Raw genomic sequence first — 184,325 nt, forward strand, 5'->3', positions numbered from 1 at the left:
GTCACCTGACAGGCGACGTACTGCTGCAACTGCGGGGAATACACGCTGTAGATATCGCCGACCTTTGCTTGCACTCTCACTCCTCTCAGTCAAAAATTTTACAGTCAGAAAATCTGATGCGGCGCGCATCCTGCTCAGGGGTGCGCTTTGCCACGGATCTTAGATCCATCCAGCACACTAGCCTGGCATAACGTTTTAACGAAATGCTGGCGCGTGAACATTTTTATTTTTTTTCGCGGCAGGTGACAGCGTCAGTCGGGTTGCACGCAGCAGCCCGACTGACGAAGCCTGCCCGGAGGCATGCGGGGCAGGTATTCAGCTTACAGGCGGTTACCGGCCTCAACCAGTTCGTTATAGGATTTTAAAACACGCATCGGTGAACCCGATACCATCCAGCCTGAATTGCCGCTTCCTTTCAGCAGACTCTGCTCACCCGTGCTGTAAGGTGTTTTATCGCGAATCCGACGCATGCGATCCTTGCAGTCTTTCAGGAAGGTTCCGGCATTATCCTGGAAGATGGACCAGGTTAATGGCTTGCCCGCTTCGCTGGCCGTTGCCTTTTCTGCCTCACTCAGCAGCGTACTGTAAGCATCAATCGCTTTTGTCATCTCTGTCACGTCGGGAGCGGAAGAGGTAAACAGGGTCGCCAGCGGTTTGGCCTGTGTGACTAATGCCAGGCGGTAGTAGCGACTATGACGGCCCTCAGACTTTTCAATCTCAACGAGTTGCGCAGCAACGACCTCATTGTTCTCTTTTTCAACTTCGGCACCGAACTGGTCGCTGGATTTCATAAAGCTGTTAAACGCCTTCATGAGTGGCGGATGCATTTGTTTGGCTTTCGCGAAGCCATCATCCTTGTAATCTTCCTGACTGTAGTAAAGATGAGCCTGCGAAACCAGCGGCTGCAATGTCGTTAAATCCGCCAGATACTATGTTGCTGCAGCATCCAGCGCCGGTAACGTCGGTTTAGCCTTTGATGCCTGATTGATGGCTTTAGTGCAGCTCTCCAGTTCATAAGGCGTGACCTCGCCCAGTACGTTGACGCTGCGCTCTTTGCCGGTTGGCCCCTTTTCAGCATTCGCCATCCAGCTCACATAGCGCAGGGCACTATCGCGAACCGATCCATCCGTAGTGTTAAAGCAACCCACATAGGCGTTTAATTTTGTGGTGAGTTGCGCAGCGCTATCCTCCGCAACAGCCTGGGATTGACTCTGAGGGGCGGGTTTTGCATCCGCTTTGTCACTGTTGTCACATGCTGCCAGCGGCAGCACAAGGGCAGTCACCAGCATCCCGGGTATCATGGCCCTGCTTGCTCTTTTAAACACAATCGTTCCTTTATTTATGTGGTCAGAAGTAGAGATTGAAAATAAATGTTCGCATTGGCTCCCTTTTCAGCTGCGAGGAGGGAGCCGATGACAAACGGGTTATGCGCTTTGCGTCGCTGCCGCCGTTTCTTCTTTCAGCAACGCCCTGACTGTCTGATGACGATGCCAGTAATAGCCGAGGGTGTTTTTAAAGGCTTCAATCTCCTTTTTCAGGCCCGGCAGAGGGATCTCACTGCGTTTTTTTCCCTGCGAGTTTGGCTGCACATGTTGCACGTAGAGCTTATCCCGGCCGAAGCTACGAATAACGTTGATGTTTTTAACGTTATCCCACTCCAGCACTTCGCCGGTTTTCGGCGACACGATGCCCTGCCAGGTGATGACGATCTGCGAGCCATCTTTCAGGGTATAAGGAACATTGGGGAAATGCTTCAGCACCAGCGCGGTTTCCATTTCACCGTCAGGCTGATAGCGCCAGGCCAGGCTCTCTTCATGCACAGAAGAGAAGTCGCGCTCATATTTCTGCCATAACTGCTGTTCAATCTCGTTGGCAACCGGCATCAGATCGACCCAGCTCTGGGCCGGGAAATCGGCGGCGATCGCTGCATAGTCAGCTTCGTTAATCTCATACCCTACGTTACGCATCCTTTCCGCCAGAGGCGGGTGTGAATCAAACGGGTGCGGCACATTCTGCTCACGGATGACGCTGATAAAGTCCGGAGAGGCGACATGTTCTGGCAGACCGGCAGCAATAGCTTTACTGATCCCCAGTTCATTTTCGTGCAGCGTCTGATTATTAAAGAAGTTTCGTTCAACTTCATTCCGGTAGCTGGCATACGCAGATACTTTGATCAGTGATTCGATAATCGCGGCAGGGGAGACCAGCGTTGATGCATTGCGATCCGCGACAAACTCACGTTCACGGCTGTTACGCTGCCACGCCAGTTCAAACAGCATGCGATAAAGATAGAGCGGATAGAAGACGATCAGCGTGGCCACATTCTGACCCATCAGCTGCATATAGAGATCAAACCGATGCAGTTTCGGTCCCAGTAATGCGCCGGAGGCGGTGTCGCCTTCATGCAGGTGGGTCAGTTCATGGACCATCACGCCATCAGCCTGCGCAACGGTGAGCTGACGCAGGAGCGGAATACTGACATAGAGCTTACGGCCGGTGAGCGGATTCCCATTCACGTTCAGCGGAGCTTCGGTCACGTAGAAGTTGGTGTCGATACCCGCAACAATATGATCGGGTGGCGTGGTGCCCACTCTGGCGGCGAGCATATCAATCTGTGACCAGAGTGCCGGTGCCGCTTCGCGGGTCACGACTTCGCCTTCAATACTCTCTTCCGGTGGGAGTTTTTTGAAGATGCCTTTAATCATGTAATACATACCGGCCAGCACCAGCAGTCCTACTGCCATCACCAGTTTGGGATAGTAGGTCTGCGTGAAGAAGGCGGTGCCCCAGAATGAGAGCCATACCAGCATGCCGCCCTGTACCATGACTTCCAGCGAACAGGCCAGCATCAGGAACTTGCGGGCCAGCGCCAGGCTGATAACCTGTCCCTGGCGGCTTTTAAAGGCCAGCGCACTGAACAACAGCACCATCAGCAGGACAGCGCCGCTGCCGATCAGTGTCCAGAATGCCACTTTATCCATCATGTAGAACTGCCACAGTTCGGATTGCGGTTCGCAGACGGCGTTTTTGTAATCCTGCAGATTTTCATCTACCGGGCCGCAGACACTGGAAGGCGGGTTCTGCTGCAGAAACGCCTGTAGTTTGTCCGTATCCTGATGTTGTTCCCGCGCATCGTCCATGAAGAACTGCGTGTATTGCTGATCAAGTTGTTTGTTGCCATATTCAGCAAAAAACAGGGTAATAACAGGGACGAGAAACAGTGTGAACAGCAGCCAGAAAAATACCTTTAGATAACCCTTTTTCAATTCCGTTAATGTATTCAAAATAATAACATCCTGCATGTCTATGAAAGGGAAAAGCTGCTGCTATCAGGAAATTCCGAAAAGAATATCCTGGCCCCGGTTAAACGGTGCGGAAACATTTATGCGAGCTTCACGATATTATAATTATTGCAGAGCGATTATAAGCCAGTCTGAACCCGTTTTGAAAAGGTATAGCCGGATATTTTCGGCGATTTTTTCCTTTTCCGTCAGGTTATTTTTCTAGCGGCTTCCGGTGGTTCTGCCACGACAGCACTAATTTGAGTTAGTGCTCATCACTTATTCTGTCCGATCTCCTGACCGAGGGCTAATCCCCGCCATCTGTCTGCATCCGATACACCATAATCCTATATTTTACCATCAGAGCGGTGCGAAAAAATCACCAGCGCATACCTTTGAAGGGATTCCAGCCGTTATCGCCTTTTTTCTCTTTCAGGTAATAACTGTAATTGGTGCTCATGCCGTACAGGGCATTAAAACCATAGCCCAGGCCAACCTGAAGATACCGTGGAAATTCCATGCCCGCTATCGCTAAGGCGATGATCAGAATAGTATAAACAACTACCATAATTAAAATCAGCATGATGTTCTTCTTCCACAGGCCGAGTACGAACAGATAAATCGGGCCGAAAAGGAAGGCAATTAAATTCATGTTCACTTTTAATTTTTGCCTGAAAGGCAGTTGTTTCAATGCCTGTCTGAAGCCTGGTGTACTGGGAGCACCATGAAGGTCGAAAAAATCAAATCGGGTCTGCCATTTCGCACTGTACTCTTTAGTTGCGTTTACTTTATTATGATTTTCAATAGGTTGATTCATGGTTGCCTCAATATCCTGCGCAGAAAACTACAGAGACCGACACTGTTTCAGACGGATGACAGCCGCATGAATGGTGCTTATTGACCGCCAGAACAGCGCATACGAATTTTAAAAACAGGAAAGCCGTGTTAATTTGCACCAAAATAATATCGGTACGGTACAAATAGCCATGCTGCACCCTGGGTGCGCTATTAGCTGCACGGGTGCCGAATTCAGGTTAAACAACAATATTTGAAAATAAATCCATCAGAATCAGTAATGTGAAAATTGCACAGGCCGGACATCTCCTGTGCTGGATGTAATTGATATTAGCACCAAAGAAAATATCGCCACAATGATAAAAATATGTTAATTTTCAAAAAAAATATTCCTCGTTCCTCACACCTTAGAAGGATATAAAGATGATCGCATGGAGCGGAGTGGGTTTTTTCGTCGCAGTATTAATTTCTGCCGCCTACCTCCTGTGTAAATGGCTGTTAGATATTTATTACTACGACGGTTTCTTTGTCTCCCATCTATGGGCGACAGGGGCTACGCTGATCGTTTCTGCCCTTTTTTGTGCGGCCTTTGTCTGGGTTCTTCGGCAGGAAAAATGGCTGGACTCCCTTGCACAAGCAACGAAAAGCCAGCCAATGATGGCCCCCGAAAAAACCCACAACTTCTTTTTTATTCCCGTTCTCTACTGGCCGATTATTCTGTTTCTGCTCGGCTCAGGGATCTGTATTTACGACCTGACCCGATAACACTTCACATCACTGATACAGGCCATACTGATGCTGTATCAGCGAAATGGAAATATCATCAATACGAAGGAGTTCATGGTGAAATTAAGAAAATCATTAAACATTATGGGTGCGATCTGCCTGGCAACTGCCATCGGGGCTACTTCTCTGATGGCATCAGCCGCTGAGACAGCACCAGCTGCAAACACGCAGACTCAGACGATCTCTTTGCTGGATGGCAAACAGACGTTCAAACTGCAGGGCTATGAAAAGCAGCCTGTGCCGGGCGGCGGACCAGGCACCATGTATGTGAACAAGCAGGAAAAACGCGTATTGATCATTGGCGAAGAAGAGATCCCATTGATTGCGCGCGGTGGCAGTGACGCTGATTTTCTTGAAGGCGGGAAGTCTATCAAAGACAAGCAGAAGCAGGCTTCACCTTCTTATACGGTGATCAGTGAGAAAACTGAAAATACCAACGGTTTGCCGGTCTATCATATTGAAGCCACCGACAAAATGGGTGGTAACGATGTACAACAGGCGACGCTGCTGGCGGTCGCCAACAAGAAATTCACCGTTATTCAGGTGATTTCAAACCACAAAGACAAGGCTGGCCACCTGAAAGCAGTAAACAATATCCTCGGTAAGTAAGGTCTCAGTCGCTAAGCCCGGTTAGCTGATCGACCCGGATAAGGGGTTGCTGGTGGGGTTCATGAGTTACTCAGAACACACCTGCAATGCCTTGTCTGAACAATGCTCAGGCTGACGCGTCTGCGCGTCATCACGGCTTGCCCGCAAACCCCTTTCCTGACCTCTTTCTTCAGGCGTTATGCCAGGCCTGAAAACAGAAAAGGCCGTCTCCGGCCTCTCGTTAACTTTATGCAAACATCTACTTCAGGCTGCGCGAACCTGCGGCATCGCTATATCCGCGCTGATACGAGCACCTTCAGCATCAAACACCATGCAGTGGTGCGGATGGAAGGTGGGGCGCAGCGTCTGATAAGGACGGAAATGCACATCGCCGGGCAGCAGCATCTTGAAGCCGTCGTGGCCGTGGCTCTGACCAAACAGATAGGTATTGTTGCCGAGTCGCTCAACCACTTCGCAGTGGAAATTGATGTTCAGTGGTGCATCGCCGTTGATCTGCAACTGTTCCGGCCGGATACCCAGCGTGATCTCATCGCCTGGTTGCAACTGGCGGATGGGCGAGGGGAGCTGCAGCCGATGCTCGCCGTCATTGATCAGGGCGACCAGGCCAGCAGGGCCACACTGCTCCACGCGTGCAGGCAGGAAGTTCATCTTAGGTGAGCCGATAAAACCGGCGACAAAGCGGTTAATCGGGTTGTAATAGAGCGCCATCGGTGAACCCACCTGTTCAACCTTGCCGTAGTTCATGACCACAATTTTATCGGCCAGCGTCATTGCTTCCGTCTGATCGTGCGTCACATAGACCATAGTGGTTTTTAGCTCCTGGTGCAGCTTCGCGATGTGCAGCCGCATATCGACACGCAGTTCCGCATCCAGGTTCGATAAGGGCTCATCAAACATAAACACCCGGGGATTTCGCACGATTGCGCGACCAATGGCGACACGCTGACGCTGACCGCCGGAAAGCTGCTTTGGTTTACGATCCAGCAGATGCGCAAGCTGTAGCGTCTTCGCCACCATCTCTACCTGATGCTGAATCTGCGCTTTCGGCAGGCCGTTCACCTTCAGGCCGTAACCGATATTTTCCGCCACCGTCATATGCGGGTAAAGCGCATAAGACTGAAACACCATTGCCACTCCGCGGTGCGAGGGTGCGACATCATTCATGACCTCATCACCAATCAAAATCTCACCGTCACTGATCTCTTCCAGCCCGGCGATCAGCCGCAGCAGTGTGGATTTACCGCAGCCTGACGGACCGACGAAGACCGCAAACTCACCGGCCTCAATATCAAGCGCGATATTTTTCAGCGTTTCTGTTTTACCAAAGCGTTTGGTGACGTTTCTCAATCTGATGCTGGACATGCTGATCCTCATGGCAAGGGATTTGGCGGCTGAAATGTATGACGTATAACAGTTTGTCTTTTTACACGTCAGCCCTGATGGTGCCTGCGCTGACTATATCGCTCCGCCAGAGTGCGCCCTACCGCTGATTTTGATTTCTGTAATAGCGATCACACATTGATGCGAACGGGCTGGAGCGCGGTACGCATTCCGCGTAGCTTATGGCTCAAATGCGATACGTTATCCACACTTCATATGCTCAATAATTCCTTGTTCAGCATGTGCCTGAAAAAAGAACATCAGCAAATGACAGCTTAAAATGTCATACCTTCACACGAGGCCAGTAATGAAAATCAAAATCAGCGTTACGCTACTTCTTTCCGCATTGGTGCTTAATCAATCCGCCTGGGCCGCTCAGCAACTTACCGTCTGGGAAGACATTAAAAAATCAGACGGCATCAAAACGGCGATCGCCGATTTTCAGAAACAGTTCGGCGTTGAAGTGAAAGTTCAGGAGATGCCGTTTGCACAGCAGATTGAGAAGCTGCGTCTTGATGGCCCGGCGGGTATTGGCCCGGATGTCCTGGTGATCCCTAATGATCAGCTCGGCAGCGCGGTCGTACAGGGATTACTGGCACCGCTAAAAATTGATGCGGCAGAGCAGAGCGCTTACACCCCCTCAGCAATGGCGGCTTTCACACAGAACAGTGTGGTCTACGGCGTACCCAAAGCGGTGGAAACGCTGGTGCTGATTTACAACAAAGATCTGCTGCCGTCGCCACTGAAAACGCTGGAGGAATACCGTGCCTTCTCCCAGAAGCAGCGTGAGGCGAAGCAGTATGGCCTGCTCGCTAAGTTTGACCAGATTTATTACAGCTGGGGTGTGATGGCTCCGATGGGCTCTTACATCTTTGGCAAAGACGCCAAAGGCGCCATTAACACTCAGGATATCGGTCTGAACACCCCAGGCAGCGTGGAAGCGGTGACTTATCTCAAGCGCTTCTTCAGTGAAGGATTGTTGCCAGGCGGCATCATGGGCGACAACGGCCTCAACGCCATCGACTCGCTGTTTACCGAGAAGAAAGCGGCGGCGGTGATCAATGGGCCGTGGGCATTCCAGCCCTATCAGGCTGCCGGAATCAACTATGGCGTGGCACCGCTGCCGCTGCTGCCTAATGGCAAGCCGATGAGCTCCTTCCTGGGCGTAAAAGGCTATGTGGTCTCTACCTGGAGTAAAGATCAGGCGCTGGCGCAGAAGTTCCTCACCTTCATCAACCAGCCGCAGTACGTGAAAGAGCGTTATCAGAAAACCCAGGAGATCCCACCGGTCACCGCGCTGATGAACGATCCGATTATCAAAGATGATGAGAAGGCCAACGCGGTCGCGGTGCAGGCGGCGCGTGCGTCAGCGATGCCAGGCGTGCCGGAAATGCAGGAAGTATGGGGGCCAGCTAATGCTGCCCTTGAGTTGAGTGTATCCGGCAAGCAGGAGCCAAAAGCGGCACTGGATAATGCAGTGAAGCAGATCACCATGCAGATTGAAGCGATGCAGGCCAGCAACCAGTAATGCAGGTTCACGGGATAACCGTACAGGATAAGGATCAGGGTGTGGCTATATCTTCCGATGAAAATCTGGTGACGGCTAAGCGTCCGCGTCGTCATGCGACCACCGGTGCTGTGTTGGCACTGCTGCCTGGCTTCGGCCAGTTTTACCACCGCCAGTGGGCTAAAGGGCTCTGTTTTCTGATTTTGCTCAGCAGTTTTACCGGCGTGTTCCACGATTTTCTGCGTGAGGGATTCTGGGGGCTCTATACGCTGGGCGAATCGGTGCCGCGTGATAACTCCATTTTTCTGCTGGCAGAGGGCATTATCAGCGTACTGATTGCCGCCTTCGGCGTGGCGGTCTGGGGAGTGTCAATGCGCGACGCCTGGGTCAATGGCGTCAGGCGCGACAAGGGTCAGCAGCTGAACAGCGTGCGCCAGCAGTATCAGTTACTGCTGCGCGATGGCTTCCCCTATCTGATGATTTCGCCAGGCTTTATTCTGCTGGTGTTTGTAGTGGTGTTTCCGATTCTGTTCGGTTTCGCCATCGCCTTCACCAACTACAACCTCTATCACACGCCACCGGCGAAGCTGGTGGACTGGGTGGGGTTCAAAAACTTCATCAACATTTTTACCCTGTCGATCTGGCGCTCCACCTTCTTTGACGTGCTGCAATGGACGGTGGTCTGGACACTGCTCGCTACCACGCTGCAGTGCACCGTGGGCGTCATGCTGGCGATTCTGGTCAATCAGAAGGACCTGCGCTTCAAGCCGCTGATCCGCACCATCTTTATCCTGCCGTGGGCGGTGCCGGGCTTCGTCACCATTCTGGTCTTCGCCGGAATGTTCAACGACAGCTTTGGGGTGATCAACAACGCTATTCTCGACTTCTTTGGCATTGCACCCAAAGCGTGGATGACCGATCCGTTCTGGACCAAAACCGCGCTGATTATGATGCAGACCTGGCTCGGTTTCCCGTTTGTGTTTGCGATGACTACCGGCGTCCTGCAGGCGATCCCTGACGATCTCTATGAGGCGGCGATCATGGACGGTGCCAGCGCCTGGACGCGGCTGAAAACCATCACGCTGCCGCTGGTGCTCTACGCCATTGCGCCGATCATCATCACGCAATACACCTTCAACTTTAATAATTTCAACATCATCTATCTGTTTAACAACGGCGGTCCGGCTGTGGCGGGGTCGAATGCCGGAGGAACCGATATCCTGGTGTCGTGGATCTACAAGCTCACCATGTCGTCGTCGCAATATGCTATCGCCGCCACTATCACCATTTTGCTGTCGATTTTCGTGGTAGGTCTGGCGCTGTGGCAGTTCCGCGCGACCCGGTCGTTTAAACAAGATGAGATGGCGTAAGGAAGCAGTTATGGCGAAGTCCGGCAGTATTAAACGCGAAAGGTGGATACGCCTGTCGCTGACCTGGCTGGTGGTGCTGGCCGTCTCGGCCATCATTATCTATCCGCTGGTCTGGACAGTAGGAGCATCACTGAATGCAGGTAACAGCCTGCTCAGCAGTTCGATCATTCCGGAGAATGCGTCGCTGCAGCACTACCGCGACCTGTTCAATGGCACGGTGCCTTACCTGACGTGGTACTGGAATTCGATGAAAATCAGTTTCCTGACCATGGTGCTGACGTTGATCAGCGTCAGCTGTACCGCCTACGCTTTTTCCCGTTTTCGGTTCAAGGGGCGGCAGAACGGACTAATGCTGTTTCTGTTGTTACAGATGATCCCGCAGTTTTCGGCGCTGATCGCGATTTTCGTGCTGTCGCAGCTGCTGGGGTTGATCAACAGCCATCTGGCGCTGGTGCTGATCTACGTTGGCGGGATGATCCCGATGAACACCTGGCTGATGAAGGGTTATCTCGACTCGATTCCCAAAGATCTGGATGAGTCAGCGCGCATGGACGGTGCGGGCAACTTCCGCATCTTTGTTGAGATCATTATGCCGCTGTCGAAGCCGATCCTGGCGGTAGTGGCGTTGTTCTCCTTCACCGGCCCGCTGGGTGATTTCATCCTCTCCAGCACCATTCTGCGAACGCCAGAGCAGTTCACGCTGCCGATTGGCCTCTATAACCTGGTGTCGCAAAAAATGGGCGCCAGTTACACCACCTATGCCGCCGGTGCCGTGCTGATCGCCGTGCCGGTGGCGGTGTTCTATCTGGCCCTGCAGAAATACTTCGTTTCTGGCCTGGCCTCAGGCAGTACTAAAGGATAAATCATGACGCCAAAAACATTGATTTTCGCCCTGGCGCTGGCCTGGGCGACACCCCTGCTCGCCGCCGATCAGCCTGTCATTGGCTCTGCCGGGCCGTGGCCAGCCGATTTTATCAAAGGTGCGGATATCTCATCGCTGGCTGAACTGGAGAAGCAGGGTGCGAAATTCTACAACGCAGATAACCAGCAGCAGGATGCCATCGCCATCCTGAAAGCCAGCGGCATCAACACCATCCGGCTGCGGCTGTGGGTGGATCCCCGCGACGGCAGCGGTCAGACCTACGGTGGTGGCGGCAACGATCTGACGACCACGCTGGCGCTGGCGAAGCGCGTAAAAGCGGCGGGCCTGAAGCTACTGCTGGATATTCATTACAGCGATTTCTGGACAGATCCAGGCAAGCAGTTCAAGCCCAAAGCCTGGCAGTCGCTGCCTTTTCCGCAGCTGGAAACCCAGGTTCATGACTACACCCGTGACACCATCGCTCGTTTCAAAGCGGACGGTGTGATGCCGGATATCGTGCAGATTGGCAATGAACTTAACGGTGGCATGCTCTGGCCGGAAGGCAAAAGCTGGGGCCAGAACGGCGGTGAGTTTGATCGGCTGGCCGGTCTGCTGAAAGCCGGGATCAGCGGGGTGCGTGAGAATCTCAGCGACCCGCATCAGGTGAAGATCATGCTGCACCTGGCTGAGGGCACAAAGAACGACATGTTCCGCTGGTGGTTCGACGAGATCGTTAAGCGTGATGTGCCATTCGATGTGATTGGCCTGTCGATGTACACCTACTGGAACGGCCCCATCAGCGCCCTGAAAGCCAACATGGATGATATCTCCCGGCGCTATGACAAAGACGTGATGGTGGTGGAAGCAGCCTACGGCTACACGCTGGAAAACTGCGATAGCGCGGAGAACAGTTTCCAGGCCAAAGAGGAGCAGGCGGGCGGCTATCCCGGCAGTGTAGCGGGCCAGGCGGCTTATCTGCATGACCTGATTAAAGCGGTGCTGGCGGTGCCGGACCATCGCGGCAAGGGTGTCGTCTACTGGGAACCGGCGTGGATCCCTGCGCCCGGCAATACCTGGGCGACGCCCGCTGGCATGAAATATATCCACGACGAATGGAAACAGGGTAACGCCCGCGAAAACCAGGCGCTGTTTGACTGTCACGGCAAGGCGCTGCCTTCGCTGCAGGTTTTTCATTAACCATTAGCGCAAATGCTGATGTCTACCCCTGAGGAACAGGTATGAATAAATTTCCCCCGCTCAGCGCCCGGGTTAACCGGCTGCTGCATGGTGCTGACTACAATCCCGAACAGTGGGCGCACCAGCCGGGCATTATTGATGACGACGTCATGATGATGAAGCAGGCGAACTGTAACGTTATGTCGGTGGGTATTTTCAGCTGGGCGAAGCTGGAGCCGGAAGAGGGGCGCTATGAATTTGGCTGGCTGGATGAGGTGATTGATACGCTCTGGCTGCAGGGGATTTCTGTGTTTCTTGCTACACCAAGCGGGGCCAGGCCAGCCTGGATGTCGCAGGCGTATCCGGAGGTGCTGCGTGTGGGGCGCGATCGCGTGCCGGCTCTGCATGGTGGTCGTCATAACCACTGCATGACCTCGCCGGTGTATCGCCAGAAAGTGCAGGCGATGAACAGCCGGCTGGCGGCGCGTTATGCGCATCATCCGGCGGTGCTCGGCTGGCATATTTCCAATGAGTATGGCGGAGAATGTCATTGTGATCGCTGTCAGCAGGCGTTTCGCAGCTGGTTGCAGCGCCGATATGAGACGCTGGAGAACCTGAATCTCGCCTGGTGGAGTGATTTCTGGAGTCATACCTACAGCGACTGGTCACAGATTGTGTCGCCAGCGCCACAGGGTGAGATGTCGATTCACGGTCTGAATCTGGACTGGCGGCGGTTTATGACCGATCAGGTTACTGACTTCTGTCGTGGGGAGATTAAACCGCTGAAGCAGGCCAATCCCGATCTGCCTGCGACCACCAATTTTATGGAATATTTCTACGACTACGATTACTGGAAGCTGGCACCGGTGCTCGATTTTATCTCCTGGGATAGCTACCCGATGTGGCATAACGAGAAGGATGAGACCACGCTCGCCTGTTATACCGCGATGTACCACGATTTGATGCGCACTCTGAAGCAGGGCAAGCCTTTCGTGTTGATGGAGTCGACGCCGAGCGCCACCAACTGGCAGCCGACCAGCAAGCTGAAGAAGCCTGGGATGCATATTCTGTCGTCACTGCAGGCGGTGGCCCATGGTGCGGACGCGGTGCAATATTTTCAGTGGCGCAAGAGCCGGGGTTCGGTCGAGAAGTTTCATGGCGCAGTAGTCGATCATGTGGGTCATCTTGATACGCGCACCGGTCGTGAAGTGAGTGAGCTGGGCCGGATGCTGGCCGCGATGACGCCGGTGATGGGCAGCCGGGTTGAGGCGCGGGTGGCGATTATTTTCGACTGGGAGAGTCGCTGGGCGATGGATAATGCGCAGGGGCCGCGCAATCTCGGCCTGCATTATGAGCGCACAGTGAACGAGCACTACCGTGCTTTCTGGGAGCAGGGCGTGGCGGTGGATGTGATTAACGGCGACTGCGATCTCAGTGGTTACGATCTGGTGATTGCGCCGATGCTGTATATGGTGCGGGATGGTTTTGCGGCGCGGATGGAGCAGCATCTTGAGCGGGGCGGGCATTTCGTTGCCAGCTACTGGAGCGGCATCGTGAATGAGAGCGATCTGTGTTATCCCGGTGGCTTCCCGGGGCCGTTGCGGCCGTTGCTCGGCATCTGGTCAGAAGAGATCGATAGTCTGACTGATGAGGAGTTCAATGGCGTACGCGGGGTGCGCGGCAATGAGCTGGGTCTGAGCGGGCCTTATCAGGCGCGAGAGCTTTGCGAGCATATTCATCTGGAAGGGGCAACGGCGCTGGCCAGCTATGAGAGCGATTTTTATGCCGGTACCCCGGCGGTGACGGTGAATCGCGTGGGTCAGGGCAAAGCCTGGTATATCGCATCGCGTAATGATCTGTCTTTCCAGCGGGATTTTTATGGTGCGTTGATTAAGCAGCTGGCGTTGCCACGCGCTCTGGCGATTGATCTGCCACCGGGTGTGGTCGTTCAGCGGCGCACTGATGGCGAACAGGCGTTTCTTTTTGTGCAGAATTTTACCGGTCAGGTGCAGCAGCTGTCGTTGCCTGCTGGGCTCAGCGATTTGATCGATGGCTCGGTTGTGGGGGAATCGCTGGTGCTGGCGCCGTGGGGATGTCGCGTTCTGAGTGTGCCGCTAACTGAAGGTGCAAGCCTTTGACGTTAGTTTAATGCCGTTTGCTGGCAGGTTTAGCATCGGCTCAGGGGGCCAGTACCTTCCGCAAAGACGCAAAAGATGGCATCCCTGCCAGCTCAACACGGGCAATTACGCACCTCATCCCTGAGGTGCGCCCGTTCCCGGGCCAACGCGTTGCGTTGTTCAAAAACGCTCCCGGCGTTTTTGTCCCTGGCCCGTGATGCTTTGCTACAGGTACTGGCCCCCATCGCTTTGCGCATGGGAGTTGTCTGTTGGAAGTTTTGGACCGGCTTTAATTGCGGACTTTGTGGCGGAGGAATAGGGTTTGAGGGCAGGAAGAGTGTATTTTCTGTGAGTGCCCTGAAGCCATTCCCCCTCGTTTTCGTTTATCAGTCGTGAGTGGCGGGCAGCAGCCCGCCTTTTTATTATCTGGAGGAGAACAACATGGTGAGTCTGAAATCGTTTAAGCAATATTTCAGTCGGCAGCCGCTGACGGCGGAAGAGGTTGAGATTGACAGTGCGCTGCTGGAGCGTCTTGTAGAGTGCTTTGGCGGGCGTGAAAATATTCAGCAGGTGGACGCCTGTTTAACCCGGCTGCGGGTGAAAGTGACATCGCTGAGGGCGGTTGATACGGCAGGATTACAGAAGGCGGGGGCGATTGGCGTGGTGATTCTGGGGCAGGAGGTTCATGCCATCTTTGGTACGCAATCCGACCAGCTGCGTCAGTTGCTGGAAGCCCGATTCTTTAAGCCGCTTCAGCCGGAGTAAAAAAAATGGATAACCGTCGCCGGTTATCCAAATAAGCCCCTGCATAAGAGCTTAACAATGATCACAATGAGGAGACTGCTTGGTTACCACCAGGCTTCGACCTGTACGCCGAAGTTCCAGGTGTTGTTACTGGTGTTGTCCTGGAAACTGTGTCCGTCTTCTGAGTCATTCAGGTAAGAGGCAAACAGACGCAGTTCCGGGCGTGACATAAATTCGGGACCGGCTGCGAGACCCAGCGCCAGCGTATATTTCTGACCCGCCTGTTTATAGTCACTGCCCACTTTGTTCTCATCTTTCTGCCAGAAACTACCCACTTCGCCGATCCCGCGGACATACTGCGTGAACTGATACTGACCACGACCCACCAGCGACAGCAGGGTGCTTTTGCTGGTCTGCGCGGTGACGTCATCCGCTGAACCCCAGGTAAAGACCTGATTCAGGGAGAACTTGTCGGTGATCGGCAGCAGGCCGGTATTGATTACGCGGTAGCCGGTGGCATCGCGGGTATCGTTCCACATGTCATACCAGCCACCGCCCTGTGAAATCATGTTTTGTGCCAGGCCTTTATTGGCGTACTGGAACACCAGTTTCTGATAGCCGCCCCACATATCCTGACTGATTTCACTGGTGAGCATAACGCCGTTTTCCGCATCATACAGGCCACCATACTCTTCCTGCTTTTTAGTGGTGTTCGGCATGGCGTAATCAATACCAAACTCGGTCCAGGCACCGCTCCACGGTTTCCAGCCAGCATACCGAAGATCCAGGTAGTTAATGTTGACGTCGTTATCGCCATCGACCCGGTAATCGACGTCATTAGCATCGCCACGGATCCAGGCAAAGGAGATCGCGCCCGGGCCCAGAGTGTAATTTTCGATACCCGCACCGGAGCCGGAGATATTCCAGTATTTGGTATCAATGATGTGCAAATCGTGACGCTGGTAGTAACGTTTACCGCCCCAGATCACCGCATTCTTGTCACCCGGCACCAGCCCTTTGATCTGCAGATTAAGCTGACGCAAACCAAACTGCGCATCGTCACCGAAGGTGGTTTCGTTATCGTTAGAACCGTCGGAGAACATGCTGACCATGGTGTCGACGTAAAAACTGACGTCATCCTTTTTGTAGACTTCGCTGCCCAGCTCAACCTCGCCGTAGGTGTCGGCTTCATTGCCGAGACGGCCAATCTTGTTCTTTTGATACTCTTCAATACCGCCATCCTGCGATACGCCAACGCCACCACGCAGATAGCCATGGAAATCAATGTTGTCGATAGCAGCATAGAGCGTCGGGGAGGTCAGGGCCGCAGCAAGCGCCACAGCAGCAGTACGTAACTTTGTTTCCATGTTATCCTCAATTTTATTTGTAATACGTTCACATGACAGCGGCAGTTAACGCTTTTTGTCAGATGGGTGACAAACAAAATCGCGATAATGTGTGATGCACTGCAAATAAAGTGGCGGTATTTGTAACGATTAGTGAATCAGATCACCAAACCTCGTGATGTGAAGGTATGACTTTTACTTTTTATTTGCGCAATGTGACTGCGGTAACCTGGCTTATTCGGCTGCTGTGATACCATTCCGCCATCGGTAATCAGGGATGCGAATTATGAAATCAAAAAATGCCACCTTAGAGGATGTCGCCCGCCATGCTGGCGTCTCTTATCAGACGGTTTCGCGGGTTTTGAATAAGTCGGCAAACGTCTCAGAATCAACGCGGCGCAAGGTGGAGAACTCTATTGAAACCCTGCGCTACGTGCCAAACAGACTGGCGCAACAGCTGGTGGGTAAGCAGAGCACAACGCTGGGTCTGGTGACCACATCGCTGGCGTTGCATGCTCCTTCGCAGGTGGCCGCTGCGGTTAAACGATATGCCAATGCCGCTGACTATCAGGTGCTGATCGCCATGATTGATGAGAACGTCAATCAAAGTCTGCAGAATTGTATCAATGAGCTGAAGTCGCAGCGCGTGGATAAGGTGATTATCAACGTCCCGCTGGAGAGCAGTGATGCGGAGCGGATCGTGCAGGAGAACGACGATATCCTGTGTCTGTTTCTTGATGTTGATCCGTACAGCGCGGTGTTTAACGTTTCGTTTAACCCGGCTGACGGTACCCGTGCCAGTGTCAAATATCTCTACGAGCAGGGGCATCGGGAATTTGCTCTGCTGGCCGGGCCAGAGGAGTCCGTTTCTGCCAATCTGCGGTTAAAGAGCTGGCTGGATACGCTGGAGAGCTATCGTCTGAAGCCGGTCAGCGTCAGCCACGGTAACTGGGATGCGCAAAGTGGTTACAACGGCGTGCTGCAACTGCTGCGTGAAGCGCCGGAGTTCAGCGCGCTGCTGGTGGGAAATGATCAGATGGCACTGGGAGTGCTGAGCGCGCTGCATCAGCGCGGTGTAGCGGTGCCGGGGCAGATTTCGGTGATTGGCTACGATGACACCTATGAAAGTGCCTTCTTCCATCCGGCGCTGACCACGGTGTCGCTCGATCTTGATTTACAGGGCAAAGAGGCCGTTGCGCGTCTGTTGTTAGCCAGTGAGCAGGATGAGCAGCGTTCCTCTTCTATCCTTCCGGCAAAACTGGTGGTACGCAGCTCGACGGGTATCGCCGGTCAGCAGCAGCGTGATCTGAAGCAGATTGCTGAGCAGCTGCGGCTGCTCGCCAGTCGCCTTGAGTAGCAGAACACCGCAAGCAGATAAAAAAAGCATAAGAACGCGCCGCTGCTATGCTCAGATCAGGATAACGATTCTGCACGTCGGAAAAATTATCCGATCACTAAATCGGTCAGTGAACGGGCATTCTGCTTCGCGGTAATGCAGCCGACACGTTCAGCCCGGTTTCTCTACTCTCAGGGAGTGACATTATGCTGTGGCTTGAACAGGGGCTTTACCTCAGGATTGAAGAGTTAGCGCATGGCCCCAGGCCACTGCCGCTTTCCAGCGGTTTTACCCCGCAGACGGCTTATCGCGCGCTGGGCTGTTTTAACCCCTCTGAAACATCAGATGCTTACTACATTCTTTCAAATGACCGCGATGAAATATGGTTCATCTGTAACCGTCATCTGAGAACCGTTTTCCTTGATGCCAGCAACACGGCGTTTCGGGTGAAAATGCAGGAGCCAGCAGAGAGTCTGCCGGTACTCGCTGCTGCACCCGATGGTCAAATCGTCTCATTTGAGCGCTCTGTCTGATGTAGCCTGTTACGCATCAGATAATAAAAAAGCCGCCATCGCTGGCGGCCCTGATTACGTTTAAGTCGATGCGTTATCTGTACATTTGCCAGTAACGTTTTTTAACTCGCCGTGGCGGTCTTCATTGCCGGACGCTGTGGCAGCATCACCAGAAGAGCGATGATGATTAGCGCCAGCGTCAGTGAGGCACCGTAGCGGCTTAGCGCGAGTCCGCCTGAGGCAAGGGGTTTGTCCAGAAAGTCGCCGACCACGGCACCCAGTGGTCGGGTCAGGATAAAGGCCGCCCAGAAGAGCCCCGTACGCGAAAGTGATGTAAAGCGACTGGCCGCCCAGATGATTGCCAGCGCGCCAACAAACAGCAGGATCCCGCCATCGTAGCCCAGCCCTTCAGTGTCTGCCGTCCAGTCACCTAAGGCCGTGCCCAGGGTTTGTGAAAACATAATAGTGACCCAGTAAAAACTCTCTGTGACGCCGTTGCTCACAGAACTGACCGCAACCGTACCGCAGGTGATTTTCCACAGGAAAAGCGAGAGGATAAGCAGGGTGCTCAGCAGCACGGTGCCACCTAAATACCCTATGCCCAGTGAGCGATCGGCAAAATCTGCCATCGTCGTGCCAACGGTGGTTGTGGCCACCACGGTGAACCAGTAAATCCATTTGTTGAAACTGTGGCGATTTATCTGCACCACCACCGCGACCAGAAAGATGATGGCGAAAATCAATGTCCCGGTCAGGTAACCGAGATTCATCGACATGGTCACCGCATCGCCGCCGGTTTCACCCAGGGTAGTCGCAGCGATTTTGGTTAACCAGAAAGCCGCGGTAACGGCCGGAACTTTACTGAGAGCGTGAGAAGCTGTGTTGTTATTTTGCATAGGGTGATACTCCGGAACAGCCCAACATGGGCTAATACAGAGACGATGTTATAAGATTAATCTTAAGAAAAGGTTAAGCTAAAGAAAACTATGACAGGATTTTTGATCACAGTTTGTCAATCACTAAACCGGCATTTACCCTATGATTTAATGTAATATTTGCTCTGTCGGAGTGCAGTGTTTGGGCTGTTTTCCCTGTTAACCTATAAGAATTAATTCTGAGTTACTCTGTTTTCTTCTTAATTTTCAGGCGATGCAAAGAGTGATAGCCCGGCGGCTTAATCAGGCGAAAATTGAAGGAAAGTAGCATCAGGGCGTGCGAGCCATGCCGGGGCAGTATTGCCCTGATAATCAGCATCAGGGCAGGGTGGATGGCGTGGCAACCCCGACGCTGTTATCCGGATATCACCAGTTTTGTCTGGTGGGAGAAACGATCAGGTCGTTGACGGTAACGTTCTGCGGCTGATTAAGTGCATACACCACCGCATTAGCCACATCCTGTGGGCTGATGGCTAATTTATTGAGTTCCTGAGCCACTTTACGGCCCTGAGGATCGCCGACTTTATCGGCCCAGCCGGTATTGATTACGCCAGGGCTGATGGTATTGACGCGTATCCCGTTATTAACCCCTAAGTCTTTGCGCATCGATTCTGTCATGGCATGGACGAAGAATTTTGTTGCACTGTAAACCCCTGCACCCGCATCCACCTGATGACCTGCAACCGATGCCATATTCAGGATCTGTCCCTCATTTTTCTTCAGCATAACGGGTAACACAGAGGCAATGGCGTTCAGATAGCCTTTGATATTGACGTCGACCATTTTGTTCCACTCTTCCCATGCAACGTCACTCCAGCTTGAGAAAAGCATCAGGCCCGCATTGTTAATCAGTATGTCTATGGAGCCGAAGGTGTCACTGGCGAACTTCACCAGCGCCTGGGTTTCTTCCAGACGCGTAACATCGGTTACCAGGCCGACAGCGCGTCCCCCTTCAGCTTCAATCTGACGTACCAGCGTATCGAGGCCATCCTGGTCCAGTGCTGCCGCCACAATATTCACGCCATGACGCGCAAGTTCCCGCGCGGTAGCCGCACCAATCCCGGAGGATGCACCCGTAATAATGGCTGTTTTCTGTTGCAGGTAATTCATTTTTAATTCTCCTTCTGGTGAAAGGGGCGGGTAGTCACCCGCCATAAACCGTTATCAGCAGCTGGCTTCCGGCCAGTCGGTATAACCCTCTGCACCACCGCCGTAATAGGCTTCTTTCGGCGCGATGGTCAGCGCGGCACCGTAACGCAGACGCTTAACCAGATCCGGGTTGGAGATGAACAGGCGTCCAAAGGCAACCGCATCAATAATTCCGGCGTTGCGGCGGCTGATGGCCATCTCAAGGTCATAGTTGTTATTGCCAATAAACGGACCGTTGAACTGGGCGCTCAGCGCGTCCATGTCCACATAGGCAGGCACATCACGAGAGGTGGCCGTCGCGCCTTCAACGAAGTGCAGATAAGCCAGGTTGAACCGGTTAAGTTGCTGAATGAGGTAGCCGTACATCGCCATAACATTGCTGTCTGGCGGGGTGTTACCGGCATCAGGCGTGACCGGAGAGAGGCGGATACCGACTTTGTCATTGCCCCAGATGTTGATGATGGCTTCTGTCACTTCCAGCGTCAGGCGGGCGCGGTTTTCAATAGAGCCACCGTAGGCGTCAGTACGGTGATTGGTGGAATCACGCAGGAACTGATCGAGCAGGTAGCTGTTGGCAGAGTGGACCTCAACGCCGTCGAAACCGGCACGCAGGGCATTTTCAGCTGCACGTTTGTATTGCTCAATGATGCCGGGGATTTCTTCTGTTTCCAGCGCACGTGGCGTCGATACCGGCACAAAGCCGTTTACGGTATAAGTCTGTCCTTCAGCTTTAATGGCAGATGGCGCAACCGGACGCTGGCCGTCAGGCTGCAGTTCCACGCTTGAAAAACGGCCCACGTGCCATAACTGGCAGACGATTTTGCCGCCTTTGGCGTGGACTGCCCCGGTGACCTTTTTCCAACCAGCCACCTGCTCTTCGCTCCATATCCCCGGCGTAGCGGCATAGCCGCGTCCCTGCGGAGAGATGTTGGTGGCTTCAGAAATAATCAGGCCAGCCCCGGCACGCTGTGCATAGTAGGTAGCATGGAGTTCATCAGGCACACCCTCTTCACCGTAACGGCTACGCGTGACCGGTGCCATGACAATGCGGTTTGACAGCTGAAGGCTGCCCATCGAAACAGGTGAAAATAAATCGGTACGGGTACTGTTGTCAGTCATATAAACCTCTTAATAGTTGACCGGTCGTCTAGTAATTGGATAAAAAAAACCGGCTACCCGAGTAGCCGTGTTGTTGCGTTCATTGCCTGACTGAACGCTTTGTCAGGATCGTGGATTTTCGCCATCAGGGAAGCCCCCAGCCAGAGCTGATAGAGTTCTTCTGCCAGTTCAGTGGCATCCGTTACGGCGGGCAGGGAGCCATCTTCCTGACCGAGCCGGAGACAGGCAGCAATTTTGAGCACAATTTCATGGGTGCCCGTGGCCAGCACATGCCGCATGTTCTCATACTGGTCGCAGACTTCCGCCCCCAGCTTGACCACGAGACATTTACTTTCAGGCAGGTCTGCGCCCTGGGTCGTTTTCCAGAAGGTAAAATAGCGCAGCAGTCGCTCTCTCGCCGTTCCTGTTCCGCCTAGCTGATGCTCTACTTCCAGCAAATAGTGGCTGAAGTAGTGCTCCAGCAGCGCCTCTGCAAACGCTTCCTTCGACGGAAAGTAGTAATAAAACGAGCCTTTTGGGATATCCGCCGCTTTTACAATCTCGGAAATCCCGACGGCGCTGTAGCCCTTATGAGTAATGATCGCCCTGGCCACATCAATGATGTGCTGCCGCATATCTGTCACGTTTCTTTTCATAATGTGCACACTCTAGTGAAAAACTGACCGGTCGTCTAGTGACTTTTAACCTTTTTCATGCTTTCAGTTTCTGATTGTGAGCGGGTGAAGCAGTCGGGTGGCGTGCTGCCCGATCAATTTCAGGCTCTGAAGCGTCGCACCGTCTTTCGCCTCTATCGACATGCCTTCCAGCAGCGTATTCAGAACGGTAGCCAGCGCGACGGTGTTGGTATCTGCGGGCAGTTGCTTCTCCTGAACCGCTCTGACCAGCCTTTTTTCAAACAGATCTTTTCCTTCCTGCCTGAGAACGCTAACCGCCCTGACAACATCCGTCGATTCTGCTGAAACATTGATGGCTGCCAGCACCACCATGCAGCCGCAGGGCGCTGAAGGGGAGAGCAGAATATCGGCTGCTTCGCTAAAGAAACCGTCAATCGCTTCACCAATATCCTGCGTCTCCTCAAGCCGCAGCCAGGTCGCTTTCCAGTACTTTGTTTCGTAGTAGTTCACGGCCTCCAGAAAAAGTTTTGCCTTGTTGCCAAAGGCGGAATAGAGGCTGGGTGGGTTGATTTCCATGGCGGCGCAAAGTTCGGCAACCGATGCCGGCTCAAAACCTTTGCGCCAGAAAAGATCCAGCGCCTTCAGCAACGCTTTATCACGGTCAAAGCTTCGTGGCCGGCCTTTCGGCTTTTCAGTGGCAGCAGGCTGGTCAGGTATTTTCATAGACGGCCTCAATCATTCTCTTGACATATTACATAGTGATCACTATACAATAATAACATTGCATAGTGCTCACTACAGAATTAAATCGACACAGTGGCTCGCCTTTTATCCCGCCTGCGCTCCCCCGGCAGGCTGCTGTCGCACTGAGTCGGTACATGTCTGTGTCAGAAAATATCACCCAAAAGCGGGGTGTCTGAAGGGATACCTTATTAATCAGAACGGAGAGAAAACAGATGAATAACACGACCTATGTACAGGACTATAACGCCATCGTGGCAGTGCTCAATCAGTATAACGAGGGAGGAAAGCAGGCGAAAAGTGAGCTCATGAAGCCCGCTTTCAGCGACAGGGCGACCATTTTTGGTCTCGACAGTGACGGCAACCTCAGCGGCGGTCCAATTCAGGGATTGTTTGACACCATCGACACCGCATTCCGTCCTTCACCCGAAGCAAAAGCGGCTATCGTGCGCGTAGATATTGTTGGGTCTGCCGCCAGTGCCCGCATCGACACTGACGACATTTCTGGTTTCCGTTTCACTGATTTTTTTAACCTGCTGAAAGTGAACGATCGCTGGACCGTGGTCAGCAAGATCTATCACACACATACGGCAGACTGATCCAGGTCTGGTCAGCTGACCGTTGCAGCCTGCGTTTGCTGCGGGCTGCAAAAAAGTATTGAGACGAATAAAACAGTAAAGTGATTTTACGCCTGATTATCCGGTTGCTATTAATCAACATAATCATACCCCAGCGCTTTTGGCAGAGGTGGCATCATTAAAGATTCTGGCCCGATCGGCCGATAAACACTGGCTCATACTTCTGACACTGAATCCCGGGTTCGCTCATTTTTGTGCGGGCAGGGCGGCACCTCAGCAGCTGCAGACGGACAAGCGCAGCGTCAGCCGCCGTCAATGGCGGGTATTCTCGCAATGGTGAACCTGTCTCCGGATCCTCCTTCAGCTACAGGCGGACATTAACGGTTATAATCAGGTCTGTAGCGACGAGTATTGAGCCTGTTTAATATCGTCAGCTACGTCGGAGTCGGCCGCCATGAACACAATGATCAAACCCTCTTTTACCGCTGTCTGGTCTACAGACGCCCAGGGTATCTGCGTCGCCAGTCAGGAAAGCCCTGCTGGTCTGATGCCTGAACTGAAGGGTGTGACGCTGAGTTCATGGCTGAGACTGGCACAGGCCGACGACGATGCAAAGATCGCGCTGCAACTTACCGCCGCGCTTGATTTCCTGACGCCTTTTCATATTGAAGTGCCGATCAACTGTCTGGATGGCAAGACGCGTCGGGTTATTGTATCTGGCCTGCCGGATCGCCAGCCTGGCACGTCCCGTCTGCAGTATAAAGGCTTCATTCTTGATGTGACCGGACAGCGTAAAGCGCTGGAAGATGCGCTACGCACGGCGGCAGAATATCGTCTGTTAATTGAAAACAGCACCGATCTGATTGCCCATTGCGACGCGGATGGCCGGTACGTTTCAATCTCGCCCTCTTATAGCGAAATGATTGGCTGGACAGCCGAAGAAGTTGTCGGTCAGCTGGTGGTGGATTTCCTGCATCCCGATGACCGCGGCCCCGCTTCTGAAGCACTCGCCTGCATCTTTAACGGAGGAGTACTGCCGGACGTCGTTGAGGTGCGCAAGCTGCATCGTGACGGCCACTACATCATTCTGGGCACCAAAGCCTGTGGCGTCATCAATCCCTCTACCGGCAAAAATATCGGTGCAGTTCTGGTGTCGCGCGACATTACGCGAGACAAAGAGAGGATGCGCAATCTGGAGAAGCTGGCAACGCTGGATACGCTGACCGGGCTGCATAATCGTACCTGGATCAACGACCAGGTCGGGCGCATGCTGGCGAAGGTGGATGATGAGGCCTACACGACGGTGATGTTTATCGATCTTAATGGCTTTAAGGCGGTGAACGATTTGATGGGCCACGCGACAGGGGATGCCTTGCTGCAGCAGGTCAGTGAACGGTTGCAACGCTGTATGCGTCCGGGCGACTCACTGGCGCGACTGGGCGGAGATGAATTTGTTGTGGCGGCAAAGTGCAGAAATCGCGATACAGCCGCTGCCATTGCCCTGCGTATTATTGAAAGTCTGCACGCGCCATTCGCCATTGATAATATGGATGTGCGCATTGGCGCGGCTATCGGTATCAGCCTTGCCCGCTTTGGGACGGCATCGGCCAAAATATTATTCGAAAACGCGGATAAAGCGATGTACCAGGCCAAAGCCCGACGTGATGGGTCGTATCAGTTTTTTGAGTCAGAAGAGCCTTAGTCGATGCATATGATTGCTGGTATGACCTTCCGGATTTGAAGGTAATAGATCTTACGTTTAACGCTTTGCCGCCTGTTCCCGCAAGGATACATTTCCTGAACGCCTGATTAACCCGCCTTATATTCTGAAACCGCGTGCCACGGCAGAAAGATTTTCTGTTTCAGGCACAAAAAGAAGTCTGTTGCTGATGACCAGCATCTATGTGCGAGACAGGCTACTGAATTCCCTCAAACGTCTGTGATGGACTGGCCTGAGTGACTTCGCGGAACTCCGCTTAAGGCAATTCATTGCCTCAGTTTATTATTTCTGTTGGTTTTTCACTTTCTGGAGACCAGTAACCCCCACTGCCATGATAGGTTTCAGCTCCCAGCACGAACGAGGTTCCGCAATGATTACATGCAAAATGGTAATCAACGATATCGCCCCAAATCATCTGTTCAGCACATTCAGAAAAGGTGTACTGATTCCAGTTATTGATGGTTGAAACTTCGGAAATGATCTCTTCTTTAACTGCGTTATGTGCAATACGTATTGCCAGGCTCAACTGACGAGGTTCCCGTATAACGTATTTAACACATAGATCCTGACAGAACTCACAACTCACTCTGTAAAACCTCCCTTTTATGTGAATGTTCAGGTGTAGAGCTATCGCAGGACACTGTTTTGCACTTGATATCCCACCTGAAGGGACAGTCGCTTTCACTTCATAAAGTTTAAATGTGTTCTTTAGTACTCATTGTATTCATTGTGAGGCAGAACGCCGGTCAATGATTTCTTTCACGTAATGCTCTATAACAATGTGATGTTCATGGCTTATCTGAGAAATGAATGTTTGCAGGAAATCGGGTGTGGAGTGAAGGGTGTTCGTGACCAGTTTATCGAAGTCTTTCTGGGTAAAGCGGTTATAGCCTTTTAGCGTCGAACGCTGGAGCAAGGTATGCGCAGTAATTTCGAGCACGGCACGTCTGTAATCATCGGAAAGCAGAATATCCAGATCGTGCCGGCTGATCTCAAAGGCAAATTCATAGCTGATAAAACCAGAATCGACAGGCAATGAGTAGGTCAGTTTACCTTCCTCCTGTGTCACATGAGGTTCGTATCCGTCACCCATGAGGCGAACTGATTGCATATTAATCTCCTGATCTTTCAGACCTGAGTTGTTACTTCAACAGTCTAAACCACCGATATCGATATTATTCCGCTTCTGACGACGAGCGCAAATACTCACAATATCAGATCGTTCGATAGCGGAAGTTCCCGGTTGTTCACCTGTTCACTAACGGCAAAACTGACAAAGTGGTATGCCTGTTACGGAGAGTCATGTCAACCGTGAGCAGTGAGCTAAAGTTTTCCAGGTGACTTTATGAGCCGGTCGCCTCTCCCCGCTATTTTCGAGACAAAAAATAGCAGAGAGGAAGTCGTCGCTTACACGTTCTGGAAAAAAGCATCAGGCGATGCTTCTGAAAGGTCTTTAGCGCCCAGCCCATACCTCCTGTTTTCTTGTCTGCCACGGATAGGTGCTTTTAAGCTGATCCGCCAGTGCCAGCAATAAATTCTCCTGATTAAATCCTGCACAGAACTGCATGCCAATCGGCAGATTATGGGAAGAAAGGAAGCCCAGAGAAACAGACATCGCGGGGGTTACGCACACGTTCGCCAGCGCAGTAAACGGTGACTGATTGAAAACGTGATGTTAGCGCATCGACTGGCTGCTTTGAGCGAAAAGCGGACATTGGCCATGTGCTAAAGAAGAAAATTGCGTGGTGTTAATTCCAGAATGGAACGAAATGCAGCGGTAAATGCAGCCGGACATGAGAAGCCCAGTTGGTAGGAGACCTGCTTAATTGAGATGCCATTGGCGAGGAGATCTAATGACGCACAAATTCTTGCTCTTTGCTTCCAGGTTCTGAAGCTGAAGCCCGTATCCTTAATAAACATTCGCGAGAAGGTGCGTTCAGACATATTGGCAATATGGGCCAGATCGCTTAGAGACGCTTCCCAGCGGTGACTGACCAGTAACTCTTTGGTTGCCCTGTTTAAGCGCTCATCATGCGGCATAGGTAGCTCCGCGGTCAAAGGCTTTGCCTCACTGAGAATTTCTAAAATTAACAGCGCCATTTTACGCTGGCTCGGTCCAGTGTAGTCGGCATTGAAAAGCCCGGCTATCAGCTCTTTCACCAGTGCGGTGGCTGTAATCACATGCACCTGGCGACTCTTCGTAAAATTCAGGCATTCTTCGATAAGACTGCTACTGAAATAAATAGCCCTTAAGTCGGTGTGGGATAGCAGGTTGTAGCTGTGAATCTGCAGAGGCGGTAGCCACAATGCCCGCTGAGGGGGTATCACCCAACGATTGCCCTCTGTTTCAACCAACATAACGCCCCTGGTAGCAAATAACAGCTGTCCTTCAATATGATGATGAGGAGGATCGGTCTCTCCGCGTTGATAGCTGATGGCGGTGCAAGACCATCCCGTCGCTTCATCATGTCTTGGCGCTTTATCTATGCTACCTGGCATTTCAAATTTAGTTCCTGCAGTTATCTTAGTTGGACTCACCCGATTCATAACATCCCGGCAGGGTGAAACTTGAAAAATTAAGGTTAACATAAGCATTACAGGAGCATCTTTAAATGCACGTTCATTTCATCATCCATGAAAGTTTTGAGGCTCCCGGCGCTTATGAGTCCTGGGCCATAGGCAAAGGTAATCACGTCACCTATTCACGAGTTTATGAAGGTGAGGCTCTACCGTCCAGCGTGGATGACATCGATTTTTTGATTGTTATGGGCGGTCCACAGGACCCGGCAACCACCCCTGAAGAGTGCCCGCATTTTGATGCAAAGGCTGAGCAGGCGGTCATCGCATCCGCTGTGCGCGCAGGTAAAGCCGTTATTGGCATCTGCCTGGGTTCCCAGCTCATTGGTGAGGCGCTCGGTGCTTCTTTTGCACACAGCCCGGAAAAAGAGATCGGCAAGTTTCCTGTCTCTCTGACGCAGGCAGGGCAACAGCATGAGCTGTTTTCACATTTCGGACACACGCTTGAGGTCGGTCACTGGCATAACGATATGCCTGGGCTGACGCCTGATGCCACGGTCATCGCCCACAGTGAAGGGTGCCCGCGTCAGATCGTCGCCTACAGCGATCTGGTGTTCGGTTTCCAGTGCCACATGGAGCTGACACCGGAAGTAGTCGAACTGCTTATTGCGCACTCCGAAAAGGATATGAGCCGGGGAGCTGAATACCGCTTTGTCCATACGCCTGCACAACTGCGTGCACATGATTACCGGGAGATGAACCAGGCTCTGTTCACATTCCTGGACAAACTGGCCGGGCGTTACAACCAGAGCCATCAATGATCGTCTTTTGCGCAGATTATCCTGCTCAAAAGAGGCAATTCTGAAACTAACAGTGCAGGTAACACTATGACTGAATCGCCAGCCGCCCTTCTGACGATAGCCGGCGCTATCCTGGTAGGCGCCATGAGTCCCGGATCAAGCTTCATCATGATAGTACGTACTGCCGTCGTCTCATCTCGCCTCAGTGCGCTCTCCGCCGCCGCAGGCATGGGCGTGGGATGCATGATTTTCTCAGTTATTGCGCTGGCCGGGCTGCACTCTCTGCTGGAGCTGGTTCCCTGGCTGTATGCCGTGCTTAAAACCGCCGGTGGGGTTTACCTTCTCTGGCTTGGCTGTGGCATGCTTTTCAGAACGGGCGACAGCCTGGATCTGAGCCTGGGAGGCGAAAACGCACACCGTCCGGGCCGCGCGTTTATTACCGGTATGGCGACTCAGCTCAGTAATCCGAATACAGCAATTGTATTTGGCAGTATTTTTGCTGCGCTGCTCAGTCAGCATATCTCGCCCTATCTTTATCTTTTGTTGCCCGGTATGGCGTTCTTCATTGATGCAGCCTGGTATGGCCTGGTGGCATGGCTGTTATCGGCTGAAAAGCCACGTCTCACCTATATGAAATACAAATCCCGGCTGGATAAAGCGAGTGGGCTGGTGATGGGGTATCTGGGGATCCGGCTCCTTCTGAGATGATCTCTGTCAGTGTTGACCTCTCCCTCTGTTCTTAAGTTAACTGTGAGCAAAATTACTTTGAAAGCCCTTTTACGCAATGTCAGTTTTATCGCTGGTTTCATGCTGGCATGTTACCTCCCCGCTGCCGTTGCTGCTGGCACGGTGGCGTGTTCATCTTCACAAAAACTGTCTGAATGCATTAAACAGGTCGCCGGTGGCGGCACGGTACTGCTCGGTAAAGGTACCTGGTTTCAGGCCAGCAGCCTGTTGCTGAGCAGCAATGTGGCACTTCAAGGCACGGGGCCGGGTACGGTTATCACCTGGAGTCCTGCGGTGAGGAGCACCATTAATGCGCCGCTGCTCTATACCACTGCCGCCAGCCACGTCACGATAAAGGATGTGAAACTGGTCGGCACTATTGACCAACGGGCTGACAGTCAGGATCTGAGGAATAATCAGATTGGTCTCTTTTTTAACTGCAGCGGAGACCCGACCGCCGATGAAAAAACCGGCTGTAATGATATTACTCTTCAGAACGTTGAGGTGGAGAACAGCAGCGATGGGATCCATATCAAAGGCGCCAGTCATGTCATGGCGACGGATCTGAAGTTGCATAACAATGGCAACACTGACAAGGACTATTTTCACAACATCTACCTTCGCCGCGTCGCAGATGTTCGTCTAATCCAGACCGGAAAAAACAGCGGAGGTTATTATGCCAGCCCACGCGGGCACGGCATTCGGGGTTCGCACCTGATCAACGTTTATATGAGCGATCTGGAGGTGCATGACAATGCCGATTACGGTATCCATATGGATACCGTCTTTAATGTCAGACTGCATAACATGCACGTTTATCACAATTGCCTCAGCGGTAAGCCTGCCTGCCAGCAGATACAATGCTTTGGCCCTCAGTGTGATGTTCATCTCAATGCGCCGGCTGAACCAGCGTCCATAATCTCCCAATAATTTTTGTCCGCTTTTGGCACAAAGCGAGCATTGATGGCAGTAGGAAGTATGAGAGTGCCATTGTCATACTGGACACAATCATAATTCTGTCCTGACTATGCAGATTGAAATCACTGGAAGAATCATGAATATCCAACTCACAAGCGTCACCCCGGACAGCCCTGGATTTACTGAGTTAAGATCGCAGAGCATGGCTGAAGGGTTTAACATGTTACGCCGACTGGAAGACAACTGGCTTAGCGGACATAACCGCTTTGACAGACCCGGAGAAAAACTAATTGGGGCTTCTGTAGATGGATTAATCATTGGCGTGTGTGGACTCAACATCGACCCGTTTACACTAAAAACTGGCATCGGACGTCTGCGACATCTCTATGTAGACTCAGGATGGAGAAAAAGGCAGGTTGGCAGCGCTCTGCTCAGTGAGACACTTAAGAATTCTGGCCACTGGTTTGATTTTATCAACACAAACGCTCCTCCATCGGCATTCACATTCTATGAACGAGCTGGCTTTGTTGCTTTGACTGGCATAGAAAAAGTCACGCACCATCTCTGTCTCAGAGACCCAGTGCGTTGATATAGTCACGTCCTGGATAGGCCGCATATTCTGTCCAGTGAACCGCTTTTCAGGAACGCCTGCCGGGATACAGCACTGACATAACCAAACCACTTTCAGGCAAATCAGAGCAATTACAGGTAAATCCGCGCCGCTCTGGACACACTGCGTTTCTGACCAGGCATGCAGAACGGCGGCTTAAACTTCTTCAGGAAATCAAAGGAACTGACTGGCAGCTTTGAGCGAAGAGCGGACATCAGGTTAGCCGGTATTATGGGTGCCGCCTGTAATTTTCCCGGACATACGTCTGTAGTTTTTAATGGTCGCACTGGAAAGGCTTGCTGCCGTATCTACGATGACAAAGCTGAAAGTGTTTTCAGTTATCAGGGGACTAAGATCTGTACAGGCAATAAGAAGAGCCTCCACATTAAGATTTGCCACTACAGACATTAAATTCATCCACTCTGCCTGTACACCGGAGTCATGAAAACCTTTCGTTTTAATCCGTCCAATTAGCGATGTGGTCATCTCACGAAGCAGAGGTGGATCAATAATCTCTTTGCCAGAAGCTTCTATCCGCGCCTGATAAAAACCCGCTTCCAGTGTAGGTTCCGTAGCCAGTACAGCAATCCTGGTTGCCTCTGCAGGCAGTGACTCAAGTGCAATGTCTGCGATATGCAGAAGTGGGATACCGGAGCTCACCGCCTTCATTTCGGCAAAGTAGCAGTGCGCAAGATTACAGGGAACAGCTATCAGACTCACTTTGGCCCTGACGAGTTCGGTAATACCCTGCTGCAGGGTTGCGATCATCGCATTATCATCAACTTTCTTGCCAGGCCAGAAAGGTGTCGGCAACGAGATAATATGCATTTTAGGAAAATCCATATCATATTTCGCTCCGTACCCGATGTGACACTCTGTCACCAGCATATCAACGAAGGGGGCTGTGGAGCGGGGTCCCATTCCTGCAAGCACACCTATAGAAACAGTCATTGTCAGTGCCTCCTTTTAAGATCTTCTTTCCGCTTAACAAATTATAGCTAAGTTGCCTGCAAAATTACTGACGAACGGAATGAACATGCGGGAGGTCACTCAGAAAGGTGCAGGTGAACTGCCGCAATTGATCAACATATCATGATGCGGAGAGAGCAGGCTTCAGGCACAAAGCGGACCTACGCTCCGGAAGGTCCGCTATGAGCGAGGAGCAGACGTTTCACTTATGGCAACTGAATGTTCTAATACGTTAAACATAACTTCACTGTTGCGGATCATTGCTCATAAGCTTATAAAATCAGAAACCTATATGGAAATGAAGGCACTATGAATATTTCAATCAGAAAGTTACTGCCGCTAGAATGGGATCATGCTTACAGTCTGATTTCACAGCTACGGAACATTTCCAAAGAAAAATTTATCGAAAGCGTCAGAATTCAGACGTTGAACGGTTATGAACTTGTTGGCGCATTTGGCAATGAAAAAATGCTTGGCTTGATGGGTTTCCGTCCCGTTCATACTCTGGCCAGAGGATCACATCTCCATATTGATGATTTGATCGTAGATGAGGCTTTAAGAAGCACAGGGATAGGGAAAAAATTGCTGGATTTTGCCACCACTGAATCAGAAAGCAGGGATATGAACTTCGTGTTCCTTGATGCCCGACAGCAGGCGATACCGTTTTATGAACGGAATGGCTTTGTGGCTCACACATCACCTTCAATGAAAAAGCCTCTCCGATAAAACCAGATAGCCTGTTCATAGGTGGGGGTGCGGACATTATAACTTTGCATCTACACCCTTTAGCAACATAAAAACATGAAGTTAAGGAAGTTTTTTGCACATAAAAACACTCAACGGATCTGTTGCATAAGGTGGGAATGAATTGCATATCTCATAACCGCATCTACGATAAAGTGCTATAGCCGCTTGCTGGTGAATCCCTGTTTCAAGCTGCAATAGGCTCAAATTCTTTTCTGAAGCAATCGTCTCGATTGCGCTGACTATCTGTTCTCCGAGCTTCCTACGCCGATATTCCGGTCGAATATAAACCCGCTTAATCTCAGCTGAGCCATTTTCATGAAATAGCAAAGCACCACAACCTGCAGGTAAGCCACCTTCATCACGTACGATAATGCACCGGAGCTGCTCATCAGTAACTGTTGAAAGATCCAGGCAGTGATTACTTTCTGCAGGATATAGTGCGTTCTGAAAGGCATCGAGTTCGCTTACCAGCCACAGTAGGTCAGAATCACTTTTATCTACTTCTGAAATGCTGAACATTCGCTATCCTGGATTCAGTTTTAACTACTGAATCTAACATAATGTTCCATGTATGACGGCCTTCAGTATTTTACATAGGAGTGCATGTGAAACATCCGCCTCTGGCACAAAGCGGACTGACGGCAGCCCAGGGTCCGCTATGAGCGAGAAGCATAAGTCGCTGCTGCGTGAGCCGGAATAGAGCTTTGGTGGTGCGGCGGGCGAGAAGAACAGTCCGCATTCCAAAAGCTTTCTCGATGGCGTCAAAAAGTTCTTCGACGATTTGACTCGCTAAGCGGAAACGCTGCGGTAAACATAAAAAGCTCCTGCTGTGCAGGGGCTTTTTTTATTGCTGTACTATTCAGCAAAACGTATCCGTTAGGCGTACTTAAAAATCTTTCTCAAGTTTCCGCTTTCGTTGTCGATAACCTGATTGCTGGCTGAGTGATGATTTCACTCAGCATTTTTTTTCATTTCAGGCGATAAGGATATTTATGAACAAGCTTTGTGTTGCGGCGTTGTTGGCTCTGAGTTTAACCGGCTGTGCGCAGCAGACTTTCGTAATGAAACAGAATCAAGTTGGCGCGGCGACGAAAACCACCAGCCAGCCGTTCTTTGTTTCAGGTATCGGTCAGCGTAAGAGCATTGATGCGGCGCAGGTGTGCGGCGGCCAGGAAAAAGTTAACCGGGTTGAAGTGCAGCAGACGTTTGTTAATGGCTTACTGAGCGTGGTGACATTTGGTATCTACACGCCACGTGAAGCGCGCGTTTATTGCGCCATCTGATAATGCCTCAGGCCGGTTCGCCGGCCTAATCCTGCGCCTGTTATTAAATCGCATTAGTATATTGTAACTATTAAATTCTGCTCTCGCACCGCTGCGCGGCTCGCCTGCTGACGACGATATCCGAAACGAGTTCAGGCAACGTCGTCCAGCCTGGTAAAAGCAGTGGTAAACTGTTGATGCGTGTCAGGCCGCTTTGAGCGAGTAACGGACATTGCTAAAAGCGTTTTGTAAGAATTGACAGGGAGCAGGTAAGTCGCCTTCATCACTTATACGCATAAAAAGATCAAGCCTAAGGCATGCATCTGCGCGGGCATCCAGATGCGGTTTTCTCACCTCCTCCAGCTAACTCCTCCACACGCCGACTTCAATAATGACGTCGCGTAGCCCCGCACCGGTTAAATCTGACGATAGAGAAAGTAATGTTTTCACTGATGATTTGTCCTAAAATCATGATCATTGAGTAAAAACGATGGCTGCAATCAGACTCATAGCATCATAAGCCGTGAAACAGTCAATCTGCATTTCAATTATTTCTACAAAATGAGGTCAAATTGAGGCCTTTAAGACAAGCTGCTACGGAGTGACTGGCATGAGTGAGTTAGTGACAATGGCTTTGAGGGTCCCACCTGATGACGAATAAACAGGGTGTTTTGATTGTTAACCTTGGAACACCAAAAGAACCAACGCCTGTTGCGGTAAAGAAATTTTTATCTAAATTTCTGCATGACTACAGAGTGGTCGACTTACCAAGAATCATTTGGTGCCCCATTTTACATGGCGTGATTATCCCATTACGTGCAAGGCGAGTGGCGAAATTATACTCTTCGATTTGGATGGAGGAAGGCTCCCCTCTCATGGTTTACAGCGTCAGGCAAGCCCGTGCGCTTGAAGAAGTGACAGGTATGCCCGTCGAGCTGGGGATGAGTTATGGCGAGCCCAGTATAGGTAGTGCAATTGACAGGCTACTGGAAAAAGGCGTCGATAAAATTATCGTCATTCCTTTGTATCCCCAGTTTTCATCTTCGACCGTTTCTTCTGTTTGGGATAGCGTGAGCCGTCACCTGCAGATAATGAAGAACCGGTATACACCCTCCATAAATTTCATCAATGACTATGCCGATCACCCTGCCTACATTGAAGCGTTAAGAGCATCCGTTCAGGCATCTTTCGAAGCTAACGGCGTTCCAGATGCATTGTTAATTTCATATCATGGTATACCGGTAAGGTTTGTCAAAGAAGGGGACCGATACCAGGAAAGATGTGAGTTAACGACAAAATTACTCATTGAAGCAATCAATATGCCGTCACTGAAAATATTGATGACGTTCCAGTCAAGATTCGGCAGAGAGCCATGGTTAACGCCTTTTACTGATGAGACAATTAAAAATCTACCGAATGAAGGAATAAAAAGCCTGCAGGTAATCAGCCCGGGGTTTGCATCAGACTGTTTAGAAACGCTTGAGGAGCTTGATGAGCAGAACAGGGAGATTTTTATGCATGCGGGTGGTACATCGTTTACTTACATACCGGCGCTTAATGATAAACCGATTCATATCGAGATGCTGCGACAACTTGTGAACCTTAATCGTTTTCAGGGATGATTTTCACACTCTTGTGAGCGGATGTTGCAGGTGTCAACATTCATAGTGAAACCAGGCGTGGGCCCTCCCGGACATGTATGTGATACGTGCCGGGGCGGCGTTATAGGGGCCGCCTGGAAAACCAGCCACTCCAGCTGCAAGCAACTGCCTTGTACGTGGGTATGAGTCGGAGATTATTCGTGGACAAGTCAGCTATGAGCGAGGAGCGGACGTTTAGTATTTACGGGTACGCCTGCGCTGGCGCACCCGGTTACACTCAGGGCTTCCAGCGGCGCAGAGAGGTATGGTCTTCATACGGCAGCTTTGAAGGTAAAGAAATTAGTTCAATGACGCTACCCCACGGCGTGCGGCCGTAACAGAAAAAGTTATTCTCTCCCACCTCAGTTGGAAACATCAGGGGCTGAGGAGAAGTAAACATTTTCCCGCCAGCCTGCTCGAACAGGCTGATAGCCTCGCTGATGTCATCAACGTAAACAGCAAAATGCTGCAGGCCATAATCGCTGGGTCGCACGGGCTGACTTTGCTCTGGCCCCTTCATTTCAAAAAGTTCCAGTCCCGGGCCGTGCTTCAGCTTCATCATTCTGACCGTGGTAATTTTCGTTCCCGGGAACAGGTTCAGAATATTTTCCGTTTCTTCGCCTTTTACGTCGTCGTCTGAAGGCGAGACGGAGTCATAAATAACTTCTGCACCAAAGGCGTCAGAAAAGAAGCGGGTAGCCTCATCAATATCAGAAACGGTAATGCCGACGTGGTCCATACCGCGAATAACGTTGGTAGACATAGTTTTCTCTCTGTGGTTGTTCAGATGTGAGTAATGTTATTAATCAGCCCTGGCGGGCCGCCATTGTCGCGAGCGCACTAAGCTGAGCCGAAATATGGTCACGGGTGTCCGCATCCGTTATGCGGCCGGATTTCGGATCAAGCCGGGATGAGGCCTGTCCAATCATGACCTCTGGCTTGTTAAGCACTCTGCCGTCAAGAAAGACCAGAATCTGACGCAGGTGATACTGCGCCCTTGCACCACCTATGGCACCGGGTGACGCAGTGATTATGGCGACGGGCTTACCGGCGACAGGGGTATCCGGAAGACGTGAAAGCCAGTCCAGCGCATTTTTCAGGGCACCCGGCACAGAATAGTTATATTCAGGTGTGACAATGATCAGGCCGTCTGCTGCCGCTATCGCTTGTCCCATTTCAACAACCGATTCAGGAAACCCCTGAGCCTGCAGGTCAGCGTCGTAATGCGGTATTTCCCCGACAGAGCTGAGCGCGCTGACATCCACGCCTGCCGGCGCCAGCAGGCTAAGATTGCGGGCTACGACGGCGTTAAAAGAATCCGTACGAAGACTGCCCAGCAGTGAGACAAATTTCAAAGGTCTTGTCTGTGACATGACTGCTCCCCGTGTTTTTAATATGGATACGCCGACAGATGCCGGCACTTTGTTTTCGAACTGACTTAAGCCTGGTATAGAATTACACATCGATAAACACGCTATGAGTCGCCAGAGAGTCAACTTTATGTCTACCGGGTTTACAGCCGAATCCTTGCGAGGAATCACGACTTTTGTCACAACGGCCAGGTCCAGCAGCTTTACTGAAGCTGCGGAGCAATTGGGCATTACAAAATCTGCCGTCGGAAAAAGCGTGGCGCGGCTTGAGGAGAGGCTGGGAACGCGTCTGTTTCACCGCTCAACCCGTAAGCTAAGCCTGACCAGTGACGGAGAGGCCTATCTCACCAGTTGCCTCTCTGCGCTGGAAATTCTGGACTCGGCTGAAAATACGCTCAGCCGGCGGCAGGACAATCCTGCCGGAACGGTGCGTATAGACATGCCAGCATCATTCGGACGCAATCTGATGATGCCGGTGCTGCTAGAAGTGATGAATATTTATCCAGCCCTGCGTCTGGTGTTGACCTTTAACGATCGTCTGATTGATCCGGTTGAGGAGGGCGTTGACCTGGTACTGCGCCTGGGCGAACTGCAGAGTACCGATGAGCTGATTGCGCGTCGTCTGAGCCGGCAGCGCCTCATGCTCTGCGCATCTCCCGCTTATGTTGAGCGGCATGGTCAGCCTTTTGATGTCGATGCGCTAAAAAAACACTGCTGCATTATGGGGTACCGGCGGGGGGCGCCGCTTGCCTGGCGACTGCGACCAGCCGGGGAGCGGGAAATAAAGTTTATCTCGGCCTCGGCACACCAGATAAGCGACGGAGACGCCATGCTTCAGGCCTGCCTGGCAGGAGCAGGTATTGCCCAGTTTCCTGAATCGATGGTGAACAGCCATATTGATGAGGGCAGGCTTGTTGCTGTTATGCCCGATCATATGCCCGTACCCGTCGGGCTGAACGTTGTCTGGCCCCGGACAAGGCATCTGATCCCCAAGGTCAGGCTTATTGTCGATGAACTGCTGAGTAAGGCCGAAAAAGGATACTTTGGCACGCTTAGGTAGAATTTTTGTCACCACTCAGGCGATTTCAGGGCTGTTTATCAACTCTAAGCAAGCTTATATCCTGTCTGTCCTGCTGCCATCACCGTGTCATGTGCCGGTTTTTTAAACGAAAGCCGGCACGTGTTATGCGCAGCTCAGACAAAAAAATAGGTTAACTGACAGGATATTTGTTATGCCACTTGCTCTCTGGGCGCTGGCGATTGGTGCATTCGGTATCGGTACGACTGAATTCATCATTGCCGGCCTGCTTCCCGTTATTGCCGCTGATTTCAACGTTACTATTCCCGTGGCCGGAAATCTGGCAACGGCTTATGCGCTGGGTGTTTTTGTCGGCGCGCCGGCCCTGATTATTCTGGGCTCAAAAGTGCCCCGAAAAGCCATGCTGGTTTTCCTGATGCTGCTGTTTGTGGCGGGTAACCTCGTTACGGCCTTTGCGCCCACGCTGGGCATTGCCATTCTGGGCAGGATCATCACGTCTCTGACTCACGGCGCCTTCTTTGGTATTGGTTCGATCATTGCTGCCGATATGGTTGCGCCGTCTAAGCGGGTAAGGGCGATTGCATTCATGTTCATGGGACTGACCGTAGCAAATCTTATTGGTGTTCCCGTCGGTACCTGGATCGGGCAGCATCTTTCCTGGCGGGATGCTTTTATGGTTATTGCCGCAATTGGAGTTGTTACGGTTATCAGCGTCGGTATGCTTATCCCGCATCAGCCCCGTCCGGAGAACCATAATTTCGCACACGAGTTTAATGCCTTCCGCAACGTCAATGTTCTGCTGGCGATGGGCATAACGGTCTTTGGGCCGGGTGCATTTTTTACCTCCATTACCTATATCGCACCCATGATGATCGAGCTGGCCGGATACAGCGAAAGCAGCCTGGCATGGCTGATGCTGCTGTTCGGTCTGGGGCTATTTGTCGGTAATCAACTGGGCGGCAGATATGCCGATCGCGCGCTGATGCCGATGCTTTACGTCACCCTGGCCGCTCAGGCCGTAGTCCTGCTGGTATTTAACTTTACTGCCCACAGCCAGGTCATGTCAGCGGTCTGTATTTTTCTGATGGCTGCGTTTGGATTTGCGACCGTGTCCCCCATCCAGAAACTGGTGATGGACAAAGCGCGGGCGGCAGGGGCTCCGACGCTGGCTGCAGCCGTTAACATAGGCCTCTTCAATCTCGGTAATGCCCTGGGTGCATGGCTGGGAGGGGCAGTTATAGCGGCCGGCTTTGGTCTTCAGTCGCCTGACTGGGCAGGCGCGATACTCTCGGTTATAGCGCTGATACTGGCAGTTATATCCGGACTGACTGACAAAACCGGGCATAGCGCTGCTATGCGTTCTGCTTCTCACAGTGAGTAACGTCCGCTTCTGGCACAGAGCGGGCATCTGGCAGTCTTCGCGTAGAGACTCGATACTGAGGACGTCTGGGAGGTAATGAAAAATTCAATAGCTGAATGCGCGCCGCACTTTACCAGACAGCAGGAAAAAGAGATGCGGGCGCTTATCCGGAGTACGCCCGCACTGTTCGCACGGCAGCTTGAGATATTTGAAAGTCTGGTTTCTGAGGCCACGGACTTTTATGTACTGCATCTTGCTGAAACACTGAGCAGGAACAACGTAATTGCTGCGATTCGATCCTGTTTTGCCTGTCTTCAGGCTGTCCAGGGGGAAGAGCACTGAAATAGCTTCAGGGAAAGCTTTTATCACCCTGATGGCGTACTCCTGACCATGTCCCGATAACCAGATGAATCAGGAACAGAGTCAGAAAAAATGAGCCACTGAAGCCCGATTCTATCGACATGACGTAACGCATCTGTTGGTGAGTTACGCCATGCCTGTAACCCATGTAAAACTATGCTTTCCTCTTACTCTCGTGCTTTGCCAGTTGCCGGCTAAACTCGTCAGCTGACCAGCCTTGTTGTAACGCTTCAAGCAACAGATGCTGTTGCGTTTTGGGCACCAGACCACCCAGCGGAGGATCGGTATCAAGATTAGTCGGGAAGGAGTAGCCTTCGCCGCTCGCCGCCACAACGGCCTGTCGCTGCTCATCGCTTAATGGCTTACTCAGCAGAGTAGAATAGATTGCCTCCATCACCTTGACATGATTCACTTTTTCCATGGTTTTGCCAAAGGCGGATGAGACCTGTAGCAAATTAGCAGTGCGTACATGGTCCTGCGTAACGTTATTTCCCGCGGCATGGAACAGCGCCGGATTGAAAAATAATCCGTCGCCTTTTTTCAGTGGTAACTGAATGGCATGCTGCTGGAAAAATTCAATAAAACGCGAATCGCGCCAGGCCAGATAGCCCTCTGCATATTGTTGCGACCAGGGTAACAGCTGGGTCGGCCCTGATTCTATCGGCATATCGCTGTGCGCGACCGCACCCTGAAGCGTCAGGTATTGCGACAGAATATGCAGCGGCAGCGGGAAGCGGGCGACGACATCATTAAGCTGAAAGCCAAGGTGGTAATCCCGATGCGGCTGTTGCGCTTTGCCGCCGGGACGAACCTGATTTACCTGCGCCGTAATTTCATAGCCGGGGCCAACCCAGGCTTCGCAAATTAGCGCCAGCAAAGGGTTGCTGTAGTATGCAACGAAGACATCGGCATCACGCTCCGCTACTTTTTGCAGCGCATTCCAGATACGCCCATTACTTCCGGCTTTGGCAAAGTGGTCGCCACCACCGCCGTTTTCCGCTTCGCTGGCGAGAATATCCTCAAACACCTTATTGCTGCTGTCTATAGCGGAAACGTCGCTGTATAAGCCCTGAACCACGAACACTCCTGGTCCGCCAGACAATGCGTGATGCAGTTCACCCAGCAGGGACTGACGATCGGTTTTGGCTGCTGCCATCAGATCGTCATGATGATAGATAAGCACATTTTTATCGACGGAATGCACCAATGGGAAATCGTCTTTGCGCAGCGTCTGCGAGCAAAGCGTAGCAAACTTATCGAGAGAAATATGACTGTCATTTATATAGATGCTGTTCATGTTTTTACCTCAAAGAGTCAGAGCATGTGATGGCTGAAAACCACCGTTGTCACCGCAACCAACCACACTTTGATCAAAATCGATCACCGCGCCTGTCATCATTCCCGACTCCCCGGAAAGGAGAAACGCTACGGCCCGTGCGACTTCAGTTGACTTCAGCAGACGGCCAAAAGGTTGCGCCTGCTCAGCTTTGGTCAGCCAGTTTTCTTCAGCATTATGATAGTGCCGCTGGATGTCGTGCTCATGAGGCGTGTCCATCCAGCCAATGTTCAGACCGTTCACCCTGATACGATTGCGCATGGCGCTGAAAGCCACGTTTTTAGTGAGCGTAACCAGTGCGCCTTTCGATGCGGCGTATGCGGTCAGGAAGCTCTGACCGCCATGGGAGGTCATGGTAATGATATTGACAATGCTGCCTTCAACGCCTTTGGCAATCATCATCTTGATTGCCGCCTGCATCAGAAAGAAAGGGGCACGGATGTTGACCGCCATAATGGCGTCAAATAGTTCCGGGGAAGTGTCGAGGATAGTGCCTCGGTCGGACATGCCTGCACAGTTCACCAGTCCATGCAGGGTGCCAAACGCCGATTCTGCTACCTCCACCACTTTCATGCAGGCTTCTGGCGAGCTGATATCCGCTTCAACAAATATCACCTCGCACCCGGGGTGGCTGAGGGTTTCCGCCTGTTCACGTCCGGCTATCGCATTACGTCCGCAAATCACGATGCCCCGCGCCCCACGCTCTGACAGCAGACGGGCAACGGCTGCGCCCAGCCCCTGGGTTCCGCCGGTAACGACGAACACTTTATGGTTAAAACTGCCGCTTTCATTCAGGTCCATTTGTTGTCCTTTCTTAGTCAGGAGAGGTAAGGTCTGCCCGCTTGCTAACACTGACCTTAGCAATTACATTCGGTTAACAATATGTCCACATAACCTTAAAGAGACCTCAATTTATGGTCAGGTCATTCTCCATCAAACAAATCGCGGCCCAGTCCGGCGTCAGTAAAGCCACTGTCGACAGAGAATTGCACCAGCGAGGCAGCGTAAGTCCTCGTACTGCCCGGCGCATTGCCCAGGCAATCCAGGATCTGGAATTACAACAACGCGCCAGCCTTGCCAGCGGACGCACGTTGCCCATTGACCTGGTGATGCACACGCCGGAACGCTTCAGTTCACTGACTGTGGCGGCGCTGCTCAGTCAGATTAAAAGCTTTGCACCTTTCCGGCTGACACTGCGCTGCCACATCTTTGAAGAGGTCACACTAGAAGAGTTGCAACGCGAGCTGCGTCGCTGCAGTAATGACAGCTATGGCGTATTGCTCAAAGCCAGCGATCATCAGTTGCTCGAGGGAACTATCGCAGAGCTGGCGGAGCTTAACGTTCCGGTGGTCACACTGGTTACAGACCTGCCGGACAGCAGGCGTATCTGCTATGTGGGAATGGATAATGTCGGTGCGGGGCGAACGGCAGCATGGCTCCTTTCCCGATGGCTTTTGAGGACGGCACAAACAGTCGCGATAGTGATCAGCAGTACGGATTTTCGTGGAGAAGAACAGCGCATGGCAGGCTTCATACAGGCGCTTAATCAGCGTGCGCCGTATCTGAAGACCATAACCGTCAGTGAAGGATATGGTATCGATTCACTGACTTTTACGCAGATGTGCAAGGCGCTGGAACAGGACTCTTCTATCAAGTCTGTTTACAGCGTGGGCGGGGGAAACAGCGCGATTCTACGGGCTTTTACAGCAATGCAACGGCAGATAGAAGCCTTTATTGGTCACGACCTGGATGAAGAGAACCGCGCTCTGCTGACTGCTGAAAAAATAGATGCGGTGATTGATCATGATCTGAAGGAAGACGCGAGGTCAGCATTTAGCGCGATTCTGCGTTTTCATGGTTTTTTGCCAGAAACAGAGGATGAAGCGGCATTATCACGCGTAATTGTTGTAACCCCTTACAACATCTGACTTATATCTCCATTAAAGTCATCCGAGCCCTGAGAGGTGTACGAGTTAAAAGTTAAATTACTGATGCCCTGGATTATTGACTCCCTCCCCCAATAATCAACGTAGTTAAGGATGAACAACGTCCGCTTCTGGCCCTGAACAGACGTCGATGAGTTACAGGCGCTGCCAGATGGAGCGGAAAGAAACAGTTTACTGGTAATCCCGTCATTGACAGTGAGATGGTAAAACACCTCACTTAAAGAGCAGCAAGAATGGCGGATTCCATTTTCTCCGGGGTGGTGGTCGGGGCAAAGCGTTTGATCGGTTTTCCGTCGCGCCCGATCAGGAACTTAGTGAAGTTCCACTTAATACGACCACCCAGCACGCCGGGTAATTCATCTTTCAGGTAACGGAAAAGCGGGTGCGTTGAGGTGCCATTGACCTCAACTTTCCCGAACATCGGAAAACTCACACCATAGTTGATGTGGCATGTCTGCGCGATTTCTTCGGCACCGCCGGGTTCCTGCTTTCCGAACTGGTTGCAGGGAAAACCCAGCACCACCAGCCCCTGCGCGGCGTACTTTTTATAGAGCGATTCAAGACCTGCGTATTGTGGCGTGAATCCACAATGGCTGGCGGTATTAACCACCAGAACTACCTTGTCAGCGTAGTCGGTCATCGGGATAAGCTGGCCATTCAGACTGGTGGCAGTGAGTTGATAAAAGTGAGACATGTCGCAATCCTCAGAGCAAAAACCGTGTGACGTTAACATTACCACAGAGTGCATAACGACAGCGGGGTCTGGGAAGCAGATGCTTAGTTAGCAAGTCAGGCATCCTGGCTTCAGGCGCTACCGCCTGAGTTAATGACTATTTCCCACGTCAGATCTGGTTGTTATTCCTGATGAATTTTAACCACGACTTTACCCTTTGCATGTCCCTGTTCAAGGTAAGCCAGGGCATCTTTTGTGTCTGCAAATGGGAACACCCTGTCGATTACCGGTTTGATGTGTTTTGCTTCTATAAGTTTGCCGATTTGGGTGAGTTGATCGCCATCAGGACGAACAAAGAGAAATGAATAATCCAGACCGCGCTTTTTTGAAAGGCGCATAATTTTGCGACTCATCAGGGCAAAAATCATCCGCAGGATGATATTCAGTTGCCGGGCTCGCGCGAAATTAACGTCTAATGGACCGACCAGAGAAATAATCTTTCCACCAGGTTTAAGAATCTGCATGGATTTTTCAATGGAATCCCCCCGCAGCGTGCCGAGTACGAGATCGTAGCCACTCAGCACGGTTTCAAATTCCTGCTTTTTATAGTCGACCACTTCATCTGCGCCCAGCCGACTCACCCACTCTACGTTGGCTGAACTGGTCGTCGTCGCTACCCGGGCGCCAAGATGCTTTGCCAGCTGAATCACAATAGTGCCAATCCCTCCCGAACCTGCCGGAATAAACACTTTTTGGCCTGGTCGCAGATGTGCTCTCTCTGTAAACGCCTGCCAGGCGGTGAGGCTAACCATCGGCAGCGAAGCAGCCTCAATGAAATCCAGATTTTCAGGTTTAAAAGCCGCGAGACTTTCAGGAACGCATGCAAAATCGGCGAGTGAACCTGTTCCCCTGTCGAAAATGCTGGCGAAGACTTCATCGCCCGGCTTGAAACGTGTCACCCGACTTCCTGTTGCAATCACCACGCCTGACAAATCACTGCCCAGCGTCGCCGGAAGTTTAAAATGCAGAATCGGTTTGAAAATTCCGCCGGGGATCATGTTATCAATGGGATTGAGACCAACGGCATAGACTTTTACCAGGATTTCATCGGCACCGGGGGAAGGGTAATCTACATTTTCAAATCCCAGCTCAGGTGACTTCCCGTAGCGTTTAAACGTAAAGGCCCGCATCGTCCTGGTTTTCATTTGGTGTTTATCCTCTGATGTTTAGCACTGACGTACTTTCAGGTGCCTCTGTTGCTGAGCAAAAAAGCGGCTCCGGGGAGCAACGTAATAAATAATGGAATAAGGTTTTGCCGGTTAATATGCTCATGCCGCCATTAAGACATTCTTGGTCGATTTACCGCTCAGCAGAACCCTGTAAAAGGTTCTGCTTAGCAGGGCTTAGCTAAAGGGTTTTGTATCGCTCTGCGGCCTCTTCCTGTCGGATGTCCGAGAGCAGACCCTGACGGGAGGCATCAAGAACATCCCAGCGATCAGCTTTATGTAATGGCGGAATCGTCACGTGTTCGCGGCGGTCAAAACCCGCCAGAGCGGCGTCAACCAGTTCGCCCACTTCCATCATTTTTGAGGCGTTACTGATGTCGATACCGGCACGATCCCAGATTTCGGTGTACGTACCTGCAGGGAGCACCGCCTGGATATAAATGCCTTTTGAAGAGAGCTCAACGTTCATTCCCTGAGAGAGGAAAAGAACAAAGGCTTTTGTTGCGCCGTAAACCGTCATTGCAAATTCCGGGGCGAGACCCACTACGGAACTGATATTGACGATCGAACCTTCTCCGGCTTCTGCGAACCGGCCTGCAGCAGCAGTGGCCAGTCTTGTCAGGGCAGTGACGTTAAGCGCGATAAGGCGTTCAATGGAATCAGGCGTCTGCTCGGTAAACGTGCCGGACTGAGCGATACCTGCGTTATTGATAAGAATACCTATCCGCGTGTCTTCCCGGAGGCGTGCTTCAACAGCAGCTAAATCACTCGCCAGCGTGAGGTCGGCAGGCAGCACATCGACGGAAATATGATTTTCCTGTCGCAGCCGTTCAGCAAGCGCCTCTAATTTTAATTTGTCGCGAGCAACCAGAACCAGGTCATGTCCACGACGTGCAAAGCGCTCAGCGTAAACAGCACCAATACCCGTTGATGCGCCTGTAATGAGGACTGAAGTACGAGTCATAATTTTATCTTCTTCATTTGTTTGATAAAAATCGCTGTTAGCGATGTAGGGTTAACCGTGATACCTGAAGAGTGATTAACTGTTACCGCTAAGCGATGGATAGTCGGTGTAGCCCTCCGCACCTCCGCCATACAGTGTTTCAGGATTAAGCGGGGCCAGAGGTGCTCCCGACTTAAGTCTTTCGACAAAATCGGGGTTAGAAATGAAGGGGCGACCGAATGCGAACAAATCGGCTTTGTCCTGTGCAAGATGGTCAGACGCCAGCGCCAGGTCATAGCCATTGTTACCGATGTAAGTGTTTTTAAAGCGGCGACGCAGCGAAGCGTAATCAAACGGTGAGGCATCACGGGGACCTCCCGTCGCGCCTTCAACAACATGCAGATAAACGATACCTGAAGCATCAAGTTGCTCTGCCAGGTAGTCATATTGTGGCTGCGGATCGCTGCATGAAATCGCATTAGCAGGTGAGACCGGTGAGATGCGAACGCCCGTCCGCGCTGCGCCGATCTCATCTTTCACGGCCTCCACGACCTCTAATAGCAGACGCGCACAATTCTCAACTGAACCGCCATATTCATCGGTGCGCTGATTAGCACCATCTTTCAGGAACTGCTCAAGCAGATAGCCATTCGCACCGTGTATCTCTACACCATCAAAACCTGCGGTAATGGCATTGGCTGATGCCTTTCTGAAATCGGCAACAATGCCTTTTATTTCCTTCAGCTCAAGCGCTCTGGGTTCTGAAACATCAACAAAATGGTTGTTCACGAAGGTTTTGGTTTCAGCACGGATAGCTGACGGCGCGCCTGGTGCGGCACCTTCTGGCTGTAAATCGACATGTGAAATTCGACCTGTGTGCCACAACTGCACAAATATCCGTCCGCCTTTGTCATGTACCGCATCTGTGACTTTACGCCAGCCCTCAATCTGGGCCTGCGTGTAGATCCCCGGCGTATCCTGATAGCCCTGCGCCTCTGCTGAAATCTGCGTAGCTTCGGTAATCAGTAACCCTGCTGTGGCACGCTGAGCGTAGTAAGTCGCTGCCAGTTCACCTGGCACCAGGCCTGCGCCTGCCCGGTTACGCGTCAGCGGGGCCATCACGATGCGATTCGCAAGCGTGACAGATCCCAGTTCATAGGGCTGAAATAAGGATTGATTCGTCATGGTTATTCCTTTGCGGATTAGCGGGTCAGTAAACTGATTTAATGATGATGATCGTAATCATTAAAGTCAACTGGTTTGATTATGATCATCATCAATGTATACTTAAGCTCAGTTTCAGGAGGAAAAGATGAAAGTGTCAAAAGAGCAGGTTCGCGAAAACAGGAACCGAATCGTTGAAACGGCGTCAGAACTTTTCCGTGAGCGGGGTTACGATGGGGTAGGCGTCGCTGAACTGATGTCAGCCGCAGGGTTAACGCATGGCGGGTTCTATAAGCACTTTGGGTCGAAAGCCGATTTGTTAGCCGAAGCGATGAGCTGCGGCTTCGCGCAATCGGCGGAAAAAACTCAGGGTGTGAGTCGGGAAAAGTTCGTTGAATATTACCTTTCCCGGCAGCATCGCGATGATATGGCAAAGGGGTGTGTCATGTCGGCTTTGGGCACCGATGCAGCGCGCCAGTCTGAATCCATCCGCGAGACCTTTGCGGCCGGAATTGAACGACAGCTTGCCGTTTTAGAAACGGAACAGGTCACGCGTGCGGATCTGATCAATACGCTCGCGCATCTTGTGGGTGCACTGATGCTTTCGCGTGCCTGCCCGGATAATTCCGGGCTTGCTGATGAAATTCTGGAGGTCTGCCGTACGCGTCTGATCAGCCCGGATGCCTGTAAAGATTGAATCGATGCTCTTGCCGTTCAACCTTACTAAAATCGTTGCGGCCTGGACTGAACGCACCAGCCCGCTGGCGTTTTATTATGAACGGCGGGAATGCGTAATCCGGACTTCCCGTTCCGGATACCATTCCCATCAACGCGCTATCAATCAGTCGGCCATCCACCTGGGACAGTGACCCATCACTCAGCCGTTGTCGCGGAATCCAGGATAAAGGCTCATTCCACCATCGATAAAAAGCGTGGTGCCATGAACGTAATCAGAGAGATCACTGGCAAGCCAGACGACGGCGTTCGCCACATCTTCAGCCGCACCGATACGTCCATAAGGAATGAGCTTTAACAGCGCTTTGCCCGCTTCACCCTGGGTGCTTTCCTCGTTGATGGCGGTAGCGATAGCGCCGGGTGCCACTGCATTGACACGAATACGTTCTTCACCCACTTCCTGAGCCAGCGTTTTCATCAGCAAGTCAACGCCGCCTTTTGATGCGGCATAGTTGACGTGTCCGGCCCAGGGAATGAGCTGGTGAACCGAGCTCATATGAATAATCTTACCGACAGCTTTGCTGATATCCTGGCGATGCTCCTGGCGCTTGAACTGACGCAACGCAGCACGCGCGCAGAGGAACTGGCCAGTCAGGTTCACGTCCAGAACGGTATTCCAGTCCTCTAGCGTCATCTCAATGGACGGGGCATCTTTCTGCAGTCCTGAGTTCGCCACCAGGATATCCAGCCTGCCAAATTCCTTGATCGTCTGGTCAAAAAGATTCTCTACATCCGCCTCTTTCGACACGTCACCTTTGACAGCAATTGCACGGCCTCCATCGGCGCGGATTTTCTCAGCCAGCTCCTCGGCCGGTTCCGCCTGGCTATGGTAGTTAATCACTACACAGGCACCTTCTTTAGCGAGTGCTTCTGCGCAGGCATAGCCGAGACCCGAGCTGGCACCGGTAACCAGCGCAACCTGATTTTTGAGAGAAAAGATCATGAGGCATCCTTATTTCTGTAAATGATGAGCGTCTTAAACCCGGCCGGTATCATCGGGAAAGTGAATTTTGATGTATCGCTGACACTACGACGTCCAGCCACCCCCAAACTGATTAATCGGATAGCCGGATCGGGCGCATGGGCCTGAGTCACTGAATTATAGATGTGAAGTACAGGGTTAGCCGCTAATGCGGTCCTGGTGGATAGTCAGGAAACGTTGAAGCAGGAACGTAAGCAGTAAAAAATGGGATATCTGAGAGGCAAAAAAGCAGCTATCAGAAGATAGCTGCTTTTGACGCTCAGGCTTTTCTGGCTGGAATCACTTTTACTATTTATTGCTTATTGCCTGATAACCAGGCCAGAGCTTGATCATTTTCTATCAAGACCACGAGACCGGCCCCATTTTCCTGAGGCAGAGGAGGTGGTAATGAACGCTAAAGAGTCTTTACCACCATTCCAGCCGCGGCCAGCATCATGATGGTACCGGCTGAACGGAAAAGGAGTCGTTGCGCTTTAGCGCTGGTCAGGAGGTGGCGTATCCTGAGGGCTGCAAAAATAAAAACGGCTCCCACACTCAAAAGGACTAACACGGTAAGCGGAACCAGCAGTCCTCCCCACATCTGAAAAGATACATTATCGAGAGAGATAACCAGAGGCAGTATAGCCAGATAGAAAGCGATGGTTTTAGGGTTTCCCAGCGTTATGGTCAGTCCTGAAAACCAGGCTGATGCCAGTTCTCGTTTTGTCGCTTTTTGATCGATATTTATTGCCTGAGGCTGGTGGCACCAGAACTGCCATGCCAGCAGGCATAGAAAGAGTGAGGCAGCCCAGTTAATCAGCGTAAAGAGAGAGGTAAAGGTATGAGCGATCACCGCCAGACCAAATACCGCCACAGATAAATAAATCAAATCTCCGAGAATGAGACCGGCCAGCATCGTAAAGCCTGTTATTGCGCCCCCACTCACGCTGCGAGCGACTAATGCAGTCATCCCCGGACCCGGAATTGCAGCAGCTAAACCGAGTGCAGCAATATAAGATAGTATTTCAGTAGTTCCTGACATAGTTATTCCTGTTGAAATGCACTTCGGTAAAAGGGAACAGAGTTAGTTGTTCAAAAATGCCTTGTTCTGAGCGATGGTTGTCATATAAAAATCTTAATTAAGGGTTAAAGATATGCATCCTTTTTATCAGTTGGTTTAACGTTGAAAGTGGAGGTTAGATTATTCCAAAGCGGATATTGCTGCATTAATTTAACTACGCAGATGACAAGTTTAATTTTCATGTGCGCGCAGTGCTCTATCCGATCCTCTCTTCAAGAGATGATCAGCTCCCTGTATTCTTTAAATTAAATTGAATCATATGCATTAAGTCAGGGTTCAGTTTTCCCTTATATTGTTTGTAATAACAACCTGGAAAAGTAAATATATTATGCAGCAGGAAAGCGGAAAATTGTTACCTGTATTATTTACTTAATGCCTGTTTTTAGGTAAAAGTAACCTTAAACTGCTTCCACAAAGAAAGGAATTTCCCCTTATGGCGCTTAGCTCGACAGATATGAAAATTCTCGAAATTTTACAGGACGATGCCCGGGTAACTAACCAGGTACTGGCGGAGAAGATAAATATTTCAGCATCTCCCTGCTGGCGCAAAGTTCGTAAGCTCGAGGAAGATAAAGTGATTCAGGGCTATCGTGCTGTTATTGACCGCAAGAAAATTGGGCTGGGAGTAATGGTTTTCATTCGGGTCGTCATTGACAGCCATAGCGAAGCGGAGGCCAGAAAATTTGAAGAGGAAGTGACTGCCCTAGAGGATGTGGTTGCCTGTTATAGCATCGGTGGGGATGCTGACTTTCTGCTACAGGTTGTGGCTTCAGATCTGGACTCCTATGCTGATTTTGCAATGTCAGTGGTACGCAGATTGCCAGGAATTAAAGAAATGCAGAGTATGTTTGTGCTTAAAGAGATCAAACCACTCGTTAGTTATCCTATTAAGAAAATCTCTGAGTAGTTTATCGCTGCCGTGATGCCCAGTGACTGATTATCAATTCCGCATAGAGCGGATTTAATGATCAGGAATGCTACCTGCGTTATTCAGAGCACAAAACTGATATCCGGCATGATCTTACACAAGTTAATAGTGGCATAGCGTTAGCGAGCGTGCTGACTCTCCTCATTTTTCTGCTTTAACAACACGAGTATTTGTGATGACTTGATTGTTGATAACGACCAATAGTGCCTTTCAAAACGGAGCAGCCAGCGGCTTAAACTTTAATTCATAGCTTATCTTCAGACTGTGTCAGCTTAAAAGAGACGCTTATTTACATGAAATTATGCCATCAATCTTCCCCCAGCCATAAAGTCCATGCTTTACCGTGACGATAACCGTTGTACCGGGATTTGCCGGCGTAGTTTAAGCTTTAATGTCAGGGCGAGGTTTTCACGATGCCGCGCCCTGACAATCTTTCTTGCGACTGGATGATTTCAGTCGCCGAGCCTATTTAAGGCGTCTCATCAGAAAATCGGGCGCTAATCGCATCACGTTCGTAGCCCTGCGGTTGTGTCAGAATATGGTATAAATCAGGACGGCGACCATGGATCCAGCGACGTCCGGTACTCATTGCAAGCAGACTCAAATCAAGGTCAGCGCTCACCATAAAATCTTCCGCTGCCCAGGTTTCATTAATGATTCTTCCATAGGGATCCAGGATCATTGCATTACCGGTGCGCACCTCATCATCATCTGCACCTACGCCGTTACTGAAGAGAATAAATAATCCGTTGTCATGCGCACGAGCGGGCAGCCATCTCATCAGCCATTCCCGACCATTTGACCCTTTGAATGCAGCAGTAATTTCCTCCCTTCGCGTTTCCCGCTCCGCCCAGAGCGTCATCGGAATGGGTTTCATCGCATAAGGACTGCGGGAATCGGTACCGCCTGTCTGATGTGGCGCGAGAAGAATATCTGCACCCAGCAATGCCGTTGCACGCACATTTTCTACCAGATTATTGTCCCAGCAAATGAGGATACCTACTTTTACTCCCCAGGGCGTTTCAAAAACGGTAAAGCGGTCACCGCTGCTGATTGACGGATGTTCAAAAGCGTGGAGTTTGCGATGAGTGTGCATTGAGCCGTCCGGCATACAGGCAACATACGCATTATAGAGGCGGCCATCATCGGCTCTTTCGATAAGCCCGGCGCCAATCAGCATTTGATGTTTCATCGCCAGGGAACGAATCAATGTAAGGGAAGGACTCCCCTCGATCGGCTCGGCGAGAGCAGTTACCTCAGCCGAGGTGAGTTTGGGTACATGCCAGTAGCCGGTAATACACATTTCCGGGAATGTGAGGATTTTCACCTGCTCAATCGCTGCCTGTTCAATAAATTTCTCCATTATCAGCAGATTATAATTTTTGTTATTTGCCAGATGCTGAAATTGCACGGTGGCAACTTTTAAGGATGTATGGTTGCTCATGGTACTTCTCCGGTAGTAATCGAAACTGAATTACATAACCATTGCTGATAACTGTATAATCAAAACATTTCCGGTTTCGATAACCTTTTGGAATGTAAAAATGAACATCCGCTTGCTTAAGGCCTTTTTGATGCTGGCTGAAAAAAGAAATTATGCCGACGCGGCACGGGCGTTGTTTATTTCGCAACCTGCATTGACCAAGCAGATTAATCTCCTTGAGTCCCTGGTGGAAACGTCACTGTTTACGCGGGGGCGACATGGAGCCACACTCACGGGCGGTGGCAGGCGTCTGCTGCCAGAGGCTGAAAAAGTGGTCAGGCAAACCCAATTATTTATGCATCATGCAGAGCGGGTTTCAAAAGGGATTGAAGGGCATTTAGCCGTGGGGTTCGGTCTCTCAAGTTTTTATCTTGCACCACGCTGTATGGCAGAATTTCGTCGGGAGTGTCCGGGGATAGAGATGTCATTGACGGATCTTCCTTCCTTTCAGCAGTACGAACTTTTGCAAAATGATGAGCTCCAGATCGGTTTTGTCAGAGTTCCGCCTCCCGTAGCGCTGGATTACCTGCCATTGTTTACCGATCGATTGGTTTTGATTGCGCCAGCAAGTTCACCGTCATTGCCTGCTGATGACTGGCTGAAGAAACGCCCTCTGTTGCGACTTCATGCCGGGCGAGGACGGGGTTTAAATGCGCAAATTGACCGCTTTCTTCATGACAACGCGCTTTTCATATCATCCACTCAATTGAGTGATGATATACAAACTATTGTCGCGCTGGTCATCGCGGGCACGGGTGTTGCCCTTGTGCCATACAGTGTTATGCATATTGCACCGCCGGAGCTGGTTATTATTCCGTTAATAGGTGAGTCAATAAGCTGGAAAGTTGGCATTGCCTGGAACGCGAACCACGAGGATATAATCCGTGATAATTTTATTGCCAGTATTAAAAAGGGCATCGCGCTTCATGACGTCTGACACTCCAGAAACAGGTACTCCTTTTGCCATATTGGATAGGGCAGGATTACTGACATAATTCTTAGTACCCTCTTCAGAACAGGGTCATGATACGAAAGCGACCCTGGAGACGAATAATTTCCTGTTGCGGATAGGGCTTCTCAATACAAACCGTCATTCAAAACGTTCTGCACAGCAGGAATAGCATCCCCGTTTCGCATTATGTATCTGGATATAACTAATCTGCGGATCGGCAAAAAAATGGCCGATGAGCTTTTCAGCATTTTTCCCCTCAGCTATATCTGCCTCTCTTAAAAAATGCTTTCCGTCATAGGCCCTTAATGACAGCGTTCTGCTTAGCAGGACTTCAGGTAATTCATTGATGTAAATGCCTTGCCGGGTGTATCCCTCCCATATATAGATTGCATGAGTACCAAAATATGGCGTGGCTGCAGGCTGATAGATGTGATTAATCAGGAGAGCAGTTTCTCCGACCGGGATATCGCATAATGATATTCTGTCGGGATAACCCGGATAGCACTCTACCGTTTGTCGTACTGCATGGTGTTTTCTCAGATATTCATCGCTCTGTCCAAAAAGATGAGCAAATTGCCCGGCGTTCAGGCCAGAAATTTTATATTTCATAGCATCCCTCTCTTTTCATCGTAACACCGCGAATAATGACGTTATCGAATACTGTGAGGAGAAACTCGCCGTTATCGGTCAGGGAATTTTATGATGTGACCGTCCGACAGTGGCAGGCGAGTGCTTCATCAGCTGCAAACTTCTCAGACGCTGGCTGATATCTTCACACAAGTGCTAAGGCCTCACTTCTCGACAGCGGCGCACAAATTACTCTGTTCCCTCTCACTCTTTCCCGTTCTCCTGTCGTCACTTCATTAAAAAGATCGCTGAACTCCACCCGTTAACGACATACTCGTCACATAAACTAAGGTTGATGAATACTTTTTTGTGACAAATAACACAACCCCATTACATCTTCCGGCGGGAAAGAATTTTTATCGTGATAATGGTTTTACTCAGTACATTACAGTTTTACAGAGTAAAACAAAGCGCTTTGCGGATTGCACCTAAAGCGATGACAAAATTGTGAGGATCATCATGTCTGAAAAACAGCACATCCCGACTTTCTCTGCCGATATTGAGCAGCAGACCGTTAAGAAGGTGGTCTGGCGCATTTTGCCCTTCCTGATTGTTTGTTATCTGATTGCCATTATTGATCGCGGCAACATTGGGATGGCTTCGTTGCAGATGAACGAAGATTTAGGATTGTCGAAAGCGGTATTTGGTTTTGCGAGTAGTCTGTTTTTTGTCGGTTACTTCCTGTTTGAAGTGCCCAGCAATCTGGCCATGCAGAAAATTGGCGCAAAGATTTGGATCTCTCGCATCATGGTGTCGTGGGGTATCATCTCTGTCTGTACCGCCTTTGTTGAAAGTGCCAATACACTCTATATATTGCGCTTTTTACTGGGTGCCGCTGAGGCTGGATTTTTCCCTGGCGTCATTCTTTATCTGACTTACTGGATTCCCGGAAAGTACCGTGCACGCGTGATTGCTACCTTTATGGTGGCCATTCCTGCGGCGAACTTTATTGGATCGCCCATTTCTGGTCTGATTTTGTCACTGGATGGCTGGTACGGTATGCGTGGCTGGCACTGGTTATTTATCCTGGAAGGTATTCCGGCGGTCATTCTGGGAATTGCAGCCTTCTTTTTACTGAGCAATCGTCCCACTAATGCCAGTTGGTTAAATCAGGAACAAAAAGCGTGGCTGAACAGCACTCTCGAAGCCGAAAATGCGAAGAAGAAGGCGATAGGTCATATCTCTTTGTGGCAGTTGCTGCGTCACAAACATATCTGGGTGATGGCGCTGATTTATGCAGGTGCGTCTGCGGCGGGCTCAACGCTGAGCGTCTGGTCTCCGCAACTGCTTAAATCGTTTGGACTGGATAACTTCACCACCGGTTTAGTCAATGCGATTCCCTACGGCCTGGCCTCCATTCTGATGATTATCTGGGGCAGAAGTTCTGACCGCAGCGGCGAGCGTCGCTGGCACACCGCGTTAACGCTGTTCTTAATTGCAGGTGGCCTGCTGTCAGCCTTTATCACCAATAGTCTGACCGGCAGTGTAGTGATCCTGTCGCTGGTATTAATCGGAGCCTACTCAATGAAAGGACCTTTCTGGGCGCTGGCATCGGGATGGATGTCATCGACTACCGCTGCAGCGGGTCTGGCGGCTATCGGTGCGATGGCGAATCTGATCGGCGGTGGGGTGATGGTCAACGTTTATGGCATTATCAATCAGGCGACCGGCAGCCATACGCTGGCCATGGTGCCACTGGCTATCCTCTGTGGCATCGGCGGCATCGCCGTGCTGGTCATGGGCCGCAAAAAAGAGTTAACCATCGACGTTGAAAATAGCGCTTCGTCAGTCAGTAAATAAAGTAATCCCGCCTGCAGACGCTTATCAGCGCCTCTGCAGGCGGGTTCTTCCGGCTTTATCTCTGCCATATAAACATTCCACATCCTGTCATTACCTGAATCAGTCTGCTGGTTGTTGATGTCTGTTATGTGTCAGATGCGGAAAGAACTTACCTTTGGGGATTTACTGACAATACCCAGTTTAAGAGCGTTCAGAACTGTTAAGCATGAGATCAATAAAGGCGCGTACAGCAGGATTTGAACGCCTGCTCGCATGCCATACCGCAGAAATATTATGCCGCTCTACTGAAAAATCAGTGAGAAGGGGCACTAATTCCCCGCGCTTAACCCAGGAAGCAGCCATAAAACTCGCCACCATGCCTATTCCGGCACCGGCCGCCACAGCCGCGATAACGGCCTCGCTTGCATCGACGATGACAGCAGATGATGGCACAATTTCAATCTCCCGCTCGCCAACCCGGAACGGCCAGCGAAAAATCTGCCCCGTATTTTGATATCGCAAATTAACCGTTTTATGCCCGATAAGATCATTGGGGTGTTCGGGTTCCGGGCATCGGGTCAAATAATCTGGCGAAGCATAACAACCTATCTGATAGGGCGACAAACGACGCGACAGAAGATTTGAATCTGCGAGGTCGCCGATCCGGATGGCTATATCAATACTCTCGTCAACAATGCTAATTACGCGATCACTCAGCTTTAAGTCGATTGTCACTTTAGGATGAAGTGCACAGAATTGCGGAAGGAGAGGCGCGATCACATGAACACCAATCGGAAACGATGCCGCAATGCGTAATGTTCCCGCTGGCTCCTCTCGCGATCGCATGGCGACCTGCTCAAGCTCCTCAGCATCGCGTAATAACTGCAGCGTGCGCTCGTGCAGTTCACGACCCTCAGCAGTCAGCACCAGCGAACGGGTGGTTCGGGTGAACAATGTGATGCCAAGACGCTGCTCCAGTCTCTGGATACTTTTACTTATCGCGGAAGGGGATACTGCCAGCGAGCGAGCGGCAGCGGTAAAGCTGCCGAGCGATCCCGCACGAGCGAATGCAATCAGACCTGTTAGTCTTTCAAAGATTATTTGTTCCTTCATGGCAATATTAAAGCGAAATCCAGCCCCATTATCAATCATCACAATTGGTCATATTCTGGCACCTGAATCTGTGTTGGAGTGAAATTGCCATGACTGAAATGATGAAAGCAGTACAGCTACATGCGTTTGGTGGCCCGGAGAATCTCAGGTATGAAGATGCACCCCGCCCAACTATCGGGGCTGACGAAGTCCTTGTGCGCGTGCATGCCGCAAGTCTGAACCCACCAGACTTGTATCTGCGTGATGGTTATCGGGCGCTTCCGCCTGAGTGGCGGCCCGAACCCCATTTTCCCTTAATCCTGGGAACGGATGTTTCAGGAGTTATCGAAGCCGTAGGCAAAAATGTTTCCGCATTCAGCACCGGAGATGAAGTCTATTCAATGGTGCGTTTTCCTGATGGGGTAATGGCCGGTAGTGGAGCTTATGCCGACTATGTAAGCATTCCTGCATCAGAGGTGGCGTTAAAACCTCAGGGAATAGACCATATCCAGGCAGCGGGTGCCCCGATGTCACTGCTCACCGCGTGGCAATTTCTTGTCGACGTCGGCCATGATGCGCCCAATCCGTTTCAATCTTTCAACCATAAACCGGTTCTGCTTGAAGGCCAGACGGTGATGGTTAACGGTGCAGGAGGAGGCGTAGGGCACATTGCTGTTCAGATCGCGAAGTGGAAGGGTGCGAGAGTCATTGCCGTCGCTTCTTCCCGTCATGAAGTGCTTATGCGCGAACTGGGCGCAGATGATTTTATCGACTACACCAAAGTAGCCGCTGAGAATGTAGTGAAAAACGTCGATCTGGTTATTGATGCTGTTGGCGGAAAGCATATAGAGCGCTTTTTAAGCTGCATCAGACAGGGCGGAGCACTATTTCTGGTGAATCCTTTGAGTTTTACTGGGCAGACTGAGGCCGCTCAAAAAGGGATTACTGTGTCAACAACGCAAGTGCGTTCAAGTGGTCTGCAGCTATCCGAAGCGGGGCTTTTACTGGAAAAAGGCATTATCAACGTCGTGATTGACAGCACCTATCCGTTAGCCATGGCATCAGCCGCACATCAACGTGCTTCGTCAGGAAGCATCCAGGGCAAAATTGTGCTGACTAACTTCTGATTACCCCATCCCTGATCAGCCATTTTCTGAGGGCGAGTAGCAGTCAGTTAAAGGAAAAATAAGATGCTTATCATTTCCGGTTATATGTACATTGATCCTTCTGTCCTGGAACAATTTATGGGAGAACTTAACTTATTGGCAAATGCCGTTCGACAACGTGATGGAAACCTTTCATATAACGCTGCCGTGGAGGACTATCAGACCGGAAGTTTGCTTATATCAGAACGATGGGTGGATCAGGACGCGCTCAATGCCCATCTTATAAAAACCGACACGGTAGAGTTTATCAACCGATGGCAGGGAAAAATGAAGGGGGAACTCTTCAAATATGACGCCTGTAACGAGAGAGGGCTTATGGATGGGTGAATAAAAATCTTATTAAAATCGAGAGTGCTTTATTATCAAGCCTCGGATCTGTGAGTAATCGCTCTTCGCTCATAGCAGGCATAAGCCTGGACGATGGTCCGCTTTGTGCCATAAGCGGACGTTCAGGGTATCATGTTGCAGTTAATGTTGAAGGTCCGGCTTACTCCCTTTCAAGTATGTTAATGATTAAATCGCGTGGAAAAATTGTCTCATTGGTGTGTATGAGCTCTTTAATTGTCCACCAATGATAATCGCGTATGACTTCCTGTTCATTGCTACTCCACCCTGAGCGGTCGAGCTCAACTGTATTTGCATCAATCATAAAGAAACGCTCTTCAGCAAGTACAGTCTCCCCACTGGGTAGCATCATTGTGAAGTTTTGGGACGCTATCTGTGGTCCTGTTAATGTCCTTATCAAACCCGTTTCTTCAAATAATTCGCGTATAGCGGCCTGCTCAAAAGATTCATTTTTTTCAAGCCCTCCACCCGGTGTTGCCCAGTATGTTTTTCCTCTCAGAGCTCCATCTTTATGACAGAACCTAAAGAGCAGGACGCGATTATCAGGCGAAACAATGATCAGTCGAGATGATGGTCGAATGCGCACGTACCCCCTTAAAAAAGCTTAAATACTAATTCTTGATATTTATATAAACATAAATTGCAGCCTGAATCGGCCTATAGGTCTGTATTTTCTTACAGCTTTAATCTTACACAACGTCCGCTCCTCGCTCTTAGCGGACACTACGTGATGCCGATGTCCGGTTTGTGCCATAAGCGGACGCTGACTTATCAACAACCCACTTGAGTATTAGGGTGAATCCGGCTTACGGCTGGATCATCATAAGAAAGAGCCGCCCAGAGGCGGCTAGTCATTATTTGCGTGGTTTATCCGCATCCGAGCGCTTCTCTCGAACTCTTCCATCATTGTTACGATCGCGGGGCTGGGTACCACCGCCAGGTTTAGGAACAACTACGCCAGGATTGAGTGGTCTTCTGTCCGCCATAATTCCATTTCCTAATAGAATGGCAAAAGTGCCGTCTTTTTGATACGCCTAGTATCATGACCTTTCAATCCCGATAAGAAGATATGTTGCGCGGCATCATCTTTTTTCCTCTTTTCGCTCATAGCAGGCATTAATCTGAAGTTAATCCGCTTTGTGCCAGAAGCGGCCTCTTTGCTTTCATCTGTAAAGAACAGAAAGCTTGAATCTTTAACTGAAGACTTTAAGTAAATCATTTTTCTAAAGCTTTATGTCGCTCTGCCGTTACTTGAAAAAAGCCATCGATTTAAATCACGGACTTAGCTTTATTCAGGATGGAGAGAAATTTAACTATGAATATCAATACATTAAGCAATATTTACAGCCAAACTCAAGCTGCATCAGTTAAGACCTCTAAAATCTCCAGCCCCCAACCTGTCAGAGAAAGTAACGCCACGGTAGCGCAGCCAGTATCGTCAGGCCAGTCTACGATAAGTGGACAAGGACTTATGATGTCTCGTCTGTTTGGTAAGGTAAGCACCTTACCTGAAATTCAGACGCAGCTAACCAAAAGTACCCAAGACATGGATGCCACTAATTTTCTGACGAAGAGCGATCTCAGTGCACTTTCAGATCTTTATGGTCAGGCACAAGCTCAGGGCACTGACTTACGATATGTCGATGACATAGCACGCGACTTAGGGAATTACCGAAAGTTTGGAAGCGTATCGGGTAGTTACAATACAGGAAATACTTACGATGCGAGTGGTCGGGTTAAAACGGTATCGTTTACAGATAAAGATGCTGCAACGGCATCCCGTATTCTGAGTAGCGATAACCTTTCAGGCTCTGGCCTCGACCCTGCTTTTCTCAGATATGAACTCGACCCCGGATATTCTTTCAGTCATACCGCGAGTTTTGACTATCTGGAATCCATCATGAACACTACCGGTTCTGATGTGACATCGAAAGGCCAACACATGTCATCTCAATTCGCAACTTATGTAAGCCAGGGGCAGAATAACTACATAATAAATACTGCCAGCGAAGCCACACTGAAAATCGAAGAACCTGATGTCATCAACAAAGATGGTGTATTTACTGTCACCGAAACTGGTAAAAAGCATGGATTCAGGTTAGAAGGCAATGACGTCGTACAGGATAAAGGCACTGGCATAAATGATACTCAGTCTGGTAAGAAGGGGGGCAAAACGTTAATGGATTACTTCCTGAATCAAAACAATACAGATGGTATCAATTCTAAAAATGCAGCCAGTTTTTTTGATTTTCTTTTCTCATCTAAGGCTAATACTAAATCCCATGGATAGTGCATACAGATGCATCCTTTTCATTAACAGGGATGCTCACACCAACCGTAAGGAAAATTGTGGATTCGGCACCTCGCTCATAGCGAACCTTGCCTTCATGCATGGCCGCTTTGTGCCAGAAGCGGACATCGGATAATAATTTATGTTAACATTTAAAAGAACAACATTCAGCCATAATAACCTCCTCAATTACAGTCATTAATTTTCATTTATGCAGCCTTAAAATCAAATCTATTTTTGCACTTTTAATTTTACAGTCATGGGAAGATTCCTGGCAGGTTTGCCCTTTTCAAAACGCCATTTTGAAACGGCTGTTATTACAGCATCATCGAACAAGTGGTCTGGTGTCGACTCGATAATTCTCATCTGACTTACCCTGCCTTCTGCATCAACGTCAAAGTTAAACTTAACCATACCTTCTATCCGGTTCTTAGCCGCATAGTATGGGTAAACGGGTCGATCTTGTCGAAGGGGCTTGGGTTGTTCAACTTTAACAGGTGAATAAGTAGTACATGCATTGAGTACAAGAACAGCCAGAATCATCATAAACCCATACATAACAATATCCTTTTGTTGATAAACATTATCATTATACTTAAACATCAACGGAAGGACATTTGCTGAACTCATCGGATATCGCGTTATAATCCAAAAAAACAGTGGATATAACCCCAATAAGTCCTGCCCCCGTCTTTCTGCAAACTAGTCATCCGCTCCTTGCTCATAGCGGACATATCCTTCATAACACATGCCCTACAATTAACACTTCAAAGAAACCGCTGCAGGCAGCCACCTCATTCAATACGCGGGAAGAGTCGTTAACGATTGAAGGGTAATAAACCCATTTATGTGGGCGAAGGAAGTAAGCCAGGACGGCATAGAACAGAATAAGATTCGTGTCGGAAACCCTGGCAGGTAAGCATTACGCTCTATTGCAGCAGATTTACCTATTAACCAGCCGACCAGAAAGCGCTGTTACCTGTCTGATCGGCTGGAGAGGGCGGTTCAGGCTACCGGACTTTCGTTTTTTAGTGGTTCTGCCAGCACGCTTAATATGTTACTGGCCGCGACGGTGCCCATCTTCACGTAGGAGTTATCGCTGACGCCGCCGATGTGTGGCGACAGAATCACATTTCCAACACTCTGCCAGATATGCGGCGCAGTCAGGGGTTCAGTGGCAAAACTGTCCAGTGCGGCCCAGGCGACAGTGCCATTATCCAGCGCCGCTAACAGCGCTTCTTCATCAATGAGACCACCGCGTGCTGTGTTCACCAGAATGGCGCCTTTTTTAAACAGAGCCAGTTTCTCAGCGTTAATCATCTGTTGCGTCTGTTCGGTTAACGGGCAGTGCAGCGAAATGACATCTGCATGCTGCAGCAGATCGTCAAGTGAGGTCGATTCACACTCATCGGGAAAGGTTCTGGCAAAAGGATCATAAGCGAGCACCTTCATGCCAAAAGCACGGCCAATACAGGCAACACGACCGCCTATGGCACCAAGCCCTACCAGACCCAGCGTTCTGCCCTCCAGCTCCACCGACTTATGGGTCGATTTGTCCCAGTGTCCCTGGCGCATGCGCTGATCAAGCGGTATCACCGATTTTGCACAGGCTAAAATTAACGCCCAGGTATGCTCGGCCACGGCCGCTGCGTTGGCCCCCGGGGCTGACTGAACACTGATATGACGTTCAGCCGCCGCCTTTTGGTCGATAACGTCAATGCCGCTGCCGTGTTTGGAAATAACCCGCAGGTCAGGCGCGGCATCCATAATGCGGGCGTTGATTTTGCCGTATCGGACGATAATCGCCACAGGATTATGCTGCTGGCAGAGCTGGAACAGGCTATCTTCGCTGGGCTGTTTGCCGGCATAAACAATGCTGAAGTCACTAAGCAGGTTTACTGCCTGCGGTGCCAGGTCATTACCCGTTACCAGGATCACGGGAGAAGAGGTTGTCATCAGAGCGACTCCCCATCGACCAGCATGCCAGCGGTTTGCAGGGCTTTCTCTAACCACGGCGCGCGAAGGTCGCCATCACGAATGGCTGCGATACGGCTGGTTTCGAAATCGAGTTTTTTCTGGGCCAGTTCGAGCAACGCAGGAACGTCTTCACGCGGCAGAACCACCACGCCATCTATATCCCCGATGACGAGATCGCCTGGCTGAATGGCTGCGCCCGCCACAGAAACAGGGTAGTTGACGCGTCCTGCAATGGACTTGGTCGGACCGCAGGGATTCAGGCCCGCAGAGAAAACCGGGAAGCCGTTCGCGCTCAGTGCATCGGCGTCACGCACCGCACCATCAATAATAATTCCGGCGATGCCGGAGGCTTCTGCCTGGGTGGACATTATCTCACCGATTAATGCACAGCTGATATCGCCTTTGCCATCGACCACAATGACATCGCCCGGCTGGGCAATCGCCAGCGCGGCGTGGATCGCCAGGTTGTCGCCCGGTCTCACCTCGACAGTGATAGCCGGTCCGGCGACTTTCATTGTGGGGGACACCGGTTTTACGCGACCGTGCAGCGTTCCGCGTCGTCCGGCAACATCAGCAAGGATCGCCGCCTGAAACTGAGCAGCCTGTTTTACGCGCTCTGGTGCGATACGGATAATGTCGCGATTGATGAAGGTATTCTCTGCATGGGGCATAGATTAATCCTCTTTGTTTTACCAGGCACAACTAAGTTGTACAATATAAAACTACTATATCGATGTTAATTGAGTTCGCACCAGTGTTAAGCATTCATTTGTGATGTAAATACGATGTGAATCACAAATTGCGCGGTAAACTGCCTGCCGTCGCAAACAGGAGGACGTACCGATGGGGAATGAAGGCGTAATTGCCGTAGAAAAAGCGCTGGCGCTGCTGGATTGTTTCAGGCCTGGTGAGGAATCACTGACGCTGACCGCGCTGGCGCAGCTTTCTGGGTACCATAAAACGACAGTTTACCGTCTGATGAACTCACTTGAGCGCATGAACTATGTCATTCGTCGCGACAATGGCGTTTATACCCTGGGGCCAAGACTGCTTTATCTGGGCAAGCTCTATGAACAATCCTTTCATCTGGCCAGTATCGTTCAGCCTGAACTTCACGCACTGGCGACTGCGACAGGCGAAAGCGCCACATGGTATGTGATTGAAAACGGTCAACGACTCTGTCTTTTCAGAGCGGAGCCCTCTGAAGGACTGCGTGAAACACGTCTGCCCGGCACTTATCTGCCGCTGGATAATTCGGCCATCGGGCAGGTGCTTCGTTACTGGGGGCTGAATGAACCTCTGTTTGACTCTGTACCTGAACTCCCGTTGTTCACGTCAGGTATTCGCGATCCGCATATCGCGGCATTCTCCGTACCGGTGTTTGGTGAAGGTAACAAACTGCTCGCGGCGCTGGCATTAACCGGTCCGGCTTCACGCCTGACGCAGTCGATGCGCGACAGTGAGATGGGAAAACTGATGAAAGAGGCAGCGTGCAGGCTTTCGGTAAAATCAGGCGCACATAAAGTGATGTGTGATAACGTTTATAAAATTTAGTCGTCTTGCCTGGCTGTGACCGGAACGTTTCAGTTGCCCCATCCATGCTGCGTTTTACGGTTTGCGGGCGGGAACCGATGGAGTATTGCTAAATGACTAACAGCACGCTGGCGTGCCTGATTATGGGATCATGAAAGCCTCCGCGCCTTAAGTTGAGGCGAAACATCACGCCACCTCTGACATCTCTTGTTAAGCCCTCTTTGTGCGAGGCTTTTTACACCCGGATTTTACATCAGGTGTTAAAAGACTCGCTGCCTCATGAAAATTTCCCCGCTTTACTGCCCCAACATGAATTTCCTTCATGTTCGTTGAAATTTAATCACTTTTTTTCAACCGGGTGTTGAGGCATAAAGTAAGAATTGTTAATAACTTTGAGTCATATGAATAGTTGTAAAGGGATAGCCACGCTGGATAACCCTTAAAAGCAACAACGCATATCAGCGACCAGGATACCCGATAGCGATGAACAACTTAGCCTTTACCCTCAAGCGCATTCGTTTCGACGAAAACTATAATCCTTCGAAAAATACGCGGGCGACGACTAACTTCGCTAATTTAGCGCGCGGCGAAAAACGTCAGGAAAACCTGCACAACGCCCTGGTGATGATCGACAATCGTTTCAACTCTCTGGCGCACTGGGACAATCTAAAGGGCGACCGCTACTCAGTTGAACTTGAGATTATTTCTGCTGAGCTGAATCTTCGTCCCGGAAGCAGCGACGAATCGTTCCCGGCGATTGAGATTTTAAAAACGCATATCGTGGATCATAAAACCGGTCAGCGCACCGAGGGGATTGTCGGCAATAACTTCTCTTCCTATGTGCGTGATTATGATTTCAGCGTTGTTCTGTCAGAACATAACAAAGGTCAGACTGAATTCAGCCTGCCGGATGATTTTGGTCAGCTGCATGGCAATATTTTCAAAAGTTTCGTGAACTCAGCGGTCTATAAAGAGAACTTCAGTAAATCGCCGGTTATCTGCCTGAGTGTATCGAGCAAAAACACCTACGTGCGCACCGGTAATCAGCATCCGGTATTGGGCATTGAATATCAGCAGGATGAACCTTCCCTGACTGACTTCTATTTCGGAAAAATGGGTCTGAAAGTGCGTTTCTTCATGCCGCAGGGCAGTGTTGCGCCGCTGGCTTTCTATTTCCACGGTGACCTGCTCAGCGATTACACCAATCTCGAGCTGATCAGCACCATCAGCACCATGGAAACTTTCCAGAAGATCTATCGCCCTGAAATTTACAACGCGAATTCTGCTGCGGGACAGTGCTATCAACCCACGCTGCAGCATCAGGATTATTCGTTAACCCGGATTGTTTACGATCGCGAAGAACGCAGCCGCCTTGCTGTCGAACAGGGTAAGTTTACTGAGACGCATTTTATTAAGCCGAATCAGACACTTCTCGCGCAATGGTCTGCTGAATCCGTTCTTTGATTAATTAATTATAGAAGGTCACCTGCTATGAAAACCTTATTACCGACATCAACTGCTGGCAGCTTGCCTAAACCCTCCTGGATTGCGCAGCCAGAGGTGCTCTGGTCACCCTGGAAACTGCAGGATGAAGAGTTAGTCGACGGCAAAAGAGATGCGTTGCGTCTGTGTCTGGACGATCAGGTTCGGGCCGGTATTGATATCGTCAGTGATGGCGAGCAGACCCGTCAGCACTTCGTGACGACGTTTATTGAACACCTCAGCGGTGTGGATTTTGAAAAGCGTGAAGTGGTGCGAATCCGTAATCGCTATGATGCGAGCGTCCCGACCGTGGTGGGTGAAGTCTCACGTCAGAAACCCGTATTTGTTGAAGATGCGAAAATCCTGCGTAAGCTGACCGATCGTCCTATTAAGTGGGCGTTGCCGGGTCCGATGACGATGATCGATACCCTTTATGACAATCACTATAAAAGCCGCGAAAAACTGGCCTGGGAATTCGCAAAGATTCTGAATCAGGAAGCCAAAGAATTAGAAGCCGCTGGCGTGGATATTATTCAGTTTGATGAACCTGCGTTTAACGTCTTTTTCGACGAAGTGAATGACTGGGGCATCGCCGCGTTAGAGCGCGCCATCGAAGGTCTGAAGTGTGAAACCGCGGTTCATATCTGCTACGGCTACGGCATTAAAGCGAATACCGACTGGAAGAAAACTCTGGGCACAGAGTGGCGTCAGTACGAAGAGGTCTTCCCAAAATTACAGCGTTCGGCTATCGATATTGTCTCACTGGAGTGTCAGAACTCGCGGGTTCCGATGGATCTGATCGAGCTGATTCGCGGTAAGAAGGTGATGGTCGGTGCCATCGATGTGGCAACCCATACCATCGAGACACCTGAAGAAGTGGCGAATACGCTGCGCAAAGCGCTGCAGTTTGTGGATGCTGAAAATCTCTATCCTTCAACCAACTGCGGCATGATTCCACTGCCGCGTCAGGTTGCCAATGGCAAACTGCATGCGTTAAGTGCGGGCGCTGAGATTGTCCGCAGAGAGATTCTGGGGAAATAATCTTTCCCTGAGCAGATTCAGTCCGGCTGGCGATTTGATTTCTGAAAGCGATCGATAGCCGGACTGAGTGACAATCATCCCTCTGCCAATGGTCGATTTACTCAGGGATTTATGCCGTCTGCCTGCTCAGGCAGGCCGGAGTACGATAACGGCATATCGACAGCCCTGAGTCGTTTTATTTCTGAACACGCAATCAGCTGGATCGCCCAGTTCCAGACAATCGCCAGCAGCCATCTCATAGGTGCTGGAACCTGCTTCAAAAGTCAGTGTCCCTTCAATTACCCATATCAGCTGGCGTCTTGAAACATAGGAGATTGCCGGCATCGGCACAGCGGTATTTGCCGGCAGTTCGACACTGACCAGATCGACCGGCATCTCGCCCGGTGAAACGTGGCGACGCAGATAGCCGGTTTCCGGATCCTGCCACACCGGCTGATTTTCATGCCTGACCAGCGTCCCGGTTTGCACTTCGGTCTGAGCAAGCAGCTGTGAGATAGTCATATCAAACGAGCCTGAGAGGCGCGCTAACAGAACCGCCGTCGGGCTGCTCTCCCCACGCTCAATCTTATGGATCATCGCCCGTGAAACGCCTGAGTTATCAGCCAGCTCGGTAAGTGACCAGCCGCGTTTTTCCCTTTCCTCTTTTACCTTCTGACCGATGCGGATGTTCAGGCTGTCTTCTTTGCTGGACTTTTTATCTAACATAATGGATAACTATCATAGTGAACAATTCATCTACTTTAGTGAGTGAGCAAAGGGGTGTCCACCATGATTATCCGTGCGGCTGTAGAGAGCGATGCTGAAATCATCGCAGAGATTTATAACGACGCGGTGCTTAACACCACCGCGATCTGGAATGAAAATCGTATTGATGTGGCTAACCGCATCACGTGGATAAACAGCCGCCAGCAGGCCGGTTTTCCTGTGATTGTGGCGACAGACAAAGATGATACCGTGCTGGGATATGCCTCTTATGGTGACTGGCGTCCCTGGGACGGATATCGTCATACGGTTGAGCATTCGGTTTATGTTCATAAAGATGCACGAGGTAAAGGCGCGGCTGCCTCCCTGATGCAGGGGCTTATCCAGCTTGCTCGCGAAGCCGGGAAGCACGTTATGGTGGCGGCGATTGAATCGGAAAATGCAGCATCCATAGCCCTGCATAAAAAACTGGGATTTATTGAGTCTGGCAGAATGACGGAGGTTGGAACTAAGTTTGGACGCTGGCTGGATTTGACATTTTTGCAGCTGCGTCTGGATGACCGTAAACGACCCTGAGTTGTCCCTGATAGCGAATCCTTTGATGATACTTCCGGCAGGATGCCGATCCCCGCAGAAGAAAGCTATGTCTGGAAAACGTTTGATTGCGCAGATCGTTTAAAGCGAGAAACGAAGCCGCAGCGAACCAGGAGATAGCAAATTTGCACGTCAGCCGATATAACAGATTAATAACAATCCATCGCAGAGGACATCATGGCGCTTTCGCACGAATTAATCCTGATCTTCACCACCTATTTTGTCGCTACAGCCAGTCCCGGGCCAAGTAATATGGCGATAATGGGAACGGCAATGAAAAAGGGCAGGGGTGCCGCACTGGCGCTGGCTGCGGGTGTCGTGAGTGGTTCGATGCTCTGGGCGCTGCTGGCCGCCTGCGGTGTGCTGACCGTGCTGGCAACCTTCGCACAGTTGCTGATCGTGTTAAAAATTGGCGGAGGGTTATATCTGTTATGGCTGGCGTTTAAAGCCGGCAAATCTGCGTTACGCCGCACTGAGGCCAGCGATTTTAAAGCCAGCGATGAGCGTGTCGCGTATGGCAGACTGTTCCGTCAGGGGATACTGATGCATATCGGCAACCCCAAAGCGATTCTTACCTGGGTGGCCATTATGTCGTTTGCACTGAAGCCGGATGTGGTCGCCGCCACGCTGCCGATAATCATCTGCGGCTGTGCGGTGATTTGCGTGGTTGTGTTCGGCGGCTATGCTCTGCTGTTCTCAACCGCCGTGATGGGCGCATTTTACCGTCGCATTCGTCGCGGACTCGATGCGCTATTAGCCTGCTGCTTTGCGCTGGCAGGGCTGAAACTGGTATTCAGCCGCAGTTAGTACTGATGAAGGTGTACGAGGGTTATCCGCTTCTGGCTCAAATCCGCAAAAGATCATGCATTGAGCCGGAGCGGCATTAAATTAACAAGGTTGCGGTAGCGCTTCAGCAGCCCCTTACTTAAACACCACTATGATCAGGCAAGTAGTCAGACAAACCAGGAATCTGAGTGAACAGGATGATGAAATGAAAGGCGCATGTCTGTGTGAAACCGTTGCTTTCGAAATATCAGTAACCCCCACGCGTTATTACCGTTGTCACTGTTCTCTTTGCAGAAAACAGAGCGGAACCGGCTATAACCTGGCAACGATCGTAAAAGAGAGTGACTTCAGCTGGGTTTCCGGTGAGAGCCAGATCGCGTCATGGCGCAAACTCACCGGTTATCGCAACGATTTTTGCGCCAGCTGTGGCTCCACAGTGCCTAACCCGTTGCGTGGCAGACCTTATATCTGGCTTCCGGTTGGTTTACTCAGTGAGCCTGCTGATATGCAGTGCACAGGTGATTATTGTACTGATGACGCCATGCCCTGGGACACAATTCGTTCCGAGACAAATCATGCCGGGCCGGTAGAATCGCTGGACTCTCTTCTGACGAGCTTAAAGCTTATTGATTGATGGCAGTGGTGCTTCTTTGTTATTCAAAAAGTCACTGAGTCAAAGCGACCCCATTAACGGAAAACAGACGTTATTCCTGCAGCCTGCATTCATCGAATATTATTCGTTAGCTGTAATCCCCAGTAGTCAGAACAGGCTTTAACATCGCGGGGAGAAGGAAGCAGAAGTTTTGGCAGTCTGACCTGGTCGTAAAGCTTTTTATGGCGCTTTCGATTCTGCGGGGCAGTACGGAGAATATATTTCAGCATCTCCAGGTTCATCTGCTCTCTGCCCCTCCCCAGACCGCCAATACGCGGCGTGGATGAGTAACATCTGCGAATGTACCGCAGCAGTGCCACTGTCACTTTTACATCCAGCAGAATTAAGCCTGTGGCACGCGCGAATCGTTCTTCAATGCATTTGGTGTAATTACCCTCCATCACCCATCTTTCCTGACTCACCGCCTCAGCATGCAAACGGAGAAATTCTGCCGGTGCTCTGGGCATCCATTGACTGTCCGGAATATGGTGAAGCTGATCCAGATGAACTGCTGGTAGATCTGTTTTGCGAGCAATGGCTTCAGCTAAGGTCGATTTTCCGCTGTTCGATGGACCCATAATACAAATGCGCGGCCCAAGCGCCTCTAATGGAAGTGCACTATTCACAACGTCTCCTCTGAATTAACCCTGTCTGAAATGGATAAATGCGTACTGCTCTGAAACTTTCCTGTGCATTCCGTAAAGTCTGAAACGCTGCCGGGACCCGTTGGCTGGTCAGCCTGGGGATTCTGAACCTTTTCTGGATCAAAGTCAGGCCGCAGCGGCGATGATAGCCAGACTTGCCCTGAGCCGTCTTAACCCAGGCAGCAATAAGATTTCGGTAAAGATTGGTTACATTTTGCCGATAAATTGTTCAACCAATCAAACCGTAGAGGGCATTATGGGGTTAATCAATGGCGTGACAACAGAGGTGGCAAGAGGATATTTAGCCACGCTCACCGTAACAAACAGAGCTGAGAACACGACTAAAGAAACTATTACCGGAAAAGAATTACCTGCCAGTGTGGTGGTGATCTCACCCGAGGCAAGAGCGCGCCTGGTGCAGGCTGTCGCTGAGCCCATTACGGCAGAGCAGCAGGCTAAAAATTCAGAGGAACTGGCAAAGACAAAGTCATCCGGTCAGGGACCGTCCGTTAACCTTGGATATGCATTATTCAACGATCCCTACACCAGCTGGGACGCCAGAACTTTTACTCCACTTCTGAGTATGACAGCTGCCAATACGCAGACCGCTATGGATGAGTTTGCCGCTGCACTCCATGAGGTGCTGGCTGAAGGCCAGGTGGGCCGTAATCAGTACGATAATTCGGATACCTCGGAAGCCATGGCGCTGACCCTGACGCAGTCTAAGCTCCATAAACTGATAGAAAAATATGTCTCCGGCGATAACCAGAAGCAGGCGAATGAGATTGCTGATGAGATGATAAGCGTCAAAGTCGCCATTCGTGAACGTCAGACGTTGCTGGGAGCACAGGATACGCTGGCGTTAGCCATACGTCATGGAACACGCGACATGCAGGAGAGCGCACGTGACTATCTCAGCCAGGTTAAGAGCGCAACCGCACGGCCACAGGTGGAGCTGGCCGGGATGATGGAAGCCATGAAATCGGGCCGTGATATGGACTCTGTCTTCAGCACCTTTGCCGATTTGATTCGTGCCACGCCGAATCCTGACAACAAAGCACAGCCCTCCATTGATGGCGCACTCAGTCAACTGGAGGTTTATCGCCAGCAGTGGCAGGCGTTCACTGAAAAATACGCTTCTTAATGTTCTTATGATCCTGCAGGCAGCACCTCCGTCCCGGCGAAGCAATTTGCCTGAAAGCGGCGTCTGCAGAATCTCCTCCTGGCGTTACGCAGTCAGGCGCTGCGCTGAGAGACTGTTAATCCCACGCGCTGTCAGCACTCCACCCAGAAAGTGACCCTCTGCCAGAAACCGCAGATACCGCTCCGGACAAAAAGCACAGATTACACATTTACAAATTTAAATGTGTAAATATAATGTCGCCTCTTCACACATCAGAGGACTTTTTGTCATGCCGTCACTTTTTACCCCCTTGAATCTGGGCGACCTTCAGCTTCGTAACCGCATGGTACTGCCGCCGCTGACGCGCTGCCGCAGTGAACAACCGGGCAACATTCCCGGCGAGATGATGGTGGAGTATTACCGCCAGCGTTCCAGCGCGGGGCTGATGATCACCGAAGGCACCCAGATTGAGCCTCGCGGGCAGGGCTATGCATGGACGCCGGGGATCCACAGCGAAGCGCAGATCGCCGGCTGGAAAAAGGTTACAGAGGCAGTACATCAGCAAGGGGCCACGATTTTCTGCCAGCTCTGGCATGTTGGCCGCGTGTCCCATAATGAACTGCAGCCGGGCAAGCAGGCACCCGTTGCCCCTTCAGCCATCGCAGCCGATAACGTCCGGGTATTTATTGAAACCGGGCCTGGCGCCGGCATATTGACCGCACCCAGCGAGCCACGCGCACTGACTACATCGGAAGTTAAAGAGATCGTAGAGCTTTACCGACGCGCGGCGGAGAATGCCAAAGCGGCTGGTTTCGACGGTGTGGAACTGCATTCCGCCAACGGGTATCTGATTAACCAGTTTATTTCTGAGCACACCAACTTCCGTACGGATGAATATGGCGGATCTGCTGAGAATCGTCTGCGCTTCCTGCGAGAAGTCGTTGAGGCGGTCAGCTCGGTATTTGGCAGCCACCGAGTTGGCGTCAGATTTGCGCCTCTGTTTACCAGTACCGACGAAGAGCGTGTCTATCTCGGTCTGGTTGAAAGTGATCCACACGCGACCTACATCCGCGCAGCAGCACTGCTGAACGAGCTGGAAGTTGGCTATCTCTCCATTGCTGAAGCCGACTGGGACAACAGCCCGGAGATGCCAGAGAGCTTCCGTGTCGCGCTGCGGGAAACATTCCGCTCTCCGATCATCTATTCGGGTCGCTACACGGCTGAAAAAGCGCAGCATGTGCTGGAAAAAGGCTGGGGCGATCTGTTTGGTTTTGGCCGCTCATTTATCGCTAATCCCGATCTGCCCGCGCGGATTAAATCAGGATATCCGCTGAATGAGGTCGATCACGCCTCCCTGTATGGCGGCACTGAGAAAGGCTATACTGACTACCCATTTTACCCATCCTGATATTCTGTGAGGCGGCATGTCCCCCGAAAATGCCCTGAAGTTACTGTCCAACCCGACCAGAGTGGCAGTGCTGAAGTGGCTTAAAAATCCTGACGAAGCGTTTGCGGGCTATACCCAGCTCTACCCCTTCGATCAGTATGGCGTCTGTGCCAGCCTCATACAGGACAAGGCGGGCTTATCACAGCCCGCCACCTCGTTATGCCTGAAAGCACTTCACAATGCGGGGCTGGTTGAAGCCAGCAAAGTCGGGAAATGGACTTACTATCGCCGCGCCGAACCGCGCATTCGTGAAATAACCGATGCGGTAACCCAATCGCTGCAGGCGCTTTAAAAGCGACGGCTTACAGGGTAATGTAGATGTCAGCGCCATCCTTCTGATGGTGACTTCACCGAACGCATTAACTCAGGGTCAGAAAATGTTTATGTCAGTTCAGTCTTTCACCACCGTCACCACCACCACCGCCCCTGGCGGCGGCGTGAGCGACTCTGTGACAGGCACCTGACACAACTGATTCTCACTCCCCGCCGAACCGGACGGGGAGCTGTTCTCCGTTCTTAAAAACTGAATGGAGACAGGTCATGGTTACATCTGAAAGTGCACTTTTAATTATCGACATGCAGCAGGGGCTTTTTAATGGTCCCGAGGCTCCCTTTGCCGCAAATTCGATCTTGTCGAATACCTCAATTCTCATTACTAAAGCCCGGGCTTCTGCCGTCTCCCTCTTTTTCGCACGCCATATCGGCCCGGATGATTCCCCTTTTAACGAGCAAAGCCCGCTGACGCGCCTGATCCCGGAATTGCAGGTCAACCCGCAGAGTGATGTCATCTTCACCAAAAGATATCCCAGCTGTTTCAGGGATACTGGCCTGCAGCTTCAGCTGAGACAAAAGGGCATTAAGCAACTGGTGATTGCGGGGATGAAAACAGAGTTCTGCGTTGATACTACCTGTCGGGCAGCCCCGGAGCTGGGTTTTAACGTCGTACTGATTTCCGATGCGCACACCACCGTCGATAATCCCCACCTCTCTGCGGAGAAGATTATTGCGCATCACAACCAGACGCTGGCGGGCCCCTTTGTGACGCTGGCAACCGCAACTGACTGGCATTTCGGTTCTGCCGGTTAAGTCCGATGTTCTGACCCGGTTCCATGCAGTCTGCTTGACGAAGCTGTCTGCTTAACTTACAACTAAACCCGTCAGGGGAGTCTCGCCAGAGAGACTGAGAGGCTAATAGCGCACCGCGCGGCTTAGCGACCCTTAGAACCTGACCCAGTTGATACTGGCGTAGGAAGACGGGTATCTCATCAGATACTTGCCGCAGGGGCGCATTCGCAACGTTCCTGCCTTTTCCCTCTGTATCACGGGTCTTCGTTAACGGATAACGAGGCCAAATTGAAAAATCTCATCCTGAATCTTTCTTTTCCTGTCCGGTGGACACCATGAGCCGCTGGTCGGTGCTCGGCAGCGGCGTTGCCGGGCTTTGTGTCGCCACGCTGCTGCTGGAGCGGGGAGAAACGGTCGAAGTTATTACTCAGCCTGACTGTCTTGCGGCCTCGCACTGGGCGGGCGGCATGCTCGCGCCCTGGTGTGAAGCAGAAAGCGCACCGCCACAGGTGATCGAATGGGGCCAGCACGCGGCCAGCTGGTGGGCGAAACGCGTTGATGGCGTGGAACAGCAGGGCACGCTGGTGGTTGCTCCGCCGCGTGACAGCCGTGAACTGACGCGCTTCGCCAGCATGACGCAGCAGCATCAGTGGGTCTCTCCCGGTGACATCGAACCCGCGCTGGAAAACCGCTTTGCCCGCGGCCTGTTTTTCGCCGCAGAGGCGCATCTCGATCCGCGCCGCGCCTTGCAGCAACTGCGCGACAAACTGCAACAGGCTGGCGTCCCCTTTCACAGCGTTAAACCCGGCGGCAAAATCATCGACTGCCGTGGCATCCACGCCACCGATCGGCAGCCAGCCCTGCGCGCCGTGCGAGGCGAAATGGTGATCCTGCACACATCCGACGTACAACTCTCCCGTCCTGTCCGGCTGCTGCACCCACGCTTTCCCTGCTATCTGGTACCGCGTGACGGGGGCCACTTCATGCTGGGTGCCACCATGGTCGAAAGCCACGACAGCAGCCCGATCAGCGCCCGGGCGATGATGGAACTGCTCAGCGCCGCTTACAGCCTGCATCCGGCGCTGGCTGAAGCGCGGATTGTGGAGAGTGGCACCGGTCTGCGTCCTGCTTATCGGCAGAACCTGCCGGAAGTCCGCTACGAAAATGGCCGTTTCTCACTTAACGGCCTCTACCGCCACGGCTTTTTGCTGGCCCCGATCATGGCTGAAAAACTTATGTTGCAACTGACTCAGGAGATGACTCATGCGCGTTGAACTGAATGGCCGCACGATTGAAACCGGCGCAACGACGCTGGCGGAGCTTATGGCGGAGCAGCAGATCGATCCGCGGACCGTCGCCACCGCGCTGAACGGGGAGTTTGTACCGCGTAGCCGCTATGCCAGCCAGCAACTTGAGGCGGGCAACCAGCTCGAAATCCTGTCACCGATGCAGGGAGGTTAACCATGTTCTATCAATTTACTCCGCAATCCCGATTTCTGCTCGGCACGGCCGGTTATCCGTCACCGGACATTCTGCATCAGGCGATCAACGCGTCAGGCGCGGAGATTATTACCGTCAGCCTGCGGCGGGAAGGCAGTGAAGGCGGCGCTTTCCGCACGCTGCTGCAACAGCTCAACAAACGTATTCTGCCGAATACGGCAGGCTGCCACACGGTGAAAGAGGCGGTGACGACGGCGCAGATGGCGCGTGAACTGTTCGACACACCTTGGATCAAGCTGGAGGTGATTGGCCATGCCGACACGCTGCAGCCCGATCCTTTTGCCCTGGTTGAGGCCGCACGGATTCTCTGCGCTGACGGGTTCCAGGTGTTTCCCTACACTACGGAAGATCTGATTGTCGGCGAAAAATTGCTGGAAGCGGGCTGTGAAGTGCTGATGCCCTGGGGCGCGCCGATCGGCTCCGGCCAGGGGCTGCGTAATATCGAGGGGCTGCGCGCTATGCGTGCGTGGTTTAAAGATGTGCCGTTGATTATTGATGCGGGCATTGGCGCACCTGGCCAGGCGGCTCAGGCGATGGAGATGGGTTTCGATGGCGTGCTGCTCAACACGGCGGTGGCAAAAGCGCGCGATCCGGTGCGCATGGCCGGTGCCTTTGCTGCTGCGATCCACGGCGGACACGAGGCGTTTCAGGCGGGATTGATGGAGCAGCGCGACATGGCGTCTGCCTCTACGCCTATTTTTGGTCTGGCACAATTCAGTTAAGGAGCAGCGATGGAGCGTTATCAGCGACAGACGATGTTGCCTGAGATTGGTGAAGCGGGGCAGCAGCGGCTGAGCAGGGCAAGGGTGCTGGTGGTGGGGGCGGGCGGGCTTAGTGCAACGCTGCTGCCGTTACTGGCAGGCGCGGGTGTGGGATTTATCCGTCTTTACGATGGCGATCGGGTTGAACTGCACAACCTCCACCGGCAGACGCTGTTTGGCGTCGACGATGTGGGTCAGCAGAAAGTATTTTGCGCTCAGCGTGCGCTGGCGCAGCGCAATCCTGACTGTCGCGTTGAGGCGCATCCACACGCGCTAAGCGCCAGTCAACTGCCGCAGGCGCTGGAGGGGATCGATCTGGTGGTGGACGCGGCGGATAACTTCGCTATTACTTATCAGCTCTCCGACGCCTGTTATCCGGCAGGCCTGCCGCTGATCTGCGCCTCGGTGCTGGGACGCAAGGGCTATGTTGGCGGATTCTGTGGCGGTGCGCCTGGCTATCGCGCGCTGTTCCCGCAGCTGCCCACGGCCTCGGGTAACTGCAATACGGCAGGCGTAATGGGACCGGCGGTAGCGACGCTGGGCGCAATGCAGGCGCAGATGGCGCTGAGCGTATTGTTAAAACTGACGCCATCGCCGCTCGGCTGCATGATCCACTGTGACTTTGTTGACTGGCATATCAGGCAGTTTCGTTTTGATGACGCACCTGAACCTGACGCGCCCGGCACGCCCTTTATCGATCGGGCCATGCTGATGGAGGATGATTGCATAGTGGAGTTGCGCAGCCTGGAAGAGGCACCGGTCAGTGTGGCCGAGCGGGTGGTGCGAATTCTGCCGCAGCAGATAGCGGCCTGGCAACCGCCGGTCAATCAGCGTGTGGTTCTGGTGTGTGCCAGTGGCATGCGCGCAGCCCAGGCGGCTGAGAACCTTGCCGCGCGGGGGATTGCGCGGCTTGCGCTGGTGGCGGCAAACACCCTGTAGCGTGCCGGTTTAGACTACCTCGACCAGCTGGAACGTCTCGAAGATCAGCTCCATTTCGCTGTGAAAATAGCCAGCGCGCTCGAAGTAGCGCTGATGTTCCTGACGCCAGTGGTCGAGGCTCAGATCGCCTTCACCCTCCAGCATCGCCATCTCTGGCGTGACGCGATCAAAGCGCGTCAGGAACAAGCCGGTGGTGCGGATCACGCAGACGGGCTGCTGTTCGCCGTTGAGAACAATGCTGTAACCGCCCGGTTGAGGCAATGCTTCCTGATCCTGCCAGCTCCGCAACGACCCGCAGGTAGCTACTTTCTTACCGGCAATAATCAGCGTTGCGAGCTCGCTGGCTAATTCCGGGGAGTCACCAAATGCATCTGTGAAGGCACCCGGATATTTGTCCTGCAGTTGTTGCAGCGTCATCGTCATCAGCAAATCCTCAATGAATTAGGCGTGCGGGCCCGGCGTAACGTCAGGTTATCGCCATGCAGGCCAGCGGTGCCGTTAAGATGAACAACAGCAGCGGCTTTAATCCCACCGTCTGCTGCTGATAGCGGTACAGCTTACCCGGCCTCCACATGGGAAAACAGGCTTAATTATCAGGATATTGAGTTTGAGCGTGAGTGGGGTCGCAAAGGAGAGACTCAGTCTGGCGCGGCCGGGCACAGCCGCGCACTAATATTAACGAATCAGAAAGCTTGCCCAGTGCGCTATATCGTCACCGCTGCTGATTTCGGGCTGTACCAGACCGTTTACCATAAAGGTCGGTGAAACGTGAATGCCGTTCTGACGGGCATACTTGCAGTGCCATTTAATGGCGTTCTGCAGGTCGGGCTGATCAAACGCGGCGCTGGCATTCACGCCGCTGTAATCTTTCAGGCGGGCGAGGATCTGATTCGGCGTGGCATCGCGGTTCGGACCGGTACAGTGGTCGGTGAACTCAAACTCTTCACGATGATCGGCTACCGCCTGCATCACCTTTTTCGCGGCCTCTTTGCTTTCGCAGGCGGCGGCAAGGATATAGCGCACTATCAGCCCGGAATAGAGGTGCCACGGCTGTGATTGCAGACGGATCTTCAGGGTGATGTTCTCTTCACCTACGTGCGCCAGTAACGCGTCGAATTTATTGAAGGCGCGCACCGAAAAAGGACACGTGGGTTCCAGAAAGACTTCAAAGATTTCAGGGCCGTGGCCCCATACCAGTACATCAGCGTGCTGACTCATCGACAACTCCTTGAACATTAACCACACGGGAAACCTGTTTACCCTGGCAAATCCCTCTGACATCAGCCAGTTAAGAATCAGCTGTAATTGTTACAAAAAACAGCAATCAGCTGATGAGTCGCGTGTAATACGCGACAGGCAGGTCCATTAGTCGTTAGAATTGCCAACTTTGGCATTTTCAACTGCTGGCACGGCGTAGCCGCCCACGAACAGCTATAGTTGTCAGCAGTGTGCAATCTTTTGCAGGATGCAGCCATTTAAGCTGCTTCACTGCTGTTTGTTTGCCCGGAGCTGATAAGCGTTAGAAGAGGTTAATTTTGCATACCGATCTCACCTGGAAAACTCTCCATCACGTCATCAATCAGACGATCTCTGACATGCTTGACGAGCAGCAGACCATTGATGTGTTATCACTGCGCGCCCGCCTGCATGAACTGGCTGAAAAAGAGGAGGATGAGGTCATGCTGCTCTGTTACTGGCAGGCCAGCAAAATTCTGATGCGATTACCCACGACCGTCACCGCCAGTCAGTTAATGACCGCGGCACGCCACGCTTTTCGCACTCCCATAGGTCACGATTTGCTTTGAGCTGACTGGCTCGCGGCATCAGTAAAAATCACGCAAGTCGAAAACCTGGTGTGGCTGATGATGTAAAACCCGAGGTGAGCCGCTGCTAATCACCGCTGAGAATTTCCGGCACTGCATAATTTTCACGGCGGCCAACTTATATATTCGCATTCTGGAATGAATATATATTTAAGGTTTATGTTAAGTGCCGTCTTAGTAAAAATAGTTTTTCAATAAATAATCCTTTTACCTTCTTAAAGTGATGTAGATCAAGGAAGGCTACCAATGTATCTCTTCTGTGTAAGAACCTGAACGTCTCGTTTAATTTTTATATAGCCGAGAGAGGCTAATATAGCAGCAACATAATAAACCTCAGGTTGTTATGTTGGCGCATTTCTGTAAATGCATATTTATCCATCAGGTGACTCATTGCAGCCACTTTGCATGTATTAAAAGAGACAGGTTTGATGAATATCAGAAAACATATTCTGCCCGTGGCACTGGCTGGCCTTATGGTGTCCGGATCAGCATTAGCAACGCCTGCTGATGGCCCATCACCGATTACTCCTAATCCGGGAGCAGCAGCCGGTACACAGGGTGCCGGTGGTGAAGTGAAATTTACCGGCGAAATTACCGATGTTTCCTGTGACGTTTCTACCGCCAGTAAAAACCAGAGCGTTGATTTAGGTAAATGGGCGAAATCGTATTTCGAAAGCCGTAACGAAACTACAGAAACGCCATTCACTATCTCTGTTAAGGATTGTCCTTCATCAGTTAAAACCGTGGCTGTGCTGTTTGATGGTGATAAAGATAGCGGTGACAACTCCCTGCTGAAAGTCACCAGCGGTGGCGCTACCGGCGTAGGAATTAAACTTTATGAAGCTGACCGAAGCACGCCGATTGCTATCGGATCCGTCTCCAAAGCGGTCAGCCTGGTAACGGCTGACGAGGGCGGTTCTGCGGACTTAAATTTCTTTGCCGATTATAAAAGTGATGGTGCGCCGATCGCTGTCGGTGCTGCCAACTCAGTCTCTAACTTTGTGATGATTTATAACTGATTAATAGCAGGGGCAACCCTGCTTCCCCTCCGAAATATCGATGGCACAAATATCTATGTTTAAGGTAATAAGACTTATTTCACTCTTTTCTGCGTGCATGCTGGGCATGGCTGCCCATGCGGGTGTGGTAATGGGAGGGACGCGTATTATTTTTGTGGAAGGCAAAAAGGAGGCAACACTTTCGGTTACCAATCAGGATAAAAATACGCCGTATCTGGTTGAATCCTGGATAGAGAACTTTGATAAAAATAATCATTCCCGGGTACCATTTATTGTTACGCCACCGCTATTCCGGCTTGATGCGGAAAAAGAGAATCTGTTAAGGATTAATTATCTGGGGATGCCCCTGCCGAAAGATCGTGAATCGGTATTCTGGCTGAATGTGAAATCTATTTCACCGACGCCGCGCGATAAAAGTAACCAGCTTCAGGTCAATATTAAATCGAAATTTAAGCTTTTTTATCGGCCAAAAGATTTGCCGGGTAATCCGGCTGATGCCTGGCAGCAACTCTCATTCCGCCATGAAGGCAATCAGCTGATTGCGCATAACCCAACGCCTTACTTTGTCTCATTTTATTCGCTCAGCGTTAATCATCACGAGATACAGGATCCTGGCATGATTGGCCCTGGAGAAGATCGGCACTGGCGCGTCGCTGCTTCCGGCGCAGTGAGCTGGTCTGCAATCAACGACTATGGCGGCATTACCGAACAACGTACGCGCTAGTTGTTATTTGTAATTTATTTTGTTTTAAACCCGGGGCCATCATCAGTGAAAGTTAATCAGCACGCTCAGAGAGGAAAGATAAGGTACGCAAAGCCGCTTTACGCCTCTCCCTGGTTAATGCTGATTTTGTTCTGCCCGCTGCGTGGTGCTCGTGCGGATGACTATTTTGACCCGGCGGCACTGGAGTTCTCATCCGATCAACATCACGCCACCGATCTCCACTATTTTGCTCGTGAGGGCGGACAGCAACCCGGCACTTATCATGTCACGCTGTTGCTCAACAACAGAGTTATTGATAGCCGCGATGTCAGCTTCGTACAGGGCAAAGCCGGGCTGGTTCCGCAACTGACGGTGGCAGAGCTGGCCGCGATGGGGGTGAACGTCAACGGTTTTTCCGCGCTCACTAATCTGAAGAAAGATGAGGCCATCGAAGAGTTAGGCGATTTCATTCCCGATGCATCGACCCACTTTGATTTCGCGCATCAGCAGTTAAACCTTTCAATTCCACAGATCGCGCTGATGGTGAAAGATCGCGATTATGTCGATCCAGCACGCTGGGATGAGGGGGTGTCGGCTGCTTTTGTGAACTATACCTTGTCTGGCAGCAGTAGCCGCAATCACAGTGACCGCTGGAACTCGACGTTACTCAGCCTGCGCAGCGGGGCCAATCTTGGTGCATGGCGGCTGCGTAACACGTCCACATGGCGCTACGATCTGGTCAGTCAATGGCAGTCTCAGACCTCATTTCTGGAGCGGGATCTTAAGGCGCTGAAAAGCCAGTTTCGGGTAGGAGATACCTATACGTCCGGCGATGTTTTTGACAGCGTGCAGTTTCGCGGTATGCAGATCATGTCTGATGACACCATGCTTCCGGAAAGCCAGCGCGGCTTCGCCCCGATGATCCAAGGCATCGCCCATAGCAATGCGCGGGTAACGGTGAGCCAGCACGGCTATGTGATTTATGAAACCGTGGTCGCACCCGGTGCGTTCGAAATCAAAGATCTCTATCCCACGTCCCAGAGCGGTGACCTTGAGATTATCATTCATGAAAGTGATGGCTCGGTGCGCACCTTCACTCAGCCTTACTCTGCCGTGCCTTATATGTTGCGTCAGGGCCATCTGAAATACAGTGTCAGTGGCGGTCGTTATCACTACTCAGGCAGCAGCAACCTGCGTTCGCCTGAGTTTGTGCAATCCACGCTGTTCTACGGACTGCCGCATGACTTTACCGCCTTTGGTGGCGTGCAACTCGCGCAAAACTATCACGCTGTGGCGGCGGGCCTGGGTAAAAGCCTGGGCGATTTTGGCTCGCTGGGAACCGATATGACTCTGGCAAAAACCCGTATGCCGGAAGGACAAAGCCGGAGTGGTCAGTCGGTGCGTGTGCAATATCAGAAAAATTTCGCCTCCACCAATACGACCTTCAGCATGGCAAGCTATCGCTACTCTTCCAGCGGTTTTTACGCCTTCAGCGAGGCCAATGCGATGACCAGTCCGGCAAGCTATGGGGCAAATAAACGCAGTCGCTCAGAAATTTCAGTCTCTCAGGGTATCGGTGATTATGGCAGCCTCAGTGCCTCCGCGTATGTTCAGCGCTACTGGCGATCAGACAATGAAGATCGCACATTACATATGGGCTTCTACAGCAATTACAAAGCCATTTCCTGGGGTGTCGCCTGGTTTTACACCGACTCGACCAGTGCCCGTAAAGCTGATCGCGCGGTCTCTTTCAATGTCTCCATCCCCTTCAGCGCACTGCTGCCAGACAGCTCCGTCAGCTACAGCATGAATGCCACTAATGATGGCGATATGTCTCAGCAGGTCAGCCTGTCGGGCAGCGCGTTGCAGGACGATAACCTGCACTACAACCTGCAACAGGGTCATGACAGTCAGGGACAGAACGTGAACAGCAACGGTTCGCTGGACTATCGCGGCAGTCGCGGCAGCGTCAGTGTCGGGGTCAGTCACGATCGGCACAGCAGCCAGTTTAACTATGGCCTGTCGGGTGGGATCGTCGCGCATGAACACGGCATTACGTTAAGCCAGCCGCTGGGCGATACCTTCGCGATTGTTCGGGTACCGGATACGGCAGATGTGGGCATCCAGAGCGGCAGCAAAGTGGTCACTGATGGCCGCGGCTATGCGATTGTGCCTTCACTCTCGCCCTACCAGGAAAACGCTATCGAACTGGAAACGGATACGCTGCCCGACAACGTTGACGTCGAACTGGATGGGCAAAAGGCTATCCCTACGCGTGGAGCGATTGTGATGGCCGATTATGCCACCCACGTAGGTAACAGGGTGTTGTTCACCCTTACCTGGCAGGACACTTTTCCGCCCTTCGGTGCGGCTGGCCAGGTCGCACTTGCCGCCGCGGGTAAAGAGAGCAGTACCAGCGGCATCGTGGCCGAAAAAGGGGAACTTTATCTGAGCGGTGTACCGGCTCAGGGCCTCATCGAAGTGAACTGGCAGGATGAGGGAGGGCAGAAAAGCTGTCGCGCACCGTTCCGCCTGCCAGCCGCCACTGGCTCTAACCCGGTCAGGCTGGTCTCTGCGGTTTGTCAGTAATCCACAGGAATTTAAGATGAAATCAGTTCAGCGATTAATGACAGGGATCATACTGATGCTCCCGTCGCTGGTTTGTTTGCAGGCACTGGGGCAGGAGTCCTGTCAGGGTATCAGTCAGGTTGTGGTACAGGTGCAAAACGTCAACTATGTGCCGGGCGCAGCCGATGGCACACCCATCTCGGCGCAGATGCCTCTGCAAAGCAGTAATGCCTTCACCTGTAATAAAAACAGCGGTGAGCAGGGCTATAACTACAAGGATCTGGGGTTTGAGATTAACGCCGAAGAGTCCGGCTTACAGACGAATATTGCGGGCGGTCATAATACGCCAATATATCGTGTGCCGGGAGTAGACAGCATCGGATTCGCTATCGGTTTCAGGGAACCCTCCTGGTGTGCCGGTACCTTCTCTGATACCAGCGGCAAGGGCAAAATCAGCTCGATCTGTAATTCCCAGACCAGCCCACAGTTGAATTCTGCACATGACATTACACTTCAGTCCTATGTGGTTTTCTATAAAATCCCGGGCCAGCAATCGCCGCTTAATCCAGGCAATCAACCGGCCAATGTCGGTGAGGTGAATATTGGCAATGCCAGCTTAAAGGTGGGGGATAGCGCAGCCAGTAGTCAGCCGATCAATGATAAGCCGCAGATCTTCCTCTCCAGCTTTACCGTGCAATATGGCAGCTGTGCCGTTGTCACCTCCCAGTCCGTGATTAATGTGGAGATGGGAAAAGTGAGTAAGGCAGAGTTTAGCGGTATCGGTAGCCGGGCGGGAAGTGAAAAAGGTTTTCAGATTCAGGTGATGTGTGAACACAGTGCAGCGGTTAAAGTGGGCTTCTTCGGTATGACTACTGCGGGTGATAAGGATGCCCTTAGCCTGACGCCACAGAGCAACTCTGCTTCAGGTGTGGGCATTGCCCTGACCTATGGGTCGGGCCTGCAGGTTCCTGAAGGCCAGCGGGTCCCTCTGAATGTGCCGACCGATCAACTGCCGGTGCTGACGACGATCTCCTCACCCAATCAGACGAAGTCGATGGCGTTTAACGCGCAATATATTCAGACCGACGGGCAGGTTATGGCGGGCAAAGCGGACAGCACAGTGACCTTTAACCTGGTTTATAACTAGGTTGTTCAGACGGTGCATTACAGGTGGTAACGGTGTGATGCATGCTGAATGCGCCACATGTTTCTACCCTGAGCGCTGACACAATCATTATCCGGGCCATCTCCTGCAGCAATCGTTAAAACCGGCACAACCCGACCCGCTGTTTTCCCCAATCTCTGTTAAAATTGAACCTCTGCGCCACTTTGCAGGATGCATGTTCGGGAGAAACTATGTTGTGGATTTGGAATGCCCTGATTGTTCTGGTCACTGTTATCGGAATGGAGATAACGGCTGCACTGGCGCACAGATACATAATGCATGGCTGGGGTTGGGGCTGGCATCTGTCACATCATGAACCGCATAAAGGCTGGTTTGAGGTTAACGACCTCTATGCCGTAGTGTTCGCCGCTCTGTCGATTTTGCTCATTTATCTGGGCAGCACGGGTGTCTGGCCCTTGCAGTGGATCGGCGCGGGTATGACGCTCTACGGCCTGCTCTATTTTATTGTGCATGATGGCCTGGTGCACCAGCGCTGGCCATTCCGCTATGTTCCGCGCCGGGGTTATTTACGCAGGCTTTATATGGCGCACCGCATGCATCATGCGGTACGAGGCAAAGAGGGCTGTGTCTCGTTTGGCTTTCTTTACGCGCCGCCGCTGTCAAAACTGCAGGCGACGCTGCGAGAACGTCATGGCGTTAAACGGGGCGCTGCCAGAGATCAGCGGAGCGTGGAGCGTGACGCGCCACCCGGGAAGTAACCGCCTGACCCGATGCCGCCACCAGCAGTGCCAGTTTCTCTGGCGTGCTGGTGGACTGGCGTTGCTCCCACGCCTGTGAACCCGCCTGAACCACCTTCATACCGATTTTACGATAGACCTGCTGCGCGGTAGCAATCGCCCACGCTGAACGCAGCGGTAAACCCGGCAGGCCAGCCGACGCCGATCGATAATAGGGCTCCGCCGTTTCCACCAGCCGACGGGCGACGCGGCTTAATGCCTGGCGATTTTGCGGATCGGCGAGATTCTCTCGGGTCAGCCCCTCTTCAGCCAGCCACGCAGCGGGCAGATAGCAGCGTCCCGCTTCAGCATCTTCAACGATATCGCGCGCAATATTGGTCAGCTGAAACGCCAGACCGAGATCGCAGGCGCGATCCAGCGTGGCGTTGTCGCGTACGCCCATAATCTGCGCCATCATCAGGCCAACCACGCCCGCAACGTGGTAACAGTAACGCAGCGTATCATCCAGCGTCTGATAGCGTGTCTCATGCACGTCCATCGCAAAGCCCGCCAGATGATCAAAAGCGTAAGCAGGCAGAATATCGTGTGCCATTGCCACCTCCTGAAAGGCCGCAAAGGCGGGCTCATGCATCTGGGATCCGGCATAGGCCTGACGCGTTTTCATCTCCAGCTGCGCCAGGCGCTGTTCGGCAGATTGCAGCGATGGCGTATCGTTGCTGAATCCCAGTACCTGATCGTCAATCACATCATCACAGTGACGGCACCAGGCGTAGAGCATCAGCACGCTGCGTCGGGTTTTGGCATCAAACAGTTTTGACGCGGTGGCAAAGCTTTTCGATCCCACCTCCATGGTGTCTACGGCATGATCAAGCAGTGACGGACTATTCAAGCCAGATCCTCCAGCATCAATCCTGCGGTAGCCTTGGCCGAGCCAATCACCCCTGGAATACCCGCGCCAGGATGGGTACCAGCACCGACCAGATAGAGATTATTAATATTTTTATCGCGGTTGTGAGGCCGGAACCAGGCGCTTTGCGTCAGGATCGGCTCCACCGAGAAGGCCGAGCCCTGATACGCATTCAGCTCATCGCGGAAATCAAACGGCGTGAAGATGCGATGCGTGACCAACTGGCTACGCAGGCCCGGCATGTAATGCTGTTCCAGATAGTCGAAAATGCGATCGCACAGGCGCGGACCTTCAACGGCCCAGTCGATATCGGCGGTGCCGAGGTGCGGTACCGGCGCCAGCACGTAGTAGCTGCCGCAGCCTTCCGGTGCCAGTGAGGGATCGGTCACGCAGGGCGCATGCAGATAGAGCGAGAAGTCCTCTGCCAGGCCATCTTTGTTAAAGATTTCATCAATCAACTCACGATAGCGCGGACCAAAGCAGACCGTGTGGTGCGCCAGCTGATCGTGATGATGATTCAGGCCAAAATAGATCACAAACAGCGAGTTGCTCATGCGTTTGTTCTGCAGTGACCGTCCCTGCGCCTGCGAAGCGGGGTGCTGGCTCAGCAGTTCGCGGTAGGTGTGAACCACATCTGCGTTGGAGGCAACCGCGCGGGTTGGGAAGACCCGGCCATCTTTCAGGTGTACCGCGGTAATCCTGTTTTCCTGGGTCTCCAGCCGGGCAACGCTGGCATTGAGCTCCACTTCGCCGCCCAGATCTTCAAACAGTTTCACCATGCCCTGCACCAGCGCGCCCGTGCCACCGCGCGGGAACCAGACGCCCCATTCACGTTCCAGCGCATGAATCAGGGTATAGATTGAGGAAGTGGCAAACGGATTTCCGCCCACCAGCAGTGAGTGGAAAGAGAAGGCCTGACGCAGATGCTCATCTTCAATGTAGCTCGCCACTTTGCTGTAAACGCTGCGCCATGCCTGAAGTTTTGCCAGCTGAGGCGCGGCCCGCAGCATGTCGCGGAATGACAGAAACGGCACGGTGCCAAGCTTCAGATAGCCTTCAGCAAACACCGCTCGGGAATAGGCCAGAAAGCGACGATATCCTTCAACGTCACGCGGATTAAACGCGGCAATCTGCGCTTCCAGCGCGGGCTGATCGTTGTCATAACTGAACACCTTGCCGGACTCCCAGCAGAGGCGATAAAACGGCTTCACCGGCATCAGCTCGACATAGTCAGAGAGCTTTTTACCCGCGAGGGTGAACAGCTCTTCAATGGCGCTGGGATCGGTGATTACCGTGGGGCCGGCATCAAACGTGAAGCCCTGATCCTGATAGACATAAGCCCGGCCGCCAGGCTTGTCACGCTGCTCCAGCAGTCGGGTGGGAACGCCTGACGCCTGAAGGCGAATTGCCAGAGCCAGACCACCAAAGCCTGCGCCAATTACTGTAGTTCTATTCATTGCATCGCCTGTTGACGGTGAGGAGTCATAATAGCCTGTAACGCCGCCAGAACGGGGACCGGGGGCTTGCCGCTTAAGATGCGCAGCCGATCAGGCAAAGTGAGTTTTCCCGCATAAAAACGGGCGATCAGACCTTCGGGAAGGCCGTAAAAACGTTGCATAACCTGCCAGCGCTGGTCAGCCGGACCCGCCAGAAACAGCATACGGTTTAGCATGCGGAAGAAGCGCTGTTGCTGCCATGCCTGACTGGCGAATTGCTGAATGGTGGCGTGCAGGGTCTCAGAGGTAAACGTCTGCATCTGCGCCAGCCGATCAGCCAGCGCGACCGCCAGCGGCAGAGAATAGCCGGTGGTGGGATGGAATAACCCGGCACGCAAACCGCTGCAGGGCAGATCGTGTTTCTGCCAGAAGGCGGCCACGTCGCCGGCCAGCGTAATGGGTAACGCGCCTTGCTCTTCGCGTAGCAGCCGGTCTAATCGCCATCCCTGCTGCGCGGCATAGTCGCGGATATTCTGACGGGCGCGATCGCCTTCCAGCGTGGCGTTATCAATGTAGTGGGTATCTTCAATCAGCAGGGTGTCTGCAGAAAAGGGCAGGCTGTAGACAAAGCGATAGCCTGCCTGCTGATCTACCGTGGCATCCATGATGATCGGCGCGGTCAGGCCATGTGGCTCGCTGAGCTGCCACTCCTGTCCGACAAACGACTGGAAGCCCATGCGCAGCGCGGCATCGGGCTGGTAGCCACGGCCATCAATCACTGCGTCACTCTCCAGCACCCGGCCATCGTCCAGCGTAACCGCGCGTGAAGCGATGCTCGCAACCCGGGTATTCAGCAGCAGATCCGGCGCAAACCTGTCGCGGATGACCTGCGCGAAGCGCTCCGCAGTCACGCAAAAATAGCCACTGTTCAGACTGCGACTGCGTTGGGGAAAGCGGACCTCATAGCCAGGCCAGTGATGTACTACCAGCGGAGCGATCCAGCGATGCTGCGTTTCGGTGAGATCTTCCGCATGAAACGACCAGGTATGATTGGCACCCGGTTCACGTTCGGCGTCAATCAGCAGAATGCGCAGGGAGGGCCGCTGCTGTCTCAGGCGCAGGGCGATCAGCCCGTTGGCCAGTCCCGCACCCACCAGAATCAGATCATACCGCGGCATAGTGTCTCCTGGTGAGCACCGGCTGGCGGGTCAGCATCGCCTGTTCGACGATGTCCGCCGCCAGGGTGGTTCCGCCCGCCTGACGAAGTGCGCTACGCAGCGTTTTCATCTGCTGAACGTAGCTTTCATCAGCCAGTAAGGTCTGGAGCTGACGTGCCATGGAGTGGCTGGTGGTAAAGCGTGAGGCGCGACGTCCGATACCGTGCCAGACCACTCTGGCAGCCACACCCGGCTGATCAAAGGCCAGCGGGATCGTCAGCAGCGGCGTCAGGTGGTTAATCCCATCCAGCACCGTATTCATGCCGCCGTGCGTAATGACAAGATCGGCCTGCGCCAGTGCAGCCGCCTGGTCGGCAAAATCGACCACCTGAACATGGCTGGCCTGCGCCAGTTTCTCCGCCTGGAAAGGTGACAACCGACCGCAATGCGCCAGCAATAACTGAGCATCGATCTCCTGGCAGGCGCGGACGATGGTTTTAAACAGGCCGTAGCGATGTCCCTGCAGCGTGCCGAGTGAAGCAAAAATGCGCGGTCTGTCGCCATGCGGGAAGTAGCGAGGCTGAGATGCGGCGGGTGCCGGTTCAGTGGTACGCAGCGGGCCAACCGAATGGAAATGATCGGGCAGCGTCTGGCGGGGAAAATCCAGTTCCGGAATCAGCTGGCTGATCTGCGCCAGCGGTGAAAAACAGTGATGCAGTTTTTCCCGTGGTGCTAATCCCATCGCATGAGCGTTGCGGGCGATCACCCGATCGTGACGTCGCATCAGCCAGTCATAGATTTTTTCACTGGTGCGATAGCGTTCGCGCGCCTGATCGGTTCTGGCATAGTCAAACGGCATCACGGCCAGCGGGAAATCCGCTTCACGGTTAAGTGGCAGCGCACAGGCAACCGAAACATAAGGCAGGTTCAGCGCTTCTGCCGCCAGTGCACCGGCAGGCTCCATCTGATCGACGATCACGCCATCAATCGCCAGCGTGCTCAGCACCACGGGCAGTTCACGACAGAGCATATCGGTGCTGCGGGCCATCTCATTGATCAGTTTCAGCATTGAGGGGCCGAGAGGATGCGCCGCCAGTTGCAGGGTGTGTGCCAGACTGCCTGCCGGATGAGAGGCTAAACCCAGCGGGAAAAAGCCGATACGGCTATCGGTGAGTAGCGCGCTAACGTCCGTCTGCTGGATGAAAGTGATCTGGTGTCCGCGTGCGATTAAGGCCTGGCTAAGGTGCTGAAGCGCCTGCACATGGCTATAGAAGGGCGGTGCAATGACCGCAAAGTGGCTCATGCAGCATCCTTAACTGACGGCAGCGAGTTTTTTCTCAAACCAGGCCTGAACAAAATGGTGTGTGGCATAACCGTCCTGGCAGGCCGATAACAGATGCTCGCTGGCGCAGCGCAGATGATCGCGCAGTCGCGTTTCAACCGCCTGTGGTCCCAGCAGATTCACCAGCGTTGATTTCCCGTCATCCTGATGGGCATCTTTACCGGTGTCGGCCATGCCGTCAGTGAGATCGTCCAGTAGCTGGAAAGCCTGACCAAGATTAAGCGAAAAACGGTGCAGCTGTTCGCGGGCTTCACCTGAGGCTTCAGCCACGATAGAGGCCATCTGCATGGAGGCGCAGAACAGGGTGCTGGTTTTATAGTGATTGGTCATCAGAATGGCGTCAGCGCTGCGTGGCTTGTCACCTTCGGAGAGATCCTTAAACTGCCCCTGCACCAGCCCCTGCATGCCGACTGCGTGGGATAATTCTGCCACAGCGTCGGCTCTGGCCGTTGCCGTTAAGCCTTCTGCCGCAGCAACCACGCCGAATGCCTTACTCAGCAGGGCCACCGCGGCCAGAATCGCGACATGTTCACCATACTGGCAATGAATGGTCGGACGTCCGCGACGCAGTTGCGCATCATCCATGCAGGGCATGTCATCCAGAATCAGTGATGCGGCATGCACCATCTCTACCGCGCAGGCGAGATCGAGCAGGCCGGCAGGCGTGGCGTTGCAGCCCAGATCGCGCGCTGCCAGCAACAACAGCAGTGGACGGATACGCTTTCCTGGTGCCAGCGCACCGTCGCGCATGGCAGCGCCCACTAAGTCACGTTCGCTTTCAACCGGTAAAAGCTGATCAAGCCGTTGCTCAATGTCGTTCAACAGGCTGGCTGCATCGCTGTGTATGAAATTGACGTGTTGTTCTGCACAGACCGTCATCATGGCTGTCCTTATCTACAGAGGAAGTCACAGCAGGTCGAATGATTCGATGCCATCTTCAATAATCGTCCCCGACTGCCATAGCATAGTTGGCAGGTTTTCAAAGAACGGCGGGTTAATCCATTACAACTAAGAGTAGTTCACGATAATAAAAATGTCGGAGAATTCAGCAGCCTTCCGCGTTTTGCGGCGATAGCCGGACGAGCATTATGCGTGAATTAACCCAGTAATGCGCGCAGCTGTTTCATCACGCTGGCGACATCCTCCGCAGATAATGCGCCATCTTTAGCAAAGCGCACAATGCCTGCCGGATCAATCACCACCACGGACGCGCTTTCCGGCTTAAGATGCCAGCTGTGCGCGGTTACGCCACTGCTGTCGATAATGAATTGCTGCCACGGTGCCGCTTTTTTACTGGAAGCGATGCTGCGCACCACAAAAATGGCACTGCCAGGCAGCGCATCGTCAGTATTCACGATGGTGGTGGTCTGAAAACGGTCACGCGGCAGGCTGGCCTGCTGAATGGCTTCGATTAATCGTGCACTCTGATCCTTCGCTGAGAGACGACCCGCCACATGAATCACCAGACGCACTTTTCCGGTCAGAGTCTGACTGTTCCAGCGCTGATAATTTATGTCGCCCTGATTCAGCACCATTTCGCCTTTATCGGCAACGAAGACAGGTGGTACAGGCTGACCAGGGGTCAGGGTGTGAGCGGTGGCAAAGCCGGAAAACAGCAGGGCAATCATCAATCCATAATGGCGCACGGGTTCCTCACTTCTTTCTCGGTTTGCGTCAGACGCGGTGAACGCTCTCATTAGCAGGCAGAAGATTAGTACCACATCTATGTTTCAGATCAATAAAAGCATTCAGGATTTGGCCTGAAAATGCAGGGGAGATTGTGTTTACAGGAGGTGGGAAATGAGTACAGCATTGATGACATTACCTGAATTTGCCCGTTATATCGGCATTGCCACCCCAACGCTAGCGCGCGCCTTTTGCTGCCGGGGATCGCTGGCGGGTGTGCCGCTGCCGCAGGCGCTGGATGATGCACCGCTGACGCAACGCCACTGGCTGCGCGATGATGTACGTCAGTTCGATCATGCCTATAAACGGGTTCAGGCGATGCAGCAACGTAGCACGCTTTAATCTGCTTAAAGCAAGAGATGAGCGCGGGAATTTCCCGCGCTTTTTTATACAAAATTATCGGGCTTTACCAGGAAGCAGACCAGATTGGCATCCCGCTCGCCCACAATCTCAATGCTGGAATCCAGCCCGCTGACGGCATCACCTCGACCCAATCGCTGATCGCCGACGCGAATAATCCCTTCAAGCACGGTGAGATAAGCGACAAAGCCCGGCATCGACGGCACGTCCAGCGTATGGTTGCGCTCAAGCAGTGTGTCGAAGATGTAGACTTCCTGGCGAAGTTCCAGCGGCGCATCAGACTCTTCCGGCCCGGCCAGTTCGGTCCAGCCATTGGTCATAATGCCCTGATCGCGCTCCAGCACCTGGGTCATCGCTTCACCGCCCTGCTGTGCAGGCCGGATAACCGCCTGCAACAGCTCCGCTTCATATAACGGCACCGACTCTTCGTATTGAACGCCATCACCCGCGTTCACCACCATCACGCGTTTTGCAGAGAGCTGGGTACGTTCGCCATTACTGTCCTGATGCTGCATCGAACCACGCCACAGGTAGGTGAAAACTTCTTCATCCTGATGCTGCTGCATCGGAATCCGGGCATCGAGTTTTAGCGACATCAGATCAACACTGACCAGCGGGCTTAACGCCTCGCCAGGACGCTGGCGCCGGACGGTAAAAGGACCGTACTCAAACAGTTGTTCAGGATTAGCTCGCACAATGTTCATGATTTGCTCTCAAATAAAGTGACTCATAACAACGATCATAGACCTCAGGCGGAGAATGAGAAGCCGGGAGTTTTGCCCGGCTTCGTCAGTTATTTTGAATAATAGAGTTTAGGGTGTCTTGCCAGCTTACTTGCCCTGTTCGTCGCTCTCACCGAGGAAGAAATACCAGAGTGGAATCGACAATAGCCCGGTAAAGACCGTGGAGTAGAGCAGGATCATCATCGCCTGGGTGATATACATGGTCAGCGACCAGTGACTGAAGGGGATCTGATACTGATCAATCACTCCGCCAATCATCGCATTCGCCATCACCGTAATGACAATCAGCGCCAGCACCGTCACGCTGCGCAGAAAATAGCGCATCTCTTTGCGCTTCCCGGCAAAACGCGACTGGACGATGGCCAGCGGCGACTGCTTGTCCGGGGCGACATCCACGCGAACGACCGCGGCGCGCTGTGCGCTGCGCCAGCGCTGAATATCCAGCAGCACTAGCACCAGCAGGCTGATACCCATAACGGGCAGGGCATATCCCAGCGCCAGCATCACTATCAGACTGGTGCCCTGCGCATAGCGCGGCAGCGCCAGCCAGGCGGATAACAGCGTCTGCGAGGGGTTGAGCTGCGGAACAGCCGGGCGACGAATCCACCACATGCGGTAGCCCAGCACAATCATTGTGCAGAGTCCAAAGCCAGACAGCGCCAGAATCAGCTGATTAGGCAGGCCAAACAGCACGCCCATATGCGCATCCACGCCCCAGCGGGTCAGTTTCGCCACCAGCGGGAAGCTGGCGAACTCAACGCGGTCGACCACGCTAAAATCAGTCGGGTTAATTGAAACCGCATCGACCTGGCTTGGCCAGCTGCGGTCAATCTCCGAAACCGTCCACGCCTGTTCAGCGTTCTTAGGCTGGCGTAGTTCCAGTTTCGCTGCGTGCAGTCCGGCCTGACGCGCCGCTGCCAGCGCCTGATCCCAGCTGGCATTCGGCTGATTGAGAATCACAGGCGCAGCGGTTTTCGCTGGCATGGTCATTCCGGACATCGTCATCCCTTCCATCTCACCGCGATGGTCAGCATGGGGATCGGCGGCTTCAGCGGGCGCGTTACCGTTTAGCGCGGTATTAACCTGCGGCGTTTTCCAGCCAAAGTCGCTGCGCATCTTTTCAATATTATTGCCCGCCCACTGTGACCAGGTCAGCCCGGTTACTGAAAAGAACACCAGTCCGATTGCCAGCAGCAGCCCCAGCGTGACATGCCAGTGACGGGTTGCCGCGAAGCCGCTCCGTGCTTTACTGCGGGTGCGCGGTGGCCGGGTGCCGGACCATAAGACGATCCCACCCAGCGCGGCGACCCACAGCCAGGAGGCTGCCAGTTCACTGTAGTTTCGGCCAAAATCACCCAGCAACAGGCCGCGATGCAGCTGATCCAGCCACATGCGCAGCGGCAGCACACCGCTGGTGCCATACACCGTCATATCGCCTTTCACCTGCAGGGTGTAGGGATCAATAAACAGCGATCGTGATTCCGATGGGCCAAGCTGCGGCTCGGCAAACTGCACGCGGGTTGTATCCTGCAGGCCGGGCGCCGGACGCACAGCGTAAATGCGAGCTGATTCACCGGCACGGGCTCGCGCAGCGGCAATCTGGGCGGACAGCGGTTGTGCCACACCCTGCGCGTCGGTGGTCAGGGCATCATGGTAGATAGCCTGTTCCAGTTGCGGTGTCAGAACGTAGAGCGTGCCGGTGAGTGCCGCGACAAAAATAAACGGCGCAATAAACAGGCCGATATAAAAATGCAGGCGGCGAAAGAGATTAAACACCGTGCCGCGCGGTGCAGGGGACATTTCCTGAGAAGAGGACATAGCATTCCACACTTTTCAAAAGACAAAGACGATCAGGTGACGTTGTCACGCAATCGGATTAGTAAGCAGTGAGTGTGACGCGATAAAGGGTGGCGCGCGCGGTCGATGAAGACGCAACAGCCGTCGCCATTGGGGTGGATTGATAGCCGCTGGCGGCGGGGCGCGGCTGATCAGGCACATCCACCAGATAAACGGGATAAAAACCCAGAGCATCAGCGGAACATGCACCAGCAGATCGCAGTAGCCACAGGCAAAGCCCGGGCCCATCATCATCCCGTGATCCGCCATCGACATCTCGCTGTGATGATCCATCATCGGCATCTCTGCGCTCATGATCGAAGCGCCTTGCATCCTGGCATGATGTTCAGCGAGATTCTTTGAGATCATCGGTGCAACAAACAACAGCAGCACGGCCAGTATCGCAATACCGGCGGTGAGTCGTTGTCTGAGTGAAGATCCCGGCATGATTTCAACGGTCGTATGAGGTCATAATTCAGGGCGGCAGTGTAACGCGAAGGGAATAAAAGGGTTAAATAAAGTGGCATCTGTTCCGAAAAAATTCGCACTCTTTGAACATTTTCACTTTAATTTCTGCATCATTTAACTTAGTTGTTACTCGCGGTGCACATACAAATAACATTAATCATTCGCCTGCGGTTTAACCAAACCCAATAAAGGAATAAAAAATGAAAATTGTAATGCTGGATGGTGACACGCTGCCGGTACCCCTGCCGACCGGTCAACAGCAGGCTGACTGGGAGATTCGTGCGCAGACTCCGGCTGAAGACATTGTGTCTTCGCTGGCGGGCGCAACGGTCGCTATCACCAATAAGGTGCCGTTGCGGGCTGACACACTGCAACAACTGCCTGAACTGCGTTTTATCTGTGTCGCAGCGACGGGCTATGACTGTATCGATCTTGATGCCTGCCGCGCACGCGGCATCGTGGTCAGTAATGTTCCAGGCTATTCAACTCAGAGCGTTTCAGAGGCGGTGATAGCCGCGATTTTTGCCCTGCGCCGTCAGCTGATGGCTTATGCCAGCAATACCCGCATCGACTGGCCGCAGGCTAAGCACTTTTGTGTGCATCATCAGCCGATAGGGGATATTGGCGGGGCCACGCTGGGCATCGCGGGCAAAGGCGACATCGGCCAGGCGGTCGGCAGGCTGGCCCAGGCGCTGGGAATGCAGGTGCAGTACGCCGAGCGAAAAGGCAGTGAAAGGGTGCGTGACGGTTATATCAGCTTTGAGCAGATGCTGGCGACCAGCGACATCATTTCGCTGCACTGCCCGCTGAGTGACAGCACCCGCCAGATGATTGATCGCGAGGCGCTGGATAAAATGAAGCCACAGGCGCTGCTGATAAACACGGCACGTGGCGGACTGATTAACGAAGCCGATCTTGCTGCCGCGTTAAAGCAGGGGCTGATTGGTGGTGCGGCGCTGGATGTGCTGAGCAGCGAGCCGCCCGCTCCGGATAATCCGCTGCTGGCGGATCTGCCAACTCTGCTGCTGACACCGCACATCGCCTGGGCAAGTCGCAGCGGCGTGGAGAATCTGGTGGCTGGCGTGATGACCAATATCGTGGCCTTTATTCAGGGCGAGCCAATTAATGTGGTGAGCTGAGTCAGATGGAATAGTTTTTAATGCCCGACATGGGTTGATATTCAGAGCAACCTCGTAGATTTCAGGAAAAGCGTTTTACGCGGTTTAGTCATCAGGGTATTAATTTCGTTATTTCCATCAGGACTTTAAACGTTCGTGCGCTACAGGAATTAGCGCCTTTTAATGGCTGAATCAGCCAATGTAAGCGCTTCAGGAACAGAAAGGATTCTGGCCAGTGAAAAAGAAGAACAGCACGCCTGTGCCTCATGATGCCACATTCCGGCAATTTCTGACTCAGCCGGATATTGCCCGGGATTTCATGGAGCTGCATTTGCCGCCAGAGCTGCGCATATGCTGTGATCTCAGCACGCTGAAACTGGAGCCGGGGTCGTTTGTCGAGGATGACCTCCGTCAGTACTTTAGCGACGTGCTTTACAGTCTTAAAACAACCGCTGGCGATGGATATATCCATGTACTCATTGAGCATCAGTCTGTGCCAGACAAACATATGGCATTTCGGCTGATGCGTTATGCCGTGGCTGCCATGCAACGCCATCTTGAAGCAGGCCATAAGCGGTTGCCGCTGGTAATTCCCGTACTGTTTTACACTGGCAGACGAACTCCATATCCCTATTCGACCCGGTGGCTGGATGAGTTCGACGACCCGGCGCTGGCGGACAGGCTTTACAGCCGTAGTTTTCCGCTGGTCGATGTCACGGTGATTCCTGACGATGAGATCATGCAACATCGCAGCATGGCGGCTCTGACCCTGTTGCAGAAGCATATCCGGCAGCGTGATCTGGCTGAAATGATGGACAGGCTGGTAACCATTTTGCAGGCTGGCTATCACTCTTCATCACAGGTGATAACGCTGGTACACTACATTGTACAGGCGGGTGAAACATCGGACGCCAAAGCCTTTGTACGGGAGCTGGCACAGCGTGTGCCCCAACACGAGAACGCACTTATGACTATCGCACAACAGCTTGAGCAGATAGGGCTTGAGAAAGGCATTGAACAGGGTATTGAACAGGGACGGACAGAAGGTAGTCGTGGAGCAAGCCTCAGAATTGCCCACACCATGCTGAAGAGTGGCATGGATCGCAATACCGTTATGCGGATGACTGGTCTGAATGAAGACGATCTGGCGCAGATTTCGCACTAATTAGTTTTTTGAGTTCTGATTATCGCTGACGACTCAAATCGCCAGCGGACTACACGGAAAATGCAAAATCAGCTTCCCGAAATCATGGGAATCCCGCCGCATTTCACCACAGCGAGCCTGTGACTTGCGCGCTCAGACTCAGAATATCGATCGCCCCAGCTTCTCGGTCAGCAATTCCAGCACAGCGGTACCGGCCAGAGAATTGCCCGCGCTATCCAGCCCAGGCGACCAGACGGCAATGCTCATCTCACCTGGGATGATGGCAATAATCCCGCCACCCACGCCCGATTTTGCGGGCATCCCGACTCTCCACGCGAATTCGCCAGCGCCGTCGTACATCCCGCTGGTGATCATCAGTGCGTTAATCTGCCGCGCCTGACGTGGAGTAATCATCTGGCTGCCATCCAGCGTTTTGCCCTGATTCGCCAGATAGATAAACGTGCGGGCCAGCTCAACGCAGTTCATCGACAAGGAACAGTAGTGGAAATAGGTCTGCATCACGCTGGTGACATCGTTGTCGAAATTTCCAAACGACTTCATCAGCCAGGCGATCGCTGCGTTGCGGGCCGAATGTTCGAACTCAGAGCGGGCAACGTGGCGATCATAATTGATATCGGACTGCTGACTCAGCTGGCGCACAATTTCCAGCATTCGCTGACGCGGGGCGGTCAGTCGGGTTTCCAGCAGATCGCAAATCACCAGCGCACCGGCATTAATAAACGGATTACGCGGCTTGCCCTGTTCCAGCTCCAGCTGAACCAATGAATTAAATGGCTGGCCAGAAGGCTCTTTGCCGACCCGCTGCCAGATTTCGCTGTCCTCATAGCGGGTCAGTGCTATGGTCAGAGAGAGCGCCTTGGAGATCGACTGAATCGAAAAGCGCGTCTCAGCATCGCCCGCCTGAAAGAGGGTGCCATCACGCAGGCAAACCGCTATTGCCAGATGATCGGCAGCCACATCCGCCAGCGCAGGAATATAGTCAGCCACCTTTCCCTGATAGATCAGCGGACGCACCTGATCCAGGATCTTCTGCAGCAGAGCATTATTCAGTTCAGACACGCACATTCTCCCGTCGATTCCCGCCGACCGGTGATGCCAGGCATCCGCGATCCGCGAGTCATTTATTGTTAACGGCTCCGCCGCATTTTCAGCTAATGGGTTTTGACTGCGCTGCCAGCGGAGCCAGCAGCATCTGTAACAGGCTCAGCATTGCCAGCACGCTGAAGGGCAGCGTCCAGTTACCGCTCTGCTCATGGAGCACGCCAAAGAACAAAGGGCCGAGTGCCGCCAGCGCATATCCGACACACTGTGCCATGCCCGACAGCTGTGACGCCTGACGGTGATGAGTGGCTCGCAGATTAAACAGTGAGAGGCAGAGCACCAGTGATGCGCCTGCGCCCAGTCCGGCCAGTGTCAGCCAGATGACGGCCCACTGCGGATTGAGCAATAGGCCCAGCATGCCGAGGAAGATGCCTGATGAAGCAATAAACGCGGTAAGCCGGGCATCTTTTACCCGCTTCAGCGCCACCATGCAGACCAGGTTAGCGACGATCGCAATTGCCTGATACCAGAACAGCAGCCAGCCTGCGTGAGCCTGACTGAAGCCGTTATCCTGGGCATACAGCGTAAACCAGTCAATCAGGGTATAAAACGCCAGCGATTGCAGCGCCATAAACAGTGCGATTTGCCAGCCGCCTGCCGTTCGCCACGGATGGCGATATGCAACGGTCGCATCTGCGGGCGCTACGGTTGACCGCCGTTGACGTAACAGCGGCAGCCAGGCGAGTAGCGCAACCAGTCCCGGCAGCGCCCAGACAACCAGCGAGAGTCGCCAGCCAGCCGCTGAAAGCTGGCTCAGCGGAACGGCAATGCCAGATGCCAGGCTGGCAGTAATCGACATGGTGGCGGCATAAAGGCCAATATATTTAGCGGTGTGGGCGGTGAAATCGCGTTTAATCAGTGGCGGCAGCAGCACGTTGGCGGCGGCAATGCCTGCGCTGAGCAGCAGCGTTCCGCTCCACAACGCCGCTTCCGCAGGCAGCCAGCGCAACAGCGAACCGGCAGTGATCAGGCAAAGCGCGCCCCATAAACTTCGCTCGAGCCCGACGCGATTTCCCAGCCAGGCGGCCAGTGGGGCGAGCAGGGCAAACAGCATCAGTGGAATAAAGTTAAACAGACCCGCTTCACCGACACTCAGGCCAAAGGTCTGGCGGATATCCTGTAGTACCGGGCCGATGACAGTTATGGGCGCACGAAGGTTAGCCGCGGTCAGCAGCAGGACGAACAAAAAAAATGTGGCGCTGGAATACGCAGCGAGAGGTTTAGCTGGGTGTTGTACAGGCATCATGGCAGGGATCATCACATGCAGCAGTGCTGCGGGGGCGTTGGTTGACGTTAACGCTTACGCATCAGAATTGATGTCTGGGCGCTACTTTACTGACCGGTTAGCAGCGTGTAAAGCCTTGTTATGCGATGAAATAGCGCAATTGAGATCTCACAGCAGAGATCGCCTTGTAACAGGATCAATGGAATTCAGGTTCAGGGAAATGACCGCAGTCGTTCTGGCTGGGATTGGAGCCTGGCTGGCAGGTCTGCTGGCGGGTTTCGGCCGCCGGAACCGGTTTTTCAGCGTGCCATGGGGCACTACAGGCACTGAGAAGAGAAACCAGAATCATCACACTGATAACGCGCATATCCGCTCCTTATTAACCGTCATGAACAAGGCCACGTCGGTGATCGGCGGTTTGCAGGTCAGGGACGTCTTACCTGAGTGTGGTATCTAAGGGGATAATGTCAATTAAAACAGAGCAAACATCAGCGCGACAGGAAAACTCATCGGCCAGGTGGCCCCCACCAGAAAGGCGCTCAGCAGTTTGATGCTCAGCTTATCTTTGGCGATGAAGAACGTGATCAGCGTAGCGATCAATGCAACAACGGCATAGAAAATTAGCATACCCTGGTACAGTGTCATTGATATCTCCGCAGCGTCATTAAGGTTTTCGCTGCGCATGATGCGGATTTTTGTGATCCAGATCAAGTGAATCAGGGTTTAGCATCTAAAGAAATCATGGGTAGGGGCAGTTAGTTCGCTCGCTGAACTTCACCGTAACAGCGGGCGATTTCAGGCTGAAACCAGGCAGGATAAACGCGGCTAAAACCTTGGCTGATGCCGTAAGTCAGACTGAACAACCTCTGGCGAAGGCTCCCGGATTAAGCGTTGCCATGACGTAAAAAAAGCCCGCCAGCGAGGACGGGCCTGTTATCGGCACTGCATCACTACAGGATATGCGCTTTAACTCTGGCGGTATAACGCCATCACGTCCTCCAGGTCCGGCGTACGTGGGTTGCCGCCGGTGCAGACATCATCCAGCGCGGCCTGTGCCAGTGCAGGGATATCCGCCTCTTTTAAGCCCACTTCACGCAGCGAGCGGGGAATACCCACATCGCGACAGAGCTGACGCACCGCGGCGACCGCCGCTTCCCGCGCCTGATCCAGCGACAATGACTCAACCTGTTTCACACCCATTGCGCGGGCAATGTCGCGATATTTTTCGCCAGTGCCTGAGGCATTCCACGCCATCACCTGCGGCAGCAAAATGGCATTGGCTACGCCGTGCGGGACATTGTAAAAGGCGCCCAGCGGGTGTGCCATGCCATGCACCAGACCAAGGCCGACATTAGAGAAACCCATACCGGCCACATATTGTCCCAGCGCCATCTGCTCAACTGCCTCAATATTTCCTGCCACCGATTCGCGCAGTGACTGGCTGATAATCTCAATGGCTTTGAGGTGCAGCATATCGGTCAGGGTCCAAGCTCCGCGTGTGATGTAGCCTTCAATGGCATGAGTAAGGGCATCAATACCGGTCGCAGCCTTCAGCGACGCTGGCATGCTCGCCATCATCTCCGCATCAATGATCGCCACTTTCGGTATGTCATGGGGATCGACACAGACAAACTTACGGCGATTCTCTTCATCGGTAATGACGTAATTAATCGTCACTTCTGCGGCGGTGCCTGCCGTGGTCGGGATAGCGATGATCGGCACGCACGGATGACGGGTGGGGCTGACGCCTTCCAGGCTGCGGACATCTTCAAACTCAGGGTTATTAATAATAATGCCGATCGCCTTGCTGGTATCCTGTGGTGAGCCGCCGCCAATGGCGATCAGGTAGTCGGCACCTGACTCTCTGAACACCGCAACACCCTGCTGCACAACCCGAATGGTAGGATTCGGCACCACCTCATCATACACCGCCCAGTCAAGCTGATGTTGCGCCAGCAGATCGGTCACCCGCTTCAGCGCACCCGCCGCGACCAGCGCTTTGTCAGTGACGATCAGTGCTTTTCGCATCCCGCGACGTTGTACCTCTTCCGGCAAATGGCGCAAAGCACCAGCACCAAACCAGGCGGTTTCATTGAGAATCATACGTTGGGTCATTAAAACATCCTCTGTTAACAAATGAATTTTTACCATCCGTGATCCCCGGTTCATGTTCTGCGCAGAACCTCTCACTTTCAGGTAAAGACATTTGATAAAAATCAATCAATTAGTAAAAATCACTGCGTCTGTGTCAGCTGGTTTCCGTGCGGTATGTCTGAAATCAGGCTACAGATCTGTTGATGGATTTCTCACTGTCGTCAGTGGTATGTAACACTGGGTCATCAGCAAACCCGCATGCCTATGAGGAAAGAAGACATGACCCGATTCGTAATGAATAAAAAGGATGATCTCGTCGACAGCGCGTTAGATGGCATGATTTACGCCAGCCCGTGGCGCAATCTGGTCCGGTTGCAGGTCGATCCGCGCATTCGCATCGTGATGCGTAATGACTGGCAAAAACAGCAGGTCGCGCTCATTTCCGGTGGTGGTTCAGGCCATGAGCCGGCCCATGTCGGCTTTATCGGCAAAGGGATGCTGACGGCTGCCGTCTGTGGCGATGTTTTTGCTTCCCCCAGCGTTGACGCGGTTTACAACGCCATCATCAATATTACCGGTGAGGCGGGATGTCTGCTGATTGTGAAAAACTACACCGGGGATCGCCTCAACTTCGGTCTGGCGGCAGAAAAAGCGCGCAAAGCGGGATTCAGCGTCAATATGGTGATTGTCGGTGATGATGTTGCGTTGCCCGATAACCCTCAGCCACGCGGCGTCGCGGGCACGTTGCTGGTGCATAAAGTGGCGGGCTTCGTCGCAGAGCGGGGTGATGACCTGACGGCGGTGACCGAGGCAGCAGAGGCAGCCAGTCGTGCTATCGCCACCATGGGCGTTGCGCTCTCAAGCTGCCATCTGCCGGATGAACAGACCGGCCAGCGGGTGCCAGACGGCAGCGTTGAAATGGGGCTGGGGATTCACGGCGAACCGGGTGTTGACGTCATGCAGACGCAAAACAGTCAGCAGATTGTGCAGCATCTGCTGGAGAAAGTGATGCCGGACAACGATCAGCCACGCGCGCTGTTAATCAATAATCTTGGCGGCATGTCCGCGCTGGAAATGAGTCTGGTCACACGTGACCTGATTGAGTCGCCGCTAAGCCTGGGCAGTGATTATCTGATTGGCCCGGCTCCGCTGATGACCGCGCTGGACATGAAGGGCTTTTCCGTCACCTCCATGACGCTGACGCCGTTGTTCGAGGAGGCGATTTGCGCGCCGGTTGAGGTCACCGGCTGGGTTCAGGCGGTTAAAGTCGCACCGCTGCAGCCGGTTAACGCGACAAAAGAGGCAACAGCGCATCCGGCGCAACCCTCAGATAACCCGACCGTCGCTGCGTTTGTTAACAGCATCTGTGAAACCCTGATCGCCAGCGAAAGCGAGCTGAACAAACTGGATGCGCAGGTCGGTGATGGCGATACCGGTTCGACCTTTGCTGCTGGCGCACGCCAGATCCAGCGCGAATGTACAGATAATCAGCTGCCGTTAAATGCCTTGCCCGATCTGCTCGCGGTGACGGGTGAGCGACTGGCGACGGTGATGGGCGGCTCCAGCGGCGTACTGATGGCGATCTTTTTCACCGCTGCTGCGCAGCAGCTGGCCAAAGGGGATGCGCTGCCCGCGGCCCTGCAACAGGGTCTGGAGAAGATGAAGCAGTATGGCGGGGCACAACCAGGAGATCGCACGCTGATTGATGCGCTGCAACCGGCAATCGAGGCGTTGGTGGCGGGTAAATCGCTGGCAGAGGCGGCTGATGCGGCACAGCAGGGCAGTGATGCAACCGCCAGCATGGGGAAAGCAAAAGCGGGCCGATCATCTTATCTCAACAGTGCTAACCTCAACGGCGTGTCTGATCCGGGTGCCGTTGCTGTCGCCAGGGTCTTTGCGGCATTAAAAAAACTTTAATCCTGTCACGACGCTAAACGCGCCTGGAGAAAGGCCAGTAACTGGCGGTTTACTTCGCTGCGCTGACGGTGCTGCGGGTAAACCGCATTCAGAGAGAGTGCGGGCGGCAGATAGTCGTCCAGCACGGTCACCAGCTCACCGCGTTGCAGGGCTGTCTCAACGATAAAGGCGGGTAACAATACCAGTCCTAAGCCTGCCAGTGCGGCATCACGCAGGACCTCGCCATTGTTACTCACCATCGGGCCCTGAACCGCCAGCCACTTGGGTTTACCATTGACCTGCAGTTCCCAGCCATTCTGACCTTCACGTCCGTAGCGCAGACAGGCATGTTGCTGCAAGGCTTCTGGCTGCTGCGGCACGCCTGCCCGTTCCAGATAGCGGGGGCTGCAGCAGATAACCCGCTTCAGCTCGCCGAGCGGACGGGCAATCAGCGTGGAATCAGCCAGCGTACCGATGCGAATCGCCATATCAACGCCTTCGCCAATCACATCGGCATAGCGGTCAGCCAGCTCAATATGAAACTGCAATGACGGATGGTGGCTCAGAAACTCGGCAATCAGGGGGGAGAGGTGGCTCATGCCAAAGGACATCGGCAGATTGATTCGGAAGGTGCCGCGCAGCGCCTGCTGCTGCTCTGACACCGCCAGTTGCGCTTCCTGAATCTCATCCAGAATGCGCTGAGCATGTTGCGCGAACAGTAAACCTGCATCCGTTACAGACAGCTTACGGGTGTTACGGATCAGCAGTCGTACCCCTAATGATGCCTCCAGCGCAGCCATGCGGCGGCTGACATACTGTTTCGATAGCATCAGATGCTCAGCTGCTGCAGTAAAGTTGCCAGCATGCATTACGGCAACGTAAATCCGAAGATCTTCAATCTGCATAGTGTCCACTTATCGGTGACAGTGACGATGATTCAGGCGAAACTTCAGCCAGACGCGTTAACTTATATCGGGTAATGCGTCACAGGGCAACGCGCCAGCTCTCTCAGCCAGCGCGACGGAGATCATAGATTTGCCGTTTCCTTACCCCTGAACAGGCGGTCAGTCGGGTCAATCGCGTTAAAGCCGTTATAGTAATCAGGCTGTGACGCAATCCATACGGAACATAATCTCTTGAGTAATCTGATAAGGAGTGGCTGGTGAAAAAATTACTCTGCGCGACGGTGCTGGCCATTTTGCCAATGACCACGCTGGCGGCGTCGGTATTTACGCTGCAATCACAAGACTTCAGCGATAATGCGCTACTGGATAAAAAGTTTGCCGGTGCCAATAAAAGTAATCCTTCCTGTACCGGTGAGAATATCTCTCCCGAATTGAACTGGTCTGCGATTCCGGCGGGCACCCGCAGTCTGGCTCTTCTGATGACCGACCCGGTCGGGGCCAAAGGGCTCGGCGTTACCCACATGGTGGCCTATAACATTCCCGCCAGCCGCTCGTCATTTGCGCAGGGGGCTCTGACAAAGGGCAAGGACTACACCGGCGGAAAAAATACCCCAGGGACGCTGCACTATTATGGTCCTTGTCCGCCTGCAGGCAGTGGGCTGCATCACTATAACTTTGTGCTGATCGCCACCGATTTGCCGGTGGGTCAGTTGAAAGCGGGGTTAACCCAGGCAGAGCTGGTTGCACAGCTAAAAGGCCATGCGCTGGGCGCGGCCAGCACCGTTGGCCGCTTTAGCAATGAATGACCTGCACGTATGCAGAGGCAGCGCTGAATAGCCTGCCTCTGCGCGCAGCGGGTCAGTCGCCACTGAACATCTCGCGGATGCGCGACGCAATGTGATGGGTGTGCGTCTCCAGCGCGAAGTGGCCGCTATCCAGCATCTCGACCACCGCCTGTGGATTATCCCGCTGCCAGGCCACTGCGCCCGGTGGAATAAAGAACGGATCGTGCTTGCCCCAGATCACCAGCGTTGGCACCTGCTGCTGGCGAAAGAACGCCTGAAATTCCGGATAACGTTTCAGATTACTGGCGTAATTGAGAAACAGGGCCTGCTGAATATCTTTGTTACCGGGGCGCTCCATCAGCAGAGTATCCAGGGTATAGGTTTCCGGGGCGATCTGCTGCGGATCGCTCACCCCATGCAGATACTGCCACTTCACCCCTTCCAGCGTCAGGATGGCGTCACGGATCACCTGACCATTTGCTTCGCTGGGATCGTCCCAGTAGGCGCGGACCGGCGCCCAGGCCTCTCCTAATCCCTCCAGATAGGCGTTACCGTTTTGTGATATCAGTCCGCTGACGCGATCGGGGTAAGCCAGTGCCAGTCGCAGACCGGCAGGTGCGCCATAGTCGAAAACATACATCGCATAACGTTCCAGCCCCAGTGCATCGACAAAGGCGGTCAGCGTCTGGCCAAGTGCGTCGAAGGTCCAGGAATAGTTGCGCTCAGCAGGCACTTCAGTGAAGCCAAAGCCCGGCATATCGGGTGCGATGAGATGAAATTTATCGGCCAGAAGCGGGATCAGATTGCGGAACTGATGTGAAGAGGTGGGAAAGCCATGCAACAGCAGCAGTACCGGCAGGGAAGGATCGCCCGCTTCGCGATAGAAAATATTGACGCCATCGGCCTGCTGGTAACGATACGAAATGGATTGATCACGCATGCTGAACTCCTGTAACTGGTTAAATGATGTTTATGGGGTTACTAAGAGTCATTATGCAGCCAGAATGTAACCTGTCAAATCAATTTATAATGGTTACAAAAGGTGCGGTGTAACTATTCAAATAGTACTTTGTCGGTTACAGTGGCCTCAGCAGAGTTAACAAGGGAGGCAATATCATGGCGGAAACGCAATCACACACCGCCCAGGGACCGTGGTTTCTGGCTGATCATCCGGCGCTGGATTTCATCAATACCCTGGCCATCGTGGAAGGCCAGCCGCACGACTTCTGGCAAACCGATCAGGATGTTGAAGCCTGGCTACACCAGGCCGGACTGGCACCAGATGCCCCGGCTCCGCAGCATGAACCGGGTGCGCTGTTGGAAGCAGCGCGTCACTTACGTCAGATCATTCGTGATAACGTGCAGCAGCACAAAGCGGGAGAGGGCGTTGATATTCAGGCGCTGAACGCCTGGCTGGGTGAAGCGACCAGCCATCTGCAAATGACCGGGGAGCCGGGTGCCTTAAAAATCAGGCGGGTCTATGCGGGCCAGAGTGTGATGCAGCGGCTGGGACAGGTTGCGGAACAGGCTGCAATGTTGCTGGCGCAGGAGGATTTCAGCAGAGTCCGTGGCTGTGAACATCCCGCCTGTACACTGTGGTTTTACGATCGCACCAAAGCGCATCGCCGTCGCTGGTGCAGCATGGCGCTGTGTGGCAATCGGGCGAAAGTGGCGCGTTTCAGGGCAGTTAAATCAGCTGGGTAAACAGATCGGATGTCAGATAAAAAAACACCCTGCAGAGCAGGGTGTCAGAACAGTTATTTCGCGGTGGTCGCTGATGGCTTGTGCCGCTTGCGCAGCTTGTCGATCAGGCGATGCGCTTCCGCTTTGGTCGCTACCGCAGGGGATGAACCGGTCAGCGGTTGACGGGCTGTTTCACGTACCGTCAGAATGGTGAGCAGGCCAATCACGCCCGCGCCCATCATGTAGTAAGCTGGCATCATATTGTTTTTAGTGGTATCCACCAGCCACGCGGTAATCAGCGGTGTGGTACCCCCAAACAGCGATACCGACAGGTTGAAGCCGATGGCCAGCGCACTGTAACGGATATCGGTAGTAAACAGCGCAGGCAGCGTCGAAGGCATAGTGCCGCTGAAGCAGGTGTGCAGTACACCCAGAATCATCAGGCCGCCAAATACCGCCCACATATTACCGGACCCGATCAGCATAAAGCTCGGGATGGCGAGCAGGATCAGACCCACCGCACCAAAGGCAATCACCGGACGACGACCGATGCGGTCAGTCCAGCGACCCCACAGCAGCGTCAGCGGCATCATCACGAACATCGCCACCATCACCAGCAGCAGGCCACTTAACTCTGGCAGACCCAGCACGCCGGTCAGATAGCTCGGCATGTACGAGGTCAGCATGTAGTTAGAGACGTTAAACAGCAGCACCAGACCGATACATTTCATCATCGGTGCGCGGTATTTGCTCAGCATCTGCATCAGCGTCAGACGCGGCTTGCTTTGCTCCAGTGCTTCCTGTTTTTCCATGTGCTGCTGGAAAGCCGGAGTCTCTTCCAGCTTCAGTCGCACATAGAGACCAAACAGGCCCAGCGGCGCGGCGATAAAGAACGGCACGCGCCAGCCCCAGGACATCATCGCCTCATTCGACATCACGGTGGTCATCACCGTGACCAGGCTGGCACCCAGCAGGTAACCACCGATGGTGCCGAATTCCAGGAAGCTGCCCATAAAGCCCCGGCGTTTATCGGTAGAGTACTCCGCGATAAAGGTCGCTGCGCCACCATATTCACCACCGGTTGAGAAGCCCTGGATCAGACGTGCCACCAGCAGCAGAATCGGTGCCATGATGCCTATCGAAGAGTAAGCCGGGATCAGACCGATACAGAATGTACCAATCGACATCATGATCATCGTCATCGCCAGCACTTTCTGCCGTCCGATGCGGTCACCCAGCGGGCCAAATACCAGGCCGCCAATCGGACGTACCAGGAAGGCCGCGGCAAACGTACCAAAGGTGGCGATTAGCTGCACCGCGTTGTTGGCATCCGGGAAGAAGACTTTGCCGATGATCACGGCGAGATAGCTGTATACGCCAAAGTCGAACCATTCCATCGCATTACCTAACGCAGCTGCGCCAACTGCACGCTTCAGCATGTCGTTGTCGATTACGGTAATGTCGTCAACAGTCAGCTCTTTTGGCTTCCTGTTCCAGAAATGTTTCTTTGGGTGTTCAGACGATGAGTTTCTGGTGTCCATATTCTCCTCAGGTGCATCAATGAAGGAGTCTTATAGCTTTCGCAGCCGCAAACAATGTTCAGAAGAAACCGTGGAAATGAAAGCTATAAGAAGCCGAATAATTTTTAAGTGAAGCGGCAGAAACCGCAGCCGGTAAACTCTAGACTACGATTGTAAGTTTTTGCAAGTTTTCAGCCGAAATAACTGCATTTACTGACAAACCCAGCATAGTGAACTTATTCACGCCTGCTTACGGGTCTGAACATTTGGTAATAACTTGCGGCTGGTGCTCTGGTTATATCTGGAACTGATTTTCCCGGTACTGATGCGCTACTTAAACAGTTTCAGTTCATCGATGCGATCCAGCGCCTGCAGTAATTGCTCCGTCCCGGTTGTCAGGCTGATGCGAATATAATCACGACCCGCTGCGCCAAACCCGTTACCCGGTGCCACCAGCAGATGACACCGGGCCAGTAGCAGGGCGGCGAATTGCTCCCCGGTAAAACCAGCTGGCGCTGCCAGCCAGAGGAAAAAGGTGCCCTGACGGGCGCGAACCGGCCAGTGCATTGCTGCCAGCCTGGCTAAAATCACTCTGCGCCGCTGATGGTAATGCTCTGCCAGCAAGCTGAGTTGTTCAGCGGGCAGCGACAACGCGGTGATGGCGGCATCCTGCACCGCGCCATACACCGTGCTGTAGCTATGAGTATGAAGTTTTTTAAATGCTGCAATCATCGAGGCGTTTCCCACCGCAAATCCCACCCGCCAGCCTGCCATGAGTGCGCTTTTTGACAGCGTGTAGATTTCCACGCCCCAGGCTTTGCCATCGGGCTGTGCCAGCAGACTCAGCGGCTGTTCGCCCGACTCACTGCCCAGCGTGGCATAGGCGAAGTCATGAATCAGCGGAACATGATGCTGGCGGGCGAAGGCCAGCGCGTCGGCGAACAGCGCGGCTGTCGCCAGTGCGCCAGTGGGATTATGGGGATAATTGAGCAGCAGCAGACCGGCACGCGCCGCGATCTCGTCCGGCACCAGGGTGAAATCGGGCAGGAAAGCATTGCGCGCCTCCAGCGGAATGCCATAAAAATCGGCACCTGCCTGACGGGCCGCTGAGCGGTAGAGCGGATAGCAGGGATCGGTAGAGATCAACACCTGCCCCGGATTGAGCAGGGCGCGGGGAAAACCATTGACGCCAATGTGCGCGCCCTGGAACAGCGCCACTTCAGTTTCAGGATCGAGCGTGACGCCGTAGTGACGCTGGTAGAAGGCTGCGATAGCACGTCGCAGCGCGGGTTTGCCCCAGAACGAGGGATACTCATGGTTCTCCGGTTTCGCTGCCGCAGCCTGTAATGAAGCGATTACCGCGGGCGGCGTTGGCTGACGCGGACTGCCGGAAGAGAGATCGATCAGCGGTAACAGCGCATCATCCAGTTGTGCTGCCTGCTTTTCCAGCATGCTGAAGAGATTCTCTTCGAGCCCTGCGACCATCTCTGAAGCTGCAAACTCCGCCATATCTCTCCCGCAATAAACAGTGTTAAGCGGGGAAGAATGACACAGCTGACATTAAAATCTTTAGCAGAAATAACGCTGTTCTTTGCAGGGATTCGAATATCCAGCGTGTGACTATCGTTAGCATAAATAAGCCAAAGTCGGGGCTGGGTTTTGCCTGTTCCTCTCCGCGATGGCTGTGATTAAATCGATCGCTCTCACAATAATGAATCAGGGCAAACAATGCAGATCACATCCCGGGGAATTATTCTGGCGCTGACCACCGCCAGCCTTTTTATTTCTGCCGCTCAGGCAGCCGACCAGAAGAAAATACGGATTGGATTTAATCCAGGGCCTTATAAAGAGCAATTTGAAAAAGGCGTCGCGCCCTTATTAATCAGGCAGGGGTATACTCTGGAGTATAAAGATTTCAGTGATGGAATTCAGGTTAATGATGCTGTTCATCGCGGGACGATTGACGCCAATATCATGCAGCATCCCGTCTATCTTAAGTCGGTTAATGACCGGCTTGGCATTGATAACGTTGGGATTGTGCAGGTGCCGACCCCGCCAATGGGGCTCTACTCTGGGCGCGTGAAAACGCTGACTCAACCCGCGCCGGGCAGCACGGTCTCTGTGCCCAATCAGCCCTCAAATGAGTACCGGGCGGCGCTGTTACTCCAGAGCATCGGCTGGCTCAAAATCAGCCCCGATAGCGATGCTGCCACTTTTTCGCAGAAAAATATCACGGAAAATCCCTACAAAATCGTGCTTAAAGAGATGGATAACGCTCAGCAGGTGCGTGCACTCCCCGATGTTGACTATGGAGTCATTCAGGGCAACTTCGCGGTATCCAGTGGCATGAAACTCAATTCGGCACTGAAACTGGAAGCGGCAACCAGCCAGTTTATTAACGTGGTGACGGTAGCCGGTAAAAATAAGCAGGCTCAGTTTGCCCGTGACATTATTGCCGGCTACCACTCAGCAGAATTTAAAACCTATATCACCGGTAATGCGCAGTATGCGGGCTATCTGCTGCCAGATTATTTCAAATGAGTCAGGTAGCCATTGCGTTTCGCCATGTCAGCAAAACGTTTGCGCGTAACGGTGCAGAAGTGCAGGCTCTGAAGGAGATTAATCTGCGTATCAACCAGGGTGACATCTTTGGCGTCATCGGCACCAGTGGAGCCGGAAAAAGTACGCTGCTGCGCCTGATTAATCACCTGGAGACCCCCACAACCGGCTCGGTTGAGGTGCAGGGTGAAGCGTTACAAGGGATCAGCAAAAAGCGCTTAATTCAGGTCAAAAAGCAGATTGGCATGATCTTCCAGCACTTCAATCTGCTCAATGCCAGAACGGTGTTTCACAACGTCGCCATCCCACTGATTTTACAGGGCCGGGATAAAGATTTTATCGCCACCCGCGTGGCGGAGCTGCTGGCGTTTGTTAACCTCAGCGACAAAGCTCACAGCTACCCGGATGAACTCTCCGGCGGTCAAAAACAGCGCGTCGGAATTGCCCGCGCGCTGGCAACCAATCCCGCAATTCTGTTGTGTGATGAGGCGACCTCCGCGCTGGATCCCCAGACCACGGTACAGATTCTGCTGCTGTTACAGGAGATTAATCAGCGTTACGGCATCACCATTGTCCTGATCACCCATGAGATGTCGGTGGTCCAGAAGATCTGCAACCGGATGGCGGTGATGGAGCAGGGCCGTATCGTTGAACAGGGCGATGTCCTGTCGCTGTTTGCTGAACCGCAACAGTCGGTGAGCGCCAGCTTTGTGCAGTCCGTTATCCACGATCGCCTGCCACAGCAAACCCTTGCGCTGTTAAGCCAGCATCCGGCTGTCGACGTGTTGCGGCTGGAGTTTGTCGGCAGCACGGCACAACAGCCGATCATCAATCGCCTGATCCGTGAACATGAGGTTGAAGTGAATATCCTGTTCGCCAGCATGACGGAAGTACAGCGTACCATTCTGGGTTTCATGATTGTGCAGATCAAAGGCGAGCCCGCCCGACGCGAGGCGGCCATCCAGTTTCTCATCGCGACCGGAGTGAAAATCAGTGATGTCAGAACTCTTTGAAACCGCCGTTACCGGCGATCAGTTCCTGACGGCGATGCAGGACACGCTGATCATGGTGGCGTTGTCGCTGGGCTTTGGTTCGCTGCTGGGTCTGCCGCTTGGCATTGTCCTGGTGATCTGCCGTCCGGGTGGGATACAGCCGAATCGACTGGTACATCAGTTGCTGAACCCGATCGTGAATATCATCCGTTCACTGCCGTTTATTATTCTGCTGATCACTATTCTGCCGCTGACGCGCCTGCTGGTGAACACCACCATCGGTACGGCGGGGGCCATTGTGCCGCTGGTGATATTTATCGCGCCCTATATTTCACGGCTGGTGGAGAATGCGCTGCTGGAGGTGGATGAGGGCATTCTGGAGTCAGCCAATGCGATGGGTGCCACCACGCTGCAGACCATCTGGTATTTCATGATACCGGAAGCCGCCTCGTCGCTGGTGTTAGCCCTGACCACCGCCACTATCGGCCTGCTGGGTGCGACGGCAATGGCGGGCACGGTGGGCGGCGGCGGCATTGGCGACCTCGCCATTACTTACGGCTATCAGCGCTTTGATGCCTTTGCCACGATTTCGACTGCGCTGGTGCTGATTGTCATTGTCCAGCTACTGCAAACCCTGGGTACGCGTCTCTCGCGCCGTATCCGACGCGAGTGAGCCATGAAAAAGAATGATTTAGCTGTTATGCACTGGGGCACGTATCACGTCACCACCGAAGGGGACACGCTGACGTCGGTCAGGCCGGTGGCGTGGGACCGTAATCCCTCTGCGATCGGGCAGTCGTTACCGGGCGCGGTGCAAAGCGAAACCCGGGTCAAAAATCCGGCCGTCAGGCTCGGTTATCTCCAGAACAGAAGCGCATCCCGCAACGGGCGCGGCAAAGAGCCGTTTGTGGAAGTGAGTTGGGATGTTGCGTTGCAACTGGTGGCGGAGGAGCTGGGGCGTGTCAAAACAGAGCACGGCAATCAGGCGATCTACGCCGGCTCTTACGGCTGGTCGAGTGCCGGACGTTTCCATCATGCCCAGAGCCAGCTTCATCGTTTCTTTAACCACTATGGCGGCTATATCGCCAGCACCAACACCTACAGCATTGCGGCCGGTGAACGCACGCTGCCGCACATCATCGGCAACCTCGATGAGTTACAACGTCACCATACCCATTGGCCGGTTCTGGCAGAGCATTGCGAACTGTTTGTGGCTATCGGGGGTTTGCCGCTGCGCAATGCGCAGGTCAATGGCGGCGGGGCTAATGACCATGCGCTTTCCCATTGGTTAACCACGCTGCGGCAGAATGGCACCCGGTTTATCAACATCAGTCCGGTCAGAAACGATCTCGCTGGGGTGGCGGATGCGGAGTGGCTGGCGATACAGCCCGGCTCCGATACGGCGCTGTTACTGGCAATCGGGCAGGTGTTAATTACTGAATCTCTCTATGACGCGCCATTCACAGAACGTTACACGGTGGGCTTTGACCACTATGCCGCCTACCTGCTGGGTGAACGCGACGGTATAGCTAAAACGCCAGAATGGGCCGCTCCGCTGACCGGGCTGGCGGCCGCGGAAATCCGTGCGTTGGCACGGCAGATGGCGGCGCATAAAACGATGGTGAATATTGCGTGGTCAGTGCAGCGGGCGCGGCAGGGCGAGCAGGCTTTCTGGGCCACCGTTGCGACTAGCGCTCTGCTGGGTCAGATAGGCACGCCCGGCGGCGGGCTGGGCTTTGGTTACGCCTCAACCAATCTGGCCGGTGCCGCCCGGCGACAGTTTTCCGGGCCTCGTCTGCCCGCCGGTCATAATCCGGTTCAGGAGACGATTCCGGTGGCACGCATCGCCGACATGTTGCTCAATCCCGGAGGGCACTATGAGTTTGATGGGCAACAGCGGGTCTATCCCGACATCCGGCTGGTCTACTGGGCGGGCGGCAATGTCTTTCATCATCATCAGGATATCAACAAGCTGATACGCGCCTGGCAGCGGCCGGACACCGTAATTGTGCATGAGCAGTTCTGGACGGCGCAGGCAAAATTTGCCGACATCGTGCTGCCTGCGACCACGTCGCTGGAGCGTGAAGATATTGGCAGCGCCAGCAACGACGGTTTTATCATCGCCATGCCGCAGCATCTGCCGCCGTTTGCAGCTGCAAAATCGGATTACGCAATTTTTGCCGCTCTGTCGCAGCGGCTCGGTTTTGCTGACGCCTTTACGCAGGGGCGTGATGAGCGCCAGTGGCTTCAGTCACTCTACGAAGATTCCCGGCCACGCGCGGCAGCGCAGGGCATCGAACTGCCGCCATTTGAGGCGTTCTGGTCACAGGGCGTGGTGGAGTATCCCGCGCCAGAAGCGCCGCAGATCCTGCTAAAAGCGTTTCGTGATAACCCGGAGTCAGCCCCGCTTAGCACGCCGTCGGGGAAAATCGAGCTTTTTTCTCAGCAGGTGGCCGATTTCGGGTATGACGAAGCGCCCGGATTTGCCTGCTGGTATGCGCCGGAATACCAGGCGCAACAGCAGGAAAAGCAGCAGTGGCCGTTGCATCTGCTCTCCAGCCAGCCACGGACCCGGTTGCATAGTCAGTACGATCATGGACGGGTCAGCCGGGCCACCAAAATTGCCGGGCGTGAGCCACTCTGGATGCATCCTGAAGATGCTGCTGCGCGCGGCATTGAGGAGAACAGCATCGTAAAAGTCTTTAACGGACGCGGCGCGCTGCTGGCGGGTGTGCATCTGACGCAGGATATCCTGCCGGGTGTCGTACAGATGTCGACCGGCGCCTGGTATGACCCGCTCGATCAGCAGGAGGGCCAGCCGCTGGATAAACACGGCAATCCCAATGTGCTGACCCAGGATAGCGGCAGTTCACGACTCGGCCAGGGGTGCAGTGCGCAGACCTGTTTTGTCGAGATTGCGCTTTATCAACAGCCTTTGCCTGAGATTACGGCATGGTTACCGCCGGCATTCGTGGCGTGGAGCGCAGAGTAATCTGCGGGTTTAAAGCCCGCGGCGTGGTGGGATATTCCCATCCGTCGCATATACATAGCAGGATTAGTTGGTAGTTAACGCATAAATGAAATGGCAGTGTAAAGCGATTCCATGCCAACAGAGTGTCAATCATGAGCGCGTTAACCACAGCAGAATTGCCGGTAATTGATTTCGCATTATTGTCAGGTAATCAACAGCAGCAGCAACAGGTCCTGGAAAAATTAAGCCAGGCCGCGCGTGATGTCGGTTTCTTCTATTTAATCAATCACGGCATCGACCGTGAATTATTAGATGAGGTTCAGCACGTCGCGCGGAAATTTTTTGCCCTGCCACAGGCGGATAAATCCGCAGTGGCGATGGCGAACTCGCCGCATTTTCGCGGCTATAACCTGGCGGGGGTTGAAATAACCCGCAGCCAGCCTGACTATCGCGAGCAGTTTGATATTGGTGCGGAACGGGAAGCGCTGCCCGTTACCGCCGATTCACCCACCTGGCAACGGATGCAGGGGCCGAATCAGTGGCCTGAAGCTTTACCTGAACTGCAAACGGTGGTCACCCGCTGGCAGCAGCAGATGACAGCGGTGGCGCTGGAGCTGCTGCGCGCCTTTGCCGGGGCACTGAATCTGCCGCGCAACGCCTTCGATAACCTCTATGGCGACTATCCCAACGAACATATCAAACTGATCCGTTATCCGGGCCGCACGGAGGGCGAATCACGCCAGGGTGTTGGCGCGCACAAAGATTCAGGCTTCCTGACGATGTTACTGCAGGACGATCAGCCGGGCTTACAGGTGGAAGTGACGCCGGACAACTGGATCGATGCCTCACCACTGCCGGGCGCGTTTGTGGTGAACATTGGCGAGCTGCTGGAGCTGGCAACCAACGGTTATCTTCGCGCAACGGTGCACCGTGTGGTGTCGCCACCGCAGAGCAGCGAGCGCTTATCCATCGCCTTTTTCCTTGGCGCGCAACTCGACGCCGTGGTGCCGATCTATCAACTGCCTCCTCAGCTGGCTGAACTGGCACAGGGACCGAGCAGCGATCCGCTTAATCCGCTGCTGCGCGAAGTGGGCTGGAACTACCTTAAAGGCCGGCTGCGTTCGCATCCGGAAGTTGCCCAGCGTTTCTACCCCGAACACAACACCCACTGATAACGATAAGAGATAAATGATGATGATTAAAAAGCGCTTTCTGGCCCTTGCCGGTCTTTCACTGCTGATTGCCCAGAGTTTACAGGCCGCGCCGCTGCGCGTAGCGGCCGATCCGCTGCCACATGCGGAAATCCTGGAGTATGTCAAAACCCTGGATCCGAAACTGGATCTCAAAATTGTTGAGCTGAGCGGGGGCGTGAATGCCAATGAGCTGCTGGCCGCCGGAGATGTGGATGCCAACTACTTCCAGCATCTGCCTTACCTGAAAGATCAGGAGAAGGCGCTGGGGAAAACCTTTGCCGTGGCCGCCAGTGTTCACATCGAGCCGCTGGGTATCTATTCGCGGAAAGTGAAAAGTTTAGCGGCGCTACCTGAAGGGGCCAGCATTGCGGTACCGAACAACACCACTAACCTGAGCCGCGCACTCTGGCTGTTGCAGGACAAAGGGGTGATCAAACTCAACGCGCAGGGTGAAACGGGTTCGACGCTGGTGACGCCAAAAGATATCAGTGAAAACCCGAAGAAAATTAAGATCGTTGAGATTGAGTCGCCGCAACTGCCACGCTCGCTGGATGATGTGGATGCCGCAATTATCAACGGCAACTACGCGCTGGAAGCCGGTCTGACCCCGGCGAAAGATGCGCTGGGACTGGAGTCTGCAGCACATAATCCCTACGCCAACCTGCTTGTAACGACGCCAGAACTGGCGAAAGATCCCCGCGTGTTACAGCTGGCGAAAGATCTGCGCTCGCCGCAGGTAGCGGAGTTTATCCGTAAAAATTATCAGGGCTCAGTGATTCCGGTCGCGGACCAGCAGCATGATTAAACTCAATCATCTTAGCAAACAGTATCCTGGCGCATCTGCGCCAGCGTTAGACGACATCTCACTCACCATCGAAGAGGGGACCATCTTTGGCATCCTCGGTCGGAGCGGAGCGGGAAAAAGTACACTATTGCGCTGCCTCAATCGGCTGGAGAGTCCCACCAGCGGCCTGATTGAAATTGACGGGCAGGATCTCGCTGCGATGAGCCTGGCGCAACTGCGTCAGCAGCGACAGCAGATGGGGATGATCTTCCAGCACTTCAATCTGCTGCATTCGCGCAACGTGCAGGACAACGTCGATCTGGCGCTGGAGATTGCCGGTGTGCCTGCGGCTGAACGTCGCGAGCGGGTCGCATCGCTGCTGAAACTGGTGGGGCTGGCCTCCTTTGCGGCGGCCTGGCCGTCGCAGCTCTCCGGTGGACAGAAACAGCGCGTCGGCATCGCCCGCGCGCTGGCCGCCCGACCCCGTTATCTGTTGTGCGATGAGGCGACCAGCGCGCTGGATCCCGAAACCACCACTTCGATTCTCGATCTGCTGGCCGATATTCAGCAGCAGCTCAATATCACCATTGTATTGATCACCCATGAAATGGCGGTGGTGAAGCGGATTTGTGACGGGGCGGCGCTGCTTGAGAATGGCCAGCTGGTTGAGAGCGGCAGCCTGAGCCAGATCATGGGACGTGAAGAGGGACGCCTGCGCAAAATGCTGCTGAAGGATGGCGAAGCAGACCGGGCGTTTATCGAAAAATATCAGCATGAGGCGTTAACCCGATGCGTAGCATGAGTAGTGAGCGGTTTCAGGAACTGCTGCTGAACGCCACTGGCGAAACACTGTATATGGTGTTGCTGGCGGCCCTTTTCACGGTCGCGATAGGGCTGCCGGTAGGCGTGCTGCTGTTTCTGACCCGGCCAAAAGGCATTCTGCCCAATCGCGCGATTTCACTGCTGCTGAATACGCTGGTAAATACCGGACGCGCCTTGCCGTTTGTGGTGCTGCTGATTGCGCTGATCCCCTTTACCCGTCTGCTGGTCGGCACCACGCTGGGCAGCACTGCCGCCATTGTGCCGATTACGCTGGGGGCATTTCCCTTCTTTGCCCGCATCGTGGAGAACGCGCTGGATGAGGTCGACCGCGGCCGCATAGAAGCGGTGGTATCAATGGGCGGTACCCTGTGGCATATCGTCAGCCGTGTGCTGCTGCCGGAAGCGCTTCCCGCGCTGGTGGCGGGCGTTACCCTGACGATTGTGATGTTGATTGGCTTCTCGGCGATGGCGGGCGTTGTTGGCGGTGGCGGGCTGGGCGATCTGGCGATTCGCTACGGTTATCAGCGTTTCGATAACCAAATCATGGCGGCCACCATTGTGGTGCTGCTGGCGCTTGTGATGCTGATTCAGAAACTCGGCGACCGGCTGGTACGCTCGCTGGCTTATCGTCGATAAGGAGCAACCATGTTTCGCGTGATGTCGCCGAAAGGCTATCTGCAACGGCCAGGGCTGCGGGCCGGGGTGGGAGAAATTATCCGGCCGCTTGCCTCGCATATTCACATCTTCACCTCGCCGCGCGCCTGGCAGGCGGTGAATCCTGACATGAGCATAAGTCTGGAACGGGCGGGGATCCGCTGGCAGCTCGACACCCTGACCGGTGAGTGTACCGATGCGGCGATTGCTGCCCTGCAACAGCAGGTGCAGACGCACGGCGCTACCCTGATTCTGGCAGTCGGCGGCGGGCGGGTTCTGGACTGCGCCAAAGCGGTCAACGATGCGCTGCCGGATATCCGGCTGGTTAACTTTGCCACGCTGGCCGCCACCTGTGCCGCCTGGTCTCCGCTGGCGATTATCTATGATGAGCGCGGCGGCCATCTGCGCAGCCAGCCGCTTAATGCCATGCCGGAGCGGATTCTGGTGGACAGCGAGGTTATCGCCCGCAGCGAGGTACGCTATCTGCGGGCCGGGATCGTGGATGCGCTGGCCAAATGGTTTGAATTTGAGCCTTATCAGCGACAGACGCCGCACCAGCTGGCGCTGGATCTTAAAGTCGCAGCCGCCTGGCAGGCGGTAACGGTGCTGAAACGCTGGGGCGAAACGGCGGTGGCCGATAACATCAGGCAGCAGGTCACCCCGGCGCTGGAGAAAGTGATTGAAGCCAACATTGTGCTGGCGGGGCTGGCTAACAGTATTCAGGATGCGATGGCGACCCCCGGTTTTGCCCATATCATCCACGATCGCCTGACTCACCAGCCGGAGCTGCATCACTGGCTGCATGGTGAAAAGGTCGGCTTTAGCTTGCTGGTACAATCCTGGATTGAGCAGCAGGGTAAGCAGGTGGAGCCTGAACTGCTGGCGCTGCTGCGCCGTTTCCACTCGCCCCTGACGCTGCCTGCGGCGATTAACGCGGACAGGATGAGACAGATTGCGCAGCAGATCCATTTCCCCTCCGCCAGCCTGGCGCATCTTCCCTTTACGTTCGATCAGCATCTGCTAGAGCAGGCCTTGCTGGCGACTTCTGCGTTTAAACAGTAAGTGCGGTCAGCGAATCGATCAACGGTCGCCGCTTGCTAACCTACCAATGGTAACTTACCTTTAGTAGCTTAATGACTAATCAGGTAAGGTGACGACGATGCATGCATTAATAGTGACTTCCCATCCCAATCAGGACGCTCACACCCATCGCGTGGCGGACCAGCTGGCGCAGGGCATTATCGCGACAGGCCACCATACGGCTGAAAAGGCCGCTCTGGCGGCAGAAGGGTTTGATCCACGTTTTACGCTCAGCGATCACAGACATTTCAACGGTCTGGCACCGACGCCGCCCGATGTGCTGGCAGAACAGCAGCGGCTGGATCGTGCCGATGCGCTGGTGCTGGTCTATCCGGTCTACTGGTGGTCATTTCCGGCACAGCTTAAAGGCTGGATAGACCGCGTCTTCATCGCGGGCTGGGCCTTTGATGAGCAGGATGGCCATATCGTAAAACGCCTTGGTCATCTTCCGGTGCATCTGGTTGCGATTGGCGCGGCTGACACCCGAACCTTTCTGCGGCGCGGCTATTTCGCCAGCATGCGGAATCAGATCGATCACGGCATCTTTGACTATTGCGGTGCGCCGGTGGTGACCAGTGAACTGTTGCTTAGCGGCGATGAAGGTTATCCTGAGTCACACTATCAGCTGGCGCATCAACTGGGCCAGCGTCTGTTCGCCCATCAGGAAAAGCATGACCGTTGAAAAAACACCCCGTAAGCGGCTGTCACGCGAAGCACGACGCAGGCAGTTGTCAGACGTCGCGTGGCAGATAATGCAAACCGAAGGCAGCGAGGCACTGACGCTGGCCAGAGTCGGCGACGCGGCGGGGGTCAGTAAACCGGTGGTTTATGACCACTTCACCACCCGTCATGGATTGCTGGCGGCGTTGTATGACGATTTTGATCGTCGCCAGACCGAAAAGATGGAAGCGGCGATGAATGCCGCGCCGATGGTGATGCAACAAAAAGCGAAAGTGCTTGCGGCCTGTTATGTGGATTGTGTGATGACGGAAGGGCGTGAGATTCCGGAGTTGCTGTCAGCGCTCAGCACCTCACCGGAACTGGCTGCCGTCAAACGCCACTATCAGCTCGACTTTATCGCCCGCTGTCAGCGCTGGTTTGTCCCTCTGGCAGGCAGCAGCGGTATTCCGGAAGCAGGCATGTGGGGCTTGCTGGGGGGCGCGGATGCCATCGCAGGTGCGGTGGCACGCGGCGATGTCAGCAAACGGGAAGGAGAGCAGGCGATCACTGCCATGGTCGTGGCGCTGGTGGCAGGCAGCCGTGCAACTGAATCGGATTAGCATTAGCATAAAAAAGGCGGCCCGCAGGCCGCCGAATCCTTCAACCACAACAGGCGTTGTGTAAGTAGTGGCAACGTACAATGATGATCGTTTTAGCCTTTCACCCCGCCCGCGGTTAAACCGCTCACCAGCCAGCGCTGCGCCAGCAGGAAAACCAGGGTGATCGGAATCGCGGAGAGCACCGCCGCAGCGGCGAAATCGCCCCACAGATAATTCTGCGGATTGAGGTACTGCTGCATCCCGACCGCCAGGGTGTAGCTGTTCACATCGCGCAGCAGCAGCGAGGCGACCGGCACTTCAGTCACCGCGGCGATAAACGCCAGAATAAACACCACCGCCAGAATCGGCACCGACAGCGGCAGCAGCACCAGCCGGAACGCCTGCCACGGCGTTGCGCCATCCAGCGCGGCCGCCTCTTCCAGTGACCCGTCGATAGTCTCGAAATAGCCTTTGATGGTCCAGACATGCAGCGCGATACCGCCCAGATAGGCGAAGATCACCCCACCGTGGGTATTCAGCCCGATAAAGGGCAGATACTGGCCGAGACGATCAAACAGGGCATAGAGCGCCACCAGCGACAGCACCGCCGGGAACATCTGGAATATCAGCATCCCTTTCAGCAGGCTGGCACGGCCGGTAAAGCGCATACGGGCAAAGGCATAGGCGCAGGTGGTAGAGAGCGCCACGATGCCCAGCGCACTGATTGCCGCAATCTTGATCGAGTTCCATAACCAGAGCAGCACCGGGAAGGGCGGCGGTGTCACCCGGCCATCCGCATGTTCCACGCTGAAACCCAGCGCCAGCCGCCAGTGCTCCCACGAGATCTGCTCCGGGATCAGGCTGCCGGTGGCGAAGTTCCCGGCACGCAGCGAAATCGCAATCACCATCAGCAGGGGAAAGAGAATCGCCGCGATAAATAACAGCAGCAGCAGATGCGTGGTGAACAGACGCAGCCGTTGCGATTTCGGTTGTACCATAGCCATAACAACTCCTCAGAGCCTGGTCCCTCAGGCTATTTTATTTGTCAGTCTGAACCCGGGCAGTGCTCACAATCCTCACCTCCCAGGTTCCGGTTGTTCCACGCTCTTCGCGTCCGGACTGCCTGCAACCATGACGCCAGTCGGGCCAGGCGCTTAGTCGAATTTCATCCGCGAGGCTTTCAGGTTAATCACCGCCAGCGCACCCACCAGCAGGAAGATCAGCGTGGCGATAGCGGCGGCCAGCCCAAAGTCCTGCCCGCCGCCGCCTTCAAAGGCGATACGCCAGGTGTAGTTCACCAGCAAATCGGTGTAACCGGCTGGCGTGGTGGTGCCGAGGCGATCCGGCCCGCCGTTGGTGAGTAACTGCACCAGCACAAAGTTATTAAAGTTAAAGGCAAAGCTGGCGATCATCAGCGGCATCAGTGGTTTCAGCAGCAGCGGCAGAGTAATCAGGAAGAAGTTCTGCAGCGGTCCCGCACCGTCCATCGCCGAGGCTTCATAGAGATCGTCCGGAATCGCCTTCAGCAGGCCCATGCAGAGGATCATCATGTAGGGGTAGCCGAGCCAGGTATTGACGATAATCAGCATGGTGCGCGCCAGCGTCGGGTCGCTGAACCAGGCCGGCTTCACGCCAAACAGCGCGCTGAGCATCACGTTGATTTCACCAAAGCTCTGGTTGAACAACCCCTTGAAAATCAGGATCGAGATAAACGCCGGCACGGCATAGGGCAGAATCAGCATTACCCGATAGACCGCTTTGCCGCGCAACGCCTCCCACTGCACCAGACACGCCAGCACCATGCCCACCGCGACGGTCAGCACCACGGTGATCAGCGAGAAGAGTAGCGTCCAGCCAAATATCGCCAGGAACGGCTTCTGAATCCCTTCGTCAGTAAACACCCGCACGAAGTTTTTCCAGCCGGTATTCACGGTAAAGCCGGGACTCAGGGTTTCGTTCGCCCAACTGCCGTCGGCGTTAATCGCCTGGTAGAAACCAGTCTGCGGATTAGCACGATAGCGCGCGTTACTCTGCTGGTTGATCAGCTCATCCTGCACACCCATCCGATAGAGCGGCTGGGTGCCGGAGAACTGGCGCAGTGAACTCATCCGCAACTGACGACCATCCGGCAGTTCCGCCCGGATCTGGCTCAGTGCCTGACGATGGGTCGTGATCGCTCTGAAGTTCGCCCGTTCACCTGAAGGTGCAGCAGCAGGGGCCATTTTCAGGGTCTGTTCAGCGCCAAACTGAAACGGCGGTGAAACATAGTTTTTGCCATCATTCAGCACCAGCTGCCAGCGCTCGCCGGCCGGGAACAGAGAAAAACTGACTGCTTCACCCGACTGGAAGGTGCGGCCCAGCAAAACCTGCTGCGCCCGTTCAAAGGTGAGCTGGTTGCTGCTGCTGTAGTTGGTAAAGGCAATGGCAATCGTGCAGGCGAGAGGGAACAGTACAAACAGCGCCATTCCCGCTACGCCGGGATAGACATAACGCCACGCATAGGCGCGACGGTTAGCAAAAATCCACAGTCCGGTCGCACTGAGGATCAGCGTCAGCAGCGCAAACAGATATTCACCCTGCGCGTACATCAGCACCAGCAGATAGCCGACCAGCAGACAGCAGATCCCGATGAGAACGCTTTTCAACAGCACACTGCGCGTTTTCGGTTTTCCTGACATGATGCGGTTTTCCTTAACGGTCACTCAAGCCGGGTTGCCCCGGCTGCAAGGGGAGAATTACTTCTTCAGACGGGCCTGAGCATCTTTCAGTGCGGCGTCGACGCTCTGACGACCGCCCAGCGCGTTCAGGGTAGCGGTGCGCATCGCATACCAGAATGCCGCCATCTGCGGGATATTCGGCATGATGTCACCCTGACGGGCGTTGTTCATGGTGGCGGCGATACGCGAATCTTTTTCCAGCGTCTGCTGGAAAGATTTCAGCGCCACGGCACCCAGCGGCTTATCTTTGTTGACCGCATCCAGACCGGTGTCAGTCAGCAGATAATTCTCCAGGAACTCTTTCGCCAGCTCTTTGTTAGGACTGGCGGCGTTGATCCCGGCACTCAGCACGCCGACAAAAGCTTTCGACGGTTTACCGTTCAGGGTTGGCAATTCGGTGACGCCATAGTCAATGCCGCTCTTGTCGAGGTTGCCCCACGCCCACGGACCATTAATGGTCATGGCGGTTTCGCCTTTGTTAAAGGCGGCCTCAGCAATCGAATAATCGGTGTCCGCATTCAGGGTTTTGGCTTTAACCTGATCGACCAGGAACTGCATGCCCGCTTTAGCACCGGCGTTATCGACGCCGACATCCTTCACGTCATAATGTCCGTCGGTGAGCTTAAAGGCGTAAGCACCGCCTGCGGCCAGCAGCGGCCAGGTGAAGTAGGGTTCCTGCAGGTTAAACATGATGGCGCTTTTGCCTTTGGCACGCAGTTGCTTGTCGAGACCGGCGATCTCTTCCCAGGTTTTTGGCGGGTTCGGCAGCAGTTTCTTGTTGTAGATCAGTGACAGCGACTCAACGGAAATCGGGTAGCCAATCAGCTTGCCGTCGAAGCGCACCGCGTCCCAGGTGAACGGGAAAAGCTTCTCGCGGAAGCTGGCATCCGGCGTGATCTCAGCCAGCAGGCCGGATTGCGCATAGCCGCCGAAACGGTCATGTGCCCAGAAGATAATATCCGGGCCATCGCCGGTCGCCGCGACCTGCGGATACTTCTCTTCCATTTTGTCAGGATGTTCGACCGTAACTTTGATGCCGGTCTCCTGCTCAAATTTCTTACCCACTTCGGCAAGGCCGTTGTAGCCCTTGTCACCGTTGATCCAGATGACCAGTTTACCTTCCTCAATTTTTGCCATCGCGCTGGCCGAAAAGAGCACGGCAGAGAGGGCAGAAAGGGCCAGAATTCTTGCTCCGGTTTTCATCGTCATAAATCCATCCTGTTAGCGGAAGTGGTGAATGCTTTACCGGCATCATTGTGCTTATCCGCCAGGGCTTCTCATCCTCCTCTGCTCTACGCCCCTCGGCCTGCCGCTGTGATCGCGCTGGCAAAAAGCCCTTTAAGCGGGCGCTTACGCGGCAAAAATTCCTGCGGGTCTGCGTGAGCGATCACAAAAAAGTGCGGCAGCGTGCGGGCCGCGGCGTCAGCCCGCGTTTCTCCTCCTCCCGCCTCCTCCCCCAGCGGAATGCAGTGCGGTGGAGGATGTTACCGTCTGTTTCCTCTCGCATAGTGAGCCCCGGAACCCGTCTGCCGCTGGGCAGACACGACTATGCAGCTAAGAGGGAAGGGATCATGGCGAGCGTTGTGTTACGCAATGTCACGAAAGCCTGGGGCGATACGGTGGTGTCGAAAGATATCGATCTCACTATTCGTGAAGGGGAATTTGTTGTTTTCGTCGGCCCATCAGGCTGTGGCAAATCGACGCTGCTGCGCATGATTGCCGGACTGGAGACCATCACCAGCGGCGAGCTGTTAATCGGCGACCGGCGCATGAATGAAGTGCCACCCGCCGAACGCGGCATCGGCATGGTGTTTCAGTCCTATGCGCTCTATCCCCATCTGTCGGTGGCGGAGAACATGTCTTTTGGCCTCAAACTGGCCGGGGTGAAAAAAGCGGAGATCCAGCAGCGGGTTAATCAGGTGGCGGAGATTCTGCAACTGGCGCATCTGCTCGATCGCCGTCCTAAAGCCCTCTCTGGCGGGCAGCGTCAGCGCGTGGCGATTGGCCGCACGCTGGTGGCGGAACCGCGCGTCTTCCTGCTGGATGAACCACTGTCGAACCTTGACGCGGCGCTGCGCGTTCAGATGCGCATTGAGATCTCCCGTCTGCATAAGCGCCTCAAACGCACCATGATTTACGTGACCCACGATCAGATCGAAGCGATGACGCTGGCCGACAAAATCGTGGTGCTGGACGCCGGACGCATTGCGCAGGTCGGTAAGCCGCTTGAGCTGTACCACTATCCCGCCAACCGCTTTGTCGCCGGATTTATCGGCTCACCAAAAATGAATTTCCTGCCGGTCAAAGTGACCGCCACCGCCATCGATCAGGTTCAGGTGCGGCTGCCAAATCAGCAGCTGGTCTGGCTGCCGGTTGACAGCGCCGGTGTGCAGGTCGGCAGCAACATGTCACTGGGTATTCGCCCGGAACATCTGCTCTCCAGCGATATCGCCGACGTCACCCTGGAAGGGGAAGTGCAGGTGGTGGAACAGCTGGGGCATGAAACACAGATCCACATCGAGATTCCCGCTATCCGTCAGAACCTGGTTTACCGCCAGGAGGACGTCGTGCTGGTAAAAGAGGGCGCCATCCTCGGTATTGGCCTGCCGCCCGAGCGTTGTCACCTGTTCCGCGAGGACGGGAGCGCGTGCCGCAGGCTGTATCAGGAGCCGGGTGTATAGCCCTGCCAAAAACAATAAAAGCAATGACCTCAGGAGATAGAAAATGTTAACTCTGCGCAAACTTCCCATCGCCGTTGCCGTCGCGGTGGGAACCCTCTCCGCCCCGACGATGGCGGTTGATTTTACCGGTTACGCCCGTTCCGGCATTGGCTGGACCGGCAGCGGTGGTGAACAGCAATGTTTCCAGGCCACCGGCGCCCAAAGTAAATACCGTCTGGGCAACGAATGTGAAACCTATGCCGAATTGAAATTAGGCCAGGAAGTGTGGAAAGAGGGCGACAAAAGCTTCTATTTCGACACCAACGTGGCTTACTCCGTGGCACAGCAGAATGACTGGGAAGCCACATCGCCCGCCTTCCGTGAAGCCAACGTAAAAGGTAAAAACCTGATCGACGCGCTGCCAGGATCTACCATCTGGGCCGGTAAGCGTTTCTATCAGCGTCATGACGTCCATATGATCGACTTCTACTACTGGGATATCTCGGGTCCGGGTGCCGGTCTGGAAGATGTCGATCTCGGCTTCGGTAAACTCTCTTTCGCCGCAACCCGTTCATCTGAAGCGGGCGGCTCTTACACCTTCTCCAGCGATCGTATCCGTGACTTCGCCACCAGCACTGCCAACGACGTGTTTGATGTGCGTCTGGCCGGTCTGGAAACCAACACCAACGGCGTGCTGGAGCTGGGTGTCGACTACGGTCGCGCTAATGCCCGTGACGACTACCGTCTGGAAGAGGGTGCCTCTAAAGATGGCTGGATGTTCACTGCTGAACATACCCAGAGCATGCTGAAGGGCTATAACAAATTCGTACTGCAGTATGCCACCGATGCGCTGACCTCTCAGGGCAAAGGCGTGCCGCAGGGCACCAGCCTCAACAACAATGGTGACATGTATCGCATCCTCGACCACGGTGCGATCTCGCTGGCGGAACGCTGGGATCTGATGTACGTCGCTATGTACCAGAACATCGATCTGGACAACAACCGCGGCACCGAGTGGTACACCGTGGGTGTGCGCCCGATGTACAAATGGACGCCGATTATGAGCACGTTGCTGGAACTGGGCTACGACAACGTCAAATCGCAGCAGGCTAACGAACGCAACGGACAGTACAAAGTGACGCTGGCGCAGCAGTGGCAGGCGGGCGACAGCATCTGGTCACGTCCGGCTTTGCGTCTGTTCGCGACCTACGCCAAATGGGATGAAAAATGGGGTTACAACAAAGATAACTCAGGCGATCTCACCACCTTCGCCTCTGCGGACACCAGCGGCAACGGCATCCTGACCAACAGCCGTGGTAAAGACGATGAAGTGACCTTCGGCGCGCAGATGGAAATCTGGTGGTAAGCCAGCACCTTTTCTGACAGGCGCGCCTGCGCCTGATGGATCTCTTTGGTCGCGGTGTGCCATTGCCTGGTTCACGCCGCGACCTGCAATAAGGTAGACATAATGAAAATGAAAAAACTGGCTGCACTCTGCCTGAGTGCCGCGTTACTGACAGGACACGTGCTTCCCGCCCTGGCGGATGTCAATCTGGTGCCGCAGGATCTCTCGTCCGCACCGGTCGTGGCACCCGAAACACTGCAACGCCTGAGCTGGCAACCGCTGGCTGCTTCTCAGACACAGACCACAAAACTCGCTAACAGCGGACAGACGCTGAATGCGCCACACATTGCCGGTCCGGTCGCGGCCTACAGTCTGCCCGCCAATATCGGCGAACTGACGCTGACGCTGAGCAGTGAAGTGGCGAACGGTCAGGTTTTCGCACCGAACGTGCTGGTGCTGGATGAAAACCTGCGTCCTGCGGCCTGGTTTCCCAGCCGCTACTTTACCTATCAGAAGCCGGGCGTGATGGCGGCAGATCGGCTGGAAGGGGTGATGAAATTAACCCCGGCGCTGGGTCAGCAAAAAATCTACCTGCTGGTGTTCACCACCGACAGCGATCTGACACAAACCACCACGCTGCTTGACCCGGCCAAGGCCTACGCCCAGGGCACCGGTCATGCGGTACCGGATATCCCCGATCCCGTCGCCCGCCACAGCCGGGAAGGGACAATCAAGCTGAAGATGCAGACCAGCTCCGGTTCATCCATTCTGGTCGGGCCGCTGTTTGGTTCATCCGGCCCGAGCGCGGTGACCGTCGGCAATACCGCACCTGCGGCAGCGTACAGCGCAGCACCGGCGCCTGCACCCGCCGCAGCGCCCGCGCCAAAAGCCCGTGCGGAACCGATCATGAGCGACACCGAGAGTTACTTTAACCAGAAGATCAGACAGGCGGTGAACAGCGGTAATATCGATAAGGCGCTGAAACTGCTGGATGAAGCCGAGCGGCTGGGTTCCACCTCTGCCCGGCAGACCTTTATCAGTAGTGTTAAAGGCAAGGGGTGAAGCTGCCCCGACAATACTGATGTTGTTCCATCTGGTGCGCTGCGGCGCACCTTTTTTTGTTGCAGAGATCCTGATTGCATGATTTTTTTGCGTAGTTTTACGCATTGCGTAAGTCATGCTGTGGGCAATAGCGTTTGATGAATATAGGCTAACTAAGCTGTTTCAGGGATGACTTTTCTGGAGGCTATATGCGAAGTTACACGACAACACAGGCCCGAAAATATCTTGCTGAAATCATGGATATCGTGATGGCGGGTGAGCCTGTGATTATCACCCGGCGGGGCGGTTTTGCTGCTGTGCTTATCAGTCGCGAAGAGTTTGATGTCTGGCAGGAAATAAAACAGGGTGCCAATTTTTCAGTCGATACGGAAAAGCGTAATCAGAAACTTTTAATGAAGACTTAGTAACAAAACATTCGCTCTTATCGCGATCAATGCATTTGCATTGCCAATGTAACTGCATCACTGCTGACTTATCCTGGTTAATAATAGTGAGAATCCACGATGGGAACTCTGACTCAGGCAAACATCTCTCTGCGTGCTTCATCAAAACTGACAGCCCGCGGACAGACCACCATCCCTGCCGCAGTTCGTGATGCGATGAATCTGCAACCTGGTGAGAATATCGAATACGCTGTTCTGCAGGGCGGCAAAGTCCTTATTACCCGTCAGGAAACGGTGGCTGATGATGCTCCAGTGAAGGCGAGCTTTCTGAGTTTTCTTCCTGCTGACAGGCGCAACACGGCTGCAAATATTAAAATGCTGGATCGAGGATTATTAACTCGCATTACATCGTTGACCGAAGGTATGGACGTTGATTTGGATGCTCCACTCATGGACGATGAGTAATTAAGTATGGAAGACAGCACGGTTATAAATGGAAGGCACGTTTATGTTCATCCCTGTTTTGAATCGCAGCTGATTGCGCTGACCAATGAAGTGGAGTTACTCAGGGCTAAATATCCTGAAAGTTACCAGCGAAAAGCAACGACTAAGCTTTTAGCCGCTGTGTTTAAAGTTATCAATAGTGAGATTTGCGCCGATCCACATCAGGCAAAGTTTCGCCAGGGCGATACGCTGGGAGAACAAAATAAGCATTGGTTCCGTGCAAAGTTTTTGATGCAGTATCGTTTGTTCTTTAGATTCAGCGAGCAACATAAAACCATCATCCTCGCATGGATGAATGACGCTGAGACCAAATGTGCTTATGGCAGTAAGCGTGACGCCTATAAAGTATTTTCAGGAATGTTGCATAACGGCTATCCACCTGACGACTGGGCATTGCTGTTAAAGCAATCTCAGGATTGGGCGAATACAAATTCTTAAGTTCATTAAATCCTGAACAGAATCCGGTGTGCTTTTTTCAGACGCTCGTGCTCAGGGTGATCTTATCACTGTTGAGAGGCGCTGATTACAGTAGCAGCGTGTGAGCCGTTGGCGGCCCGCACGCTGTAATAACTGAAAATTATGTAAAACAGGCTGCGTCAGAGACGAATCTGAGTCGCGCGTTAACCTTCAATCGCGCAGTAGTCGCTTCCGGCGTGCCGTCAGATCACGCAACAGCGTGTCAGTGGCAGGATCGCTGAACAGCGTTTCCAGCGTGGCGCTGAGCTTGCGTCGCCAGTTCGGATATTCATCGCTGGTGCCCGGAATATTGACCGGCGCCGCCATATCCAGCCAGTCCTCCGGTTGCAGTCCCAGCAGGGCGCTGTGACTGTCAGCCAGATAGCGCTGCATCGCCCGGTTTAATGCCTTGCTCATGCCGGTGCGACGTGCATCGCGTCCGGCACGTTTCGGCAGGGCACCAACGCGATGCAGACTCTGCAGCAGCGCCTGCTTCGCCCGCAGCCGATCCTGATACAGCCCGGCCAGCACCACCTTGTCGGGATAGAGGCCGAGTTGTGCGCCGGTGGTCAAATCATCGCTCTGCCACCAGCCACGCAGCGTCGGAAGATCGTGAGTGGTCGCGACCGCCATTGCCTGCCGTGGCCATTCGGCGGGCGGACGAAAACGCTGGCCTGACTCCTGCTCAAAATAGAGCACCTTATAGGAGTAGACCCCGCCATCGCGCAGCTTATCGACAATCGCTTCCGGCACGGTACCGAGATCTTCACCAATTACCATGCAGCGATGACGCTGACTTTCCAGCGCCAGAATCGCCAGCAGATCGTCGATGGGATAGTGCACGTAGGCACCGTGCATGGCACGCTCACCGGCCGGAATCCACCACAGCCGCATTAGCGCCATCACATGGTCAATGCGCAGTGCGCCGCAGTGGCGCATGTTGGCGCGCAGCAGGGCGATCCATGGCTCCCAGGCGCGCTGACGCATCACCTGCGGATCCATGGGCGGCAATCCCCAGTCCTGGCCGCGCGGGCCGAGAATATCGGGCGGCGCACCGATGCTGGCATCCATGCAGTAGAGATCGCGCTCGCTCCAGGTCTCTGCGCCACCCTGCGCAACACCCACCGCCAGATCGCGGTAAAGGCCAATCGGCATCTGCTGCTGCTGGCAGATGTCCCAGCTGTCGGCAAACTGCTTCGCGGCCAGCCACTGCAGCCAGAGCCAGAAGCGCACCTGATCGGCGTGCTGTTGCAGGAAGGCCTGCACGGCCGGACTGCCGGGATCCTGCAACGCCTCCGGCCACACCGGCCAGCCCCAGCGCTCACTATCCTGCGCTATCTGATCGGCGTGCAGCGCATCAAACAGCGCCTGATGCTGAAGACTCTCGCCTCCTTCACGTATAAATCTATTAAACGCCTGCACCTCGGGATCGCTGGCGTCACGCTGAGTAAACTGCGGCCACGCCAGCCTCAGCGCGTCAATTTTCAGCCGGGTCACCGCCGCATAATCGACCCATTCTGCTGCGCGAGCCTGCTCCAGCGCCTGTTCTGTTTCCGGACGATGCCACCAGGCCTGAGCGGCAGCGCTCTGCCGGAAATCAGCGACTGCGCCCACGTCGATGTAGAGCACATTAAGCCAGCGCCGGGACGAGGGGCTGTAAGGGCTGGCACTCTCCGGGCTGGAGGGAAACAGCGCATGGATAGGGTTAAGACCGATAAACGCGCCGCCGCGTGCAGCGACCTCCGGCAGCATCCGACGCAGATCGCCAAAGTCGCCTATTCCCCAGTTCTCCGCCGAGCGCAGGGTATAGAGCTGCACGCAGGCGCCCCATAATGACTCACCTGCCAGCAGGGCCGGGGGTTCATAACAGCGGGCCGGGGCAATTATTATCCGGCACGACCACTGCTGCGCACCCTGTTGCAGCGTCAGCTCATGATAGCCTTCAGGCAGCGGCGGCAGATGCAGCGGCTGAGCGGGCTGGCAGCGACCTGAGCTGATTTCACCCGCTTCACTGGTGAGATGCCAGTGGGCATCGTCAGCGAGCTGTGGCGACACGCTCAGAAGATCGCCGCTGCGAAAAATCACCACCGGTGGCAGCGGCGTGCTCAGCGGATGGGAAGGCTGCATCACCGCCAGCAAACGCTGGCGGGTCAGGGTCGGGATCGCCTGTGGCTTGCCGTGAGCATTGATATACTCAGCGGCGATGCCCGCCCGGGAGAAATCGTCCATAACCGGATCTGTTTTCATGGCGTTCCTTAGCGTTTCGCTTGCCAGATGCGCTGCTGGTAATCGCGGATAGCGCGATCGGAGCTGAACATGCCACAGCGTGCGGTATTGAGGATGGTGGCACGTGTCCAGGCCTCCTGATCGCTCCACAGCGCTTCTACCTGCGCCTGTGCGTCAAGGTAGGGCTGGAAGTCAGCCAGTACCAGATAAGGATCACCGCCTTCCGGGCCGAGACTCTGCAACATCGCATCAAAGGCGTGGCAGTCGCCCTGGCTGAAGGTGCCATCTTCCAGCGCCAGTAAGACCTGATTGAGCTGCGGATCTTTCTTGCGCCACTGCGCTGGGGCATAACCGTCTGCTTTTAAAGCCACCACCTGTTCCACGGTATGCCCGAAGATAAAGATGTTCTCGCTGCCAACCTGCTCAGCGATCTCGACGTTCGCTCCATCCAGTGTGCCGATGGTCAGTGCGCCGTTCAGCGCCAGTTTCATATTTCCGGTGCCGGACGCTTCTTTACCGGCGGTGGAGATCTGCTCAGAAAGGTCGGCGGCGGGAATCAGCCGCTCGGCGACGGAGACGTTGTAATCGGGAATAAACACGACTTTCAGCCGGTCACCGATGCGGGGATCCTGATTGATCACCTCGGCCACTTTGTTGATGGCATAGATGATGTTTTTCGCCAGTGCATAGCCGGGCGCGGCTTTGGCACCAAACAGCACCACGCGCGGCGTCCGGTTAGCCTGCGGATCGGTGACCAGCGTCTGCCACAGCGCAATGATGTGCAGCAGGCTCAGATGCTGGCGTTTGTACTCATGCAGTCGTTTGATCTGTACGTCAAACAGCGCGGTAGGGTCAATCTCAATGCCGGTCCGCTGTTTCACCCAGTGCGCCAGCGCGACTTTGTTCTGCTGCTTGATGGCGCGATATTCCGCGCAGAAGGCGGCGTCATCCGCAAAGGCTTCCAGCCCCTGCAAGGCATCGAGATCGTTCAGCCAGGGTTTTTGCAATGTCCGGGTGATCAGCGCACTAAGCGCCGGGTTGCACTGATTGATCCAGCGGCGCGGCGTAATGCCGTTGGTCACGTTGTGGAATTTCTCCGGCCACATCTGGTGATATTCCGGGAAGAGATCCTGCACCACCAGTTTCGAGTGCAGCGCCGCCACACCGTTGACCGCGAACCCGCTGGTGACGCAGAGGTTTGCCATCCGCAGCTGGTTATTATGCACCAGCGCCAGTCTGGCCCACTTCGCTTCATCGTCCGGCCAGCGCGCGGTGACAGCCGTTTTTAGCTGCGCGTTCAGGGTATTGATGATCATCATATGGCGCGGCAGCAGGCTGCGCACCAGACGCACATCCCAGCACTCCAGCGCTTCCGGCATCAGGGTGTGATTGGTGTAGGCAAAAGTGTGCTGTGTGATCTGCCAGGCGCGATCCCAGCTCAGCTGATGCTCATCCAGCAGCAGACGCATCAGCTCCGGGATGGCCAGCGTCGGATGGGTGTCATTAAGCTGGATCACTTCATGATCGGCCAGGGTTTCGATGCTGCGGCCGGCCCGATGATGGCGACGCAGAATGTCAGCCAGCGCACAGGCGCACTGAAAATATTGCTGCATCAGACGCAGTTTTTTACCGTTCTGATGATTGTCATTGGGGTAGAGCACTTTAGTCAGTTTTTCAGCATCAATACCCTGTTGTTCAGCGCGCAGAAAGTCGCCGTCGTTAAAGCGACTGAGGTTAAACGGCTGGGCATGTTTCGCCTGCCATAGACGCAGTGGCTGGCTGATACCATTCTGATAACCCACCACCGGCAGATCCCAGGCTTCGCCGAGCAGTTCAAACGCCGGTTGCCACTGTGGCTGACCCGCAACCGTCACCACTTTACCGCCCAGCCCGACCCGCACGTTAAGCGCGGCGTTGTGGTTAAACCACGGATAGCGGTCGCGCTGCCAGTCATCCGGGCCTTCAATCTGCGCGCCCTGTTCGAAGCGCTGGCGGAACAGACCGTACTGATAGTTCAGACCGTAGCCCGTAGCGGGCTGACCCACATTCGCCATGGAATCCAGGAAACAGGCTGCCAGGCGACCCAGGCCGCCATTACCCAGCGCCGGATCCGTTTCGGTTTCCAGCACGTCAGTGAGTGAGATCTCCCAGGCGGCCAGGGCCTCGTTGACCGGGTCATACCATCCCAGGTTCAGCAGGTTGTTGCCGGTCAGGCGACCGATCAAAAACTCCATCGACAGATAGTTAACATGGCGCAGTTCTGTCGGGGCCGGGGGAGCAGGCTGCGCGACCAGCATATCGGCCAGCGCACCGCTGAGTGCCTGCCACCACTGTGTCGTGGTCATCTCCTGCGCATCGCGCAGGCCAAAACGCTGCCACTGACGGGTCAAGGCAGCATTGAACTGAATCGGGTTGAAATCGGGCTGTGTCATGGTTGATGTCCTGTGAAAACGGAAAATGGATCAATGTGGCGACAGTTTGCCCGCGCGGAAACCCTCGCTCATCCTCCTGCAAAGAATTAGCGGAGGAGGATGGGGAGGGTGGAGAGGATGAGGCTAATCCGAAATCGTTGAAGGAGTGTGATTGCGCACGCTTTTGTAAAGTTTAATTAATGGGTTTGCTTGCATTCATCTGACGAAATGCTGAACCTGTGTAAGGAATAATTACGAAGCGTAAAATAATGATGCGCTCGACAAATGGAGAAACGCGCGCCCATGTTAATACCCGCTAAACTCAGCCGCCCGGTGCGTCTTGAAGGCACTGTGATTCGGGAGAGATTGCTGCAAAAGCTCACCGCTGCCGGTAACTATCGGCTGGTGCTGGTCACCAGTCCGGCGGGCTATGGTAAAACCACACTGGTGTCGCAGTGGGCGGCAGGGAAAAGCGATCTGGGGTGGGTTTCTTTAGATGAGGGCGATAATCAGCCGGAGCGCTTTGCCGATTACCTGATCGCTGCACTGCAACAGGCCACCCACGGTGGCTGTCCGCGCAGTGAACTGCTGGCGCAGAAGCGGCAGTATGTGAATCTCAATGCGCTGTTTTCTCAGCTCTTTATCGAGCTGGTGGAGTGGCAGCAGCCGCTGTGGCTGATCGTTGATGACTACCATCTGATCACCAATCCGGTGATCCACGACGCGATGCGCTTTTTCCTGCGCCATCAGCCTGAAAATCTGACGCTGATTTTGATGTCACGTAACCTGCCGCAACTCGGTATCGCCAACCTGCGGGTGCGTGAGCAACTGATTGAGCTGGGCAGCCAGCAGCTGGCTTTTACCCACCAGGAGGCGCGACAGTTTTTTGACTGCAGACTGGCGGCCCCGCTGGAAAGCGAAGAGAGCAGCCGACTCTGTGATGATGTAGCGGGCTGGGCTACGGCGCTGCAACTGATCGTACTGTCGGCGCGACAGGGGGCCAGTTCGGCTCAGCATTCCGCCCGGCGTCTCTCTGGCATTAATGCCAGCCACCTCTCCGATTATCTTGTTGAAGAAGTCCTGGATAACGTCGATCTGCCTACCCGTCATTTCTTACTGAAAACCGCGCTGCTGCGTTCAATGAACGATGAACTGATCGCCTGTGTCACCCGCGAAGAGAACGGCCAGATGCGGCTGGAAGAGATTGAGCGTCAGGGTCTGTTTCTGCAGCGCATGGACGATTCCGGCTGCTGGTTCAGCTACCATCCGCTGTTTGGTAACTTCCTGCGTCAGCGCTGCCAGTGGGAACTGGCGGCGGAGCTGCCCGCGCTGCATCGGGCTGCGGCAGAGAGCTGGATGGCGCAGGGCTTTCCCGGCGAGGCGATTCATCATGCGCTCGCCTCTGGCGACGCCACTATGCTGCGGGACGTGCTGCTGAAGCACGCCTGGACGCTGTTTAATCAGAGCGAGTTGCCGCTGCTGGAGAACTCCCTGAAAGCACTGCCGTGGGAGATGATGCTGGAAAATCCAATGCTGGTACTGCTGCAGGCGTGGCTGATGCAGAGTCAGCATCGCTTCTCCGAAGTCGACAGTCTGCTGGCGCGTTTTGAACAGGCCAGCCGCTGCGAGATCGACGCAGCACTGCGCGGTGAATTTAATGCATTGCGCGCCCAGGTGGCGATTAACGATGGCAATACAGATGAAGCGGAGCGGCTGGCGAAAGTGGCGCTCGATACTCTGCCAGCGAGCCGTCACTACAGCCGCATTGTGGCAACCTCAGTGCATGGTGAAGTGATGCACTGCAAAGGCGAGCTGGATGATTCACTCAAGCTGATGCGGCAGACCGAACAGATGGCGCGGCGCGATGAAGTGTGGCACTACGCCCTCTGGAGCCTGATTCAGCAGAGCGAGATTCTGTTTGCTCAGGGCTTTTTGCAGGCAGCCTATGAGATCCAGAGCCGCGCCTTTGTGCTGGTCGATGAACAGCATCTGGCGCAGTTCCCGCTGCATGAGTTTCTGCTGCGCATTCGCGCTCAGTTGCTGTGGGCCTGGGGACGGCTGGAAGAGGCGGAGCAGGCGGCCCGGGAAGGCATCAAAGTATTGAACGGTTTCCAGCCGCAGCAGCAGATTCAGTGTCTGGGATTGCTGGTGCAGTGCTCACTGGCACGCGGCAATCTGGATAACGCCCGCAGCTACCTGAACCGGCTGGAAAACCTGCTGAACAATGGCAACTGGCACAGCGACTGGATAGCCAATGCCGACAAAGTCCGGGTCATTTACTGGCAGTTGACCGGCGACAGCCAGAACGCCCGTGACTGGATGCGGCAGACGCCTAAACCTGCCTTTGCCAATAACCATTTTCTGCAGGGACAATGGCGGAACATCGCCCGCGCGCAGATCCTGCTGGGTGATGTGAGCCAGGCGGAAGTGGTGCTGGAGGAGCTGAATGAGAATGCCCGTGCCCTGCGCCTGATGAGCGATTTAAACCGCAATCTGTTGCTGCTGAATCAGATCTACTGGCAGACCGACCGCAAAGCGGAGGCGCAGCGTGTCCTGATTGAGGCGCTGAAACTGGCGCGCAGCACCGGTTTTATCAGCCATTTTGTGATTGAAGGCGAGATGATGGCGCAGCAGTTGCGGCAATTGATTCAGCTGAATACCCTGAATGAACTGGACAGCCACCGTGCCCGGCGCATCCTGCTGGAGATCAACAAATATCACCGTCACAAATTCGCCCATTTCGATGAAGGCTTTGTCAGCCGGTTGCTTAACCATCCTGACGTGCCGGAGCTGATCCGAACCAGTCCGCTGACGCAGCGTGAATGGCAGGTGCTGGGATTAATCTATTCTGGCTACAGCAACGATCAAATCGCCGGTGAGCTGGCGGTGGCCTCCACCACCATCAAAACCCATATCCGCAATCTCTATCAGAAGCTGGGCGTCACCCATCGCAGCGAAGCGATGAATCAGGTGCAGTCGCTGCTGAAAATGATGGGATATGTCTGACGACAGGCGTTTACAGGGGCGGGCTTCAGCCCGCTCTGCCGCATGTCAGCACACCATCGAAACAGGCGGTCTTTATCAATGGGAAGCGGGGCAGTTACTTTACTGCGCAACATGCAGCTCTGATTTGCCGGATTTCGGGCCCTGATTTCTTCCAGCCGGTGCATAAATATCGCATGCATCAGCGCGTTACGGGCTTCACCTTTATTCAGCCCCGCGAGGTCCCGCCTGCAGCAGTTAGGGTAGTGCTTCCTGAAATTACGGATTTCTGAGGTTCAGGAAAATTAATTCTGAGTGGTTAAACAGTGTCCCCTTACCATACCTCTTAAAAGTCAGATGAATTATAGAAAATGATATATGCTTTTGCTTTTTTTTGAGTTCAGGATTGTCATTCCCTGCTTATGAAAAAAGTGCCTTAATAAAAATGCAATATGTATTATTTCATGAAAAGAGTAAATTGTTAGCAGGGTAATTATTAGCCTTTAATGTCATTAGCTATTAACTAGTTAGTTAAAAAATAGCATCCCCGAAAATTTTTTTTAAAATTAAACGAAAACATTATAAAACAACGAAAAACGTTTCATTACACTCCATAGTTTTTATTTTTTAGATAATTTACTTTTAATGAAATAGCTCATTAGCTATGGGGTGGGCCAGCGATTATCTCATGTATTTATTATCTTTAAGGATGGATTATGAGACATAAAAAATTAACGCTTGCTTTGGCTGTTTTTGTCCTCTCTGCGGCGCGACTTGCAGTCGCTGCACCGTTACATAACCAACCGTTTACGAATCACTCCCCACAGACCTTCTTACTTGTCGGCGATGCTAATGGAGGTGACGGCGGCAACGGGGGTTCTGGTTCTAATTCTCCTGGTGGCCCTGGCGGCGATGGAGGAAATAACAGCGCCAGCGGTAACGGGAATGGCAGCGGTAATGATAACGGCACTGGCAACGGCTCCGCTAACGGTAATGGTTCCGGAGACGGTGACGGCGGCGGTGATGGTGGTGACAGCGGTGGCGATGGTGGTGGTGGTGATGGCGGCGGTGCGTAATCAGGCTGCAGAATCTAACTAAAAATGGTCGCCTCATGAAGGCGGCCATTAATTAAAGGATGAAACTTCTATGTCAAAGCTACACAACACGCTGATTTTTTTTCCACTATCTGCAGGGCTGCTCCTTTCCCTGCCGGTATTCAGTCAGACACTCCCGCAGGACACTATTCAGCTGTCTGCCTGTGAGAGCCTGAACGGACAAGATGGGAACGGCAGTTCGCCTGATGGAGAAAGTGGTAAAGACGGCGTGCCCGGTACAGGCTGTCTGAACGGAGGTAACGGCGGTAACGGTTCTGCTACAGGTGGTAACGGCGGAAATGGGGGAAATGGGGCAGGCGCCGCGACTGAACCCTACCATAAACACCACAAACATCATAAAAATGGACAGGGTAGCGCCAATGGTGGCAACGGGGGTGATGGTGGTTCAACTGACAATGCGCCCGGAGGTGCTGGCGGTGATGGAGGTAACAATGACCAGTCAGAACATCTGTAAACGATACCGTACCCTACTAAGGTGCTCCACTCTGATACTGGTGATTTTTACACACTGCGGTTATGCCTCTCCGGCCTCCCCGATTCCTTTTCCTGATTCCTTATCACTGATTTCTGATGGTGGAAACGGCGGGGACGGTGGTCCGGGCGAAAACGGAGGGGATGGCGGTAACGGCGGTAATGCTGGTACAGGCTCCAACTCAAATGGCGGAGATGGCGGAAATGGCGGCACTAACGGAGCCGATGGAGGGGATGGTGGCAACGGAGGAAGCGGGAACAACTCATCCGGTGGTGATGGTGGTGATGGTGGTGATGGTGGTGATGGCGGTGATAGCGGCGGCGGCATATAAGTCATAGCGCAGAGGATGATATGAAAAACCTTCTCATGAAAGCTGTATATCTCATTATTCTCACCTCAGCATTACTGAGACCTTTCATGGTCGTACTCACGGTAACCTCTTCTCTGGCGGCCGGAATATTCAGCACTGCGGCATGGGCAGACGGCGACGGTGGCGACGGTGGTGACGGTGGCGGTGACGGAAACGGGGGAGACGGAGGGAATGCTGGTTCTGGCAGCAACGGAAATGGCGGCGACGGCGGTAATGGTGGTGAAAACGGAGGAAATGGAGGGAACGGCGGTAATGGTGACGGATCAGGTAATGGCGGAAACGGAGGCGATGCGGGTCCTGGCGGCGTCGGCGGGCAGGGTGGTAGCGGCGGGAATGAGGGAGGACATGATGGTTCTCCCGGAATGAGTGGAGCTAAATAGTTATCCCTATGCCGTTAACGTGGTCTGCCGGAGGTGGATTACCCCGGCGACCTCATAAACGCAAACTAAGCAGACAGCAAGGCAATGCTGAGACACCGAGTTGCCAGGCCTGAACTGCAAAGCCGATGAAGTCATATCAGTCGTTTTTACCGGCACCAGTAAATCCCGATCTTCCTTAAAAGATATCGCATAGTGTCAGCCTGAGTGATGGCAGCTTATCCGGCACCACCCAACGATCCAGTTCCCGCCCGGCCTCAGCCGACTCCTGTGACATAACCCCAGCCTCTTCTGCAGGGGAACGGGTTGAATCGCGGCATGCTGGTCACGGATGTTATGTTGCATTAGATCTGAAAGCCGTTCTTATCAGGCCAGGATATTAATGATCGCAACATAGAAAGAAGATACAGGCGGTGAACGTCCGTAATGAGCAAGGAGCGGACGTTCCGTTCTTAATGACTGACTGTTACCATTGCATCCAACATAGCACCCGGCTCATCCAACCTTACCCACAACAAAAATTAATATCCATAAATCAGCTCTATACACGTATGACATCACCAATTCCTCAAGTCACAAAATATTTTGCCGATAACGATTTTTTAACGATCCAAAGTCCTGGAAGACAGATATGAATAAATTTGTTTATTGTATGATTGCTTTGTGTTTTTCCGGTTTATGTTCCGCAGCTGAAGGTTTAGGCTTGGGGACATATTTATGTGATGTCCGGATAACCAGCTCTCATACAGAGACGCAGCTTTTGCCAAAAGCTGCTGTCGTTGAAGACAATGGAAGTAACTACAAAGTGAAAATGCTGGGTAATGAGGTAGCATCCCCAGCGCTTGAAAGTGTCATGGGTGGTATTAAACAGCAGGCTACTGTTAACGGAATAACCTTCGTAAGACGTCCAAACTACGATGATCGTTTTATCATCGAAAATGCGCATTCCGGCTTCTTTTATAAAATGAGAAACTGCAAAAAAAACTAATATTTTTTCAGCTGATGCTTTAAGCATTAGTATAGGATGGCTTTTAAATTAATTGTGTTTTAAAAGTCCCTGTTTACTATATTATCTTGATTGTGAACCTCATATCTTTGCAGCCATGTTATGATTAAAATGCTTCGACAAATTGCTGTCACCTATTCGGCCGATGAGCAATTTAAACTGCTATCATGTCCGTATGCCTTCCAGTTTAACGTTCAAGCTGTATTACCTTTGTATTAATTTCTGGCAACAGCAATGAGGCGGGCCAGACTAAGTTCAGATTTATGTCCGCTATGAGTGAGGAGCAGCCATGACCCCAGGGATGGTTTGAATAAGTGATATCCCTTTACCCGTTTTGAGCTGATGCTTTTCTTAGCAGGATGCTTTATGTTGGTCACACTCATCCTGCAGGGTATCACCATGATAAAAGTAGAAAAATCAGATCCATTCTCTTCAGAATCCCATCGTTTAATCGAAATGCTATCAGCAGAACTTGCCGCTATTACTGGTGATAACGGCAAAAGCAATTTCACCACCCAAGCAATGGGTGATGACAAAGCTTTATGGGCATTAGCAAAGAATTCTCAAGGCAAAGCTGTGGGATGCGGTGCTATACGGCCATTTACCCAAAATATAGCCGAGCTTAAAAGAATGTTTTCAGACCGAAGTGAGTCAGGGATTGGTGGTGCTTTACTCACTTTCCTTGAAAAATCAGCAAAAGAGATGGGATATATCGAAGTTAGGCTGGAAACCCGCCACATCAACTATCGTGCTGTAAATTTCTACATGAAAAATGGTTATGTCCCTATTGAGAATTACGGCCCATATATAGGCAGGACAGAAGCTATCTGTTTCTCAAAGGCATTGCGCTGACTATATTAATTGGAACTGACGTCTGCTCCTGTCACAAAGTGGACTGTCATCGGGCTGATGACCGCTATATGCCAGAAACGGACACTGTTTTTAATGTGATTTATTTATTTAATGCTGCCTTTGCTGGAGCACAAAGGAAGTCAGGCTACGTTGCGATTACTGCTATCCCCGCCAGGGATAAAACCCCATTAGCTAAGCAAACGAACCGCGCCTGGAGACTTGCCCGTTACACGCTTAAAAGCCCGGCTGAAAGCAGCCTGAGAGGAGTATCCCAACCGTTGCGATGCGGTGTCGACGGTGATGTTTTCTGACGACAGCCAGCGGACAGCGAGATGCATCTTTACTTCTGTTGCATACCGTAGCGGTGGGACGCCGATGGTGGTCTGAAACCTTTCGGCGAATGCGGAGCGGGATATATGCGATTCGGCGGCGAGTTCTGCCACGCTCCAGTCCCGGCCCGGTTCGCGATGAATCGCCAGGATGGCCTGAGCCAGACGCGGATCGCGCAGTGCTGCAGCCAGGCCAGGGCTATTGCCGCAACCATCTTCCACCCATCCTCTGATAAACATCGCTCCAGCCACATCGGCAAGCCTGGCGAGAATACCTGCATAGCCCACGCGTCCGGAGCATATCTCACGCTTCATCGCATCAAGTATATGCATAAGTCCCGGCCACTGAATTCCCTTCGCATCGGCATGCATAATTTCAGGCAGCACGTCCGCCAGCCGCTGCATGCTTCCCAGATCAATTTTCATACAACCAAAAAACAGAACAGCGCCTGGCGTTTCCTGAGTACTCGGGCAGGTATCAATCCCACTCACTTTTTCATCCAGTGGTGCCGTTTCGATATTGTCGATATCCAGCACGTCGGCGGCTGTTGCCGACAAAAGCTGATGCCGTTCGCCGTGAGGAAGAAATACAGCCTCTCCGGCTGAAAGCGTAAGAACCTCACCGTTTGCACTATGAAGCACCATCTCCCCTACAGCGACGTAGTGCAGATAAGCATGACCGGGCCTGCTTGCGAAGTTCAGGCCAAACGTATCTCCCGTCTGGATACGCTGATATCGCACGCCGTATAGCCGTAGACCGGAAAGCAGCTCGCTGATGAGTTCTGATGACAGAGCGAAGGATGAAGTCATATGCCTTTTCGGGTTTTGGGTAAAAAAGTGAGGGTTTTAGAGCATAGATCATCCAGCTGCGCCTGAATAGACTTCTTCTCCTGAAACGACTTTCCAGGAGACTTAGAAATGACGGATGAAACTTCTATCAGGGTTCACAAAGAAAGAGTGCAAAGAGATGAGAAAATCCAGCCAGCCTGGCTTGCGGTTTTTTCGTTAACCATGGGTGTTTTTGGCCTGCTCACCGCAGAGTACCTGCCTGCCAGCTTATTAACGCCTATTGCACGGGATTTGGGTGTGTCAGAATCTCTTGCAGGACAGGCCGTAACAGTGACGGCGGTGATTGCGTTATTTGCCGGATTACTGATACCGCGATTAACGCGTGCGCTGGACCGGCGCGTCGTGTTGTTGAGCTTTACCGCCCTTATGATCTTCTCAAATCTGCTCGTGGCGCTCTCTTCAGGTATTATCATGCTGCTGGCAATGCGCATCCTGCTGGGTATTGCGCTGGGTGGATTCTGGAGTATGGCAGCGGCGGTTGCGATGAGGCTTGTGCCGGAGAGGCTGGTACCGCGGGCGCTGTCGATCATTTTTAGTGGAATCGCGGTAGGTACTGTTGTTGCCGTACCGCTGGGAAGTTATCTGGGCGAGATGTCTGGCTGGCGTAGCGCGTTTATTGCCGCTGCTGCGGTTGGCGCACTCTCTTTCATTTTTCAGTGGCTGACGCTGCCCGGAATGCCGCCGGTAGTCAGGACCAGGACGGCATCCGTATTTTCTCTGCTCCAGAGGCCGGGCGTGAGCGTGGGCATGCTGGGGTGCGTGCTTGCACACACCGGCCAGTATGCGCTGTTTACCTATATACGGCCTGCGCTGGAAGGACTCGCACACATAGACGCAAAAGGGCTGGCATTAATACTTCTGGTGTTTGGCGTTGCTAACTTTATCGGGACACTGTCGGCAGGGTGGCTGATGGAACGCAGCCTGCGTTTTACGCTGATTATTATGCCTGCTCTGGTGGGATCAGCGGCACTGGGTATGATCACTCTGCCGTTATCAATCGCCGGGCTTACTGCGCTGGTCATGCTGTGGGGGCTGGCATTTGGTGGCATACCGGTGGCGTGGTCAGGTTGGGTCGCCCGGACTCTTCCCGATGAGGCCGAGAGCGCAGGGGGTATGGTGGTCGCCGTCGTTCAATCCTCCATTGCCGCGGGTGCAGCAATAGGTGGCCTGATATATGGCCTCAACGGGGTAACGGGGGTATTCATTACAGCTGCCTGTATCATGCTCACTGCCGCGCTGGTTATTGCATTCCGGGTCAGGGTCTCGCCATCAGCTGAAGGAACGCAAAACTGACCATTTCAGTGACATTTTAAGATGTCAGGACACCTCAATCGAGCATCTTAAGATCCCCGGACCGTACAGCGTTCCGGGCCTGCTGGCTGAGTGTGATGGCAAAGGGGCGGGTTAACTGCTGAAGCTGGTTAAATGCGTTTTGAGCGAGGAGCGGAAAATAAATAGCAGGCATCTCATTGACAGTTCTGTGGCTCCTAAGAGGATCTGAATTCATTATCATCAGGATTTAGCTTTGTCATACATGGAGTAAGTCTTATGAGTATAGGTATAAGGCCAGCACAACTTTCTGATGTTGATGGAATTTTCTCAGTCCGAACATCTGTTACGGAGAATCATCTGAGCCGCGAAGAAATGCGAAGAATGGGGATCACCGAAAGCGTCGTGGGCGATATGATCAAAAACGACCATTGTGCATGGGTTGCCTGTGATAATGACGAAATTATCGGTTTTTCAATGATTTTAAAGGATAAAGGCTGCCTTTATGGTCTTTTTGTTCTTCCTGAATACGAAAGCAGAGGTATAGGTCGCAGACTCACTATGCTTGCGGAACAGGAGTTATTCAGACATCACGAAATTGCCTGGCTGGAAACCGATGAAAACAGCCGTGCGGCAAAATTTTACATGCAACTCGGCTGGGGTAATAAAGCAAATCTGGATGGCACTTTCATCCGGTTAGAAAAGCAACGTGATAGTTGATCTTCTTCATCTCTCATCGAGTTCCGCATTTGCACGCAGAAGACCTGCGCTCTGGAAGGGCCGCTATGAGCGAGAAGCGGACGCTGGCTATTCATATATCTACGATTTTCTCATTGACCTGCCCAGACGTATATATCATTAATTCAGAGACTCATTAGCATGCTTGGAGGTTGCATATGTTGGTATATAACGTTTTTGGGCGGCATATTGGCGTTCAACGTGAGAATAATCGGTGGCTGGTATTTCGTGCTGATCTGACGGAAAGAAAGTTTTCCCGGCTCTATGACGTCGCTATTCCAGATGATATGACAGAAGGCGAGATTGCTGTCTGGCTGAGTGATATTTTTCATGAAGCCGCAACCGAGCGTCATCCAAATGTGGAACGAATCGAATAAGGATTTGATGAACAGCTTTACTCTGAGTCCGCTTCTGGCACAAAGCAGCCGTTCTTGCGGCGACTTATTTAAACAACACGGGGAACAGTTTATTCCCCGTGTCTGGCAGGAATATACCCGCCGCGCGTTCATCATGATTACGGTTGCTTGCTGTTACCCAGCACTTTGTTAATCGCTTCGGTCCCACATTGATCGTCGGATTCCGCGCCGCCGGTGCCCGCCATGCCGATAGCGCCGATCCACTGGCCGCGATATTGCACCGGCACGCCGCCGCCAAGCAGCAATAGCTCATTAACCGTATTCAGGTTGACGCTTTCCGGTGAGGATTGCGCCTTTATGGTCAGTTGTCTGGTCGGCGTTTTGGTGGAGAGCGCAGTAAACGCTTTACGCCATGCCGCCTGGGTGTTGTGGGGACCCACGTTGTCATCCCGCATCAGCGTGACCAGGTTTCCACCCCGATCCACCACGGCGACTACGCCTTGACGATTCATATTGTGGCAGGCGGACAAAGCCTCCGTTGCCAGCTGATTACTCAGCGCCTGCGTCATGTCATAGACGGAGGCTGGCTCAGCAGCGAGCGCCACGGCAGGTCCGGTAGTCAGCATCAATGCCAGCAGTAAACGTTTCATTTATTTCAGCTCCCGCGATAGGTGGAATAACCGTACTGGCTCAGCAGCAACGGAATGTGATAGGTGGTAGTGGTATTGGTGATATGGAACTCCACCGGGATTTCGGGGAAGAAACTCTGCTGTTGATGTGCCGCAAAATAGTGACCGGTTTTAAAAATCACCCGATAGTCTCCCGCCTCAAAGGGCTTTGCTGGCCAAAGGGCATCAATCCGACCCTGCTGATTAGTATTGGCGGTATTCAGTACTTTCCAGCTTTCTCCCTGTTTCTGCTCTAGCATTACCTTAACCTCTGAGGCCGGCAGCCCGGTCTGCTGGTTCAGCACGTGAACGCTCAGCGGATTTTTACTGGCCGCGAAGGTGACCGCGGGGACGGCAAGCAGCGTGGAGAGGGCCAGGGCAGTGAGACTCTTTTTCATTTTTTAATACTCCGGTGTTAATCACCCCGCTGTTATACCTGTACGGTTGTTCGTTCTGCCTGTCAGAAAGATGACCATATTGTCATCTGGCGCTGAAACGCTGGGGCGGTCATAAATTTCATGGCAAACTGCGCCGATGAAACTATTACTGATCGAAGATAATCAGAAGGCTAGCGCCTGGGTGCGTAAGGGGCTGGAAGAAGCGGGCTATATCGTGGATTACGCCGCAGACGGCCGGGATGGCCTGCATCTGGGGCTGTCACATCCCTACAGCCTGTTGATACTGGATATTATGCTGCCGGGGATGGATGGGTGGCAGGTGCTGAAAACCCTGCGTACCGCCAGTCAGATTCCGGTAATTTGCCTGACTGCCCGAGACTCGGTGGATGATCGGGTGAAAGGGCTGGAACTGGGGGCCAATGATTACCTGGTTAAGCCGTTCTCTTTTGCGGAGTTGCTTGCTCGGGTAAGAAATCAGCTCCGGCAGCAGCAGCCGCACAGTAGCGTACTACGGGTGGGCGATCTGGTGCTGGACTCAGCGCGCTTTCAGGTTCTGCGTGACGGTGTCACTCTTGCACTGACGCGCAAAGAGTTCATGCTGTTATGGCTGCTCGCCAGCCGTCACGGTGAGATTCTGCCGCGGACGCTGCTGGCCAGCGAAATATGGGGCGTTAATTTCGACAGTGAAACCAATATCGTCGATGTTGCTATCCGCCGCCTGCGCCGTAAAGTCGACGACCCCTTTCCTAAAAAGCTCATCACTACGGTAAGGGGCATGGGATATTGCCTGTCAGAAAAAGGAGGCGAGGGTGACTAGCCCTTCTCTGACGCTGCGGCTGACGGGGATTTTTACGCTGATCATGGCGATGGCCTGTGGCGGCATCAGCCTGATTCTGTATAAAGCGTTACGCAGTGAACTGGTCTGGCGGGACGATCAAACGCTGATTAATCGGGCGGCGCAGTTAAGACAACTGCTTGAAGATGGTGCCCATCCCAGCTCGCTGCCGCTCTACTTCAATCGGATGGTCGATATCCATCAGGACATTCTCAGCATCCGCTCGCAGCATGAGCAAAACGTCAGTATTAATCATACCGGGATAACGTTGCCCGCGATCTCGCCCACGCCGGTCAGTACGCCACCCAGTGAGAAACAGCTGCACCGCTGGATCAATGCGGACAAGACGGAAGCGTCGGCGTTAAGCCTGCAGGCAAACTCCTCGCTCGGGCCGGTAACTATTACGCTTGCCCGGGTCGCGCGGGAGCGAGCACTGATGCTGGAGCGTTATCGCCAGCAAAGCATTCTGGTTTCACTGGCGGCCATATTGCTGTGCGCCGCAGTCAGTCCGCTGTTGATTCGCAGAGGGCTAAGGGCGATCGGCCGGTTAAGTAAGATCGTGGCAGAAACGGCCAGTGACCGGTTAAATCAGCCCGTGCCGCTTCAGGCTATCCCGCAGGAGCTGCTACCGATTGGCAATGCGCTTAACGCTATGCGTCAGCGCTTATCCACGGACTTTATCCGTCTGACCCAGTTTGCCGACGATCTGGCCCACGAAATCCGCACGCCCATTAATGTGTTACTGGGCCAGAATCAGGTCGCGCTGGGTCATGAACGCTCAGCCGCTGAATATCAGACGCTGCTCGAAGGCAACATTGAAGAGCTTGAGAGTCTGTCGCGTCTCACTGAAAACATTCTCTTCCTGGCTCGCGCCACGCACCACAATATCAGACTCAATAAACAGGACTTCCTGCTGCAGAATGCGCTGGAATCGCTGATCGACTTTCTTGAACCGGTTGCGGAAGAGCAGGAGAAGGTCATTGCGCTGAGCGCCGCAGGCAGCCTCACCGCGGATAAAATGCTATTCCAGCGTGCGATGAGTAACCTGTTGATCAACGCCATTCGTTATTCGCCGAAAAAAGGGACGATTCAGGTCAGCACGTGTCATCACGCTGACTACGTAGAGATTGAAGTGTCGAACGCGGGCGAAGCGCTGGAGGAGCCTGAAAAATTATTTGAACGCTTCTGGCGGGGCGATAACGTCCGTCATACGGCCGGAAGCGGGCTGGGACTGTCGCTGGTGCGCGCAATCGCCGCTTTACATGGCGGAAGTGCTTACTACCGGTATGAGAACGGGCACACTATCTTTGGCCTGCGCCTGCCCCGAAAGTGAGCGTCTGTAAGAAAAACCTCATCCGTGCTGCTTTAATGAAAGCAGAAGGGGATGGAAGCGATCTGCGGAAGTCATAAAGTCAGACACAGCCACCCCCTTGCCTGTTACACGCTACCTAACCGGCACGGTGGTCAGGTAGCGTCAATTACCAGAATATACCTTGTCACTTTCTCGGGTAAATCCCGGCACCACTGAGCATACTGGTGACATCCTGCGGGCCCCAGGTTCGCTGGAGTCTGCATCGGCACATGACGGTGAAGTGTTTAAAGGCTGGCCCCTTCAACCAGCACAAACGTCCCGTGCGCAGCCCCTGCACGCAACAGCCTGGCAGCCTGATACGCAGGGCTTTCATAAAAACCTTTGGCTTCGGCAAAAGATTCGAACTCAAATACCACATGCCGTTCATGCGCCTCTCCCTCCAGATTTTCATACTGCCCTGACCAGGCAACGATCTTCGGATTAAACGCCTGCATGGCTTCGCCTGCAGCTCTGGCATAGTCAGCGTATGCGACAGGGTCCGATACGGTCACGTGAGCGATTAAATAACCTTTGTTCATTTTTCTTTTCCTTCCTGACAGGGGGGTGAAATCCAGCGTAAGGCAGCGCGACTGGCGTTAACCAAATCCGGAATGGGAGCTTAGTTTTCAAATCTTCCTTCGGGTCAACGGATTGAGTGGTGAGTAACCACCTTTTCACTGAGTGCTTCCCGATACCCTGAGCAATGTTTGTCGCGGAACCGACAGTGATCTGAATGATGCGGGGATCTGAGCCAGTGCTTATGTACACAAATCTGCATGGCAGTTCGCAACGGCGTTAAGCCTTTCAGAGAGACGATTCACCCTCATAACGTTCAGATCGCGTTCTGCAATATCCGCGGTGTGAAAGCAGTCTATTACCCATCAATATGGTGATAAATAACGTAAGAAATAACGCACTGTTACTCTGAAGGGGAACAATGAATGAAAAACCTTGAGGTGCTGATTATTTTTGCACGCGTGGCGGAAATGAAGAGTTTTACTCAGGCAGCTGAAAGCCTGGGTATTCAGAAAGGACGCGCCTCACTAGTGGTGCGCGAACTCGAAAGGGAGACAGGCGCGACACTTCTGCATCGCACCACGCGAACAGTGCAGTTAACGGAAGATGGACGGGCTTTTTACTCACGCGCCCGCGATCTGTTATCGGAAGCCGAAGAATTACAGTCCATGTTCTCTCACGAGGGGATGTCATTGCGGGGCAGAATACGCGTTGATATGCCTGCCGTGCTGGCACAATGCGTGGTGATCCCCGCGCTGCCTCAGTTGCTGGAGGCACACCCTGAACTGGAGATCGAGCTTTCAAGTACCGATCGGCGCGTTGATTTAGTTCATGAAGGATTTGATTGTGTCATCCGTCTGGGGCCAATCGTTGATGACACGCTTATTGCTCGCCCGCTGGGGAAACTACGCATGATTAATGCCGCCAGTCCCAGCTATCTGGCGCGCTTTGGGATACCGCAGACGATTGATGACCTTCTCAGTCAGGGACACCAGATGGTCCATTACCAGCGGAGCTTTGGTTCGAAGCCAGATGGCTGGGAGTATCCGGCGGATGACGGCTATCAATTGCTGATGTTACCCGGCGCCATAAGGGTAAATAGCGTACCGGCCTATCATGAGGCGGGACTGGCCGGGCTGGGCTTGATTCAGGGCGGTTACTCCACGCTGGCGCCCTATATTGAGCGCGGTGCGCTGGTTGAAGTCCTTACCGATCTGTGTCCTGAGCCGCTCAGTGCCTCTTTTGTTGTCGCGCACCGACGAAATCTGTCGCGGCGTGTCAGAGCCTTTATGCACTGGACCGAAGAAATTTTAAAACCTTATTTTGACTGATAGCACAGTGATCCTTACGCCAGATAAAAGTACACCAACAGGGTATGTGGCGAACCAAACCAGAAGTACAAATTTAATCACCGCTATGCTAATATTTCCGCGCTTATTAAGGCGTCCTGCCATGCGTAGAATTTTTGGGAACGCAGTATGATCGATAAATATCAAATTCATCATGACGTCGATGTGCTGCTTTTCATACGCCACATCTGCAAACTCGTTTATACGGGACTTATTTTGCTGCTGCTTATTCCTCATATTGCCAGTGCCGAAATAAAAGATGGCAAAGCCAATGATATCGTCAGTGGTATTATCAGCTTCACCCAGTGGACGGGCTTAAAACAACCGCCTCAATTATGTATTTTTTCTTCAGCCCGGCATCTCTCCTTGCCGGACAATGCCTCCTCTGCGGCAGCCACATTCACCGTTGTTTATCTTGCCAGCGCAGGCGACCTGCCGTCGCACAGATGCGACGCCGTCTATTTCGGCGATCAGACGTCACAACAGCAGGTGGACCTGATTCAGCAGTTTAAGGGCAGAGCCGTCCTTACCCTCGCGGAGAACAATGCGGATTGCACGCGGGGCGCCGCGTTTTGCCTGATTTTTCATCCGGGCCACACGCTTTTTTCCGTTAACCTTGATTCGCTTGCCAGAAGCGGTGTCAGGGTGAGTCCGGACGTGCTTTTGCTGTCCCGCGAGAGAAGCGAATAAAATGAAATTCGATAAATTAAGAAATGACAAATCATCGATACGCAATAAACTGCGAAAAATAAGCACCATCAACGCTGCGGTGATATTACTGTTGTGCTGGCTGTTGCTCTCTTCGACGTCGCTGCTATTCATTAAAAATTACGAGAAGCGAAACCTTGAATTAATCGGCGCAACCCTCAGCACCACGCTAACCGCTGCGACCGTTTTTTCCGACAGTTACGATGCGCACAATAAAATTGCACGGCTCGGCAATGAAGGGATGTACGCATCTGCGAAACTGGTCACTAAAGATCACATTGTTCTGGTCAACTGGCATGCTCAGCAGGAGCAGACGGGCTGGTATTCGCGGTTATTACGTGAATGGATTTATCTTAAACCGCTTAACGTTAGTATCATTCACTCTGACGTTGCTGTCGGTACATTAACGCTGGAAGGCACCGTGACCGGCGCGGTGAGTTTCATTCGATACTCCTTCATGATTCTGACCAGCGGTATGCTATGTGTCCTGATTATCTCCCTTTTGCTGAGTGAATTTCTGCATCGGGGTATGCTCGCTACACTGCGCAACATTACCAGTTCGATTCACTATGTGATTCATTCCGGTGATTTTTCCTTGCGTATACCGGAGAGCACGACGAGTGAGTTTCAGCTATTTTCAGATGATCTGAATTCGTTGCTGAGGGAAATGCAATCGCTGAAGGCTTCGCTTATGCGTGATAATCGCTCGCTGGCAGCCAAAGCGCTGGAGGACCCGTTAACCGGTCTTGCAAACCGCAGCGCGTTTGCTGCTCACCTTTCCCGGCTTCTCGACCAGCAATATGCTGAGGAGCGTTTTGCCTTACTCTTTCTTGATGGCGACCGCTTTAAAAGTATCAATGATAACTGGGGCCATGCCGCCGGGGATGAGGTATTAAAAGCGATAGCAGCACGGCTGTTATCACTGGCATCTGAACAGGATCTAGTCGCCCGGTTAGGTGGGGATGAATTTGCCATGCTGGTAAGCAGTCAGGTCAGTGAGGAGCAATTACAGCAACTCATGCAGGACATCCATGACCTCATCATGGAAAAAATCATCCTTGCAGAAGGTACGCCGATAAATACCTCGGTTACCATTGGCTACGCCTGGTCACAACACGGCGATACGGTTGAGTCTATTCTCGAACGCGCTGACATGAATATGTATAAAAATAAGCGAACAAATAAGGCTTAAAGATGAAAAAAAATATTTCCCTGATGCTGCTTATTTTGGCGCTGGTCGGTTGTCAGTCTAAAGAACGTTTTAATGAGGCGCAGATCGCAGCGATGCAGCGTGCGGGATTCACTCAAAATAGGGAAGGCTGGGGATTAGGCTTATCAGATAAGATCCTGTTTGGTGTAAACGAATCAGAACTTACACCCTCCAGCAAAAGAAATATTCAGGGGATGGCAAAAAACCTGGCGTCGACCGGTATTAAGCATGTGCGAATTGACGGGCACACCGATAATTACGGCAAACCAGATTATAACCAACAGCTGTCGCTAAAAAGAGCTAACGCAGTCGCGGCACAGTGGGCGGAAGGGGCTGCTATACCGCGCGAAAATATTATCACACGTGGATTAGGCATGAGTGCACCCGTTACCAGCAACATTAGCGCGCAGGGACGCGCGCAAAATCGGCGTGTGGCAATTGTGATTACTGCGCCGTGATAATGAGTTAACAGTGGGCAGTGCTGCGCGCTCAGGCCGGTATGACTCAATGTCCTGCCTGGCGGCTTTATCCGGTTACCGATGATGCGTGAAAAGCCGCTGGAAAAGGTGAAACGGAGGGAAAAATGCACGGCGGAACCCGCCGTGCAGTGTTGCTATCAGCGATAAAATGCCGGTCTTGCTGGCATACTGACCGGCACAATCTCACCGGAAGTCTGGGCCGCGACGCAGGCATCAGCGGCCACCGCGGCGGCGTAACCATCCCAGGCGGAGGGACCGGTCATCTCACCGCTGATGACGTTGTTGATAAATGCCTGCAACTCCACGTCATACGCATCGATAAAACGCTTTTTCCAGTCAGTCAGAATGGTGGTGGAAAGCTTAGCCGCGCTGCGAAGCTGCACAGAGACCGGCTCCGGCAGACGAGCAATGCCGCTTTCACCCACCACTTCACACTGAATATCGTAACCATATTCACAGTTCACGAAGATTTCGACATCAATGCGCGCCCCTTTGGTGGTCTCAAGCAGCACGATTTGCGGATCGCGCAGATGTGACGACGCCTTACGGGTTTTACGCGGGAAGATTACCTGCACGCTGGCATAATCATCATCCAGCAGCCAGCGCAGCACATCGAGTTCGTGGATCAGGGTGTCGGTGATCGCCATGTCGGTGGTGTAGCTGTCGCCCACTTCCGGGTTACGGTGCGCACAGTGCAGCATCAAAGGCTCGCCAATTTCGCCGCTGTCGATCACCGCTTTTAGTGCACGATAGCCGCTGTCATAAGGGCGCATAAACCCGACCTGCACCAGCTGACGTCCTGCCTTAATTTCTGCTTCCACAATGTTCATGCAGCCCTGCGCGGTAACCGCCAGCGGTTTTTCGCAGAACACCGCTTTACCCGCCTCAATGCAGGCCAGCACAAAGGCTTCATGCGTCGGGCCCCAGGAGGTGACCAGCACGGCATTGACCTGCGGATCGTTAATCAGATCAATCGCATTGTCATAAATGCGCGCTTCCGGCGTCAGCTCATTGACGATTTGCTGGCAGTTTTCACGGTTGATATCGTTAAGCGCCACCACGCGCGCATTCTGTAACACGGTGCTGCAACGGCGGATGTGTTCGCGACCGATTGCGCCGGTGCCGATGACGCCAATATTAATAGTCATGATAATTCCTTAAGCTGAGTGGTTTAACAGCTGGATGCTGTCGCGAATTTCGCGGGCAATGTCCGCTTCCTGCCAGCTGTTCATCACTGAGGAGAACGGCTCAAAGGCGTAAAGGCCGGTGTAACCCATCTTCTCCAGTCGCTCGACCTGCTGCTTACTGCGCAAGCGGTCTTCCGCGCTGAGCATGATGCGCTCTTCGTCGGTTAGCTGATTAACCGGGCGCGGGTCGGTGACGCCAGAAAGGTGAACCAGACCGATCTGCTGAATATCGATCTCCTGTTCGAAGTTCTGTTCCGCATCTTCAAACAGATGATGATGGAAGGTATCGATCAGCAATCTGAATGGCACACCCGCTTCATGGATCAGCGTCTGAGCCTGAGTCGCTGAACGCAGCGAGCTTTGCGGAAAGCCCAGCGGTTCCACCAGCCCCTGAATACCTGCCTCAGCGAACAGCGGGGCCAGGGTTTTCAGCGCGCTTACGGTGTCGGCAGCGCTAATCGGCGTGCCATCATTAAGCGGGCAGAGCACCAGCGATTCAGCGCCGACCGCCTGCGCATCACTTAACAGCTGGCGGGTGCGTTGCAGCACCTCTTCATTCAGCTGATTAAAGGGATAAAGCGCATTGATGGTCACAATCCGGATGCCTGACTCACGCGCCAGGGCTTTTACCTCGTCGCCGCTGAGATCGTCGGTGACGCGGCCGCTGGGCATATCATTACGCAGTTCGACATTATGGATACCGAGCTGGCTGACCAGTTTAAAAAACTGCGGAAGGGTGAGGCTGGGCGCAATTTTACGGTTGATGCAAAAGCGCGCGTTGGGAATATTCAGGCTCATAACAATTTCCTTGAATGTAGGGGTACAGTGTTAATAGCAATCGGGTAGTCAGCGTAATGACGCGGGCCGTAGATTATTCAATACAGACGTTTCAGGCACTATTTTTTGCCGTTGCCGTTATAAAGCGCATAGAAATAGTGCTCGACCTGCTCAAGACTTCTTCCCCGGGTCTCGGGAATAAACTTCACAACAAAAACAGAACCGCCGATGCCGATAGCCGCGAATATAAAGAAGGCTCCGGCCAGACCAAATGCGGCTAATAACAGCGGGAAGGCCATGGAGATGGCGAAGTTGGCGATCCACAGTGAGAAGACAGCGCCACCCATACAGATGCCACGCATCCGGGCGGGGAAGATTTCCGACAGCAGCAGCCAGGTAACGGGTGACAATGCGCCCTGCTGGAAGCAGAGAAACATCAGCATCCCCGCCAGCACCAGATAAGCCCGCACCAGGTTGACCGTGCCGTTGAGGTATTCCGGCATCAGCCAGCAGACCAGCCCGATAAAGAACAGGCAGCAGGTGCAGCCCATCTGTCCGATTAACACCAGCGGACGGCGTCCCACTTTGCCGATTAACCAGATGCCCGCCAGCGTCATCACCACTGAAATCACGCCATTGGCGATGGTGGCGAACAGCGCGGCATCGTTGCTCAGTCCGGCGGCGGTCAGCATGGTGGGGGCGTAATACATAATGGTATTCACCCCGGTCAGCTGCTGGATGGCGGCAATACCCACGCCCAGCAGGAAGATTTTCATCAGCCAGGGTGTGGCGAGATCGCGCAGGCGGCCTTTGCCACGCTGACGGTTCTCTTCAATGGTTTCCTCAATCTCTTCCAGCTCCCACTCGACATCTTCGGCGGCACGGGTTTTTTCCAGGACCTCGCGCGCTGCCTGACTGCGGCCTTTCATTACGTGCCAGCGCGGGGTTTCAGGCATAAAAATCATGCCGATCCAGAGCAGAACAGCGGGGACAATCGACAGCGCCAGCATCCAGCGCCAGGTATTTTCGCCGCCCCAGATATCGTTAAAGGTGGCGTTGGAGATGTACGCCAGCAGCTGACCGCTGACGATCATCAGCTCCTGCAGGGTGACCAGCTGGCCACGTTTATTGGCGGGTGCGATTTCTGCGATGTAGACCGGCACGGTCGCGGCAGCACCCCCCACGGCAAAGCCCAGGAATAGGCGAGAAGCGATCATCCAGGTGACATCAGGCGCCAGCGCCGAGCCGACAGCGCCAAAAGCGAAGATAAGCGCCAGCGCAATGATAATGCGTCGTCTGCCGAGGCCATCCGCCAGATGACCGGCTGCCAGCGCGCCGAAGGCTGCACCAAACAGCAGGGAACTGGTGACCAGCCCGGTAGTAAATGGGGTGAGATGCAGATCGCCGCGCATAAACAGCAACGCGCCTGAGACCACACCGGTGTCATAACCAAACAGCAATCCACCCAGGGTGGCGACCAGCGCAATAATCTTCACAAAAGGCTCGGTGCGGGTGGTGCTATTTGGACCGGATGCCGGGTTCGACGAGATATAAAGTTCTTTTTCCATGAATACTCCTGGTAATAACGGCAAAGACAAAACGTCAGAACATGAAGAAGACATCACCCTACTGATATTTTTATTTCGGGTTAAATTATATTTGAAACTTAGTTTTCATTATGTGAGCTCAACCCTTCCGCCATTTTTATTTTGATGGGATTCCATCAAGGCGAAAATAAAAACATTAAATTTAAGCGGGTTATAGGGGGGATCGATAAGTTACCGGCGGTTCAGGCAGGGAAGAACAGGGGGAAATCAGCGTGTAGAAAGATTAAATGATCGCAGTCAGGATGAAACATCCCAACCGCGATAAACAGATAGCAGGGCGGGTTAGCGGATTTCCAGCGCGGTGAGCGCCGATAACAGTGCATCGACCTTAGGCAGGAACTGTTTACGGCGTGGCCACACCACGCTCAGCGTCAGCCCCTCGGGCTGCAACTGCGGCAAAATTATCTCCAGGTCGCCCTGTTTCACGGCATGCTGAATCAGCCACGAGGGCATTTGTGCCACGCCCAGCCCGGCGATGACAGCCTGCAGCTGGGCATCAACGTCGCCCAGTGCCAGCCGGTACGGCACCTCGCGCCAGTGCGGCTGACCATCTTCGGTGGTGAACAGCCAGGGTTTGGTGCTGCCATCTACACGCTCATAAAGGATGGCGCGGTGGTTCAGCAGCGCCGCCTCATCTTCAGGTCGTCCCTCGCGTGCCAGATAAGCGGGTGAGGCACAGAACTGCATCTGCTCGCGGCCCATATTACGCCAGCCCAGCGAAGCAGGCAGGTCGGGCGCGCCGCCGATCCGTACCGCCACATCCACGCCCTCTTCAAACAGGTCAACAAAGCGGTCAGAGAAACTCAGGCTCAGAGCCAGTTCCGGGTGTTGCTGACAAAAGGGCATCAGCAGCGGCATCACATTGAGGCGGCCATAGGTGGTGGGCACCGCCAGGCGCAGGCGACCGGAAGGAATGGTTCGCTGTGCCGCCAGCACCGCTTCGGCTTCGGCCAGATCCTCCAGAATACGCAGGCAGGTCTGGTAATAGGCGCTGCCCGCGTCGGTGAGGTGCAGGCTCCGTGTGGTGCGCTCCAGCAGTCGCGAGCCTAATCGCGTCTCCAGGCGGCTGACGCTTTTACTGATCGCCGATCCGGTCACGTGCAGACGCTCCGCAGCGGCGGTAAAACTGCCACACTCTACGCTGGCAACAAACGGCAGAATATCTTTGAGGCGATGATCGTGCATCGATTAATGAACTCAGGTTGAGAATGCTGTGAATAAATGCCAGAGATAAGAACTGAATTCTCTATTAGGCTTAGCATTACGCAAAACGAGGAGAAATCAAATGAAAAAGCATGCTTTGATTGTGGGCATCAGTGGCGTTATTGGTCGCGGACTGGCAGATAAATTACAGAAAGAAGGCTGGCAGGTCAGCGGTCTGTCACGCGGACGTGGCGCGGTACCTGAAGGTGTCACCAGCCTGACGGCCGATCTGACCGATGCGGATGCCGTCCGGGACGCGCTGAAAACAGTGAAACCGGATGCGCTGTTCTTTAGCGTCTGGGCGCGTCAGGAAAATGAAAAAGAGAATATCCGCGTTAACGGCGGCATGGTGCGAAATGTGATTGAAGCACTCGGCGACCGCTTACAGGGTTCGCACGTGGCGCTGGTAACCGGACTGAAGCACTACCTGGGGCCGTTTGAAGCTTACGGCAAAGGCGCTGTGCCAGTCACGCCGTTCCGTGAAGAGCAGGGCCGTCAGCCGGTCGATAACTTCTACTACGCGCAGGAAGATGAAGTGTTCGCTGGTGCAGAGAAGTATGACTACCGCTGGAGTGTGCATCGCCCGCACACCATCATCGGTTATGCCGTGGGCAATGCGATGAATATGGGTCAGACACTGGCGGTCTACGCAACGCTGTGTAAAGAGAAAGGCTGGCCGTTTATCTTCCCTGGCTCACCTGAGCAGTGGAACGGTGTCGTTGATATGACCGATGCGGGCCTGCTGGCTGAGCAGCTGCACTGGGCGGCGACCTCACCTAATGCCGCTAATCAGGATTTCAATGCGGTAAACGGCGATGTGTTCCGCTGGAACTGGATGTGGCCAAAACTGGCTGACTATTTCGGCATTGAAGCAGCAGAATACCCGGCGCAGATGATGCCGCTGGAAGATCGCATGCAGGAAGCCGCCAGTGCATGGCAGACGATTGCAGATCAGCATCAGTTGCGTGAATCGGATGTCACCAGACTGGCTTCCTGGTGGCATACCGATGCCGACCTGGGACGTCCGATGGAAGCCTTTACCGATATGAGTAAGAGCCGCAAAGCGGGCTTCACCGGCTATCGCAGCACGCTCGACTCCTTTATTCAGCTGTTTGATAAGCTGAAAGCGGAAAAAGTGATCCCGCAATAACCCAGCAGGCGCCGCATCAGGCGCCTGTTTTGTTTCTGACTGATAGCTATACTCTGGCACTCAATCAGTAAATAGAGGATTGGATCCTATGGCGACATGTTTCATTATCGGCGCAGCGGGCAAAGTGGGCCAAAAGCTGACTCGTCAGCTGAGCAGTAAAGGCCATACAGTGACGGCGCTGCACCGCAAACCGGAACAGGCAGAGACGCTGCAGTCCGCAGGTGCTAAACCGGTGGCTGGCGATATTCAGCAGCTGAGCGTGACGGCACTGGCAGATCTGATGACCGGTCACGATGTGGCTGTCTTCACGGCGGGTGCGGGCGGTGCCGGGATCGAGCTGACCAATGCCATTGACGGAGAAGGGCTGAAGCTGGCGGTTGCCGCAGCAGAGCAGGCGGGGGTATCACGCTTTATGCTGGTTTCCGCTTTCCCGGATGCGGGCCGCGGTAAAACTCCCTCAGAGGGATTTGAGAATTACATGCGGGTGAAGCGTCTGGCGGATGCGGAGCTGGTAGCGAGTAAGCTGGAGTGGGTGATCCTGCGACCGGGTACGCTGACCGATGAAGCCGGTACCGGCCGGGTTCATGCCGATCTGGCGATTCCGTATGGTGAGATCCCGCGCGAAGATGTGGCGGCGACACTGGTCGGCCTGATTGAAAATCCGGCGATTAAGTATCAGATCATCGAACTCACCAAAGGTGATGTGCAGATTGATGTGGCGTTGCAGCGGCTGCAGCGAGGCTAAAAAACTGCCTCAAAAAGTTGGAAACTCAACTTATTCAGATGCAGTTCAGGGAAGAGTCCAGGCTCTTTTCCTGAATAACGTTTTACGGTAGTCAGACATTACCAGGAATAAGAGGGATGGCTACCGTGAAGCTGCTGCCCGTCATGTCGTTGGCGCAAGGTTGTTGGTCGCCGAATCTCTGCTCATTATTAGACTGTTAATCCCACGCCGTTACTCATCAATTATTTATCTGAAAACAGCCAAATGCCAAATTGAAGGCTGAACGCCGATGATATGCCATGTAGTTATCCCGTCTGAAAATATCGCTCATGGAAATGGCCGGTCGTAGGCATTTTACAGCGTGACTGCACCGGTGGCAGCGTTAATCAAAAGAGGGCAATGAGGTAGCTGAATTTTATGTTAGCGGCGAAAAGCGTTAACTCTCTCCGATAATTTACCTCTTCAGTACTGAAGTCATGTCCGAAAGTCGTTCAGAAATTCCCGCCACGGCGCGAGTTAATAAATGTCAGTCAAGGCATTTACGCGGCTATCAGCGGCTGATTCACCTGTGCTTCATATCAATCTGCGGTTGCAGATCCAGATGACAACTTATCATTAAAAGCTTCGGTCAGCATATGTGGTGCAGATTCCTTCGTGTAAGTGAAACTGCTTTAATAACGCTATAGCTGAAAGCTTTTTCGTCACGCTTTAATCCCTGGACTTCATTCTGGAGGAGTCAGATAGTATTAGTTATGCAGAGGAAGGTCATAGACACTGGGCTCCCCACTATAACTCTGAACGCATCAGTCTGCGTCTCATTAGCTTCAGCCCGGTTAAGTTCAGATTACAATAAAAGAGGGTGTCCTGAGGGCAAAGATAGGATGCGTGAGCAGACCGAAAATGGAGGAATATATGCGTTTTTATTGATTGCCATTAATTAAATGTCATTCAGCATTTCATAATGGGAGCGCAGGCGGAGGATACTATCACTCTTCATATGACAAAGGAGTGTGTTAAATGGCTATACCAGTATATCTGTGGCTTTACGATGAAGAAGGGAAATTAATAAAAGGCTCTGTCGATGTCACTGAACGCGAAGGAAGCATTGAGGTAACTGGGATGCAGCATAATTTATTTATTCCAACGGACGACACAACAGGTGCAGTGACAGGCGCGCGGCAACATGAGGCTTATACTTTTGAAAAAACTATTGATAGCGCATCGCCGCAATTGTATAAAGCGCTAACAACAGGGGAAACGCTAGCAAAAGCAGTGTTCAGCTTCTACCGCATCAATTACAACGGTCAGGAAGAGGAGTATTTCGTAACGAAACTCGAGAATGTGAAGGTTTGTCACGTCGTGACGGTTATGTTCGATACCAAAGACCCGGATTTTGAAAGGCACGGTCACGTAGAGCATGTCGGGCTGCGTTATGAACAAATAGACTGGCATTATACAGACGGCAATATTAAACACACCGATAGCCTGGAAGAGCAGAAAACAGCATAAGGAAATCACAATGGCTAAATGGATTTATAAACAAAGTACGGGTGAGTTATATCGCGATGGCAAGTTAATTGAAACAGGCTACTCTGGTATTCTTACAAACAAAAATAATCCTGACCGCGAGCAGGTTCGTGGTATGGGTCCAATCCCGCGAGGAACCTGGAGAATCGGCAGTGCCGGAACCAGCAAAGGCCCACTCACAATTACCCTGGTTCCGCTCAGCGTCAACGCTTATGATCGTGATATGGGTACATTCAGGATGCACGGAGACAAACGCCACGGCATCAGAGGTTTTGCCTCTGCTGGCTGCATAATTATGGGACCATCAACACGCTTACTGGTTAGTAAAGATTACGGCGCAATTCTGGAGGTGGTGCGGTGATTAATCATTATGTGCTGAGTCTGGCCCTGGCCCTGTTACCGTTCGCTGGTTACACAGCAGATACACCTGGCAGTGAATGCGCCGCTCGGGGTCATTATGCCGAGGAGATGCTCTTATCTGCTATAACCAAAGAAGGTGTTAATGGGATTGAGCGAGATAAAACAATAGTTGAAGTGCTAAATCTTTCCCTCGTTTCCGATGCGTTAGCGCATCAGTTTGCGCAGAAAGACGCTAAAACAGGTAAAGGTCTCTTGCTCAAAGATTACTTCGATATTTACCACAATAACGGCGCAATGAACCTGACGGTTAAATACACCTATACCAACCTCAAAGGCGCAAAAAATGTATATATTGTCTCCAGCATACTAAATAACGATGAGTGCTCTGTCCGATTCAACGGATATTTGACACTTTCCCGTGAGTTCTGAAGGGGGGTTAGCCATCCCGGGAAAAGTTGTCAGATAAAAGAGTTGCGAATTTATGTTGAGTTCCCCGGCCAACCTTAAACTGATTAGCCGGGGAGATTTTTAAAATCTCCTGCGTCCTGCCTTTCGGAGGCAGTTCGATTAAAGGTCTTTTTCGTTACTTAACGCATTTCGCGCAGTGCGCGCGCTCAATGTGCTGGAAGAAGTCGTTACCTTTGTCATCGACCAGGATAAAGGCAGGGAAGTTCTCCACCTCGATTTTCCAGATCGCTTCCATTCCCAGCTCGGGATACTCCACGCATTCCAGACTTTTAATGCTCTGCTGCGCCAGCACCGCTGCCGGTCCACCAATGCTGCCGAGATAGAAGCCGCCATGTTTATGACAGGCATCCGTCACCTGCTGGCTGCGATTGCCCTTGGCCAGCATGATCTTACTTCCGCCGTGTGCCTGAAGCAGATCCACGTAGGAATCCATACGACCGGCAGTGGTCGGGCCGAGTGAACCAGAAGCATAACCTTCAGGCGTCTTCGCCGGGCCAGCGTAATAGACCGGATGATCTTTGATGTACTGTGGTAATCCTTCGCCGTTATCGATGCGCTCTTTGAGTTTTGCATGTGCAATATCGCGCGCCACGATAATAGTGCCGGTCAGTGACAGGCGGGTTGAAACCGGATAAGCGGACAGTTGCGCCAGAATCTCTTCCATTGGGCGGTTGAGATCAACCTGCAACGCTTCACCTTCGCCCTGCTGACGCAGTGCTTCCGGGATCAGGCGGCCTGGGTTGGCTTCCAGTTTCTCAATCCAGATACCTTCACGGTTAATCTTCGCTTTGATGTTACGGTCAGCCGAGCAGGAGACGCCCATGCCGATCGGGCAGGAGGCGCCGTGACGTGGCAGACGCACCACGCGGATATCATGTGCAAAATATTTGCCGCCAAACTGCGCACCCAGACCGAGCTGCTGCGCCGCTTCCAGCAGTTCCTGCTCCAGCTGAACGTCGCGGAACGCCTGACCGTGCTCGTTGCCTTCAGTGGGCAGCCCGTCGTAATAGTGAGTTGAGGCGAGCTTCACGGTTTTCAGGGTGCTTTCTGCCGAGGTGCCGCCGATGACAAACGCAATATGGTAGGGCGGACAGGCTGCGGTGCCGAGGGTACGCATCTTATCCACCAGGTAATTTTTCAGCTTGCCCGGACTCAGCAGCGCTTTGGTTTCCTGATAGAGATAGGTTTTATTGGCGGAACCGCCACCTTTGGCGATACAGAGGAACTTGTACTCATCGCCATCCACGCTGTAGAGGTCGATCTGCGCTGGCAGGTTAGTGCCGGTATTCACCTCTTTATACATATCCAGGGCTGCATTCTGCGAATAGCGCAGGTTATCTTCGATATAGGTGTTGTAGATACCCTGTGACAGCGCAGCTTCATCACCGCCGCCGGTCCAGACGCGCTGGCCCTTTTTGCCCATGATGATCGCGGTGCCGGTATCCTGACAGGTTGGCAGCACGCCTTTGGCGGCAATTTCAGAGTTCCTTAAAAACTGCAGGGCGACATATTTATCATTGTCGCTGGCTTCCGGGTCATCAAGGATGGAGGCGACCTGCTGCTGGTGGGCCGGACGCAGCATAAAAGAGGCGTCGTGGAACGCCTGCTGGCTGAGTAACGTCAGCGCCTGCGGATCGACTTTAAGGATTTCCTGACCTTCAAACTCGGAGACGGAGACATGCTCACGACTCAGCAGATAGTATTCGGTATCTTCGTGGGACAGCGGGAAAGGGTTCTGATAGACAAAAGGCTTGTTCGACATTTTTTCTCACTTAATGACCGGCTGAACCTCCGCGGACAGGCTGCGGGGCGCAACATCATAGGCGAATTAATTGTTTATTATGCTTCCCCACCGCGGGTGCGGTGGGGAAGTGCAGGAATGGTATCTTATAACGCGTTGATCTGCATGTTGTATCCGTCAGAACAACCACACCATCCACGGATAGGCAATCAGCATCATGGAGCCTAAGAAGATGGCACCGAAGATGGTTCCCAGACGCCAGTAGTCTTTGGTAGGCAGATAACCGCTGCCGTAGTAAATCGGGCTTGGACCAGTACCGTATGGCGTGATGATGCCCATCACACCCAGAGAGGTACATAACATCAGGCAGAAGACCGGCATATTGATGCCCGGAATGGAGGCTGCAATGGTCAGCATGGCCGGTAACAGCGCGGTGGTGTGTGCGGTGGTACTGGCAAACAGGTAGTGCAGCAGGAAGAAGGCGATTAACAGCACCACGGCCGAAACCTGTGGGTCATAACCCTGCAGCAGCATGCCACCCTCTTTACCTAACCAGGTAATAAAGCCAACGCGGGCCAGACCATCGGCCAGTGCCACCAGGGTGGCGAACCAGGCAAAGGTGTTCCAGGCCGGTTTATTACTGGTGATGTCATTCCAGGTCAGTACGCCGGTCCACAACATCAGAACGACCACCAACAGCGCCGCCATGGCAGGTTCGATCCACGAGGTGGCGAAAATCCACATCAGCAGTGCACAGACTACAAACACCAGCAGCAGGATTTCATTGCGGGTCAGTCTGCCCAGTTTTTCCAGTTCAGCGATGGCCCATTTCGGCACTTCATCATTGATTTTAACTTCAGGTGGGTAGAACCAGTAAGCCAGCAGCGGCATGGTCAGAATCAGCAGCACACCCAGCGGCAGGAAGGCCAGGAACCACATGCCCCATGAGATATCAAAACCGACGATGCTTTTTACCAGTGCCAGTGCCAGCAGGTTGGGTGCCAGCGCAGAGAGGAACATTGAGCTGGTAATACAGGCCGCGGTAATCGCTACCCACATCAGATAGGAACCGATTTTACGGGCGCTCGGGTCGTTAGGTTTAGAGCCGTAAAGCGGCGGCAGGTTGGCAATAATCGGGTAGATGGTACCGCCACTGCGCGCGGTGTTTGACGGCGTAAAGGGCGCAAGAAGCAGGTCAGCAAAGGTAATGGCATAACCCAGCGTCAGACTGCGGCGACCCAGATACTTCACCAGAATCAGGGCCAGGCGGCGACCAAACTGCGTTTTGTCATAACCTGCGGCGAACATAAAGGCACCGAAGATCAGCCAGACCGTGGAGTTGCCGAACCCACTTACCGCCCATTTGAACGACTCACTGGCGACTTTGAATTTCGGGTTAGCCAGTTCAGCCGGGCTGAAGAGCAGAAACTGGCTGAACAGCGCGATGACTACCACGCCGGTCAGGCCGATCACCGCGCCTGGCAGGGGTTCAAAGATCAATCCGACAATCACGCCGACGAAGATGGCGAAGAAGTGCCAGGCGTAGGGTTCGAGTCCGGCTGGTGTGGGCACCAGCAACAGCAACACGGCAACGAGCACCGGCAGAGCAAGCATGATAGCTTTCTTTTTACCCGGCGCCGCAGGTGCGACTTTTGGGGGTTCAGTTACAGCTGAGAGTGGTTTCATAGTATTTTATCTGCAAGTTAAGAAGAATGCGATTTGCGCCCCGGACCTTCACTGATGACTTTCTTTCTTATTCTTAATAGTGTGAATAAACCGCGATGCACTGATTTTTTAATCGACTGCTTAGCTATTGAGCTGCATTTTTAAATCCATGTAAATATGATGCGATTTTTGCAAATATAGATTTTGATCCAGATCAAAGAAATTAATTCATTATTCCCCATTTTTAACATTTATTTTTTATTTATATTTACGGCATCGACATTTTGACAGTTCTGTGAAGCTGGTCGACAAATAACCAGCTCACGCAAACTGAATGCCTTGCTTTAACTGCATGATGATAAACGATTTATTTTTTATGTAAACGAATGGTTGATTTTTGGTTACCCATGGTTAACAATTAATATAACTTCACTTTATGCATTCGGCAAATAAAAACTCTAAATCATTTAAAAGTTAAAAAAGTAAATTTATCGCTTATGAAAGCAAAGAAAAGGGTATATTAGTCTCATGACATCGGACCACTTAATTAAGCGATAATTTGCGTCCGCTAAAAAATTTCCAGACTTTTAAATCTTGGAGTTTATCGCAATGAAATCTCTCACCCCCATCCTTAATCCACTGACCCTGCCTAATGGCGCTGTGTTGAAAAACCGACTGGTAATGGCACCGATGACCACCTGTACCGGCTTTTATGACGGTACGGTCACCAGTGAGCTGGTTGAGTACTATCGCGCACGTGCAGGCAGCATCGGAACCGTGATCGTTGAATGCTGCTTCATTGACAACCGTGGCCCGGCATTTCCGGGTGCCATTGCTATCGACAGCGACAACAAAATCCCTGGTCTGAAACGCATAGCGGACGCGATTAAATCTGAAGGCTCTACAGCCATTTTGCAGATCTATCACGGCGGCCGTATGGTGGAACCGGAGCTGATTGGTGGCAAAACGCCGGTTGCGCCAAGCGCCATCGCGGCACCGCGTGAAGGGGCAACCAAACCCCTGGCGCTGAGCGCCGAAGAAGTCGAAACCATGATCACCAAATTTGGTGATGCGGTGAACCGCGCTATCAAGGCCGGTTTCGATGGCGTCGAAATTCATGGTGCTAACACCTACCTGATTCAGCAGTTCTATTCGCCGAACTCTAACCAGCGCGATGACAAGTGGGGCGGCAGCCGCGATAACCGCGCACGCTTCCCGCTGGAAGTGCTGGAAATCACCCACAAGATGGCTGAGCGCTTCGCCCATAACTCTTTCATCATCGGCTATCGCTTCTCGCCGGAAGAGATCGAAGTGCCCGGCATTCGCTTTGACGACACGCTCTATCTGCTGGAAAAACTGGCGGCGCGTGGACTCGATTACGTCCATTTCTCGGTAGGTCAGCTGCTGCGTCCGTCAATTGTTGATACCCAGGATCCGACGCCGCTGATTGAGAAGTTCGTCGCGATGCGTTCGCCTGTGCTGGCAAAAGTGCCGGTGATTGGCGTTGGCGGCGTCGTCAATAAAGCCGATGCCGAGCTGGCGCTGGAGAAAGGCTACGATCTGGTGGCGATTGGTAAAGCCTGTATCGCTTATCCGAACTGGGCTGACCGCATCATCAATAACGAACACCTCGATCTCTACATCGACAGCAACAAACGTGAAGAGCTGCAGATCCCGGAACCGCTGTGGCGCTTCTCCCTGGTCGATGCGATGATCCGCGACATGAGTGAATCGGGCCGTAAATACAAAGCGGGCGTCTATCAGGAAAAAGTCGAAGCCGAAGCGCTGAAACTGAAAATCAACGTCACGCTGGATACTGACCGTATCACTGACATCTCGCTGGTGCCGGATGACACCCTGGATGTGGACTTCACTACTACCTTTGAAAGCCTGCGTAGCCGCATCCTGGTGGCCAACAGCCCACACGTCGATGCGATTACCGGTGCGACGACCCAGAGTGAGGCGCTGAAAAAAGCGGTTTCACGCGCGCTGACCACCTCCAGCAAAGAGCATGTGATTGAAGAGGGCGGCAACCCTAACGCACCGCAGAATTACGATGTGGTGATTGTGGGCAGCGGCGGTGCCGGCCTTGCGGCGGCGATTCAGGCGCACGATGAAGGAGCGCGCGTGGTCATCATCGAGAAGATGCCGACCATTGGCGGTAACACCATTAAAGCCTCAGTGGGCATGAACGCCGCGGAAACCCGTTTCCAGAAACTCAAAGGCATCGAAGACAGCAAAGAGCTGTTCTACGAGGAGACGCTGAAAGGCGGTCAGTTTAAAAATAATCCGGTGCTGCTGCGTGAGTTTGTAGAGCTGGCGCCGGAGGCGATTGAGTGGCTGGCGAATCACGGCATTGAGCTTAACGACATCACCATTACCGGCGGGATGAGCATCGATCGTACCCACCGTCCGGCGGATCGTTCAGCGGTGGGTGGCTTCCTGATCAGCGGTCTGGTTAAAAACATCAACAGCCGCAACATCGAAGTCCTGCTTGAAACCTCAGTCTCAGAAATCCTTTATGAGAACGGCGCAGTAGCGGGTGTGAGAGTGGTCGATGAGTACAACGACAGCCGTATCCTGAACGCGAAAAGCGTGATTGTGGCGACCGGCGGATTCAGTGCGAACCGTGAACTGGTAGTGAAATATCGCCCTGAACTCGATGGCTTTGTCACCACCAACCACAAAGGCGCCACCGGCAGCGGTATTGCCATGCTGGAAAAAATTGGTGCCGGTACCGTGGATATGGGCGAAATCCAGATTCATCCAACGGTTGAACAGACCACCTCTTATCTGGTCTCCGAATCCATTCGTGGCGGCGGTGCTATCCTGGTCAGTCAGGCGGGTGAGCGCTTCTACAACGAAATGGAAACCCGCGATAAAGTCTCGGCGCAGATTATCGCCTTGCCAGAGAAGAGTGCCTGGATTGTGTTTGACGAGCAGGTGCGGATGAATAACAAAGCGGCTGACGAATATATCGCCAAAGGCTTTGTGGTCAGCGCGCCAACCGTGGCGGAACTGGCGGTGAAGCTCAACATGAGTGAGCATCATACGCTGGAAGCCACGCTGGCCCGTTACAACAACTTCGTTATCATGCAGAAAGATGAAGACTTCGGTCGCCAGACCGCGCTGCGTCATCCTCTGAGTGAAGCGCCGTTCTACGCGATTCGTGTTGCACCGGGCGTACACCACACCATGGGCGGCGTCACCATCGACACCACCACCGCGGTGCTGGACAGCCAGAAACAGGTGATTAACGGCGCCTGGGCCTGTGGCGAAGTGGTTGGCGGCATTCACGGCGCGAACCGCATCGGCGGTAACGCAGTCGCCGATATCATTATCTTCGGCATTCTGGCCGGTGGTAACGCCGCCGCTTACGCCCGACGTTAAGGGTCGTCTCCGGCATCCGCGCTCTGCGGATGCCGTTCTTTTCTCTTTAAAGCAGAGTCGCCTATGTTAACTGATGCGCGTGTCTATGCTTACTCCGCTGTCTTAATGGGTTCACCCATCCTGCTCAAACTCTTCGACGATAATCAGACCCTGGCCGGACAGGTCTTCCGCCTGATTAAACAGCAGGAGAATCGCTTCACGGTTAACCGTGCGGCGTCTGAGGTGATGGCGATTAATCACGCGGCAGGGCAGCATCCGGTGGTCGTCAGTCAGCCGGTGTTTGACCTGATCGCCTGCGCGCATGCGGTGAGCCTGCTGCCCGACAGCCTGTTTAATCTGGCTATCGGCCCGCTGGTGAAGTGCTGGAAAATCGGCTTTCAGGGCCACCATGTTCCATCAGAGACAGAACTTCAGGCGCGCATAGCGCTGACGAATCCGCATGACGTTATTCTTGATAACGCAAGCCGCAGTGTCATGCTGGCCCGGCCGGGGATGGAGATTGATCTGGGCGCCATCGCCAAGGGCTATATCGCCGATGTTGTGCAGGCATTCTTGCGCCAGCAGCAGGTCAGCAGTGCGCTGATTAATCTGGGCGGAAATGTGCAGACGGTGGGTGCGCCGCCAGAAGAGGCGGGCTGGGCAATCGGCCTGAAAAAACCATTTGGTGAGGCCGATGAGCTGATCGGGGTGATCGGGGTGAATAATCGCTCGGTGGTGACATCCGGTATCTATGAGCGTTATTTCGAGCTGGATGGCGTCTGTTATCACCACATCCTCGACCCGCGAAGCGGTTATCCGCTGGATAACGACCTGCTGAGCGTCACCGTGATCTCTGACCGTTCACTGGATGGCGACATCTACACCACGCTGCTTTACGGCCTCGGCGTTGAACAGGGCATTGCCTGCCTGGCGGAGCAACCGGGCATTGAAGCGATATTTGTGACCCGTGACAGGCAGGTGATCTGCTCGTCACAACGTCACTTTTCTTTTCAGTTACTGGACACCGATTACCGGCTGGTTCACTGACAATATTGTTTGAGTAAAGTGTGATACTCCGGCTGCAGGCGATAGCGATAAACCGGACGGCCCGTGACCCCATAATGAATGCTGGTGAACAGAATATTAATCTGCGCCAGCCAGATCAGATACTTGCGGCAGGAGACGCGAGAGATATTCACCTCGGTTGCCAGTTCGTCGGTGGAGAACTCGGTACCCGGATGGGCGTCGATCCACAGACACAGCGTGCGCAGCGTCTGCGGTGTTAATCCTTTCGGCAGTCGCTTCTGCTCGCTGGCCCCCGGCGGATTGCCATGCAACAACTGATCAACGTCCGACTGCTGATAGAACTGATGATTATCCATCAGCGATTTTTTCTGTCGCCAGCCAGTCAGCGCCTCTTCAAAGCGGGCAAACTGGAAAGGCTTGATCAGATAATCCACCACACCGTAGTTGAGTGAGGTTTTGATGGTGGCGGCATCTGCTGCTGACGAGATAATAATCACGTCAACCGGACGTCCTGCGCTGCGCAGTTCCGGCAACAGGTCGAGACCGTTCTCCTGCTGCATATAGATATCCAGCAGGATCAGATCAACCTGAGGTTCGGCCTGCGCCAGCCGCTCTTTGGCCTGCTGTAAGGTTGAGGCGGTGCCGCAGCAGGTAAAGCCTGGGATCTGCCCGATATAACAGCGATTCAGCTCGGCTACCATGGCGTCATCATCGACAACTAACACATTGATCATTGGGTAATCATTCCTCTCTCCCACGGAAGTTGTACTAAGAATTGGGTGAATACACCCGGTTCCGACTCGACACTGACACTGCCGCCCAGGCTTTCGGTCTGCTGCTTAACCAGAAACAATCCGACACCGCGATCTTCGCCTTTTGACGAGACGCCACGCTCAAAAATGGCGCTGAGCTGCGTACCGTCGATCCCGGGTCCGTCATCACTCACTTCACAGGCTAACCAGCCATTCTGATAATGCAGCATGAGGTGGATTTCCCCTTCGGTTTCCGGATCCAGCGCCTCAAGCGCATTTTCAATTAAATTGCCCAGCACCGTAATCAGTACCGCGCTCTGCTCCTCGCTGCCGCAGTCGGGCAGAAAACTCGCCTCATCGATAATCAGCTGATGGCCTTCATCGGTCACCCGGTTGATTTTGCTGAGCAGGAAACCCGCAATGATGGGCGATTTGATCTTTTGCAGCAGCGAACCAATCTCCGTCTGATAGGCGTTGGCGGTTTTCAGGATGTACTCTTCCATCTGCGCATAGTTTTTCATATGCAGCAGGCCCAGAATGACATGCAGCTTGTTCATGAACTCATGGGAACGTTCACGTAACGCGTCTACATAGTTTACCATGCCGTCCAGACGCTGCATCAGCTGGCTGATTTCGGTCTTGTCCCTGAAGGTGGTCACCGCGCCGATAATGCGGTCACGACTGCGAACCGGCACGGTATTGCTGATCAGGATGCGATTACCCAGCGTCAGCTCCTGATCGTGCCAGGCTTTGCCCGCATGCAGCGCATCCTGCTGATGGCGGTGCATCACGCTCTCCTCAGCAATCAGATCGCCGCTTAATGGCATCTTGCGGGTGGTCTCATGCAGCAGCTGCTGCGCCGCGTGGTTAATCAGGCTGACGCGCGACTCATCGTCGACCGCAATCACACCCTCTTTAATAGAATTGAGGATCGCCTGACGCTGCTCGAACAGGCTGGAAATTTCGTGCGGCTCCAGCCCGAGTAATATGCTCTTCAGGCGCCTGACCAGAATAAGAATCCCCAGCAGACCAACCAGACCGCCAAATAAGACAGTCCAGACGATGTTCCAGCGGCTTTTGGCAATCTGCGCCGCCACATCATTCAGCGCGATGCCGATCGCCACCACGCCAATCTGCTGATGCTCTGCGTTATAGACCGGGGTAAATACGCGCAGTGCCTCTACCAGCACGCCGTGATTTACCGCCACATTTTCCCGCCCGCTGAGGGCCGGATAGATATCGTTGCCGACAAAATGTTTGCCAATCACCGCCGCGTTTGGGTGTGAAAAGCGAATGCCACGCATATCCGTCACCACCACAAACAGCAGGCCGTTGCGTTTGCGCGCGGCTTCAGCCAGTGGCTGAATCTGGCTGCTGCCGTCCGGTAACAGTAACCCACGCTGCACTTCAGGGCTGTCTGCCAGAGTGCGTGCCACTGCCATCGCCTTATCTTTAAGATGCGACTGAGCAAAGTTATCGATCTGCACAAAATAGAGCAGATGGACAGCGAGCAGCACGGTGACGATAACTGCAGTCATCATCAGGGTGGTCAGGGTACTGAGTTTCATGGGTCGTTTAGTCACGGCATGTCGGTTCTGTGGTTGGCTTGTCATTGGCGTTCAGCACGGGTGGGAGATCGCCCGGAAACATACGCTAACTGACCGCATCAGTACAGTTTTAGCGGTCTGCGCGCGGGCAATCGCCGGAGAACAATATTTGTGTTAGGGGATTGTATAATTCAAAGGACACCCTTAATGTGTGGTTAAAATATGTGAGCAATTCGGTAAGCCTTTTGTAATTAAATTAAGGCTAAATTGCTATTTTTAATTTTATAACTATTTTCACATTAACTCACAAATAACATTATTTTAAACTTTAAGGACTTTTTTTAACCAATACCGTCTGAGCTGTAGATTAAAATGATGAATTCAAAGAAAGCTATCCCCACTCTTTCCCTCGCGGCCTTGTTAGTTTCTTCAGCACTGCATGCTGAAACTTCACCAGAAAAAACCGACGTCCTGTTAATTGGTGGTGGCATCATGAGCGCCTCAATGGGCACCATGCTGGAAGAGCTGCAGCCTGGCTGGAAACAGATCATGGTTGAGAAGCTGGATGGTGTGGCACTGGAATCCTCTAACGGCTGGAACAACGCCGGTACCGGTCACTCAGCCAATATGGAGCTGAACTATACGCCAGAGCGTAAAGACGGCTCGATCGACGTGACGAAAGCGCTGGAAATTAACGAAGCCTTCATGGTTTCACGCCAGTTCTGGAGTTCGCAGGTCAAAGAGGGTGTGATGCACGATCCGCGCTCTTTCATCAACTCAACGCCACACATGAGCTTCGTCTGGGGCGACAACGTCGACTTCCTGACTAAACGCTATGCGGCGTTACAGAAAACCGCGCTGTTCCAGGGCATGAAGTTCTCTACCGATCACAAGCAGATCGAGCAGTGGGCACCGCTGGTGATGGAAGGTCGTGATCCTCAGCAGAAAGTGGCCGCAACCTGGACGCCAGTTGGCACCGACGTAAACTACGGTGAAATTACCCGTCAGCTAATCGGCAGCCTGAAGAAGAATGACAACTTCCGTCTGGAAACCTCGTCTGAAGTCACCGATTTCAAACGTAACGGTGATAACTCGTGGCACGTCACCATTAAAGATGCCAAAAATGGCAACGAGCGTGCGGTTGACGCGAAATATGTCTTTATTGGTGCTGGCGGCGGCGCGCTGAAATTACTGCAGAAAACCGGCATCCCGGAAGCGGAAAACTATGCAGGCTTCCCGGTCGGCGGTTCATTCCTGGTAACGGAAAACAAGGCGATTGCCGCTCGTCACCTGGCGAAAGTCTACGGTCAGGCGTCTACCGGTGCACCACCGATGTCCGTTCCGCATCTGGATACCCGTTATCTGGATGGCAAACGCGTCGTGCTGTTTGGACCGTTCGCGACCTTCTCAACCAAGTTCCTGAAAAATGGTTCACTGTTTGACCTGCTGAGCACCACCACTACCCATAACATCGTGCCAATGACCGACGTGGGTATGGATAACTTCGACCTGGTGAAATACCTGGTTGGCCAGGTGATGCTGACAGAAGAAGATCGCTTCGAAGCGCTGAAAGAGTACTACCCGGACGCGAAGAAAGAGGACTGGAAACTGATTCAGGCCGGCCAGCGCGTACAGATCATCAAGAAAGATGCTGACAAAGGTGGCGTGCTGAAACTGGGTACAGAAATTGTGACCGATCAGCAGAAAACCGTGGCGGCACTGCTGGGTGCTTCTCCTGGTGCATCGACCGCTGCGCCTATCGCGTTAAGCGTGATGCAGAAACTGTTCCCGGAAGAGTTTAAGTCAGCGGAATGGCAGGCTAAGATCCACAAGATGATCCCAGGCTACGGTCAGAAACTGAATGACAACGTGCCGATGCTGCAGCAGGTATGGAATGACACCGCTGCGACTCTGCAGCTGACCACACCGCCGGTTATCAACATGGATGGCAAAGCAGCCGAGGCGCCAGCAGCACAGCCTGAGCAGGCAGCGCCTTCAGCGAAGCACGACATGGCGCTGTAACAGCGACCTGACGTAAAAAAAGCCCGCACAGGTTATCCTGCGCGGGCTTTTTTATTGCCGCGTTGTCTGCCCGTTACTCCGGCTGGTTACCGCGCCAGTTGCCCCAGGGATCTTCTGCGGGTGCTTGATCCGCCTCTTCAGACGGTGCTTCGCGGTAGGCCGGTTTCTCTTTTAACGAGGCGAGATAAAGCGCTTCGACTTCAGCCCGCGCCCAGGGCGTGCGCCGCAAAAACTTCAGGCTTGATTTAACACTCGGATCGCTTTTAAAGCAGTTAATGTTGATCCGTTTTCCCAGCTCCGCCCAGCCATACTGCGCGACTAAACTGTTTATCTGCATCTCCAGCGTTACGCCATGCAGAGGATCTTTTGAGGTTTGTGCGTTCATCATCTATCCGCCTGATTCATTCAATGCCGCACATCCTGACAATCGTAAAGCCGTTGTGCAAGGCGTGAAGGTGAAAAAGGGCATGCCGTGGCGCGTTAAGCGCAGATTTATGTGTCTGAGTTAACGTGACAGGCAGAAGAGTGCGCAGGCGTGCGGCGATTGTGCTAATCATAAGCGACTGATGATGCTCAAAAAGGATCCCCTGCCATGTCTGTGCCCGTCGATAATCTGCTCAGCTCCGCCAGCCGTAAACGTGCTCTGATTGCCGGTTCGGTAGGTAATTTCATTGAATGGTATGAGTTTGCCGTCTATGGCTTTCTTGCCACCGTGATAGCGCAGAACTTTTTCCGGCTGGAAGGGGAGTCAGCGCTGACCGGGCTTCTGCTGACCTATGCGTCATTCGCCATCGCCTTTTTCTTCCGTCCACTCGGTGCAATCATTTTCGGCCGGATGGGTGATCGCATCGGGCGCAAACCCACGCTGATATTTGTGTTGATCATGATGACGCTGGCGACGGCGGCTATCGGCCTGGTGCCCACCTACGCCCAGCTGGGCATCCTGGCGCCACTGATCGTGACCGGTCTGCGTATTCTGCAGGGCCTGTTCGCGGGGGGTGAGTATGGCGGGGCGGTATCACTGATGACCGAGTTTGCACCGCGCGGTAAGCGGGGCCTTTATGGATCGTGGCAATCTTTTACTGTGGCGCTGGGATTGCTGGCAGGCGCGGGCATCGTAGCGCTGCTCTCGCTGCTGCTGTCGCCGGAGCAGATGCTGAGCTGGGGCTGGCGCATCCCGTTCTTCATTGCCCTGCCGCTGGGTGTTATCGCGCTCTGGCTGCGGGTTCAGATGGAGGAGACCCCGGCGTTTATTCAGCAGCAGGCAAAACCCGTTGCAAAAGTTGACGCCAGCCTTGGCGATACGCTTAAAACGATCCTGCTCGGTATCTGTCGGCTGATGATCTGGTCGGCGGCCGGTTACACCTGGCTGGTGATTATGCCGACGTACCTGCAGGCATCGCTGCACACCGGTTTTAACCAGGCGTTGCTGATTGCGGTGATATCGAACCTGGGCTTTGCTGCCACCATCATCCCGGCCGGGATGCTGAGTGACAGGATTGGCCGCCGTGCGGTGATGGTGACGGCGGCGGTATTGCTGCTGGTGCTCTCTCTGCCGCTGCTTAACATACTTCAGGCAGAGAGCACCGGGCTGCTGCTGAAAGCGCTGGTGGTGTTTATCGCGGGCGGAGTGGTCGGGTTGCTGGCCGGACCGGGACCTGCGATGCTGGCAGAGATGTTCCCGACGCGGGTGCGTTATACCGGACTGGGTCTGGCCTATTCGCTTTCTAACGCGGTGTTTTCCGGCTGTGCCGGATTGATCATCACCGGGTTGATTAAACAGACCGGTAATCCCGATATCCCCGCCTGGTATGTGATGGTGACTGCGCTGGTCAGTATTGTTGCGTTGATGACCCTGAACAAAGATGATCATCTGCGGCTACTGGATGAGCCACCGTCGCGCTAAGTGTCGGCAAGCAAGCTGAGCGGGAAATTCAGGCTGCATAAGTGTTATGCAGCCTTTTTTACTGACAGGTCTGCCGGGAAGGGCAACAAACCAGCCTGCTTATCAGAAATGCAGCTGTAATATCACTGGCGTAACGTGCCGCTCTGTTCAGGCCGATGTAACAGGGTTTTATTCCGTAAGCGATTCAGCCGGATCAACGTCACTGACCTTCTCGCGTCATCAACACCGCCAACAGGTCTGAAGCCAAAGAGGATGCTGGAGAGAAGGATTCAGACAAGGTCATTCACTTTGCGATGATGGCAAACTGAAAACCTGATCGCGGCAATTAACTTTATGAGCATGGTTGTCGGCAATAATGATGACAGCAGCCATAATCATACCGAGAAGAATGATAACTATTTTACGCAGGAGCATAAGCGTTAATTCCTGTGAAATTAAACTATTCTTATCTGTAATATGTTACTCAATTTTATCAGTGACTTAACGTGAGTGTTGATTAATTATGGCTGAAGTAAAATCTTTATATATTGATCGCGATGCGGTTTTCCTGACTCTGCTGAAATAAAGGCGTCATGCAAATTCTTAAATAAACGAAATCTAAATGAGGGAATAAAAGCTGTTAATTTATCTTGTGTCTGTTTGACTGAAAAGGGTTGAACCTGTATGGCTTCAGGCTGTGAAGAGGAAAAGCTGAATAACGGCCCACAGTTGAACACTGCGGGCAGCACGCTGGACCCGGTCGGGACTCATCCGACAACCGGATCCCGCTGGTGGCGGCAGTCATCCCTAACTTTAAACAGATTACAGACTGAGAACGGTGTCGTCAGATTTCTGTTTCTCCGGCTGAGTGATGAAATCTTGTGCCAGATCGGCGACGATGGCTGCAACGGTTCGCACCGATTTGATCATCGAGATGCCGGTGCCTGTCGAAACAACGCCTTTGTCAAGATTGCCCAGTCGCATCGCCTGCCATAAAGAGTGGTAGCCATTCATTGCAGTGAACAGGGTTTCACGGTCAGCGCCGTGCGCATCAAGTTCTGCCAGCCTGGGGCTGAGCGGCGTTGGCAATGTCCGGTAATAAGCGGGCAGGGTGCGAAAAAGTAGCAGATCTTCTGCACTCGATGAAACAATCAGCTGTTTAACCTTCTCATCCGCCGGGTTCTCCTGCGCGGTTAAAAACAGGCTGCCTATCCAGACGCCTTCTGCACCTAACGCCATGGCTGCACGCACGCCACGCACATCCCCAATGCCGCCTGCCGCCAGCACCGGAATTTTCACACTGTCAGCGATCATAGGCACGATGCTGAACGTTCCGATAATGCGTGATGGCACGGTGCCGCCTTCATCAAATCCCGTGGCGACAATGATATCGGCGCCAAGTTTTTCGGCCTGTTGTGAATTGGCAACGTCAGGCGTCAGCGCGCGATAAAGGATTTTGATGCGATGTTGTTTCAGAAAATCGAATATTTCGGCATCAAGCACTTCATTAACTAAAACGACCTCTACCTTCTCTTCAACAAACATTTCAGCTGTTGGCCGCCAGAAACTCATATCCGGCCCATTGATCAGGGTTGCCCCAAAAGGTTTATCGGTCAGCTGTTTGGTTTTTCTGATTTGCTCACGCATGCGCTCCAGCGCCATGAAACGAGAGTCCGGCAATGTATCCTGCCCGGCGTTGGGGCCAATTATGCCTAATCCGCCTGCGTTTGATACTGCGGCAACAAACGTTGCATTGGTCAGAAAGTACATGGGTGCCTGAATAATGGGATAGCGAATATTCAGAATTTCTGTCACACGGTTTTTCATCGCTTTTTCCTTATCCGGATACGGTGTAGCCAGACTTATTCGTTAGAAATAAGAATTTTTTACGGGCCGTTTTATTTTTATTCTCTTAGCCAAAACAGGGAGTTTAATAGTTGAAAATAAGAAGTAAATGGTCAGAATTGGGTACATGTTTGCCAGATATGGAAAGATAATGGATCTCAACGCGACAAAACTCTTTATTGCAGTCGTTCAGGCAGGCAGCTTTTCAGCGGCAAGTGAGAGAACAACTATCCCCATCTCTACGCTGGTGCGGAAAGTGAACGAGCTGGAGCAGGCACTAGGTGTACAGTTGCTGGAGCGATCAAAGAAAGGGGTCAGGCCGACCTATAAAGGACAACAGTTCTTTGAGCAATCGCGACCTGGCCTTGAATTGCTGGAAGAGGCCACCAAAACGGTCAGGTCTGCGCACAAACTGGCGGGCAAGCTGCGAATATCGGTGCCGCCTGACTTCACCATCTGGTGGGAATTGCTGCATGCGTTTCAGCAACGCTATCCTGATATCAAAGTGTTTTGCCACTCAGGGGAAAGAGTGGTGGATCTGTTTGAAGATGGCATTGACGTGGCACTCAGGCTGGGCGAGTTGCATACCGAAGATGTGATTGCCAAACCGGTTATGAATGTCGAGGCATGGTTTGTTGCCACGCCTGAACTGGCTGAACGCTTTGGACATCCGCAGACGCTGGCGGCGCTGGCGACGTGTCCGATAGCCAGCTGGGAAGGGCTTAACAGTGGTTCCTTTGAGTGGGTATCCGGAGACGAGAAGGTAAAATTTGAGCCGTTTTTTTCCTCGAACAACACGCAGGGCCTGCGCCACTATGCACTGAGCGGTGCCGGGGTATCGCTGTTGTTTGATTTTTTAGTGAAACCTGATGTGGAGAGCGGGAAGCTGGTGCGGTTGTTGTCCGATTATCCGACTCACTCGATGCCCTTACATCTGGTCTATGTCCGGCACAAACATCCTTCAGCCATCACACTCGCGTATCTGGATTTTTGTGCCGAATGGGTGAGTCAATACAAGATCGGATAGGGGCTACACAAAAGGGTCAGAGGCAGAGGTGTCCGGCAAACCAGCGCACAGGCACTGTAGCCTCACCGATGAATGAAAGGGATAAACACAGAAAAAGAAAAGGCGCCCTGAGGCGCCTCTGATAGTGACCTTAACGCCACTATTTCCAGTATTTACACCAGCTGCTGTGCCGTGGTTTCCACCAATGTCAGCAACACTTTGATATCTTCCAGCGTCACTGTCGGATTCAGCAGGGTCATCTTCAGGCAGGTCACGCCATCGAACTCGGTCACACCAACGTTGGCGCGGCCCGATTCCAGCAGGGCATCACCGATGCGCTGATTCAGCAACGCAATATCCGCACTGCTGAAGTGCGCCAGATGCGCCGGACGATAGCGGAACAGTACGCTGGCCAGCTGCGGTTTCATCACCAGCTCCAGCGCAGGCTGCTCATCAACGTACTGTGCAACCTGCTGCGCCAGTGTCACACCGTGATCGATGATTTCGGCATACTGTTTCTGACCCAGTGCTTCCAGACCCATCCACAGTTTCAGTGCATCAAAACGGCGGGTGGTCTGAAGGGATTTGGATACCAGATTCGGCACACCCTGCGCTTCATCAAACTCAGAGTTCAGATAGGCCGCCTGGTAGCGCATCAGCTCATAGTGGCGCGCTTCCTTCAGCAGGAAAGCACCACAGCTGATGGTCTGGAAGAACTGCTTGTGGAAGTCCAGGGTAATGGAATCGACCAGCTCAATGCCATCCAGATAGTCACGATACTTTTCTGAGAGCAACAGCGCGCCGCCCCAGGCCGCATCGACATGCACCCAGATGTTCTCTTCGGCCGCCAGCGCCGCGATTTCACGCAGGGGATCGATCGCACCGGCATCGGTAGTACCCGCCGTGGCAACAATCGCCAGAATGTTTTCACCGTTGGCTTTGGAGGCTGCCAGCTTGTGGCGCAGGTCATCCATATCCATGCGGGCAAAGCGATCGCATTTCACCTGCGTTACGGATTGATAGCCCAGACCCAGCAGCGCCATGTTCTTCTGAACCGAGAAGTGCGCATTCTCTGAACAGAAGACTTTAATCTTCTTCAGATCGCCGGTTAAACCATCCTGCTGAACAGAATGACCCTGGCGGGCAAACCAGGCATCACGCGCCAGCATCAGACCCATCAGGTTGCTCTGGGTGCCGCCGCTGGTGAAGACACCCGCGTCGCCGGACTGATAACCGACCTGGGAACGCAGCCACTCAATCAGCTTCATCTCAATCAGAGTGGCTGAAGGTGCCTGGTCCCACGAATCCATACTCTGGTTGGTGGCGTTAATCAGCACTTCCGCCGCCTGGCTGATAACCAGGCTCGGGCAGTGCAGATGCGCCACGCACTGCGGGTGATGAACCGACAGGCTGTCTTTGAGGAAGTACTCAATGGCGCGTTCAATCGCGGCCTGGTTGCCCAGGCCCTGAGGATTGAAGTCCAGCTTAATGCGCTCGCGCAGCTCTGCGACGGTTTTTCCCTGATACATCTCAGGTTGTTCCAGCCACTTCACGACGGCCGCGCTACTCTGGGCAATCGCCTGCTGGTAGGCCTCGGTACTTTGTGCTGAGGCCGCCAGAATCGGGTTTAACCGGGACATTGCATTCACTCCACTCAAACTGGTTTCACGCCAGCTGACAGCAGGGCGTTTTCAAATTTATCCATAAACACGTCCAGTTCTGCATCTGTGATCAGCAGGGAAGGCAGCAGACGTAATACGCTGCCGTGGCGTCCGCCACGCTCCAGAATCAGGCCGTTCTCAAAACATTTTTTCTGTACCAGCGCGGAGAGCTCGCCGTCTGCCGGGAAGCTGCCCATGTGATCAGCGGCTTCGTCAGGTTTCACCAGCTCAATGCCGATCATCAGTCCCAGACCACGCACGTTGCCGATTACCGGGTAGCGCTGCTGCAGCTCGCCCAGTTTGCCTTTCAGCCATTCGCCCTGTGCAGCAACTTTGTCAGCGATGTTGTTATCTTTCAGCAGTTTCAGCGTAGTCAGGCCGGTCGCCATTGCGAGCTGGTTGCCACGGAAGGTGCCGGTGTGGTGGCCAGGAGACCAGGCGTCGAACTCTTTCTTAATGCCCAGTACCGCCAGTGGCAGACCGCCGCCGACCGCTTTTGACATCACGATGATGTCCGGCTCAATACCGGCGTGCTCAAAGGCGAAGAATTTACCGGTACGGGCAATACCCGCCTGCACTTCGTCGATGATCAGCAGAATGCCATGCTCTTTGGTCACTTTACGGATGCGCTGCAGCCACTCAGCCGGAGCCGGGTTAACACCGCCTTCGCCCTGAACCGCTTCCAGAATGACGGCTGCCGGTTTGCGAACGCCGCTCTCAACGTCGTTGATCAGGTTTTCGAAGTAGTAGGTCAGCGCTTTCACGCCCGCTTCACCGCCAATGCCCAGCGGGCAGCGGTAGAGGTGCGGATAAGGCATGAACTGCACTTCCGGCATCAAGCCGTCGACGGCTTCTTTCGGTGACAGGTTGCCGGTAACAGACAGCGCGCCGTGGGTCATGCCGTGATACGCACCAGAGAAGCTGATGATGCCGGAACGACCGGTGTGTTTTTTCGCCAGTTTCAGCGCCGCTTCAACGGCATCCGCGCCCGACGGGCCGGTAAACTGCAGGCAGTACTCTTTGCCCTGACCCGGTAATAACGAGAGCAGGTACTCAGAGAACGCATCTTTTAACGGCGTGGTTAAATCAAGAGTATGTAACGGCAAGCCGCTGGTAATGACATTTTGAATGCTCTGCAGAACGTCTGGATGGTTATGACCCAATGCCAGCGTTCCGGCACCTGCAAGACAGTCGAGATACTGATTATTCTCGACGTCTGTGATCCAGACACCCTGTGCTTTCGCAATCGCGAACGGCAATTTGCGAGGATAACTTCGAACGTTTGATTCAAATTCAGCCTGACGGGCTAAATAGGTTTCATTGGTTGCGTTTAAGTTCTGTGCATTCAAACTATCAATACGGACTTTATCCGTCATCATATCTCTCCTACAACCGGGACGGGCGTAGCGTCGCAGTTGAATAAATGTATTTAAATTGGGGTATGTGTTTTAAGCGCGGCCAATATAGGTGTTTTTAAGGTCCGACTCAATGTTTAATTTTATCGGCAGATAACAGATTCTTTGCTATAGGAATCAATCATTTGGTGAGTTTGTGAACGTATACATTATTGCCGCTTCGCTAGTCCGTAGTTAATAAGTGGCGTAAAAACACCAGCTTACCCGGCGCGGGGCGTGCTAAGTCAATGATAATAATCTGTGTAAATAGCTGTTTCCGGGGCAAAACGCTATCAAAAAGGGGCCTTTTCAGATGGAAAAAGCATAAGTCAGTTTGACTGAAGAAGCTGCATTTATAGCGGGTAAAAAGCGCAGACCAATTAAAATAATAAACCTTTTATTAACATTTAATTAAAATCTGGCGTTGTTAAAGCCTTTATAACGCGTCAGATCCACGTTACGACAGGAGATGATCAATAAACTGCCTTAAGTCAGCCATCCCTTCGCTTGCCTTTTTCTCCGACGGATTGATGGTCAGCAAATCGGCATAGCCGTTAAGCATCGCACTGATTTGCCGGGCGGTGCGCGGTATATCGGCACAACGCAGCGTTCCATCTGTGACGCCGTCACGAATTATCTCCTCCACCAGCGCCTGCCACGCTGCCGTCATCTGTTCTGCCAGCGCGGCATAGGCTTCGTGATGCGCAGCCATCTGCCAGAATGAAGCATAAAGTTGCCAGGTTGCATCCGGTGCGCTCGGCAGATGACTTTCGAACAGATTAAGCAGCCACTGCTTTGTTAAGGATGCTGACTCTGTAGAGAGCTGAAGCAGCCGCCGGACAGGCCAGCGGCAACAAATGGGAGGAATACACAGCCATTGCCGGACTAGAAGCCATCGCTGCGTCAGGGGCGGGTTAATAATCCAGTTCACATAGCGAAAATGCCCTAAAGCTTTATCAGACGGGACATAGACCGGCTTATATTCTTTTAATGACTAATGTCTCGTGCTGTATTGATTGTGCTCAATTTATATCCATCATTCCTGTGTAAACCTGCAGTATCTCATTATGGGAGATGCCTGCCGTCGCATAGCTTTTGCTGACGCGTTTATCACAGGAAAAAAAGGGATTTGACATGGAACCGCAATATACCAACGTACTGACCCCGGAATTAGCTGCCTTACTGGCGCGTCCGCCATTTTCGACGGAGAAAAAGGCCGGGATGCCTGAAGGTGCCCGTCAGACAGTTGAAGAGCAGGAGGCATTTCTGCTTGAACATCCGGTGGTGGCGATTTACCGGATCGCGGTTGACGGGGCGCTGACACACCGCGGCGGGGTGGTATGTGCAGCCTGGAACGGCTCTGAAATAGCGCCTGAGGACGGACAGAAGGTCAGCGTTGCGCTGGAAGGTGATGAGGTGGTTTATCCTGACGGCACCACCGCCCGGATTGTCACCGGCAGCGGTGCGAAATTCCAGAAAGGCGGTAAAAGTATCGCGCTGGTCGGCAGCCGGCTGAGTAACGGTGATGTGATTATCAGCACCCCGCAGGCGGGATGTACGCTGAATGAGCTGAAAGGTCTGCCGATGGATGCTGATTTTTTACCGGCAGAGGGCTGAGCCGATGACCCGAAGAGGCTGTATCATTCACGGTAAAAACGTCGGTCTGCACGGGGATAAGACTTCCACAGGGGCGCAGTGTATCGCGACCCGCCCCGGTATGTCGGTCATGGGGTTGCTGAAACTCTATATCGGTGACAAAACCACCCCCTGCCCAAAGTGCGGGGAAGTAGGGATCATTGTGAGTGGCGATCACCGGCACTCAAACAGCGCCGCTGTGGCGGTGGATGGCTCAGAGATCCGTTGCGGATGCCCGCAGGGAACCAATTTTCTGATTGCCCCTGGTACGATACCGCAGCTTTCGGCGGCAAAAGCCCGGATGGCACCGGTAGTCGCTCCGGAGCCGGAACAACATGCTCAGGCGGCAAAGAAAAAGAAACGGGAGATCACGCTGACGATAGGCGTGTTCTTCGACGGTACCGGCAACAATGCCGTTAACACGCAGAACATGCTGAAGGCCTATACCGCAGGTCATTACAACCTGAACGATCCGGAAGCCGAGTCCATTCTGGCAAAATGCGCCCGTGAAAATTTTGGCGTGTCGGGTACAGGCGCAACCAGCTATACCGGGTACTACACCAATATTCACTGGCTGAGCACACTGTATAAACAAACCATATCCGGTAAAGATTCAGATGTTCAGGTAGGCATCTACATTGATGGTATTGGTACCGAAGCCGGTAAACCCGACAACAAGCTGGGCCAGGGATTTGGTATATCCGACACAGGGGTTGCTGCTAAAACCAACCACGCCGTATCTCAGTTAGTGAAAGCTATTTCAGACGCTGCAGAGGATATACGAAGCAAATCAGGCTGTGAGATTGTTATAAATTGTCTTCAGTTTGACATCTTTGGCTTTAGTCGCGGAGCAGCCGCAGCCCGTCATTTTGCCAACCGCATCCAGTCAGAAGACCCGGCCATTATCAGCGCCATCCGCCAGGCCATGACGGGCATCACTTTCAATGGTTCTCCTTCAGGAAAGACCCGCTTCATCGGCATCTTTGATACCGTTGCTGCGATAGGTACGCCGGTTAATGGCCTGAACCCGCACAGTGCGGATACCGGGAACGTGAAACTCACCCTGCGTCCCGGTGTGGCGGAGAAGGTCTTTCACATCACCGCCGCGAACGAGTGCCGCTTTAACTTTGCGCTAAACAGCGTTAAACCGGCCTGGCCGGAATTGGCGCTGCCCGGCGTGCATTCCGATATCGGCGGCGGTTATCTGCCGGTCACACGAGAAGACCTTTTCCTGACCCGCCCGGCAACGGAGACGGTGCCGTACAGCCAGCCCGGTGAGAAGACGCAGGCTTACCGGCAGGCAGTAGCACAGTTGCAGACCCTGGATAAATCGCCCTGTCTGGCCCCGCTGCTGCGGACAAATGAAATATCGGCAGAAACCTGGCATGACGCCCGGCTCCCCCCGGACCGGTACGGCCAGATGCAGAAGCGCAGCTTTGCGGCGCTGACCATGCGCGGAAGGACCGTCAGAAACGACTGGTCACGCGTGGCGTTGCGGGTGATGCTTGAGGCCGCACGGGAAGCCGGGGTGGTGTTTGACTCTGTCGACCCGGCTAATCCGAACATGACTCTTTCTGATGAACTGTCTCCCCTGTGTGACAAAGCGCTGGTGATGGGTAAGGCAGCACGCAGCGGTCAGACGCCACAGGCGTTCAGTCAGGATGAGCTGGACGTGATTGCGGAGAAGTATATTCACTGTTCGGCCAACTGGAATGCCATCGTGGTCAATACGGACGGTCTGATTCACGGGGGCGCATCACCCTCTGAGCTGATTGGCTTTATCAACCGGCCGGATGAGCAGTGGAAACGCTCTGTCTACAGCATGGACGGGAAGAAGGTATGAGGCTGAAAACACTTTTTCCCCTGCTGATGTTGGTGATGGTCAGCGGCTGCCGGGCTGGAGAGGCACAGGCGCCGGAAGACACCGGCGAAATGCCCTACGGTGAAGTTGATTTTGCATTTTTCACTCCCCGGGCCTTACCGGCGGTTGTGACAAAAGCGCTGATTATCGACAACGAAAAAGTTGTATCCACTTACAGAACGCTGGACAGCACTCCAGGGGATCCGGATACAACTCAGATATGGAATAACCGGGT

The 184,325-nt window shown here is 53.3% G+C and carries 177 protein-coding genes, 3 pseudogenes and 1 riboswitch (1 of these 181 running past the window's edge); of the genes and pseudogenes, 102 read left to right on the top strand and 78 right to left on the bottom strand.

The features are described 5' to 3' along the window. The 4 genes and pseudogenes from NR201_RS07400 to NR201_RS07415 all read right to left on the bottom strand — a co-directional run. Window positions 1–74: the 5' end (the start) of a hypothetical protein gene (locus NR201_RS07400; protein WP_256849587.1), read on the bottom strand. The gene continues 1,444 nt to the left of window position 1, outside the view; only the first 74 of its 1,518 coding nucleotides appear in the window; it begins with the start codon at window positions 72–74; its stop codon lies off the left edge, out of view. Window positions 75–320: 246 nt separating this feature from the next. Further along, window positions 321–1,301: pseudogene (locus tag NR201_RS07405) on the bottom strand (YiiG family protein). Window positions 1,302–1,424: 123 nt separating this feature from the next. Continuing rightward, window positions 1,425–3,302, bottom strand: coding sequence for a M48 family metallopeptidase (locus NR201_RS07410; protein WP_033786801.1), 1,878 nt, complete (start codon window positions 3,300–3,302; stop codon window positions 1,425–1,427). Between the two features lie 358 nt (window positions 3,303–3,660). Next, window positions 3,661–4,098: a DUF2628 domain-containing protein gene (locus NR201_RS07415; RefSeq protein ID WP_010670648.1), complete on the bottom strand. Its 438-nt coding sequence runs from the start codon at window positions 4,096–4,098 to the stop codon at window positions 3,661–3,663. Between the two features lie 401 nt (window positions 4,099–4,499). On the opposite strand from NR201_RS07415, the gene NR201_RS07420 reads away from it, so the two are divergent. Together NR201_RS07420 and NR201_RS07425 are read left to right on the top strand one after the other, a co-directional pair. Beyond that, on the top strand, window positions 4,500–4,841 hold the full coding sequence (locus NR201_RS07420) for a hypothetical protein (RefSeq protein ID WP_010670649.1): 342 nt from the start codon (window positions 4,500–4,502) through the stop codon (window positions 4,839–4,841). 30 nt (window positions 4,842–4,871) lie between these two features. Next, window positions 4,872–5,471 (top strand): hypothetical protein, encoded by a 600-nt coding sequence (locus NR201_RS07425; protein WP_010259156.1) that lies wholly within the window; start codon window positions 4,872–4,874, stop codon window positions 5,469–5,471. A 243-nt stretch (window positions 5,472–5,714) separates the two neighbouring features. On the opposite strand, the gene NR201_RS07430 is transcribed toward NR201_RS07425, so the two are convergent. Beyond that, the gene (locus NR201_RS07430) at window positions 5,715–6,845 is read right to left on the bottom strand and encodes an ABC transporter ATP-binding protein (RefSeq protein ID WP_372340247.1); all 1,131 of its coding nucleotides are present in this window, start codon (window positions 6,843–6,845) and stop codon (window positions 5,715–5,717) included. A 313-nt stretch (window positions 6,846–7,158) separates the two neighbouring features. Between NR201_RS07430 and NR201_RS07435 the strand changes: the two genes are divergently transcribed. The 6 genes from NR201_RS07435 (at window position 7,159) to NR201_RS07460 (ending at window position 14,648) form a co-directional block, all read left to right on the top strand. Beyond that, the gene (locus NR201_RS07435; RefSeq protein ID WP_191914063.1) at window positions 7,159–8,379 is read left to right on the top strand and encodes an extracellular solute-binding protein; all 1,221 of its coding nucleotides are present in this window, start codon (window positions 7,159–7,161) and stop codon (window positions 8,377–8,379) included. 41 nt (window positions 8,380–8,420) lie between these two features. Next, window positions 8,421–9,728 (top strand): carbohydrate ABC transporter permease, encoded by a 1,308-nt coding sequence (locus NR201_RS07440; RefSeq protein ID WP_031594081.1) that lies wholly within the window; start codon window positions 8,421–8,423, stop codon window positions 9,726–9,728. A gap of 10 nt (window positions 9,729–9,738) precedes the next feature. After that, window positions 9,739–10,590 (top strand): sugar ABC transporter permease, encoded by an 852-nt coding sequence (locus NR201_RS07445; protein ID WP_010259151.1) that lies wholly within the window; start codon window positions 9,739–9,741, stop codon window positions 10,588–10,590. Between the two features lie 3 nt (window positions 10,591–10,593). After that, on the top strand, window positions 10,594–11,787 hold the full coding sequence (locus NR201_RS07450; protein WP_256849588.1) for a glycosyl hydrolase 53 family protein: 1,194 nt from the start codon (window positions 10,594–10,596) through the stop codon (window positions 11,785–11,787). A gap of 41 nt (window positions 11,788–11,828) precedes the next feature. After that, a complete protein-coding gene (locus NR201_RS07455; protein ID WP_256849589.1) occupies window positions 11,829–13,904 on the top strand; it encodes a beta-galactosidase in 2,076 nt (691 codons plus the stop codon). Window positions 13,905–14,324: 420 nt separating this feature from the next. Further along, entirely contained in the window at window positions 14,325–14,648 is a 324-nt protein-coding gene (locus NR201_RS07460; protein ID WP_010259145.1) for a glucose PTS transporter subunit EIIB, read from the top strand. An 83-nt stretch (window positions 14,649–14,731) separates the two neighbouring features. Here the strand turns inward: NR201_RS07460 and NR201_RS07465 are convergent, their stop codons facing one another. Further along, a complete protein-coding gene (locus tag NR201_RS07465) occupies window positions 14,732–15,994 on the bottom strand; it encodes a maltoporin (protein ID WP_256844017.1) in 1,263 nt (420 codons plus the stop codon). A gap of 265 nt (window positions 15,995–16,259) precedes the next feature. Between NR201_RS07465 and NR201_RS07470 the strand changes: the two genes are divergently transcribed. Together NR201_RS07470 and NR201_RS07475 are read left to right on the top strand one after the other, a co-directional pair. Continuing rightward, window positions 16,260–17,330 carry a LacI family DNA-binding transcriptional regulator gene (locus NR201_RS07470; protein WP_031594605.1) on the top strand — a complete coding sequence of 357 codons (1,071 nt, stop codon included), beginning with the start codon at window positions 16,260–16,262 and terminating at the stop codon, window positions 17,328–17,330. Between the two features lie 185 nt (window positions 17,331–17,515). Further along, complete coding sequence (locus NR201_RS07475) at window positions 17,516–17,842, top strand: hypothetical protein (RefSeq protein ID WP_010670656.1); 327 nt, start codon at window positions 17,516–17,518, stop codon at window positions 17,840–17,842. Between the two features lie 101 nt (window positions 17,843–17,943). Here NR201_RS07475 and NR201_RS07480 read toward each other — a convergent pair whose 3' ends face one another. The 5 genes from NR201_RS07480 to NR201_RS07500 form a co-directional block, all read right to left on the bottom strand. Beyond that, a complete protein-coding gene (locus tag NR201_RS07480) occupies window positions 17,944–18,717 on the bottom strand; it encodes a hypothetical protein (protein WP_256844018.1) in 774 nt (257 codons plus the stop codon). A 405-nt stretch (window positions 18,718–19,122) separates the two neighbouring features. Beyond that, window positions 19,123–19,866 carry an SDR family oxidoreductase gene (locus NR201_RS07485; protein WP_033761021.1) on the bottom strand — a complete coding sequence of 248 codons (744 nt, stop codon included), beginning with the start codon at window positions 19,864–19,866 and terminating at the stop codon, window positions 19,123–19,125. Window positions 19,867–19,920: 54 nt separating this feature from the next. Then, the gene (locus tag NR201_RS07490; protein ID WP_256849590.1) at window positions 19,921–21,024 is read right to left on the bottom strand and encodes an alkene reductase; all 1,104 of its coding nucleotides are present in this window, start codon (window positions 21,022–21,024) and stop codon (window positions 19,921–19,923) included. A 53-nt stretch (window positions 21,025–21,077) separates the two neighbouring features. Next, the gene (locus tag NR201_RS07495; protein ID WP_031594338.1) at window positions 21,078–21,659 is read right to left on the bottom strand and encodes a TetR/AcrR family transcriptional regulator; all 582 of its coding nucleotides are present in this window, start codon (window positions 21,657–21,659) and stop codon (window positions 21,078–21,080) included. 63 nt (window positions 21,660–21,722) lie between these two features. After that, window positions 21,723–22,361: a TetR/AcrR family transcriptional regulator gene (locus NR201_RS07500; RefSeq protein ID WP_045139922.1), complete on the bottom strand. Its 639-nt coding sequence runs from the start codon at window positions 22,359–22,361 to the stop codon at window positions 21,723–21,725. Between the two features lie 233 nt (window positions 22,362–22,594). On the opposite strand from NR201_RS07500, the gene NR201_RS07505 reads away from it, so the two are divergent. Further along, window positions 22,595–22,978, top strand: coding sequence for a nuclear transport factor 2 family protein (locus NR201_RS07505; protein WP_010670660.1), 384 nt, complete (start codon window positions 22,595–22,597; stop codon window positions 22,976–22,978). 433 nt (window positions 22,979–23,411) lie between these two features. Further along, the gene (locus tag NR201_RS07510) at window positions 23,412–24,659 is read left to right on the top strand and encodes a sensor domain-containing diguanylate cyclase (RefSeq protein WP_256849591.1); all 1,248 of its coding nucleotides are present in this window, start codon (window positions 23,412–23,414) and stop codon (window positions 24,657–24,659) included. A 292-nt stretch (window positions 24,660–24,951) separates the two neighbouring features. Here NR201_RS07510 and NR201_RS07515 read toward each other — a convergent pair whose 3' ends face one another. From NR201_RS07515 to NR201_RS07525, 3 genes are all read right to left on the bottom strand, one after another. Further along, window positions 24,952–25,203, bottom strand: coding sequence for a hypothetical protein (locus tag NR201_RS07515; RefSeq protein ID WP_010670662.1), 252 nt, complete (start codon window positions 25,201–25,203; stop codon window positions 24,952–24,954). 198 nt (window positions 25,204–25,401) lie between these two features. Continuing rightward, on the bottom strand, window positions 25,402–25,788 hold the full coding sequence (locus NR201_RS07520) for a hypothetical protein (RefSeq protein ID WP_256849592.1): 387 nt from the start codon (window positions 25,786–25,788) through the stop codon (window positions 25,402–25,404). 614 nt (window positions 25,789–26,402) lie between these two features. Then, window positions 26,403–27,176 carry a helix-turn-helix transcriptional regulator gene (locus tag NR201_RS07525; RefSeq protein ID WP_256844106.1) on the bottom strand — a complete coding sequence of 258 codons (774 nt, stop codon included), beginning with the start codon at window positions 27,174–27,176 and terminating at the stop codon, window positions 26,403–26,405. Between the two features lie 113 nt (window positions 27,177–27,289). On the opposite strand from NR201_RS07525, the gene NR201_RS07530 reads away from it, so the two are divergent. From NR201_RS07530 to NR201_RS07545, 4 genes are all read left to right on the top strand, one after another. Further along, window positions 27,290–28,015: a type 1 glutamine amidotransferase gene (locus NR201_RS07530; RefSeq protein WP_256844024.1), complete on the top strand. Its 726-nt coding sequence runs from the start codon at window positions 27,290–27,292 to the stop codon at window positions 28,013–28,015. A 123-nt stretch (window positions 28,016–28,138) separates the two neighbouring features. After that, window positions 28,139–28,702, top strand: a complete 564-nt coding sequence (locus NR201_RS07535) for a LysE family translocator (RefSeq protein ID WP_306281287.1) — start codon at window positions 28,139–28,141, stop codon at window positions 28,700–28,702. 9 nt (window positions 28,703–28,711) lie between these two features. Further along, complete coding sequence (locus tag NR201_RS07540; RefSeq protein WP_256849593.1) at window positions 28,712–29,650, top strand: right-handed parallel beta-helix repeat-containing protein; 939 nt, start codon at window positions 28,712–28,714, stop codon at window positions 29,648–29,650. 124 nt (window positions 29,651–29,774) lie between these two features. Continuing rightward, on the top strand, window positions 29,775–30,227 hold the full coding sequence (locus NR201_RS07545; RefSeq protein ID WP_033786820.1) for a GNAT family N-acetyltransferase: 453 nt from the start codon (window positions 29,775–29,777) through the stop codon (window positions 30,225–30,227). 240 nt (window positions 30,228–30,467) lie between these two features. On the opposite strand, the gene NR201_RS07550 is transcribed toward NR201_RS07545, so the two are convergent. Beyond that, a complete protein-coding gene (locus tag NR201_RS07550; RefSeq protein ID WP_256849594.1) occupies window positions 30,468–31,199 on the bottom strand; it encodes an aspartate/glutamate racemase family protein in 732 nt (243 codons plus the stop codon). Between the two features lie 327 nt (window positions 31,200–31,526). On the opposite strand from NR201_RS07550, the gene NR201_RS07555 reads away from it, so the two are divergent. Further along, entirely contained in the window at window positions 31,527–31,943 is a 417-nt protein-coding gene (locus NR201_RS07555; protein WP_033786822.1) for a GNAT family N-acetyltransferase, read from the top strand. 81 nt (window positions 31,944–32,024) lie between these two features. Here NR201_RS07555 and NR201_RS07560 read toward each other — a convergent pair whose 3' ends face one another. Next, on the bottom strand, window positions 32,025–32,483 hold the full coding sequence (locus NR201_RS07560; RefSeq protein ID WP_071998026.1) for a GNAT family N-acetyltransferase: 459 nt from the start codon (window positions 32,481–32,483) through the stop codon (window positions 32,025–32,027). A 139-nt stretch (window positions 32,484–32,622) separates the two neighbouring features. Between NR201_RS07560 and NR201_RS07565 the strand changes: the two are divergent. The 3 genes and pseudogenes from NR201_RS07565 to hemH form a co-directional block, all read left to right on the top strand. Then, window positions 32,623–32,757, top strand: a pseudogene (locus NR201_RS07565) (molecular chaperone DnaJ); the annotation flags it as partial. A 199-nt stretch (window positions 32,758–32,956) separates the two neighbouring features. Next, complete coding sequence (locus tag NR201_RS07570; protein ID WP_010259114.1) at window positions 32,957–33,247, top strand: Bor family protein; 291 nt, start codon at window positions 32,957–32,959, stop codon at window positions 33,245–33,247. 629 nt (window positions 33,248–33,876) lie between these two features. Next, complete coding sequence (gene hemH / locus NR201_RS07575) at window positions 33,877–34,848, top strand: ferrochelatase (protein ID WP_052271242.1); 972 nt, start codon at window positions 33,877–33,879, stop codon at window positions 34,846–34,848. 256 nt (window positions 34,849–35,104) lie between these two features. On the opposite strand, the gene NR201_RS07580 is transcribed toward hemH, so the two are convergent. Both NR201_RS07580 and NR201_RS07585 read right to left on the bottom strand, forming a co-directional pair. Continuing rightward, window positions 35,105–35,629, bottom strand: coding sequence for a VOC family protein (locus NR201_RS07580; RefSeq protein WP_022624666.1), 525 nt, complete (start codon window positions 35,627–35,629; stop codon window positions 35,105–35,107). 43 nt (window positions 35,630–35,672) lie between these two features. Beyond that, window positions 35,673–36,239 (bottom strand): NADPH-dependent FMN reductase, encoded by a 567-nt coding sequence (locus NR201_RS07585; protein ID WP_033786824.1) that lies wholly within the window; start codon window positions 36,237–36,239, stop codon window positions 35,673–35,675. Window positions 36,240–36,366: 127 nt separating this feature from the next. Between NR201_RS07585 and NR201_RS07590 the strand changes: the two genes are divergently transcribed. Next, window positions 36,367–37,296, top strand: coding sequence for a LysR family transcriptional regulator (locus NR201_RS07590; protein WP_256844029.1), 930 nt, complete (start codon window positions 36,367–36,369; stop codon window positions 37,294–37,296). A 172-nt stretch (window positions 37,297–37,468) separates the two neighbouring features. After that, window positions 37,469–38,656, top strand: a complete 1,188-nt coding sequence (locus NR201_RS07595; protein WP_256844030.1) for an MFS transporter — start codon at window positions 37,469–37,471, stop codon at window positions 38,654–38,656. 493 nt (window positions 38,657–39,149) lie between these two features. Here the strand turns inward: NR201_RS07595 and NR201_RS07600 are convergent, their stop codons facing one another. Both NR201_RS07600 and NR201_RS07605 read right to left on the bottom strand, forming a co-directional pair. After that, window positions 39,150–40,292, bottom strand: coding sequence for a phytanoyl-CoA dioxygenase family protein (locus NR201_RS07600; RefSeq protein ID WP_256844031.1), 1,143 nt, complete (start codon window positions 40,290–40,292; stop codon window positions 39,150–39,152). Window positions 40,293–40,301: 9 nt separating this feature from the next. Continuing rightward, window positions 40,302–41,132 (bottom strand): SDR family oxidoreductase, encoded by an 831-nt coding sequence (locus NR201_RS07605; RefSeq protein ID WP_089415224.1) that lies wholly within the window; start codon window positions 41,130–41,132, stop codon window positions 40,302–40,304. Window positions 41,133–41,245: 113 nt separating this feature from the next. On the opposite strand from NR201_RS07605, the gene NR201_RS07610 reads away from it, so the two are divergent. After that, window positions 41,246–42,259: a LacI family DNA-binding transcriptional regulator gene (locus tag NR201_RS07610; protein ID WP_045140186.1), complete on the top strand. Its 1,014-nt coding sequence runs from the start codon at window positions 41,246–41,248 to the stop codon at window positions 42,257–42,259. A 235-nt stretch (window positions 42,260–42,494) separates the two neighbouring features. Here the strand turns inward: NR201_RS07610 and NR201_RS07615 are convergent, their stop codons facing one another. From NR201_RS07615 to NR201_RS07630, 4 genes are all read right to left on the bottom strand, one after another. Beyond that, a complete protein-coding gene (locus NR201_RS07615) occupies window positions 42,495–42,971 on the bottom strand; it encodes a glutathione peroxidase (RefSeq protein ID WP_256844032.1) in 477 nt (158 codons plus the stop codon). 161 nt (window positions 42,972–43,132) lie between these two features. Beyond that, window positions 43,133–44,155: an NADP-dependent oxidoreductase gene (locus NR201_RS07620; protein ID WP_187500421.1), complete on the bottom strand. Its 1,023-nt coding sequence runs from the start codon at window positions 44,153–44,155 to the stop codon at window positions 43,133–43,135. Window positions 44,156–44,357: 202 nt separating this feature from the next. Next, window positions 44,358–45,140, bottom strand: a complete 783-nt coding sequence (locus NR201_RS07625; RefSeq protein WP_256844034.1) for an SDR family oxidoreductase — start codon at window positions 45,138–45,140, stop codon at window positions 44,358–44,360. A gap of 75 nt (window positions 45,141–45,215) precedes the next feature. Next, window positions 45,216–46,304, bottom strand: a complete 1,089-nt coding sequence (locus NR201_RS07630; protein WP_256849595.1) for an alkene reductase — start codon at window positions 46,302–46,304, stop codon at window positions 45,216–45,218. A gap of 127 nt (window positions 46,305–46,431) precedes the next feature. Here NR201_RS07630 and NR201_RS07635 point away from each other — a divergent pair, with 127 nt between their 5' ends. Further along, a complete protein-coding gene (locus tag NR201_RS07635) occupies window positions 46,432–46,980 on the top strand; it encodes a TetR/AcrR family transcriptional regulator (RefSeq protein WP_061902267.1) in 549 nt (182 codons plus the stop codon). 180 nt (window positions 46,981–47,160) lie between these two features. On the opposite strand, the gene NR201_RS07640 is transcribed toward NR201_RS07635, so the two are convergent. Next, complete coding sequence (locus NR201_RS07640) at window positions 47,161–47,961, bottom strand: SDR family oxidoreductase (RefSeq protein WP_022624674.1); 801 nt, start codon at window positions 47,959–47,961, stop codon at window positions 47,161–47,163. Window positions 47,962–48,394: 433 nt separating this feature from the next. Further along, window positions 48,395–49,021, bottom strand: a complete 627-nt coding sequence (locus NR201_RS07645) for a LysE family translocator (protein ID WP_060678999.1) — start codon at window positions 49,019–49,021, stop codon at window positions 48,395–48,397. Between the two features lie 472 nt (window positions 49,022–49,493). Between NR201_RS07645 and NR201_RS07650 the strand changes: the two genes are divergently transcribed. Next, a complete protein-coding gene (locus tag NR201_RS07650; RefSeq protein WP_122890074.1) occupies window positions 49,494–49,967 on the top strand; it encodes an Lrp/AsnC family transcriptional regulator in 474 nt (157 codons plus the stop codon). Window positions 49,968–50,457: 490 nt separating this feature from the next. On the opposite strand, the gene NR201_RS07655 is transcribed toward NR201_RS07650, so the two are convergent. Beyond that, entirely contained in the window at window positions 50,458–51,432 is a 975-nt protein-coding gene (locus NR201_RS07655; RefSeq protein ID WP_256849596.1) for a nitrilase family protein, read from the bottom strand. 100 nt (window positions 51,433–51,532) lie between these two features. Here NR201_RS07655 and NR201_RS07660 point away from each other — a divergent pair, with 100 nt between their 5' ends. Continuing rightward, on the top strand, window positions 51,533–52,408 hold the full coding sequence (locus tag NR201_RS07660) for a LysR family transcriptional regulator (RefSeq protein WP_256849597.1): 876 nt from the start codon (window positions 51,533–51,535) through the stop codon (window positions 52,406–52,408). Between the two features lie 153 nt (window positions 52,409–52,561). Here NR201_RS07660 and NR201_RS07665 read toward each other — a convergent pair whose 3' ends face one another. Beyond that, window positions 52,562–53,032 (bottom strand): DUF1203 domain-containing protein, encoded by a 471-nt coding sequence (locus tag NR201_RS07665; RefSeq protein ID WP_256849598.1) that lies wholly within the window; start codon window positions 53,030–53,032, stop codon window positions 52,562–52,564. Between the two features lie 477 nt (window positions 53,033–53,509). Here NR201_RS07665 and NR201_RS07670 point away from each other — a divergent pair, with 477 nt between their 5' ends. After that, window positions 53,510–54,850 (top strand): MFS transporter, encoded by a 1,341-nt coding sequence (locus NR201_RS07670; RefSeq protein ID WP_010259093.1) that lies wholly within the window; start codon window positions 53,510–53,512, stop codon window positions 54,848–54,850. Between the two features lie 180 nt (window positions 54,851–55,030). On the opposite strand, the gene NR201_RS07675 is transcribed toward NR201_RS07670, so the two are convergent. Next, window positions 55,031–55,942: a LysR family transcriptional regulator gene (locus NR201_RS07675; protein WP_223566035.1), complete on the bottom strand. Its 912-nt coding sequence runs from the start codon at window positions 55,940–55,942 to the stop codon at window positions 55,031–55,033. Window positions 55,943–56,031: 89 nt separating this feature from the next. Between NR201_RS07675 and NR201_RS07680 the strand changes: the two genes are divergently transcribed. Further along, complete coding sequence (locus tag NR201_RS07680) at window positions 56,032–57,048, top strand: NADP-dependent oxidoreductase (RefSeq protein WP_256849599.1); 1,017 nt, start codon at window positions 56,032–56,034, stop codon at window positions 57,046–57,048. A gap of 63 nt (window positions 57,049–57,111) precedes the next feature. Further along, window positions 57,112–57,414, top strand: coding sequence for a putative quinol monooxygenase (locus NR201_RS07685; protein ID WP_052271228.1), 303 nt, complete (start codon window positions 57,112–57,114; stop codon window positions 57,412–57,414). A 160-nt stretch (window positions 57,415–57,574) separates the two neighbouring features. Here the strand turns inward: NR201_RS07685 and NR201_RS07690 are convergent, their stop codons facing one another. Beyond that, window positions 57,575–58,018, bottom strand: a complete 444-nt coding sequence (locus NR201_RS07690) for an NUDIX hydrolase (RefSeq protein ID WP_256849600.1) — start codon at window positions 58,016–58,018, stop codon at window positions 57,575–57,577. Window positions 58,019–58,747: 729 nt separating this feature from the next. Between NR201_RS07690 and NR201_RS07695 the strand changes: the two genes are divergently transcribed. Next, window positions 58,748–59,722, top strand: a complete 975-nt coding sequence (locus NR201_RS07695) for a hypothetical protein (protein WP_256849601.1) — start codon at window positions 58,748–58,750, stop codon at window positions 59,720–59,722. 231 nt (window positions 59,723–59,953) lie between these two features. Here the strand turns inward: NR201_RS07695 and NR201_RS07700 are convergent, their stop codons facing one another. The 3 genes from NR201_RS07700 to NR201_RS07710 form a co-directional block, all read right to left on the bottom strand. Further along, window positions 59,954–60,352: a TonB family protein gene (locus NR201_RS07700; RefSeq protein WP_223565865.1), complete on the bottom strand. Its 399-nt coding sequence runs from the start codon at window positions 60,350–60,352 to the stop codon at window positions 59,954–59,956. A 375-nt stretch (window positions 60,353–60,727) separates the two neighbouring features. Beyond that, complete coding sequence (locus NR201_RS07705) at window positions 60,728–61,678, bottom strand: hydroxyacid dehydrogenase (protein ID WP_256849602.1); 951 nt, start codon at window positions 61,676–61,678, stop codon at window positions 60,728–60,730. Then, complete coding sequence (locus NR201_RS07710) at window positions 61,678–62,370, bottom strand: RraA family protein (RefSeq protein ID WP_061902258.1); 693 nt, start codon at window positions 62,368–62,370, stop codon at window positions 61,678–61,680. Before NR201_RS07710 ends, NR201_RS07705 begins: the two co-directional genes overlap by 1 nt. Before the next feature lie 172 nt (window positions 62,371–62,542). On the opposite strand from NR201_RS07710, the gene NR201_RS07715 reads away from it, so the two are divergent. The 3 genes from NR201_RS07715 (at window position 62,543) to NR201_RS07725 (ending at window position 65,755) form a co-directional block, all read left to right on the top strand. After that, window positions 62,543–63,253, top strand: coding sequence for an IclR family transcriptional regulator (locus NR201_RS07715; RefSeq protein WP_010247520.1), 711 nt, complete (start codon window positions 62,543–62,545; stop codon window positions 63,251–63,253). Between the two features lie 462 nt (window positions 63,254–63,715). Next, window positions 63,716–64,696, top strand: a complete 981-nt coding sequence (locus NR201_RS07720; protein WP_256849603.1) for a DUF1852 domain-containing protein — start codon at window positions 63,716–63,718, stop codon at window positions 64,694–64,696. 27 nt (window positions 64,697–64,723) lie between these two features. Further along, window positions 64,724–65,755 (top strand): methionine synthase, encoded by a 1,032-nt coding sequence (locus NR201_RS07725; protein ID WP_010670701.1) that lies wholly within the window; start codon window positions 64,724–64,726, stop codon window positions 65,753–65,755. A 126-nt stretch (window positions 65,756–65,881) separates the two neighbouring features. Here the strand turns inward: NR201_RS07725 and NR201_RS07730 are convergent, their stop codons facing one another. After that, window positions 65,882–66,460, bottom strand: coding sequence for an XRE family transcriptional regulator (locus NR201_RS07730; protein ID WP_033780126.1), 579 nt, complete (start codon window positions 66,458–66,460; stop codon window positions 65,882–65,884). A 63-nt stretch (window positions 66,461–66,523) separates the two neighbouring features. Between NR201_RS07730 and NR201_RS07735 the strand changes: the two genes are divergently transcribed. From NR201_RS07735 to NR201_RS07745, 3 genes are all read left to right on the top strand, one after another. After that, window positions 66,524–67,033, top strand: coding sequence for a GNAT family N-acetyltransferase (locus NR201_RS07735; protein ID WP_256849604.1), 510 nt, complete (start codon window positions 66,524–66,526; stop codon window positions 67,031–67,033). Window positions 67,034–67,228: 195 nt separating this feature from the next. Beyond that, the gene (locus NR201_RS07740) at window positions 67,229–67,858 is read left to right on the top strand and encodes a LysE family translocator (RefSeq protein WP_010670716.1); all 630 of its coding nucleotides are present in this window, start codon (window positions 67,229–67,231) and stop codon (window positions 67,856–67,858) included. Between the two features lie 184 nt (window positions 67,859–68,042). Continuing rightward, window positions 68,043–68,471 (top strand): GFA family protein, encoded by a 429-nt coding sequence (locus tag NR201_RS07745; RefSeq protein ID WP_073970679.1) that lies wholly within the window; start codon window positions 68,043–68,045, stop codon window positions 68,469–68,471. A gap of 89 nt (window positions 68,472–68,560) precedes the next feature. Here the strand turns inward: NR201_RS07745 and NR201_RS07750 are convergent, their stop codons facing one another. Next, the gene (locus NR201_RS07750; protein ID WP_256849605.1) at window positions 68,561–69,115 is read right to left on the bottom strand and encodes an AAA family ATPase; all 555 of its coding nucleotides are present in this window, start codon (window positions 69,113–69,115) and stop codon (window positions 68,561–68,563) included. Window positions 69,116–69,389: 274 nt separating this feature from the next. Between NR201_RS07750 and NR201_RS07755 the strand changes: the two genes are divergently transcribed. From NR201_RS07755 to NR201_RS07790, 8 genes are all read left to right on the top strand, one after another. Then, window positions 69,390–70,277 carry a hypothetical protein gene (locus NR201_RS07755; protein ID WP_240769894.1) on the top strand — a complete coding sequence of 296 codons (888 nt, stop codon included), beginning with the start codon at window positions 69,390–69,392 and terminating at the stop codon, window positions 70,275–70,277. A gap of 268 nt (window positions 70,278–70,545) precedes the next feature. Beyond that, on the top strand, window positions 70,546–71,664 hold the full coding sequence (locus NR201_RS07760) for an alkene reductase (protein WP_256844052.1): 1,119 nt from the start codon (window positions 70,546–70,548) through the stop codon (window positions 71,662–71,664). Between the two features lie 16 nt (window positions 71,665–71,680). Next, window positions 71,681–71,995, top strand: coding sequence for a helix-turn-helix transcriptional regulator (locus NR201_RS07765; protein ID WP_010247494.1), 315 nt, complete (start codon window positions 71,681–71,683; stop codon window positions 71,993–71,995). Between the two features lie 248 nt (window positions 71,996–72,243). Continuing rightward, window positions 72,244–72,789, top strand: coding sequence for a cysteine hydrolase family protein (locus NR201_RS07770; RefSeq protein ID WP_256844053.1), 546 nt, complete (start codon window positions 72,244–72,246; stop codon window positions 72,787–72,789). A gap of 63 nt (window positions 72,790–72,852) precedes the next feature. Next, window positions 72,853–72,972: riboswitch (TPP riboswitch) on the top strand. Between the two features lie 131 nt (window positions 72,973–73,103). After that, entirely contained in the window at window positions 73,104–74,042 is a 939-nt protein-coding gene (locus NR201_RS07775; RefSeq protein WP_256844054.1) for an FAD-dependent oxidoreductase, read from the top strand. Next, window positions 74,032–74,229 carry a sulfur carrier protein ThiS gene (thiS, locus tag NR201_RS07780; RefSeq protein WP_010247485.1) on the top strand — a complete coding sequence of 66 codons (198 nt, stop codon included), beginning with the start codon at window positions 74,032–74,034 and terminating at the stop codon, window positions 74,227–74,229. The genes NR201_RS07775 and thiS overlap by 11 nt, the downstream gene beginning before the upstream one ends. A 2-nt stretch (window positions 74,230–74,231) precedes the next feature. Then, complete coding sequence (locus tag NR201_RS07785) at window positions 74,232–74,990, top strand: thiazole synthase (RefSeq protein WP_010247482.1); 759 nt, start codon at window positions 74,232–74,234, stop codon at window positions 74,988–74,990. Between the two features lie 9 nt (window positions 74,991–74,999). Then, window positions 75,000–75,968 (top strand): HesA/MoeB/ThiF family protein, encoded by a 969-nt coding sequence (locus NR201_RS07790; RefSeq protein WP_033780146.1) that lies wholly within the window; start codon window positions 75,000–75,002, stop codon window positions 75,966–75,968. 9 nt (window positions 75,969–75,977) lie between these two features. On the opposite strand, the gene NR201_RS07795 is transcribed toward NR201_RS07790, so the two are convergent. Both NR201_RS07795 and NR201_RS07800 read right to left on the bottom strand, forming a co-directional pair. Further along, complete coding sequence (locus NR201_RS07795; protein ID WP_010670725.1) at window positions 75,978–76,391, bottom strand: ASCH domain-containing protein; 414 nt, start codon at window positions 76,389–76,391, stop codon at window positions 75,978–75,980. A gap of 252 nt (window positions 76,392–76,643) precedes the next feature. Continuing rightward, on the bottom strand, window positions 76,644–77,186 hold the full coding sequence (locus NR201_RS07800; protein WP_167423214.1) for a thioredoxin domain-containing protein: 543 nt from the start codon (window positions 77,184–77,186) through the stop codon (window positions 76,644–76,646). A gap of 317 nt (window positions 77,187–77,503) precedes the next feature. Between NR201_RS07800 and NR201_RS07805 the strand changes: the two genes are divergently transcribed. From NR201_RS07805 to NR201_RS07830, 6 genes are all read left to right on the top strand, one after another. Then, a complete protein-coding gene (locus NR201_RS07805; protein ID WP_031593389.1) occupies window positions 77,504–77,773 on the top strand; it encodes a hypothetical protein in 270 nt (89 codons plus the stop codon). A 446-nt stretch (window positions 77,774–78,219) separates the two neighbouring features. After that, window positions 78,220–78,810 carry a fimbrial protein gene (locus NR201_RS07810; RefSeq protein WP_256844055.1) on the top strand — a complete coding sequence of 197 codons (591 nt, stop codon included), beginning with the start codon at window positions 78,220–78,222 and terminating at the stop codon, window positions 78,808–78,810. A gap of 55 nt (window positions 78,811–78,865) precedes the next feature. Further along, the gene (locus tag NR201_RS07815; protein WP_372340248.1) at window positions 78,866–79,534 is read left to right on the top strand and encodes a molecular chaperone; all 669 of its coding nucleotides are present in this window, start codon (window positions 78,866–78,868) and stop codon (window positions 79,532–79,534) included. Window positions 79,535–79,651: 117 nt separating this feature from the next. Next, a complete protein-coding gene (locus NR201_RS07820; RefSeq protein WP_256849606.1) occupies window positions 79,652–82,102 on the top strand; it encodes a fimbria/pilus outer membrane usher protein in 2,451 nt (816 codons plus the stop codon). Window positions 82,103–82,118: 16 nt separating this feature from the next. After that, window positions 82,119–83,228 (top strand): fimbrial protein, encoded by a 1,110-nt coding sequence (locus NR201_RS07825; RefSeq protein WP_256849607.1) that lies wholly within the window; start codon window positions 82,119–82,121, stop codon window positions 83,226–83,228. Window positions 83,229–83,437: 209 nt separating this feature from the next. Next, complete coding sequence (locus NR201_RS07830; RefSeq protein WP_010247467.1) at window positions 83,438–83,965, top strand: sterol desaturase family protein; 528 nt, start codon at window positions 83,438–83,440, stop codon at window positions 83,963–83,965. On the opposite strand, the gene crtB is transcribed toward NR201_RS07830, so the two are convergent. The 6 genes from crtB to NR201_RS07860 form a co-directional block, all read right to left on the bottom strand. Further along, a complete protein-coding gene (crtB, locus tag NR201_RS07835) occupies window positions 83,904–84,833 on the bottom strand; it encodes a 15-cis-phytoene synthase CrtB (protein ID WP_010670727.1) in 930 nt (309 codons plus the stop codon). The genes NR201_RS07830 and crtB overlap by 62 nt on opposite strands. After that, entirely contained in the window at window positions 84,830–86,308 is a 1,479-nt protein-coding gene (locus NR201_RS07840; protein WP_124890518.1) for a phytoene desaturase, read from the bottom strand. Before NR201_RS07840 ends, crtB begins: the two co-directional genes overlap by 4 nt. Further along, window positions 86,305–87,465 carry a lycopene beta-cyclase CrtY gene (crtY, locus tag NR201_RS07845; RefSeq protein ID WP_256849608.1) on the bottom strand — a complete coding sequence of 387 codons (1,161 nt, stop codon included), beginning with the start codon at window positions 87,463–87,465 and terminating at the stop codon, window positions 86,305–86,307. The genes NR201_RS07840 and crtY overlap by 4 nt, the downstream gene beginning before the upstream one ends. After that, window positions 87,452–88,747 (bottom strand): glycosyltransferase, encoded by a 1,296-nt coding sequence (locus tag NR201_RS07850; protein WP_124890520.1) that lies wholly within the window; start codon window positions 88,745–88,747, stop codon window positions 87,452–87,454. The genes crtY and NR201_RS07850 overlap by 14 nt, the downstream gene beginning before the upstream one ends. A gap of 9 nt (window positions 88,748–88,756) precedes the next feature. Next, a complete protein-coding gene (locus NR201_RS07855; RefSeq protein WP_010247444.1) occupies window positions 88,757–89,665 on the bottom strand; it encodes a polyprenyl synthetase family protein in 909 nt (302 codons plus the stop codon). A gap of 218 nt (window positions 89,666–89,883) precedes the next feature. After that, a complete protein-coding gene (locus tag NR201_RS07860) occupies window positions 89,884–90,414 on the bottom strand; it encodes a YtfJ family protein (protein WP_010247442.1) in 531 nt (176 codons plus the stop codon). 172 nt (window positions 90,415–90,586) lie between these two features. On the opposite strand from NR201_RS07860, the gene NR201_RS07865 reads away from it, so the two are divergent. After that, the gene (locus NR201_RS07865) at window positions 90,587–90,814 is read left to right on the top strand and encodes a hypothetical protein (RefSeq protein WP_010247439.1); all 228 of its coding nucleotides are present in this window, start codon (window positions 90,587–90,589) and stop codon (window positions 90,812–90,814) included. A gap of 44 nt (window positions 90,815–90,858) precedes the next feature. Here NR201_RS07865 and NR201_RS07870 read toward each other — a convergent pair whose 3' ends face one another. The 3 genes from NR201_RS07870 to NR201_RS07880 all read right to left on the bottom strand — a co-directional run bounded on the left by NR201_RS07870 (window position 90,859) and on the right by NR201_RS07880 (window position 93,858). After that, entirely contained in the window at window positions 90,859–91,536 is a 678-nt protein-coding gene (locus NR201_RS07870; RefSeq protein WP_010247436.1) for a pirin family protein, read from the bottom strand. Between the two features lie 126 nt (window positions 91,537–91,662). Further along, window positions 91,663–93,393 carry a DUF2534 family protein gene (locus tag NR201_RS07875; RefSeq protein WP_256849609.1) on the bottom strand — a complete coding sequence of 577 codons (1,731 nt, stop codon included), beginning with the start codon at window positions 93,391–93,393 and terminating at the stop codon, window positions 91,663–91,665. A gap of 45 nt (window positions 93,394–93,438) precedes the next feature. Continuing rightward, entirely contained in the window at window positions 93,439–93,858 is a 420-nt protein-coding gene (locus tag NR201_RS07880; RefSeq protein ID WP_033768568.1) for a DUF2946 domain-containing protein, read from the bottom strand. 221 nt (window positions 93,859–94,079) lie between these two features. On the opposite strand from NR201_RS07880, the gene NR201_RS07885 reads away from it, so the two are divergent. Both NR201_RS07885 and NR201_RS07890 read left to right on the top strand, forming a co-directional pair. After that, window positions 94,080–95,018 carry a D-2-hydroxyacid dehydrogenase gene (locus NR201_RS07885; RefSeq protein ID WP_256849610.1) on the top strand — a complete coding sequence of 313 codons (939 nt, stop codon included), beginning with the start codon at window positions 94,080–94,082 and terminating at the stop codon, window positions 95,016–95,018. 214 nt (window positions 95,019–95,232) lie between these two features. Further along, a complete protein-coding gene (locus NR201_RS07890; protein ID WP_187501661.1) occupies window positions 95,233–96,162 on the top strand; it encodes an Rpn family recombination-promoting nuclease/putative transposase in 930 nt (309 codons plus the stop codon). Window positions 96,163–96,300: 138 nt separating this feature from the next. Here the strand turns inward: NR201_RS07890 and glsB are convergent, their stop codons facing one another. From glsB to fucO, 5 genes are all read right to left on the bottom strand, one after another. Continuing rightward, a complete protein-coding gene (gene glsB, locus NR201_RS07895; RefSeq protein WP_306281265.1) occupies window positions 96,301–97,227 on the bottom strand; it encodes a glutaminase B in 927 nt (308 codons plus the stop codon). Window positions 97,228–97,309: 82 nt separating this feature from the next. Beyond that, complete coding sequence (locus NR201_RS07900) at window positions 97,310–98,509, bottom strand: MFS transporter (protein ID WP_256849612.1); 1,200 nt, start codon at window positions 98,507–98,509, stop codon at window positions 97,310–97,312. A 175-nt stretch (window positions 98,510–98,684) separates the two neighbouring features. Further along, a complete protein-coding gene (locus NR201_RS07905) occupies window positions 98,685–98,855 on the bottom strand; it encodes a hypothetical protein (protein WP_010247418.1) in 171 nt (56 codons plus the stop codon). Between the two features lie 104 nt (window positions 98,856–98,959). Further along, window positions 98,960–99,133, bottom strand: a complete 174-nt coding sequence (locus NR201_RS07910) for a GhoT/OrtT family toxin (protein ID WP_010247416.1) — start codon at window positions 99,131–99,133, stop codon at window positions 98,960–98,962. 321 nt (window positions 99,134–99,454) lie between these two features. Then, entirely contained in the window at window positions 99,455–100,603 is a 1,149-nt protein-coding gene (gene fucO / locus NR201_RS07915; RefSeq protein ID WP_010247415.1) for a lactaldehyde reductase, read from the bottom strand. A gap of 258 nt (window positions 100,604–100,861) precedes the next feature. Between fucO and NR201_RS07920 the strand changes: the two genes are divergently transcribed. Further along, entirely contained in the window at window positions 100,862–102,499 is a 1,638-nt protein-coding gene (locus tag NR201_RS07920; protein ID WP_256849613.1) for a dihydroxyacetone kinase subunit DhaK, read from the top strand. Window positions 102,500–102,504: 5 nt separating this feature from the next. On the opposite strand, the gene NR201_RS07925 is transcribed toward NR201_RS07920, so the two are convergent. Next, window positions 102,505–103,383 carry a LysR family transcriptional regulator gene (locus tag NR201_RS07925; protein WP_256849614.1) on the bottom strand — a complete coding sequence of 293 codons (879 nt, stop codon included), beginning with the start codon at window positions 103,381–103,383 and terminating at the stop codon, window positions 102,505–102,507. A gap of 257 nt (window positions 103,384–103,640) precedes the next feature. Here NR201_RS07925 and NR201_RS07930 point away from each other — a divergent pair, with 257 nt between their 5' ends. Further along, on the top strand, window positions 103,641–104,189 hold the full coding sequence (locus NR201_RS07930) for a YbhB/YbcL family Raf kinase inhibitor-like protein (RefSeq protein WP_062759169.1): 549 nt from the start codon (window positions 103,641–103,643) through the stop codon (window positions 104,187–104,189). A 52-nt stretch (window positions 104,190–104,241) separates the two neighbouring features. On the opposite strand, the gene NR201_RS07935 is transcribed toward NR201_RS07930, so the two are convergent. Then, window positions 104,242–105,108 carry an alpha/beta fold hydrolase gene (locus tag NR201_RS07935; protein WP_010247407.1) on the bottom strand — a complete coding sequence of 289 codons (867 nt, stop codon included), beginning with the start codon at window positions 105,106–105,108 and terminating at the stop codon, window positions 104,242–104,244. A 176-nt stretch (window positions 105,109–105,284) separates the two neighbouring features. Between NR201_RS07935 and NR201_RS07940 the strand changes: the two genes are divergently transcribed. Further along, complete coding sequence (locus NR201_RS07940) at window positions 105,285–105,872, top strand: ABATE domain-containing protein (RefSeq protein ID WP_010247406.1); 588 nt, start codon at window positions 105,285–105,287, stop codon at window positions 105,870–105,872. A gap of 53 nt (window positions 105,873–105,925) precedes the next feature. On the opposite strand, the gene proP is transcribed toward NR201_RS07940, so the two are convergent. Together proP and NR201_RS07950 are read right to left on the bottom strand one after the other, a co-directional pair. Continuing rightward, window positions 105,926–107,392 (bottom strand): glycine betaine/L-proline transporter ProP, encoded by a 1,467-nt coding sequence (gene proP, locus NR201_RS07945; RefSeq protein WP_010670739.1) that lies wholly within the window; start codon window positions 107,390–107,392, stop codon window positions 105,926–105,928. Window positions 107,393–107,701: 309 nt separating this feature from the next. Then, on the bottom strand, window positions 107,702–108,880 hold the full coding sequence (locus NR201_RS07950; protein ID WP_010247402.1) for an aminotransferase class I/II-fold pyridoxal phosphate-dependent enzyme: 1,179 nt from the start codon (window positions 108,878–108,880) through the stop codon (window positions 107,702–107,704). Window positions 108,881–109,099: 219 nt separating this feature from the next. On the opposite strand from NR201_RS07950, the gene NR201_RS07955 reads away from it, so the two are divergent. The 11 genes from NR201_RS07955 to NR201_RS08005 all read left to right on the top strand — a co-directional run bounded on the left by NR201_RS07955 (window position 109,100) and on the right by NR201_RS08005 (window position 119,706). Continuing rightward, entirely contained in the window at window positions 109,100–109,912 is an 813-nt protein-coding gene (locus NR201_RS07955) for a MetQ/NlpA family ABC transporter substrate-binding protein (RefSeq protein ID WP_033768553.1), read from the top strand. Continuing rightward, the gene (locus NR201_RS07960) at window positions 109,909–110,943 is read left to right on the top strand and encodes a methionine ABC transporter ATP-binding protein (RefSeq protein WP_010670742.1); all 1,035 of its coding nucleotides are present in this window, start codon (window positions 109,909–109,911) and stop codon (window positions 110,941–110,943) included. Before NR201_RS07955 ends, NR201_RS07960 begins: the two co-directional genes overlap by 4 nt. Beyond that, window positions 110,927–111,595 carry a methionine ABC transporter permease gene (locus tag NR201_RS07965; RefSeq protein ID WP_010670743.1) on the top strand — a complete coding sequence of 223 codons (669 nt, stop codon included), beginning with the start codon at window positions 110,927–110,929 and terminating at the stop codon, window positions 111,593–111,595. Before NR201_RS07960 ends, NR201_RS07965 begins: the two co-directional genes overlap by 17 nt. A 3-nt stretch (window positions 111,596–111,598) precedes the next feature. After that, window positions 111,599–113,914, top strand: coding sequence for a molybdopterin-dependent oxidoreductase (locus tag NR201_RS07970; protein ID WP_256849615.1), 2,316 nt, complete (start codon window positions 111,599–111,601; stop codon window positions 113,912–113,914). Between the two features lie 131 nt (window positions 113,915–114,045). Continuing rightward, the gene (locus NR201_RS07975; RefSeq protein WP_010670745.1) at window positions 114,046–115,065 is read left to right on the top strand and encodes an isopenicillin N synthase family oxygenase; all 1,020 of its coding nucleotides are present in this window, start codon (window positions 114,046–114,048) and stop codon (window positions 115,063–115,065) included. A gap of 22 nt (window positions 115,066–115,087) precedes the next feature. Continuing rightward, complete coding sequence (locus tag NR201_RS07980; RefSeq protein WP_010670746.1) at window positions 115,088–115,891, top strand: MetQ/NlpA family ABC transporter substrate-binding protein; 804 nt, start codon at window positions 115,088–115,090, stop codon at window positions 115,889–115,891. Beyond that, window positions 115,884–116,672 (top strand): methionine ABC transporter ATP-binding protein, encoded by a 789-nt coding sequence (locus NR201_RS07985; protein ID WP_187491842.1) that lies wholly within the window; start codon window positions 115,884–115,886, stop codon window positions 116,670–116,672. The genes NR201_RS07980 and NR201_RS07985 overlap by 8 nt, the downstream gene beginning before the upstream one ends. Continuing rightward, window positions 116,660–117,328 carry a methionine ABC transporter permease gene (locus tag NR201_RS07990; RefSeq protein WP_022624728.1) on the top strand — a complete coding sequence of 223 codons (669 nt, stop codon included), beginning with the start codon at window positions 116,660–116,662 and terminating at the stop codon, window positions 117,326–117,328. Before NR201_RS07985 ends, NR201_RS07990 begins: the two co-directional genes overlap by 13 nt. Before the next feature lie 9 nt (window positions 117,329–117,337). Continuing rightward, window positions 117,338–118,408 (top strand): iron-containing alcohol dehydrogenase family protein, encoded by a 1,071-nt coding sequence (locus NR201_RS07995; RefSeq protein ID WP_256849616.1) that lies wholly within the window; start codon window positions 117,338–117,340, stop codon window positions 118,406–118,408. A gap of 97 nt (window positions 118,409–118,505) precedes the next feature. Further along, on the top strand, window positions 118,506–119,108 hold the full coding sequence (locus tag NR201_RS08000) for an NAD(P)H-dependent oxidoreductase (RefSeq protein ID WP_050679403.1): 603 nt from the start codon (window positions 118,506–118,508) through the stop codon (window positions 119,106–119,108). Beyond that, window positions 119,098–119,706 (top strand): TetR/AcrR family transcriptional regulator, encoded by a 609-nt coding sequence (locus NR201_RS08005; protein WP_182504952.1) that lies wholly within the window; start codon window positions 119,098–119,100, stop codon window positions 119,704–119,706. The genes NR201_RS08000 and NR201_RS08005 overlap by 11 nt, the downstream gene beginning before the upstream one ends. Before the next feature lie 92 nt (window positions 119,707–119,798). On the opposite strand, the gene malG is transcribed toward NR201_RS08005, so the two are convergent. The 3 genes from malG to malE all read right to left on the bottom strand — a co-directional run bounded on the left by malG (window position 119,799) and on the right by malE (window position 123,611). Further along, window positions 119,799–120,689: a maltose ABC transporter permease MalG gene (gene malG, locus NR201_RS08010; RefSeq protein ID WP_010247369.1), complete on the bottom strand. Its 891-nt coding sequence runs from the start codon at window positions 120,687–120,689 to the stop codon at window positions 119,799–119,801. 150 nt (window positions 120,690–120,839) lie between these two features. Continuing rightward, the gene (malF, locus tag NR201_RS08015; RefSeq protein WP_256849617.1) at window positions 120,840–122,363 is read right to left on the bottom strand and encodes a maltose ABC transporter permease MalF; all 1,524 of its coding nucleotides are present in this window, start codon (window positions 122,361–122,363) and stop codon (window positions 120,840–120,842) included. Between the two features lie 57 nt (window positions 122,364–122,420). Then, window positions 122,421–123,611, bottom strand: a complete 1,191-nt coding sequence (malE, locus tag NR201_RS08020) for a maltose/maltodextrin ABC transporter substrate-binding protein MalE (RefSeq protein ID WP_033780168.1) — start codon at window positions 123,609–123,611, stop codon at window positions 122,421–122,423. A gap of 362 nt (window positions 123,612–123,973) precedes the next feature. Between malE and malK the strand changes: the two genes are divergently transcribed. The 6 genes from malK (at window position 123,974) to NR201_RS08050 (ending at window position 128,794) form a co-directional block, all read left to right on the top strand. Continuing rightward, window positions 123,974–125,083 (top strand): maltose/maltodextrin ABC transporter ATP-binding protein MalK, encoded by a 1,110-nt coding sequence (gene malK / locus NR201_RS08025; protein ID WP_010247360.1) that lies wholly within the window; start codon window positions 123,974–123,976, stop codon window positions 125,081–125,083. Between the two features lie 43 nt (window positions 125,084–125,126). Then, window positions 125,127–126,428, top strand: a complete 1,302-nt coding sequence (locus NR201_RS08030) for a maltoporin (RefSeq protein WP_033760237.1) — start codon at window positions 125,127–125,129, stop codon at window positions 126,426–126,428. A gap of 102 nt (window positions 126,429–126,530) precedes the next feature. Then, on the top strand, window positions 126,531–127,469 hold the full coding sequence (malM, locus tag NR201_RS08035) for a maltose operon protein MalM (protein ID WP_256849618.1): 939 nt from the start codon (window positions 126,531–126,533) through the stop codon (window positions 127,467–127,469). Between the two features lie 188 nt (window positions 127,470–127,657). Then, the gene (locus tag NR201_RS08040) at window positions 127,658–127,873 is read left to right on the top strand and encodes a type II toxin-antitoxin system Phd/YefM family antitoxin (RefSeq protein ID WP_157353015.1); all 216 of its coding nucleotides are present in this window, start codon (window positions 127,658–127,660) and stop codon (window positions 127,871–127,873) included. A 99-nt stretch (window positions 127,874–127,972) separates the two neighbouring features. Next, window positions 127,973–128,317, top strand: a complete 345-nt coding sequence (locus tag NR201_RS08045; RefSeq protein ID WP_132498989.1) for a type II toxin-antitoxin system PrlF family antitoxin — start codon at window positions 127,973–127,975, stop codon at window positions 128,315–128,317. Between the two features lie 6 nt (window positions 128,318–128,323). Beyond that, on the top strand, window positions 128,324–128,794 hold the full coding sequence (locus NR201_RS08050) for a type II toxin-antitoxin system YhaV family toxin (protein WP_256849619.1): 471 nt from the start codon (window positions 128,324–128,326) through the stop codon (window positions 128,792–128,794). A gap of 189 nt (window positions 128,795–128,983) precedes the next feature. Here NR201_RS08050 and malQ read toward each other — a convergent pair whose 3' ends face one another. Beyond that, window positions 128,984–131,059, bottom strand: coding sequence for a 4-alpha-glucanotransferase (gene malQ / locus NR201_RS08055; protein ID WP_256849620.1), 2,076 nt, complete (start codon window positions 131,057–131,059; stop codon window positions 128,984–128,986). Window positions 131,060–131,067: 8 nt separating this feature from the next. Next, window positions 131,068–133,470, bottom strand: a complete 2,403-nt coding sequence (gene malP, locus NR201_RS08060; RefSeq protein ID WP_256849621.1) for a maltodextrin phosphorylase — start codon at window positions 133,468–133,470, stop codon at window positions 131,068–131,070. 282 nt (window positions 133,471–133,752) lie between these two features. On the opposite strand from malP, the gene malT reads away from it, so the two are divergent. The 7 genes from malT to NR201_RS08095 all read left to right on the top strand — a co-directional run bounded on the left by malT (window position 133,753) and on the right by NR201_RS08095 (window position 140,623). Beyond that, window positions 133,753–136,455 carry an HTH-type transcriptional regulator MalT gene (gene malT, locus NR201_RS08065; protein ID WP_033760251.1) on the top strand — a complete coding sequence of 901 codons (2,703 nt, stop codon included), beginning with the start codon at window positions 133,753–133,755 and terminating at the stop codon, window positions 136,453–136,455. 921 nt (window positions 136,456–137,376) lie between these two features. Continuing rightward, the gene (locus NR201_RS08070; RefSeq protein WP_223564369.1) at window positions 137,377–137,529 is read left to right on the top strand and encodes a hypothetical protein; all 153 of its coding nucleotides are present in this window, start codon (window positions 137,377–137,379) and stop codon (window positions 137,527–137,529) included. Between the two features lie 48 nt (window positions 137,530–137,577). Continuing rightward, a complete protein-coding gene (locus tag NR201_RS08075; protein WP_010247334.1) occupies window positions 137,578–138,000 on the top strand; it encodes a hypothetical protein in 423 nt (140 codons plus the stop codon). Between the two features lie 116 nt (window positions 138,001–138,116). Beyond that, a complete protein-coding gene (locus tag NR201_RS08080) occupies window positions 138,117–138,356 on the top strand; it encodes a hypothetical protein (RefSeq protein WP_192073112.1) in 240 nt (79 codons plus the stop codon). 152 nt (window positions 138,357–138,508) lie between these two features. Continuing rightward, a complete protein-coding gene (locus tag NR201_RS08085; protein ID WP_256849664.1) occupies window positions 138,509–138,754 on the top strand; it encodes a hypothetical protein in 246 nt (81 codons plus the stop codon). A 642-nt stretch (window positions 138,755–139,396) separates the two neighbouring features. After that, window positions 139,397–139,753, top strand: coding sequence for a hypothetical protein (locus NR201_RS08090; RefSeq protein ID WP_089414813.1), 357 nt, complete (start codon window positions 139,397–139,399; stop codon window positions 139,751–139,753). A 384-nt stretch (window positions 139,754–140,137) separates the two neighbouring features. Beyond that, the gene (locus NR201_RS08095) at window positions 140,138–140,623 is read left to right on the top strand and encodes a GNAT family N-acetyltransferase (RefSeq protein ID WP_045140149.1); all 486 of its coding nucleotides are present in this window, start codon (window positions 140,138–140,140) and stop codon (window positions 140,621–140,623) included. A 188-nt stretch (window positions 140,624–140,811) separates the two neighbouring features. Here the strand turns inward: NR201_RS08095 and NR201_RS08100 are convergent, their stop codons facing one another. Then, a complete protein-coding gene (locus NR201_RS08100) occupies window positions 140,812–141,762 on the bottom strand; it encodes an AraC family transcriptional regulator (RefSeq protein ID WP_031592446.1) in 951 nt (316 codons plus the stop codon). A 108-nt stretch (window positions 141,763–141,870) separates the two neighbouring features. Between NR201_RS08100 and NR201_RS08105 the strand changes: the two genes are divergently transcribed. The 3 genes from NR201_RS08105 to NR201_RS08115 all read left to right on the top strand — a co-directional run bounded on the left by NR201_RS08105 (window position 141,871) and on the right by NR201_RS08115 (window position 144,185). Further along, a complete protein-coding gene (locus tag NR201_RS08105; RefSeq protein ID WP_256849622.1) occupies window positions 141,871–143,094 on the top strand; it encodes an MFS transporter in 1,224 nt (407 codons plus the stop codon). Between the two features lie 255 nt (window positions 143,095–143,349). Beyond that, the gene (locus NR201_RS08110; protein ID WP_033760268.1) at window positions 143,350–143,790 is read left to right on the top strand and encodes a GNAT family N-acetyltransferase; all 441 of its coding nucleotides are present in this window, start codon (window positions 143,350–143,352) and stop codon (window positions 143,788–143,790) included. Window positions 143,791–143,966: 176 nt separating this feature from the next. Further along, the gene (locus NR201_RS08115; RefSeq protein ID WP_132499003.1) at window positions 143,967–144,185 is read left to right on the top strand and encodes a hypothetical protein; all 219 of its coding nucleotides are present in this window, start codon (window positions 143,967–143,969) and stop codon (window positions 144,183–144,185) included. 137 nt (window positions 144,186–144,322) lie between these two features. On the opposite strand, the gene NR201_RS08120 is transcribed toward NR201_RS08115, so the two are convergent. Then, entirely contained in the window at window positions 144,323–144,814 is a 492-nt protein-coding gene (locus tag NR201_RS08120) for a heme-binding protein (RefSeq protein ID WP_010247306.1), read from the bottom strand. A gap of 5 nt (window positions 144,815–144,819) precedes the next feature. Further along, window positions 144,820–145,230, bottom strand: a complete 411-nt coding sequence (gene uraH, locus NR201_RS08125; RefSeq protein WP_256849623.1) for a hydroxyisourate hydrolase — start codon at window positions 145,228–145,230, stop codon at window positions 144,820–144,822. A 136-nt stretch (window positions 145,231–145,366) separates the two neighbouring features. Here uraH and hprR point away from each other — a divergent pair, with 136 nt between their 5' ends. Together hprR and NR201_RS08135 are read left to right on the top strand one after the other, a co-directional pair. After that, on the top strand, window positions 145,367–146,047 hold the full coding sequence (gene hprR / locus NR201_RS08130) for a response regulator transcription factor HprR (protein WP_256849624.1): 681 nt from the start codon (window positions 145,367–145,369) through the stop codon (window positions 146,045–146,047). Continuing rightward, on the top strand, window positions 146,040–147,398 hold the full coding sequence (locus NR201_RS08135) for a heavy metal sensor histidine kinase (RefSeq protein WP_256849625.1): 1,359 nt from the start codon (window positions 146,040–146,042) through the stop codon (window positions 147,396–147,398). The genes hprR and NR201_RS08135 overlap by 8 nt, the downstream gene beginning before the upstream one ends. 263 nt (window positions 147,399–147,661) lie before the next feature. Here the strand turns inward: NR201_RS08135 and NR201_RS08140 are convergent, their stop codons facing one another. Then, on the bottom strand, window positions 147,662–147,955 hold the full coding sequence (locus NR201_RS08140; protein WP_010670299.1) for a DUF1330 domain-containing protein: 294 nt from the start codon (window positions 147,953–147,955) through the stop codon (window positions 147,662–147,664). A 402-nt stretch (window positions 147,956–148,357) separates the two neighbouring features. Here NR201_RS08140 and NR201_RS08145 point away from each other — a divergent pair, with 402 nt between their 5' ends. The 4 genes from NR201_RS08145 to NR201_RS08160 all read left to right on the top strand — a co-directional run bounded on the left by NR201_RS08145 (window position 148,358) and on the right by NR201_RS08160 (window position 151,657). After that, the gene (locus NR201_RS08145) at window positions 148,358–149,263 is read left to right on the top strand and encodes a LysR family transcriptional regulator (RefSeq protein ID WP_256849626.1); all 906 of its coding nucleotides are present in this window, start codon (window positions 148,358–148,360) and stop codon (window positions 149,261–149,263) included. A 147-nt stretch (window positions 149,264–149,410) separates the two neighbouring features. Further along, window positions 149,411–149,971 (top strand): YfiR family protein, encoded by a 561-nt coding sequence (locus NR201_RS08150; protein ID WP_010670301.1) that lies wholly within the window; start codon window positions 149,411–149,413, stop codon window positions 149,969–149,971. A gap of 1 nt (window position 149,972) precedes the next feature. Beyond that, a complete protein-coding gene (locus NR201_RS08155; RefSeq protein WP_033760306.1) occupies window positions 149,973–151,181 on the top strand; it encodes a diguanylate cyclase domain-containing protein in 1,209 nt (402 codons plus the stop codon). Window positions 151,182–151,183: 2 nt separating this feature from the next. Then, complete coding sequence (locus NR201_RS08160; protein WP_163799936.1) at window positions 151,184–151,657, top strand: OmpA family protein; 474 nt, start codon at window positions 151,184–151,186, stop codon at window positions 151,655–151,657. Between the two features lie 158 nt (window positions 151,658–151,815). On the opposite strand, the gene NR201_RS08165 is transcribed toward NR201_RS08160, so the two are convergent. The 4 genes from NR201_RS08165 to NR201_RS08180 all read right to left on the bottom strand — a co-directional run bounded on the left by NR201_RS08165 (window position 151,816) and on the right by NR201_RS08180 (window position 156,434). Then, window positions 151,816–152,826 (bottom strand): Gfo/Idh/MocA family protein, encoded by a 1,011-nt coding sequence (locus NR201_RS08165; protein WP_010247281.1) that lies wholly within the window; start codon window positions 152,824–152,826, stop codon window positions 151,816–151,818. 9 nt (window positions 152,827–152,835) lie between these two features. Beyond that, window positions 152,836–153,663, bottom strand: coding sequence for a TIM barrel protein (locus NR201_RS08170; protein ID WP_306281268.1), 828 nt, complete (start codon window positions 153,661–153,663; stop codon window positions 152,836–152,838). Window positions 153,664–153,761: 98 nt separating this feature from the next. Continuing rightward, window positions 153,762–155,210 carry a sugar porter family MFS transporter gene (locus NR201_RS08175; RefSeq protein WP_256849627.1) on the bottom strand — a complete coding sequence of 483 codons (1,449 nt, stop codon included), beginning with the start codon at window positions 155,208–155,210 and terminating at the stop codon, window positions 153,762–153,764. Window positions 155,211–155,531: 321 nt separating this feature from the next. Continuing rightward, a complete protein-coding gene (locus NR201_RS08180) occupies window positions 155,532–156,434 on the bottom strand; it encodes a LysR family transcriptional regulator (protein ID WP_010247278.1) in 903 nt (300 codons plus the stop codon). A gap of 100 nt (window positions 156,435–156,534) precedes the next feature. On the opposite strand from NR201_RS08180, the gene NR201_RS08185 reads away from it, so the two are divergent. The 5 genes from NR201_RS08185 to NR201_RS08205 all read left to right on the top strand — a co-directional run bounded on the left by NR201_RS08185 (window position 156,535) and on the right by NR201_RS08205 (window position 160,642). After that, window positions 156,535–157,602 (top strand): SDR family oxidoreductase, encoded by a 1,068-nt coding sequence (locus NR201_RS08185; RefSeq protein WP_163799935.1) that lies wholly within the window; start codon window positions 156,535–156,537, stop codon window positions 157,600–157,602. 88 nt (window positions 157,603–157,690) lie between these two features. Further along, window positions 157,691–158,347: an SDR family oxidoreductase gene (locus NR201_RS08190; RefSeq protein ID WP_033786953.1), complete on the top strand. Its 657-nt coding sequence runs from the start codon at window positions 157,691–157,693 to the stop codon at window positions 158,345–158,347. Window positions 158,348–159,343: 996 nt separating this feature from the next. Continuing rightward, window positions 159,344–159,835 (top strand): type VI secretion system tube protein TssD, encoded by a 492-nt coding sequence (locus NR201_RS08195; protein WP_256849628.1) that lies wholly within the window; start codon window positions 159,344–159,346, stop codon window positions 159,833–159,835. Between the two features lie 10 nt (window positions 159,836–159,845). Next, entirely contained in the window at window positions 159,846–160,214 is a 369-nt protein-coding gene (locus tag NR201_RS08200) for a DUF2778 domain-containing protein (protein WP_033768483.1), read from the top strand. Then, entirely contained in the window at window positions 160,211–160,642 is a 432-nt protein-coding gene (locus NR201_RS08205) for a hypothetical protein (RefSeq protein ID WP_050482690.1), read from the top strand. Before NR201_RS08200 ends, NR201_RS08205 begins: the two co-directional genes overlap by 4 nt. Before the next feature lie 154 nt (window positions 160,643–160,796). Here the strand turns inward: NR201_RS08205 and fumA are convergent, their stop codons facing one another. Further along, window positions 160,797–162,443, bottom strand: coding sequence for a class I fumarate hydratase FumA (gene fumA, locus NR201_RS08210; protein WP_022624760.1), 1,647 nt, complete (start codon window positions 162,441–162,443; stop codon window positions 160,797–160,799). A gap of 156 nt (window positions 162,444–162,599) precedes the next feature. After that, window positions 162,600–164,108, bottom strand: a complete 1,509-nt coding sequence (locus tag NR201_RS08215) for an anion permease (RefSeq protein WP_010247273.1) — start codon at window positions 164,106–164,108, stop codon at window positions 162,600–162,602. A 588-nt stretch (window positions 164,109–164,696) separates the two neighbouring features. On the opposite strand from NR201_RS08215, the gene NR201_RS08220 reads away from it, so the two are divergent. After that, the gene (locus NR201_RS08220; protein WP_031592419.1) at window positions 164,697–167,477 is read left to right on the top strand and encodes a flavocytochrome c; all 2,781 of its coding nucleotides are present in this window, start codon (window positions 164,697–164,699) and stop codon (window positions 167,475–167,477) included. 63 nt (window positions 167,478–167,540) lie between these two features. Beyond that, on the top strand, window positions 167,541–168,503 hold the full coding sequence (locus NR201_RS08225; RefSeq protein WP_256849629.1) for an FAD:protein FMN transferase: 963 nt from the start codon (window positions 167,541–167,543) through the stop codon (window positions 168,501–168,503). On the opposite strand, the gene dcuR is transcribed toward NR201_RS08225, so the two are convergent. Further along, complete coding sequence (dcuR, locus tag NR201_RS08230) at window positions 168,497–169,216, bottom strand: two-component system response regulator DcuR (RefSeq protein ID WP_009093030.1); 720 nt, start codon at window positions 169,214–169,216, stop codon at window positions 168,497–168,499. The two genes, NR201_RS08225 and dcuR, sit on opposite strands and share 7 nt — an antisense overlap. Next, window positions 169,213–170,802, bottom strand: a complete 1,590-nt coding sequence (locus NR201_RS08235) for a sensor histidine kinase (RefSeq protein ID WP_010670312.1) — start codon at window positions 170,800–170,802, stop codon at window positions 169,213–169,215. Before NR201_RS08235 ends, dcuR begins: the two co-directional genes overlap by 4 nt. A gap of 351 nt (window positions 170,803–171,153) precedes the next feature. Here NR201_RS08235 and mqo point away from each other — a divergent pair, with 351 nt between their 5' ends. After that, the gene (gene mqo, locus NR201_RS08240; RefSeq protein WP_256844094.1) at window positions 171,154–172,803 is read left to right on the top strand and encodes a malate dehydrogenase (quinone); all 1,650 of its coding nucleotides are present in this window, start codon (window positions 171,154–171,156) and stop codon (window positions 172,801–172,803) included. Window positions 172,804–172,876: 73 nt separating this feature from the next. On the opposite strand, the gene NR201_RS08245 is transcribed toward mqo, so the two are convergent. After that, window positions 172,877–173,188, bottom strand: coding sequence for a VF530 family DNA-binding protein (locus NR201_RS08245; RefSeq protein WP_256844109.1), 312 nt, complete (start codon window positions 173,186–173,188; stop codon window positions 172,877–172,879). A gap of 207 nt (window positions 173,189–173,395) precedes the next feature. On the opposite strand from NR201_RS08245, the gene NR201_RS08250 reads away from it, so the two are divergent. Continuing rightward, window positions 173,396–174,709 carry an MFS transporter gene (locus NR201_RS08250; RefSeq protein ID WP_256849630.1) on the top strand — a complete coding sequence of 438 codons (1,314 nt, stop codon included), beginning with the start codon at window positions 173,396–173,398 and terminating at the stop codon, window positions 174,707–174,709. 279 nt (window positions 174,710–174,988) lie between these two features. Here NR201_RS08250 and NR201_RS08255 read toward each other — a convergent pair whose 3' ends face one another. Together NR201_RS08255 and NR201_RS08260 are read right to left on the bottom strand one after the other, a co-directional pair. Then, window positions 174,989–175,123 carry a hypothetical protein gene (locus NR201_RS08255; protein WP_254920067.1) on the bottom strand — a complete coding sequence of 45 codons (135 nt, stop codon included), beginning with the start codon at window positions 175,121–175,123 and terminating at the stop codon, window positions 174,989–174,991. Window positions 175,124–175,510: 387 nt separating this feature from the next. Further along, entirely contained in the window at window positions 175,511–176,515 is a 1,005-nt protein-coding gene (locus NR201_RS08260; RefSeq protein WP_060679112.1) for a nitronate monooxygenase family protein, read from the bottom strand. Window positions 176,516–176,684: 169 nt separating this feature from the next. On the opposite strand from NR201_RS08260, the gene NR201_RS08265 reads away from it, so the two are divergent. Then, a complete protein-coding gene (locus NR201_RS08265) occupies window positions 176,685–177,560 on the top strand; it encodes a LysR family transcriptional regulator (RefSeq protein ID WP_256844096.1) in 876 nt (291 codons plus the stop codon). Between the two features lie 152 nt (window positions 177,561–177,712). On the opposite strand, the gene NR201_RS08270 is transcribed toward NR201_RS08265, so the two are convergent. The 3 genes from NR201_RS08270 to NR201_RS08280 form a co-directional block, all read right to left on the bottom strand. Further along, on the bottom strand, window positions 177,713–179,179 hold the full coding sequence (locus tag NR201_RS08270) for an aspartate aminotransferase family protein (RefSeq protein ID WP_010247242.1): 1,467 nt from the start codon (window positions 179,177–179,179) through the stop codon (window positions 177,713–177,715). 14 nt (window positions 179,180–179,193) lie between these two features. After that, a complete protein-coding gene (locus NR201_RS08275; RefSeq protein WP_022624771.1) occupies window positions 179,194–180,579 on the bottom strand; it encodes a diaminobutyrate--2-oxoglutarate transaminase in 1,386 nt (461 codons plus the stop codon). Window positions 180,580–181,051: 472 nt separating this feature from the next. Then, window positions 181,052–181,525, bottom strand: a complete 474-nt coding sequence (locus NR201_RS08280) for a TetR family transcriptional regulator C-terminal domain-containing protein (RefSeq protein ID WP_256844097.1) — start codon at window positions 181,523–181,525, stop codon at window positions 181,052–181,054. Between the two features lie 203 nt (window positions 181,526–181,728). Between NR201_RS08280 and NR201_RS08285 the strand changes: the two genes are divergently transcribed. The 3 genes and pseudogenes from NR201_RS08285 to NR201_RS08295 all read left to right on the top strand — a co-directional run. Then, complete coding sequence (locus tag NR201_RS08285; protein WP_256844098.1) at window positions 181,729–182,211, top strand: PAAR domain-containing protein; 483 nt, start codon at window positions 181,729–181,731, stop codon at window positions 182,209–182,211. Window positions 182,212–182,215: 4 nt separating this feature from the next. Then, a complete protein-coding gene (locus NR201_RS08290) occupies window positions 182,216–184,072 on the top strand; it encodes a phospholipase effector Tle1 domain-containing protein (protein ID WP_060679120.1) in 1,857 nt (618 codons plus the stop codon). Window positions 184,073–184,098: 26 nt separating this feature from the next. After that, window positions 184,099–184,325, top strand: a pseudogene (locus NR201_RS08295) (hypothetical protein); the annotation flags it as partial.

Source organism: Pantoea sp. Fr-CA_6, from assembly GCF_024520895.1.
Classification (GTDB): domain Bacteria; phylum Pseudomonadota; class Gammaproteobacteria; order Enterobacterales; family Enterobacteriaceae; genus Pantoea; species Pantoea agglomerans.

Bases quoted from the DNA above. Each gene is read 5' to 3' on its own strand.
- NR201_RS07410 (WP_033786801.1), bottom strand. From the start codon at position 3,302: ATGCAGGATGTTATTATTTTGAATACATTAACGGAATTGAAAAAGGGT.
- NR201_RS07415 (WP_010670648.1), bottom strand. From the start codon at position 4,098: ATGAATCAACCTATTGAAAATCATAATAAAGTAAACGCAACTAAAGAG.
- NR201_RS07420 (WP_010670649.1), top strand. From the start codon at position 4,500: ATGATCGCATGGAGCGGAGTGGGTTTTTTCGTCGCAGTATTAATTTCT.
- NR201_RS07425 (WP_010259156.1), top strand. From the start codon at position 4,872: ATGCTGTATCAGCGAAATGGAAATATCATCAATACGAAGGAGTTCATG.
- NR201_RS07430 (WP_372340247.1), bottom strand. From the start codon at position 6,845: ATGAGGATCAGCATGTCCAGCATCAGATTGAGAAACGTCACCAAACGC.
- NR201_RS07435 (WP_191914063.1), top strand. From the start codon at position 7,159: ATGAAAATCAAAATCAGCGTTACGCTACTTCTTTCCGCATTGGTGCTT.
- NR201_RS07445 (WP_010259151.1), top strand. From the start codon at position 9,739: ATGGCGAAGTCCGGCAGTATTAAACGCGAAAGGTGGATACGCCTGTCG.
- NR201_RS07450 (WP_256849588.1), top strand. From the start codon at position 10,594: ATGACGCCAAAAACATTGATTTTCGCCCTGGCGCTGGCCTGGGCGACA.
- NR201_RS07455 (WP_256849589.1), top strand. From the start codon at position 11,829: ATGAATAAATTTCCCCCGCTCAGCGCCCGGGTTAACCGGCTGCTGCAT.
- NR201_RS07460 (WP_010259145.1), top strand. From the start codon at position 14,325: ATGGTGAGTCTGAAATCGTTTAAGCAATATTTCAGTCGGCAGCCGCTG.
- NR201_RS07465 (WP_256844017.1), bottom strand. From the start codon at position 15,994: ATGGAAACAAAGTTACGTACTGCTGCTGTGGCGCTTGCTGCGGCCCTG.
- NR201_RS07470 (WP_031594605.1), top strand. From the start codon at position 16,260: ATGAAATCAAAAAATGCCACCTTAGAGGATGTCGCCCGCCATGCTGGC.
- NR201_RS07475 (WP_010670656.1), top strand. From the start codon at position 17,516: ATGCTGTGGCTTGAACAGGGGCTTTACCTCAGGATTGAAGAGTTAGCG.
- NR201_RS07480 (WP_256844018.1), bottom strand. From the start codon at position 18,717: ATGCAAAATAACAACACAGCTTCTCACGCTCTCAGTAAAGTTCCGGCC.
- NR201_RS07485 (WP_033761021.1), bottom strand. From the start codon at position 19,866: ATGAATTACCTGCAACAGAAAACAGCCATTATTACGGGTGCATCCTCC.
- NR201_RS07490 (WP_256849590.1), bottom strand. From the start codon at position 21,024: ATGACTGACAACAGTACCCGTACCGATTTATTTTCACCTGTTTCGATG.
- NR201_RS07495 (WP_031594338.1), bottom strand. From the start codon at position 21,659: ATGAAAAGAAACGTGACAGATATGCGGCAGCACATCATTGATGTGGCC.
- NR201_RS07500 (WP_045139922.1), bottom strand. From the start codon at position 22,361: ATGAAAATACCTGACCAGCCTGCTGCCACTGAAAAGCCGAAAGGCCGG.
- NR201_RS07505 (WP_010670660.1), top strand. From the start codon at position 22,595: ATGAATAACACGACCTATGTACAGGACTATAACGCCATCGTGGCAGTG.
- NR201_RS07510 (WP_256849591.1), top strand. From the start codon at position 23,412: ATGAACACAATGATCAAACCCTCTTTTACCGCTGTCTGGTCTACAGAC.
- NR201_RS07520 (WP_256849592.1), bottom strand. From the start codon at position 25,788: ATGCAATCAGTTCGCCTCATGGGTGACGGATACGAACCTCATGTGACA.
- NR201_RS07525 (WP_256844106.1), bottom strand. From the start codon at position 27,176: ATGCCAGGTAGCATAGATAAAGCGCCAAGACATGATGAAGCGACGGGA.
- NR201_RS07530 (WP_256844024.1), top strand. From the start codon at position 27,290: ATGCACGTTCATTTCATCATCCATGAAAGTTTTGAGGCTCCCGGCGCT.
- NR201_RS07535 (WP_306281287.1), top strand. From the start codon at position 28,139: ATGAGTCCCGGATCAAGCTTCATCATGATAGTACGTACTGCCGTCGTC.
- NR201_RS07545 (WP_033786820.1), top strand. From the start codon at position 29,775: ATGAATATCCAACTCACAAGCGTCACCCCGGACAGCCCTGGATTTACT.
- NR201_RS07550 (WP_256849594.1), bottom strand. From the start codon at position 31,199: ATGACTGTTTCTATAGGTGTGCTTGCAGGAATGGGACCCCGCTCCACA.
- NR201_RS07555 (WP_033786822.1), top strand. From the start codon at position 31,527: ATGAATATTTCAATCAGAAAGTTACTGCCGCTAGAATGGGATCATGCT.
- NR201_RS07560 (WP_071998026.1), bottom strand. From the start codon at position 32,483: ATGTTCAGCATTTCAGAAGTAGATAAAAGTGATTCTGACCTACTGTGG.
- NR201_RS07570 (WP_010259114.1), top strand. From the start codon at position 32,957: ATGAACAAGCTTTGTGTTGCGGCGTTGTTGGCTCTGAGTTTAACCGGC.
- hemH (WP_052271242.1), top strand. From the start codon at position 33,877: ATGACGAATAAACAGGGTGTTTTGATTGTTAACCTTGGAACACCAAAA.
- NR201_RS07580 (WP_022624666.1), bottom strand. From the start codon at position 35,629: ATGTCTACCAACGTTATTCGCGGTATGGACCACGTCGGCATTACCGTT.
- NR201_RS07585 (WP_033786824.1), bottom strand. From the start codon at position 36,239: ATGTCACAGACAAGACCTTTGAAATTTGTCTCACTGCTGGGCAGTCTT.
- NR201_RS07590 (WP_256844029.1), top strand. From the start codon at position 36,367: ATGTCTACCGGGTTTACAGCCGAATCCTTGCGAGGAATCACGACTTTT.
- NR201_RS07595 (WP_256844030.1), top strand. From the start codon at position 37,469: ATGCCACTTGCTCTCTGGGCGCTGGCGATTGGTGCATTCGGTATCGGT.
- NR201_RS07600 (WP_256844031.1), bottom strand. From the start codon at position 40,292: ATGAACAGCATCTATATAAATGACAGTCATATTTCTCTCGATAAGTTT.
- NR201_RS07605 (WP_089415224.1), bottom strand. From the start codon at position 41,132: ATGGACCTGAATGAAAGCGGCAGTTTTAACCATAAAGTGTTCGTCGTT.
- NR201_RS07610 (WP_045140186.1), top strand. From the start codon at position 41,246: ATGGTCAGGTCATTCTCCATCAAACAAATCGCGGCCCAGTCCGGCGTC.
- NR201_RS07615 (WP_256844032.1), bottom strand. From the start codon at position 42,971: ATGTCTCACTTTTATCAACTCACTGCCACCAGTCTGAATGGCCAGCTT.
- NR201_RS07620 (WP_187500421.1), bottom strand. From the start codon at position 44,155: ATGAAAACCAGGACGATGCGGGCCTTTACGTTTAAACGCTACGGGAAG.
- NR201_RS07625 (WP_256844034.1), bottom strand. From the start codon at position 45,140: ATGACTCGTACTTCAGTCCTCATTACAGGCGCATCAACGGGTATTGGT.
- NR201_RS07630 (WP_256849595.1), bottom strand. From the start codon at position 46,304: ATGACGAATCAATCCTTATTTCAGCCCTATGAACTGGGATCTGTCACG.
- NR201_RS07635 (WP_061902267.1), top strand. From the start codon at position 46,432: ATGAAAGTGTCAAAAGAGCAGGTTCGCGAAAACAGGAACCGAATCGTT.
- NR201_RS07640 (WP_022624674.1), bottom strand. From the start codon at position 47,961: ATGATCTTTTCTCTCAAAAATCAGGTTGCGCTGGTTACCGGTGCCAGC.
- NR201_RS07645 (WP_060678999.1), bottom strand. From the start codon at position 49,021: ATGTCAGGAACTACTGAAATACTATCTTATATTGCTGCACTCGGTTTA.
- NR201_RS07650 (WP_122890074.1), top strand. From the start codon at position 49,494: ATGGCGCTTAGCTCGACAGATATGAAAATTCTCGAAATTTTACAGGAC.
- NR201_RS07655 (WP_256849596.1), bottom strand. From the start codon at position 51,432: ATGAGCAACCATACATCCTTAAAAGTTGCCACCGTGCAATTTCAGCAT.
- NR201_RS07660 (WP_256849597.1), top strand. From the start codon at position 51,533: ATGAACATCCGCTTGCTTAAGGCCTTTTTGATGCTGGCTGAAAAAAGA.
- NR201_RS07665 (WP_256849598.1), bottom strand. From the start codon at position 53,032: ATGAAATATAAAATTTCTGGCCTGAACGCCGGGCAATTTGCTCATCTT.
- NR201_RS07670 (WP_010259093.1), top strand. From the start codon at position 53,510: ATGTCTGAAAAACAGCACATCCCGACTTTCTCTGCCGATATTGAGCAG.
- NR201_RS07675 (WP_223566035.1), bottom strand. From the start codon at position 55,942: ATGAAGGAACAAATAATCTTTGAAAGACTAACAGGTCTGATTGCATTC.
- NR201_RS07680 (WP_256849599.1), top strand. From the start codon at position 56,032: ATGACTGAAATGATGAAAGCAGTACAGCTACATGCGTTTGGTGGCCCG.
- NR201_RS07685 (WP_052271228.1), top strand. From the start codon at position 57,112: ATGCTTATCATTTCCGGTTATATGTACATTGATCCTTCTGTCCTGGAA.
- NR201_RS07695 (WP_256849601.1), top strand. From the start codon at position 58,748: ATGAATATCAATACATTAAGCAATATTTACAGCCAAACTCAAGCTGCA.
- NR201_RS07700 (WP_223565865.1), bottom strand. From the start codon at position 60,352: ATGAGTTCAGCAAATGTCCTTCCGTTGATGTTTAAGTATAATGATAAT.
- NR201_RS07705 (WP_256849602.1), bottom strand. From the start codon at position 61,678: ATGACAACCTCTTCTCCCGTGATCCTGGTAACGGGTAATGACCTGGCA.
- NR201_RS07710 (WP_061902258.1), bottom strand. From the start codon at position 62,370: ATGCCCCATGCAGAGAATACCTTCATCAATCGCGACATTATCCGTATC.
- NR201_RS07715 (WP_010247520.1), top strand. From the start codon at position 62,543: ATGGGGAATGAAGGCGTAATTGCCGTAGAAAAAGCGCTGGCGCTGCTG.
- NR201_RS07720 (WP_256849603.1), top strand. From the start codon at position 63,716: ATGAACAACTTAGCCTTTACCCTCAAGCGCATTCGTTTCGACGAAAAC.
- NR201_RS07725 (WP_010670701.1), top strand. From the start codon at position 64,724: ATGAAAACCTTATTACCGACATCAACTGCTGGCAGCTTGCCTAAACCC.
- NR201_RS07730 (WP_033780126.1), bottom strand. From the start codon at position 66,460: ATGTTAGATAAAAAGTCCAGCAAAGAAGACAGCCTGAACATCCGCATC.
- NR201_RS07735 (WP_256849604.1), top strand. From the start codon at position 66,524: ATGATTATCCGTGCGGCTGTAGAGAGCGATGCTGAAATCATCGCAGAG.
- NR201_RS07740 (WP_010670716.1), top strand. From the start codon at position 67,229: ATGGCGCTTTCGCACGAATTAATCCTGATCTTCACCACCTATTTTGTC.
- NR201_RS07745 (WP_073970679.1), top strand. From the start codon at position 68,043: ATGAAAGGCGCATGTCTGTGTGAAACCGTTGCTTTCGAAATATCAGTA.
- NR201_RS07755 (WP_240769894.1), top strand. From the start codon at position 69,390: ATGGGGTTAATCAATGGCGTGACAACAGAGGTGGCAAGAGGATATTTA.
- NR201_RS07760 (WP_256844052.1), top strand. From the start codon at position 70,546: ATGCCGTCACTTTTTACCCCCTTGAATCTGGGCGACCTTCAGCTTCGT.
- NR201_RS07765 (WP_010247494.1), top strand. From the start codon at position 71,681: ATGTCCCCCGAAAATGCCCTGAAGTTACTGTCCAACCCGACCAGAGTG.
- NR201_RS07770 (WP_256844053.1), top strand. From the start codon at position 72,244: ATGGTTACATCTGAAAGTGCACTTTTAATTATCGACATGCAGCAGGGG.
- NR201_RS07775 (WP_256844054.1), top strand. From the start codon at position 73,104: ATGAGCCGCTGGTCGGTGCTCGGCAGCGGCGTTGCCGGGCTTTGTGTC.
- thiS (WP_010247485.1), top strand. From the start codon at position 74,032: ATGCGCGTTGAACTGAATGGCCGCACGATTGAAACCGGCGCAACGACG.
- NR201_RS07785 (WP_010247482.1), top strand. From the start codon at position 74,232: ATGTTCTATCAATTTACTCCGCAATCCCGATTTCTGCTCGGCACGGCC.
- NR201_RS07790 (WP_033780146.1), top strand. From the start codon at position 75,000: ATGGAGCGTTATCAGCGACAGACGATGTTGCCTGAGATTGGTGAAGCG.
- NR201_RS07795 (WP_010670725.1), bottom strand. From the start codon at position 76,391: ATGACGATGACGCTGCAACAACTGCAGGACAAATATCCGGGTGCCTTC.
- NR201_RS07800 (WP_167423214.1), bottom strand. From the start codon at position 77,186: ATGAGTCAGCACGCTGATGTACTGGTATGGGGCCACGGCCCTGAAATC.
- NR201_RS07810 (WP_256844055.1), top strand. From the start codon at position 78,220: ATGAATATCAGAAAACATATTCTGCCCGTGGCACTGGCTGGCCTTATG.
- NR201_RS07815 (WP_372340248.1), top strand. From the start codon at position 78,866: ATGTTTAAGGTAATAAGACTTATTTCACTCTTTTCTGCGTGCATGCTG.
- NR201_RS07820 (WP_256849606.1), top strand. From the start codon at position 79,652: ATGCTGATTTTGTTCTGCCCGCTGCGTGGTGCTCGTGCGGATGACTAT.
- NR201_RS07825 (WP_256849607.1), top strand. From the start codon at position 82,119: ATGAAATCAGTTCAGCGATTAATGACAGGGATCATACTGATGCTCCCG.
- NR201_RS07830 (WP_010247467.1), top strand. From the start codon at position 83,438: ATGTTGTGGATTTGGAATGCCCTGATTGTTCTGGTCACTGTTATCGGA.
- NR201_RS07840 (WP_124890518.1), bottom strand. From the start codon at position 86,308: ATGAATAGAACTACAGTAATTGGCGCAGGCTTTGGTGGTCTGGCTCTG.
- crtY (WP_256849608.1), bottom strand. From the start codon at position 87,465: ATGCCGCGGTATGATCTGATTCTGGTGGGTGCGGGACTGGCCAACGGG.
- NR201_RS07850 (WP_124890520.1), bottom strand. From the start codon at position 88,747: ATGAGCCACTTTGCGGTCATTGCACCGCCCTTCTATAGCCATGTGCAG.
- NR201_RS07855 (WP_010247444.1), bottom strand. From the start codon at position 89,665: ATGACGGTCTGTGCAGAACAACACGTCAATTTCATACACAGCGATGCA.
- NR201_RS07860 (WP_010247442.1), bottom strand. From the start codon at position 90,414: ATGATTGCCCTGCTGTTTTCCGGCTTTGCCACCGCTCACACCCTGACC.
- NR201_RS07865 (WP_010247439.1), top strand. From the start codon at position 90,587: ATGAGTACAGCATTGATGACATTACCTGAATTTGCCCGTTATATCGGC.
- NR201_RS07870 (WP_010247436.1), bottom strand. From the start codon at position 91,536: ATGAACATTGTGCGAGCTAATCCTGAACAACTGTTTGAGTACGGTCCT.
- NR201_RS07875 (WP_256849609.1), bottom strand. From the start codon at position 93,393: ATGTCCTCTTCTCAGGAAATGTCCCCTGCACCGCGCGGCACGGTGTTT.
- NR201_RS07880 (WP_033768568.1), bottom strand. From the start codon at position 93,858: ATGCCGGGATCTTCACTCAGACAACGACTCACCGCCGGTATTGCGATA.
- NR201_RS07885 (WP_256849610.1), top strand. From the start codon at position 94,080: ATGAAAATTGTAATGCTGGATGGTGACACGCTGCCGGTACCCCTGCCG.
- glsB (WP_306281265.1), bottom strand. From the start codon at position 97,227: ATGTGCGTGTCTGAACTGAATAATGCTCTGCTGCAGAAGATCCTGGAT.
- NR201_RS07900 (WP_256849612.1), bottom strand. From the start codon at position 98,509: ATGATGCCTGTACAACACCCAGCTAAACCTCTCGCTGCGTATTCCAGC.
- NR201_RS07905 (WP_010247418.1), bottom strand. From the start codon at position 98,855: ATGCGCGTTATCAGTGTGATGATTCTGGTTTCTCTTCTCAGTGCCTGT.
- NR201_RS07910 (WP_010247416.1), bottom strand. From the start codon at position 99,133: ATGACACTGTACCAGGGTATGCTAATTTTCTATGCCGTTGTTGCATTG.
- fucO (WP_010247415.1), bottom strand. From the start codon at position 100,603: ATGACCCAACGTATGATTCTCAATGAAACCGCCTGGTTTGGTGCTGGT.
- NR201_RS07920 (WP_256849613.1), top strand. From the start codon at position 100,862: ATGACCCGATTCGTAATGAATAAAAAGGATGATCTCGTCGACAGCGCG.
- NR201_RS07925 (WP_256849614.1), bottom strand. From the start codon at position 103,383: ATGCAGATTGAAGATCTTCGGATTTACGTTGCCGTAATGCATGCTGGC.
- NR201_RS07935 (WP_010247407.1), bottom strand. From the start codon at position 105,108: ATGCGTGATCAATCCATTTCGTATCGTTACCAGCAGGCCGATGGCGTC.
- NR201_RS07940 (WP_010247406.1), top strand. From the start codon at position 105,285: ATGGCGGAAACGCAATCACACACCGCCCAGGGACCGTGGTTTCTGGCT.
- proP (WP_010670739.1), bottom strand. From the start codon at position 107,392: ATGGACACCAGAAACTCATCGTCTGAACACCCAAAGAAACATTTCTGG.
- NR201_RS07950 (WP_010247402.1), bottom strand. From the start codon at position 108,880: ATGGCGGAGTTTGCAGCTTCAGAGATGGTCGCAGGGCTCGAAGAGAAT.
- NR201_RS07955 (WP_033768553.1), top strand. From the start codon at position 109,100: ATGCAGATCACATCCCGGGGAATTATTCTGGCGCTGACCACCGCCAGC.
- NR201_RS07960 (WP_010670742.1), top strand. From the start codon at position 109,909: ATGAGTCAGGTAGCCATTGCGTTTCGCCATGTCAGCAAAACGTTTGCG.
- NR201_RS07965 (WP_010670743.1), top strand. From the start codon at position 110,927: ATGTCAGAACTCTTTGAAACCGCCGTTACCGGCGATCAGTTCCTGACG.
- NR201_RS07970 (WP_256849615.1), top strand. From the start codon at position 111,599: ATGAAAAAGAATGATTTAGCTGTTATGCACTGGGGCACGTATCACGTC.
- NR201_RS07975 (WP_010670745.1), top strand. From the start codon at position 114,046: ATGAGCGCGTTAACCACAGCAGAATTGCCGGTAATTGATTTCGCATTA.
- NR201_RS07980 (WP_010670746.1), top strand. From the start codon at position 115,088: ATGATTAAAAAGCGCTTTCTGGCCCTTGCCGGTCTTTCACTGCTGATT.
- NR201_RS07985 (WP_187491842.1), top strand. From the start codon at position 115,884: ATGATTAAACTCAATCATCTTAGCAAACAGTATCCTGGCGCATCTGCG.
- NR201_RS07990 (WP_022624728.1), top strand. From the start codon at position 116,660: ATGCGTAGCATGAGTAGTGAGCGGTTTCAGGAACTGCTGCTGAACGCC.
- NR201_RS07995 (WP_256849616.1), top strand. From the start codon at position 117,338: ATGTTTCGCGTGATGTCGCCGAAAGGCTATCTGCAACGGCCAGGGCTG.
- NR201_RS08000 (WP_050679403.1), top strand. From the start codon at position 118,506: ATGCATGCATTAATAGTGACTTCCCATCCCAATCAGGACGCTCACACC.
- NR201_RS08005 (WP_182504952.1), top strand. From the start codon at position 119,098: ATGACCGTTGAAAAAACACCCCGTAAGCGGCTGTCACGCGAAGCACGA.
- malG (WP_010247369.1), bottom strand. From the start codon at position 120,689: ATGGCTATGGTACAACCGAAATCGCAACGGCTGCGTCTGTTCACCACG.
- malF (WP_256849617.1), bottom strand. From the start codon at position 122,363: ATGTCAGGAAAACCGAAAACGCGCAGTGTGCTGTTGAAAAGCGTTCTC.
- malE (WP_033780168.1), bottom strand. From the start codon at position 123,611: ATGACGATGAAAACCGGAGCAAGAATTCTGGCCCTTTCTGCCCTCTCT.
- malK (WP_010247360.1), top strand. From the start codon at position 123,974: ATGGCGAGCGTTGTGTTACGCAATGTCACGAAAGCCTGGGGCGATACG.
- NR201_RS08030 (WP_033760237.1), top strand. From the start codon at position 125,127: ATGTTAACTCTGCGCAAACTTCCCATCGCCGTTGCCGTCGCGGTGGGA.
- malM (WP_256849618.1), top strand. From the start codon at position 126,531: ATGAAAATGAAAAAACTGGCTGCACTCTGCCTGAGTGCCGCGTTACTG.
- NR201_RS08040 (WP_157353015.1), top strand. From the start codon at position 127,658: ATGCGAAGTTACACGACAACACAGGCCCGAAAATATCTTGCTGAAATC.
- NR201_RS08045 (WP_132498989.1), top strand. From the start codon at position 127,973: ATGGGAACTCTGACTCAGGCAAACATCTCTCTGCGTGCTTCATCAAAA.
- NR201_RS08050 (WP_256849619.1), top strand. From the start codon at position 128,324: ATGGAAGACAGCACGGTTATAAATGGAAGGCACGTTTATGTTCATCCC.
- malQ (WP_256849620.1), bottom strand. From the start codon at position 131,059: ATGAAAACAGATCCGGTTATGGACGATTTCTCCCGGGCGGGCATCGCC.
- malP (WP_256849621.1), bottom strand. From the start codon at position 133,470: ATGACACAGCCCGATTTCAACCCGATTCAGTTCAATGCTGCCTTGACC.
- malT (WP_033760251.1), top strand. From the start codon at position 133,753: ATGTTAATACCCGCTAAACTCAGCCGCCCGGTGCGTCTTGAAGGCACT.
- NR201_RS08070 (WP_223564369.1), top strand. From the start codon at position 137,377: ATGGCAGCGGTAATGATAACGGCACTGGCAACGGCTCCGCTAACGGTA.
- NR201_RS08075 (WP_010247334.1), top strand. From the start codon at position 137,578: ATGTCAAAGCTACACAACACGCTGATTTTTTTTCCACTATCTGCAGGG.
- NR201_RS08080 (WP_192073112.1), top strand. From the start codon at position 138,117: ATGGTGGAAACGGCGGGGACGGTGGTCCGGGCGAAAACGGAGGGGATG.
- NR201_RS08090 (WP_089414813.1), top strand. From the start codon at position 139,397: ATGAATAAATTTGTTTATTGTATGATTGCTTTGTGTTTTTCCGGTTTA.
- NR201_RS08095 (WP_045140149.1), top strand. From the start codon at position 140,138: ATGTTGGTCACACTCATCCTGCAGGGTATCACCATGATAAAAGTAGAA.
- NR201_RS08100 (WP_031592446.1), bottom strand. From the start codon at position 141,762: ATGACTTCATCCTTCGCTCTGTCATCAGAACTCATCAGCGAGCTGCTT.
- NR201_RS08105 (WP_256849622.1), top strand. From the start codon at position 141,871: ATGACGGATGAAACTTCTATCAGGGTTCACAAAGAAAGAGTGCAAAGA.
- NR201_RS08110 (WP_033760268.1), top strand. From the start codon at position 143,350: ATGAGTATAGGTATAAGGCCAGCACAACTTTCTGATGTTGATGGAATT.
- NR201_RS08115 (WP_132499003.1), top strand. From the start codon at position 143,967: ATGTTGGTATATAACGTTTTTGGGCGGCATATTGGCGTTCAACGTGAG.
- NR201_RS08120 (WP_010247306.1), bottom strand. From the start codon at position 144,814: ATGAAACGTTTACTGCTGGCATTGATGCTGACTACCGGACCTGCCGTG.
- uraH (WP_256849623.1), bottom strand. From the start codon at position 145,230: ATGAAAAAGAGTCTCACTGCCCTGGCCCTCTCCACGCTGCTTGCCGTC.
- hprR (WP_256849624.1), top strand. From the start codon at position 145,367: ATGAAACTATTACTGATCGAAGATAATCAGAAGGCTAGCGCCTGGGTG.
- NR201_RS08140 (WP_010670299.1), bottom strand. From the start codon at position 147,955: ATGAACAAAGGTTATTTAATCGCTCACGTGACCGTATCGGACCCTGTC.
- NR201_RS08145 (WP_256849626.1), top strand. From the start codon at position 148,358: ATGAAAAACCTTGAGGTGCTGATTATTTTTGCACGCGTGGCGGAAATG.
- NR201_RS08150 (WP_010670301.1), top strand. From the start codon at position 149,411: ATGATCGATAAATATCAAATTCATCATGACGTCGATGTGCTGCTTTTC.
- NR201_RS08155 (WP_033760306.1), top strand. From the start codon at position 149,973: ATGAAATTCGATAAATTAAGAAATGACAAATCATCGATACGCAATAAA.
- NR201_RS08160 (WP_163799936.1), top strand. From the start codon at position 151,184: ATGAAAAAAAATATTTCCCTGATGCTGCTTATTTTGGCGCTGGTCGGT.
- NR201_RS08165 (WP_010247281.1), bottom strand. From the start codon at position 152,826: ATGACTATTAATATTGGCGTCATCGGCACCGGCGCAATCGGTCGCGAA.
- NR201_RS08170 (WP_306281268.1), bottom strand. From the start codon at position 153,663: ATGAGCCTGAATATTCCCAACGCGCGCTTTTGCATCAACCGTAAAATT.
- NR201_RS08175 (WP_256849627.1), bottom strand. From the start codon at position 155,210: ATGGAAAAAGAACTTTATATCTCGTCGAACCCGGCATCCGGTCCAAAT.
- NR201_RS08180 (WP_010247278.1), bottom strand. From the start codon at position 156,434: ATGCACGATCATCGCCTCAAAGATATTCTGCCGTTTGTTGCCAGCGTA.
- NR201_RS08185 (WP_163799935.1), top strand. From the start codon at position 156,535: ATGAAAAAGCATGCTTTGATTGTGGGCATCAGTGGCGTTATTGGTCGC.
- NR201_RS08190 (WP_033786953.1), top strand. From the start codon at position 157,691: ATGGCGACATGTTTCATTATCGGCGCAGCGGGCAAAGTGGGCCAAAAG.
- NR201_RS08195 (WP_256849628.1), top strand. From the start codon at position 159,344: ATGGCTATACCAGTATATCTGTGGCTTTACGATGAAGAAGGGAAATTA.
- NR201_RS08200 (WP_033768483.1), top strand. From the start codon at position 159,846: ATGGCTAAATGGATTTATAAACAAAGTACGGGTGAGTTATATCGCGAT.
- fumA (WP_022624760.1), bottom strand. From the start codon at position 162,443: ATGTCGAACAAGCCTTTTGTCTATCAGAACCCTTTCCCGCTGTCCCAC.
- NR201_RS08215 (WP_010247273.1), bottom strand. From the start codon at position 164,108: ATGAAACCACTCTCAGCTGTAACTGAACCCCCAAAAGTCGCACCTGCG.
- NR201_RS08220 (WP_031592419.1), top strand. From the start codon at position 164,697: ATGAAATCTCTCACCCCCATCCTTAATCCACTGACCCTGCCTAATGGC.
- NR201_RS08225 (WP_256849629.1), top strand. From the start codon at position 167,541: ATGTTAACTGATGCGCGTGTCTATGCTTACTCCGCTGTCTTAATGGGT.
- dcuR (WP_009093030.1), bottom strand. From the start codon at position 169,216: ATGATCAATGTGTTAGTTGTCGATGATGACGCCATGGTAGCCGAGCTG.
- NR201_RS08235 (WP_010670312.1), bottom strand. From the start codon at position 170,802: ATGAAACTCAGTACCCTGACCACCCTGATGATGACTGCAGTTATCGTC.
- mqo (WP_256844094.1), top strand. From the start codon at position 171,154: ATGATGAATTCAAAGAAAGCTATCCCCACTCTTTCCCTCGCGGCCTTG.
- NR201_RS08245 (WP_256844109.1), bottom strand. From the start codon at position 173,188: ATGAACGCACAAACCTCAAAAGATCCTCTGCATGGCGTAACGCTGGAG.
- NR201_RS08250 (WP_256849630.1), top strand. From the start codon at position 173,396: ATGTCTGTGCCCGTCGATAATCTGCTCAGCTCCGCCAGCCGTAAACGT.
- NR201_RS08255 (WP_254920067.1), bottom strand. From the start codon at position 175,123: ATGCTCCTGCGTAAAATAGTTATCATTCTTCTCGGTATGATTATGGCT.
- NR201_RS08260 (WP_060679112.1), bottom strand. From the start codon at position 176,515: ATGAAAAACCGTGTGACAGAAATTCTGAATATTCGCTATCCCATTATT.
- NR201_RS08265 (WP_256844096.1), top strand. From the start codon at position 176,685: ATGGATCTCAACGCGACAAAACTCTTTATTGCAGTCGTTCAGGCAGGC.
- NR201_RS08270 (WP_010247242.1), bottom strand. From the start codon at position 179,179: ATGTCCCGGTTAAACCCGATTCTGGCGGCCTCAGCACAAAGTACCGAG.
- NR201_RS08275 (WP_022624771.1), bottom strand. From the start codon at position 180,579: ATGATGACGGATAAAGTCCGTATTGATAGTTTGAATGCACAGAACTTA.
- NR201_RS08285 (WP_256844098.1), top strand. From the start codon at position 181,729: ATGGAACCGCAATATACCAACGTACTGACCCCGGAATTAGCTGCCTTA.
- NR201_RS08290 (WP_060679120.1), top strand. From the start codon at position 182,216: ATGACCCGAAGAGGCTGTATCATTCACGGTAAAAACGTCGGTCTGCAC.